The following is a 216,926-nucleotide window of genomic DNA, read 5'->3' as shown; positions in this document are numbered from 1 at the left end:
ACGTCGCCCTTTCTCGCCGCATCGCGCCCGGCCTTGGGCGTGCCCAGCGCCCGCAGCTGCAGATAGTCCACCCCCTCGGCCTTCAGGCTCTCGCCCAGCACCGTCTTGGAAAAGCCGGCGATACGCGACGAGGCCACGGCCCGCACATCAGCGACCAGCTCGACCCCCGCCGCCTTCAGCCGCTCGATGACCTCGGGCTGGGTGGAACCTTCATAGCCGATGGTGAACAGCTTCATGCGGCGATGATGCGCGTCGGATCGCTTGACGCCAAGCCTTGCAGCAAGCTCTCTGGACCGCACGGCGCACAGCGCGTTGGCGGAGAAAACATGACGGACGAAACGTCGCCCTTAGTTCTGGCCTGTGACCATGTCATAGCCTCGGATCGTCCAATTCGTCTGATCGTTCATCACTCTGACGGCATGTGGCAACTCACATGCGGGGAATATGATCATTCTCCAGAGGGCGCCACGATGCGACCGGTGCACATCCATCATATAGTCAATGATCGGCCCGAGCTCGGTGAAGCTATGCTCAAGACGCCCCGAAGTCATTTGTCGGAGCTGACACCAGAAGGTTGGCTCGTTCAGGCTCACGACGACTGAATGTCCAGGAGCGAAATTTCGTCCATGTTGTGCGTTGCCGTTGGAGGACAGCCCATGATCCGCTCCCTGAAGACGACCCTTCCGCTGGCCGCCGCCCTGATGGCCGCCGCCGCGCCCGCTGCCTTCGCCCAGAACCTGCTGATCCGGGGCGGGACCATCCATACCGGCGTCGAGGCCCAGCCGACCGCCGAGGTGGTGGCCGTGCGCGACGGGCGCATCGCCTATGTCGGCGCGGCGTCTGGCGCGCCCTCGGCCGAGGGGCTGGAGGTCGTGGACCTGAAGGGCGCGACCCTCTTCCCCGGTTTCACCGACGGCCACGCCCATCTGGATGGCATCGGCTGGCGCGAGATGACGCTGAACCTGGAAGGCTCAACCTCGGTCGTCGAGGCCATGGCGCGGCTGAGCGACTGGGCCAGGGCCCACCCCGAGGGGGTCATCGTCGGGCGCGGCTGGATCGAGACCCACTGGCCCGAGAAACGCTTCCTGACCGCCGCCGATCTGGACGCCGCCGCCCCCGGTCGCGTGGTGCTGCTGAGCCGCGCCGACGGCCATGCGGTCGCCGTCTCCAGCGCAGCGCTGAGCGCCGCCGGGGTCGATGCGGCGACGCCCGCCCCCTCGGGCGGCGAGATCCTGAAAGACGCCGACGGCCAGCCGACGGGTCTGCTGGTGGACGGAGCCATGGTTCTGGTCGAGCCGCTCATGCCCCAGGCCGACGCGGCGGCGACACGCGCGGCCTATCGCGCGGGCTTCGGCGTCTATGCCCGCTACGGCTGGACCGGGGTCCACTTCATGAGCGCGCCGTGGAAGGACGTGCCCCTGATGGAGGCGATGGCGCGCGAGGGCGAGGCGCCGCTGCGGGTCTATAACAGCATCGACATGGGCGACGCCCGCGCCCTGATGGCGGGCGGACCGCGTGACGCGGGCGACGGGCGGATCATCACCCGGGCGATCAAGTTCTACGCCGACGGCGCCCTGGGCTCGCGCGGGGCCAAGCTGTTTCAGCCCTATTCGGATCGCCCCGACACGTCCGGCCTGATGCTGGCGTCGCGCGAGACGGTCATGCCTCTCTATCAAGAGGCCCTGCGCACCGGCGTGCAGATCGCCACCCACGCCATCGGCGATCAGGGCAACCACGACGTCGCGGCCTGGTACGAGGAGGCCCTGCGCTCCGTGCCGAAGTCCGAGTGGAAGCTGGCCGATCCGCGCTGGCGCATCGAGCACGCCCAGATCATCCGGCCCAGCGACTATCACTACTTCGACGAGTTGCCGATCATCGCCTCCATGCAGCCCAGCCACGCGATCGGCGACCTGCATTTCGCGGCGGACCGACTGGGCGACGCCCGACTGGACGGAGCCTATGCCTGGCATACCCTGGTGGATCGCGGCGTGATCGTGGTCGGCGGCTCGGACGCCCCGGTCGAGCGCGGCGATCCCCTGATCGAGTTCTACGCCGCCGTGGCGCGGCGCGACCTGAACGGCTTCCAGGGACCGGACTGGCGCCCGAACGAGGCCGTGGACCGGGCGACGGCGCTGAAGATGTTCACCCTGTGGCCCGCCTATGCCAGCTTCCGCGAGAAGGAGCTGGGCACCATCGAGGTGGGCAAGCGCGCCGACTTCACCGCCTTCGACATCGACCTGATGACCGTGCCCGCCGCCGACATCCCCAAGGGTCATGCGGTCCTGACCGTGGTCGATGGTCAGGTGGTTTACAGGGCGGACTAAAGGCCCAACTCGCCCCGCTGTGCGTTGCGGCGGGGCGGCGCATCGGTTAAGCCCCGCCCATGGAATTCTCCTCCGGTCGCCCGTTGCGGCCGGGGTTTGGCGTTGGAGCGCTCAGATGGCTGATTTCGCCCCCGGACTGGTCACCGTTTTCGGCGGCTCGGGCTTTGTCGGAACCCAGGTGGTGCGAGCCCTGGCCAAGCGCGGCTGGCGCGTGCGCGTCGCCGTGCGCAAGCCCGCCCTAGCCTATGAACTGCGCATGGCCGGCGACGTCGGCCAGATCCAGACCGTCCGCTGCGACATCACCGACAAGGCCGCCGTGGCCGAGGCGATCAAGGGCGCCGACGCCGTGATCAACCTGGTCGGCATCCTGTTCGAGACCGGCGGCCGCAAGTTCGAGGCCCTGCACGTCGAAGGCGCCGTCAATGTCGCCGAGGCCGCCAGGGCCGCGGGCGTCCAGCGCCTGACCCATATGTCGGCGATCGGCGCCGACGTGAACGGCAAGGCCGCCTACGCCCGCACCAAGGGCGCCGCCGAGGCCGCCGTGCGCGCCGCCTTCCCCGGCGCCGTGGTCATCCGCCCCTCGATCATCTTCGGCAAGGAAGACGCCTTCCTGAACAAGTTCGCCGCCATGGCGACCTTCTCGCCCGCCCTGCCCCTGATCGGCGGCGGCGTGACCAGGTTCCAGCCGGTCTATGTCGGCGACGTGGCCGAGGCCATCGCCCGCGCCACCGTCGCACCGGAAGCCGAAGGCAAGACCTTCGAGCTGGGCGGACCCTCGGTCTGGACCTTCAAGGACATCCTCAAGTTCATTCTGCGTGAGACCAACCGCGATCGCTTCCTGGTCCCCGTGCCCTTCTTCGCCGCCCGTATCCTGGGGTCGCTGGCGCAGATTCCGGCGGCGATCGGCCTGAAGCCCGCCCTGACCAAGGACCAGGTCCTGCTGCTGGAGAACGACAACCTCGTCTCGCCGGGCGCCGAGGGTCTGGCCGAACTGGGCGTGGAGGCCACGGGTCTGGAAGCCATCGCCCCCAGCTATCTGTTCCGCTACCGCGTCGGCGGCCAGTACGCCGAAAGCCCGGCGGCGGCCTGATCGGGGCCAGTTACAAAAAGCCCCTCGGGACGCTGTCCCGAGGGGCTTTTCTTTGGGCGTTGACCTCTCCTCCCCACCATGTGGGGAGGTGGCGCGGCGGCGAAGCCGACGTGACGGAGGGGCCGCTTTCGCAGGAGCCCCTCCACCGCTACGCGGTCCCCCTCCCCACAGAGCGGGGAGGAAAGAAAGTTACAGCGCCCCGGTCACGGCCAGACCGACGATCCCCGCCACGCCCACCACGATGCGCCACCAGGCGAAGGGGCCGAAGCCGCGCTTCGACACGAAGTCGAGCAGGAAGCGCACCACCACCAGGGCCGTCAGGAAGGCGGCGACGAAGCCCACCGCGATCAGGCCGAAGTCGCTGAAGTCCAGAACGTCGCGGTTCTTGAACAGGTCATAGGCCACCGCCGCCCCCATGGTCGGCAGGGCCAGGAAGAAGCTGAACTCGGCCGCCGAACGCTTGTCGGTCTTGAGCAGCAGGCCGCCGGCGATGGTGGCGCCCGAGCGCGACACGCCGGGGATCATGGCCAGGCATTGGAACAGGCCGATCAGGAAATAGATCCGCATCGGATAGCGGTCGGCGTCCAGATAGACCGGGAACTTGTCCACCCGATCCAGCCACAGAAGCAGCAGCCCGCCGACGATCAGGGCGCTGCAGATGACCAGGGGCGTCTCGAACAGCACCGTCTTGATGAAGCCGTAGGCGAAGAAGCCGATGACGGCGGCGGGCAGGAAGGCGACCAGCAAGCCGATCAGGAAGCGCCGCGCGGCCGGATCGAAGGGCCAGCGCGTCGCCAGCGTCCACAACCGCTTGAAATAGACGCTGATGATGGCCAGCAGGGCGCCCAGCTGGATGACGATCTCGAACGTCTTGCCGGTGCTCTCGAAGCCGAGGAAATGCCCCAGCAGCAGCAGGTGTCCGGTGGACGACACCGGTATGAATTCGGTCAATCCCTCGACCAGACCCAGAAGGATCGCCGTCAGCCAGTCCGCCATGGAAACTCCGTCTCGACCGGCGACGGTTCGTCCGCCCCGGGCAGGCTTCTTCCTTAGCGCCCCGGACAAGACGCCGCCATTGGCGGATGCGCGGTTTTGCGCGACAAGGGCGGGGATGACCGCCTCCGCCCTCGACGACGCTCACGCCACGACCCGCCGCATCACCGCCCTGTCGGTGGGCACGGCGACGATCCTGATCGTGATGAAGGCCTTCGCCCTGGGGGCCTCGGGCTCGGTGTCGATCCTGGCGACCCTGGCGGATTCCGCACTGGACCTGATCGCCTCCCTGGCGACCTTCTTCGCCGTGCGCTGGGCGGCGGCGCCAGCGGATCCCGAGCATCGCTACGGCCACGGCAAGGCCGAGGCTCTGGCGGGTATGGTGCAGGCGGGCCTGATCTTCGCCTCCGCCGTCTTCATCGGCTGGGAGGCAGTGCAGCGCATCTTCGATCCCCGGCCGGTCGCCGCAGGCGGCTGGGCCGTCGGCGTGGTCGTCGCCTCGATCGCCGTCACCCTGTGGCTGGTGTGGATGCAGACCCAGGCCTTGAAGAAGACCGCGTCCCTGGCCGTGGCGGGCGACCGCGCCCACTACGCCGCCGATCTGGCCGCCAATGTCGTGGTGCTGATCGGGGTGATCTCGGGCGCCTATCTCGGCGCGCCCGGGCTGGACGCGGCGGCGGGTCTGGTGGTGGCGGTCTGGCTGTTCTGGGGCGCCATCTCGCTGCTGCGCGAGTCCGCCGATCACCTGCTGGACCATGCCGGCCCCGAGGAAGCGCGCGTGACCATCGCCGCCGCCGTCCTGGCCGATCCGCGCATCTCGGGCCTGCACCAGCTGCGCACCCGCATGGCCGGGCAGGTGCTGATGGTGCAGATGCATGTCGATCTGGATCCGCAACTGACGCTGGAGGCCGCTCACGCCATCGTGGTCGAGGCCGAGCAGCGCATTCAGGCCGCCTTCCCCCACGCCGACATCCTGATCCACGCCGACCCGCGCGGCCGGGCCGAACTCCACGCCGCCGCCCCCTCCGTCGCCGCGTCCGAGGCCCCGGTCGAGCCCGTGGCGAGCCGCCCCGGCCCCTGGTCATAGGCTGCGACGCGGGGTCGCGGTAAACGGAGCCTTAACGTGCATAGGCGCATGGGTGGAACAATGTCCGCGCCCGCCGTCCTCTATCATTTCGCCTTCCATCCCGGCTCGCGCACGGCGCGTCTGGCCCTGGGCGAGGCGCGCATCGATTTCGGCGAGGAACCGGTCAAGCCGTGGGAAGAGGACTGCCCCCTCTTCGACCTTAACCCCTCGGGGATGCCGCCGGTCCTAAGCGTGGCCGAAAAGGGCAAGACCCTGACCCTGTGCGAGACGGACGCCATCCTCGGCTGGATCGAGGACCGCTCCAAGGGCGACGTCCTGATGCCGGCCGACATCGGCGAGCGCGCCGAGGCGCGGCGGCTGGCGACCTGGTTCAACCGCCGCTTCATCGACGAGGTGGACGCCGTCCTGTTGCATGAGCGGATGGAAAAGCCCCTGCTGCGGCTGGGTCCGCCCGAGGCCCGGATGCTGCGCGAGGGCCGCGACGCCCTGCGCGTTCATCTGGCCATGCTCGAGGCTCTGGCCGCCGGGCGTGAGTGGCTGGCCGGGCGCCGGCTCAGCCAGGCCGACCTGATCGCGGCCGGTCATCTGTCGGTGCTGGACTATTTCGGCGAGATCACCTGGGCCTCCTATCCGTCGCTGAAGACCTGGTATTCCAAGCTGAAGTCGCGCCCCTGTTTCCGGACGCTGCTGAGCGATCGCTTCCCCGGCGTCCATCCCGCCACCTGGTACGCCGACCTCGACTTCTGAGGCTAACAGAGGCAAAGGCCCCGTCATGGCGGCCGATCCCCGCATCTTCATCCGACAACGCGCCGCCGAGCTGGGCTTCGGCGTGTGCCGCTTCGCCTCGGCCAGCGAACCGTGGAGCGCAGGCGAGAAGCTGGCCCACTTTGTCGAAGCGGGCCGTCACGGCGACATGGGCTGGATGGAGACGACGCTGGAGCGCCGCGCCCACCCCACCGCCATGTGGGACGGGGCCAAGACCGCCATCGTTCTGGGCATGAACTACGGCCCCGAGGCCGATCCCCTGCCGGAACTGCAGGATCGCTCAGCGGGCTACATCTCCGTCTATGCGCGCGGCGACGACTATCACGAGGTCATCAAAGGGCGTCTGAAGATCCTGGCGGGGCAGATGGCCGCGCGTCTGGGCCAGGAGGTGAAGGTCTTCGTCGACACCGCTCCCCTAATGGAGAAGCCCCTGGCCCAGCGCGCCGGTCTGGGCTGGCAGGGCAAGCACACCAATCTGCTGAGCCGCACCCACGGCAACTGGCTGTTCCTGGGGGTCATCCTGACCGCCGCCGAGATCGAACCGGACGAGGCCGAAACCGAGCACTGCGGCCGCTGCACCGCCTGTCTGGACGCCTGCCCGACCAACGCCTTTCCCGCGCCCTTCCAGATCGATGCGCGTCGCTGCCTGTCCTATCTCACGATCGAATACGCCGAGCCTTGGCCGGTCGAGTTTCGCATCGCGACGGGGCCGCGCATCTATGGTTGCGACGACTGTCTGGGCGCCTGTCCGTGGAACAAGTTCGCGCAGGGCGCGTCGGAGGCGCGGCTGCACGCCCGCGGCAGCTTGAAGGGGCCGCGCCTGGCCGACCTGCTGGCGCTGGACGATCCCGCCTTCCGCGCCCTGTTCACCAAGAGCCCGGTCAAGCGCATCGGGCGCGACCGGTTCATCCGCAACGTCCTCTATGCGGCGGGGAACTCAGAGGACGCGGCCTTGATCGCGCCGGTTGAGACCCTGCTGGACGACCCGGCGCCCGTGGTGCGCGGGGCGGCGGTCTGGGCGCTGTCGCGGCTGGATGGAGAGCGGTTCGCCGCGCTGCGCGAGGCGCGGCTGGCGGGCGAAGAAGACGAGAGCGTCAAAGCCGAATGGTCCTTCTCCCCTTGAGGGAGAAGGTGTCGTGCGAAGCATGACGGATGAGGGGTGACGACGGCGCCCTGATAGAAGAGATCGACGTCAGCGCCGCGCGTTTCGAGCGCAGCGCTAACACCCCTCATCCGAGCGCCTTCGGCGCCCACCTTCTCCCTCAAGGGGAGAAGGGTCTTTAGACGTCGGCCTGTCCCACGCCGCGACCGCCGCCCGGCACCGGGGCGACGTCCAGCAGCTTCAGCCGGAACACCAGGACGGCGTTTCCGGGGATCAACGGCGGGCCGCCCGCTTCGCCGTAGCCCAGTTCCGGCGGGACATAGAGCAGCCACTCGTCGCCGGGTTTCATCAATTGCAGGGCCTCGGTCCAGCCGGGCACGACCTGCTCAGGCGAGAAGACGGCGGGCGAGCCGCGCTTGAACGAACTGTCGAAGACGGTGCCGTCGGTCAGGCTGCCTTCGTAGTCGACGCGCGCCAGATCGTTGCGGTCGGGATGGACGCCGCCCGCCGGACCGCTAGTCACGACCTTGTACTGCAGGCCCGACGGCAGGGTCTGCACCCCTTCCGCCGAGGCGTTGGTCTTCATGAAGGCGGCGGCCTCTTCCGCGTTCTTCGCCAGATCCGCGCCCGACACGGCGGGCTGGCGGTTGCAGGCGGCGACCGCCAGCAGGGCGGCGGCCGAGGCCGCGACGAGTGCGGGCTTAGCCCATGCGAAGTTCATAGCCACGTTCCTTGAGGGCTTCGCCGATTTCCTCGGCATGACGGGCGTCGCGGGTCTCGACCATGATGTCGAACTCGGCGCCCTTGGCCGGCACGTCCAGCGCCAGCCGGTTGTGCACGACGTCGATGATATTGCCGCCCAATCCGCCGATGACGGCGGCCATGGCCGACAGCATGCCGGGGCGGTCGTCGCCCAGGATGCGATAGACGATCAGGCGCTTCTCGCGGACCATTTCGCGGTTCAGCACCACAGCCAGCATGCGGGCGTCGATATTGCCGCCGGTCAGCTCGATGCCGACCTTCATGCCCTTGAAGCGTTCCGGGTTGGCCAGGATGGCGGCCAGACCGCCGGCCCCGGCGCCCTCGGCCACCGTCTTCTCCAGCGTCGCCAGCAGGGCCACGCCCTTTTCGAAGTCGGCCTCCTCGCAGACAAAGACCTCGTCGATCAGGCTGTCGGCCAAGGCGAAGGGGATTTCGCCCACGGCCTTGATGGCGATGCCCTCAGCGATGGTCTGGCCGCTGCATTTGGCGGGCTCTCCGCGACGACGGGCGGTGAAGGAGGGATAGCGAGCGGCCTCGACGCCGAAGATCTTGATGTCCGGCTTCATCGCCTTGGCGGCGATGGCGCTCCCGGCGATCAGGCCGCCGCCGCCGATGGGGATGATCAGGGCGTCCAGTTCCGGCGCGTCCTCGATGAACTCCAGGCCGCAGACGCCCTGGCCCGCCACGATGCCCTCGTCGTCGAAGGCCGAGACGAAGACGTAGCCGTGCTCGGCCTGAAGCCGCTTGGCCTCCTCGGTCGAGCCGGAAAAATCGAGACCGTGGATGACGACATTGGCGCCGTGGGCGCGGGTGCCGTCCACCTTCACGAAGGGGGTGCCCTCGGGCATGACGATGGTCACGGGCACGCCCAGGCGGCCGCCGTGATAGGCCAGGGCCTGGGCGTGGTTGCCCGCCGAGGCGGCGACCACGCCACGCTTCATTTCGTCCGGCGTCAGCTGCAGCAACCGGTTCAGGGCGCCGCGCTCCTTGAAGCTGCCGGTGAAGTGCAGGTTGTCGTACTTGATCCAGATCTCGGCGCCGGTCAGCTGGGACAGGCGACGCGAATAGCGGACGGGGGTGCGGTCGACCTGACCGGCGATGCGTGACTGCGCCGCGCGGATGTCGTCGATGGTGACGGTCATGAAGCCCCTGAAAACGTTTCTCGGCCGGTCTCTGCGTCCGGTCTCCGGCGCCCTTTTGGCCCAGCCCGCGACGCCGGGCAACCTTGACTCGTCTCACCTTCGGGCGTCATTCCCGTGGAGCTTGAAACGCGTTCCGGGAGCTCCCTCCATGTCGATCCGTCGCCCTTCCCTCGCCCTCGCCGCCGTTCTGGCCGGCGCCCTGACGCTCGGCGCCTGCGCCACCACGCCCATGGGCGGCGCGACCGGCGCCGGTTCGACCGATTTCAGCGCCGACGCCTTCGCCTGGTCGGCCCGGGCGGGCCAGGCCTCGATCGAGGGCCGGGTCGCCTTCGCCCAGGACGGCAAGAGCTTTCACTGCGTCGGCAACGTCGGCCTGATCCCCGACACCGGCTATACCCGCGCCCGCATGCAGCGCCTCTACGGCTCGACCGACCGCGCCGCGGTCCCCGCCGCCGTGGTGCGCGCTCGTTCGGCCGGCGAGCAGGCCGCCGACTATCGCGCCTTCGAACGCGCCCAGCCCTGCGCCGCCGACGCCTTCCGCTTCACCGGCCTGCCCGACGGCAGCTGGTTCCTGATCTCGCCGGTCAAGGCGGGAGACGACATCATGGTGGTCATGAAGCGCGTCCAGACGCGCGGCGGGCGCATGGTCAGCGTCACCCTCGGAAGTTGAACCGACCAGGGGACCGGCGTTCGCCATCCTTTGGCCTTATCGGGCCGCTCTCTGAACTGATCCATTCCTGGACAGTCGGGGAGCGCGTTCTTGTCCCAGCATAATATCATCGGCTCCGAGGCCTTCGGCCGGCGCCCGTTCGTCATCCTTCGCGGCGTCAAGGCAGGCGGCATCCGTCGCCGTCGTTCCGGATCAGCCATGGCCTATGTCATCGTCGCGATTCTGGCCTTGTCGGCCGGCGCGGCCGTCGCCGCCTTCGCGCTCGGCCCCCTGCTGGTGCAGCCCGCCGACGCGGCGACCGCCGCTGACGCCGCGCCCACGCCGGCCCTGCAGGGCGTAGCTACGCCGGTCGCCGCTCCGGCGTCCTAGGGACCGACGAAACTCAAGGCCTCGGCGAAGAGTTCGCCGCGGCTGCGCACCCCCAGCTTCTGATAGGCGTGTTTCAGGTGGGTGCGCAGGGTCTCGATGGAGATGTCCAGCGCCTGGGCGATCCGACCGGTCTCGACCCCCGCCAGCAACATCTCGATGATCCGTCCCTCGGACGGCGTCAGCAGATGGTTCTCGATCAGGGCCTGAAAGCGGATTTCGCTGCGCGCCCTCTGCAGGGTCAGACCGATCAGGGCGCTGGGCGGGGCGCAGACCTCGCGCGCCCAGGCCACCCAGTGACGTCCGCCCTCGCCCGGCACGACGGCGCAACCCGCCTCCTCGGGCCGGGCCGCAGCCACCAGGCCCGCGATGATCGGCGAGCGCGGCGCCAGACGTCCGTCGCAGACCTCGAAGGCCTCGCCGTCGTCGCGCAGCGCCCGCGCCGCCTCGTTCATCCACATGACGTCCAGATCGCGCGTGACGATCAGACGGGCGCGACGCTCGCCGTCGACCCAGTTGGCCAGGGCGCGCCCGCAAAGGGCGTTCGGCGCGCCCTCATCGGTTGAAACCGCGCGGCGTCGATCACCCGACACGCGACGGTCGGCCGAAAACCAGAACGGCTCCTGCGACGCCTCAGGGGCGAAGCCGGTCTCAACTGAACCCTGTCTCACACCGACACTCCAAGCTCAGGCCGCCCCCGTCCGACCGGTTGTTGCACCACCCGTTTCACGCAACGCCACAATCCTGACGGATTTCACCATACCTCAAAATATTCTCGGCTACATCCCACAGATTGGTGATGCCAAAGAACATGACGCAACGTAATTTCCAACGCTGGTCACATGTATTTTGCACATCGAATACTGATACAAGAAAGACGTAATCAATACCCGGAGAAGTATATGCACAAAATGAAGTGAAACAACGATTACTAACAATAGGTTAATAATATAAATTGCTGAAATAACGAAGTTTTTTCAGGATCGCCCAGAACACCTCGCCCTAGCAGCCCGCGGATCGACGCTGAAAAGCCTCCGCTAGACTTCTCCCCGAGTTGAAACCTGTCGCGCCGCCAATGCACGCCAGGACCACGGCGCGCGCCCCCTCCTCCCCCGGGTTCGCACGCCATCCAGACCCTGACACGCCGATCGCCACCACCGCGCTAGCGGGATCGGCGCGCCAAAGGGCGGGCCGGGCGAAGACGCATCCACGGCTTCGCTCAAACATGGGCGCTTCGGCGCGACGGCCTCACCGCGGAATCGCACGCCCCCCAGCGTTCCGCCCGACTGGAGTCGTCGCCGAAGCGCCAGGCCTGCGCCCGACGCTCGGATATTTCTTCGCGATCTTCGCCAATATGGAGAAAATTGACATCGCGTCTCGCGCCAGGCGCGCGCGATTTCGGAAACTATTTCTCGCCAAACAGGGAGACATTCACGCCTTCAGCCGGAGGATGAGATGTTCAAGAGCCTGTTCACCGAACACCCTAGGTCCGTCGGCGAAAGCTATTTCGAGCATATGGGCATGTCGGCCTCTTTCGGGGCCGCCATGTTCAAGGGGGCCGCGGCCTGCTTTGTTCACGCCCTGATCCCCGGCCTGTGCGTCCGCACCGGCAGCGGCGTGGTCAGCGACCTGCATCACCGCATGGTCACCCACCGCAACAAGTCGACCTGCGCCGAACAGACCACCGCAGCCCCGGCCGCCGCCGATGTTTGATCGCCTGCCGACAGCCAAGACCGACAGCCTCATGATGCTGGGCCGACTGATGCAGGCCGACCCGCGCGCCGACAAGATCGACCTGGGCGTCGGCACCTATCGCGACGAGACCGGCGCCATTCCCATCATGAAGGCGGTCAAGACGGCCGAGGCCCTGCTGCACGCCGAGCAGACCTCCAAGGGCTATGTCGGCCCCGCCGGCGATGCGGCCTTCGCGCTCGGCCTTCAAGCCGCGACCTTCCCCGACCTCTCGCCCTCGCTCAAGGCCCGGATGTCGCGCATCCAGACGCCGGGCGGGACCGGCGCCCTGCGCCTGGCGCTGCAGATCATCGCCCAGGCCAACCCGGCGGCCCAGGTGTGGATCGGCACGCCGACCTGGCCCGCCCACCTGCCGATCATCGCCGCCTGCGGCCTGACCGCGCGGACCTTCGATCACCTGACGGCGGACGGCGGCCTGAACCGCGCCGCGCTGGACGAGGCCCTGGCCCAGGCGGCGCCGGGCGATGTCGTCCTGCTGCACGGCTGCTGCCACAACCCGACGGGCGTCGATCTGGACGCCGACGCCTGGCGCGCGGTGGCCGATATCGCGACCGCCAAGGGCCTTCTGCCCCTGATCGACCTGGCCTACCCCGGCCTCGGCGACAGCGTCGAGGACGACGTGGCCGGCGTCCGCATCCAGCTGGAAGGCTGCGAGAACGCCCTGATCGCCCTGTCCTGCTCCAAGAGCTTCGGCCTCTATCGCGACCGGACCGGCGCCCTGCTGATGCTCAGCAAGGCCGAGGCCACCGCCGCCAACCTGGCCCAGGTCGCCGCCGGTCACGCCCGCCTGCTGTGGTCCAACCCGCCGGATCACGGCGCCGCCCTGGTGCGGATCATCCTGTCGTCGGACGAGCTGACCGGCCTGTGGCGGGCCGAACTCGATGCCATGCGCCTGCGCGTGAATGCGCTGAGGGCGCAACTGGCCGCCCTGCCCCTGCCCCGACTGGACCTGTCCGCCCTGTCGCGTCAGCGCGGCATGTTCGCCCTGTTACCCCTGTCGGAAGCCTCGGTCGATCGCCTGCGCCAGGACCACGCCGTCTATGTGGACGCCTCGGGCCGCATCAATGTCGCGGGGCTGAACGCGGGCAATTTCGAGCGGTTCGCGACGGCCCTCGCTTCGCTGGACTGAGGCGTCGCGCAAGCGTCACGGAACCGGAAACGCCCTGACCCGCTGAAAGGACTTCACCCTTTCAGGAGCAGGCGAATGAGCGTTCTCGGGTCCATTCTCGGCGGCATTTTCAAGAAAAAGAAGGACGAGCCCGCCGCACCGGCGGCGCCCGCGCCTGCGCCGACTGCGGCGCCTGTCGCGCCTCAGGCCGCGCCCGCTGCACCCGCCGCCGCAGCCCCGGCGCCCGAGGTCGATGTCGCCGGCATCCTCGACTTCATGAACGACCAGAAGGCGCAGAAGCTGAACTGGCGCACCTCCATCGTCGACCTGATGAAGCTGGTCGGGCTGGAATCCTCGCTGGCCGAACGCAAGGAACTGGCCGACGAACTGGGCTACACCGGCGACAAGTCGGACAGCGCCAGCATGAACATCTGGCTGCACGCCCAGGTGATTCAGAAGATCAGGGACAACGGCGGGCGTCTGCCCACCGATCTGTGAGCTGCGTCTCTCGCGAGGGGGTGCGCGACCGCGCCCTCTCGCGCTAAGACAGGATCATGAGCGACGTCGATCCGAGTCTTGATGGCCCTCCCTGGGAGGAGGACGTTCCCGAGCGGGACGAGAACACCGACGATATGTTCGGCGCTCCCGCCGCTGCGCCTGAACCTGTAGCGGCGCCCGTCGCCGCTGCCGCGCCCCCGCCCGCCAAGGCCGAGCCCTTCGCGGACGAGCCCGCCGACGACGGCGCCTACAAGGTTCTGGCGCGTAAATATCGCCCGCGCGCCTTCGAGGACCTGATCGGTCAGGAGGCCATGGTCAGGACCCTGACCAACGCCTTCGCCACCGGTCGCATCGCCCACGCCTTCATGCTGACCGGGGTGCGCGGCGTCGGCAAGACGACGACCGCCCGCCTGCTGGCCCGCGCCCTGAACAACGAGACGGACACCATCGACAAGCCGTCGCTGGCCCTGTCGGCGCACGGGCGTCACGACGCCGCCATCATGGCTGGCCAGCACATGGACGTCATGGAGATGGACGCCGCGTCCCACACCGGCGTCAACGACATCCGCGACATCCTGGAGAGCGTCCGCTACGCGCCGGTCGAGGCCCGCTACAAGGTCTATGTCCTCGACGAGGTTCACATGCTGTCGACGCAGGCGTTCAACGCCCTGCTGAAGACGCTGGAGGAGCCGCCGCCCCACGCCAAATTCATCTTCGCCACCACCGAGATCCGCAAGGTCCCGGTGACCATCCTGTCGCGCTGCCAGCGTTTCGACCTGCGCCGCGTCGAGCCGGAAGTCCTGGTCGGCCACCTGGGCCGCATCGCCGACCGCGAAGGCATGAAGATCGAGCAGGAGGCCCTGGCCCTGATCTCGCGCGCGGCCGAAGGCTCGGTGCGCGACGGCCTGTCCTTGCTCGATCAGGCCCTGGTTCAGGCCGAAAGCGGGGCGACGGTGCAGACCGCCACCGTGCGCGACATGCTGGGTCTGGCCGACCGCACCCAGACCATCGCCCTGTTCGAATCCGTCATGGCCGGACGCACCGCTGAGGCGCTGGAAAACTTCCGCACCCTCTACGGCTATGGCGCCGATCCGGTGCAGGTGACCAATGACCTGCTGGAGCACTGCCACGCGGCCTCCGTCGCCAAGATGCTGGGCCCGAACGCCACCCGCCTGCCCAATGATCAGGCGCAGAAGCTGACGGCGCTCGGCGCGGCGATTTCCGCCGGAACCCTGTCGCGCACCTGGCAGATGCTGCTCAAGGCCCTGGACGAGGTGCGGCGCGCGCCCAACCCGGCGGATGCGGTGGAAATGGCCATCGTCCGTCTGGCCTACGCCGCCGACCTGCCGGGACCGGAAGAGGCGCTGAAGGCCATCCAGTCGGGGGGGACCCTGCCGGGCGGCGGCGCGGGCGGTCCGCGCGGCGGCGGCGGTGGAGGCGGCGGCGCCTCGGCCATGCTGGCGGCGCGGCCTGTGGCCCAACCCGCCTTGCCCAATCCCCAGACTTTCGAGGCCGTGGTCGCCCTGATCGGCGACAAGCGTGAGATCACGCTGCAGATGGACGTCGAGCGCTATGTGAAGCCGGTGTCGTTCAAGCCCGGCGCCATCGTCTATGAACCGGCGGCGGGTTCGCCCGTCGATCTGGCGCGGCGTCTGGCCTCGCGGCTCAAGGAATGGACCGGCCGCACCTGGCTGATCGCCGCCAATGGTCAGGGCGGCGGCGAGACCCTGATCGAGATCGAGAAAAAGGCCCGCTCCGCCCGCCGTGCGGCGGTCGAGGCGGACCCCTTCGTGGTGTCCATCATGCAGGCCTTCCCCGGCGCCGAGATCAAGGAGATCAAGACCCTGGCCCCGGCGGTCGAAATGCCCGCCATCCCGGAAGACGACGAGGACGACTGATCTCCTCCCCACTATGTGGGGAGGTGGATCGGCGGCGTAGCCGACGAGACGGTGGGGCTCGGTTGAGCGTGGCGCCGCCGGCCCCTCCACCGCTACGCGGTCCCCCTCCCCATTGCATGGGGAGGAGAGAAGAAGCGCTTACAGGATCTGCGCGGCTTCCTCGAAGTCTAGGCGGGGCGAGCGCGGGAACAGGTTTTCGTCGGTGCCGTAGCCCAGGTTCATGATGAAGTTCGGCTCGACATTGCTGTCGGGGAAGAACTCGGCCTTCACGCCGGCGGCGTCGAAGCCCGACATCGGCCCCACATCCAGACCCAGGGCGCGCGCCGCGATGGTCAGATAGCCGCCCTGCAGCGAGGCGTTGCGGAAGGCGGCTTCGCGACGACCCGCCTCGTCCAGGAACCAGTCGCGGGCCCCCGGCGCGTGCGGGAACAGCCTGGGCAGGGTCTCGTGGAAATCGATGTCCTGGGCGATGATCAGGTTGACCGGGGCGGCCAGGGTCTTGGCGCGGTTGCCCTCGCTCATGTGGACCGACAGGCGCGCCTTGGCCTCGGGCGAGGTGACGAAGACGAAGCGGGCGGGCGTGGCGTTCACCGCCGTCGGGCCGAACTTGGTCAGGTCGTAGAGCTTACGGATCAGGTCCTCGGAGACCGGGCGATCGCTCCAGCCGTTGCGCGTGCGCGCCTCGGTGAACAGCTGGGCCAGGACAGAATCGGAAACCGGAACGTCGCGGGCGGCAAGGGCGTCGAACGCCATGAGAAAAGCTCCTGAACAGGATTAGCAACTTCAGTTGTGGCGAATATGGCCTGTCGCGCGCCGCCGTCAAGAGGACTGCTACAAAATCTGTTGCTGATTTGAACCGCTGTTCTGCAAGAGGGTCTGGAGCCGGACTGCGGATCGCCCTATCTAGGGAGAATGAAAGACCTCAACGCCCTGATGCAACAGGCCCAGGCCATGCAGCAAAAGCTGCAGGACGCCCAGGCCAAGATGGCCGAAACCACCGCCGAGGGCACCTCGGGCGGCGGCCTTGTCTCCATCGCCCTGAAGGGCCCTGGCGAGATCACCTCGGTGAAGATCGACGACAGCCTGATGACCCCCGGCGAGGGCGAGATTCTGGCCGACCTGATCGTCGCCGCCCACGCCGACGCCAAGCGCAAGCTGGACGAGGTCAACAACGCCCTGATGCGCGAGGCCGCCGGCCCCATGGCCGGGATGAACATCCCGGGAATGCCGAAACTCTTCTGATGGCCGCCTCCGCCGGGCCGGAAATCGAACGGCTCATCAGCCTTCTGGCCAAGCTGCCGGGCATGGGTCCGCGCTCGGCCCGGCGCGCGGCCCTGGCCCTGCTGAAACGGCGCGAGCAACTTCTCGTGCCGCTGGCCGCCTCGCTGGCCGAGACAGCGGACAAGGTCGTCAACTGCTCGGTCTGCGGTTCGCCCGACACACGCGACCCTTGCTCGGTCTGTTCGGACACAAGCCGCGACAACGCCCTGATCTGCGTCGTTGAAGAGGCCGGCGCCCTGTGGGCCATGGAGCGGTCCGGCGCCTTTCGCGGCAAGTATCACGTTCTGGGCGGGCTGCTGTCGGCGCTGGACGGCGTCGGGCCCGAACAGCTGCGCATCGCCGAACTGATCGGCCGAGCGAAAGGCGGCGAGGCGCGCGAGGTCGTCCTGGCCCTGCCCGCCACCGTCGACGGCCAGACCACGGCCCACTACCTCGCCGAGCGCCTGTCGGCGGCCGGGGTGGAGGTCACGTCGCTGGCGCGCGGCGTCCCGGTCGGCGGCGAACTGGACTGGCTGGACGACGGCACCATCGTCCAGGCGTTGCGGGCGCGCCGACCCGCTTAATCCCCAACCTCGGTCATCCCGGACGCAGGCTCGCTGACGAGCCGAAGATCCGGGACCCAGGCGTTGGAGATTTGCAGGCTGCTTCTCTGCTGGGAGCCGCCGCCTGGGTCCCGGATCGGCCTGACGGCCGTCCGGGATGACGGAAGGCAGCGTCTGCGGCTGCGCTTTCAACCGCCCGCGACTCCGGCTAGGAACGGAGCATGAACACGCTCGAACTCATCCTGCTGGTCGTCGCCGTGGCTGCCGTGGCCGGCTTCTTCTGGGCCTTCATGGGCTGGCAGAAGGCCAAGGGGGCGCTGGACGCCGCCGACGCCCGGCTGGAGCTGATGGAGGAGAGCCGTGACTCCATGGCCGAGTTCCTCAAGGCCCAGGCCTCGCAGTCGGCCGAGGCCGTGGCGACCAAGCTGGTGGCTCGCGCCACCGAGACCTTCCAGGCCCAGGACCGCGTCGCCCGTGAACGGATGGAGGCCCAGCTCAAGCCGGTCTCCGAAACCCTCGCCAAGTTCCAGGAACATGTCACGGCGCTGGAGAAGACCCGCGCCGAGGACACCGGCGGCTTGAAGGAGCAACTGGCCGCCCTGATGACCGCCTCGACCGCCACCCGCGACGAGGCGCGCCGCCTGACCGAGGCGCTGAAGGGCAATACCGGTCGTCGCGGCCGCTGGGGCGAGCAGACCTGCCGCAATGTGCTGGAAGCCGCCGGCATGGCGGGGCGCTTCGACTTCGAGGAGCAGAACTCCTCGGCCAACGACGAGGGGCGCCAGCAGCGCCCGGACTTCATCGTCAAACTGCCCGGCGGCGGCATGTTCGTCATCGACGCCAAGGTGTCCCTGGCCTTCGCCGACGAGGCGGACGGGGATGACGAAGCCCAGGCCCAGGCCATGTCGCTGCGCACCGCCGCCAGCATGAAGACCCACGTGCGCCAGCTGTCGTCCAAGGCCTATCAGGACCAGTTCAAGCCCAGCCCTGACTTCGTCGCCATGTTCGTGCCCGGCGACGCCTTCCTGGCCGCCGCCCTGGATCACGAGCCGGACCTGATGACCCAGGCCATGGCCTCGCGCGTGGTCATCGTCACCCCCACCACCCTGTTCGCCCTGTGCAAGGCCGTCGCCTATGGCTGGCGCGCCGAGGAGCAGGCCAGGAACGCCGAGGACGTCGCCAGGCTGGGCAAGGAGCTCTACAAGCGCCTGTCGGTCATGGGCGGCCACGCCGCCTCGGTCGGCAAGGCCTTGGACGCGGCCGTCGGGCGCTACAACCAGTTCGTCGGCTCGCTGGAAAGCCAGGTCATGGTGTCGGCGCGCCGGTTCGAGGACCTGAAAGTCGACCACGAGGGCAAGGACCTGCCGGAACTGCCGCCCGTCGAACAGTCGCCGCGCGCCCTCAGCCGCCCCGAACTGCTGAACGCGCCCGCCGACTAGGGCTTGCTTGACGGCGCACGAGGCTGGTGTAAAACACACTTGTCAACTTTGGAGGGGCGGCGTGGCCGGCAAGCGTAAACTTCTCATCCAGTCCGCCGTGGGGCTCGGGCTGGTCGTTCTGGCGGCCTTCGTCACCGGCGGCGTGCTGGGCTTCATGAAGGCCAGCGGTCAGGACGTCATGTCCAGTTCAGCCGCGCTCTGGACCGTCGGCGTTTTCGCCGTGATCACCATGCTGATCGCCATGTGGGTCAGCCTGAAGTGGATGTCCTCCATCGACGAGGCGGCGCAGGAAGCGCACAAGTGGGCCTGGTATTGGGGCGGATCCAGCGGCATGGCCGTGGGCGGCGCCCTGGTCATCATGGCCTCGCTGCCGCAGGCCGCCGCGATCAATATTCCCGCCTGGTACTCGGACCGGGTCGATCCCGCCGCCTACGCCGCTACGGGCGCCTTCGCCATGCTGACCCTGATGCTGATCGGTTACGGCGTCGCCTGGGCATGGTGGTGGTGGGCGCGGCGCTGAGGAGGCTCGCATGAACAATCGCCTCAAGGTCCTGCGCGCCGAACGCGACTGGAGCCAGGCGCACCTGGCGACCGAGCTGGGCGTCTCGCGCCAGACCGTCAATGCGCTGGAGACGGGGCGCTACGACCCCTCCCTGCCCTTGGCCTTCAAGATCGCGCGCCTGTTTCAACTGCCGATCGAATCCATCTTCTCGGACGAGGATTAGTTCCGCCATGCGCATCGCCCGACTGTCTGACAGCCTTCGATCAGCCCTGACGGTCGGGGCGGCGCTGTCCGCCCTGCTGCTGGCGCCCTCGGCGATGGCGCAGGCCTCGTCCGCCGCCCCGGCCGCCGTCGTCGCCGCGCCCGCCGGTTCGGGTCCGGGCCTGTGGGTGGTCAAGGACGAGGATTCCACCCTCTACCTGTTCGGCACGGTCCATGTGCTGAAGCCCGACACGCCCTGGGGCACGGCGCGGGTCGACCGGGCTTTCGCCAGCGCCGACGAATACTGGTTCGAGATCGCCGATCTGAGCGACCAGTCGGGCGTCATGCCGATCATCCAGGCCAAGGGCGTCTCGCCCGATCGCCCCCTGTCCAGCCTGCTGACGGCGGAAGAGATGGCCGATCTCGACGCGGCCGCCCGCACCGTCGGCGCGACAGCGGCCCAGCTGGATCCGCTGCGCCCCTGGCTGGCCAGCCTGCAACTGGCCCTCGCCTCGATCCAGAAGGCCGGTTACGTGGCAGCCAACGGCGGGGATCAGATCCTGCACGCCCGCGCCGCCGCCACCGGCAAGCCCATCAAGGGCTTCGAGACCGCACCCCAGCAGATCGGCTTCGTCGCCGACATGACCGAGGACGCGCAACTGGCCCTGCTGCGCTCGGGCCTCAAGGAGTTCGATCAGGCGGACGCCATGCTCGGCCGCATGGTCAGCGCCTGGTCCGCCGGCGACGTCGAGACGCTGGACCGCCTGATCGGCCAGGAAATGAAGGCGGAATCGCCGGAAATGTACGCTGTGATGCTGACGCGCCGGAACCAGGCCTGGGCCGACCAGATCCAGACGCTCCTCGCCGGTTCGGGCACAGCCTTCATCTCGGTCGGCGCGGGCCATCTGGCCGGCGCCGACAGCCTGCAGGCCCAACTGGAACAGCGTGGAATTCGAGTCGAACGGCTCAGCGACTGACGAGGTCCACACCACGCGATTTTCCCCAGGCCCGGCCCCGCGCCGGGCTTTTTCTTTTCAGCCCCGACCTCTATGGTCCCTCCAGCGCGGTCGTAGTTCAGAGGTAGAACGTCAGCTTCCCAAGCTGAATGTCAGGGGTTCGATTCCCCTCGGCCGCTCCAACACTTAGCGGATTTTTGGGTGCCCGTTTTGCACCCGGTTTTGCAGTTTACGTTCTTGGACCGTTCTCGAGTCGGCGGATGGTGTCCCGCAGCAGCTCGTCCTTTTTGACGTAGCGGTCGATCATTCGATCCACTCGGGTTTCTGACCAGCCCACCACCATTGCGATTTCTTGCACGGTCAGGCGTCCGTAAAACCGGGTTGCCGCAGTCCCTCTTAGGTCGTGAAAGTGAAGCTTCAGGCCGGACTTCTTCAGGGCTTTGTTCCAGCTCGACCCGAAGCCTGAGCGCCAAGGAAGTCCGTCAGAGTTGGTCAGGATCGTCGTTGCGCGTTTGGGGATGCTGTCGAGCAATTGTCTCAATTCCTGATAAATTGGTATGATAACGGTTCGACGGTTCCGGCTCTTGCCAGTCGTAAACTCGATGGAATTCAGACCGACGTGAGACCATGCCATCTTCAGTAGGTCGCCCTGCCGTTGGCCGGTCAGTGCAGCAAGGCGAACAGCCCAGCTAATCTCTGGAGAGGCGACGTTGCAGAGCTTCTGAATGTCTTCCTGAGTCCAGATGATCTCCGAACGATTGGCCCTGTAGAGGCTTGGAATGCCTTTGCAGGGGTTAGCCTGAATATGGCCCTCTCCTACGGCATAGGAGAGCAACCGTGAGAGCACTTGAACGGCGTAGTCGGCGGTGCGTGGTGTCGCGCGCCATTGGTCGCGCCATTTTCGAATGTGCACTCGGATTTGAGGCCGGTCGAACTGCCTAAGAGAGAGAGTTCCGAAGTGCTCTTGGATACGGTCGATCCAAGGCGTCCACTGGCGTCGGGTGCTAGCTGCCAGCGTAGTGTAATCCTCACTTCCCCTAAAGCAGGTGCATAGCCAAGCGACTGTATGCTTGGGAGTTTGCCTACGCGTCGCCAGAGCCTCGTTTAGCTCCGCAATGAATTCCGGGGTTCCGGGCTTGCTGAGAAGGCGGGGGGCTCCTCTACCTCTCCATGCATAGTGATAGGTACGGCCCTTGGCGGTGACTACGTACACGCCTTTGAGGTCGATTTTAGCGATGGCGGTTCTCCCATTCTCGCAGTTCGGCTTCCAAGGCGTCGGGGCTCGGCCCTTGGCCGTCTAGAACGAGCGTCACATGGCCGTCTGGAGCGAGGATCACCGATGTTGGCGATTGGCCCCGCTCAGACAGCGAACGCAGAATTTTATCGACATTGGCGGCGTTCACCACTGGTCTTTTTTTGCGGGGCTGAGCTTGCTGCATGGTCCTGTAAAATGAAAAAAAGCCCACGACTAAAAGTCGGGGCCAATGCTTATATTAGTAATCAGACTATTGTTTTTAGTAGTACTAAGAAGGAAATCTCGCTTGTTTGGCTGGTTGGATTGGTATTGCCCCGTCCAGCTTGTCGGTATATACGCGCCGACACGCCTCAAATCAACATGATTTTTGCGGCGAGAGGCGGATTTTTCAATCTTTATACTATTAGGAACCGATCATGAGGAAATATTACTCAAATTCTTATTGCAATAACTGCAACGAGAGTTTCGCCAGCATTACTGTCGTCAATCTGGTTAGACCTAGCCTTCCTTTCGTGGCGGTCGCCCTCAAAATGTCGCGGGGGATTGTGCGTTGAGCGCCAGATTCATCCTCAAAGAGTGCAGCGAGCCTAGCGCCCAGCTTTGCGAGTTCGCGAACCAGATCGAGGGGCTGATTGCGCCCCACCAGAACCGCAAGAAAGCTAGAAAGCCTGACGATCAGAAGCGGTACGAGGCTACCCTGCTGGCATTCTCGGCGGTGCTGGCCCAGCAGGCCCTGATGCCGATCTGGGCTCAGGAGGGGATTCCTCTGACGTTTCGCACCAAAACCTACGTGGGCTCACCGCTTAGCGTGACGGCACTGGCAGACATTAGGGATAGCGCCGAAAAGGCGGGACTTATCGCGGTCCAAAAGGGCTTCTTCGACAAGGAGCAAGGAGATGGGCAGGTCACGCGGATACATCCCCTCGTCGCCGCTCAGTCCCTCGCCACGAAGTGCGGCCTAACCTCTGCAATGCTGGTTCATGCGCCTGAGATCACCACCGTCCTGAACGATCCAACCACAGATCAGGTCATGCCCGATGAGGTAGCGTCGGAGGATGCCATTGTGCGTCGGTTTAACGAGCGGGTTGCACACGTCGATATCAAGCTGACAGCTTCAGCATTGGAACTGGCGAGGCAGCGCGCCACTGAAGCCGGACGGACCGAACTCAACGTAAAGGGCTACGATCCCGGCAAGGTCTATCTAACCCGCATCTTCAAAGGAACGTGGGAGCGTGGAGGTCGCCTGTATGGGAGCGCATGGCAGAACCTCCCTCAAGAGGCGCGGCTTGGCCTGACGATCAACGGAGAGGCTGTGGTGGAACTGGACTACGGAGCCATTCAACCTTCCATGCTCTATGCGCAGAAGGGTCTTTCTCTAGATTTCGATCCCTACATCGTCCCCGGCTTCGATATTCCTCGCGAAGTGGGGAAGGTCCAATTCAACCGGCTGATCAATAATAGTGGGAAGAAACCCGTAAAGGGCGGGCTGAAATTCGACAAAGAGACGCAGAAGTATTTTTCAAATAGGGATCAATTTCACCTATATCTATATGCAATGAAGGCGATGCATACAGCCATATCCGATTGCTTCAGTTCCGATGCTAGCCTGAAACTTCAATATCTAGACAGCTCTCTCGCCCTATCGGTGATCAATCGATGCTTGGATGAGGGTATTGCCTGCCTACCCGTGCATGACAGCTTCATCGTTCCCGAGCCACATCACGACCGGCTGAGAGAGATAATGCTCTCTGAGTATGAGGCTAATTTTAATCAACAAATTGTCATTCATTGCAATTGTTGCAATGTGACTGGCTTTATTTAACATTCCTTCAGCGATTTACACATTATAATATAGTTATTTGCTTCGGCTTAGGTTCATTACTGGAAGGCATAAGCATAAATCGCAGCTATCTAGAGCCTGATATTTAGTCAACCCCCCCACACTCCCTGAGGCCGATTTTAGACTCGCTCACGCCAATCACGACCGACGTGGAGGTTGACTGCCAGAACGGTCGTGATGCGGCTGTACGGCCCGGAAAAGGGGCTTTACGGGCATTGCTCGGCCCAGAGCCTCGCCACACGACGTTGCAATTTTTGTCGCGCTTATTCCCCCTTCACAAAAGGGGGTGGGGGTTGAGATTGCTGAGTCTCGATAACCCCCAGAAGCTGGGAAGCTAAGATCGCCTTCAAACAACCTGAGTATAGGCACTTTTGACGCGTTTCGAACGTCCGACTCACCCACTGTGGCGGTAACGCGCGCCCGCTTGGCTCACGCTACCTAACCGCGCAAACCGCCAAACGACCTTCTCAGCTCGACAAACGTGCTTGATCGTGAATCTAGCCCACCCCATTCGGCGGGGTCAAAGTCGCTCGCTTCCGAGCCTTACCGTTCAATATGGCTTGTCTATGGTCCACGTTGTAGCCCGCCGCCGCGTAAGCAGCGGTCATGGAACCAAACCATTTCGCATATGCCGTGGCCGATGGGACCGCCCTATCTCGATTGATTAGGTCCACCGTTAGAAATCCATGGCGATTGTACAGGGCTTTCAATAGTTCGATCATCTCTGCTTTGGACGGCATCGCTTGCTGTCCTTTAGCGAAAGCGCCAATCTTTCTACGATAGCCGATGCGCCTCATCGCCTCTTCGAGACTACCGAAATGGTTACGATAGGCCGCGACACTAGGCGTTATTCGGCTGTCCTTAACCAGTTGGGTTGTCAGACGGCCTTCTTGCTTAAGCAGGCATGCAAGCGCCGCCAGCATTTCGTCAGGTAAGAAGATGTTGCGGCCCCAACGCTTCTGGAGCCGCTCCCGAGCCCGATCAAAAATTTGCCTCGAAACTATCGGCTTGAACACGCGGACCCGAAGCCAATCCTCAGGGGCAGCATAGGTCCTACGACCCTTTAGGCGACTGGATGATTTGCCATAAACGAAGAATCCAATCGCCATTTCATTTGTCAGTACAAAACGGACCGTAGACGGAGCCCACGTCTGCGCATTGCGGGGTTTTATTCCAGCAGCGTTGAGCCGCCGCGCGATACCCGCGAGGGTGAGGTGGTCATCGACGAACCAGCGAAAAACGGTCCGAATAGTCGTGATCTCTTCCGACGGCCCCCAAATGAAGATCGACCGCTCGTCCCGCAGGTTTTTTCGTTGGCCGAGTCGATCTGCTCCCAGAGCCTCACCATTGGCATCGACCAACTGGCTGCACACGCCATAAGGAAGCCTTCCCCCTACGAAGAAGCCTTGAGGAGCCTGCCGTCGCTTCCCGGCTCTGATGCGCTCACCAAGCTCGCGGCTGTACTCTCCCGCCATCACCCGCTTCAGATGCTTGACCACGGACGACATGGTCGAGCCGTCGTTGGCGAACGCTTCGGCAACGTAGATAATCTCCACGCCAGCCTCGCGGCAGATGAACTCGTAATGAGCCGCTTGATCTGGGTCCTGAAAGCGCCCCCAACGGCTGACATCGAGGACCAACACCTTGGCAAATTCCGCCTTGCCAGAAACAGCCTCGGCCAAGAGCGCTTGGAGCCCCGAACGCTCCCTGAGAGTTAAACCGCTTTTGCCAGCATCCTCGAATGTGCGGACAATGAGTAGATTATTCTTGATCGCGTAGGCGCCGATGGCGGCGGCCTGGTTGCTCAGCGAGTAACGCTGGTGGTCCGTGGACATGCGAAGGTACTGCGCCGCTGGTGTCACCTTCACGTCCCTTCTGATAGCGACAGCTGAACGCGAATGGCGCAGGTCTCCAATGCTCAGGTCTAGAAGGACTCGAAAGCGGTACGTCGAGCGAGGTTCCGCTTTCCACTCCAAGCCAACATCAGAATGCCCGCTCCTAGTTCGCTAAGATGCGATGGCCCGATAGACACTGGCCCTTCCGACGTTCAGACGACGAGCGATCTCAGCAGGTCCGATACCCTCGGCGTGTAGAGCTTTCACCTGATCAACGGGCACAGAGGGTTTGCGTCCCTTGTACCGACCCTCAGCCTTGGCCTTATCGATACCTTCCCGCTGACGCTCGTGCCTGAGGTCCAGTTCGAACTCTGCGAAGCTGGCGAGCATATTGAGCATGAGGCGCCCTGACGACGTGGTTGTGTCGATGGCTCCTTGTTGAAGGGCTTTGAACTCGACTTTCTTCGCGGTGAGGCGATCAACTAGCTCCCTAAGGTCGATCATTGAGCGAGCAAGACGGTCTAGACGAGTGACGATCAATACGTCTCCCTCGCGCACATAGTCGAGAGCTAGGGCTAGCTGCTGGCGCCCCTCCTGACTGCCCCCGCTCCGCTTCTCTTCGAAGACCTTCTCGCAGCCCGCCGCAACAAGTTGTTCGCGCTGAAGCTCTAGCGACTGACCTGTGGAGCTAACCCGCGCATATCCAATGGTAGCCATGGCCTCTGTCCCAATAGGTTCTAGACCATCGGACTATGAGGTGTCCAAAATTGCCAGTCAACCCTATTGGGACGCTAAAGCTGTCTCATGCCGATGGCTCAGATGGGTATGCGTTATTGATACGTTGGCGCGCCTATCCCGTCGTAAGGCGGCTCAACAAATCGCGGGCAGGCGAGTAAATTGACTCTCTGCCGACTTTCGTCTTTCGGAGAAGGGCGCGCACTGTCAGGTCTTCAAGGTCCGCTCTAGCCGTGAGGTAGGCGACGCCCTGACGATCAGCGTGAGTAGAAATATTTATCCTTGGCAATCTGCCGCGAGCCATCTCATTCAATACCCAAGACTGACGATGGTTGAATCCGTCCCTTTGTGAACGATCCGATAGGCGACTTTCGAAGGCAGAGAGCTCGTTCTTTCTTCTATCAACATATGAAATAAGTCGTGAAATCGCTGTCTCTAAAATTTTAGCATTATAAATTAGAAAGTATGTCAGGTCAGCATCGTCGGTCTCGACGTGAAGAAATGATTTTCCGTACTGAATTTTGGATTCAGCTATTACGCTAGAAATAGAAACATACTCAATTAGCCAATACCCTTCTCGGATAGCCAGCCAGTAGAAAAGTGCTCTTGCTACGCGTCCATTTCCATCAACGAATGGGTGTTCATACGACAGAAGAAAATGAAGTATAAATGCCCTAACGAGTGGGTGAATCCAAAGTCCGCCGTGGTTAGATGAATTGGCAAAATTGACCAGATCCACCAATCTTGAGCTTAGTTCGAGATGTGATGGAGGCTGATGGAGAATTTCTCCAGAACTATCGTCAACTACTTGGACGTCATCAGACGATCTTACGCGACCTGAATCGCGCGGATTATCCATGGTCCCGTCTGTAACAAGCTTATGCAGCTCTAGGATCATGCCTATCGTAAGGGGATCATCCTTTCTCTGTTTTACAAATTCTAGCGCACGATAGTTGTTTAGAACCATTAACTCATCTTTGGTTCTTGGCGAGCGTCCTTCAAAAATAAGCTTTTTCGCTATTTGTCTAGTGGTAGCTGCTCCTTCGATTAGAGAGCTTGCAAATGGCTCTTCAGCTAACGATTGAGTCAGATAGAGCTTTCCTTCGCCCGACGTTAAGGACTGCTGGTCCGAGGCTAGCGATCCCCCGGCGTTCATATCCAAGTGGCGTAGAGTTTCTTTCAGCTTGGGCGGTTCTGAGAACGTGAATTCAGTGCCCTTTGTGTCCGTGATCCCAATTTTTTGGGAGGCGGCGTTGCGTGCAATCTTAAGGGCAACCCACGCTTCTTCCGAAGATATGCCCTCAACGCCAAGCTTGAAGCGAAAATCGTCCCAGTGGAGATAACGGCCTTTTTCGTCGACCATGCTGGGATTGGCCAAAAGTCGAGCGAGGCGGGATGGGTCCTGCTTAGCGATACGCTCGAATGTCTCGTAAAGCTTAGGGGGACGAGCCGGGATTTTCATTTTTATAGACCATATCGTTTTCGCCGGCGGACCGGAAAAATCTTCGTTAAAACAACAAGATAAATCTTATAAGGATTTCTTGATATCGTTAACGGAGCCATCCCCTCAAGGCGATATGACGTTTATAGATGATAAACAAGGTGCAGCGAAATCTAAAATTATTTCGTAAAATCAGTGGGATAACTTTTATAGGTTTTAGTTCTTGAAACGTTCTGGCATTTTCGCCGTGTGGGGCGCGTGCGAGCCTTGGCGATAAGCCTGCGCCTCAAGCCGCCTAAGGAGGTGGTTCGCGCTCGGACCCTATGAACTTTGGGGGGAGGGGCCCCCTAGCCCTTATGAGCGATCTGGTTGCTCACCGTCAGATATTCATGTTCTCTGATGGGCGGTGCGAATCAAAAGTGACCAATCGGCGTTGAACTTCGCCGTCTCATTAATTCACGTCTTAAGTGGGGGCGATTATGCAGGGACGCTTGATCCTCTTGGCTGCGCTAGCTGCAGTCTGCTTTGCTACCTCCACGCCGTCGAACGCTCAGGACTGCTACGAGAGCACGATCCGCACTCCCTCTCCTTTCATGGGCAACCACAACGAGATTTTTCGCCTTCAAGACGGCACGCTTTGGCAGGTTCAGCATGAGTACGAGTACCTGTACGAGTACTATCCAACCGTCGTGGTCTGTCCCAGCCGTGGAAGTTTGATTATCGACGATAAGCGATTGAGCATTAGGCATATCGACGGCTCGATCGAATCAAAGATCGACGGCGAATTTTCAGGCTGGGAAGGGGATACGGTCTTCAAGCTCACAAACGGCCAGATTTGGCAGCAGGCAGAACACGACTACAAGTATCGCTACGCCTACAGCCCCGACGTTGTGATCTTCCGAGCTGATGGACGATTCATGATGCAGGTTGAAGGGATGGATAAGCCGATCAGGGTCATTCGGCTCCGCTGACCGTGTCCTTGGGAATTCCTAGTAGGCGATAAAAGTCTGAGGCCCTCCTTCGGGCAGCCTTTTGCATTGTCTGCTTATCTTCGTCTACGAGGCATGAGTTCACAGGCCCAGCCGTCACGATCTCTGTCATGTTCCAGATGGTAGCCCGGCTCACCCCTTCTAGCAGGAGCTAGGCGCATCAGACGCGCAGCAGAACAGTTTGGCTTGGCGAGGACATGCCTCACCTTCTCTGTGGGCGTGAAGGGTCGCTCATAAGTCGGCTTTTCGGGCCACAGAACCACCGCTCCAAACAAGCCAATGCACAGCACACCAGCAAGAGCGGTCTCGACCGATAGTTTGCGCTTCTGGGGGCGTGTACGAGCCATAATCGGGGGTCAAATAGGTTGCTGCAGTTTTGCGGCGCTAAGCTAACCTATTGACACCTAACGGCGTCCTTAGCGCCTGTTTTGCACCTAGTGGCCTGATTTTCCGATGAAACATCGAGCTTCCCAAGCTGAATGTCGCGGGTTCGATTCCCGCCGGCCGCTCCAGTTCCGCGTCGATGGGCTGTCCCGACGGGGGCTTAGCGGGGCTGTCCGGTGAAGCATTCTCTCGATCCGTCCGATCTTCGCATCCTGCGCGAGTTGCAGGCCGACGGGTCGTTGACCATCGCCGAGCTGGCCGAGCGGGTCGGGCTGTCCCAGACCCCGTGCTGGAAACGGGTGCGTCGCCTCGAGGACGAGGGTTTCATCGAGCGCCGGGTGGCTCTGCTCAACCGCGACAAGCTGGATCTGGTGCTGGTGGTCTTCGTCGCCATCCGCACCCGCCACCACGACGGCGAATGGCTGGAGCGATTCGCCCAGGGCGCGTCGGCCATGCCGGAAGTCGTCGAATTCTATCGGATGAGCGGCGAGACCGACTATCTGCTCAAGGTCGTCGTCAGCGACATCGCCGCCTATGACCGCTTCTACAAGCGCCTGATCCAGATCGCCCCGCTGGTGGACGTCAGCTCGTCTTTCGCCATGGAACAGATCAAGTGCACCACGGCGCTGCCGATCTGAGGCCGCGCTCACGCCGCGAGCCGCCGCACAACGAACGTTAGCCGTCATTGCGCGCTCAAGCAGCCGATCACCGCGTGATCGACGATAGCGCCAAATTTCATGAGAGGGTGGAGACCGCGACCCGAAGGGGAATTCGTTGTGGCTGCTGCCTTCCGGCCCTGACCAGATTGGCGAAGCCTTCGCCCGCGATCTCCGAGGAGGGATATGACGGTTGGCGACGCGGGAATCAAGACCCCTCCCCGCGTCGTCTTGTCGGGGGTATGAAGCGCCATGCCTTATCGCAACGTCTTCTCCGGCAATCCGCTCGACCGCTCGGGCGACCTTCGCAACGACGCCGCCTGGCTGGGCGAGCAGGAGGCCAATCCCGAGGCCCTGGCCATGGTGCTGTGGGAGGGGCGGCCCCTGGTCGAGGATCATGAGGGCGGGCAGCGCCTGGTCTGGCTCTCACTGGGGCATGGACGCGATCTGGTTCCCGACCGCGACGTCTTCCTCGGTCTGTGGAAGGGCGCGCCGGTCTTTGCGGTCGAGTTCGAGAGCTCGATCGACCCCACCACAGGCCCCGCCGGGGGCCTGGGTCAGTTCATCGAGATGCGCGCGGCCGCCACCGCCCTGCCGGAAGCCGATGTCGCGATAGCGGGCACGGCCAAGAGCCTGTTCGATTGGCGCCGCCGCCATGGATTCTGCGCCGCCTGCGGCAAGGCGACGGATCAGGCCTCGGGCGGGTGGCGACGGGTCTGCCCGGCCTGCGGGGTCGAGCATTTTCCGCGCGTCGATCCGGTCGTCATCATGCTGCCGGTCTACAAGGGCGGCGCCGAACCCCGCTGTCTGCTGGGGCGCCAGGCGATCTGGCCCGAGGGCCGGATGTCGGCCCTGGCCGGCTTCATGGAGCCCGGCGAATCCATCGAGGAAGCCTGCGCCCGCGAGGTGATGGAGGAAGCGGGCCTGACGGTGTCGAGCGTCGCCTACCATTCCAGTCAGCCCTGGCCCTTCCCGGCCCAGCTGATGATCGGCCTGATCGCCGAGGTCACGGACGACAACGCCGCGCCGGACCAGACCGAGCTGGAGGCCGTGGCCTGGCTGACGCGAGGCGAAGCGCGGGCGGTGCTGGCGGGCACGCACGGGTCGATCCACGCTCCGCCGCCGTTCGCGATCGCGCGGCGGCTGCTGGAGGCGTGGGCGCAAGAATAGAGACCTTCTCCCCTTGAGGGAGAAGGTGGCTCGCGCAGCGAGACGGATGAGGGGTGTGAGCGCTTCGGCGTCCGACAAATGACTTCGACGGCTGGGCGACGCTGAATTCAAGCGTCGCGTCGATACCCCTCATCCGAGGCCTTCGGCCCCACCTTCTCCCTCAAGGGGAGAAGGAAGGTTGGATCAGACCAGCTTCCTTGCCGCTTGCAGATCCGCCGGATTGTCGACCGACAGCGGGGCTTCGTCGATGACCGAGGCCCAGATCTGCAGGCCCATCTCCAACGCCCGCAGTTGCTCCAGCTTCTCGCGCTTCTCCAACGGAGAGGGCGGGGCGGCGCAGAAGCGCATCAGAGCCTCGCGGCGGTAGCCGTAGATGCCGACGTGGCGCCAGATCGGACCGTCCCCGTAGAGCGCCGAGCGGGTGAAGTAGAGGGCGCGGCCGCTGGTTCCGCCTTCCGGCAGGGCCAGGACGGCTTTCACCACGTCGGGATTGGTCCGGTCCGAGACGTCGGCCTCGGCCGCGACCAGGGTGGCGATGTCGCAGGCCGATTCGCGCGCCAGCAGATCGGCGCAGGCCCGCGCCAGATCCGGCGAAGCGAAGGGCATGTCGCCCTGGATGTTGATGACCAGGTCGTGGGCGCCGTCAGGATCGACCGCCTCGACCGCCGCGCGGATACGGTCGGAGCCGCTGGGCAGGTCGGGATCGGTCAGAACGGCCAGACCGCCCGCCGCCTCGACCGCCTCGACAATCTCGGGATCGCCCGCCGCCACGGCCACGCGGAAGCCGGACAGGGCCGCCTGCTCCCAGGCCCGCACGATCATGGGCTTGCCGCCGATATCGGCCAGCGGCTTGTTCGGCAAACGGGTCGCCGCCATGCGAGCGGGTATCATTATCAGCGGATTCATCGACTTGACGACGTCCTGCGACGCCCGGAAACGCCCGGGCCGGTTGCGAAGGTCGCGCTAGCGTGTAAGAGACGCCGACGCAAGAATGCCTGAGGCCGCTTCGCGGTTGGGGGGCTCATTAGAGACGGGAAGCGACGACGCGCATGAGCGGCGATCTGAAGTGGAACAAGATTATGGGCGCGTGCCTGGGCACCGCCTTTGTGATCCTGGTGGTCCAGCAAGTTTCGGGCATGGTCTATCACACCAAGCAGCCGGAAAAGATGGGCTACTTTGTGGACGCGCCGGAAGAATCCGCGGGCGCCGAGCCCGCCGCCCTCCCGATCGACTGGGGCACGGTCCTGCCGACCGCCGACCTGGCCGCCGGTGAAGCCGCCTTCGCGCGCTGCCAGGCCTGCCACACCGCCAATGCGGGCGGCGCCGACGGCATTGGTCCAAACCTGAACGGCGTCCTCGGCGGTCCGGTCATGCACCGCGCCGGCTTCGCCTATTCGGACGCCATGGCCAAGCACAAGGCCGAGGCTCCGACCTGGGGCTATGACGAACTGGATCACTTCCTGACCGCGCCGGGCCGTTACGTCCCGGGCACCAAGATGTCCTTCGCCGGCATCCGCGACGAGAAGACCCGCATCAACCTGATCGCCTGGCTGCGCACCCAAGGCTCGGGCGGCGTCGCCATTCCGGCTTCGGACCCGGCCCGTCAACCGGGCGCGGCTGCGGCTCCGGCGGTTGAAGGCGCGGCTGCGGCCGAAGGCGCCGCCGCTCCGGCGGCCGAGGGCGCGGCTCCGGCCACGACCCAGGCCACCCCGGCCGCCCCGCCGGCCGCGACCAGCGCTCCGACGGCCTAAGCGTCAGATATTCAAGACGACGGGAAAGGCGGCCTTCGGGCCGCCTTTTCTGCGTTCGGGGGTCTGATCCTCCCCCCGGTGAAACGGGGGAGGGGGAGGGGGACCGCGTAGCGGTGGAGGGGGCGGCTACAGTTGCAACCTTCGATACTTGGAAGCACCAGACGCCCATCGTGATCAGGCGCCCTTGCTTTCGCCCCCTCCACCATGCTGCGCATGGTCCCCCTCCCCCGCTTCGCAGGGGAGGATTGAAAATTCAGATCCGCCGGAAAACCGCAAACGCGAAGCCTTCGCCGGTCAGGCGGGTCTCGACCTCGGCCAGGGTCTCGATGACCACGCCGCCGCGCACGCCGGTGGAGTGAATGACCTGATCGGCGTCGACCATGATGGCCGAGTGGCCGGTCCAGTCGTGGTCGCGGTTCGGCGCCATCCAGACGACCAGATCGCCGCGCCGGGCCTCTGCGCGCGCGATGGGGCGACCGAGGTCGGCCTGGGCGTCGGAGCGGCGCGGACCGGGCAGACCGCAGGCCAGCAAGGCCTGCTGCACCAGACCCGAGCAGTCGGTCTCGAACGAGGAGCGGGCGCCCAGGGCGTGCGGGCGACCCAGCAGACGTTCGGCCACGGCCACCGGCTCGCGCTCGAAGTCGCCGACGGCTTGCAGATCGGCCTCGCTGACGCCTTCAGCGGCCTCGCCCACCAGGGCGTTCAGCGGCAGGACGGCGGACACGGAGGAAACCCGACGACGGGCCAGGGGCGCGCCGGACGCCAGGACCTCCAGCGCCACCCAGCCGACGACGCCGTCGCGACGGGCGCGCCCCCAGGCCCGGTCGTCCTGACGATGCAGGACGTCGAAGGCCTCGCCGTGCAGAAGCTGGTCGATGCGTTGATCCGCGTCCGACAGGATGTCGGCGATCGGCACCCGGCAATGCATGGGTTCAAGCCGCACATAGGCCTCGGCCGGCATCAGGCCTTCCAGCGCCTGTTCGGCCAGCACGATCCGCTCTCCGTCCCGAAGGATCAGAGGCGGGCCGGGCGGGAGAAGGGCCAGAAGGTCGGACAAACAGGGCCTCGGCGTCGGTTCACGCGGGTGAACCGTCATATGTAAACTCCGAAGCCAAATCGGGCGTTAACAGCCTTGGCTATTTCGCGAATCGGTCGCGCAGGTAGCGGTAGCAGGCGCGCAGGGCCTGGGCTTCGCCGCCCTCCGGGCGCCCCGGCTGGGCGCGCGGATTCCAGGCGAAGATGTCCATGTGCGCCCATGATCCGGTCGTCGGCGCGAACTTTTGCAGGAACAGGGCCGCCGTCACCGATCCGGCCTGGGCCCAGGCGGCGGAATCATTCCTGACGTCGGCGATCTCGCTGTCCAGCGAGGCGCGATATCCGGCCCAGAGCGGCATCCGCCACAGGGGATCGCCCACCGCGCGCCCGGCGCTGAGAATGCCCTCGGCCAGGGCCTCGTCGTCGGTGTAAAGCGGCGGCAGTTCGGGCCCCAGCGCCATGCGCGCGGCGCCGGTCAGGGTGGCGAAGTCCAGTGTCAGGTCAGGATTGTGCTCTCCCGCCCGCGTCAGGACGTCGGCCAGGATCAGGCGGCCTTCGGCGTCGGTATTGCCGATCTCAATGGTCAGTCCCTTGCGGCTGGACAGGATGTCGCCGGGGCGGAAGGCGTCGGCGGACACCGCGTTCTCGACGGCGGCGACCAGGACCACGAGCCGCACCGGCAGGTCGGCCTGCATGATCAGTCGGCCGAGCGCGAGGGCATGGGCCGAGCCGCCCATGTCCTTCTTCATGTTGCGCATGCCGGCGGCGGGCTTGAGGTCCAGACCGCCGGTGTCGAACACCACCCCCTTGCCGACCAGGGCCACCAGCGGCAGGTCGGTCCGGTCCAGCTTCCAGCCGATCTCGACGACGCGCGGGGCGCGGTGCGGGGCGGCGGCGCGGCCGACGGCGTGGACGGCCGGGTAGTTGTCTTCCAGCAAGGCGTCGCCGGTGACGACAGTCAGAACGGCCCCCGCCGATTGGGCGATTTCGCGCGCGATGGTCTCGATCTGCAGCGGCCCCATGTCGGCGGCGGGAGTGTCGACCATCTCGCGGGCCAGGGCGGCGGCGGCGGCGATGTTCAGGGTCTCGATCAGGTCAAGACCGGCGGGGGCCACGAGACGGGCGCGGCCGCGCTCGGGCCGGGCCTTGTAGCGGTCGAACAGATAGCCGCCGAGGGCGAAGGCCAGGGCGGCCTGCGTCGCCGTCTCGCCCTCGACGCCGTCGAGCCGCCAGTCGCCGGCGGGCAGGCGCGTCGGCAGCGACCGTGCGCTCATCGGCTCGAAGGCCTCGCCGGCGCCGAACAGGGCCTCGGCCGCCGCGCCGTCGTCGCCGGGGACGATCAGCAGCTGGCCCGCCTTGCCGGTGAAGCCGTTGGCCTCGGCCCAGACGGCGGACTTGCCGGTCAGCGCCTGCCCGGTCTTGACCACACGCACGGGGCGTGCGGCGTCGGAAGCGGCGATCAGCAGGTCGGAGTGAACGACGGACATGGGGGCGAGCCTTTCCGGCCGTTAAGGCCGATTAACCAAACCTTGACCCGAAGGCGCGACCCTGGGGCCGCAGGAAACCGTCCGGACCCTCTCCATGTCGCGCACCGCCGCCGCCGCCGCAACCATGACGCTGGCCCTTTGGGCTCTGTCGGGCGCCGTTCAGGCCCAGACCTCCCCTGTCCCGACGACCGCCGCCGCTCCGGCGCGCAAGCCCGCCGACGCCGCGACACGGGCCAGCTATGACCGCGCCGACGCCCTCAGCCGCTCGGTCTTCTGGTCCAACGAACAGCAGATCAATCCCATGGACCCCGTCGCCGGGGTCCGCATGGCCCAGGCCCTGCGCGAAATGGGTCAGTTCGATCAGGCCGCCGGGACGGCGCAGAACGTCCTGACCGTCCAGCCCGCCAATCTTGAGGCCATGCTGGAGGTGGGCCGCGCCCACATCGCGCGGGGTCAGGCCTTCTACGGCATCGCGACGCTGGAGCAGGCCCGCGCCGCCGCGCCGCGCGACTGGAGGCCCCTGTCGTTGCTGGGCGTGGCCTATCAGCAGGTGCGCCGTCCCGACGACGCCAAGACGGCCTGGACCGAGGCCCTGCGTCTGTCGCCCGACAATCCCGACGTCCTGACCAACGCCGCCATCGCCCGCATGGGCGAAGGCGACGCCGCCTCGGCCGAGATCCTGCTGCGCCGCGCCGCCGCCCAGCCGACCGCGACGCTCAAGGTGCGCCAGAACCTGGCCCTGTCGCTGGGCCTGCAGGGCAAGACCGCCGAGGCCGAGGCCATCCTGCGCCGCGACCTGCCGCCCGAGGCCGCCGACGCCAACCTGCGCTGGCTGGCGGAGCGGACGGCGGCGGCGTCCGGCGCCGCGCCCGTCGCGGCGGCTGAAACCGCCGGCCCGGCCCGCACCTGGTCCTCGGTTCAGGGCGGCTGATTCAATCCTCCCCTGCGCAGCGGGGGAGGGGGACCGCGAAGCGGTGGAGGGGGCAAGCCCCCAACCCCCGCGCTCGGCCCTTCGCCCCCTCCACCATGCTGCGCATGGTCCCCCTCCCCCGTTTCGCTCGCTCACAAGGGAGGATCGCATCTTCTCTCTTGCATCTATCGGCCCTATCTTCCGCCCATGATCGACGACCTCTACAGCGCGCGCATCCTGTCGCTGGCGGCCAACCTGCCGCACAGCGGGCGGCTGGCTGAGCCGGAAGGCAGCGCCGAGCGCGTGGCCAAGCTGTGCGGGTCGAAGGCCATCGTCGACGTGACGCTGGACAGCGAAGGCCGCATCAGCGACTTCGCCCAGACGGTGAAGGCTTGCGCCCTGGGCCAGGCGGCGGCGGGCGTGGTGGGCGAGAGCATCCTCGGCGCATCGGCCCACGAAATCGTCGAGGCCCGTGACGCCATGCTGGCCATGTTGAAATCCGGCGGGGAGGGCCCGGTCGGGCGCTTCGAGGGGCTGCGGGTTCTCAAGCAGGTCGCCGACTATCCGGCGCGTCACGCCTCGACCATGGTGGCGCTGGAAGCCACGCTCGACGCGGTCAATCAGGCGTTGGCGAAACACCACAGCGATACGCGAACTCGCCTCGCCGGCGCGGCCTGAAGGCTTCGTCCGGTTGATCCCCCTGCGATGAAGAGGGATAAGCGGCGCGAACCCGAAACAGAGCCCCCGGCGAAGGGACAGATGTCTCTCTACGAACGCAGCGTCCGCGCGGCCCATCGGGGCTACAAGGTGACGCTGTCCCCCTTCTTCGGCCAGTCGTGCCGGTTTTTGCCGACCTGTTCGGACTATGGGCGCGACGCCCTGCTCCAGCACGGGCCGGTTCGGGGGGGATGGCTCACCGTGCGCCGTCTCTGTAAATGCCATCCCTTCGGCGGTTCGGGCTATGATCCCGTGCCGCCCGCCAAGATCGAAAAAGAACGACCGTCATGATCGAACTGAAATTCCCCGACGGCGCCGTGCGTCAGTATCCGGCCGGCTCGACGGGCCGCGACGTGGCCGCCGCCATCTCGCCCTCGCTGGCCAAGAAGGCGGCCCTGGTCGTCTGGAACGGCGAGCAGCGCGACCTGGACCGCGTCATCGACGGCGACGGCGAGTTCCGCCTGCTGATGCGTGACGATCCCGAAGCGCTGGAGACCATCCGTCACGACGCCGCCCACGTCCTGGCCCAGGCGGTGCAGGAGCTCTTCCCCGGCACCCAGGTCACGATCGGCCCGGCCATCGAGGACGGCTTCTATTACGACTTCGCCCGCGATGAGCCCTTCTCGACCGACGACTTCGCCAAAATCGAAAAGAAGATGGGCGAGATCATCGACCGGGGCGCCCCGCTGGAGCGTCAGGTCTGGGATCGCGACGAAGCGATCAAGCATTTCGAATCGGTGGGCGAGACCTACAAGGCCGAGCTGATCCGCGACCTGCCGGGCACCGAGACCATCACCGTCTACAAGCAGGGCGAATGGGCCGACCTGTGCCGGGGGCCGCACTTCCCGACCACTAAGTTCGTCGGCAAGGCCTTCAAGCTGACCAAGCTGGCCGGCGCCTACTGGCGCGGCGACTCGTCCAAGGCCCAGCTGCAGCGCATCTACGGCACCGCCTGGGCGACCCAGGCCGACCTAGACGCCTATCTGCTGCGCATCGAGGAGGCCGAGAAGCGCGACCACCGCAAGCTGGGCCGCGCCATGGAGCTCTTCCACATGCAGGAAGAGGGCCGCGGCATGGTCTTCTGGCACCCCAAGGGCTGGGTCCTGTGGCGCGTGCTGGAGGCCTATATGCGCCGCCGTCTGGACGCCGCCGGCTACGTCGAGGTCAAGACGCCCCAGGTGCTGGACCGCAAGTTCTGGGAAGCCTCGGGCCACTGGGAGAAGTACCGCCCGAACATGTTCGTCTGCGAGACGGTGGAGGGCGAGACCCTTTCGCTGAAGCCGATGAACTGCCCCGGCCACGTGCAGATCTTCGATCAGGGCCAGCGGTCCTATCGCGAACTGCCGCTGCGCATGGCCGAGTTCGGCGCCTGCCACCGCTATGAGCCGTCCGGTTCGCTGCACGGCCTGATGCGCGTGCGCGGCTTCACCCAGGACGACGCCCACATCTTCTGCCGCGAAGACCAGATCGTCGACGAGACGGCCGAGTTCATCAAGCTGGCCAAGAGCGTCCATGCCGACCTCGGCATGGAGACGGCCTACATCAACCTGGCCACCCGTCCCGACGTCCGCGCCGGGTCGGATGAGTTCTGGGACAAGGCCGAGGCCCAGATGGCCGAGGCCGCCCGCGCCGCCGGGGTCGAGCCGGTCATCGCCGAGGGCGACGGCGCCTTCTACGCGCCCAAGCTGGACTTCATCGTCAAGGACGCCATCGGCCGTGAATGGACCTGCGGCACGATCCAGCTGGACTATGTCCTGCCCGACCGTCTGGACGCGACCTACATCGCCGAGGACGGCCAGAAGCACCGCCCGGTCATGCTGCACCGCGCGATCCTGGGCAGCTTCGAGCGCTTCATCGGCATCATGATCGAGAACTACGCCGGGGCCTTCCCGCTGTGGCTGGCGCCGACCCAGGCCGTGGTGGCCACCATCACCTCGGACGCCGACGGCTATGCCGAGGAAGTGGTCGCCAAGTTCCGCGCCGCGGGCCTGCGCACCGAGATCGACCTGCGCAATGAGAAGATCAACTACAAGATCCGCGAACACTCGGTCGGCAAGGTGCCCGCCATCGCCGTCGTCGGCCGCAAGGAGGCCGAGGAAGGCAAGGTCGCCATCCGCCGCCTGGGCAGCCAGGCCCAGACCATCGTCACCGTCGAAGAGGCCATCGCCATCCTGACCGACGAGGCCCTGGCGCCGGACCTGAAGCGCATCCGCGACGGTCAGGCCTGAACATGAAAACGCCCCGGTCGAAAGGCCGGGGCGTTTTTCTTTGACCTATCCCTCCCCGCCCTCGGGGAAGAGGGGTTACCGCTGTTGCAGGGCGGCGACGCGGGCGCGCTCGGCTTCGGTCGCGGCGTCGCGGGCGCGCTTCTGGGCGTTCAGCTGATCCTCGATCTCGACCAGCTCCCTGTTCTTCTCGGCCGAGGCCTCGGCGCGGCTGACGCCGATGGGGCGGCCGGTGATCTCGGCGATCGAGATGGGCTGGGCGCAGATGCGGCTTTCCATGTCGTACCACTTGCCTTCAGCCTCGCAGCGCTCGCCCGGCTCCATCCAGAAGTGCTGGAAGACGAAGACCCCGGCCACCATGACGGCGAACAGGCTGAAGAACAGGATGTTCAGGCGGCTATTGGTCAGGAAGCGTTTCATGCAGGTCTCATAGATCAAAAATGCGTCCGCGACACGACCGCAGTTCACGTAGCGTTACGTTGACAGGCCGGTTTCCCCGGTCCAATCCCTCGGGCCATATTTCGATGACCAAGTGGATAGGCTCATGAAGGTACTCGTCCCGGTGAAACGGGTGATCGACTATAACGTCAAGGCCCGCGTCAAGGCGGACCAGACCGGCGTCGATCTGGCCAACGTCAAGATGAGCATGAACCCCTTCGACGAGATCGCCGTCGAAGAGGCCGTGCGTCTGAAGGAAGGCAAGGAACACCATGCCGCCGGCACGGCGACGGAAATCGTCGTCGTCTCCATCGGCGTGACCCAGGCCCAGGAAACCCTGCGCACCGCCCTGGCCATGGGCGCCGACCGCGGCCTGCTGATCCAGTCCGACGCAGACCTGGAGCCGCTGGCCGTCGCCAAGCTGCTGAAGGCGGTGGTCGATGAAGAGAAGCCCGATCTGGTCCTGATGGGCAAGCAGTCCATCGACGGCGACAACAACGCCGTGGGTCAGATGCTGGCCGCCCTGCTGGACTGGCCGCAAGCCACCTTCGCCGGCAAGCTGGTCATTGACGGCGGCAAGGCGACCGTGACGCGCGAAGTCGACGGCGGTCTGCAGACCGTGGCGGCGACCCTGCCGGCCGTGGTCACCGTGGACCTGCGCCTGAACACCCCCCGCTACGCCAGCCTGCCCAACATCATGAAGGCCAAGAAGAAGGAGATCGCGGTCAAGGCGGTCGCCGACTACGGCGTCGATGTCGCGGATCGCCTGAAGGTCCTGAAGGTGACGGAGCCGCCGAAGCGTTCGGCGGGCGTCAAGGTCGCCGACGCGGCCGAACTGGTTTCCAAGCTCAAAGACGCAGGGGTTCTGTAATGGCCGTTCTCGTCATCGCCGACCACGACGGCTCGGCCGTTCGCGACACCACCCACAAGACCGTGACGGCGGCCCTGGCCCTGTCGTCGGACGTGGATGTTCTGGTCCTCGGCAAGAACGCCAAGGGCGTGGCCGACGCCGCCGCCAAGATCACGGGCGTGCGCAAGGTCCTGCTGGCCGAGGGCGACGCCGTTTCTCACGGTCTGGCCGAAGCCGTCGAAGCCACCGTCCTGCCGCTGGCCGCCGGCTACGACGCCGTCCTGTCGCCCGCCACCACGGACGGCAAGAACTTCGCCCCGCGTCTGGCCGCCAAGCTGGACGTCGCCCCGATCTCGGACATCGTCGAGGTCGTCTCGGCCGATACCTTCGTGCGCCCGATCTACGCCGGCAACGCCCTGGAAACCGTGCAGTCCGCCGACGCCAAGAAGGTCATCACCGTGCGCCCGACGGCCTTCGCCGCCGCTGGTGAAGGCGGCTCGGCCTCGGTCGAGACCGTCGCCGCCGGCGAGGCGCCCAAGACCGCCTTCGTCTCCGAGGAAATGGTCAAGTCGGACCGCCCCGAACTGGGCGCCGCCAAGATCATCGTCTCGGGCGGTCGCGCCCTGGGTTCGGCCGAAGAGTTCCACGCCGTCATGGAGCCCCTGGCCGACAAGCTGGGCGCCGCCATCGGCGCCTCGCGCGCGGCGGTCGACGCGGGCTACGCCCCCAACGACTATCAGGTCGGCCAGACCGGCAAGGTCGTGGCCCCGGCCCTCTACATCGCCATCGGCATCTCGGGGGCCATCCAGCACCTGGCCGGGATGAAGGACTCCAAGGTCATCGTCGCCATCAACAAGGACGCCGACGCCCCGATCTTCCAGATCGCCGACTACGGCCTGGTCGCCGACTACAAGACCGCCGTGCCGGAGCTGATGGCCGCCCTGGGCTGATCGGTTTCATAGGCTGAACATGAAGCGCGCCGGATGGGAGACCGTCCGGCGCGTTTTCTTTTGGACGCCATTCCTCCCTTCGTCATCCTCCGGCGAGCGGAGCGAGACCGGGGGACCCAGCGGCGCCGAAGGCGATCTTCGCTGAAAACCCAGCGCGCGGGTTTGTCGCCCTCCGGGCGCCGCTGGGTCCCCCGGTCTGCGCCGCTGCGCGGCTGGCCGGAGGATGACGGAGCCTTGGAGTAGGCGTTCAGTTGGGCCAAACACCTCTCATGACCGCCCGCCTCGCCATCAAGCTGACGCCGCGCGCCGCCGCCGACCGCATCGACGGCTGGGACGTGGACCCCGACGGCCGCCCCGTGCTCAAGATCCGCGTCCGCGCCCAGCCGGTTGAGGGCGAGGCCAACGCCGCCCTGACCGCCTTTCTGGCCAAGGCCCTGGGCGTGCCCAAGCGCGACGTGACCCTGGCGCGCGGCGGCCAGTCGCGGCTCAAGATGATCGAGATCGAGGGGCTGGACGAGGCCGAGGTCCGCGACCGCTTGTCCGGCTCCTGACAATTCCCCTTTACGGCGACGCTGAACCCCCTTTGTATGCCGTCCCGTTGTCAGCCCGCCGCATGCGGGCGCGAGGGGGTCTCGCCCATGTTGCTTAACCGTCTGCGGGGCCCGAGCCTCGCTGTCCTCACCTGCGCGCTCGGCGCCCTCAGCCTGTCGGCCTGCGCCACGACCGGCGACGCCAAGCCGAAGACCGAGACGGCCTCGGCCGCGCCCAGAGACCGCACCATGGCCCCCGGCCTGGACGGCTGGGCCAACACGGACCCCTATCCCTCGACCTATCGCGGCCTGCCGCGCGAGAACCTGGCCCTGGTCGGCGCCACGGTCTTGACCGGCACGGGTCAGAAGATCGAAGGCGGCGTGGTCATCGTCACCGACGGCCGCATCGCCGCCGTCGGCGGGGCGAACACGCCTGTTCCGGCGGGCCACAAGGTGGTCGACGCGCGCGGCCGCTACGTCACGCCGGGCGTCATCGACATCCACAGCCACCTCGGCGTCTATCCCTCGCCCGGCGTCATGGGCATGAGCGACGGCAACGAGGCCACCAACCCGAACACGGCCCAGGTCTGGGCCGAGCATTCGATCTGGCCGCAGGATCCCGGCTTCAACACCGCCCGCGCCGGCGGCGTGACCACGCTCCAGATCCTGCCCGGTTCGGCCAACCTGTTCGGCGGGCGCGGCGTGACGGTGCGCAACGTGCCGTCCGTCACCATGCAGGGCATGAAGTTCCCGAACGCTCCCTATGGCCTGAAGATGGCCTGCGGCGAGAACCCGTCGCGCGTCTATGGCGGCCGCAACCAGTCGCCGGCCACCGGCATGGGCAATGTCGCCGGCTATCGCGCCGCCTTCATCTCGGCTCGGGACTACAAGGAGAAGTGGGACAAGTGGCGCGAGACCGGTCAAGGCACGCCCCCGACCCGCAACCTGCAGCTGGAAACCCTGGCGGGCGTCCTGGACGGGTCGATCCTGGTCCAGAACCACTGCTACCGCGCCGACGAGATGGCGGTCATGCTCGATGTGGCCAAGGAGTTCGGCTACAAGGTCACCACCTTCCACCACGCCGTCGAGGCCTACAAGATCGCGCCGCTTCTGGCGCGTGAAGGCGTCTGCGCCGCCATGTGGACCGGCTGGTGGGGCTTCAAGATGGAGGCTCTAGACGGCATCGAGGAAAACGCCGCCCTGACCGACGCGCCTGAGGGTTCCTGCGCCGTCATCCACTCCGACGACGCCGAACTGACCCAGCGCCTCAATCAGGAAGCCGCCGCCGCCCTGTCGGCCGGTCGCCGCGCCGGGATGAACATCTCGGAAGAGCACGCCATCAGCTGGATCACCCTGAACGCCGCCCGTTCGATCGGCATCGACAAGGAGACCGGCTCGCTGGAGCCCGGCAAGCGCGCCGACGTGGTGATCTGGAGCGCCGATCCCTTCTCGGTCTACGCCCGCGCCGATCAGGTCTTCATCGACGGCGGCCTGGCCTTCGACCGGTCCAACCCCGCCTTCCAGCCCGTATCCGATTTCGAACTGGGCCAGCCCGGCTTCGGCCAGTCCGCCGCCGGCGTCGCCCAGGGAGCTCGCTGAACCATGCGTATCCAAACCCTTCTCGCGGGCGCTGTCGCAGCCCTCGCCCTCGTCGGTCCCGCAGCGGCGCAGGACGTCGCCATCACCGGCGGCCGGGTCCTGACCGGCACCTCGGTGATCGAGAACGGCACGGTGGTCGTGCGCAACGGCCGGGTCGTTTCCGTCGGGACCGGCGCGGCCCCGGCCGGAATGCGCGCCATCGACGCGCGCGGCAAGATCGTGACCCCCGGCTTCGTCGCCGTGGACTCCGGCCTCGGAGGTTCGGAAGTCGGCTCGGTGCGCGGCTCCAACGACCTGTCGAACAGCGCCAATACCCTCAGCGCGGCCTTCGACCTCTCCTATGGTCTGGATCCCTGGTCCTTCACCCTGCCTGTCGCCCGCCTCGGCGGCGTCACCCGCGCCGTGGTCACGCCCCAGCACGCGGGCTCGGGCGGCGGCCACAGCCATGACGACAGCGACTTCGCCGGGGCCGGTCACGGCGGCTATCAGTCGCCGGGCCTGTTCGCGGGCCAGGCGGCGGTGATCAAGCTGGGCGGCGCCGACATCCTGGTGAAGCCGCGCGTGGCCATGGTCGCGCCCTTCGGCGAGGCCGGAAAGGGCGTCGCCGGCGGCGCGCGCGGGGCCGAGTTCGTCCTGTTCAAGGAGACCCTGGCTGAGGTCCGCCTCTACGCCCGCAACAAGGCCGCCTATGACCGCGCCGCGCTGCGCGACCTGTCGCTGTCGCGCGCCGACCTGGAGGCCCTGATCCCGGTGGCTAACGGCGCCATGCCGCTGATCGTCAGCGTCAACCGCGCCTCGGACATCCAGCAGGTCCTGCGTCTGGCGCGCGAGGAGGGCGTCAAGGTCATCCTCGACGGCGCCGCCGAAGGCTGGCTGGTCGCCGACGAGATCGCGGCCGCCAGGGTCCCGGTCCTGCTGCACCCGATCACCAACCTGCCCGGCAATTTCGAGATGCGGGCGGCGCGGATGCAGAACGCGGCGGCGCTGAACGCGGCGGGCGTGGTCATCGCCATCAAGGGCAATGAAGGTTCGACCCATCGCGCCCGCGACATCCGCTACAACGCCGGCAACGCCGTCTCGCACGGCCTGCCCTTCGCGGCCGCCATCCAGGCGATCACGGTCAATCCGGCCCGCATCTTCGGCTTCGACGGCCAGTTCGGCGAGCTGAAGCCGGGCGCGGCGGGCGATGTGGTGGTCTGGTCGGGCGATCCGCTGGAGCCGCTGAGCCAGCCCTCGGCCGTCTTCATCGACGGCGTGGAGCAGCCGCTGCAGGCCCGCAACCTGCTGCTGCGCGACCGTTATCGCACCGGCGGCGAAGGGGCCATGCCGGTGGCCTATCCGCAGTAGGGCGCGAGCCTTATGAGGTTGAGGGCGCCGGTCGCAGGACCGGCGCCCTTTTCGTATGCGGCTCAGGCCGGATAGAAGGGGCCCATGCCCACCACCCTCTACATCGACGCCGACGCCTGTCCCGTAAAGGAGGAGGTCTATCGCGTGGCCCGCCGCTACGGGCTCAAGGTCTTTGTGGTGTCCAACGCCTGGATCAATGTCCCGCGCGAACCGATGATCGAACAGGTGGTGGTCGACGCCGGGCCTGACGTGGCCGACGACTGGATCGCCGAGCGCGCCGTCACCGGCGACATCGTCGTCACCGCCGACATTCCCCTGGCCGACCGCTGTCTGAAATCCGGGGCCCAGGCGCTGAAGTCCAACGGACAGCCCTTCACCCCCGACTCCATCGGCTCGGCCCTGGCCGGGCGCATGGTGGGCGAGCATCTGCGCTCCATCGGCGTGGCCACCAGCGGCCCGCCGCCCTTCTCCAACGCCGACCGCTCGCGCTTCCTGCAAGCCCTTGATACGGCGGTCGTCCGTGCACGGAAAGTCAACCTGTGAGCCGTATTCCCGAGGATGAGCTGGAGTTCCGATTCTTCCGCGCGGGCGGGCCCGGAGGCCAGAACGTCAACAAGGTTTCAACCGCCGTTCAGATGCGGTTCGACGTGAAGAACTCGCCCAGCCTGACCGAGCCGGTCAAGGCGCGGCTGATGAAGCTGGCGGGCAGTCGCCTGACGCTGGACGGGGTCATCCTGATCACCGCCGTCCGCTTCCGCACCCAGGAACGCAACAAGGCCGACGCCATCGCCCGGCTGGACGAGATGGTGGCCGAGGCCTCGATCAAGCCGGTCTATCGCGTGCCGACCCGACCGACGCGGGCGTCCAAGGAACGACGGTTGCAGGCCAAATCCACCCGCTCAAGCATCAAGAGCGGGCGCGGCAAGCCGTCGCTGGACTGAGGCTCAGATCCGCGTCAGTCGCCGCGCGCCGGGCGATACAGCAGGGCGTTGATCCGGTCCTCGTTGTCGAACGCGATAACCCAATCGGTGGCCTGCTTCTCGAACACCACGCGGAACAGTTCGGCCCCGTCTTGCTGGCCGCGATACTCCATGACCTGAACGGCCCCGAGCTGCCGCACGCGCGGGGCGAATTCGGCGGCCCGGCTGCGGATCTGCTCGGCCAGACTGGGGCTGAACACCGAATAGTCGATCTCGTCGGATTGCAGCGAGGCGATCACAGCGCGAAGCGCGCCTTGCGTGCGGGCGATGTCGGGCGCCTCGCCGGAGGCCGGGGCCGGCGGCGGTGCCTGCACGGCGTCGGGTTCGCCAAAGCTGTTGGGGAGCGTGGCCGCCGCCGTCTGCGCCGCCGCAGGCAGGGCCAGCAGGCTCGCGCCCATCACGGCGGCTGCGAAGATCCGGGTCTTCATAGGCGGCAGGCTCCGAAGAAACGTCAGGCGACGATCATCGGCCAGAGTGTCAGGACCAGGGCGGCGACCGAGGCACAGACGGCGACGGTGACGGCGGCGACCACCCAGGGCCGGGTTCCGGCCTTCTCGATCACTAACGTCTGAGATTGCGGTGGGTTCTGCGCCAGATGCGACAGAGCCTTCAGCGTGGCGAGAGCCTCCTCGATGGTCTCCTTGATCTGGGCCTGCGGCCCCAGTTCGCGCTTGATCCAGCGCTCGACCACCGGCTTGGCCGCCTCCCACAGGTCGTGGTCAGGATTGAGACGACGGGCGACGCCTTCGACCGAGACCATGGTCTTTTGCAGCAGCACCAGTTCGGGCCGCATGTGCATGTCGAACAGGGCGGTGATCTCGAACAGCTGGCCCAGCAGTCGGCCCATCGACACCTGGCTGGCCTGACGGCCGATGACCGGCTCGCCGACCGCGCGAAGGGCCTGGGCGAAGGTGTCGACCGAATGATGCGGCGGCACGTAGCCGGCTTCGAAATGGACCCGGCTGATGCGGTCGTAGTCGCGGCTGATGAAGCCCCACAGGATTTCGGCCAGGTAGCGCCGCTCGGCCGGGCCCAGTCGCCCGACGATGCCGAAGTCGATGGCGGTGACCTGGGCCGGAGCGTCGGCGAACAGATTGCCTTCGTGCAGGTCGGCGTGGAAGACGCCGTGGTCCAGCGCCTGGACCAGGAAGCCGCGCACCACCTTGTCGGCCAGGGCGTCCTTGTCGAGACCGGGAAGGCTTTCCAGCGCCGGGTCGGTCATCGGCAGGCCGTCGGCCCACGCCAGCGTCAGCACCCGCTTGCCCACCCCGTCCCAGACGACGGCGGGCGCGCTCATGAAGTCGTCCTTGGCCATGACCTCGGCCAGTTCCGAGGCGGCGGCGGCCTCGAGCCGCATATCCAGCTCCAGCGACAGGGCGCGGGCGATGATCTCGACGAAGGCCTGGGGCTCCAGCCGCCGGGCGGGCTCGACGAACTTCTGCACCAGCTTGGCGCCCAGACGCATGGAATCCAGCCCGCGCGCCACGCGGCGCTCGACTCCGGGACGCAGCACCTTGACCGCCACCTTGCGACCGTCCGCCAGGTACGCCGGATGCGCCTGCGCCAGGGAGGCGGCGGCGACCGGCTGGCCCAGGTCGATGAACAGGCTCTCTACGGTGCGGCCCAGCGAGCGCTCGATCTCGGCGCGCGCCTCGTCCAGGGGGAAGGGCGGCAGCTTGTCCTTCAGTCGCCCCAGATCCTGGGCGAACTGGATGCCGAAGATGTCGGCGCGCGTGGCCAGAACCTGACCCAGCTTGATGGCCACGGGGCCGAGGTGCTCGAAGGCTTGCCCCACGCGCTGACCGGGGCGACCGGCGCGATGCTTGCGGCTGGCCGTCATCTGCACCAGTTGCGCGAACGGGCGGGTCCAGGCGGGCAGCAGCGGATTGACCTCGCGCGGGATCAGGGCGTCGTGACGCGCCAGCACCCAGCCCCAGCCGATCAGGCGGAAGGCGGCGCCCAGCGGGTCGCGGACGGGCTCCGGCCTCGGCGCGGCGGGCGGGGTCTTGACGGACAGCCGGCTCAGATCGCCCACCCGTGGTGGATGGCGGCGATGCCGCCCGACAGGTTGGTGACGCTGACGCGGCTGAAACCGGCGTCCTCGATCATCCGCTTGAAGGTCGACTGATCCGGGAAGCGACGGATGCTCTCGACCAGATACTGATAGCTGTCGCGGTCCTTGGCGACCCATTCGCCGATGCGCGGAATGGCGTGGAAGGACCAGGCGTCATAGGCCTTCCTCAGCGCGCCGGTCGTGGGGTGGGAGAACTCCAGGCAGATGAAGCGGCCGCCGGGCTTCAGCGCGCGGCGCGCTTCCTTCAGGGCGCCCGCCACGTCGGACACGTTGCGGATGCCGAAGCTGATCGAATAGGCGTCCAGGCAGGCGTCGGGGAAGGGCAGGTTCATGGCGTCGCCGACGCCCCAGGCCATCTCCGGCTCGCCGCCCTTGGCCACGCCGTTCAGGATCATCTCGGCGTTGTAGTCCATGACGATGACGGTGGCGTCCTCGCCGCCGCGACGCTGCTGGGCCGCGCGCGCCATCTTGGAATAGCGCCGCGCCATGTCGCCGGTGCCGCCGGCCATGTCGAGGATGACCTCGCCGGGACGGGCGTTCAGCTTGGCCGCCGTGGCGTCCTTCCAGAGACGGTGCACGCCCGCGCTCATCAGGTCGTTCATCAAGTCGTAGTTGGAGGCCACGGAGTTGAAGACCCCGCGCACCATCTGCACCTTTTCCTTCGCGTCCACGTCGCGGAAGCCGAAGGAGGAGGTCTTGCCGGAGGAGGGGGAGGGATCGGCCTGGGTCATGGATGCGGGTGTAACGCCTCGCGCGGTCGGCGTCATCCGGGGAAGCGTCGCAGATGACAGGCTGAGATTCGATCCTCCCCTGCGAAGCGGGGGAGGGGGACCGTGCGAAGCATGGTGGAGGGGGCGAGGGCTGGTTGCCCGTTTTTGGATTATGACGGCGGGCTGTGATGAAATGTGCTCGAGGTTGCGCGTGCATCCGCCCCCTCCACCGCTTCGCGGTCCCCCTCCCCCGCGGGCGGGGGAGGATCGACGTTTGTGCTGAGGCGGCCTCGCGGCTTGCCGCCCTCTCGGACGCGCGATACGCCTGAGCAAAATCAAGGAGACGCTCATGACCGCCGCCCTCGACGTCAACACCGTGCTTCAGGGCCTGCCCGACTGGCGCCGCGCCGACGATCCGCGCCCGGCCATCGTGCGCTCGCTGCGCTTCAAGGATTTCAACGCCGCCTTCGGCTTCATGACCCGCGTCGCCCTGCTGGCCGACAAGGCGGACCACCATCCTGAATGGTCCAACGTCTACAACCGCGTCGAGGTGCTGCTGACCACCCACGACGCCGGCGGCGTCACCGAGCGCGATGTCGCCATGGCCCGCTTCATCGACGAGATCGTCAAAGGCTTGGTCGAGTGAGCGCCCCTCGTCTTGGGCGCGTCGCGGGCAAGTCCGCCCTCATCACCGGGGCGGCGGGCGGTCTGGGTCAGGCCATAGCGCGGATGCTGGTGCGCGAGGGCGCCAAGGTCGCCGTCTCCGACCGCGATCTGGACGGCGTGCGGGCCTTGGCCGACAGCATCAACGCCGAAACCCCCGGCTCCGCCTTCGCCTATGAGCAGGACGTGACGCGCGAGGATGACTGGGTTCGCGTGGTCGCCGCCGCCGCCGAGGACATGGGCGGCCTGTCCATCCTGGTGAACAACGCCGGCATCGGCGGCCATCTGGCCTGGGCCGAGCAGGACACGCTGGACAACTGGCGGCTGGTTCAGGCGGTCAACATCGAGTCGGTCATGCTGGGCTGCAAGCACGCCATGCCGCATCTGCGGGCCTCTGGCGCGGGCTCAATCGTCAACATCTCGTCGATCGCGGGACTGGCGGCGGCGCCGGGCATGGGGGCCTATAACGCCACCAAGGCGGCGGTCTGGCTCTACACCAAGACGGTGGCGCTGGAGGCGGCCAAGGCAGGCTGGAACGTGCGCGCCAACTCTGTCCACCCGGTCTTCATCAAGACCCCGATCCTCGATCCCTTCGTCGCCATGGCCGGCGGCGACGAGACGACGGCGCACGAAAAGCTGGCGCGCGGCATTCCGTTGAAGCGCATCGGCGAGCCGGACGACGTGGCCTACTGCGTCCTTTACCTGGCCTCGGACGAATCCAAGTTCGTCACCGGCGCCGAGTTCAAGATCGACGGGGGCCTGACGGCGCAGTAAGGCCCCTCTCCTGCCCGCCTCAGCGCGTCGCGCCGGGCTTCCACAGGATGTCGGCGGCGCCGTTGGCGTTGGCCCGGCGGGCGGCGACGAACAGGTGGTCCGACAGCCGGTTCAGATAGCGGACCGCCTCCGGGTTCACCTGTTCCCCCGATTCCATGAGGCGGATGGCGTCGCGCTCGGCCCGGCGGCAGACGGTGCGCGCCAGGTGCAGATGCGCCGACAGGGGCGAACCGCCCGACAGGATGAAGCTGTCCAGCGGTTTCAGGCTCTCGTTCATCCAGTCGATTTCGGTCTCGATGCGCTCGACCTGCGAGGCGATGATGCGCAGCGCCTCCCATTTCGGGGCCGGCTCCAGCGGCGTGGCCAGGTCGGCGCCGAGATCGAACAGTTCGTTCTGGATTCGGCCCAGCATGGCGTCGATCCGGTCGTTCTGGCCACTGTTCAGACGAGCCACGCCGATGACGGCGTTCAGTTCGTCGACCGACCCATAGGCCTCGACCCGCAGGTCGGTCTTGGACACGGGTGCACCCGACGCCAGACGAGTCTGGCCGGCGTCGCCGGTGCGGGTGTAGATCTTGTTCAGCGTGACCATCGGTCAGCCCCCTCGAATAATCAGCCGCCGTGCGTGGCCTTCCACCACATCCCGCCCATCAGCAACAGCACCGCCACCGCCTGCAGGACGATGCGAAGGCGCATCAGCTTGTTGGAGTGCGATCGGGCGAAGTCGCCGCCGCGATACAGACTGTAGACCCCGAAACCGAGGGTGATGGTCACCGCCGCAATGGCGATCAGGATCAGGATGTCGAAGATTTCCATGTCCGCCTTCTAGGCCCGCTGCACGCCGCGCGCCAGCGTCCCGGCGGTCGCATCCCGCGCCGGCGCGATTGCGACCTATTCGCACACCCCCGTTGCCACGCCGCCACCCTTGATGTTGAGAAGCGCTCGCAAATCAACCGGGGCTGTTCATGTCTTTCTTCGCCGTTTCTCGCCGCTCGACCCTTATGGCCGCATCCGCCCTGGCCGTTCTCGCCACGGGTCAGGCCGCCACGGCTGAGGAACTGACCGAGCAACAGCGCCAGGCGACCACCACCGTCGCCGACGTCGTCGTCACCGCCTCGGGCTTCGAACAACGCATCACCCAGGCCCCGGCCTCGATCAGCGTGGTGCCGCGCCAGGAGATCGAGGAGATGCGCGCCGCCTCGATCGCCGAGATCCTGACCAATATCGAAGGCGTCGATGTCGGCGCCGCCGTCGGCAAGACCGGCGGCCAGACCATCAACATCCGCGGCATGGGTTCGGACTACACCCTGATCCTGATCGACGGCCGCCGCCAGAACACCGCCGGCAGCGTGACGCCGAACGGCTTTGGCGAGACCTCCAGCAGCTTCATGCCCCCGGTCTCGGCCATCGAGCGCATCGAGGTCGTGCGCGGCCCGGTCTCGACCCTCTATGGGTCTGACGCCATGGGCGGCGTGGTCAACATCATCACCCGCAAGGTCGGCGACGTCTGGGGCGGTTCGGCCTCGGCCAACTACACCCTTCAGGGCGACGACGATTTCGGCGACATCTGGGGTGGTGACTTCTACGCCAACGGTCCGCTGGTGAAGGACCTGATGGGTCTGGCCGTGCGCGGCTCCTACCTGACGCGCGAGCAGTCGAACCTGAAGTTCGAGAACGTCGGCGGCGTCGAGACCCCCGTCACCGGCTTTGGCCGCAGTTCGACCGAGAGCGAGATCTGGACCCTGGGCGGCCGCCTGACCCTGACCCCGCACGCCGACCACGACCTGTGGCTGGACGTGGACGTCTCGCGCCAGTGGTACGACAACGCCAAGGGCCAGATGGGCACCAACACCACCGCCGGCGGCTACGGCGATGCGCTGGAGTTCAACCGCGACCAATACGCCCTGGCCCATAACTGGCGCCTGCCGTTCGGCGTGCTGGAATCCAACCTGTCGTTCGGCAAGACCGAAACCATCGGCCGCATCATCCCCAACGGGGTGGCCGGCGCCGGCGGCGCGCGCGACCTGGTGTCGGAAAACACCATCTTCGACACCAAGCTGTTCTCGCAGTGGCGCAACCACACCTTTACCGTCGGCGGCCAGTACTGGGACGCCGAGATGGTCGACGGCGTGGCCCCGACGACGTTCGAGCACACCCAGTGGGCCCTGTTCGCCGAGGACGAGTGGCGCTTCACCGACAGCCTGGCCCTGACGCTCGGCGCACGTCACGACGACCATTCCAAGTTCGGCGCCCACTTCAGCCCGCGCGCCTATCTGGTGTGGAACGCCTCGCCGGAGTGGACCATCAAGGGCGGCGTCAGCCAGGGCTTCAAGACCCCGCGCCTGGAGCAACTGGCCGAGGGCATCAACGGCTTCGGCTCGCAAGGCCGCCTGCCCCTGCTGGGCTCGCCGGGCCTGAAGCCCGAGACCTCGACCTCCAGCGAGATCGCCGTCTTCTATGACAACGGCTCGACCTTCCGCGCCAACGTCACCGTCTTCAACAACGAGTTCCAGGACAAGATCGCCGCCGGCACGCCGGTCGCGAACTGCACCTTCGGCCTGACCAAGGCCCAGTACGACGCCGGGACCTACAACAAGACCGGCTGCACCGACGTCGGCTTCTGGGCCAACTACGCCACCTTCGGCCAGCAGGTGAACGTCGACGAGGCCGTGACGCGCGGCGTCGAGACGGCGGCGCGCTGGCGCTTCGCCCCCGACTGGACCCTGTCGGGCAACTACACCTACACCGACAGCGAGCAGAAGTCGGGCGCGGCCAAGGGCCAGCCCCTGACCGACACCCCCGAGCACATGGTCAACGCCAGTCTGCGCTGGAACGCCACGGACAAGATGAACCTGTGGCTGCGCGGCGAGTACCGTTCGGAGCGGTTCCGCGGTCTGGGCGCCGCCCGCGACGCCTGGGGCGACTACAAGGCCTATGAGCTGTTCCACCTGGGCGGGTCGTATGACGTGACCGAACGGGTCACGATCAACGCCACCATCTACAACCTGTTCAACAAGGACTTCGTCAGCCTGAAGCCCTACGGCACGCCCGTCGCCTATGCGCCGGAATACGCCAACAACCAGGAGCCGCGCCGCCTCTGGGTGTCCGTGACGACGACCTTCTGATTTCGGTTTCCTCCCCAAACTGACAGGGCCGCCTCCTCCGAGGCGGCCCTCTTTCTTTGCAGCTAAGCCGTTAGTCATCTTTGCCGGGCAGTCTGCCCGCCATGACTGATCGCGCCGTCCGCAATCTGGAACACCTGCGCCGCACCGCCTCCACGGCGCGCGTGCTGAACCTGCTCAAGGTCTTTGACGAGCACGGCGAGACCGACGACTGGGCCGAGCGCCCCATGTTCCGCACCCCGGCGCTGAACACCTCGCTGATCATCAAGCACAGGCTGCGCCGCAACGAGACCGACTCCTTTCCCGGACGCCGCCAGGTGGCGACCAAGGTGGTGGTGCCGATCGACAGCACCGACCTGAAGACCGGCGGTCGCTTCGTCTTCGTCAACCAGATCGGCTTCGAGCGGGCCATGCAGGAGGCCTTCGGCATCGCCCCCGACCATCCCGATCTGAAGACCCTGCGGCTGATGGATCAGCTGCCTTCGCTGGACCCCTTCCTGCTGCGCGAGCAACTGCGTCGCGGCGAGGTGGACGCCGCCCCCTGCTACTTCGCGCTCAGCGAAGCCGACCTTGAGAAGATGCTGACCTTCGTCCAGGCCGAGATCGAACCCCTGGTCACCCTCAGCATGGGCGGCGGGGTGGCCGCGGTCGGTTCGACCGCGCGCATGGCCACCAAGATCCTGTCCAACGCGCCCGGCGACCGGCTGGAGGCCCTGCGCGCCACGCTTCGGCTGGAGCCCGAGCAGTATCAGGAGGGCGTCTTCTGCTGGAAGGGCTTCCTCTACTACAAGTGGACCCTCGCCAGCCTGATGGCGGACATCGTCAACGTCGCCGACGACGTGGGAACGGTGAAGCCCGTCGGCCCCAGCGACCGCGCCGCCAAGGAATACATCGACCGCGGCCGCGCCGTCCTGCGCGGACGAATCATGAAGACCTGCGAAGAGGTCAGCCGGACCCTGCGCTATTACGACGACGCCTATGCGGGGCTGACGCGCGAGGGCAATCCCATCGCCTTCCGCGACTTCCTGCTGGAGGCCCCGACCCTGTTCGCGCGGCTGGGCGATCAGCTGGGCGCGGTGCAGCACATCGTCAGCTTCTGGCGCTTCCGCTTCGGGCCCAAGGCGCCGCCGGTCGGGGTCGACGAACTGATCGACATCTTCATGGATTTCGAAACCGGCCTGATGGGCCGCGAGATCGAGGCCTACGACCCCCGCGACGCGGCGTAACTCAAAAGCCGTCACCCCGGCCGCAGCGAAGCGAAGAGCCAGGACCGCCCAGGACGCCGCCGTCAGCGGTTCTAGCGGTCCCGGATAGCGGCTGCGCCGCTTCCGGGATGACAGCCAAGGTTTCATCCAAAGAAAAACCCCGCGCCGACGACGGCGCGGGGTTTCTGCTTTCGGACCATCAGGTCTTAGTAGCGGTAGTGTTCCGGCTTGAACGGGCCTTCGACCGGGACCGAGATGTAGTCGGCCTGTTCCTTGGTCAGCTGGGTCAGCTTGGCGCCCAGCTTGGCCAGGTGGAGGAAGGCGACCTTCTCATCCAGATGCTTGGGCAGGGTGTAGACCGAGTTCTCGTAGGACTTGGCGTTGGTCCACAGTTCGATCTGGGCCAGGGTCTGGTTGGTGAACGAAGCCGACATCACGAAGGACGGGTGGCCCGTGGCGTTGCCCAGGTTCACCAGGCGGCCTTCCGACAGCAGGATGATCTTCTTGCCGTCCGGGAACTCGACGTGGTGGACCTGATCCTTGATCTTGTCCCACTTGAAGTTCTTCAGGCCGGCGACCTGAATTTCCGAATCGAAGTGACCGATGTTGCAGACGATGGCGTTGTTGCGCATGGCGCGCATGTGCTCGACGCGGATGACGTCCTTGTTGCCCGTCGTGGTGACGAAGATGTCGGCCTTGTCGGCGACGTCTTCCAGGGTCTGGACCTCATAGCCTTCCATCGCGGCCTGCAGGGCGCAGATCGGGTCGATCTCGGTGACGATGACGCGTGCGCCGCCGTTGCGCAGCGAGGCGGCCGAGCCCTTGCCCACGTCGCCGTAGCCGCAGACCACAGCGACCTTGCCCGACAGCATGACGTCGGTGCCGCGACGGATGGCGTCGACCAGGCTCTCACGGCAGCCGTACAGGTTGTCGAACTTCGACTTGGTGACGCTGTCGTTGACGTTGATCGCCGGGAAGGGCAGCTCGCCGCGCTCGGCCATCTGGTACAGGCGGTGCACGCCCGTGGTCGTCTCTTCCGACACGCCGCCGATGGCGTCGCGGATGGCCGAATAGAAGCCGGGCTTCTCGGCGATGTAGCGTTTCATGACCGAGAAGAGGGCTTCTTCTTCCTCGTTCTGCGGGTTCGACAGGACCGAGATGTCCTTCTCGGCCTTCGGGCCGAGCACGCACAGAAGGGTGGCGTCGCCGCCGTCGTCCAGGATCAGGTTCGGATAGCCGCCGTCAGCCCATTCGAAGATCTTGTGAGCGTAGTCCCAGTATTCCACCAGGGTCTCGCCCTTGGTGGCGAAGACCGGCGTGCCGTTGGCGGCGATGGCGGCGGCGGCGTGGTCCTGGGTCGAGAAGATGTTGCACGAGGCCCAGCGCACTTCGGCGCCCAGGGCTTCCAGGGTCTGGATCAGAACCGCCGTCTGGATGGTCATGTGCAGGCTGCCGGCGATGCGGGCGCCCTTCAGCGGCTTGGCGGCGCCGAACTCTTCGCGCAGAGCCATCAGGCCCGGCATTTCAGTTTCGGCGATGGCGATTTCCTTGTTGCCGAAATCGGCCAGGGAAATGTCGCGAACGATGTAGTCGGTCATGAAGGGGTTCTCGCGGCGGGGATTTTCAAGGCGTCGCTATAGCGCGCCCGGCGCGTTGGGGCAATCAAGCCATAAGGATGTCTTTATATGAGCGCCGCCGCGACACGAACCCACGCGCTTACGTGTTTCTACGCAAACCTCTCTTAAGAGGCGCAATACCCCTAAGGTTCAAAGGGATAAGCAGGCGCGCTCCCCTGCGCCGGTACAGGTAGCGAGACGACATCATGGCGGGCGAAAACATCGACCACCGCATGAGCTTCATGGGTCTGGGCCAGGCCTCCAGCGGCTACCGCGCCATGGGTCCCCTGCTGCGCCGCGAAACGCCCGTGGCCCTGGCCGCCTTCTACGACCGGGTGCGGGCCGAGCCGACCACGCGTCGTTTCTTCCGCGAAGAGTCGCACATCGCCGCGGCCAGCAAGGCGCAGGAGCGCCACTGGGACGCCATCATCGACGGCCGCGCCGACGAGGACTACGCCAAGTCGGTGCGCACCATCGGCCATGTCCACGCCCGCATCGGGCTGGAGCCCCGCTGGTACATCGGCGGCTACAGCGTCATCCTGGCCCACCTGACCCGCGCCATCGCCGAGCGCCCCCGGAAGTTCTGGGCCAACAAGCGCGAACATGACCGCGTCACAGCCGAGGCCGTGTCCGAGCTGACCCAGCGCGTCATGCTGGACATGGACCTGGCCATCTCCATCTACCTCGACGTCCTGCAAGAGCAGCGCGACAAGGTCCAGGCCGCCCACGACGAGGCCGAAGCCCGTCAGACCGAGGTGGTCCGCGCCCTGGGCGCCGCCCTGCACGACCTGGCCGAGAACGACCTGTCGACCACCATTCCCGGCGTCTTCCCGGAACAGTACCGCAGCCTGCAGAACGACTTCCACGCCGCCACCCGCGCCCTGCGCACCGCCGTCCGCGCCGTGGCCGACAGCGTGCAGAGCCTGAGCGCCGGCTCCAACCAGCTGGCCACCGCCTCGGAAGACCTGGCCAGCCGCACCGAGCGTCAGGCCGCCAACCTGGAGCGCACGGTCAACGAGGCCGACGCCATCGCCCGCGCCGTGGCCTCGACCGCCGACAACGCCCGCCAGACGGCCGAGGCCCTGGCCGCCGCCCGCGTCGACGTCGAAGCCAGCAGCCAGGTGGTCGGCGAGGCCGTCGCCGCGATCCACGCCATCGCCGAATCCTCGAACGAGATCGCCCGTTTCACCAGCCTGATCGACGAGATCGCCTTCCAGACCAACCTTCTGGCTCTGAACGCCGGGGTCGAGGCGGCCCGCGCGGGCGACGCCGGTCGCGGTTTCGCCGTCGTGGCCCAGGAAGTGCGCGCCCTGGCCCAGCGCTCGTCGGAAGCCTCGGGCGAGATCCGCACCCTGATCTCGACCTCCTCGGCCCAGGTGGCGCGCGGCGTCGATCTGGTCGAACGCACCGGCGAGGCCCTGGATCGGATCGGCGGCCGGGTCGTGGCCATCGACGGCCTGGCCGGCGGCATCGCCGGCTCGGCCCAGGATCAGGCTGAAGGCCTGGCCCGCGTCCGTCGCACCATGGGCGAGATGGACGACATCACCCAGCAGAACGCGGCCATGACCGAAGAGGCCACCGCCGCCGCCCGCCAGTTGGCCAACGAAGCCGTCAGCCTGAATCAGCAGGTCGGCCGCTTCCGTCTGGACCGCGGCGGCGCCGCCCATCTGCGCGCCGTCAGCTGATCTCTCGCGTTTAGCGACTGGCGCAGCGGGCGAGGCCCGGCTTAACTTCCCCTCGGATCGAGGGGGAGTTTCGACCATGAAGACCATGCTGACCGGCGCCGTCTGCGCCCTGGCGCTTACTGCAGCCCTGGCCGCGGCCCCGCCCGCCTCGGCCCAAGCCACCACGCCCACGTCGACGTCGGGGGCCGTAACCCTGATCCAGGCCGGACGGCTTCTGGACCATCCTGGCCGCACGCCGCGCGGCCCCTCGACCATCGTCGTACGCGAGGGCAAGGTCGCCGAGATCCGCGACGGCTTCGTCGACGCCTCCGCCTATCCCGGCGCGACCGTGGTGGATCAGCGCGACCGCTTCGTCCTGCCCGGCCTGATCGACAGCCATGTGCACCTGGTCTCGGACGTGGCCGGTCAGGCGGGCTTCCTGGCCGGGGTCACCGATAGCCTGCCGACACGCGCCTACAGCGCCGCCATGAACGCGCGCAAAACGCTGATGGCCGGCTTCACCACCGTGAGGAACCTGGGCGACACGGGAGGCGTCACCCTGGCCCTGCGCGAGGAGACCGCCGCCCACCGCCTGCCCGGCCCCCGCATCATCGACGCCGGGAACAGCATTTCGACCACCTCGGGCCACATGGACAGTCGCCTCGGCTTCAATGACGACTTCCGCGAGCACATTGCCCACGACAACGTCTGCAACGGCGCTGAAAGCTGCCGCGAGGCGGTGCGCTTGCAGGTCGGACGCGGCGTCGACCTGATCAAGATCGCCACCACCGGCGGGGTCAACAGCCGCATCGGCGCCGGCCTCGGCGCCCAGATGTTCGAGGACGAGGCCAAGGCCCTGATCGACACAGCCCATCTGTACGGCAAGAAGGTCGCGGTCCACGCCCACGGCGTCGAGGGCATCAACCTGGCCCTGCGCATGGGCGCCGATTCGATCGAGCACGGCACCATCTTCGACGACGAAACCCTGCAGCTGCTGCGCCGAACCCGCGCCTATTATGTTCCGACCCTGTCGGTCGTGAACGGCTACACCGAACGCTTGGCCGCCGACCCCGAGGCCTATCCGCCGGAGGTCCTGCCCAAGATCCGCTGGCGCATCCAGATCACCGGCCAGTCGCTGCAGCGCGCCGTGCCCGCCGGGGTCCGCATCGCCTTCGGCACCGACGCCGGCGTGTCCAAGCATGGCCGCAACGCCGACGAGTTCGAGCTGATGGTCAAGAACGGCATGACCCCGATGACCGCCATCGAGGCCGCCACCGTCAACGCCGCCGACCTGCTGGGTCTGTCCGAAGAGGTGGGCGTGCTAGAGCCGGGCAAGCGCGCCGACGTCATCGCCGTGGCGGGCGACCCGCTGACCGACGTGACGAAGCTGAAGACCGTGGCCTTCGTCATGCGCGACGGGCGGATCTATAAGGACGAGCGCTAAGCCTAAAGGCCCTTGGCCCGGCGCCAGCGCCGCACCAGCCAAAGGTGCAAGGCGTGGGCGCCGATCCAGACCAGGCCCATGCCGATCAGAACGTCGAAGAACAGGTCGACGCCTTGGCGGCTCGGCCCCATCAGGCTCAGCAGGGCCGTTGGCATCAGGGTCAGGGCCGCCAGAACGGGGGTAAAGGCCAAGGCCAGGTCGCGAGGGGCGGACCAGACGGGTCGTCCGTCAAACCCCCACTGCATCGGTAATCGCTGCTCGCGCGCCAAACCCCGCGCAGCCCTCCACGACATCCCGGTCAGCACGGCGACGAAAAAGAGCGCAAGAAGAATGGAAGCCGTCGTCATGCGTGAACGTCATCACGCCAACGCTGTTCCTTCAAGTGCGCCCTACCGCCCCGGTCGCCGGGTCATGGCCGAGGCCGGGGCCAGTTGCAGGCCGCGCGCCTCAAGTCCTGCCGTCCAGCGGGCTGCGGCCTCAACGGTGACCGGGTAGCTGAAGCCGGTTCCGAGCGCCGCGCCGCGCGTCTTGGCGGCGGCTTCCAGGGCGGTCAGCTGGCCCATGATCGCGGCCGGGCTCTGCTGCTCGTCGATGATGCGGTCGGCGCTGGCGCGGGCGAAGGCGCCGGGCTTCCTGCGCATCGAGCCGTCGTCGAGGAAGGCCACGCCGCGCTGGCGCAGCACGGCCAGCATAGCGCCCATGCCCTCGTCCGAGGTCGCGAAGCGGTCGCCCAGATAGTTGGTCACGCCGAAGTAGCCGGTGGCGCGACCCAGCAGCCAGTCCAGCTTGGCCTCGACGTCGTCGGCGCCGCCGCTCGACAGCAGGGTGTAGGGGCCGGGATCATTGTCGGGATAGCCGGTCGGCTCCATCGGCAGTTCGATCATCACCTCGTGGCCCTGGGCGCGGGCCATGTCGATCCAGGCCTGCAGGCCCTCGGCATAGGGCACGAAGCTGAGCGTCACCTCGGCGGGCAGGCGCTCGATGGCGGCGCGGGTGGTCACGGCGTTCAGGCCCAGACCGCCGACGACCAGCGACACCATGGGCTTGCCGTTCGAGCGGAAGGGTCGGGCATAGGCCTGGGCCGGGACGCGGCCGTCGGGCGCGATGCGCGGCAGGGGGCCGTTGGGGCCGGGCGAGAACAGGCCCGCGATCGGCGCCTTGGGCAGGGGGTTGGAGGGCGCGCGCACCGGGGCGGCGATGGCCGATCCGCCCGCCACGCTGGCGCCGTCCGGCAGGGTGATCAGAGCCTCGCCCCCTGCGGCGCCATTGGGGTCCAGCAAGGCCGGATCGCCCAGATCCTGATAGAGGTCGAGCCCGCTCATGGCGAAGGCGTCTGCGCCGGTCGGGGCGGTTTCCACGGCGACGGGGCGTTGCAGGGCCACACGGGCAGAGGGCGCGCCTGCGCGCGGGTCGCCCATCACGGCGACGAACAGGACCCCGGCGGCCAGAAGGAAGGCGCCCGCCGCGCCCACGGCGACCGGCGGCTTCTTCAGCGCCCCCAGAACGGCGTCGAGGCCCAGGCGCGACCGCTCCTCCGGCGGCATACCGGCGGCGGCGGCGAGAGCGGACTGGCGCTTGGCGAACATGGACGGACGGCGCTCGAACGACGGTGAGAGGGCGGAGACCGCACGATGCGGTCTCCCTCGACCCTCACTTATCCCCAGCGCCGGTTAAGAAACCCTAACGGGCTGTTCACCACGTCGCCGAAGTCGGTCAGTCCTTCTTCGGCTCATTGCCCGGCGTGACTTCGGGACCGCGCGTCGGACGCTCGGAGGGCGCGTCCGTATCAGTCTGGGCGGTTTCGACCGGCTTGGAGCCCGGGGCGGTGACCACGACGTCGGCCGGCGCGGCGGCGAGTTTCGTCAGGTCGCCGCCTGCGCGCAGGACGTCCAGCGCCCGCTGCAGCTGATAGTCCTTGGTCTTGTCGAAGCCCTCGCCCGGCGCCTCGTGCGGGACGTGGGGCCCCTTGCGCTCGGCGCCGATGGAGGAGTCCAGCGCCGTGGCGTAGGCGGCCTCGGAATAGATGAAGCTGGAGCGCGAGACGATGCGGGCCTCGGCCTCGGAGCGGGCGACCTCCAGGTCCGGCTCGATGCCGATCTTCTGGATCGAGCGGCCCGAGGGCGTGTAGTAGCGCGCCGTGGTGATCGACAGGGCGCCGTCCGAACCGCCGCGCAGCGGAATGACCGTCTGCACCGAGCCCTTGCCGAAGCTGGTCAGGCCGACAACCGTCGCCCGTTCCTGATCCTTCAGGGCGCCGGCCACGATTTCGGACGCCGACGCCGAGCCGTAGTTGATCAACACCACAACCGGCAGGCCGCCGGTCAGGTCGCCGGGCTTGGCGGCGTAACGTTCGATCTGATCCGGCTTGCGGCCGCGCTGGCTAACGATCTCGCCGCGTTCCAGGAAGGTGTCGGAGACGTCGATGGCGGCGGTCAGCAGACCCCCGCCGTTGTTGCGCAGATCCAGGACGTAACCCTTGATGCCGGGCTTCTCACGCTTCAGCCGCTCGATGGTCTCGGTCAGTTCGCGGCCGGTGTTCTCGTTGAAGGTCGAGATGCGCAGATAGCCGAAGTCGCCTTCCAGACGGCCCGTGACGGATTCCACCTTGATGACTTCGCGGGTCAGGACCACCTCGCGCGGCTCCTCGCCGTCGCGCAGGAAGGTGACGGTGACGCTGGTTCCTATGGCGCCGCGCAGCTTGTCCGACACCTCTGACACCGTCAGTCCGGCGGCGTTCTGGCCGTCGATGGCGCTGATGACGTCGCCCGCCTGAACCCCCGCGCGGCCGGCCGGGCTGTCGTCCATCGGCGAGATGACCTTCACCAGCCCCCCCTCGGAGGTGATGGTCAGGCCGACGCCGGAATACTCGCCCGTGGTCCGCTCGCGCAGGTCGCCATAGGACTTGGGCGGCAGGTAGTTGGAGTGCGGGTCGAGCGCCGTCATCATCCCCGACAGGGCGGCCTCGATCAGCTTCTTATTGTCGACCGGCACCACATAGGCCTGCTCGACGATGCCCAGCACGTCGCCGAACATCTGCAGCATGCGGAAGGTCTCGTTGCGCGGGGTCTGGCTGGCCACAGCCGCCGCCGATCCGCCCAGGGCCAGGGCGGCGCAACCGATGAGAAGCAGTTTACGCATTCGGTGTCTTTCCATCGGACCCGCGCGGGCTCCGGTCGTCCAGGGAGGCGCGGGCGTTCGCACGCCAGCGTCAGATCAGCCGATACAATCAGCCTCGGCGCGGATTTGAAAGGACTTTCGCGCACAGGCGCGGCCTATTGCAGCCCTATTGCAGCCAGGGCGCGGGGTCGATGGGACGCTCGTCGCGGCGCAGTTCGAAATAGGCCTCGCCGTCCTCGCCGGTGCGGCCCAGGGCCTGACCGTCGGCGACGCGCTGGCCGGTGTCCACCGACAGCTGATCCAGCCCGGCCACGACCACGCGCCAGCCGGGGCCGAGATCCAGGATGACCACCTCGCCCCATTCCTTCAGCGGCCCGGCGTAGGCGACACGGGCGGGGGCAGGCGCCGCGATGACCTCGTGGCTGGAGCGCCAGCGCCAGCCGCTGGAGCCGCCGCCGAACCGCTGCGAGGGCGCGCCCTGCACCGGCGCGGTCAGGCGGCTGCGTCCAGCCGGCAGACGCGCGGCGGGGGCCTCCGTCACAGCCTCGGCCACGAGGGGCGCCTGTCCGCCCAGTTCGCGGATGCGGGCCTCCAGCGACCGGGTGGCGCGCTCGGCGCGGGCGGCCTCGGCGCGCAGCACAGCGCGCAGGGCGATCTTCCTTGCCGACAGGCTCTCGATCTCGGCGCGCCGGTCGCCCTGGGCGCTCTCGACGGTGAACAGGCGTTCGCTGGACAGGGCGGCCAGGCGGCGGATGCGGATGACCTCGGCCTGACGCTCGACCAGGGTCTTCGCCCGCGCCTGCAGCTCGGGCGTCATGGCGCGGATCAGGATGGAGGCGCGCACCGTGTCCACCGCCTTGTCCGCCGGGATCAGCAAGGGCGGGGGCGGCTTGCGGCTCATCATCTGCAGGGCCGACAGCAGACGGCCCTGCCCCGCCCGTTCGCGCGACAAGGAGGCGACCAGGGCGGCCTCGCGGTCGCCCAGCTCCTTGAGGCGCGCGCGCTGGGATTCCAGCTGCACGTCGTCCGCCGCCTCGGCGCGGCGCAGTTCGGCCAGTTGCCGGTCCAGATCGACCACCTCGTCCCCGGCGGCGGCGGCTTCGGCGCGCAGGCGCCGCGCGCGCGCGGTCTCGTCGCGATACTCGGCCTGAAGCCGGGTCAGTTCAAGATTGGGCGCGGCCGCGCGCTGGCTGGACGCCGGCCCTGCGAGCAGCAGGGCCGCCCCCGTCGCCAACCAAAGAAGCCCCGCCCCCCGGCGCATCAGTCGCGATGATAGGGGGAGCCGGACAGGATGGTCACGGCGCGGTAGAGCTGCTCGGCCAGCATGGCGCGGGCCAGGGCGTGGGGCCAGGTCTGGGGTCCGAAGGCCAGGGTTGAACGGGCGGCGCGGCGCACGCTCTCGTCCAGGCCGTCCGCCCCGCCAATGGCGAAGACCAGCCGCCGCTCGCCCTGATCGCGCAGGGTCGCCACGTGGTCGGCGAAGGCGCGGGATGAGTAGGTCTTGCCCCGTTCGTCGCAGGCGATCAGGTGCGCGCACTCGGCGGCGGCCAGGATCAGCTCGGCCTCGGGGGCCTTGCCGGACTTGCGAGGTTCGAGATCGAGAAGTTCCAGCGGACCGAGCCCCAGCGGCCGACCCGCCAGGGTCGCCCGCCGGGCGTAGTCGTCGGCCAGGGCGGCCTCGGGACCGCGGCCCGGCTTGCCGATGGCCGCGATCGCCAGCTTCATGGGGTCAGCTCGGTTCGAGGATCAGGCGACGCCGGCGCCGCCGCGGTGGGCGCTGTCGATGGCCCAGATCTTCTCGATATTGTAGAAGGTGCGCACTTCGGGGCGGAACAGGTGGACGATGACGTCGCCCGCATCCAGCAGCACCCAGTCGCAGTGCGGCAGGCCCTCGACCTTGACCTTGCCCAGGCCCAGATCCTTGAACAGGCGCAGCAGGTGGTCGGCCAGTGCGCCGACGTGGCGGTGCGACCGGCCCGAAGCCACGATCATGGCGTCGGACATCGGGCTTTTACCGCGCAGGTCGATCAGGACCATGTCCTGGGCCTTGTCTTCGTCGAGCTTGGCGATGATGGCGCGTTCCAGCTCAGTCAGGCCGACCGGAAGCGGGGCTTGATCGCCGGTACTGGGGCCTTCGGCCTGACCATCTTCGGAATGGACGGAATCCATCGGGTCCATTTCATGGGCCGCGTTGGAAACGGCGGCGTCTTGCGCATCGTGCGCGGGCGAGGGGGTCAGCGGAGGGCTCCAGGGGAGATTACTAAAGGCGGCAACCTAGCACGTCCCGCCAGAAAGGTCACCCGTTGGCGGGAATCATCGCCTCGCCCCGCCGGATCGCCGAGGAAGAGCGGGGATTCAGCGGCGCCGTCAGATAGGTCCAGGCCGGCGCCTCAAGGCTGGCCAGCAGCCCCGCCTGGGCCGCCGGGATGCGAAAACGGGCGTAACGCGCGGCGGCTGGCGCCGTGCGGCTGTCCAACTGGCTGCCCGGTCGGGCGATCACCGCCACCGGCATCTGGTGCATGATGTCGGTCCAGCCGCGCCAGCGATGGAAGCTGGCCAGATTGTCCGACCCCATCAGCCAAACGAACTTCACGCCCGGATAGCGCGCCTTCAGCGCCCGCACCGTGTCGATGGTCCAGCGCGTGCCGATGCGGGTTTCGACGTCCGAGACGATCATGGCCGGGCCGACGGTGGCGGCGACGGCGCGCGCCGAGGCCATGCGCGCGGACAGCGGCGCCGTCTCGTGGTTGGACTTCAGCGGGTTCTGCGGCGAGACCAGCCAGATCACCCGGTCCAGTCCCAGGCGACGCATCGCCGTCTCGGCCACATGGGCGTGGCCGTCGTGGGCCGGATTGAAGGAGCCGCCGAACAGGCCGACCTTCATGCCGGGCTGCAGCCCCAGACCGTCGCGCAGGGCGCCGGGTCGAGGGCCGAGGCCTTTCGGCGCGGGACCGGCGTGGAAGAAGGACAAGGGCGGCTCTTTGGCGGCGACGACGAGAGGGCGGACTTATGCTCATCCGCGCCCTAACACGCCGCGACGGCTCTGTCTCGCGTCAGCGGACGGAGGAAAGTCTCAGAACTCTTTCCAGCTCGAGCCCGGATCGCGCTCGCCCGGCTGGGCCAGCTGCTGGCCCCAGGTCACGACCATGAAGGCCTTGTGGCTGCGGATCTTGTACTGGCCGATCATGGGAGCCACGGCGCCCAGCGGCAGACCGGTGCGGCCGTCGTAGAGAAATCCGGAAAACTCGGCGACGCCCATCCGGTCGCGGTTGGAATAGATCGACAGCTCGGGGATGGAGACGACGTTCAGCGTCTCATTGATCGGCACCCGCATGTCGGGGATGCCGAAGACCCGGCGCATCTGCTCCAGCGACAGGGCGCCGGCGCGGACCTCGAAGATGGCGTCGGCGCTGTCGCGGTCGCGGCTGATGGCGTAGCCCGCGTCCGACAGGGCGGCGCGGATGGCGCTCAGCGCATAGCGGGCGTTCTCGGCCTGAAAATAGGTCTCGTCGATAAAGACCCGCGCGCCCTGCGGGATCGGCAGGGTCAGGCCCTCGACCGCGCGGTCGGCGGCGCGGTTGACCAGCAGCATGTCAGTGGCCGTCCGCGCCGGATTGGTCTCGGTCACCGAGGCGCAACCGGCCAGCACAGCCGTGGCCGCCAGCAGGACGATCAGGCGCGCCGTGGTCAAATCACCAGGCTCCGATATTGGGCATGGAGGCCCAGGGCTCGGCCGGGGCCAGACGCTCGCCGCCCTGCAGCAGTTCGATCGAGATGCCGTCCGGCGAACGCACGAAGGCCATGTGACCGTCGCGCGGCGGGCGGTTGATCGTCACCCCCCCGTCCATCAGACGCTGACAGGCGGCGTAGATGTCCTCGACCTCGAAGGCCAGGTGGCCGAAGTTGCGGCCGCCCTGATAATCCTCCGGATCCCAGTTGAAGGTCAGCTCGACCTCGGGCGACTTCTCGGCCTCGGCGCGGCCCACGTCCTGGGGCGCGGCCAGATAGATCAGGCTGAAGCGGCCCTTCTCGCTGTCCATGCGGCGCGTCTGCACCAGGCCGAGCAGGTCGCGATAGAAGTGCAGCGACGCCTCCAGGTCCTTCACACGGACCATGGTGTGCAGATAGCGCATGGCTCAGTGGGCCTCGGGCGGGCGAGCCGCCGGGTCCAGATATTCGTTCTCGGGGTGCGAGTGCGCCGACAGGACGAAGCGGCGGTCGCAGTAGCCGCACTCGACGAAGTCGTCCTCGCCCATCTCCAGATAGACCAGCGGGTGGCCGAGGACGCCGCCGCCGTCGCAGGCGACGCGCTTGGACGAGACCACGATCTCTTCGGGGGCGGGGATGACAGCGTCGGTATGGCGGGGAGGCATGGGGTCCGGTCCGGGTCTGGAAGGCTCGCGCCGTTCCTAGAAGGACCGGCCCGCTAGGTCAAACTTCCGAAGGTTGCGCCTTGCGCCCGAACAGCTTGTCCAACATGGCCTTGCGCTTCTTAAACAGGGTCAGGCCCAGGCAGCCGGCGCCGACCCACAGGCCGATTTCGCCGATCAGGGCGGCGACGGCGGCCAGCAGGGCCGCATAGGTCATGTCCAGATAGTCCAGCTTGCCCGCCAGCAGGGCCAGACCCATGCCGGTGTAGCCGACGGCGCAGACGCCCAGGGCGGCAAAACCGATCAGGCGAGTCTTGGTCAGAGGCTTCTTCGTCTGGACTGGCAGGGCGGTCATGAGCGTCTCTCCATCAAGGCAGGTTGTCTTTATGACAAGGAACCTAGACAACACGCCGCGTGACGTCAAGCACCATTTACACAAAGACGTGCACGCTTGTCGAAATCGGACGCAACAGCGCCTTGGCGAACCGGCCTGCGCCCCCTACCTATGCCGCACGCTTCCGCCCCTCCGAGTGAACGCCCGCATGACCGAGACCCCTGCCCTGCCCGTCAACGCCATCGAGGTGCGGGGCCTGAAGAAGACCTATGCGGGCAACAAGAAGTCGCCAGCCAAGACGGCCCTGCGCGGTGTTGATCTGACGGTGCCGCGCGGCTCGATGTTCGGGCTTCTGGGCCCCAACGGCGCGGGCAAGTCGACCCTGATCAACATCATCGCCGGCGTCGTGAACAAGTCCGAGGGCAGCGTCCGCATCTGGGACCGCGACATCGACCATGAGGCCCGCGACGCCCGCGCCGCCCTCGGCGTCGTGCCTCAGGAAATCGTCGCCGATGTCTTCTTCACCCCGCGCGAGGCGCTGGAGGTCCAGGCCGGCTTCTATGGCGTGCCCGCCGACGAGCGCCGCTCGGACGAGCTTTTGGCCGCGCTCGGCCTGTCGGACAAGGCCAACGCCTATGTCCGCGCCCTGTCGGGCGGCATGAAGCGCCGCCTGATGGTGGCCAAGGCCCTGGTGCATAATCCGCCGGTCCTGATCCTGGACGAGCCGACGGCGGGGGTGGACGTCGAGCTGCGCCGCCAGCTGTGGGACTATGTGCGCAAGATCAACGAGGAAGGCGTCACCGTCATCCTGACCACCCACTACCTGGAAGAAGCCCAGGAGCTGTGCGACACCATCGCCATCATCAACCGGGGCGAGGTCGTGGCCTGCGAGCCGACGCATCAGCTGCTGAAGCGGCTGGACACCCGCAACGTGGTGGTGACGCCGGAAACCCCGCAAGACGTCCCGCCGCACCTGCACGGCTTCGCCGTCGCGCCTCGCCCGCACGGGGCCTTCGTCGTCACCTATCGCACGGGGGAATCCAGCGTCGAGCAGGTGCTGGCGGCCGTGCGCGCGGCCGGGGTGACCATCAAGGACATCGCCACCGAGGATCCGGATCTGGAAGACGTCTTCCTGGCCCTGACCTACGGCGACGCCAGCCGACCCAGCCCGACGCAGGACTGAAGCTTCCTCCGGGCCGCCCCCTCCTCCGTCATCCTCCGGCGCAGCGAAGCGGAGACCGGGGGACCCAGCGGCGCCCGGAGGGCGAAAACCTCGCCGCCGTGCCTGCCGTCAAGATCGCCTTCGGCGCCGCTGGGTCCCCCGGTCGCGCCGCTACGCGGCTTGCCGGAGGATGACGAAAGGTATGTGGTGGGATCAGACCACCATCACCGTGCCCAGCAGCAGCTTGCCGCCGGGGCGACCCAGCACGCGGTCGGTCGCCGCCTGAAGCGCGCGGCTCAGCCACTCGACGTCCGGCGGGGCGCTGGGCAGCATCCGTTCGCCGGCCAGCCGCACCACCTCGTTGTAGGCGGCGCTGAGACGCGGCTTGGACTGGTCGGCGCGCAGGCGCAGAGCCTGGTCCGCCACATCGACCCCGACCTCGACCGTCATCACGCCCCGGCACCCGTCTCTGCGCAGGATGGTGGCCGTGGCCGTGGGCAGGGGGATATAGGCGTTGGCGGGCGCGCCCCCGCCCTCGCTCTTGCCCGAGGCTTCGGCCTCTGCGGCGACAAGGGCGGTGCTCAGGGCGGCGAGGCCGATCAGTGCGCGACGATCCATGCCCTTCCCCTAGCCCTCCTCCGCTTAAGGCCCGGTTACGGCTGGCGGGCCGCGCGGCCGAGGCGTAATCGGGACGGATGAGCCAGATCGATCTTTCCGCCTATCGCCCCAACGTCGGCGTGGTGCTGTTCAACCAGGCCGGTCAGGTCTGGCTGGGCCGCCGCGCCAGGACGCCCGAGCCGTGGAACTGGCAGTTCCCGCAAGGCGGCGTCGATGAGGGCGAAGATCTGGAAGCCGCCGCCCTGCGCGAACTGCAGGAGGAGACCGGGGTTCGCTCGGTCGAACTGCTCGGCCGCACCGGGGGCTGGATCGTCTATGACTTCCCCGAGGGCATGGGCGGGCCAAAGGCCTGGAAGGGCTTCAGGGGCCAGAAGCAGGTCTGGTTCGCCTTCCGCTTCACCGGCGACGACAGCGAGTTCGATCTGGCCGCCCACGGCGAGCCCGAGTTCGACGCCTGGCGCTGGGGCGCCCTGGAGGAAGCCCCTGACCTGATCGTGCCGTTCAAGCGCGAGGTCTATCAGCAGGTGGTGGCCGCCTTCGAGGACCTGCCGAAGAGCTGACGCCGCGCGGCCCCAAAGAAAAAGGCCCCCCGCCGGAGCGAGGGGCCCTTGATCTTGTTCGCATCGCAGAAGGCTTAGCCCTCGACGATCTCCGAGGCTTCTTCGGCCAGGATGCTGAGCCCCTGGGCGTTGATGTCGGCGAAACCGCCCTTGACCGCGAACTGACGGCGCGCAACGCCCTCATAGACGGTCACGACGCCCTCGCGCAGGGTGGTCATGAAGGGCGCGTGGCCCGGCAGGACGCCGAAGTCGCCCTCGACGCCCGGCGCATCGACCTGATCGACCGAACCGGCGAAGATTTCGCGTTCCGGGGCGACGAGGGAGAAGTTCAGCTTACCGGCCATGACTTAGACTTCCGAAGCCATCTTGGCGGCCTTCTCGACGACTTCCTCGATGGCGCCGACCATGTAGAAGGCGGCTTCCGGCAGGTGGTCGTATTCGCCGTCGCAGATGGCCTTGAACGAGCGGATGGTGTCCTTCAGCTCGACGAACTTGCCGGGCGAGTTGGTGAACTGCTCGGCCACGAAGAAGGGCTGCGACAGGAAGCGCTGGATCTTGCGGGCGCGCGACACGACCAGCTTGTCGTCTTCCGACAGCTCGTCCATGCCCAGGATGGCGATGATGTCCTTCAGCGCCTTGTACTGCTGCAGGATTTCCTGAACGCGGCGGGCGACGGTGTAGTGCTCTTCACCGATGACCAGCGGGTCCATGATGCGCGAGGTCGAGTCCAGCGGGTCCACGGCCGGGAAGATGGCCTGGGCGGCGATGTCGCGGTTCAGAACGGTCGTCGCGTCCAAGTGAGCGAACGAGGCGGCGGGCGCCGGGTCGGTCAGGTCGTCGGCGGGAACGTAGATGGCCTGGACCGAGGTGATCGAGCCCTTCTTGGTCGAGGTGATGCGCTCTTGCAGGTTGCCCATCTCGGTGGCCAGCGTCGGCTGATAGCCCACGGCCGAGGGGATGCGGCCCAGCAGAGCCGACACTTCCGAACCGGCCTGGGTGAAGCGGAAGATGTTGTCGACGAACAGCAGCACGTCCTTGCCTTCTTCGTCGCGGAAGTACTCGGCGATCGACAGGCCGGTCAGGGCGACGCGGGCGCGGGCGCCGGGCGGCTCGTTCATCTGGCCGTAGACCAGGGCGCACTTGGAGCCTTCGGTCGAGCCGTTGTTCTTGGCCGGGTCCACGTTCACGTTGGACTCGATCATCTCGTGATACAGGTCGTTGCCTTCGCGGGTGCGCTCACCCACGCCGGCCAGAACCGAGTAACCGCCGTAAGCCTTGGCGATGTTGTTGATCAGTTCCTGCATGGTCACGGTCTTGCCCACGCCGGCGCCGCCGAACAGGCCGGTCTTGCCGCCCTTGGTGTAGGGGCAGATCAGGTCGATGACCTTGATGCCCGTGACCAGGATTTCCGCCGAGGTCGACTGTTCGTCGAAGGTCGGGGCTTCCTTGTGGATCGGGCGGTATTCAGTGGTCTGGATCGGGCCGGCTTCGTCGATCGGCTGACCGACGACGTTCATGATGCGGCCGAGGGTGCCCGGGCCGACCGGCGCCATGATCGACTTGCCGGTGTCGACGACGGGCTGGCCGCGCGTCAGACCTTCGGTCGTGTCCATCGAGATGGCGCGGACCATGTTCTCGCCGAGGTGCTGGGCGACTTCCAGAACCAGGGTGAAGGGTTCGCCCGTCTTCTGGTCGACGTTCTGCGTCTCCAGGGCGCTCAGGATGGCCGGCAGGGCGCCGTCGAACTCAACGTCGACGACGGCGCCGATGACCTGGGCGATACGGCCCGAGCCAGCAACGGCGGCGGCGGCCTTCGGAGCGGCGGCCTTCTTGGGAGCGGCCGGCTTCTTGGCGGCGGGTTTCTTGGTGGCGGTGGCGTCGGTCATGGGATGCGTCCGGTTCGGAATGTCGTGTCGGTCGGGATCAGAGCGCTTCAGCGCCGGCGATGATCTCGATCAGCTCGGTGGTGATCTGGGCCTGGCGTTTACGGTTGTACTGCAGGGTCAGGCTGTTGATGAGGTCGCCCGCGTTGCGCGTGGCGTTGTCCATCGCGGCCATCTGCGCGCCAAAGAAGCCGGCCTGGTTCTCGTAGAGAGCCGCCAGGATCTGCGTCGTCAGGTTGCGCGGCAGCAGGGTCTCGAGGATTTCCTCTTCCGAGGGCTCATACTCATAGACCGCGCCGTTCAGGTCGATCGGTTCGGCGTCGCCTTCGACCACGGCCGGGATCAGCTGACTGGCGGTCGGCACCTGCGAGATCACCGACTTGAACTGGCTGTAGAAGAGGGTGACCACGTCGGCCTGACCGTCTTCGAAGCTCTCGGCGATCAGTTCGGCGATCGGCTGCGCGGCCGGCAGGCCGAGGACCTTGTGCTCGCTCAGCTCGAAGGACTTGACCACCTTGTCGCCGAACAGGCGGGTCAGGGGATCACGCGACTTCTTGCCGACGGCGATGACGCGAACGTCCTTGCCCTGGGCGATCAGGCTGTTGATCCGGTCGCGGGCGGCGCGGACGACGTTGGACGAGAAGCCCCCCGCCAGACCCTTGTCCGCCGTGGCGACCACGATCAGGTGACGCTGGTCGGCGCCCGTGCCGGCCAGCAGCTTCGGCGCGCCGTCGCCCGAGACGCCGGCGGCCAGGTTGGCGATGACCGAGGCCATCCGCGTCGCATAGGGGCGGGCGTTCTCGGCCTGCTCCTGGGCGCGCTTCAGCTTGGCCGCGGCGACCATCTGCATGGCTTTCGTGATCTTCTGCGTCGCCTTGACGCTTCCGATCCGATTGCGCATTTCCTTAAGGCTGGCCATCCGGCGCTACTCTCGCTCTCTGGTCAGATCTTAGGCGAAGGTCTTGGCGAAGGCGGCCAGGACGTCCTTGAGCTCGGCTTCCAGTTCCGGCGTCAGGGCCTTCTTGGTGCGGATGCCTTCCAGCAGCGAAGCGTGGTTCGAGTGGACGCGGGCCAGCAGCTCGCTTTCGAAGCGGCCGATGTCCGACACCGCCACGTTGTCCAGGTAGCCGCGCGTGCCGGCGTAGATCGACACGACCTGCTCTTCGACGGCCAGCGGCGAGTACTGCGGCTGCTTCAGCAGCTCGGTCAGGCGGGCGCCACGCGCCAGCAGCTTCTGGGTCGAGACGTCCAGGTCCGAGCCGAACTTCGCGAAGGCGGCCATTTCACGATACTGGGCCAGTTCGCCCTTAATCGAACCGGCGACCTGCTTCATGGCCTTGATCTGGGCCGAGGAGCCCACGCGCGACACCGAGATGCCGACGTTCACGGCCGGACGGATGCCCTGATAGAAGAGGTCCGATTCCAGGAAGATCTGGCCGTCGGTGATCGAGATCACGTTGGTCGGGATGTAGGCCGAGACGTCGTTGGCCTGGGTTTCAATGATCGGCAGGGCCGTCATAGAGCCCGAACCATTGTCTTCGTTCAGCTTGGCCGAACGCTCCAGCAGGCGGCTGTGCAGGTAGAAGACGTCGCCCGGGTAGGCTTCACGGCCCGGCGGACGGCGCAGCAGCAGCGACATCTGACGATAGGCCACGGCCTGCTTCGACAGGTCGTCATAGACGATCAGGGCGTGCATGCCGTTGTCGCGGAAGAACTCGCCCATGGCGGTGCCGGCGAACGGAGCCAGGAACTGCAGCGGGGCCGGTTCCGAAGCCGTGGCGGCGACGACGATGGTGTATTCCAGAGCGCCCGACTCCTCGAGCGTCTTCACGATCTGGGCCACCGTCGAGCGCTTCTGGCCGATGGCGACGTAGATGCAGTACAGCTTCGCCGACTCGTCTTCCGACTTGTTGACGTTCTTCTGGTTCAGGATGGTGTCGATGGCGATGGCGGTCTTGCCGACCTGACGGTCGCCGATGATCAGCTCGCGCTGGCCGCGGCCGACGGGGATCAGGGTGTCGATCGCCTTCTGGCCGGTCTGCATCGGCTCGTGAACCGATTTACGCGGGATGATGCCCGGCGCCTTGACGTCGACGCGGCGGCGCTCGGTGAACTGGATCGGGCCCTTGCCGTCGATCGGCTCGCCCAGCGGGTTGACGACGCGGCCCAGCAGGCCCTTGCCGACCGGCACGTCCACGATTTCGCCCAGGCGGCGGACTTCATCGCCCTCGGCGATGGCGGCGTCCGCGCCGAAGATCACGGCGCCGACGTTGTCGCGCTCGAGGTTCAGGGCCATGCCCTTCACGCCGGCCTTGGGGAACTCGACCATTTCACCGGCCTGGACGTTGTCCAGACCGTGGATGCGGGCGATGCCGTCGCCGACCGACAGCACTTGGCCGACGTCGGAAACGTCGGCTTCAACGCCGAAGTTGGCGATCTGCGACTTGAGGATGGCCGAGATTTCGGCGGCGCGGATGTCCATGGTGGGCTCTCTGGCTTTCGTCTTCGGTGCGGGCCCGCTGGCCCGGCTTGAACTTGGAATTCGGGGCTTAGGCGCGTTTCAGCGCGAACTTCATCTGGTCGAGCTTGGTCTTCAGCGAGGCGTCGAACAGCTTCGAGCCCACCTTGACCTTCAGTCCGCCCAGGATCGACGGATCGACGCGGGCGGTCAGTTCGGGATCGCGGCCCAGCGACGCGCGCAGGGCCGACTGAATGCTCTTGGTCTGGGCCGCCGACAGCGGCAGGGCCGAAACGACCTCAGCCGCGACGACGCCGGTCGCCTTGGCGTACAGGGCCTGGAAGCCGGCGATCACGCCGGGCAGGTCGCGGGCGCGGCCGTTCTGGGCCAGCAGGCCGAGGAACTTCTTGGTCGTGGAGTTGAACTTCGCCTTGTCGGCGATGGCCGACAGGCCCTTGGCCTGGTCGTCGGCCGAAATGACCGGCGACTGGGCCAGGCGGCGCAGGTCCGCGCTGTCCAGCCAGGCGGCCTTCAGCGAGGCGAGATCGCCCCGCACGGCGTCGAGCGCCCCCGTCTCTTGCGAGAGGTCGAACAGCGCCTGAGCATACCGTTCGCCGACTTCCGTCGTTCTGAAATCGTCCGCCACGTAATTAAGGTCCGCGATTTGAAGCGTTTGGGTCGAGTCCGGCTGCGATCGCTCGCGCCAGGCAAGGGCTTGATTTGCTTGTAGAAAGCACGCTTGGGACACATCTTTCGATGCGTCCTTCGCTAAAGCCGCGCGGCTGATAGCACGCAAGGTCCCCGGTCGCAACCGACGGGAACGGAACGATAAGGTCGCACCTGCGCTCTTTTGCCGGACTCCAGACCCTCGCGACGGCGTCGGGTGCGACGACAACGCCGCGTCCGGAAGCTTGATGCAACCTCACGGTCCCGTTACCGCTTATGGCTATCATCACATTCTGGAACCCCGATGCTTGAAAGCATAACTCCCCTGCTGAGCGATCCGGCCGCCTGGGCGGCCCTCGTGACCCTCGTGGTCATGGAAGTCGTCCTCGGCATCGACAATCTGATCTTCATCTCGATTCTGTCGAACAAGCTGCCGCCCGAGCATCGTCAGCGCACCCGCCGCATCGGCATCGGTCTGGCCCTGATCATGCGCCTGGGCCTGCTGGCCACGATCGGCTGGATCGTCGGCCTGACCGCTCCCGTCTTCGACCTGGGCTTCCACGGCGAAACCTTCGATACCGCCTTCAGCTGGCGCGACCTGATCCTGATCGCCGGCGGCCTCTTCCTGGTGTGGAAAGCCACCAAGGAGATCCACCACGCCGTCGACACCACCCCGTCGAACGACATGCTGGAGAAGGACAAGAAGGACGTCGTCATCAACAACGTCGGCTCGGCCATCATCCAGATCATCATGCTGGACCTGGTCTTCTCGGTCGACTCCATCCTGACCGCCGTCGGCATGACCGATCACGTGCCGATCATGATGGTCGCGGTCGTCGTGGCCGTCGTCGTCATGCTGCTGGCCTCGGACCCGCTGGCCAACTTCATCGACAAGAACCCGACCGTGGTCATGCTGGCCCTGGGCTTCCTGCTGATGATCGGCGCGGTCCTGATCGCCGACGGCTTCGGCGTCCACGTGCCCAAGGGCTACATCTACGCCGCCATGGCCTTCTCGGCCCTGGTCGAGGGGCTGAACATGTGGTCGCGCAACGCCCAGATCAGAAAGAATCAGGCCGAGGAAGCCGCCCAGCGCGCGCTGAACAAGGCCGAAACCGCCGAGCCCGGCGTCTGATCGTGCGTCTCTGGCCGGTTCTGGCGATGCTCCTGCTGGCGCTTCCCGCGTCGGCGGTCGCGCAGTCGTCGGGGCCGGCCGCCTCTGCTCCCTCCGCCGCCGTCCCGGTCTACGACTATGAGGTGGTGAGGACCTTCCCCCACGATCCGACCGCCTTCACGCAAGGACTGGTCGTTCGCGACGGCGTGCTGATCGAAAGCACGGGCCGCAATCCCTCCAGCGTCCGCCGCGTGCGGCTGGAGGACGGCGTCGTGCTGCAGAAGCACGAGCTCGCCTCCGAGTATTTTAGCGAAGGCCTGACCGAGATCGACGGTCGCCTCGTCACCCTGACCTGGAACAACGGCGTCGGCTTCGTCTGGAACGCCGCCGACCTCAGCCCCGTCTCGCGCTTCGCCTATGCCGGCGAGGGCTGGGGCCTCACCCACGACGGATCGCGGCTGATCCTGTCCGACGGCTCGCCCAATCTGCGTTTCCTCGACCCCGCCACCTTCGCCGAGACCGGCCGCATCACCGTCACCCTGAACGGCCGCCCCGTGCGCCAGCTGAACGAGCTGGAATGGATCGACGGCGAGGTCTGGGCCAATGTCTGGCAGACCGACTTTATCGTCCGCATCGACCCGGCCTCGGGCCATGTGGTCGGGATCATCGACCTGCGCGACCTGCTGCCCGCTGGCGTGGTGAAGGACCCGCGCGACGATGTCCTGAACGGCATCGCCTGGGACGCGGCGAGCCGCCGCCTGTTCGTCACCGGCAAGAACTGGCCCAGCCTGTTCGAGATCAGGCTGACCGGACCGCGCTGAGCGCCAGCCCCCATCCCCAGCCGTCATCCTCGGGCTTGACCCGAGGATCGAGTGAAACGGCGCGCTCAACCTTCAGACGTCGCGCAGACTGACGGCCCGATCCTCGGGTCAAGCCCGAGGATGACGGCGGTGCTGGATCGGACACCTGCGCTCAAGCAGCGACGCCTCTACAGGAAGCTATATGGGTCCACGTCCACCGTCAGCCGCACCGAGGCCGGGACCTTCACCCGACCCAGCCAGGCGCGCAGGAAGGCCTGCAGGTTAACGTCGCGGTCGGCCCGGACCAGCAGCCGCTTGCGGCGCCGCCCCCGCACCAAAGCCAGCGGCGCGTCGGCGGGGCCATAGACCTCCAGCCGCTCGGCGTTGGGGATGGCCTCGGCCAGATCGCGGGCGACCTTCTCCACCGCCATGGCGTTCTCGCTGGACAGGATGATCGCCGCCAGACGCCCGTGCGGCGGCAGGGACGCCGCCTCCCGCTCGCCCATCTCGGCCTCGACGAAGGCGTCGCGGTCGCCCGCCGCCAGCGCCATCAGCACCGGATGCTCGGGCGTCCAGGTCTGCAACAGGGCGCGGCCCGGCTTGTCCGCCCGCCCCGCCCGGCCCGTGGCTTGGGCCAACAGCTGATAGGTGCGCTCCGCCGCCCTCAGGTCGCCGCCGCGCAGGCCAAGGTCTGCGTCCACCACCCCCACCAGGGTCAGGCGCGGGAAGTTGTGGCCTTTCGCAGCGGCCTGCGTGGCCACCAGAATGTCGATCTCGCCCTCGGCCATCGACTGGATCAGGGCGCGCGCCGACTGGCCATCCGGCACGGTGTCGGAGCTGAAGATGGCGGTGCGGGCCTCGGGGAAGAGGCGGCGCACCTCCTCCTCGACCCGCTCGACGCCCGGCCCCACCGGGACCAGGGAATCCTCGGCCCCGCACGACGGACAGAGCTTGGGCTTCATCATCGAGAAGCCCGTCAGGTGACAGACCAACCGCCCGGTGTAGCGATGCTCGACCAGCCAGCTGTCGGTGTCCGGCGCCGTCAGCCGGTGACCGCAGGCGCGGCACAGGACGACGGGGGCGTAACCGCGCCGGTTCAGGAACAGCAGGCTCTGCTCCCCCTTGGCGAAGGTCTCGCCGATGGCGTCGCGCAGCGGCTGGGACAGCCATGTCTGCGGGTCGGGCGGACAGGTCCGCAGGTCCACCAGATCAATATCGGGCAGAACCGCCGCCCCGTGCCGCGCCGCCAGCTTCAGCCAGCCGTAGCGGCCCTGACGCGCGTTCCACAGGGTCTCCAGCGACGGCGTAGCCGAGGCCAGGACGACGGTCGCGCCTTCGATGCGGCTGCGGGCCACGGCCAGGTCGCGGCCGTGATAGACCAGCCCCTCTTCCTGCTTGAACGAGCCGTCGTGCTCCTCGTCCACCACGACCAGCCTCAGGTTGGCGTAGGGCAGGAACAGGGCCGAGCGCGCCCCGACCACGATGTTGCAGCGCCCGGCGACCACCGCCTCCCAGACCTGACGGCGCCTGGGCGGGGCGACGCCCGAATGCCATTCGGCGGGGGTGACGCCGAAGCGGGCGGCGATGCGTTCGATCACCGCCTGGGTCAGGGCGATTTCCGGCAGCAGGATCAGAATCTGCGCCGCCGGATCATGACGCAGCGCCCGCGCCGCCGCCTCCAGATAGGCCTCGGTCTTGCCCGAGCCGGTCACCCCGTCCAGCAGGAAGGGGGCGAAACCGCCCTTGGCCACCGCGTCGGCGATGGCCGTCGCCGACGCCGCCTGATCCGGGTTCAGACTGGCGGGGGCATGGTCGGGATCGGGGGCGTCGAAGGCGGCGACCGCCTCGATCTCGATCACCGTCAGAACGCCCTCGTCGACCAGTCCCTTGACCACGCCCGCCGAGACCTCGGCTGCACGCGCCAGATCGGCGGCTGTCATCGAGCGCTGGCCCAAGGCCTCCAGCACCGCCGTCCGGGTCGCCGTGGGCCGGGCCGGAGATCGCCCCTCGACCCGTTTGACCCGCCGCTCAGGCCGGGGCTGCGGCGCACGCAGCCCCTTCAGGGCCGTGGCCGCCATCTCACCGGGCGGGCTGAGCGTCCAGCGCGCGGCCCATTCGACGAAATCCAGCGTCCGTTCCGGCAGGCGCGGATCGGTCAGGACCTGATCGATCGCCTTCAGTCGCCGGTTCGAGCCCGTGGTCTCGAACACCTCGGCGACCACGCCCCGGATCAGACGCGGCCCCAGCGGCACGGCCACCTGATCGCCGCGCGCGACCGCCAGTTCCTCGGGAACCGCATAGTCGAAGGCTTCCGGCACCGGCAGGGGAATGAGGACGGAGGCGACCTTCATGATCTGCGATCCTCCCCCGCATAGCGGGGGAGGGGGACCATGCGCAGCATGGTGGAGGGGGCGAGACCAGACGCGGCGCTTGAAATCCGCCCCCTCCACCGCTTCGCGGTCCCCCTCCCCCGCCGCGCTGCGCTTGCAGGGGAGGATTGGGCTCGCCCTTCGCCTTCGTCGGCGCTAAAACCTGATCCCATGAAACTCTTTCTCGACACCGCCGACGTCGCCGTCATCAAGGACATGCTGCCCACCGGGATGGTGGACGGCGTCACCACCAATCCGTCGCTGATCGCCAAGTCGGGTCGGAACATCGCCGAGGTCATCGCTGAGATTTGCGCCCTCGTCGAGGGGCCGATTTCCGCCGAGGCCGTGGCGACCGATTTCGAGACCATGGTGAAGGAGGGCGACAAGCTGGCCGCCATCGCTCCGAACGTGGTCGTCAAACTGCCCCTGACCTGGGACGGCCTGCGCGCCACGCGGGCCTTCGCCGACAAGGGGATCAAGACCAACGTCACCCTCTGCTTCTCGGCCGCCCAGGCCATGCTGGCCGCCAAGGCGGGCGCCACCTTCATCTCGCCCTTCGTCGGCCGTCTGGAAGACGTCGGCGCCGACGGCGAGGGCCTGCTGGAAGAAATCCGCGCCCTCTACGACATCCATGATTTCGACACCGAAATCCTGGCCGCGAGCTTGCGCAACCCTGACCACGTCACCGCCGCCGCCATCGCCGGCGCCGACGCCGCAACCCTGCCGGCCGACACTTTCAAGGCCTTGGTAAAGCACCCGTTAACCGACAAGGGGCTTGATGCCTTCCTGGCGGACTGGGGCAAGACCGGTCAGTCCATTCTGTAAATCCCGACCCGCAAAAGAGGTCCGCTTGAGCACTTCCCAGGACCTCTCATCCGATGCCGTCGAGGGCCTTCATTGGCCCGAGGTGCGGGCCTGGCTGAACGCCCACCCGGATCGTCTGCTGGACGACCGCACCCTTCTGGAAGAACTGGGCCTGCGCGCCACCGGCCGCAACGTGGTCGACTTCGGCCGCGCGGCCCTGACCCGGCTGGAGGCCGTGGTCCAGCGCGAGGCCGGGGCGAGGAAGCAGATCGAAGAGATCGCCCGCGCCAACTTCGCCGCCCAGACCCAGACCCATGTCTCCGCCCTGGATCTGATGGAGGCGACCAGCCACGCCGAGCTGTCGCGTCAGCTGGACGCCACCTCACAGGCCCGCTTCGGTCTGGCCGGCGGCGCCATCGCCATGGAAAAACCCGGCGCCGTCCCCTTCGGCTGGAAGGCGCTGGAGCCGGGCCGCGTCGACGCCCTGCTCGGCGACGACGGTCTGGAATGGCTCGGCCCCAACTTCACCGGCCTCGACCTGTTCGGCCCCGCCGAGGGAGAGGTGAAGTCGGTCGCCCTGGTCCGCATGAGCCTTCACCTGCCCGGTTCGGACGGCGCCCGCCCGGCCCTGTGCGCCTTTGGCTCGTTTGAGGACGACGGCTTCACCCCGGCCATGGGCTGCGAACTGGTGGCCTTCATCACCCGCGTGGTCGAACGCATGGCCGAGCGATGGCCGACGCAGGGCTAAACACCTCCGCGTCAGAGGCCCTCCTCGCTTGGCTCGAGCATCTGGCGCACGAGCGTCGCCTGTCGCCGCGCACGCTCGAGGCCTACGGCCACATTGGCCGCCTCTACGTCGCCTTCCTCGAACGCCATCGCGGCGGCCCGCAGATGTTGGCCGACCTGGGCGCCGTCACCGCCGCCGAGGTCCGCGCCCATCTGGCCGAGCGGCGAAGCGGCGACCGCCCCCTGAACGCCCGCTCGCTCAGCCAGACCCTGGCCGCCATTCGCGGCTTCCATGCCTTCCTCGACCGGCGCTGCGGCGTGGCCGCCCCCCAACTGGCTCTGGTGCGCGGTCCGCGCGTCAAGCCCTCCCTGCCCCGGCCCGTCACCGAGGATCAGGCGCGCGGCCTGCTGCACGAACCCGAGGCCGATCTCGACATGGCGCCGTGGGAGGCCGCGCGCGACCGCGCCGTCCTGACCCTGCTCTACGGCTGCGGGCTGCGGATTTCCGAGGCCCTGTCGCTGAAGCGGTCCGATGCCCCCCTGCCCGAGGCCCTGAGGATCACCGGCAAGGGCGGCAAGATGCGGCTGGCCCCGGTCCTGCCCCAGGTGCGCGAGGCGGTGGACGCCTATCTGGCCCAGCAGCCCTTCGTCCTTGAGGCTGATCAGCCCCTGTTCCGCGCCAGACGCGGCGGCCCCTTAAGCCCGCGCCACGTCCAGGCCACGGTCCAGCGCCTGCGCGGCCGCCTCGGCCTGCCCGCCTCGGCCACGCCTCACGCCCTGCGCCACAGCTTCGCCACCCATCTGCTGGGGGCCGGGGCGGACCTGCGCTCCATCCAGGAGCTGCTGGGTCACGCCAGTCTGTCCACCACCCAGAAATACACCCAGGTCGACGCCGCCCGCCTGCTGGGCGCCTACGCCGAGGCCCATCCCAAGGGCTGACGCAGTAAGGCTATCCAACGACGACGAACGGCGCCTATTGTCCGAACGGGGATCGATTACGGTGTGGAGACAGGCCTGTGCGCCGACCAGATCCCGTTCCGTCCCGTCGCACCGCCCTCGCCCTGTCGGCGGGCGGCGCCGCGGCGCTGTGGCTGCCGGTCAACGCCGGCGCTCAAACCCGGCCACCGCCCGCTTCACTCCCGCCTGAACCTCCTCCGCCTGAGGCCCAGGAAGCCGCACGCCTGCTGGAAAACCTGCTGACACGTCTGGGAGCCAGGGTCGATGTCGGCAGTTTGCGCGACCCCGTGTTCGTCATCGACACCGGCGCAGAGCGGACGGCGATTTCAGACCGCTTGGCGGACGAGTTGAACCTGGCGCCCGGGCCGCCTGTACTGGTCCACGGCATCACGGCGGCGGAGGTGGTGCGGACCGTACGTCTGCCCAGGCTGGATTTTTCGGGCCGGCGTTTCACCAACCTGACGCCTCCGGTCTTCCCCTTCGCGGTGCTGGGGGCCGACGGGCTGCTGGGTCTTGACGTCCTGTCACGCTTTCGCCTGACGCTGGAGGTGCGCCGACGTCGCGCCATGATGACGCCGTCGGGTCCCGACGTGGACGAACGCGGGTTCTTCTTCAACGGCGTGGCCAGCCGAATGCCCTCCAACATCACCCCAGCGCGCAGCGGGCGCTTCGGCCAGTTGTTCCTGACCAATGTCCAGGTCGAGGGTGTCCCGACCGTGGCGTTCGTGGACAGCGGGGCTCAGTACTCGATCGGCAATCTGGCCCTGATGCGGGCCATCGACGCCCGGATCGGCCCCGCCGCGCGGCAATCCATCCGCGTCTATGGCGTCATTGGCCAGTCGCTGATGGTCGATAGCGGCGCGGTGTCGAACCTGCGGTTGGCGCGCCGCGAGCTGGGCGCCACGCCCCTGCTGTTCGGCGACCTCCATGCCTTTCGCGTGCTGGGCCTGGCCGACCAGCCTGCGCTTCTGCTGGGGGCCGACATTCTGACCCGGTTCAGCCGCATCACCCTCGACTACGGCCAGTCGCGCATCAGCCTGGGCGAACTGATCAAACCGCCGCCGCTCAGATCGCCCTGACGGCGCCGCCGTCGATGCGGATCAGGGACCCGGTGACATATCCCGCCAGAGGACTGGCCAGGAAGGCGGCCACGGCGCCGAACTCCTCGGTCGCGCCAATGCGGCCCGCCGGGATCGACTTCACCGATTCCGCGCGCGCCTCGGCGGGTTCGACCCCGGTGGCGGCGGCGCGGGCGGCGTCCAGACGCTCGATGCGCGGGGTGTCGATCCGGCCCGGCAGCAGGGTATTGACCGCCACCCCGTTGATCGCGACCTCGCCCGCCAGCGTCTTGGCCCAGGCCGCGACCGAGGCGCGCAGGGTGTTGGACACGCCGAGCGTCCCGATAGGCTCTATCACGGAGGTGGAGGCGACGTTCAGGATCCGCCCCCAGCCCATGGCCCGCATCCCCGGCAGCACCCGGTCCGTCAGGCGGAAGACCGACAGCACCATGGCCTCGAACTGCTCGCGCCACAGCGCCGGTTCGAGACCCGCCACGCCCGAGGGCGGCGGGCCCCCGGTGTTGTTTAGCAGAATCTGGATCGGTCCGCCCAGGGCGGCCTCGGCCTCCTCCACCGCCCTCAGCAAGCCCTCATGGTCGGCCAGATCGGCGGGGGCGATCACCGCCTTGCCCGGCCCCATGGCGTTCAGCTCATCGGCCACGGCCTGAAGCTTGACCGCATCGCGCGACAGCAGGGCCACATGCGCCCCCTCGGCCACAAGGGCCGTCGCCACGGCCCGTCCCAGGCCGCTGGAGCCGCCGCACACGAGAGCGCGCTTGCCGGTGAGTTGCAGGTCCATGCCGATGATCCGATGCCGTTGACGAGGTCGCCCCCGGACATGGGCGCGACCGCCGCCGATTACGAGCGGGGAAGAGAGGATTTTGCGGTCAGCCGGTCCAGAGCCGGCGCCGGTTTACGCCTTTAGCCTTGGCAGCCTTGGTCCCGGCGACGGTCTTTCTGCTTAGCCGCCATGAACCGACATGGCGAAGCCGGCCCAGATCATGAGCGCCAATCCAGCCATCAACGCCGCCGCGCCAATGCCGATCACGACCTTGAGGGTCATGGCTTTCATTCGGTGTCTCCTTCCAAGGAGCGCGTATTGATCTGCGAACGGCCTAGCGCCGCTATGCGACCCAAGGCCGCGCCCCTCGAACGCCCCGCGGAGACCCCGGCTCATGGACCTTGACCCCGACTATCTGGAAAAAGGGCCCTATGGTCAGGAAGACGGCCCGCAGGGCAGGCGCGGCGGCGATGCTGTTGTAGAGCCGGGCCAGCCGGGCCTTGAGCGGAGAAAAGCGCGCCACCTCCTCGTCAGGCACAGGCGGGATGAGGATGCGGGCGGCGAAACGCGTACATCGCCTGAGCTTTCGGCCCAGTTCGGCGCTGCTCATCAGACAGGTCGAGACATAGGTCTTGCCGCTGCGCCAGGCGACATAGCGGGCCTGGTGACGGCGCGGCAGAAGGCCCACCCCCCACACCATGACGTGGGGCTCCGGCGACAGGCTGAAACGGTTGGGGGTGCTGAGCGCCAGTCGTCCGCCGGGGCGCACGACGCGGTCGATCTCGCTCAGGAAGGCATCAGGCCCTTCAACGTGCTCGATCACGTCGAGGGAGACCACACCCGACAGGGCGCCGTCTGAAAAAGGCAGGGCCTCGGCCAGCCCGGCGGCCAGAATCGGCGTCCCGCCATGGGCCTGGATCAACCGCTTGGCCACCACCAGCCAGGTCATCGACACGTCCACGCCCACGCCGGCCCCCGGCCCCTTCAGGCCGGCGGCGGCGGCCAGCAACATGCCGGGACCGCAACCCAGATCGAGCCACGCATCTTGAGACACCGCTTCGGCCAGCCATCCCGAGACGTCCTTCTGGAGCCGTTGCGGCGCGTCCAGAACCTGCCGCGTCCTCATTCGCACCAGATCCTCGCTCCAGGCGGACCGCCGCGCGTAGACCGCGCGAACCAGATCCTCCACGTCCAGGTCCAGCGCCGCGATCTCACGCGCCGTCCTCAGATCCTCCTCGACGTCGATCCAGCTGGGGCCGGGAACCCTCAGATCGGGGATCCCGTCGACCTGACCATAGCGATGGCCGCAGGCGTCGCAGTCCAGTCGCTCGGCGACACGAGCCAGTTCGCCACGACACCGCGGACAGCGCCACAGGCTCGCCAGAGCCGGCGGCGCATCAACAGCCGCCCGACGCCGCCCCGGCAGCGTCGATGTCCACGCCTCATCGGCTGGGGCGACGGCCGCCGACCGGCCCATGAGCCTGCTCCTATGCGCGCCGCCGTCAGGGCGGGATGAAACCGGATGATGGGAACGCAAGGCCTTGAGGCAACCTATGCGATCAGGACGTAAGCGCAGGCCCGGCCGCGTCGTTGCGACCCGGCGCCTGCGACGTTTCGTCTCATCATCGAGAGCCCCCCAACGAAAACGGCGCGCCCCTTGCGGAGCGCGCCGTGATGCAGTCGGGCTGAGGCCTGATTTTAAGCCTGCATGGCCCAGCCTTCGACGGCCATGGCCGCCTGGCGGACGGCTTCCGAGCGGGTCGGGTGGGAGTGGCAGGTGCGGGCAATGTCTTCCGACGAGCCGCCGAAGGCCATGGTCATGCAGGCCTCGCCGATCAGCTCGCCGGCTTGCGGGCCATAGATGTGCACGCCCAGGACCTTGTCGGTCGTCGCGTCGGCCAGGACCTTCACGAAGCCCTCGGTCTCATGGTTGATCTTGGCGCGGCTATTGGCGGCGAAGGGGAACTTGCCCTTCTTGAAGGCGACGCCCGCGGCCTTCAGCTGCTCTTCGTTCTTGCCGACCCAGGCGACTTCCGGGCCGGTGTAGATGACGCTGGGGACCAGGTCGTAGTCGACGTGACCCGGCTTGCCCGCGATCAGTTCGATCACCGCCACGGCGTCTTCCTCGGCCTTGTGCGCCAGCATCGGGCCATAGGTGACGTCGCCGATGACCCAGACGCCGGGCGCCGTGGTCTTGAAGTGGTCGTTCGAGATGACGCCGCGCTTGTCGGTCTCGATGCCGACCGTCTCCAGGCCCAGACCGGCGGTGTAGGGACGGCGGCCGATGGCCACCAGAACCACGTCGCCCTTCAGGGTCTCGGCGGCGCCGCCGGCCGAAGGCTCGATCGTCAGCTCGACGCCGTCCTTGGTCGAGGTCGCGCCGGTCACCTTGGTGCCCATGCGGAAGGTCATGCCCTGCTTGGTCAGGCCGCGCTGGAAGGCCGTGGCGACCTCGGCGTCCATGCCGGCGCCGACCTTGTCGAGGAACTCGACCACCGTGACCTGGGCGCCCAGACGACGCCAGACCGAACCCAGCTCCAGACCGATGACGCCCGCGCCGATGACGATCAGGTGCTTGGGCACCTTGGGCAGGAAGAGGGCGCCGGTCGAGTCGATGACCTTGCCGTCCTCGAAGGCGACGCCCGGCAGCGGGGTCGGCTCGGAGCCGGTGGCGATGACGATGTTCCTGGTCTCATAGGTGGTCTTCGAGCCATCAGCGGCCTCGACCTCGACCTTGCCCGGTCCGGCGATGCGGCCGCGGCCCCTGAGCCAGACGACCTTGTTCTTCTTCATCAGGAACTCGATGCCCTTGGTCAGGGCTTCGACGCTGTCGTCCTTGGCCTTGTGCATCTGGGCCAGGTTCAGCTTGGGCTTCACCTCGATGCCGATGCCGGCGAATTCAGTGTTGGCGGCCTCGTACAGCTCCGAGGCGTGCAGCAGGGCCTTGGACGGCATGCAGCCGACGTTCAGGCAGGTGCCGCCGAGCGTAGCGCGCATTTCGATGATGGCGACCTTCAGACCCAACTGACCGGCGCGAATGGCGGCGTTGTAGCCGCCCGGCCCGCCGCCGATGATCACTACGTCGTAGGTCTGGGGAGCGGCGTCGGCCATGGATATCCTCTGATCGGTCTGGCGCTGGGAAGGAAACGGCGCGGACACTAGCGCCGACCCCGGCGGGGTCAACCGCCAGGCTCCATATAGGACCGGATTGCACGCGGGGCCATGCCGACGAAAGCCAAAGCTGCAACGCCCCGTTCCGAACGGCAAAGGGCCGGGCGTCGCCGCCCGGCCCTCCGTGGTTCGTTGACCGAAGCGATCAGTACTTGAAGCGCACGCCGACGAAGGCGTTGTAGCCGAACTTCTCGTACTCATAGGTCCGCTCGCGCGAGCCGTAGTATTTGATCCCGGCCGAGTCGGTCAGGTTCTTCGCCTCGCCGAAGACCTCGACGCCGTTGCCGAAGTCGTAGCTGGCGGTGAAGTCCAGCTGCTCGCGGCCTTCGACATAGAGGTCGAGGTCGGCGGTGTCGGCGTTGATCTCTTCCAGATAGTCGCTGCGCTTGGTGTAGGACAGGCGGGCCGAGAAGCCGCCCATCTCATAGAAGAGGGCCGCGTTGTAGTTGGTGTCCGACTGGCCCGGCAGGGCGAAGGTGTCGCGACCGCCGTAGTTCTGGGCCGTCTTGATCTCGGCGTCCGTGACCGTGAAGTTGGCGAAGACGCCGAAGCCCGACATCCAGCCCGGCAGGAAGCCGAACTTCTGCTGCCAGTTCAGTTCCAGACCCATCAGGTGGCCCTCGGGCGCATTAATCGGGGTCTCGAAGTCAGCCTCGCCGCCGTTCGCCAGGTCCTCGGTGTAGTTCAGGATGTAGCGATAGTCGCTGAGGTCCTTGTAGAAGACATTGGCCGAGACCACGCCCAGCGAGGCGAAGTAGTACTCCAGACCGGCGTCGAAGTTGTTCGACAGGGTCGGCTGAAGGTCCGGGTTGCCGATCTCGTAGGAGATGTCCAGGCCGTCCGTCTCCTCGACGCGGCGCGGAACAATCTGGCTGAACTCCGGACGCGAGATCGAGCGCGTCAGGGCCACACGACCGATCAGGTTGTCGTTGAAGGCGTGACGAACGGTCAGGTTGGGGAAGAACTCGGTGTCGTCGCGGCTGACGGCGGCGGTAGAAAGCGCGCCGTCGATCACGGTCGGGGCCGAGCCGTCGAAGTTCGTCTGCTCGACGCGCAGGCCGACGGTGATGTTGGTCGCGCCGACATCGAAGCGGGCCTGACCATAGCCGGCCAGGATGTCTTCCTGGGCCGTGTAGTCCGCCGTCAGCGAGTCAGGCATCCGGCGCGGCGAGGCGGCCTTGGCGGCGGCCAGATAGGCGTCAACCAGACCCTTGTCGTACTGGGTTCCCAGGCGATAGCCGAAGTTGCGGCCCTGGGCGTCGCCCCACAGAGAGGCGAGCGTGCCCGGATTGGCCGAGGCGGCGCGGTCGCGCTGACGCTCTTCATCGGCGTCGACCTCGCGGGAGGCGTACTTCAGGCCGAACTTCCAGGCGACCTCGCGACCGGCGAACTGGCTGGGGATTTCCAGGTTGGTGCGGAAGGCGACGTCTTCCTGCTGGGTCGTGTTGGAGCGGAAGGTGTTCTCACGGAACGAGAAGTTGCCGGGCGTGGCGAAGAAGCCGCTCGCCGTGTCGCCGAAGATCGGATTGCCCGGCGCATAGAAGTAGCTCGGGGCGTAGTGGTTGCGCGTGTCGTAGCTCAGCGTGGTCGCGCTGGAGCGATAGACCAGTTCATCGCGGTGCGGATAGGTCTGCTCGCTGTTGGCCCAGGACAGGTCGGCGTCCCAGACCATGCCGTTGTCAAAGCTGTGCTCGCCGCCCAGGACCAGGGTGGTGATCTCGTTGTTCTGGGTGCGGTGACGCAGGCCGCGATAGATGCGGGCCCCGGTATAGGTCGCGGTCGTGTTGGTCGCGCCCGGCTGCAGGGCGCCGTCGGCATAACCCAGGATCAGGGTGTTGCGGTATTCGTCGTCCTCGAAATCGGCGTAGGACCCGCGAACATACAGGCGGGTCTGGTCGGTCGGACGCCATTCCAGCGCGCCGGTCAGGGCCTGACGGGTGCGCTGGGTCTCATACTGCTTGAACAGGGTCTCCTCGAGCACGAAGACGCCGTCTTCCTCGACCCAGGCGTTCTCGATGTTCTCGGGACGGCGGTTGGTCTCGGAGTAGCTGAGCGACAGCAGGGCGCCGAAGGTCTGGTTCGGACCGAAGACGTTGGAGACCGTAGCCCCGGCGCGAACATCGTCGCCGCCGTAGTCGTTGTAGCTGCCGCCGGCGTAGCCGCTGAAGGCCAGACGGCGCGTGTCGAAGGGCGAGCGGGTCTTGATGTTGACGGCGCCGGCGATGGAGTCAGCGTCCTGGCTGGGCAGCAAGGTCTTGGAGACCTCGATGTTGGAGACGATGTCGCTGGGCAGGGTGTCCAGGTCGACCGCGCGGGTGCCGGGATCGACGGCCGGCACGGTCACGCCGTCCACCGACACGGCGGTGAAGGCGGAAGGCGCGCCGCGCACGTTGATGTAGCGGCCCTCGCCCTGGTCGCGCTGGATGGCGATGCCGGGGACGCGCTGAAGCGACTCGGCCACATTGGGGTCGGGGTAACGGCCGATGGCGTCGGACGACAGGACGTTGATCGTGCCGTCGGCGTTCTTCTGCTGGTTCAGCGAACGAGCCACGCCGTCGGTGATGACGCCCGTCACCACCACGTCGGCCACCGTGGTCACGTCGTCGCCGCCCAGGGTCACCGTGACCTGCGCCGCGCGGCCCGGGGTCAGCACCACCGACTGGCTGGCGTGCGGCAGGCCGATGTAGCGCACGTCCAGCACCACATCGCCGGTCAGGCCCGGCAGGCTGAACTCGCCCTGGGTGTTGGAGACGGCGCGGCGGCCCGAGCCGCGAACGATGATCTCGGCGCCCGGCAGGGGCGAGCCGTCAGCGGAGACCACGCGGCCGAACAGGCCGTCGCCCGCCGGCTCGATCGCGGCGCTGGGCGCGATATCGGCGGCCTGGGCGGCCACAGCGAAGGTGAGCGGCAGAATAGCGGCGCTCAGCAGAAGGCGAAGTTTCATTTTAGTCATCCCCGTTCGCCGGGGCGCGTCACGCTCCGGTCCATGGGGTGGGCTGGCTAACGACGTGCGGCGACGTGGCCGCGACGGTTTCACGAAAAGGAATCTGCGAACGGACCACAGAGACGCGACAAATCCTCCAGAAACGGAGGGACTGTCATTTCGGAGAAATCAGATCGTCACGGGAACGACGGCGCCTGAACGCGAAACGGGGCCCGATCTTGCGATCGGACCCCGTGTTCCAGTCTCGACATGGAGCGGGCGAGGCGATTCGAACGCCCGACCCCAACCTTGGCAAGGTTGTGCTCTACCCCTGAGCTACGCCCGCACTCCGTAGGGAACAGTGTGCTGCGCCCCGTCGAGGAGGGGCTTTTAGCCGACCCTTCTCAGAACGCGCAACCCCCTTTTTTCATTTTCCGCCTTTCGGCTACATTTTTTCGAATAGCCCTGAAATTTCAAACGCAAACGGCCCCCGCATCATCCCTGAAAGGGAGAATGCGGGGGCCGTTCAAAATGACCGCTACGGATGATCGCTCCGCACCAACCCGCTCAAGCAGCGAGCCGCCGCGCGGCGAGCCATAGCGGCCTCAGCCGCGCTCAGATCAGCGCGGAGCCAGCCGGATGGCCCCATCCAGACGGATGCATTCGCCGTTGATGTAGGTGTTCTCGGCCAGGTGCAGGGCCAGGGCGGCGTAGTCGGCCGGCGTGCCCAGACGCTTGGGGAAGGGGATCATGGCGGCCAGGGCGTCCTGCACCTTCTGGTCCATGCCGGCCATCATCGGCGTCCACATGATGCCGGGCAGGATGGTGTTGACCCGCACGCCGTCGTTCATCAGGTCGCGCGCCACCGGCAGGGTCATGGCGTAGACGCCGCCCTTGGACGCCGAATAGGCGGCCTGGCCGATCTGGCCGTCCTGGGCCGCGACCGAGGCGGTGTTGACGATCAGGCCGCGCTCGCCGTCTTCCATCGGCTCCAGCGTCACCATGCCCGCCGCCGACTGCGACAGGACACGGAAGGTGCCGAACAGGTTGATCGAGACGGTGCGCTCGAACTGGGCCATGTCGTGGGCGCGCGGCTCTTGCGTCTCGCGGTTGCGCGACACGGTCTTCTGGCCCGTGGCGATGCCGGCGCAGTTGACGGTCAGGCGTTCCTGGCCGTGGGCGGCGCGGGCCTTGACGAAGCCGGCGGCGACGCTCTCGTCCGAGGTCACGTCCACCTTGCAGAAGACGCCGCCGATCTCCTTGGCGATCTCTTCGCCGCGCTCCTCGTTGAGGTCGAACAGGGCGACCTTGACGCCCTTGGCCGCCAGGGCCCGCGCCGTGCCTTCGCCCAGGCCCGAAGCCCCGCCCGTCACCACCGCCGCAATCGAACCGTCGAGTTTCATGAAGATCGTCCCTATATTCTGGTGAACCGAGTGTCTGCGCGAGGATTTAGCGGCCATGACCGCCAAAGCCAAACCCGCCTCCCCCACCGAGGCGATCAACCCTGAAAAGGCCTTGGTCCCCACGGTGCAGAGGGTCAATGAAATGCGTGTCCGGAAGGGCTTCTGGCCCAAGCTTCGCAGCACCGCCTCACGCATCCCCTTCGCAGGGCAGGCCCTGGCCGCCTGGTACGCCACCCAGGACCCGCAGACCCCGATGGCGGCCAAGGGCGTGATGCTGGGCGCCCTGGCCTATTTCGTCATGCCGGTGGACGCCATTCCAGACGTCTTCGCCGGGATCGGCTTCACGGACGACGCGGCGGTGATCGCCGCCGTCCTGGCGACCCTCGGCGCCCACGTGAAGCGCAAGCACCACGACCAGGCCGAGGCCGCGCTGAAGCGCGTCCGCGAAGAGGCTGAGAGCTAGCGCTCCAGCGGCTTGGCCCGCCACCAGCCGGTGACGGAGTAACGCGGCCCGCCTGCGAACGGCGCGACGGTCGAGACCGCGTGCATCTGCGGCACGGCGAAGACGTTCAGGGCGCCGAAGCTGGGGACGAAGGTCTCGGTGATGTCGCCGCCCTCGTCGAGGAACTGCAGCAGGCCGCCCCACTCCGCCCGCCAGCCCGGCGACAGGTTCAGGACATAGGCGTAGAGCCGCTCGGTCTTCGGATTGGCGTCGCTGTGGCGGTTGAGGAAATGCCCCGGCAGATAGCGGGTCACCTGTCCGTCGGAAAAGGCGATGCGGTCGTCGCCGGTCAGGCGGCGCGCGAAGTCCAGAAAGGCCTCGGTGTTGAACAGGTCCAGCAGGTCGAACAGGATCTGGGGCGTCGCCATGCCCGCCTCGCGCGCCGGGCCCAGCCGCAGCCGGTCGAACAGGAACTGCAGCCCCTCGGTCGCGCCAGCATAGGCCTGCTGCGTCACATGGGCCTGATCCTCGGGCGAGGAGGCGTCCAGGGTCGCCACCGGGATGTCGGCCCCCAGCGGGTTGAGGAAAGTGCGAACCCAGGGCTGCTCGGGCGCAAGCACCGCCGCGTGCAGGGCCTCGGCCCCGTCGCCGAACAGGCCGGGCACGCGGGTGCGGCCGGTGCGGACCAGACGCTCGGCGGCAGCGGCGACGTCCGCCTCGCCTACCGCCAGCTTCAAAGCCGGATCGAGAAGCCTGCTCATTCGTCGGTCGTCACGACAATCTTGCCCATGGCCGTCCGGTCGCCCAGGACCTTGATGGCGTCGTGAGCGTCCTGCAGCGGATAGGTGCGGCTGACGCGCGGCTTGATCTTGCCGTCCTTCCACAACTGCATCAGCTCGGCCATGTTGGCGGCGTGGGCCTTGGGATCGCGCGCCACCGCCGCGCCCCAGAAGACCCCGATCACCGAGACCGACTTCAACAGGGTCAGGTTCAGCGGCAGGGACGGAATGCCCGCCGGGAAGCCGACCACCAGATAGCGGCCGTTCCAGTCCATGGCCCGCAGGGCCGGCTCGGCGTAGTCGCCGCCGACCGCGTCATAGACCACGTCTGCGCCGTCGCGGCCGGTGGCCAGCTTCAACTCGCCTGACAGCGACTTCTGCGCCGCCTTGTCCATGGGCCCGGACGGATAGATCAGGCCATTGTCAGCCCCCAGTTCCAGGGCGAACTCCACCTTGTCATTGGTCGAGGCGGCGGCGACCACGCGCGCCCCCATGGCCTTGCCCAGTTCGACGGCGGCGGCGCCCACGCCCCCGGCCGCGCCCAGCACCAGCAGGGTCTCGCCCGGCTGCAGGTTGGCTCGGTCCTTCAGCGCGTAATAGCTGGTGCCATAGGTCATGGTCAGGGCGGCGGCTTCCTCGAAGCTCATGCCCTCGGGCATGGGGATCAGGCTGGAGGCCGGGACCGCCAGACGCTCGACCAGACCGCCCCAGCCCGGCACGGCGATGACCCGGTCGCCCTTGAACACGCCCTTGACGCCCTCGCCCACCGCATCGACCACGCCCGCCACCTCGCCGCCCGGCGAGAAGGGGCGCTCGGGCTTGAACTGGTACCTGTCCTCGATGATCAGGGTGTCGGGGTAGTTGATCCCCACCGCCTTGACCTCGATCACCACCTCGCCCGGCTTGGGCGTGGGGTCCATGATCTCCTCGACGACAAGGCTATCAGGGCCGCCGACGGCCCTGGACAGGACTGCGCGCATATTCTCTTAATCCTTGCTGGGGGAGGGCTCGTCGGCACGGATCCAGCCCGTGATCGAGTAGCGTGGCGCTGTCGCAAAGGGGGTCACAAAGCTGACCGAGTGGTTTTGCGGTACGCTGAACAGATTGAGGGCGTTCATGCGCGGGGCGTAGGCCTCCGCCAGATGGCCGTCTTCATCAATGAAGTTAAGCAGACCGCCCCAGTCAGAACGCCAGTGCGGCGTGAGATTCAAAACATAGGCGAACAGCCTCGCCCGGCCCGGCTGATAGTCGTCATGCTCTGTCAGGTAATGCCCGGGCAAAAACCTGGTGGCTCGCGCATCGACGTACCGCGCCTCGCTCGTCCCCGTCAGATCGCGGATGAAACCGAGGAACTCAGGTCCGTTCAGGAAGCGGTAGAAAGCGTTATAGAGGGGATTGACCCAATCGCCACGGACGATCGCCGTATCGATCCGAACCGTGTCGAACATGTAGTGCAGGCTGCCTGGCTGGCCGAGAACCGCAGCCGCTTCGTCATGGGACGCAGCCATAAGCCCCGCCTGCTGCTCTGGGCGCATGCCATTGATGGCCTCGACGGGAATGTCGACATTCTGTCGGCCGCTCATGGTGCTCCGCAGCCACAGCTTTTCGGTCGCAAGAGCCTGATGAAGCCTCACGGCGTCCTCGGGGCTCAGAAAGCCCGGCACGTGTATCCGGCCAAAGCGACGAAACGCAGGCCCGAGTTGATTCGCACGCAAGGCTGGATCAATACGCGGTCGCCAGACCGCGCCTGTTGCAAGACTGTTCACCGGTGCGTGCCGATACGAGCGTCGGTCATGGTTGCGCCTCCCCTGTCGATAACGCTAACAGGCTCGCTTCGCCGAGGTAAAGATCATGACTGCCAAAACCGCCCTCATCCTCCACGGCGGCGCCGGGGCCCGGCGCGAGCGCAACTACGACGCCGAGGTCGCCCATATGCGCCAGGTGGTCGAGGCGATGAAGGCGCGGCTGGACGCCGGCGCCTCCGCCGTCGACGTGGCCGTCGAGGCCGTGGTCATGCTCGAGGATTCGGGCCTCTATGTCGCCGGCCGCGGCGCCTCGCCCAATCTGGCGGGGGCCTATGAACTGGACGCCAGCCTGATGGACGGCGCTTCGGGCAAGGCCGGCGCCGTGGCCGCCCTGCAGGGTTTCCGCAACCCGGTCGTCGCCGCCCGCGCCGTCATGGACCGCACCCCCCACGTCATGCTGGCCGGCGAAGGCGCCGCCCTGTTCGCCCATGATCAGGGACTGGAGCCGATCGGCGACGAAGAGGCCTGGTTCACCCGCGCCGGCAAGGGCGAGGACAATCATCCGCCCGGCGGCCTCAGCCACGGCACCGTCGGCTGCTGCGTGCTCGACAGCCAGGGCCGCCTGGCCGCCGCCACCTCGACGGCGGGCGTCTTCGGCAAGATGCCGGGCCGCGTCGGCGACACCCCCATACCCGCCGCCGGCACCTGGGCCGACGACCACGCCGCCGTCTCCTGCACCGGTCAGGGCGAGTATTTCATCCGCGTCGCCGCCGCCGCCCGCACCGCCTTCGGCGTGGCCGCCGGCCAGACGCTGGCCGAGGCGTCGCAGGCGACCATCGACCGCATCGGCGGTCTGGGCGGCGACGGCGGCCTGATCGCCCTGGACTGCGAGGGCAATATCGCCCAGCCCTACAACAGCCAGGGTATGAAACGCGCCTGGCTGACGACCGACGGCGAGATCGGGGTTCAGGTCTTCGACCAGTAATTCTTCTCCGCTCATCCCCGCGGAGGCGGGGACCCAGTGCTTTGGGATCACATGCTGCCGCGCCTAATTGATCGCAACTTCACCCACGCTCGGCGTGTGAGGCTCTTACTGGGTCCCCGCCTCCGCGGGGATGAGCGGTGGATTTAGGGCCCGCCGCGCTTCATTACAGAGCCGTAAGGTGCGCGGCGGGATTTGACGCTGATAGGGTCCGGTCAACCTGCCCCCGGCGCTGCTTGAGGGGCGACCGGAACCTGACGCCCATGAAGACCCGCCTGATCCTGACCGCCTGCGCCTCGGCCCTGCTTCTGGGCCTGCCCGTCACTGCTTTCGCCGAAAGCGCGGCGCCCGCAACCGCAACCGCCGCCGCCCAGGGCGGGGTGGCCGTGCCGCCGCTCGGCTTTACCAAGCGCGTCCTGGCCAACGGAATGGAGGTCTATACGGCGCGCGACGCCTCGACCTCGAACGTCACGGTGCAGGTCTGGTACCGCGTCGGGTCCAAGGACGATCCGGCCGGCCGCTCGGGCTTCGCCCACCTGTTCGAACACCTGCTGTTCAAGGCGACGAAGAACATGCCGTCGGAGACCTTCGACCGTCTGACCGAGGACGTCGGCGGCATGAACAACGCCTTCACCGCCGACGACGTCACTGCCTATTACGAGGTGGTCCCTGCCAACCACCTGCAGCGCATCCTCTTCGCCGAGGCGGACCGCATGGGCTCGCTGGTGGTCGATGAAGCCACCTTCGTCTCCGAACGCGACGTGGTGAAGGAGGAATACCGCCAGCGCATTCTGGCCAGCCCCTATGGTCGCCTGTTCGGCCTGTTCACGCCCGAGACCATCTATCAGGACCACCCTTACCGCCGCCCGGGCATCGGTTCGATCGAGGAGCTGAACGCCTCGACGCTGGACGACGTCCTGCGTTTCCACGCCACCTACTACCGGCCCGACAACGCCATGCTGATCGTGGCGGGGAACTTCGATGAGGCCCAGCTGGACGGCTGGGTGAACGAATACTTCGCCCCGCTGAAGCGTCCGACGACGCCCATGCCCGTCAATGATGTGAAAGAGCCCGAGCCGACCGGCCCGCGCACCGCCACCTACTACGCCCCCAACGTGCCCCTGCCCGCCGTCGTGCTGGCCTGGAACACGGTCGCCTATCGCGACGCCGACCGCGCCGCCCTGACCGTGCTGGACGGGGTGCTGTCCACTGGCGAGTCAAGCCGTCTCTATCGCTCTCTGGTCTACGAAAAGCAGATCGCCGCCTCGATCGGCTCCAACCCCGACTTCGCCCAGCAGGCCGGCAATCTGACCGCCTACGCCATCATGGCCGACGGCCAGACGGTCGAGGCCGGCAAGACGGCCCTCGAGGCCGAGATCGCCCGCCTGCGCGACGCCCCGATCACCGCCGCCGAACTGAGCGAAGCCAAGAACGAGCTGGTCGCCAACGCCCTGCGCGGCCGCGAAAGCATCGACGACCGCGCCACCACCCTCGGCATGGCCCTGATCATGACCGGGGACGCCACCGCCGCCGACCGCGAGATCGCCGAGATCCAGGCCGTCACCGCCGCCGACGTGCAGCGCGTGGCCCGCCGCTACCTGACGCCGCAGCGCCAGATCACCATCAACTACCTGCCCGCCGACGATGCCCATCCGGCCAGCGTGCAGAAGATGAACGTCGACGCCCCCGTCACCGTGGCCGAACTGGCCCCCGCCGGTCCGGTCGCCGTCCTGCTGCCGGAAGCCGAGCGCGCCCGCCTGCCCCAGCCGGGCGCGGAAGTCGCCCCCGCCACCCCCGCCGTGACCGACTTCCGCCTGGCCAATGGGATGCGGGTTCTGGTCGCCCCGACCGAGGGTCTGCCCCTGGTTTCGGCCCGCCTGAACTTCAACGCCGGTTCAGCCAACGACCCGGCGGGCAAGCCGGGCGTCGCCTCCATGACCGCCAGCCTGCTGACCCAGGGCACGACCTCGAAGTCGGCGCCCGAGATCGCCACCGCCATCGAACAGTTGGGCGCCAATATCGGCGCGAGCTCTGGCGCGGACTTCACCAATGTCTACGCCAATGCGCCCAAGGACGTGTTCGGCCGCTCCCTGAGCCTGATGGCCGATCTGGTGCGCAACCCGGCCTTCGCCGCCGAGGAGCTGGAACGTCAGCAGTCGCAGACCCTGGACGGCCTGCGCGTGGCCCTCAGCCAGCCCGGCTCCATCGCCGCCCAGTCGGTCGGCCGCGTCGTCTACGGCGACGCCCCGTACGGCGCGCCCGGCGGCGGCACCCTGACCAGCGTGCCGGCCATCACCCGCGAGGACGTGGCCGCCTTCCACGCCGCCCGCTATCGCCCGTCGCAGGCCACCATCGTCTTCTCCGGCGCCGTGACGCCGGCCGAGGCCCGTGAACTGGCTCAGGCCGCCTTCGGCGACTGGCGTGATCCGGCGACCGCCGCCCCTGCTCCGGTCGCCAAGGCCGGCCAGACCCTGGCGCCGCGCATCGTCGTCATCGACCAGCCCGGCGCGGGTCAGGCAGCGGTCACCGCCGCCATCCGCGGCATCAAGCGCGCCGACGCCGACTACTTCCCCCTGACGCTCGGCAACACCCTGCTGGGCGGCGGCTTCTCCTCGCGCCTCAATCAGGAAATCCGCATCAAGCGCGGCCTGTCCTACGGCGCCCGCTCCTCGGTCGGCGCCCAGCAGGACGTCGGCGTCTTCACCGCCTCGACCCAGACCAAGAACGAGACGGCGACCGAGGTGGCCGACCTGATTCTGGCCGAGGTCGGCAAGCTGGGGAGCGCCCCGGCCACCGAGGCCGAACTGGCCCCGCGCCGCGCCGCGCTGATCGGCGGCTTCGGACGATCGCTGGAGACGGTGGACGGTCTGGGCGGTCTGGTCGCCAACCTGGCCCTCTATGACCTGCCGATGAGCGACCTGGCCGACTACGCCGGGCGCGTCCGTTCGGTCACCCCGCAACAGGTCGAGGCCGCCTTCGCCGAACACCTGCCCACCGACCGCGCCAGCCTGGTCATCGTCGGGGACGCATCCAAGTTCATCGACGCCCTGCGGGCCAAGTACTCGAACGTCGAGGTCATCCCCCTGACCGACCTGAATCTGAACAGCGCGACGCTGAAGTAGAAGCAGGCGTCATCCCGGCCAAGCTCCGCGCAAGCGGAGCGCAGAGCCGGGACCGCCCAAGACACCGCGCTTCCTGTGGTCCCGGATAGCGGCTCCGCCGCTTCCGGGATGACGCATAGATCAAGCCGTCAGGCAGACCACCTGGGCCACGCGCAGATCGCGCCTCAGACGGTCGGCGACCTTGCCGTAGTTGTCGGTGTTGACCTCTTCGCCCAGGGCCTTTTCATCGGCCCGCTGCTCGCCGCGAATGGCGGGAACGAAGGTGTCGGGCGCCGTGGTGTAGATCAGGCCGCGACGCGGCGCCTCGGCGATGGTCACGCCCAGAACCCGTCCCCGACCGTCCAGCACCGGCGCCCCCGACAGGCCGGACAGCGTTCCCTTCAGGCCCTTGGTGCGCCCGGCCTCGGCCCAGGCCAGGACCGGCTCGTCGCGCTCACCCCGCCCCCGGACCTTAAGCGTCTCGCGGCCCAGCAGGCGCGAGGCCACCTCGCCGGGATTGCCCTGCGGGAAGCCCGGATGGAAAGCCCGCTGCCCCTTGCGCAACGGCGTCTGGGCGGCGACCGGCAGGGCGGGCGGGCCGCCCTCGGTCAGCAGCAGGGCCACGTCGGCGCGTTCGGCCAGCCGCACATCGGCGGCCAGGGCGCGCCCGCCGCCGATCACCAGGGCCGGGCGCCGGCAGCCCTCGACCACATGGCGCGCCGTAACCCACCGCCCGTCGCCGGCGATGGAGAAGGCGGTGCCGGAGGTCGGCTGTTCGGACTCCTCGGGGGCGAAAACGGTGACGGCGGGATCAAACGGCGTCACCGGCCCCAGCAGGGGCCCATGGGCCTCATCGTCCCCGGGCAGGTGCGGGGCGTCGGCCTTTTCACGTCGGCCCAGCGACACGATCAGCAAGGCGCCGACCACCGCCGCATAGATGGTCCAGTCGGGAAGACGGGGAAAGCCCATCACGGCGCCGCCCTCAACCCGTCAGGGCGGCGGCCAGGATCAGGGCCGTGGCCAGCTTGGCGCCCGCCAGCACCACGGCGGCGGCGACCTCGCCCTTCTCGATGCGCTGCGGCAGGCCGGTCAGCAGCAGGTCGACCACGCGGAAGGCCAGCAGTTGCAGCACCACCGTCGCTACGCCCCAGATGGCGATGTCGCGGATCGAGGTCGAGATCGACAGGGAGACGGCCAGCGGAATGGCCAGCCCGACCAGCACCCCGGAAAAGGCCACGGCGGCGGCCGGATTGCCCTGACGGATCAGCGCCACCTCGCGCCACGGCGTCAGCAGGGCATAGACCGTCGCCCCGATCGCCAGCAGGCCGAAGGTCACGACCAGATGCAGCACCAGAATCGGAAAACCGGTGGCGAAGGCCTGAACCTCGGGACTCGACAGCACGCTGGGCAAAGACGACGCGTCCATGATGTGCGAGCCCGCAACCTCCAGCTGAAACGGAACGAAAGCAAAACAAGCCTTGCCCGATCCGCCGCCCCTTCCGCAAGGGCGCCGGGGCCACACCCGATCAGGAAAACAGCGTTACGCCGCAGTCAGGAAGCATCGGACCGTCGCCCCTTGGCGATCTCGGCGCTTTCCCGCTTCAACGGCTTGGACACCGGGCACACCTCCTGAACATAGCCGTTCAGGGTATTGGCGAGATGATCGGGCGCCAGACTGTAATGGACGTACTGGCCCTTCTTCTCGCTGGTCACCAGACCGGCGACCTCCAGCACCGACAGGTGTTGCGATACCGCCGGCTTGGAGATGTCGAACTTGGCCGCGATCTCACCCGCCGTCAGATCGGCGTGGGCCAGATAGGCCAGGATCTTGCGCCGGACAGGACTGGAAAGGGCTTCAAAGACGCGCTGCATGGGTCGCTATTTAAGTGATTTGCTAAGGGCTTGCCAGCCCGACGCTTCGATGTTTAAGTTATTGCTTAAATACCTTATCGGAGCGACCCGATGGACGAGCACGATCCCTGCGCGGTGAACAGCCTGATCGAAATGCCGCACAGCAGCCCCGTAAGCGGCCGCGTCGTCTGGGACCCCGTCCACTCGCTGTGGAACAGCGCCATGCTGGCGACGACGCTGAGCCTTGGCGCGGCGACCTTCAGCCTCGGCGCCCTGGCCGTCTTGGTCGTCACCACGGGCGCGACCCTGCTGCTGGGCCATTCGGTCGGGTTTCACCGGCGACTGATCCACGCCAGCTTCGACTGTCCGCTGTGGCTGGAACGGACGCTGGTCTGGTTCGGGACGGTCGTGGGCATGAGCGGACCCTTCTGGATGATCCGCACCCACGATCTGCGCGACTGGGCGCAACGCCAGAGCGATTGCCACGACTACCTGGCGCATCGGCGGCCGATGGCGGTCGACGCCGTCTGGCAGATGCATGGCCGGCTGGTGCTGGATCATCCGCCGACCTTCGATCTGGGCCGCATCGGGCGCGACCCCTTCTATCGGTTTCTGGAGCGCACCTGGATGCTGCAGCAGGCGCCGGTCGCGGCGGCGCTGTGGCTGATGGGCGGCTGGGGGTTTGTGGTCTGGGGCGTCTGCGCCCGCGTTTCGATCAGCGTCATCGGCCATTGGTTCGTCGGCCACCTGGCCCACCGACGCGGGCCGCAGACCTGGCTGGTGCGCGAGGCGGGGGTCCAGGCTCACGACGTGCCCTGGGCCGCCATCCCCACCATGGGCGAGGCCTGGCACAACAACCACCACGCCTTTCCCGGGTCCGCCCGCATCGGCCTCTACCCCGGTCAGAGCGACTGGGGCTTCCGCTTCATCCAGCTTCTGGAGCGGGTGGGCCTAGCCTGGAACGTACGGACGCCGGCGAGCATGAGCAAAAGGGCGACGGCCCTAATGCAGGCTAGCCCAAGATAAACTCCGCCTTATGCCGCCGCGACGTCGTCCGAGCCCGCCTCGCGTTCGGCCTTGATCCGGGCGCTGGCCCGCTGCTTCTCGCTCTCGGACTTCAGCTGGCCGCAGGCGGCGAGGATGTCGCGGCCGCGCGGGGTGCGGATGGGCGAGGCGTAGCCGGCCTTGTTCAGGATGGCGGCGAAGCGTTCGATGGTCTTCCAGTCCGAGCATTCGTAGTCGGTGCCGGGCCAGGGGTTGAACGGGATCAGATTGACCTTGGAGGGGATGCCCTCGATCAGCTTGACCAGGGCGCGGGCCTCGTCGGGGCTGTCGTTGACGCCCTTCAGCATGACGTATTCGAACGTCACCCGGCGGGTGTTGGCCAGACCCGGATAGGCGCGGATCGCGGCCATCAGCTGGTCCAGCGGATACTTCTTGTTCAGCGGCACCAGGACGTCGCGCAGGGCGTCGTTGGTGGCGTGCAGGCTGATGGCCAGCATGGCCGCCGTGCGGTCGCCCAGGGCCTGAAGCTGCGGCACCACGCCCGAGGTCGAGACGGTGATGCGGCGGCGCGACAGGGCGATGCCCTCGTTGTCCGAGATGATGTCGATGGCGTCGGAGACGCTGTCCAGATTGTAGAGCGGCTCGCCCATGCCCATGAAGACGATGTTGGACAGGCGGCGGTCTTCCTTGGGCGACGGCCATTCCTCCAGATCGTCGCGGGCCACCTGGACCTGGGCCACGATCTCGGCGGTCGTCAGGTTGCGGACCAACTTTTGCGTGCCGGTGTGGCAGAAGGTGCAGTTCAGGGTGCAGCCGACCTGGGACGAGACGCACAGGGCGCCGGCCCGGCCCACGTCAGGAATATAGACGGCCTCGACCTCGATGCCCGGGGCGGTGCGGATCAGGTATTTGCGGGTGCCGTCCTTGGAGATCTGACGCTCGACGATCTCAGGGCGGGCCAGGGTGAAGGCCTCGGCCAGGGCCGCGCGGGTTTCCTTGCCGATGTCGCTCATCAGGGCGAAGTCGGTGACGCCGTAGTGGTGGATCCAGCGCCAGACCTGCGAGGCGCGCATCTTGGCCTTCTCGGGCGGGCAAATGTTCGCTTCGATCAACGCATTGCGCAGGCCCTCGCGCGTCAGACCGGACAGGTTGACGGGGGCTTTAGCTGCGGCCGAAGCACGCGAAAGGTCGAGCGTGATGCTCAAGGCTGAATATCCTGCGGCGGGGGTGAAGCGGCGGCGTCTAGCACAGACGGGACCTCTTGTCGCCTCCAGCCAGTCCGGCAGGGTTGAACCCGCCGTCCCCAGACGCTAGAGGGGCCGCGTTGGGGAGTAGCTTCCGGCGTCTGCCAGTCGGGATCGCGTCAACACACTTGCCTCCGCAGGGGGCATGGCGCGATCAGCGGATCCGTTCCGCCTAGCGAGACCAGCACGATCCGGGGGCCGCGCCGGCCTGCGCCCGGACGTGCTGTCACGCGCCCGGCTGAGTCCATCGTCCATGACCCCTGTCGCCATCGCCATCCTGTCGCTCAGCATGTCCGCCGACGCCTTCGCGGCCGCCATCGGCCGGGGCGCCCAGCACCGCCCCACCCTGCCCCAGGCCCTGCGCTCGGGCCTGGTCTTCGGCGTGATCGAGGCCATCACCCCGCTGATCGGTTTCGCCCTGGGCGTCGCCGCCGCCGGCTTCGTCGAGGCGGTCGATCACTGGATCGCCTTCGGCTTGCTGGGCGCAGTCGGCGGCAAGATGATCTGGGAGGCGCTGAAGCCCGACGACGGCGCCGATGAGGAGGCCGAGGCGAAGAAGGCGGCGTCGCGCGGCCTGATCGCCCTGGTCGCCACCGCCGTCGGCACCTCGATCGACGCGGGCGCGGTCGGCGTGGGCCTGGCCCTGCTGGGCGAGAACATCTGGCTGATCGCCGCCTGCATCGGCGCCACCACCTTCGCCCTGGCGACGCTCGGCCTGCTGATCGGCAAGGCGGCGGGGGCGCAACTGGGCAAGATCGTCGAACTGATCGGCGGGGTCGCCCTGATCGCGCTGGGGCTCAAAATCCTGATGGAGCATCTGGGCGTGCTGGCGATCTGAAGCCTGGCCTTGCATCCGGGCGTCAGGTGGCGGAACGTCGCGCGTCGCCCTCTCGTTACACCACCAGTCGCAAGGAAGTCACGATGCGCGCCGTCTTCATCCCGATCGTCCTCGCCGCTCCCCTTGTTCTGGGAGCCTGCGCCAGCAACAAGGCCTTCCCGACCTATCAGCAGGAATACGACCGACTGAGCGCCGAATGCACGGCGGGCGGCGGCATTCTGACCACGTCCGGAGCCCAGACCGGTCGCCCGCAAACCGACTACGTCTGCAAGATCATCGGCAGCCCCACGCGTATTCCGCGGAACTAGGAATATCCGTGGTGGTTGGAGGCAGCGACCTGCTTGGACCCACACCGGGCCATGCCGTGAGGATCGCCGTCTGAGGCGTATTCCGGCGCATTACCTAATGTCTGGTTTCGACCCGTTGCGGACGTTGGCCGCTTGCTTGCAGCCGCATTACCCGGCGCGATGGAAGACAAGCAACGCGACATTCAGGGCTAGCAAAGCCCACCCTCCGAGAAGACCCCAACGAAAAGCGAGTGCCAGAGCGCGATCGGCTCCACGGTAAAACGATAGCTTGGCCCCCAGAAGCTCGAATATATAACTGTAAGATGGCCTTCGGCGCTCGCGTATCATCAGCGCAAGAAACGATACCGCAAACACGCCACAGGCCAAACCTGCGGCAATCATCACAATCATTCTGAAGGTTTCAACTTGTGCCATAGGCCAGATTGAGGGCCTCGCCCGTATGAGATCAAGGTCCGCTTCCCACCCTTAGCGGACATTTCGCGAGCCTGCTTTCGGCGCCAGGCAGGTGGCCGCAGCCTCGAGTACAGAACGAAACGCTCGGCCTGTATGAGTCTAAAGCTGCAGTTCCCCCGAAAAACCGCACCTCACTGATTTTACCAGAGAAACCAGTGGTGGTTGGAGGCGGGATCGAACCGCCGACCTGTGGGTTATGAAACGCCAGACGCCTTGCCCGTAGAGGCATGATCTTGCGTGTCTTTTTTGCCCTCCCCTTCCTTGGGTTCGGGACTATTCCGGGAGAGTGCTGCAAGGCCCGCCTTAACGTCAGCCTCGACGGCGTGGGCATAGACGAGGGTGGACTTGATGTCGGCATGGCCCAGGAGGCGCTGGGCCACACGTAGATTGCCGGTGGTGCGAAGCATCTGCATGCCGCTGTGATGGCGCATGGCGTGAGCGCCCTTCATGCCCTTCGTTTCTCGAAGGCCTGACCGGGTCATGGCCCGCCGGAGGGCAATGGCGGCGCCATTGTATTTGAGGGCACGCAGCTTCGCAGGACGACCCTTCACCTTGGACGCCACTTCACGGAACCAGACGGTGTCGATGTCGGCGGCCTGGGCCCTACCCTTGCGGGCCGCGAGCATGGCGGCGTCGTCGGGCAGCAGCGGGATGATGTGATCGTCCCCGCCCTTACGTTCGCGCAGCCGGACGCGGGCGTTTTCGTGGTCGGCGACGTCCAGATCGGCCAATGGGAAGAACAGCTCGGACAAGCGGCAGCCGTAGCGCGCCGCGAAGTTCACCAGATCGTGCCAGTGCGGCTGAACCTCGGCGAGGACGAGGGCCAGTTCGTCGCCGGCAAACTCCTTGGGCTTGGGCTTGGGCTCGGCCATGCGCAGTTCCGCCCAGTCGATCACTGGCAGCTTGGCGCCCCATGCTTTGCGCGCCCGGTTCAGGACCGGGCGAAGGGTGTCGATCATGTCGCGGTTCACGGTCGAGTTGGACGGCAGATAGACCTTTGCGCCCTTGGCCTTCGACTTGGTCAGGGTCTGCCCTCGGCGCTTCTGGATGGCGCGACCCACGGCCTCGGTGGTGATCTCCGCAAGAGGGGTGTTCGGCCCCACCAGGGCGATCATGCGCGCCAACCGCCCTTCCAGACGGTCGCCGCCCTTGAGCGCCGCGCCCTTCTCGTCCCACCACTTTTCGACAGCAACGTCGAGCGTCATGCGAGAGGCGTCGTCAAGCTCGCCCTTCGCCGCCTGCTCGCGGATACGGCGCTCTACCTGCTCGGCTGCGCGCTTGCCTTCAACGCCCGTCGAGCCGTGAAACCTACGGCCCTTGTGCTGGAAATCGTATTGCCAGAAACGGCTCTTGGCTGGTTTGTAGACCGACACGACAGTTCGGTTTCCCTCATGAGATAGGCCCGAAGATCGGCCTCGGTGTATCGCTTGGTGCTGTGTCCAACGAGGACGTAGCGGATGGCCTGACCTTCAACGAGCGCGTGGAAGGTCTTGTCGTCAACTCCGATGATCCTGGCCGCGGCGCCGGCAGTGATCATGACTGCGTCGGAGAAGGCCCGCGCCAAGATCGTTTCCGTCGCGGGCCCGAGGTTCGGGAAGCGGTCGTTCGCAGCGCTCATTGCCAGATACCCCTTCCCTGCTCCCGCGCCTGACGCTCCTCGCGCCGGTAGGGGTCGCCATAGTTGGTTTCGGAGATAGCCAGACCCTCGCGGACGAGGATGCCCCCCAGGTCGCGTCCGTTGACGGTGCAGCGCGCCACGTTCCTCCGATAGCGGTCCGTGTCGGTGATCGTGCAGCGGGCGCCGTTGGCGGCGAGTTGGACAGCCCGAGCCTTCGCACGGTCGGCGGTGGTCCGCGCCGCCGGCGAACAGGCCCAGACACCCGGCGACTGGCGGCAGCGCGTATAGGGTGCGACCTCGCCAGCGTCGATCCCAGCCAAGCGGACGCGGTGACGCTCGCCGTCAGCGTTGACGCAGCGCCCGCTATCGCCATCGGACATCATGAGCGTGGCGCAGATCAGAACGATGGGGCTCATGCAGGGCCTCCAAGAAGCAGTGTGGTCGGCATAGAGCCTTGCTCATAGGCAATAGCCAGTTGGGGCTTCATGAACTGTCCCACGGTTGAGCCGTCAGGCAGGACAGTGTGCGCCAGGAACTCGTCCTCAATAGTCGTGATCCCAGCCGCGACGGCCTCCAGCTTGGCTTTGATGACGAGCGCCAGGGCGCGCCAGCGCTGACGCCCAGCCTGCTCCCAGGCTTTTTCAGCTTCGGCCGGAGAACGCGGCGTCCCGCGCGCCGGGGTGTGCGTGAACTCCCGCGCCTTCGGGTCAGGCATCGGAAGGACGAACTTCACCATGCGGTCGGAGATACGGAAGCCGATCATGGCCGCCGCTTTCTCGCTCGCATACATGAACGAGGTGGCACCGTAGCGCTTCAGCGTCGTCTCGATCTCGTTCCGGCTCTTCTCCTGGGAGACTGACGTATCGGCAGCGTAACGCGTCATGCCGCGCCCCTCCTCTGGCGCCGCAGTTCGCGGGCGCGGTGGTCAATCTTGGCGATGGTGAGGAGCGCGGGGCGGACCTCGGGCGCGGCCTCGTCGTAAGCCAGGTGCTTCTTGGCGCGGCCGCCGTTCAGCCGCGGCAGCAGAGCGCGCGGGATAGCTTGCCAGTTGGATGGATCGGCATTGCTGCGGTCGCCATCGATGGACTTGAGGCAATGCCCCTCGGGGAGCGGGCCGTTGACTGCCTCCCACTCGACCAGGTGCACAGCGCGCCAGCGCGACTGCAGCGGCAAGCCATCGTGGATCTTGCGTTCCAGGTAGCCGTCCTTGCTCATCCGCTCGGCGCCGATGGGCTGATAATTCAGGTTCGCCTGCCCCGTCCGGTTGCCCTTCTTGAACTGGGTCGCCACAGACCGTCCGCGCGCAGGGTGAGGCTTGCCCTTGTTGGCCGGCTCCTGGCCTTTGGCGAACTGACCAGTGCGACCTGTCTTCCAGCCCTTGCGCTTGCGCAGGGCGTGGAGATTGCCGGCGGAAACTTCGCGTCCGAACTCGGCGCAGAAGGCGGCGTGATAGTCACCGATCGACAGGGTGCGGTTCGCCTCCAGCCATGCCATTTCGACGTCGCTGTACCTGATCCAGACGCCCTTCATCGCGGTGCCTCGATCATCGGCAGCTTGTCGTGGAAGCGCTCCCCGTGATTGGCGATGAGCGTCGCGGCCTTGAGGTGCAGGTCGGCGTTGCGAAGGATCTGATCCGAGATGTCGACGATGGCGTCTGCGCGCTTGGCTTCGGCATCGATCTGCTCGGCGGTCAGGTCTTCCTCACCCAAGCGCTCCAGTTGGGCGAACAGGTGGTTGTTCAGGTCTGAGAGCTTGTTCTTCATGGCAGGGTTTCCAGTGCCGCATCGATCTTCGCGAGAGCGGCGTCATATTCGGCAAGGTGGGGTGAGGCTGTCGGGTCCAGCGTGGCGAGGTCGCCGCCGACCGTGCAGCAAGCGACCAGTACCGTTCGCTCTTCGGTGATGATCCGCCGCGCGTCAGTCAGGGCTTCACGGATCACAGCGCCCCTCCCTTCTCGGAGCGGTCTTCACCTGTGGCGCGTCTGATTGCAGCGCGGAGCAGCGCAACGGGGTCTTGGCCGATCCAGTCGCCGTCCATGTTTCCAGTCAGCGCGCCAAGGGCCGCATTCGCAGCCTCCAGCAGTTCAGGCGCGGCGGCGATCAGGCGGGCGTTGGCTTCGGCCCCCTTTTCTGAGCCGATAAGGACCGAAAAGTAGCTATCGCCGACCCAGCCGTTGCCGTTGCCCGCGTAGACCCACAAGGTTTCTCCATCGGGCGCCTGACGACCGCGTTCGTTAGTGCGAACGACCTCCCAAGGCCCCGACGTATGCTTCACCCCGCTCATCCCCCCGCTCCCTTTTGCAGAAGTATGGCGGCGAGCATGATCAGGCCGCCGATGGCCATGGTGAAGACAAGTCCCTGCTGATCGAGCGGATGCGGGTCTCCAGCGACCAACTGCCAGCAGGCCACGACAGCGATGAACGCGCCGATGATGAACATGGCCAGAATCATCCCTCAGCTCCATCGCTGCGGGAGGATTGGCGGGCGGCCAGCAACTCGGTCAGAGCCTTCTCGGTCAATCTGTCGAGGATGCGACCAGCCGCCCGTTCGGACAGTTCAGGGCCGATCCCGACGCCCATGCCTACCGGGAACCCAAGGTTCCGGATCGAGTGGCTGATGTCGGTCCCAATGAGGCGGATAAGGTCGCGCTCGACTGGAGAACGAACAGCCCCCTTCATCTCCTCGCTCACGGTCATGGGCGGGCTCCTGCTTGGCGGTGGTTGAAGATGATCTGTTCGCCGGCGGTGGTGTCGCCGGAGACGGCGAAGAGGGCCTGGCACAGGTCGAAGGGGTCGATGTTGCGGGCGGACCAGAAGGCCAGCTCGGCGCCGGAGTGCTGCTTGGTGTGGCAGTCCCGGCAGAGGGGCGTGGTCCATCGGTCGGACGGCTTCTCGGCCTTGCCGGTGTGGCGCTTGCCGATGGTGATGTCGCCAGCGCGCAGGTGTGCGGCGTCGCAGGGCCCGGCGGAGGGGCAGCCGGCGCAGTGCAACCGACGGATGAAGGCCAGGTGCTTGTTGTCGCGCTCGCGCGGCTGGCGCTGGCCGGGGCCCTCCGGGCGGAACGACCGCGAGCGGATGTGGCCGGGGGCGTAGTGCTTGCGCTTGAGGGCCTTCTTCTCCTCGCGCAGGCGCGTCAGGTCGGCGTTGATCTGGAACAGGGACCGGCTCATGCGGCGTGATCCAGACGGTGGTCCTGCCCAGTGGTCAGGCGGCTGTGCTTCAGCAGGCGAACCCGCTCCCGTTCTCCGACCGGGCTGAGGATGACGGTGAAGGGCCGTGCGGGCGCCCGGCCCGGCCACTCGGCCGCGCACTGGATGACCAAGAGCAGGCCGTGTTCGACCATGCTGAGGATCAGGGCTTCGGAGTAGCGCGGGGCGTTCTTGCTGCTGCCGACCGGCTGATCCTCCAGGCGGAACGGCACGCCCGCGAAGGCGCAACGCATCATCCGCTGATACGGCCTGACGGTGGTCAGGAGATCGGCTTCTTCCGCTGTGAGGACGCGGATGTCCTGTTCGGCGATCATGCCGCTTCCTGACTGGCGGTTTCGACGTAGCGGGTCTGGAGCTTGCGGCCGATGGGGCCGCGATAGCGGAAGGGGCAGGCCTTGAGGCCGAGGCCGTTCTCGGCCTCCAGCATGGCCAGTTGGCTGTCAGAGGTTGCAAGGTCGACACGGCGTTCGAAGGCCTCAGCCCAACCGCGCCAGTCGGTGGCGGTCAGGTCTTCGGGCAGGAACAGGCGCTCGGACCAGTCCACGTCCTCGACGTACTCGGGCAGGCTGTAGGGTCCGACCTCTTCGACGGCGCCCGGCGGCGCGGCGCGCTGGACGGGCGGCGGCGCCGGATTGGCGAGGTTCTGGTTGTCGTTCAGCCAGGTCAGGGCCGCGCACAGGCGCTGGGCGAAGACATCGGGGTCATCGACATAGGCCGACAGGTAGATGACCGGGACCCCTGCCCCGCCCGGTTCGCGGGCGCCGTCGATGCGAACGGTCGTCACGCCGAACAGATCGATGTCGCGCTTCGGCGAGCCGGTGCTGACGATGGAATAGTACTCGCGCATCAGACCAGGGCCCACCAGAAGCAGGCGACAAAGCCGAAGCAGACGGCGGCCTGGAGGGCCATGACGAAGGCGCGGGCGGCGCGGCCGACACTGGCCGAGGCGGCCTTCTGGCGGCGCGCGAGGCGCTGGGCCTCGGCGGCTTCGCGGATGATCCGGTTGCACTCGCGCTCAGCGCGACGGTCGCGAACAGCTTGCCAGTTCGGATGGAAGCCGATGCCCAGCGGATGCGGGCGCATGTCGATGAAGGCGTCTTGGGCCACGGGCGTCTCCCCCTCTTGGTGTGGAGAAAACATTGCATAATGCAAATACGCTCGTCCAGCGATATTTTGCATTTTGCAATCACCCTCACGTCAAAACCGGACGCATGGTGGCGGCGCCGGACTCGACATCTCTGCCCGAACAGAGATTCGTTAACGCGGAGATGGACGGGAAGGAGAGCCGGAATGGCCCGAAAGACGATCTACTGCGCGCAGGCCTTCTGGCCCCGGCGCGGACGCCTTAAGGGCGGGGAGGTGCATCAGTTCCTGAACAGGGAGCGAGCGATGGAAGGCGGTCGGGCGCTAGCCACCGGGGCCGCAAGCGTGGCCGTCTTCTCGGTCGACGGCTACCCCGACATTGACCTTTGGGAAGAGCCCAAGCTGCTGGAGACGTTCGGCGAGGTGCCAGCCATTGATCCGGCGCCGCCAGACGAGATCCAGTACTTCAAGATCGACTACAGCGCCGACGGCGACAATTGGACCCAGATCGACCCGCTGGCTGAGCGGGAGCATGAGGCTGGCGAAGAGGCGGCGTGACAGGGCGGGCGCCTGTGATAGCCTCGCCACATGGACGAAGACGACATCGACCCCTCCGACGATCCGATCTACCGCGCTGGCGTCCTCATGGGACGAAACCAGACGCTGACCGACGTCATGGAGCGGCTGTTCTCAGCCGACGCCATGTCCGCGGAGAAGACCGTCAGAGCGCTGCACGCCTGGGCCCAGCAGACCATGGACGAGGTGCGGGTCGAGATGCAGCTAGTGTTCGCCGATCTAGATGCTGACGACGAGGACGACGAGGACGACGAGGACAACGAGGACGAAGAGCCCTGAGCCGACTACCGGGGCTGTGCATGAGATCCAACCGAAACCACGGTCAACAGCAGCATGGCGGCGCCGGCAAAGGCCAGAGCGTTTGGACCAAAGCGCGCATAGGCCAGCGCCCCCAAGGCCGCCCCTGCTAGCAGCCCGGCCCAGAGCAGCAGGTACGGCACCCATCCAAAGCGGTCACCGCCCCAGAGCGCGACCGTCAGCCGTTTGCCCAGCTTGACCAATGTGCCCGTCATGTAGGTCAAGCCGACGCTGACTTCGCCGTCCTGTGCGAACACGGCATTCTGCGCGCCCATGGCCAGGGCGAGCGGAAGCGCGGCGAGCAGACCCATGCCGAACCAATGCGTTATAGCCGCCAGGATCAGCAGGACTGCAACCAACCCGAGGATACCCGGCTCTTTCCAAGCTCGGGCCAATCGACCGACGCTCGCTCCCAACACGACGCCAGCCACGAACGAGACGATCAACCCACCCGCGATGGCGGCCGCTGCGCTTGTTCCGGCGAGACCGATACCCAACCTGGTGGAATTGCCGCTCATGAACGAGACGAAGAACCCGCCCGTCATGAGGAAGCCGACGACGTCGACATAGCCAGCGACTACCGACAGGCAGGCTGCGAGCGTTCTGGAGCGAGCGTCGAGTCGGATCATTGTCCGCGGACCTTACGCCGTGAAGCTGGACGCACAAACGCTCCGGCCTGACTTGCTCCGGGCTGACAGCAAAAACCCCGCCCGGTGAGGGGCGGGGCGAGACCGCGATTTATGGCGCGTTGAGACGGCTAGGACTTGGCGTCTCCGAACACATGCTTCTGCACGTAGCTGGTGACCAACGCACCCAGCGACCCACTGAAAATGACAGACTGGATTTTCGCGAGTTGTTCCGACGACAGCCATTTCCAAGGCGTCAGGTAGTGGATCCCCCACGCCATAATGGAGCCGACAAATAGAAGGGTGAACATGATCATCAACGCAGGAACGATCCACCCCCACAGCCAGAGTAGACGGCCATGGTTACGGCGCTTCATTCCTTGAAGCGCCTCGTCATTTCCCCATAGCCTGACTTCCTCGCTGCCTTTGGTGTCGGCGGCCCATGGAAATCCGTTATTGTCCCCCTCGGACATCCTCACCCCAGGAGCTGGCGATAATGTTCCTCGATATCCCGGTCTGGAATCTCGATGTTAAAGACGCCGTCCCGGTAAACCTTCGACCAGGGCGTATCGCGTTTATGAGTAAGGGTCGAAAGCGCCGATCCGGAGAGCTTTCCATACTTGTCCAAGACGCGATCAACGATTGCCGCCGCCGGACCGGTGAGCGCACGACCATCGAAGATATGGTCGTGAGGGATCGGATCCCGCCCCCAAGATTTGGTGGCATGATACAGTTGCGGAATCACCGGTCCATACTTCCACGCCTCAATGCGCGCGTCGAAAAGGTCTCCGGCCCCGGTGCCCAAGGCATATCCATGAGCGATGTAGGTCAGCTTCATAAGCTGGAGTGGAGTGAGCTTCAGTCCACGCTGCTTACCGGCGCGGAGGATGTCGTCAGCAACAATCATGACGTCAGACAGCGGCATGGTTCGATCTCCTCTCCTCAGCTCAAGACGCACTTCGGGCGCGACGGAAATCCAGTGGGCGAAAAGCTTCACCAAGTGCCGCCGTATAGCACGCACGGTGATTCTTGGTGTTACCGTTTGGTAACGACTGATCCGGTCGTAAGGATGCGTCCTATCCACGCGCCTTATATAGGCACCCTAGGACGACTTTCCTAATCACGCCGCGGCACAGATCCTCTAGGAGGCTTCGGCCTCCCCGCCCCTACCTATCGTTCGCCGCGCGCGGCCGCCGCTTGATCCACCGCCAGCCCGCCAAGGCGATCAGCGGCGCCGCAATTGCCCACCCCAACCACCACGGCGCGCCGGATCGCTGAGCCCAGAGCGCGATCAGGCCGATCGCCAGCCCCGTCGCTGCCCCAACCGCGGCCGCGACAAGCCGCACTCGCCACGACGCCTTCAGAAACGACAGCATGACGATGGCGAACAGCGCGGGCTGGGCGGCCAGCCTCCAAAGCTCGGCCTCGGTCAGCGATCCGATCATCCCACCGCCCTCACTATCGCGGGCTGCTCTACCGGCCTCATTGTGAACGCCTGCTGCAGCATCCAGGCCAGGAACAAGGCAGAGACAATCCAGGCGATGCGGACGAACCAAGCGTCCACCCGTTCGCGACGCGCTCTCCGCCTGCTCACAGGCCGCTTTCGATCCTGATCGCTCACAGCCCCCTCCCCGAGACTATCTTGTCGCTGCCACTCCGATGATCACGATCCCCAGCAGGAGCAGCATGACGACGATCACGCCGACCGCCACGTTGCCCTGCTCGCGCAGCCAGCGCTTATTGGCGTCGAGATCCACGTAGAACAGCCCCTCGCCTGCCGGTATCAGCACCTTGTGCTTGATCAGGGCCTCGACCGTGTAGCGAGGGCTCTTGGCCGGCAGCAGGACAGCCGTTTCGGGCTCCAGCGCTCCAGCCTTCTCGAAATGCTCGATGACCTTGCTGCGTGCCAAGCTCGCGATGGTCGCGGCGTTGGCGCCGGCGCTGACGGCTACGTTCATTTGCCCCTCCCCCGAGGTTATCCTGCCGGCTTCCCGCGCACCGTGGTCCGAAACTTCTTCCAGGTCTCTTCACCAGGGCGTCCTACCAGCCTGCCCTTCGAAACCTGATCGACCGCGAAGGCGCCGAATTCGGACCCCTCAACCGTCTGAGAGATCAGCACGCAATTGCGGACCTCCCCTGTGGTGACGAAGGCCTCGCACTCAACGACAGCCGCCTCCTCGACGCCTGGCGTGCTCGCGCACCCTGTGAGGACGGCTACGGAAGCCAAAATTGCTATCGCTCTCATCACCCCTCCCCCGAGGTTATCCGTCAGTTGGCGGTTAGAAGGAGTTCTGGAGCGTCGCCGCCCTTCACTTCGACGCGCTGCATCAGGCGTCCTCCTTGAGGGCTAAGGTAGCTGCCATAAGGCACGCCCCAGGAGACCTCGGCCACGACAAAGTACGATCCATCGGGGATCTGAGCGAACCGGAAGTTACCACTCGCGTCGCACGCAGTGCGGCGTCCAACTCTGCTGAACTCGAAAGGTTCATTGATGAAGATGACCCCGCCGGGAGGTCCAGCATTGAACGCCCTATACCCCCCAGCAGCATTGCCGTAGAGGGCGATCATCCGTTCACGCGTGTACGGCACGTCCGGAATGAGGCTCACAGGCAAGGCGCCGCAAGTTCTAACCTCCCCACCCACGGTTCGAAGAAGTGCGGAACCGCTGACAGTGTTCGAGCCCACCTGATCCGCCCAAGCGTAGTCAGCCGGATTGAAACTGTTTTGCAGCGTGATCTCGGCGGGCAACGGCGCGCAGGCGGACAGAGCTCCGACGACGCCAAGTACGGCAACAAGCTTCATATTCCCCCCCAATGATCCCCTGGCGATCAGTGTCTATCCCTCAGTGCCCGTCCGTCTAAAGCTCTGAAGTACTTTCAGCGCCTGCTCCCGCTGCTCGACCGGGATATCTGCCCAGACGTCTAAGATGGCCGTGGGCAGGTCGTTCGGGTCGTGGTCGAGCAGATAGCCTGGCGACGTGTGAAGCACCGGCGCCAAACGGCGCAGCCACTTCGGCGAGAGCTTCCGAGCGCCGCTTTCCAGCAGGCTGATCACCGATGCGTTGGTATCGACTGCTGCCGCCAGCTCGTCCTGGGTCATGTGGCGGAACTCGCGCCATGCCCGGAGGTGGTTTTGCTCGTGAGGATCAGCTTTGCGCGGCATCCTTGCATATTGCAACGACCAGGCGAGCCGGTCCTTATCGAAGCTGCAACTTTGCATATTGCAATCTGGCTTTGCATTCCGCAATGTATGCGGCATGGCACTTACACCGACATCCCTCGCTAGGGCGCTCTCCATCAGCGTCCCCTACGCCAGCCAGATTCTGAGCGGCAAACGCGACATGTCGCGCGACATGGCCGTCCAACTGTTCCGCAAGACGGGCGAGAAGCTTGGTCCAATCGCTAAGGCGACAGATCGAGAGATCGCGATCCTTGGGTCGTTTCCCGAGCGCGTGCGGCTCGGCACCGCCAATGACGAAGCCCCGGGGGCCGAAGACCCCGAAGCCCGACAGCGAGCGGCCTGACCATGGCGGGGGGCGACATCAAGGGGGCTGATCGACCGGCATCGGTGGTCAAGGGCCTGATCCTGGCCGTTCGGACGGTGGTCCTGCACGTCGAGGACTATGACCGCCTTCGCCGAGAGGGCGTCGACGAGTTCACGGTGGCCCGCGTCCGTCGCGAGATGGTCGAGGCGGCGCGACTGGCGACCGAGACGGCCGACCTGTCCACGGCCCTGCTGCAGGCCGCCGCTCCGACCATCGCCAACACCGACCACCCCACACCTCCCGATGAGCCGCCGCCCCAGGCGGCCTGATCCACGAAAACTACGGCAGCGCTTGGCGACCGTCAGCTTGCAAACAGAAGGCACCGTGCAATGAGCCGGCTTCAGGAAACCTCAGAGGTCAAAGCCCTCTTCAAGATGCTGGTGGCGGCGGTCGGCGGCGTGGAAGCCGCGGGCGTCCACCTCGGCGTGTCGCATCAGCGCGTGTCGCAGCTCTACTCGCTGAGCAACGACGACGAGCCGGCCTATCGGCACATCCGCGTGCTGGAGGTCGCGGCGGGTCAGGCAGTGGTCACCGGCGCCCACGTGAAGGCGGTTCGCGGCGGCGAGGCCGATTGCATCTCGGCCGCCGTGGTCGAGTCGGTCAGCGCCACGTCGGTCGCCCTGCGTCTGGTTCACGACATGGACGCCGACGGCCGCCGCGACCAGGCCGAAATCCAGGCGGTGCGGCAAGCCGCGACCGTGGCCCGCGAGGCCGTGACGCGTCTGGAGGCCAAGGCCGCCACGCTGACGCCGGGTGCCGCCTGATGTTCGGGCTTCGTCGAGCCTTTGCGGCCCGTCGGTTGTCCGACGCGAACCGGTCGTTCGCCCGCGCCTATGCCGCGCGACGCGACGCGGAAGACCGGGGCGACACCCGCGCCATGCACCACACCCGTTCGGCCCTGATCCGCGCCCGCTCGGTGCAGATCGCGGCCGAGCTGGCCTTCGCAGCCTTTGCCGCCCGACCCCAGCGTCGCCGGGCGGCCAGTTCCCCAGACGCACCAACCCTGAGAGCACAATGAAACCGATCACCGACATCCTGCGGGACATCCGCAAGGGCATGGTGGCGGAGGCCGCGGGCGAAGAGCTTGCCCAGGTCGTCCGCGCCGTCACCGCGACCGGCAAGCCCGGAAGCCTGACGATCAAGCTGACCGTGAAGCCCCAGAAGGGCGACAGCGAGCAGGTCGTCATCAGCTCCAAGCTGAGCGCCACCACCCCGACCGCCGACATGCCCGAAGCGATCTTCTTCGCGGACATGGAAGGCGATCTTCACCGCAACGACCCGCGCCAACCCGAGATGTTCCGCACTGCGGACCTGGGCGATGCGGCCGTTGATGCCCGGAGGGCCTGAACTTGACCGACACCCCCAACACTGAAGCCGAAGTCGTCGCCGCCTTGGCGGTCCAAGCGAAGGCTGGCCCCGAGGTCGTCACAGCCGGCGGCCGCACCTTTGTCCTGACGCCGACCGACATCACGGTGAAGGACGTCACGAACCAGAACGATCTGGACGCCCTGAAGCCCGTCCGCATTCGCCAGGCGGTCACGCTGCAGACTGTCGACTCCCTCGTCGACTACGTGGACCGGTTCAAGACCGACGACACGATCCTGTTCGCCGATATCCGCGCGTCCAGCATCGCGGCTCTGATCGACTATCACGCCCCTGCCGCCTCGGCCCATGTGGAACACAAGGCCACGATGGTCCTGCCCTTCTCGGAGGAGTGGAAGACCTGGACGGCGGTCGACGGCAAGATGATGGATCAGCTGACCTTCGCCCGCTTCCTCGAAGAGAACGCGGTCGACATCGTCGCCCCGACCGGGGCCGACCTGCTGGAGGTCTGCCGCGATCTGCAAGCCAAGCGGAAGGTGGACTTCCGCAAGGCGGTGCGCACCAACACCGACTGCGAGAACTTCGAGTACACCGACGAAACCACGGCCACGACCAAGTCGGGCGGCGTCGAGGTCCCGTCGAAGTTCCAACTGGCACTGCCTGTCTACTTCGGTGGTCCGACGGTGAAGGTGTTCGCCTTCCTTCGCTGGAACCTGGTCGAAACGTCGCTGCAGCTCGGCATCAAACTGCACCGCGCCGAACACGTCCGTCAGGCCGTATTCAAGGAAGTCGTGACGGAAGCAGGGTCGCGTACCCAGCGTCCCGTCGTCTTCGGAACGGCCGGCTGATGAACAGCGCCCCCGCCATAATCGAACCTGCGCGGGGGCGCGTCTCCCGATGACAGTAGCAACCAATCGATACAGCTCGGCCGGTCTGAACGGCTTCACCACGACGTCGCGTCGGGGGCTGACGCCTGCCGATCTGGCCTATATCAGCGCCCATCGCGCCAAGGGCCGGGGCTGGCAGTCCATCGCGAAAATGATGGGCCGGCCGCAGTCGGACATCGAGCGCGCCGCCGAGGTCGAGGCCTACACGCGCGCTCAGCCCAAGGCCTTCAACTGGGCGCCTGATCATCTGGAGACAGCCCGCGTCTATTATCGCGCAGGCAACAACCCCACGCTGCTGGCGATAAAGGTCGGCTGCTCTATCGAGGAAGCCGACCAGCAGCTCGCCCATCAGCGCGCGCTGGCGGTCGAGCGCAACCGCCTGGCCCTCAACAAGCGGCGCCGGGAGAAGCACGCGGTAAAGCATCCGGCGAAGCCCAAGCCCGAGAAGCCCGCAGCCCCCGGCTTGCCCTTCGTGCGACTGGCCACGCCCTCCTCGTCCGCGCTGACGTTCCCGGCTCCTGTCGGCCCCCGACCGACGCCCCTGCAGGTCGTGACCCTGACCGCCGAGACATGCGGTATGACCCTGGAGGCCATGTGCCGACGGTCCAGCGAGCGACACCGTGTCCATGCCCGCTGGATCGCCGCATGGCTGATTAAGAAGTACTGCGACCGCACCAGCTATCCTGAGATCGCCCGGGTTCTCGGCGGCTTTGACCATACGACCATCGTCAGCGGCGTCGCCCGACTGGAAGAGTTGGTTGCGCGCGGCATCTATGTCGACGCGTTGAGGAAGCTGTCGACGGAACTGGCGCGGCCTGCGTCGAACAGTCGGGTGGAGGATGCCCGAGCAGCCTTCTCGAAGGCCATGACTGACCGCGCCCAGGTCCTGAAGGACGCGGCATGAGCGTACAGGCCATCACATGGGCGCTGGAGCAGACGTGCGCGACGGCGACCGAGAAGGCCGTGCTGCTGGTCGTGGCCAACTATGTGGGGCCTGACGGCACGACGTTCGTGGGTCAGGAGACCATCTCGGAACAGGCCTGCTGCTCGATCAAGACGGTCGAGCGCGCCCTGGCGGCCTTCGAAAAGGCGGGCTGGATCGAGCGTGAACGGCGCCACCGGAAGGACGGTTCGCGGACGTCGGACCTGATCATCTCGAAGGGGCCGAAACACCCTGAACGGAGGGAGAACGACCAAACCGACAATAAGTCGGGTAGGCGCTCGCCTAACAGACACCCTGTCCAAACCAAACAGACATCCTGTCCAAACCTACCCGACACTGTGTCGGGGCTCACTTCGTTTGAACCGTTAGAGGAACCGTTAGAGGAAGATGCTGTTGCTGCGCGCGAGCCGGCGAACGATCCGGTCCCGGTGGTTCAGGTCGTCGAGGCGGTGGTCTGCGATTGGCCCGAGGGGAAAGCCCCCGACCATGCCGCCATGCTCTGCGACCTCGCCGCGTCCCCCTACCTCGACTGGGTGAAGCAGCCCGGCCTCTGCCAGACCAACGGCCAACTCCACGCCTGGCGCCGAGACGGGGCGAGCTGGGAACACGACGTGGTGCCGGTGGTCACCGCCCTCGCCCGGAAAGCCCGCCGCCCGATCTCGTCGTGGAAGTTCTTCGCCCCCGCCATCGCCCAGTCCATCGCCGACAACCGCCAAGCCCTGAACATTCCTGAGGCCCGCCATGCAGCCCCTTCCGATGTCCGCCGCACCGATCGCCACGTCGCCGTCCTCGACAACTACGACCGCCACTGGTCCGGCGTTGAGCCGGGCGCTGAGCTGCTGGCTGCTCGACGAAACCTCTGACGCGAAGGCCATCGAGGTCATCGCGAAGAGCGACCTGCTGCGGAGCGAGGCGACCATGGCCATGCCAGCGCTGCGCGCCGCCGCCCAGCGCCCCGCCACCCCGGACGAGATCCGCACCATCATCGGGTCGCGGTTCCCGACCTATCCGCAGGCCAAGCGCACCGAGGGCGAGGCGGCGGCGTTCTGGGCGGACTACTTCGACGCCCTGGACGGTCTGCCCCCGGCGATGATCGAGGCCGGCATGGCGGCGCACGTCCGCGATCCGAAGTCGGAGTTCCTTCCGAAGCCCGGCCGTCTGGCGGAACTGGCCAAGGCCGTGCCGTGGGCTGGTCGCTTCAACCGGGCTTACAACCGCGCTCGCTCGGCGGTGGTCGCCAGCCAGAAGGCAGCAGAGCCCAAGCCGGTGGTGGAGGAGCGCCCGTCGCCTGAGGCCGTGAAGGCCATGGTCGCTGAGACGCTGAAGGCCTTGGCCGAGACGCCGACGGCTAAGGCTGCTGCCGCCCGCAAGCAGGCGATGAAGCCGACCCCGGCCGCTCCCCTGCCCGCTGGCAGCCACATGAGCGCGGAGATGCGCGCCAAGCTGGAGGCTCGCAAGGTCATCCCGCCCATCGACCGCGAACCCTACCAGTACGGAGAAGCAGCATGACGACGATCAAGGCCACGGCCGCGCAGTCCATCGCCCTGGAGCGTCGGCGCCTGACCGATCGTGCGGCGCTGGTCCGCGGGCGGGTAGAGGCCACTCCAGGCTGCAACCTCCTGCCCAAGATCGCCAACGTCGAGAACCGCCTGCGACTGATGCAGTTCGCCATGGCGAAGACGTTGCTGGACGAGATCGACGACACGCTTGATGGCCTGAGGCGGAAGGCGGCGGAGAGCGAACTCGCGCAGGCAAGCCGCCAGCAGGACGAGCTGCTGGCCGAGCGCGGCGTGGAGACGTTCGAAGTTGGCGCTGTCCGCGCCCGCGACGGCTGGCAATGGCTGACCAGCCGCAAGCCCGCCCGGCTGTCGGCCGTCCAGATCGCGACGGGTGACCGCTACGCCGCTCTGCATGCCTCGGCGCACCGAGACGGCCTTTCGACGAGCGCCAATGACAACGCCGGCGGTGGTGACCTGACCGTCCAGCAGGTCATGGCAGCCGCCGAGCTGCGGCATGCTCAGCGACAGGTGCTGGCCGCAGTTCACGCCCACATAGCTCGGGCGACGGGATCTGACCGCCTCGCTGGCCTGCTGGAAGCTATCTGCGGTCGCGGTGCCACACCTCGCCAGTTGGCAGGGAATGATGATCGCAGGGCCGCCGCCGTCGAGGTAGAGCTTCGCCTGGCTCTGGACATGGCGTCTGTGGCGTTCAAGATGGCGCCGCGCATGGGGGAAGCGGCATGAGGCGACTTGTGATCATCGCGCTGGTGGGAGCCTGCCTTGCAGGCTGCTCGCCAGCAATGGAAAGCGATGCTGAGGCCATCGCGGGCGACGCGCTTGCCATCGCGGAAGAAGCAAAGGCGGCGGCTGAGACGGCCCAAGCCGAGGCGGCTGACGCTCAGTCTGATGGTCAGGATCTAGAGATGAAGGTTCAGGATCTCGAACAGCAGGTGCAGCACCTGAAGGGCGAACTGGACGACCTTGAGAGACGCGCCGTCACTCAATACTGAGCTATTGCGTTTGCGCGCAAATCAGGCGACAAATCCCTAACGGCGCTTCGCGCGCCCGGAACAGGCCCACGGGAAACCGGCGGGCCTTTTCTTTTACCCCCACAACCCCCGCACCCTATTCCCCCTGGTCTGGCTCCCAAGCGCAGCAGGGCAAACACAACGGACCTTAGAGCTGAGAAAGCAACCGGGGTGCGGGCAGCGCGGGCTGTTCATTGCCGGGAAGGCCGGAACACTTGGGGCCAATCACCATGGCCAGGCGACCCGACTACCGCAGCGCTGAAGCCGAGGCCTACCGCGCCCTCTACCGCACAGCCCGATGGAAGCGGACTAGAGCCACGCAGCTACAAACCGAGCCTCTCTGCCGTGCCTGCCAGGCCAGAGGTCGCGTCACACCCGCTACCGTCTGCAACCACCTCGACAAGGCCGCCAAGGCCACAGAGGAAGGCTTCTTCGCCGGCCCCTTCTCCAGCCTCTGCACGCCCTGCCATGACGGCGGAGAACAGAAGGCAGAGAGCGCGGGCTACACGGCCGAGGCCGACGCCTCTGGGTGGCCGACCGATCCAAGGCATCCGGCCAACCAACCGAGGTGACTGGGTGCCCCAGGGGGGGCATTTCAAAGTCTGGAGCCTTTTGCCTCCGAGACCGGCCCCCAAGTCGAACGCATGACGCCGCGAAATCCGAAAGTTTTTCACATGGCACGACCACGTAAGTCTCCGGACGAGCGCCGGCTAGACGGGAATCCGGGGAAGCGGCCCATCCCCGTGGACGTGTTCGTGCCCGAGGGCGCACCCTTCGTTCCCGAGCATCTTCACGACGACGCGCAGGCCTGCGCCGAGCACATCATCCGGTCCTTCGCGACCAAGCGCCTGTCCGCCCCTGACAGCTACGCCCTCGCCGCCTTTGCCACCGCCTGGGCCTGGCACAAGGCCGCGACCCACGCGATGCAAGCGCCCGACTTCGCGCCGATCGTGCCGGGCTCAAAAGGGAATCTGGCACCGAACCCATGGTTCAAGATTCTAAACGAGCAGGCGCGGGTGATGCTGGCCTACGCCGGCAAGCTGTACCTGACCCCGGCGGACCGGGCGTCGCTCAAAGGCGCCGGCGCGGAACAGCCCGTAAGCAAATTCGCCGGTCTGCTCGGGCAGACCGCGTCATCGCCTTCATCGAAGCACTGACGGTTCCATCTGGCGAAGGCGCCGGCGGGCCGTTCAAGATGCGCCCCTGGCAGAAGCGGTTCATCCGCGACATCTACGAGCCCCACGGGCTGAACAACCGCAGGCGCGTCCGCCGCGCTATCCTCTCCATCGCCCGTAAGAACGGCAAAACGGCGCTGATCGCCGCTCTGGTCCTCGTCCATTTAGTCGGACCGGAGGCGATCCCCAACGGCGAGATCTACTCGGCCGCGAACGACCGCGAACAGGCCGCCCAGGTCTTCAAGGTCGCCAAGCAGATGGTCGACGCCGACCCCGAGTTGGCGGCCATCGTCAAGCCGACCGCCTCGACCAAGACCCTCGCTTGCTACGGCAACGGCAGCATCTACCGCGCCATCTCGGCCGAGGCCGGCACGAAGCACGGCCTAAACCCCTCGCTGGTCATCTTCGACGAGCTGGCCCAAGCCAAGAGCCGCGAGCTCTATGACGTTCTCGATACCTCGATGGGCGCTCGCGAAGAGCCGCTTTTCATCACCATCTCGACCCAGTCGAACGATCCGGAGCACATCCTCTCCAAGCTGATCGATGACGGGCTGAGCGACGCCGACGACACCACGGTCTGCCACCTCTACGCGGCGGACGAAGATTGCGACTTGCTGGACGAGGTGGGCTGGAAGGCCGCCAACCCGGCGCTGGGAGACTTCCGATCCTACGACGAGCTTTCGGTCCTGGCCCACAAGGCCAAACGGATGCCCGCGGAAGAACCGAAGTTCCGCAACCTCTACCTCAATCAGCGAGTCGCCCCGCACTCTACCTTGATCGGCAGAGCAGACTGGATGGCGCGGCAAGGCAAGGCGACGCTCATTCCGGGCGAGGCCATCTATCTGGCGCTGGACTTGTCGGCCAAGACTGACCTGACGGCCCTCTTGGCGGTGAGCGTTGAGGACGGATCGCGGGTTCAGGCTTGGTTCTGGAAGCCGGAAGATCTGCTTGAGGATCACGAGCGCCGCGACCGTGTCGCCTATCGGCAGTGGGTCGTTGACGAATGGATTGAGGCCGTCCCCGGCCGCGCCATCCACCCTCGGGCGGTAGCGAACAAGATCGCTGAGCTTTTCGGCCAATACGACGTGAAGGGCCTGGCCTACGACCGCTGGCAGATCGACCACCTTTTGCGAGAGTTCGACGGCGTTGGTCTGCAGGCCCACAAGGATGGCGATGACGGCGACGGTCTCCGGCTGGTCCCTTGGGGCCAGGGCTTCAAGGACATGTCCCCTGCGATCGACGCCCTTGAGACGGCCATCCTGCACGACGAACTGATCCACCCGGGCAACCCGGTGCTGACCTGGAACTTGGCGAACGCGGTGGCGACCATGGACCCGGCCGGCGGCCGAAAGCTCGACAAGATGAAAGCGCGGTTCCGGATCGACGGCGCCGTGGCGCTGGCGATGGCCATGGGCCTGAAGGCCCGCGAGCGGACGGCGGATGAGAAACCGCCTGAGTATCAAATGATCATCTTCTGAAGGAGGCCGATATGGATCGTGCCTACAGCGTCCTTGAGATCAGGGCCGTCAGCGATGACGAGCGCCTGATTGAGGGCATCGCAACCACTCCCTCAACCGACCGCATGGGCGACGTAATTGAACCTATGGGCGCCCGGTTCGCCGCGGAACTGCCCCTGCTCTGGCAGCACAACCACGCGGAACCAGTTGGCCACGTCAAGTTCGGCAAGCCGACACCCCAGGGCATCCCTTTCACCGCCCGCATCGCCAAGATCGCCGAGGAAGGCGAGGTCAAGGCCCTGGTCGATAAGGCTTGGCAGTCGGTGAAGGCCCGCCTGGTGCGCGCCGTGTCTATCGGCTTCCGGCCCATCGAATACTCGCTGATGGAGGGCGGCGGTGTCCGCTTCCTGGAAAGCGAAATCCTCGAGCTTTCGTTGGTGACCGTCCCGGCAAACTCGGACTGCACCATCACCCAAATTCGCTCCATCGACACCGCACAGCGGGCCGCGTCAGGCCAATCGCGCGGCGTTGGAGAGCGCGTGTCGCCCGGCGCTCCGGGCAAGCCCGCGAAGGTCATTCCGGCCGTCGCTGACCGCCAGACAAGGAGCATTCCCATGGCGAACCGTACCGTGGCGGAACAGATCACCGCCTATCAAACTGCCCGCGAGACCAAAGCCGCCCGCATGACCGAGATCATGCAGTCGGCCGCAGACGCCGGCGAAACCCTCGATGAAGCCCAGACCCAAGAATATGACGGTCTGGACAGCGAGGTGAAGTCGATCGAGGCGCACATCGGCCGCCTGAATGCGCTGGAGCGCGCCAACAAGGCATCCGCTAAGGCCATCGTGGCCGACAGCGTCGAAACCGGCGCCGCCGCCCGCGCACCTGCGCGCGTCGAGGTCAAGGGTGCGAACCTGCCCAAGGGCACGGCCTTCACCCGCTATGCGATGGCGCTGGCTCGCTCTCAGGGTAACCTGATGCAGGCCGCTGAGGTCGCCAAAACCTGGGCAGACTCGACCCCCGAGGTCGAAACCGTCCTGCGCGCCGCCGTAGCCGCCGGCACCACGACCGACACGGCGTGGGCCAAGCCGCTGGTCGAGTACCAGAACATGACGTCGGAGTTCGCGGAGCTTCTGCGTCCGCAGACGATCATCGGTCGGATCGACGGCCTGCGCCGCGTGCCCTTCAACATCAAGGTTCCGCGCCAGACCTCCGGTTCCTCGGCGTCGTGGGTTGGCGAGGGTAAGCCCAAGCCCGTCAGCGGTCTGGCCTTCGACCAGATCACGCTGGGCATGACCAAGCTGGCCGGCATCGTCGTCATCACCGACGAACTGGCGCGCGCCTCCAGCCCTTCGGCTGAAGCCATCGTGCGCCAAGACCTGATCGACACCATCGTTCAGACCATGGACCGCGACTTCGTCGATCCGACCAACGCCGGATCCGCCAACGTCAAGCCGGCCTCGATCATCAACGGCGTCGCCGCCGTGACGGCATCGGGCACCGACTCTGACGACGTCCGTGCGGACGTGAAAGCCCTGTTCGGCAAGTTCATCGCTGCCAACCTCTCCCTCGAGGGCGCAGTCTGGATCATGCCGGCCACCCAGGCGCTGGGCATGTCGATGATGCTGAACCCGCTGGGTCAGCCGGAGTTCCCCGGCCTGACCGCTTCGGGCGGCACCTTCTTCGGTCTGCCGGTTATCCTGTCCGAAAACGTGCCTGCCAACCCTGGCTCGGGCGACCCCCTGGTCGGTGCTGGCGCTCGCATCATCCTGGTGAAGGCGTCGGAAATCCTGCTGGCGGACGACGGACAGACCCTGCTGGACGCGAGCCGCGAAGCCTCGCTCCAGATGGACTCGGCGCCGGACAGCCCTGCATCGGCAACCACTGTGCTGACCAGCCTGTGGCAGCACAACCTGATCGGCATCCGCGCCGAGCGCTTCGTGAACTGGACCAAGCGCCGCGCCGGCGCCGCCCAGTGGATCGACAGCGCCCGCTACGGCGGCTGAGCCTGAAGGGGCCGGTCTTCGGACTGGCCCCACCCTTTCCCTTTTCCAGAAGGAGGCGACAATGGCAGATCGCAAGACGCCGCTGCTCGCGGAGAAAGCCATGCGATACGGCACTCGCCGGCTGGTCGCTGACGAACCATTCGACGCCAAGGGCCGCGACGCGCGCCTGCTGGTCGCCATCGGCAAAGCCCGCTACGCCACCGAAGACGCCCGCGCCGGCGAAGCAGCGCCTGTCCTGGCGAAGGATGAGCTCGTCGCACTCCGCGGCGCCTATCAGACCAAATTTGGCAAGCGCGCCTTCAATGGCTGGGACGCTGCGACCCTGCGCACGAAGATCGCTGGGGCCTGATCATGAAGATCTTCGGCCGAGAGGTCGGCCGACGCGAGAAGGCCCTCGCCCCTGTAGAGAGCCGTGGCGGCTGGTGGCCGGTCGTTCGTGAGCCCTTCGCGGGCGCTTGGCAGAAGAACGTAGCGGTCAAGCTCGACTCTGTCCTGTCGCACCCGACCGCCTTTCGCTGCATTGCGCTGATCGCTTCAGACGTCGCTAAAATGCGGCTGCGCCTGGTGCGCGCCGACGACGGCATCTGGTCCGAGACCGAGAACGCCGCCTACTCGCCGGTCATCCGCAAGCCGAACCGCTACCAGAACCGCATCCAGTTCTACACCAACTGGATGGAGTCGAAGCTCTCGCGCGGCAATACCTACGTTCTCAAGGAGCGTGACAATCGGGGCGTCGTCGTCGCGATGTACGTCTTGGCACCTGACCGCGTAAAGCCGCTGGTCGCGCCGGATGGCTCCGTCTTCTACGAACTTCAGCAGGACGACCTGGCCGGCTTGAAGGAAAACTCGGTCGTGGTCCCTGCACGGGAGATCATTCACGACCGCTGGAACACGCTGTTCCACCCGCTGGTCGGCCTGTCGCCCGTCTTCGCCAACGGCCTCGCTGCGATGCAGGGGCTGGCCATCCAGAACAACAGCGCGCGCTTTTTCGAGAACGGCTCACAGCCGGGCGGCGTCCTGACCGCACCTGGAGCCATCTCCGACGAGACGGCGCAGCGCCTCAAGGCCCATTGGGATAGCAACTACACCGGCGCCAACGTCGGCAAGGTCGCGGTTCTGGGCGACGGCCTGTCCTACCAGGCGATGGCGGTTACGGCCGTCGACTCCCAGCTGATCGACCAACTCCGCTGGTCGGCTGAGACGGTCTGCTCTGTGTTCGGCGTGCCCGCCTATAAGGTCGGCGTCGGCCCCTCGCCCACCTACAACAACGTCCAGGCGCTCAATCAGCAGTACTATTCGGACTGCCTTCAGATCCACGTCGAGAGCGTCGAACTTTGCCTCGATGAAGGCCTGGAGCTGACCAAACCGTTCGGCACAGAGTTTGACCTCGACGACCTGCTCCGCATGGATAGCGCTACCCAGATCGACACCCTTCAAAAGGCGGTCACGGGCGGTCTGATGAAGCCTGACGAGGGCCGCAAGAAGCTGGGCTTCAAGCCTGTTCCGGGCGGTGATGCCGTTTATCTGCAACAGCAGAATTTCTCGCTGGAGGCTTTGGCCAAGCGCGACGCTCAGGCGGACCCTTTCAACCCCGCATCCGACGCGGCTCCGGCCTCGCCGGCGCCTGCCGAACCCGACCCCGAAGCGGAACGCGCCTATGTCGCTCTGCTCCAGAAAGACATGGCGGAGGCCTTGAATGCTTGACACCAAGGCCATCGCACTGGCGCTCGCGCCCATCGTGAAGCAGCATGTGGAGGCGGCAACCGCTCCACTCCTTCGGCGCCTTGCTCAGCTGGAGACGCGCGAGCCCGCGCCGGGTAGAGACGGCACCGATGGTCGCGACGGCGCAGACGGCAAAGACGCCGATCCTGTGTCGGATGATCAGATCGCAGTGGCGGTTGAGCGGTATCTGATCGCCAACCCGCCGATCGGTGGCAAAGACGGTCGAGACGGCAAGGATGGCGAGAACGGCCGCGATGGTGCCGATGGCACGAACGGCCGCGATGGTGCCGATGGCGTCGGCCTGGCTGGCGCGATGATCGACCGCGCCGGCGAGCTGAATGTGACGCTGACGAACGGTGAGGTCCGCAAGCTTGGACCAGTCATCGCCCGCGACGGTGACAATGGCCGCGACGGCGCGGATGGTAAAGACGGCCAGTCCTGGGAGGACATGGAGGTCCGGCGCACCGGCCCGCGAACGATCGAACTGAGCTTCGACCACGGCGAGCGCCGCAACACCTTCGAACTGGAGTTCCCGGTTCCGCTCTATCGCGGCGTGTTCAGCGAAGGTGAAGCCTATCAGAACGGCGACATGGTGACCTGGGCCGGGTCGCTGTGGCACTGCAACGACGCCACCTTGGACAAGCCTGGCGAGGGCGCCAAGGCGTGGACCCTGGCCGCCAAGCGGGGGCGCGACGGCAAGGACTTCGCTGGTCCTCAGGCCAAGCCCGGCACGGTGAAAATCTGATGGATGCCCTCGTCACGCCAGAGGAGGCCAAGAGGCGTCTGCGCATCGATTTCGCGGATGATGACAGCCTGGTGGCTGAGCTCGTCAGCGAGGCGACGGACATAATCGTCGACTACCTGAAGAAGCCCGATCACGGCTGGACCGCAGAGACCGTGCCGTTTCGCGTGAAGGCGGCGATCCTGCTCGTGACCGGATTTCTTTACGAAAATCGCGACGCTGGGGAAGAGGTGCTGACCTCGAATGTCCGCGACCTCATCCATCGCGACCGCGACCCTGCCTTAGCCTGAGGAGACCCGCCATGCGCGTTCGCTTCGAGCGAGATCGAAACTGGACCCCGCCCGAAGAGCGCCGGATCACTGTGGCCTATAAGAAGGACATGGAACTGACCGTGAAGCGCGATTGGGGCGAGCGGATGGTCAAGGACGGCGACGCCGTCGAGATCGATGCCCCGGTTCGCGCGAAAGGGGGCGCGGCGACGGGTCCCTTTGGAAATGGTGAGAAAGGCGTCGAAGTCTTCGTGCCTGAGAAGAAGCCGCTGACGGCGGCCCAGATCAAGTCGCTGGACGGCGACCGAGACGGCAACGCTGGCGGTTCACTGCCGAAGGCGAAGGCCTGATGGCGACCGGCGCGGGCGACCTGAAAGACCGCGTGCGCTTCGACACCCGCGCGCTCGACCCCAACGGCGACCCCATCGGCGCCTTCGTGCCCGGCTTCACCGTCTGGGCCAAGATCGACTATCTGCGCGGTTCCGAGGTCGCCATCCAGCAGCGCCTGGAGAAGCGCCAGCCCGTCAGCGTGACGGTGCGCGACAGCACTCAGGCCCGCACGATCAACCCCGCCATGCAGATGGTGAACACCCGCACTGGCGAGGCCTACAACGTCACCTCAGCCGTGCCCGCGAAGGACGCGGGGTTCCGCAACATCCTCGCCGTCTCTGGCGGCGCGACAGGCTGATGGCCTTCTCCAATCGCGCCCGGCTCCGTCATCGGTTGAAGGCGATCCCGGTCGCTGTTCGCAAAGCGGCACGCGAGCAACTGCAGAAGAATGCCGAGGAGCTGGTGCAGACCCAAAAGGGCTTTGCGCCCATCGACGCTGGCGACCTCAAAGGCACAATCAAGCAAGAGGACGTGTCGGATAGCACCCGGATCAGCCGCCGTATCTCGGCGGGCGGCCGGTCGGCGCCCTACGCCTCCTGGGTAGAGTTCGGGCACGGCCAGGCCGCTCCACGTCCCTTCTTCTGGCCCGCCTATCGCCTGAAGCGCCGTCGCTTCAAGGCCCGCATGACCCGAGCCGCCAAGAAGGCCATCCAGGAGGCGATCAAGTGAACATCGCCACCGCCCTGCGCACCGCAGCCGAAGCAGACCTGCGCGCTGACGCCGCGACCGTGGCGGCCTTCAGTCCCTCGAACGTCCGCATCTATCCACTGGCCGCGCCGATGCCGCCGACCTTCCCCTACGGCCTGATGCTGACCGATGTGGCCGGCGACGACACAGAGTGCGGCGAAGGCTCAGAGGTCACGCTGACGCTGGAACTGTTCGCCCGCGAGGCCACGCACGCCGAGAGCGCCGCCAAGGTCGAGGCCATGGCGGGCGCCGTGCGCAAGGCCCTGACCAAGACCCTCACGCTGGCCGGCCATGTCGTCGATGACTGGGAGTTCCAGTTCGACCGCACCGTCAGCGACCCGAATGTCCTGACCGCGCACCGCTCGGTCTCGATCACCTATCTGACCTCGGCTTCGGCCTAGCAGACCCCGCCGCCTCGCGCGGCTTCTCATCAAAGGAGGCCGCGATGGCCGCTGTTAAGTACACGCGCGGGGTCAAGCTCGTGCTCAAGGTTGGCGACGGCGCGACGCCGGGTCCGGAGGTCTTCACCGCCCTCTGCACGATCAACGCCGAGCGCGGGATCACCTTCAACGCCCAGACCAATGACGCCACCATCCCCGACTGCGCCGATCTGGAGGCCATAGCCTTCACCGCGCGTGAGAAGCAGTCCCTGTCGGTCGACTTCACCGGCGGCGGCATGTCCGACAAGTCGGACGTGAAGAAGCTGTGGGACTGGTGGAAGAACGAAGAGTCCAAGAACTGCCAGATCATCCTGGACGACGACACGGTGGGCAACGTCATCACCTTCGCCGGCGCCTTCCACCTGACCCAGTTCGATCTGAACGGGAATCGGGGCGAGAAGGTCAACTCGACCATGACCCTGGCCTCCGACGGCATCGTTGCGGCGACCTTCGGCGCGAACGTCGGCGGCGCTTAATGAGCCGTTCGGCGGAAGTCACCCTGGCGTTCGGGGGCGAAGATCGGCTGTTCCGGCTTCCCCTCGGGCGCCTTCGGGCGTTGCAGGAGAAGACGGACGCCGGTCCGATGGAGTTGCTGCAGCGCTATGCCGCCAGCAACTGGCGCATTGATGACGTCCGCGAGGCCATCCTGCAGGGCCTGATCGGCGGCGGGACTGATCAGCACTCCGCGACCAAGCTGGTGCAGTCCTATTTCGACGACACACCGGTCTTCCCTCACGTCGCCCTGGCGCAGTCCATCGTCGCCGCCTCGATCATCGGCGTGGAGGACGAGAGCCTGGGGGAGCCTCAGGCGGGGGCGCCGCAGAAGAAGCGCTCCCGCGCAGCAAAATCCGCTACGCCAGCATCTACGGCACAGGCGCCGTCGTCGGGTACAGCCCGCGCGAAGTAGATAACCTGTCGCTCTGGGAATACGCGGCGGCCGTCACCGGATGGGCGAGCGCGCAGCCGGGAGCCGATCAGAAGCCGTCAAGCCTCTCGGAAGAGGAGCACGACGCCCTGATGGTGAAATACGCCTAGGGTCGCTTCTGCAGAGCGTCGAGGATCATCGCGAGCCAACCGCCAACGAAGGTTCCGCCTCCAGTTAGGGCGAACAGCAGGCGCTGGTTCAGCAGGTCATTGTTGGCGATCACATCGCCAGACAGTGGTTCGATCACCGCGACGGGCATGAAGAACGCCCACAGCGTCAGCGCGACGCCGATCCCCACCAACACACGTCCCATTGTTCGCATCCCGCACTCTCCCTGCGTCGGGACGCTATTCGCTGCGCAACCGTGAGGCAACATGGCCCGAGACATCGAAAGCCTCGTCCTCACGATGAGCGCCGACATTCGCCGCATGGAGAAGTCGCTCGCGCAGGGCCAGCGGACCTTCGACAAAACGGCCGACGCCATCGAACGCCGTCAGCGCCAGCTCGACAAGAACCTCGCGAACCTCGGACGCGAGGCGGGCAACTTCGCGCGGCCGGTTCAACTGGCTGCGACCGTCGCGCTCGGCGCCATCACGGCCATGTCCTATCAGGCCGCGCGTCGCGCAGAAGCGGTCAGCGGTGCCTTCGAACAGACTTTCCGCGATATGCCGAAGGAGGCTGCCCTCGCCGCCTCTGGCATCGCGACCGAGTTTGGCCGGCTCGAAACCGACATCAAGGACAACTTCACGCAGCTCAGGTCAGTCCTGACCGCTCTCGGCGTGGATGCGCAGCAGTCGCTGTCAATCGTCGATCAGTTGCAGCGCCGGTCGCTTGACATCGCCGCCTTCCGCGACGTGTCGGACGCCGATGCTTTCCGCGCGGTGATCTCGGGCATCACCGGCGAAACCGAGCCGCTGAAGCGCTTCGGCATCGTCGTCAACGAGACCGCTGTGAAGGCCGAGCTCCTGGCCCTCGGCTTCAAGGGCAACGCGACCAACGCATCGGAGGCCGCCAAGTCCATCGCGCGCGCCAACATCATCATGCGCCAGTCGGCCGAGGCGCAAGGGCAGGTGGCGCGTGAGGCTGATGGTCTCGCAGAGAAGGAAAAGCGAGCAACAGTCGCGTTCCAAGAACAGGCTGAAATGTTCGGCGACCAGTTTCTGCCGATCGCTGGCGAGGTGCTGACATGGGCCACTGACGCCCTGAAAGCCTTCAACGATCTCCCGTCCGGCGTGCAGATCGCCGGGCTCTCGCTGCTGGGTCTGGTCGCCGCCGCTGGTCCCATCGCCATGGTGATCACCGGCCTCAGCAACCTAGTCAAAGCCGCCGTTGCCGCACGGGTCGCCATTGCCGGGATCGGGGCCACGTCAGCCGGCGCAGGCGTTGCTGCCGGAGCTGGTGCTGTAGCCGGTGCTGCGGCGCGGGCGCTGCCTGTTGTCGCGGCCGGTTCCGCCGTGATCTCGCTCGGCGGTGACACCAACCAGAAGGCCCTGCAAGGCCAAGAGCGTGTCAACGCTCAGCTTCGCGAAGAGGCTCGTGTTCGCCAGTCTATCGCCCGCCTGACGCGCGAGGGGAATGTGGCCGAGGCGCAGCGCCAGCAAGCCTACCTGCAGCGCGTCGAGACCAGCCGGAAGGCTGGTCAGTCGGCCCTTGCCTCTGCCGCTCCTACCGCTGCCGCGACCGAGGCCCAGAAGGCCGCCACTGAGATCCAGTCCGCACTTGGCGGGTTTACCCTTTCATCAGATCAGCAGGCACCAGTCGGTGGCGCTGGCGCTTCAGGTGCAGGCCGCGCCAAGGCGGAAGCCGCTGCAGCAGCGCGCCGCGCCGAGGCCCAGGAAGCCCTCTCCCTCCAACGCGCCATCGACATCGCCCGCGTCTCGGGCAACGAAGCGTCGATCAAGGCGGCAGAAGAGCGCCAGACACTGGTCCAGATGACGGCGCAGTACGAGGCCGCTGGCTACACCGACGCTCGCGCCCGCGCCATCGAGCACCTGTCCTACATCAATGCCGCCGAGATGGCCGCCGAGGAGCGCGAGAAGGCTGAAAAGCAGATCGACGACATTTTGGAAGGCCGACGCCGTCAGATGGAGCGCGATGCGGACTACGCGCAGCTTCTGAACGACCAACTCATGGACCGCCTCGGCTATGAGGCGGAACTGGCGCGGATCAGCGGCGCGGACGGCGCCATCAAGAACGCCGAGCGCCGCCTCTTCATCGAGGAGCGGACGCTCGAAATCTTGCGTCTGAAGCTGGCCGCGTCTGAAGCCGAAGCGCGGGCCATGGCTGGGGGCGAGTTCGACACTCTGGCCGCCGCTGAGGATGGGCGAACCATTGCCTCGAACATCGTCTCGGTTCTTCGGTCGGACAATATCTGGGAAGAGGCCGGGCGTCGTTTCAAGGATGCGGCCTGGGACGGGGTTGAAGACCTGCTTTCGTCGCTGTTCTCGCAGATGGGCAAGGGTGCTGGCAGCGGCGGCGCGAACTGGCTGTCCGCTTTCGCCTCAATGTTCACCGGAGGACGCAAGGCGGCGACCGGACGCAGCGCCACGGCGGGTTTTCCAGTCCTGATCGGCGAGCGGCGACCAGAGGTTTTCGTGCCCAACACGAGCGGCACGATCATCCCGAGCGTAAACGCCGCAATGAGTCGAGTTCAACAGGCAGGCGCTCGCCCTCAGGAACTGAGGGTTAGCATCGATCTGGACGGCGCCAACGGCGACGAGGCCATTCGACAGATCGCTTACGAGGCCGCTGCGCGCGGCACCTTGACGGCCATCGCCGCCAACCGCGCCGAACAGCATACAGCAGGGCGCCGCGCTCGACAGAGGTTCGTCTGATGGCTGTTGATCTCGGAACCCTGCCCCGCGGGACCCAGTACTTCGTCCGCGAAGTCTCCCGGGCGCGGTCGATGTCGCCGACGCACGGCGGCGGGCCCGACACGATGATCCGCCGGCTGGGTGACCGCAGCGCGATCGAGGTGCAGGTTCCGGCCATCGCCTCTGGCGGATGTGGGCCCGGGCTGGTCGTCGACCTGTTGCGGGCCCGCACCGAGGGGGCAGTCATAGCCATCCCCGAGCCCAAGGTTCCACCCGGCGACTATGGCGTCCCCCTGGTTCTCGGCAGCAACCAGCAGGGCGAGACCCTGAACGTCGATGGCCTGACCCCCGGCGTCGTCATCCCCAAGGGGAAATGGCTGTCGGTGATCGCGAGCGGTCGTCGCTTCGCCTATCTGACGACGGCTGAAGTGATCGCCAACGGCTCTGGTCAGGCAGCGCTGCCGATCTGGCCCATGATCCGCCGATCGCCGCCGGACAACGCCGTCGTGGAGTTGGCCGAGCCGAAGCTGGAAGGCTTCGTACAGGACGTCGTCGAACGCGAGGTGCGCTCCATCGGCGCCATCTCAGTGTCGTTCCGCATCACCGAACGCGAGTAGCTTCATGTCCCTGAACGCGTCCCTGGACGCCGCGCTGAAAGGTGCGGCGCCGCTCGTATGCCTGCTCGTCGCTGTGGACCTGCCCGGCCACGCGATCCGCGTGACGGACGGCGCGGGCCAGGTCGTGTTCGCGGGCGAGACCTACAACGGCGAGGACGCGGTCTATGGCGTGCTCGATGCCATCGAAAGCGCGTCGGAACAGGTGGGCACCGAGGCGCCGACCATCCGTTTCACCTTCCTGCCCGCATCTTTGCCGGCGCTGGCCGACATCACCTCGCCTGCGAACCAGGGCGCCGCGGTGAAGATCTGGTTCGGCGCGGTCGAGCCGTCCACAGGCCTGCTGATCGGCGAGCCTGAGTTGCTGTTTCTCGGCGAGCTGGACACGGCAGAGGTCGATGCATCGGAGACTGCGACCATCATCACCTTCGACGTGGCCTCGGCCTGGGAGCGCCTGTTCGAACAGTCGGAGGGCCAGCGCCTGAACAACACCTTCCACCAGTCCATCTGGCCGGGAGAGAAGGGGTTCGAGTTCGTGACCCAGATCCAGCGCGAAGAGCCGTGGGGGTACGACGGGCCGCGCCCCTACATCGTCACCGATGTGATCGGCGGACAGCCGGGCACCGGCACCGCGCCCGGCATGGGCGGCGGCGGGGGATATGGTGGCGGGGGCGGCGGATCGCGCGACGTCCAGATGGACCAATACTGATGGCGGCTCACGTGATGGTGCGCCGCGTCGCGGCCGTTGAAGCGACGATCAAGCGGTTCGAGGGCAAGCCTCTGGCCTACGGCAGGGACGATTGTGCACGGATGGCCGCCTTCTGCCTGCGCAAGCTGGGGGTGAAGGCCTCGCTGCTGAAGGCCGGCGCCTATCGATCTGCCCTCGGCGCCCGTCGCGCCCTCATGACGCTGGGCTATTCGAACCTTGAGGACGCGGTGGACGGCCTCGGCCTGCCGCGCATCGCGCCGGCCACGGCCCTGCCCGGCGACATACTGGCGCTGCAAGGCGAGGACGGCGTCGCGCTTTGCGTCGCCATCGGCAACGGCCGCGCCCTCGGCTTCTGGGCGTCGTCCGGCGTCTGCACCGTCATCCAGCCCCTTGAATACGTCGCGGCCTGGAGGTCGATCTGATGCCTTTCGTCGTGCCTGCCGTCGCCGCCGCCGTCACCTGGGTGGGAGGCGCTGCCGCCGCCCTGACCGGAATGCTGGCCGCGCCCATGGTGGGCATGCTGGGGGAAGGCGCCGCCATTGCCCTCGCCGGCGGCGCGCTCAAGACCGGCGCACTCATGGGCGCCTCGGCGTTGGCGTCGGCCCTGCTCCAACCCAAGACCGGCTCCGGCGGATCGCCGACCGCATTCAAGGCCGATCCTGCCGCCCCGATCGGCGGCGTCATGGGGCGCTTCGGCACGGCGGGCCGCCAGATCCACATGCGGTCCTGGGGGAAGGAGAACCTGTTCCTGTCGTTCGCGACCGTGCTGTCGCTCGGCCCCATCCAGTCGGTCGAAGCCTTCTCGGCCAACGGCAACTTCGTCACCTTCCCCGGCCCCCAGGGCATGGCGGCGAACATCGAGCCATACAAAGACAAGATGTGGATGACCTACAAGCTGGGTCTGCCCACAGACGGGACGCTCGGGCCGCCGACCGGCCAGGCGCAAGGCACGCCTGCGATGGATCCGCCGTGGACGGCGGCGCACCGGACCTCGGGTTACGCCCTTTCGTTCTGGACGATGCGCAACAACTCCAAGCGCGCCAGCTATGAGAGCGGGGTTCCTCGCCCGCTCTGGTACCTGCTGGGCCAGAAGGTCTGGGATCCGCGATACGACAGCACCTATCCGGGTGGCCTCGGCCCCCAGCGCCGCGACGACTGGCGCACCTGGGCCTTCAGCGATCGCGCGCATATCCACGCGCTAGCCTGGGTTCGCGGCCACCACAAACTGAATCCGGACGGCACTATTGACCGGTCGAAGCGGCTAGCTGGCGTCGGTGCGCCGGACGAAGCCATCGACATCGGGGCCTTCATCGAGGGCGCCAATATCGCCGACGCGAATGCCTGGACCATAGGCGGCGAGTGGACCACGGTCGACGACAAGTGGCAGACCCTTGCCTCGCAGTTGCAGGCTGGTGGCGCCATTCCTCTGAACCGCGGCGCGCAGATCAGTTGCATGACCAACGCGCCGCGCGCGTCTCTCTACACCCTGACCTCGGCGGACATCGTCGGGCCGGTGCGCATGGGCGTGATGGCGGCGCGCCGAGACCGCTTCAACACCATCATCCCGCGCTATCGCGACGAGACCTACAAGTTCGAACAGGTCGCTGCCGGCGAGGTCACGTCGTCTGTCTATTGCGATGAGGACCGGGGTGAACCGCGCACCCGAGAGGTGGCCTACAACTTCGTCACCCGCGCCAAGCAGGCGGCGGAACTGGCGGCCTATGACATCGCCAATGCGCGCGAGACCCTGACCGCCAGCATTCCCTGCAAACCGCACCTGCTCGGGCTGCGCGCCGGGGACGCCCTGACGGTCGAGGCGCCGGAGCTGGGCCTGAACGGCCAGAAGTTCATCGTCCTGAAGCGGACGTTCGATCCCGGCACGACGATTGTCACGCTGGACCTGCGGTCAGAGACGGACGGGAAGCACCCATGGGCGCTGGGCCAAACGGCCAATCCGCCGACGACGCCGGGCCTGACCTCGACAGGCTCGAAGCCGGACGCGCCCGAAGGATGGATCGTCACTCCGCGCCCCGGCGAGAACGGTGGCGTCAGCCAGCCGGGCGTGATCGTGGTGGGAACCGCCCCCGACAACGTCGGCCGGATGCTGGTGGAGTATGTGCTGGCTCCGCTCGGTGAGGACGGCGAGCCGCTGCCTGAAGACGAGGTCGAGTTCGACACTCTGGAGTGGGCCCAGGCCTACGATGGCCCCGCCACGACTAGCCGCGTCCAGATCAGCGGCCTGCGCTCCAACCAGTGGTACTGGGTCGGCGTCACCTACTTCTCGCTCAAGGGCGTCCCCAGCGAGCGCACGCACTACGGCCCGACCAAGGCCAGCGAACTGGCGGCGGACATCGCTCCGGACGCCCCGGCGCTGGAAGACATCCGCGCCGAGGCCCGCGCCAAGGCCGCGCTCCTGATCAAGGAAGCGGTGGACCGCTGGAACCGCGACGAGAAGGAAAAGAAGTTCACCATCCAGAACGTCGAGTACGTCAGCGAAAAGCTGGCGGTCACGCGCGAGACCCTGGAACTGGCGGACGCTAACCAGATCGCCCTGCTGGAAGAGGAGCGGGTTGTTCGGCGCGACGCCGACGAGGCCGAGAGCACCGCGCGGCTGCTGCAGATCGCGGGCGTGGAAGCGTCGGTGGCGGCGATCGATGACTTCTCCCGCGCCACGGCGACGGCGCTGGGCAATGAGACCGAGACGCGGACGACGCAGGTCAGCAGTCTGGGCGAGGCCCTGGCCATCGTGGACACCAGGGCGACCACGGCCGTCGCCACGGCTAATTCGGCCGCCGAGGCCACCTCTGCCCTCGTCGCAGAGGTCGAGGGCGTCCAGTCGACGGTCACGATGAACAGCGAGGCCATCGTCGATCTGGAGAGCCAGAACAACGTCGCCCGCTTCGATCTGGAGGCGGCGGCGGGCGGCGGCCGTCCGGCGCGGGTGTCGATCATCTCGCAGGCGTCGGGCTCGGACATCGCCCTGATGGCCGACCAGCTCTGGTTCGGCGACAACACCTTCTGGGAAGACGCCAGCGACACGCTGCAGACCCTGACCGGCGACGGCCGACGGCTGGTGACCAACGGACCGTTCGGGGCCAGCGGCGAGATGCTGATGTGGCTCGGCCCGGCTGGCGTGGCCGTCGCGGACATGACGCGTGCCAACGCCGACTTCTACCTGGCTCGCAACGCCCCGCGCATCGGCGGCAACGACTTCCCCTCGGGCGGTGGCGGCCTGAGCGCCGTGGCGGTCCCTGACATCGCCTCGGGTTCCGCGCCCGGCGGCGGCATTGTCTCGACCGGAACCGTCGAGATCGTGGTCAGCGGGCCCGGTGCTTCGTCCGCCACTGTGCGCTGGGTGAAGACGGACGAGGTCGGCGGCAACGTCGACTTCTTCCAGACCGGCCGCTTCGCCTCGTTCTCTGGGGATGTGGCGCCCGGCGGCCTCACGCGGGCGATCTATCTGGCCATCGTCTCCTTCGGCGGACAGACCGCGACCGTGGTCGTCGACGTCCAGCTCACCGACTCTAACTGACAGGAGGCTGAGCCTTGGCAGAGCCCACCCTTACCGACATCGCGGCCATCCTTCAGGACACCCTGGGGAGGATCGACAACACCATCATCATCACCGCCCCGCCCTCGCCCGACCTGGGCACTATCGGCGCCGTGGCGATCGATCTGGAGAACAACCTGATCTACGGGCCGAAGACGGCTCTGGGCTGGGGCGCGGGTCGGCCGACGGTCGGAGGCGAAGGTCCCGAGGGTCCACAAGGCCCGGAGGGGCCGAAGGGGGATCAGGGCGACACCGGACCGAAGGGCGACAAAGGCGACCAGGGCGACGTCGGTCCTAAGGGAGACACCGGCGACACGGGCCCCAAAGGCGACAAAGGCGACACCGGCGATACTGGACCCAAGGGTGACAAGGGGGATCGCGGCGACGCCTTCACCGTGGACGCACAGGGCGACCTGGCAGGCCGTTCCGCCTATGACGCCGAACCCGTCGGCTTCTCCTACCTCGATGTCGCGAACGGCAATCTCTATTTCCGCGTCGCGCCTTCCGGCTGGTCGGGCGCCATCCCCTTCGGCAAAGGCGACAAGGGAGATAAGGGCGATCCTGGGGACGAGGGCCCTCAAGGACCGCCTGGCGCCGACGGCGAGCCCGGATCCGACGCTACGGTCGCTTACGCAACGGCTTCCGAGATCCGCGCAGGGAATGTCACTGGCAAGGCCGTCGATCCCGCTACTCTGGTCGATGCCGACGGCTATATCCCTGTGACTGCGTCGGGCGCCTTCACGCTCGACTTCAGCGCCGGTCGGAAGTTCAAGGTCACGCTGACGGCCAACTCGACCATGAGCATCACCGGCCTGACGAAGGAGATCTCGGGCGTCATCCGCTTCCAGCAGGACGCGACGGGCAGCCGGACGCTGGCCGTGAACGCGGCGATCAAGAAGGTCGGCTCCTACACCCTGTCGACGGCGGCGAACGCCGTGGACCGCTGCGGGGTCGAAATCTGCGGCGGCGTTGTGGAACTGACGGCCCTTGAGAAGGGCATCGCCTGATGCGCGTCTCGCCCATCATTGGCCGCGCATCAAGCGCCGCCGCTCCCGGCCAGCAGCAATGGACCACGCCTGGAACCTACAGCTTCGTGGTCCCCGCTGGCGTGACACGCCTGTGGGCTCTGACCGTCGGCGGCGGCGGCGGCGGGGGATCGAGCAACGTCTCTGCAGGTCGCCGTCCGGGCGGCGGTGCAGGCGGCGGCCTGGCCTTCTGCTGCCTTATCGTAACGCCCGGAGAAACCCTGACTGTTGTCGTTGGCGCTGGAGGAGCGGCTGGGTCCGTTCTCAACCAGGGCGGGTTCACCGGCGGGGTGACTGCCATCCGTCGGGGCGCAACCGATCTGATGCGCGGCGGCGGCGGCGCCGGCGGCGTCATCGGCACGTCGTCTCCGGTTTGGGCGGAGGGTGGCGCGGGCTTTGTCAGGTCCGGCGATTACGACGCCACTCTCGCCTTTGTCTCGTATTCCGGAGGCCGCGGGGGCCCCGGGGAAGATACGACAGGGGAAGGCGGCGGCGGCGGCGGCGCGGCGGGATATGCAGGCGCAGGAGGCGACGGCGGACAGTGGTCGGGATTCAATGGTGCAAACGCGGCTCTCAACTCTGGCGGCGGCGGCGGCGGCAAGGGCGGCGGCTGGGGTGGAGGCGGTGTCGGCCTGCTCGGCAAAGGGGCTGATGGAACCGGCGGCGCGGGCGCGGGCGCAGCACAGGGCGGCGGCGGCGGCTCGGGAGGCGCGTCGGCGGGCAATAGCGCGAACGGCGGGCTCTTCGGCGCCGGCGGCGGCTGGGCCGGTATCGGCGGCGGCGGCGGTGTGCGCCTCATGTGGTTGGGCGACCGCTCCTATCCGTCAAACGCCCCCAACGTCTGATTTTCAAACAAGGAGAACGACATGCTCAAGACCAATACCTATCGCGTCCACTTCATCAGCCGAGACACCGAGGACGGCAACGACGGCCAGCCCGACCCCATCATCCGCAACAAGACCTGGGAGGAGTTGCTGGACGAGAAGCTGAACGCGGGCGCTCAGTTCATCCACGTCCGTTGGGTCAACGGCTACACCGAGCTTTCGGTGCGCGAGCCGGCCGTCGCCTGATGCCCTACGTCCTGCACGGCGAGCCCCTCGCCTATGACGAGGACGTCGAGATCGACGGCTTCGCCTATTCGTATGGGACGCTGTTGATCATGTCTGCCGAGGACCGCGAGGCCCTCGGTGTGACATGGGTCGAGCCCGAACCCATTGCGCCCACGGTCGAAGAGCTCTGCGCCCTGATCGACGCCGAGCGTGACCGGCGCACGGCCGAGGACTTCGCCCATGACTTCGGCGAGACCCTGGCGCTGGACGATACGGGCGCCGAGATCGCGGCGGGCGTCCGTCTGCTCCAGATGCGCGCCGAGGATCAACGCAACTGGCAGGCACTTCAGGGCGCGGCGCTGACGGCCGTGGTTTCCGGCGCTCCGAACACGATCCTGCCGATGCGGGCCGAGGACAACTGGAACATCCAGACCACGGCCTTGCAGGTGCTGGCGGTGCTGGCGGCCATGACCGCCAAGGGGTCGCGCCTCCTGTTCCACGGTGGGGCGCTGAAGTCGCAACAGCGGGCTGCCTATCCCGTCATCATCGACCGCATGGAAGGCTGGCCGTCGTGATCCTCGGCATCCCCGGCCCCAAAGGCCTGCTGGTCGACATGGCCATCATCGGCGGCGGCATAGCCTCGCTGATTTTCGGGCTTGGCGTCGTCGTCGGGCTGCGGCTCGCGAAACGCTGAGCGTCCCTTGATCGGCGAACGGCTGCGGCCCGCGGTAGAGCCGGGCGACGCTCCACATCGCAAACACCCATGCTCCGATCAGGCTCAGGCCCGCGGTCACTTCCATATCAACGTTCATGGTGCCTGAACCCGTCGGTTCGGCTCATGTTCCCCCACAATCCCCCGCGTAGGAGCCCGCATGTCAGCAGGCGACGAGATCATGACTCCGGTGACCAAGCCGGAGGCCGTCAGCATGGCGGAAATCCACGCCATGCGGGGGCTGACCGACGCCGTGTCAGCCCTTGGCCGTCAGGTCGAGCGGATGAACGCCAAGGTCGATGACGTCCGCGAGCGGGTGATCAAGCTGGAGGCTCGGGAATACGAGCGTCAGATCGAAGGCCTGAATGATCGGCTGGCCGCCGCTCTGAAGCGGATCGACGACCTGGAAGGCACGCGTGATCAGCAACGCGGCGCCAAGGGCTTGGTCGACTGGATGCGCCAGACAGCGCCCTGGCTGGTCGCTCTGGGCATGGCCGCCCTCGCCGGCCTTGGCCTCAAGTCTGGAGCCCCGACATGAGCCGCAAACCGCCCCGCTGGTGGCCGCAGGTGATCAATCTGCCGCGCACCACGACGATCCTCGCCCTCGGCTTTCTCGCCGGGAACCTGCTCTTCCTGCCGGTCATCGCATGGCTGGGCGACGCAGTGGCCGAGCGCTACGCCGATGCCGTGATGCTGGTGGCGTCCATGTTCAAGGACGGGATGCTGCTGATCCTCGGCTTCTACTTCGGCCGGAACCAGGCGAGCGACAGCGGCGGCTAACCGCCGATTGCGAGCCAGCCTAAGACGCCGAAGAGGGTCAGGCACAACAGGGTGAGGACAATCTCCAATGTCCGACCACTTCGTTTGCTTGGCCTTCTCGCCACGTCCTGCCTCCATCTGAACAACGATAATATTTCGCCACGCTACGCGGTTGTCCAGCAGGCGCGGCCCGACTGCTCCCCCACAATCTGAACTGGAGACCTCGCCATGAGCATCATGAGCGACGACGACTTCGTGCGCCTGTTCCAGCGCACCTTCGGCCTGACCGAAGACGGCTGGGCCGGTCGCGATACCGAAGCCAAGCTGCGCGAGCTGGCTGAACTAGCCGGGGTCAGCCCTCCGACTGTGCCGGCCAGCGAGATCCCCGACGACTACTGGCCGATGCTGTCGCGCATCGAGAGCGCCGACCGACCCTATGTGCAGGCGCCGACGTCGACCGCGTCCGGGCTCTACCAGTTCATCCTGTCCAGCTGGGTCCGTGAGGGTGGTGCCTGGGGCAAGAACGCCAAGGGCGAGTATATCCGCCGCCCTGCCTTCGGCGGTCTGAAGCCCTCGCTGGAGGAGCAACTGGCCCGCGCCAAGACCTTCACGGCCAAGAACGCCGCTGTCTTGAAGGCCAAGGGCATCCCGATCAACCGGGCCTCGCTCTATGCCGCGCACTTCTTCGGCGCCGGGATGGCCGCCAAGGTCATCGCCGCCGACGTGAACGCCCGCGCGGATCTGATCGCGGGTCCCGAGGCGACCAAGGCCAACCCGGCCATACTCAAGAACAAGACCGTCGGCCAGTTCCTGACCTGGCTGCACAAGAAGACCGGGGAGTGGGCGCGATGATCGCCCTCGCCCTCCGCCTCGGACGCGCCCTCACCCCGACGGCTTGGCTGGCGCTGGCCGTCCTCGCCGCCTTCCTGATCTTCGGCGCCTATTGCTCCCACAGGGGCGCTGACGGCGTCCGCGACCGGCAGGCTGCTGAGCAAGCCAAGATCGAGGCGAAGGCCTCCAGCGCGCGGGAAACAGCCGCTGGCGAGCGCCTCACCGACACCACCACCATTCGTAACCGGCAAGAGGAGAGAAACCATGCCGCGCAAGCGCTTCCTGATAGCCTGCCTGATGATCGTGAGCTGCGGCGCCGCTGTCGCCAGTTGCGAGACGCCGGGCGCAGCCTTCCCGCGTGCCGAGGACTTGAGGGTCCAGCCTAAACCGGTCCCGCCCAACGACGTGCTGACCAGCCGGATCGCGGGCGAGAAGCACGACAATGCGGTCGAGGCGTGGGGCGAGTCCGGATGGGCTCAGGTCGGGCGGCTTTGCCGGTTTTTCGACGAGATGGGAATGAAGGGGCTGGATTGTCCGCCACCCGACGTGCGGCCGAAGCCGGGCTAGTTTGCCAGACGGATAACAACGGCCCCGGCTGCAAGCCATGTTATCCAGTTCAGACAATATGAGCGTCGAGCCCTCACGCTCCGCTATCGAGCCCCGCTCCGGTTCGCCGGGGCGGGCCTTCGTCGTTTCAGTTCACTGACGGGCTGCTGACGGCGGTGGCAGCGATCTCCATCCTGACGCCCTGGACCATCGCTGCGACCGCTCGTTCCACATCTGCGGGATTCTTGTGGGGATAGGCGCGCGGCGCGGCCTCCATGAACGCAGTCAGGAAGACATCCACGACTTGCCTGTCGTCGAGGTCGGCCCATGCTTGGCCGCGCTCGCGCATGCGCTTCTCGATTATGGCGCCCGCCTCGCGCAGGGCCACGCCAAGCGGACCCTGTAACTGGTCCGAAAAGGCTTCTAGATCTTCGACCGTCGGCGGTTCTCGCTTCATTCCGCAGCTTCCCATGGTCAGCCGCCGCCGGCAAACTGCTCAGGATCGAGGTGAGAATCCCGCCACCGGAAGGCGCGGCCCGCTTGCTTAAGCAGCGACCCTCCCGATGTCGCCGCCATCGCCGGGCGGCACCCGTCCCAGAACACTACCCCCCACAAGCAGAGGCTTATCTGCTTCGGGACCCGGCGGAAGGCAAATGAAGCGGGCAGCCTTTTCGCCATTGCGCAGAAAGAGCTGTATCTCGACGGTATCGCCTGCTGCGGCCAAGGCCTCGGCGAGATTTCTCGCGGCCTCCTCGGCCGCTCTGCCACGCATGAAAAGTTGGGGCTCCACGCCATCCACGCGGACGGACCAGACATCGCCAGCAGGTTCCACAACGACGATTTGCATCGAAGCATCTCCAGTGAAGATTGAAGGCAGCGGATATTTGGAACCTCGCGTCACAGCGTCAAGAGGCTGCGTCAGGTCCCTGTAGGGTGCCCCGCGCTCGCCGCTTCGGCGCGCGTCAGCAACTTAGTCTGTTTCGCCCGACCCGACGTGGATCTGGATATTGGGATGTCACAACCCACCGTGGAGCCGGGCGCAGATCGGACAGCTCGGCCGGGTCTTCGGCGACATGGGTGCCGGGGCGGACTTCAGACATGCGATGCGAAACGGTTGTAAGGGTCGCTGGCTACCCGTCCTTGGCGTAGTTGCGACTTGCCCCTTGGGCTATCTGCTTTGGCAGATATCTGGTTCCAATAGACGGCCTTGCCCAACAGCTTGGCGCGAACAGCGGGATCGCGTTCCTTCAGAGTATCTCTAAGAAACATATCAACCTTCTGGCGCAGTTGATCGTCTGGGCTCCCCGGCACGAGGTCCTCCAAAAGCTGCTGACAACGGTGTGCGGAAGAAACGTGGAGAGCCTGTGTCCAGTTCCAGACGCAGCGATCAGATCCGCGCCTTATCAGGCAGTCCGGCATCTTTTGGTGATGCGGGCAGTTGGGGGGTAATGGAACTTGAGTACACTTTCCACATCGTCACAGACGGCCAATCCTCCACCTCGGAGCTATATGCCGCTGACGACGCCGCAGCGCGTAACCAGGCTTTGCTGGCGACGTCGGAGGCCTTCAAGGACCACGCCCTGCAGGAGCTTCCTTTCGCAACCATCACCGTCAAGGTCGAGAACTCGGAAGGTGAGGCGATCCTCCATGCGCGAATAGAGGTATCGGAGAATCCATTTGCGACTGATCCTGGGGCAGACGTCTGGCTCGACGCGTAGCTTCAGGCTAACCTACCGCCGGACTTCGTCAGCGTTGGTATATGGAACAAGCTTCCGGTCAGGCTCTTCTCCTCCCACCAATATGGAGGAGAACATGGCGGATAAGACGCTCGACAACCTATTTCACGACACGCTCAGGGATATTTACTACGCTGAGCGCAAAATCTTGAAGTCGCTGCCGAAGATGGCTCGTGCCGCGCAGGCGCCGGAACTCAGGGCTGCATTCGAAAAGCATAAGGAACAAACTGAAGGCCAGATCGAGCGCCTCCAGCAAGTGTTCGAGATCATCGGCAAGGCTCCGCGCGGAAAGACGTGCGACGCCATTGAGGGCATTCTGGCCGAGGGCGATGAGATCATCGAGGAATACAAGGACTCTCCGGCGCTGGATGCCGGCCTTTTGGCCGCGGCTCAAGCGGTGGAGCACTATGAGATCACCCGGTATGGCACTTTGAAGCGATGGGCGCAGGCGATGGGGCTGCAGGATGCCGTCAAGCTCCTGGACGAGACGCTTCAGGAAGAGTCCCAGACCGATGAAGACCTGACGACCATTGCGGATGCGGCGGTAAATGCAGAAGCATTGAGTTCCGCCGCATAACTGAGCTGGTCGCAGCCTAGCAGGGTGCCCACTCGTCGAGGCTCGCCCCGGGTCGCCGGGGCGGGCTTTCGCAATTTGGCTTAGCAGTGTCCCGCGGTGTAGCGTTCATTCATCGCAGGCCAAGAGACTACCCTGGGCGCCTGCGGCTGGAAGAAATCGGTAGGGCACGCCGCACACTCCCGCCTGAACGGTCGAGGGGTCCGTCGTGACCTATATTTGCCTGATCGAAACCCGCAACTCATCCGCCACGCACATGGAAGCGCTGGACGCTGAAACGCGCGATGACGCCCTGCAAGAAGCCGTTCGCCTGTTAGCGCGGCACCCGCGCGCCACCTCGGCCGACGTCTTCTCTGGCGCTACTACAATCGCCACGATCCACGCTGCCAGCAGTCCGATGAACGCTTGATCAAACCGCTTGCGTCAGATCGCGATAAGGTTCTCCTCGCTCGCCTGCCTCGGCGCGCGTCAGCACCTTCGTCTCCTGGGCAGAGCCGACGTGGATCGCAATGTTGCGGTGGCGCAGGGCGGAGCAGGTCGCGCGGACACCTGACAGGACATTCACCCAGTGGCTGGTCTCGACCGTGATCAGGCCGGGGAGCTTCCCTGCGTCATCGCCTGCGGCCTTGGCCATTGCATCCAGGGTGTCGTTCAGTTCGTCAGGGGTCATGCCTGGCCGTCTATCTGAGTGGTGCTCAGATGACCACCAAGGCCCCGTCAGCGAGGGGCCGCTGCAACTCCTTGGCGATCTCCCACGGCGCCGTCATCCACGCCTCGATCTCGTCGGGCTCGGTTAGGATCACCGGCATGGCCTTGGGGTGGACCGACTTCACCGGCTCGCTGGGCTCCGTCGTCAGGAAGGCGAACAGGTCGCAGGTCTCCATGCCGGTCTTGATCTTGCGGACGCAGGTCCAGTCCTGGACGTGGACGCCAGCGAAGAAGGCGAGCGGCTCGGGATCGTCGCCGGCCAGCTTGAACCAGACAGGCTGATAGCGCCCCTCGGCATCGCGGCCTGGCTCACTGAATGCCGTGAACGGGACTAGGCATCGGTTCTCGGGCTTCAGCCAGGGCTTCCAGTGCGAAGAGCTGGTATTGCGGACGTTGGTCGTGCCGCTGTCCGGCTCCATCTCCAATAGCTTGGGGAAGTCCACGTCCTTGCCCTTGGCTCGCAGCTTGTCCGCCCGTTTCGTCGCCGCGTCCATCAGCGCCTTGCGCGATGAGGGCATGCCCCAGCGTGCGGCGGTCAGGATCCGCTCGTCGCCCTCCCAGCGCACGATGGGCGCCGCGTAGTCGGGGTAGATGTCCCGCGGCTCCATATTGCCGGCGTCGGATCGCATGGCCTTTGCCATGTCCATGATGGCCTGAGGACCACTGCGCTGCCGGTAGAGGTTGCACATGGCTCAGATGCAGGCCGTGCAGATCGGGTGTTCGACCGAAGTCACTTCGGCCCTTGGCACCGCCCTCTGGCAGTGGAGGCAGGTGATCAATAGCGGCGGGGCATACAGCGGCTGGCGCTGACGTCGCCGCAGTTCTTTTTCTCGATCTTCGTCGGTGAAGCTGGACATCTTCGTTCCTCCCGGGTGCGAAGCCTCTCACACAGGTCGCCGTTTGAGGAGTCGCGGAACCTCTGCCTTTGCGCATCGTTCGAACACGGCAGTGCCGGCTGTGTGAGCGGTGGCCCGGCAATATGCGCCGCTCTAGTCTTCTTCGATGATGATGCGCACCTGAGCCCTCGCCTGATCAGCGAGGGCTTCTTTGCGTTGAAGGCTGCAATCACTCAGAACATTTCGACGGCTTTGCCCCCGGCCTGGGGCGGAAAAGTCCAGAAATACATGCGCCCCTGACATCGCCGGCTGCGGCACCGCGCGGATCGTCCCCATAGGGAGAAGTCGGGTCCGCGCTCGCGCAGCAGGACGTCGAGACGAACATCCATCTCCAGGCGGCATGTCAGGCAGCGCGCCATGACCGGCCAGTCCTGGGCCAGTAGCTCGGCCACGGTCCCGGCCCGGTTCATCCACTGCGCCGATGACCAGGTTTGGTATCGGGGGTTATGGCCCATAGGTCAGGCAGTCTTTTTCAGGCGCGACCGGGGCCAGTAGTTTCCGCAATGGTGGCCGCCGTAGCGAAACAGGTCCACGACTTCGTCCGCCATGCCTGCCTCCCTCAGATGGACGTGGTTCACGTCGCGTAGCAGGTAGGCCACGTCGTCGAGGCGCAGACCTCCTTCGGGCAGCCAGGCCAACAGGCGTCGGATGCGGATGACCTCCGCACTGTCACGCGAGCTTCCGCGAAAACCGTGAGCGCCTGGGTCGTCGGCCGTGCTGAGCGAAAGCCGCCTTGCGCCGCAACTATCGCAGCGCAGGGAGCAAGCCCACTCGCAGGCGTCGCGGCTCAGCCAGTCAGGAAACTGACGGATCAGGTCCAGGCCGGTGAAGCGTCCTTGCTTCCTGCAGGCGCAGCAGGTGACGCGTATCTGGGTTCCTCGGTCGGGCGCTTCGATCAGGGGGAAGTGGTGCAGACCTATGGGGAAATGCTCATCGGGCACCTGATCGATGCCCCGCCAGAAGGGGGTGTCTTCGTCCTCCGTCATCGTCAGGCGTCCGCGATGCGCGCTCCTGTCAGGAGCGAAGCGCCTGCCCGCCGAAGGGCTAGCCCGGACTGCATCCTCGCTATCGAGCCAGGAGCCAGGGACTCGATTTCACGCAGGATCGCCCCTGCCCCAGCCCATCCATCAGCGCTGGACATGTCGAGGCCGACCAGCCGCAACATCAGCTCCGCCAGATAGGCGTCGTTGGCGGTGGTCATCGCGCAGGCCGCCCGACATGGGTCATGCCTGCCAGAAGTCCGGCGATCAGGTCGACGGTCTTGGTGGGGATCTCCGGTTCGGTTCGGGCTTCAAGCTCCCGGTCCAGTTCGACCAGGTCGCGGGCAAACGCTTCGTCTGGGCCGCAGGGTTGCGTGTCCATGTCATCCTCCGAGGTTGCCGACCCAGACGGACTCCTACGGCGCCGATTACGGCTACGCCAAGCAAATTAGAACGAAAGAGGAACGCGCTTCGGGACTATTCCGGGGATATTGTCCCGAACCCCGCCCAATCTTCCCGTAATGTTCCCATAGGGCGAACTCGCACGCACCGTGACGCGCCTCGTAAGCCATTGATTTTAAGGAAATCCGTGGTGGTTGGAGGCGGGATCGAACCGCCGACCTGTGGGTTATGAATCCACCGCTCTAACCATCTGAGCTACCCAACCCCTTACGGGACCTCGCGCGGGGTCGTGACCGACCGGGGAGGCGCGAGAGGCGTGCGTATATCGCCGCCTTCCCTCGGGTTCAAGCCGCTTAAGCACGGAAATCGCACGGGACGATCGGTCGCGGGCGGTTTCGGCTCGCGCAGGGAACGGCAAGGCTTCATTCTGGATTGCACAATCTGCTGTTCAGGAGAGCCCCATGCGCCCGATCGTCCTCGCCGCTTCCGCCTCACTCCTCGTTCTCGCCGCCGCCTGCGGGGCCAACGGCCAAGACGCCGCCCCCGGCGCGCCGGTAGAGACCCGCCCGGCCAACAACCCGGACCAGAAACCGGCCTTCGAGGGCCAGACCCGCGCGCCCGGCGTGCGCACCGAGGCGGCGCTGAGCCACAGCGTCGTAGCCTCGGGGCTGGTTCATCCCTGGGGCCTGGCCCTGCTGCCGGACGGTCAGTGGCTGGTGACGGAAAAGCCCGGCCGGATGCGGGTGGTCAGCGCTGACGGCCGGATCAGCGAGCCGATCACGGGCCTGCCCGCCGTCGCCGCCCGCGGCCAGGGTGGACTGCTGGACGTCATCCTCAGCCCGACCTTCGCTCAGGACCGGCTGATCTACTGGTCCTACGCCGAACCGCGAGACGGCGGCAACGGCACCGCCGTGGCGCGCGGTCGCCTGTCGGACGACCTGTCGAAGGTCGAGAACGTGCAGGTCATCTTCCACGCCCTGCCTACCTATGACGGCGACAAGCATTTCGGCTCGTCCCTGGCCTTCGCCCCGGACGGCAAGCTGTTCATTACGCTTGGCGAACGCTCCGACAAGCCGATGCGGCCCCAGGCCCAGGACCTGGGCTCGCACATGGGCAAGACCATCCGCATCAACGCCGACGGCAGCGTGCCGTCCGACAACCCCTTCGTCGGTCAACCGGGCGCAAAGCCCGAAATCTGGTCGCTGGGCCACCGCAACATGCAGGGCATCGCCGTCCAGCCCGGCACGGGCGCCATCTGGACCGTCGAGCATGGCACGCGCGGCGGCGATGAAATCAATCTGGATCAGGCGGGCAAGAACTACGGCTGGCCCGGCGTCGCCTACGGCATCGAGTACAACGGCTCGGCTATTCCCGAGGCCGTCACAGCCAGGGAAGGCACGGAACAGCCCGTCTATTACTGGGACCCGGTCATCGCGCCGGGCGGCATGACCTTCTACAGCGGCGCCATGTTCCCGGGCTGGAACGGCAACCTGCTGGTCACGGGCCTGGGCGGCAAGCAACTGGCGCGACTGGTGCTGGAGAACAACCGCGTCGTCGGCGAAGAGCGCCTGCTGACCGACCTGAACGCCCGCATCCGCGACGTGGCCGTCGCCGCCGACGGCGCCGTCTGGGTCATTACCGACGAGGAAGACGGCAAGCTGGTGCGGCTGGCGAAACAGTAGGCGCCGCCTTCCAAAAATCCGCTCATCCCCGCGGAGGCGGGGACCCAGTGAGAGCGCCGGTCAGGGAACTGCACATCGGTCGAAGCGCTTGGAAGCCAAAGGACTGGGTCCCCGCCTCCGCGGGGATGAGCGGGTCAGAACGGTGTCACGCGCCTTGTTACTTGACGTTGACGTAAACGTCGGGTTTCTACGCACCAAGTTTCAATTCCAGACCCGTCCCTCAAGCAGCGAGGCGCCGCGCGCCAAGCGATAGGGACCCTAGAAGCAAGAGAGACATTCATGGCCGACGCCTACATCTACGACGCCGTGCGCACCCCGCGCGGCAAGGGCAAGAAGGACGGGTCCCTGCACGAGATCACCGCCCTGTCCCTGGCGACGCAGGTGCTGGAGGCGATCCGCGACCGCAACGGCCTGGACACCTCCAAGGTGGACGACGTCATCCTCGGCTGCGTCTCGCCGGTGGGCGAGCAGGGCGCCGACATCGCCCGCACCGCCGTGCTGAACGCCGGCTGGGCCCAGACCACGGCGGGCGTGCAGATCAACCGCTTCTGCGCCTCGGGCCTGGAAGCCGTGAACATGGCCGCCGCCAAGGTGAAATCCGGCGAGGCCGACTTCGCCGTCGGCGGCGGCGTCGAGGCCATGAGCCGCGTGCCGATGGGCTCGGACGGCGGCGCCTGGCCGGTGGACCCGTCCTCGGCCTTCTCGACCTATTTCGTGCCGCAAGGCGTCTCGGCCGACATGATCGCCACCAAGTGGGGCTTCAGCCGCGCCGACGTGGACGCCTATTCGGTCGAGAGCCACAAGCGTTCGGCCCAGTCCTGGGCCGAGGGCCGCTTCAGCAAGTCGGTCATCCCTGTTCTGGACCAGCTGGGCCTGGTCCGCCTGGACCATGACGAGACCATTCGTCCGAACACGGACATGCAGACGCTCGGCGCCCTGAACGCCTCCTTCGCCATGATGGGCGAAATGGCCTTCGACAGCGTAATCAACCAGCGCTACCCCGAGGTCGAACGCGTCAACCACGTCCACACGCCGGGCAACTCCTCGGGCATCGTCGACGGTTCGGCGGGCGTCCTGATCGGCTCGCTGGAAGCCGGCAAGGCCTTGGGCCTGAAGCCGCGCGCCAAGATCCGCGGCGCCGCCTCGATCGGCTCGGAGCCGTCGATCATGCTGACCGGCCCGGAGTTCGTGACCAACAAGCTGCTGGGTCGTCTGGGCATGAAGTCCACCGACATCGATCTCTATGAGCTGAACGAGGCCTTCGCCGCCGTGGTCCTGCGCTACATGCAGGCGCTGGACATTCCGCACGACAAGATCAACGTCTGCGGCGGCGCCATCGCCATGGGCCACCCGCTGGGCGCCACCGGCGCCATGATCACCGGCGTGGTGCTGGACGAGCTGGAACGCTCGGACAAGGAAACCGCCCTCATCACCCTGTGCATCGGCGGCGGCATGGGCACCGCCACCGTCATCGAACGCGTCTGATCCGGGAGCGACTGACCATGGAAAACTTCAAGATCGATGTGGACGCCGACGGCGTCGCCCTGATCACCTTCGACGTCCCCGGGCGCTCGATGAACACCCTGACCTCGTCCGTCATGGCCGAGATCCCGCAGCTGGTGAAACGCATCAAGACCGACGACGCCATCAAGGGCGCGGTCCTGACCTCGGGCAAGGCCTCGGGCTTCTGCGCCGGAGCGGACCTGGGCGACATCGCCGGAGGCATGATCGGCGGCGCCAGCCTGCAGGACGCCTATGACGCCGGCTGGAAGATGAACGGCGCCCTGCGCGCGCTGGAAACCTGCGGCAAGCCGGTGGCCGCGGCCATCAACGGCCTGGCGCTCGGCGGCGGGCTCGAACTCACCCTGGCCTGCCACTATCGCGTGGTCGAGAACGACAACAAGATCCAGTTGGGCCTGCCCGAGATCAAGGTCGGCCTCTTCCCCGGCGGCGGCGGCACCCAGCGCCTGACGCGTCTGGTCGGCGTCCAGGCCGCCATGATGGCCATGACCGAGGGCAAGTCCTTCCGCCCCAATGACGCCAAGGGCGCGGGCATCGTCCACGAGATCGCCGAAAAGGGTCAGTCGGTCGAGGCCGCCAAGACCTGGATCAGGAACGGCGGCAAGGCCGTGCAGCCCTGGGACGACAAGGGCTTCAAACTGCCCGGCGGCGGCCCCTACCATCCGGCGGGCATCCAGAACTTCCTGGTCGGCAATGCGATGATCCGCAAGCAGACCTACGGCAACTATCCGGCCGCGACCAACCTGATGAAGGCCGTCTACGAGGGCGTTCAGGTGCCGATGGACGCGGCGCTCCGCATCGAGACCCGATACTTCATCAAGACCCTGATGACGCCGCAGGCCCAGGCCATGATCCGCAGCCTCTTCCTGTCCAAGCAGGAACTGGACAAGGGCGCCGTGCGTCCGGCGGGCGTGCCCAAGTCGGACGCCAAGAAGGTCACGGTGCTGGGCGCCGGCATGATGGGCGCGGGCGTGGCCTATGTGCAGGTCATGGCCGGCATCGAGACCGTCCTGATCGACCAGACCCAGGAAGCCGCCGACAAGGGCAAGGCCCACGTCGAGGACCTGCTGAAGAAGCGTCTGTCGCGCGGCCAGATGACCCAGGAGAAGTTCGACGCCACCCTGGCCCTGGTCACGGCGACGACGGACTATGATCACATCAAGGGGTCGGACCTGGTCATCGAGGCCGTGTTCGAAAACCGCGAGATCAAGGCCGACGTGACCAAACGCGCCGAGGCGCAACTGGCCGAAGGCGCCGTCTTCGGCTCCAACACCTCGACCCTGCCGATCACCGGCCTGGCCGAGGCCTCGGTTCGTCCCGAGGACTTCATCGGCATCCACTTCTTCTCGCCCGTCGACAAGATGATGCTGGTCGAAATCATCCTCGGCGAAAAGACCGGGCCGGCCGCCATCGCCAAGGCCATCGACTACGTCCTGAAGATCAAGAAGACCCCGATCGTCGTGAATGACAGCCGCGGCTTCTACACCTCGCGCTGCTTCTCCACCTTCCTGATGGAAGGCATGGCCATGCTCGAGGAAGGCTACGCCCCGGCCCTGATCGACAACGTCGGTCGCATGACCGGCATGCCGCGCGGCCCGCTGGAGATGCACGACGACGTCGCTCTGGACCTGTCCTACAAGATCGCCAAGCAGACGGCGATCGACCTGGGCGACGCCTATGTCCCGTCGGAAGGCGCCGACATCGTCGCCAAGATGGTCGAGGGCGGTCGTTACGGCCGCAAGAACGGCAAGGGCTTCTACGACTATGACACCAAGCCCAAGACCCTGTGGACGGGCCTGTCGGAACTGGCCCCGGTCAAGTTCGACGATTCGACCCCGGAACTGGTCGACGAGCTGAAGACGCGCCTGCTCTATCGTCAGGCCGTCGAGGTCGCCCGCTGCTGGGCCGAGGGCGTCATCGACGACCCGCGCGAAGCCGATCTGGGCGCCATCCTGGGCTGGGGCTTCGCCCCCTGGTCGGGCGGCCCGATCACCCTGATCGACCAGACCGGCCTGAAAGCCTTCGTCGAGACCGCCGACCGCCTGACCGCCACCTACGGCGACCGCTTCAAGGTGCCGGAACTGCTGCGTGAGATGGCCGCCAAGGGCGAGACCTTCTACGGCCGCTTCGCGCCGGAGAAGAAGGCCGCCTGATCGGGTTGGCTTCGGACTGAAATGGAAAGGGCGGCTCCTTCGAGCCGCCCTTTTCTTTTTGCGCTACGCTCGCGACGCGGTCGCTCGCTGCTTGAGCGCGCGCCCTCGTCATCCCGGAAAGCGCGCAGCGCTTATCCGGCACCGCAGGAAGCGCCGGCGTCTCGGGCGGTCACGGCTCTGCGCTTCGCTGCGGCCGGGATGACGGCTGGGAGATAGCGCTCAAGCAGCGAACCGCCGCACGGCGAGCGATAGCGCCCAGAAGAGATGCCCTATCTGCTCCTGAACACCCGCGACGCCGCATAGCCCGTCAGGGCCGCCAGGAAGACGCACAGCACGCCGTAGGACCACGGCCGCCGATGGGCGAACTCATAGATGTCGCGTTCCAGCCCGACCTTCTCGACCGTTAGGGTCAGGTTGGACACCGACACCGGCGCCCCCTCCTGAAACAGCCAGACCTCGGCGTAGTATTTGCCGGTCGGGGCCACGGCCGGCAACTCGACCTCGGCGCGGAACAGGCCCTTGTCGACGAACTGCACCCCGTCGGGATCGGTGTTGTAGAGGGCCGCCGCCTCCTTCAGACGGATCACGGCGCGACGCCAGTCGAGATAGTTCTCGCCCAAGCGGCTGACCACCACGTCGCGCACGCCATAGCGGGTGACCGTGCGGCTTTCCTGCGGGGCGTCGATGCGCAGGTGATCGACGCCGACGCCCAGACGGCGCAGCTGGCCGAAGTCTGCGATGTCGCTCAGCGGCCGGGTCGAGGCGGTCATGTAAAAGCCGGGCGCGCCCTCGAACAGAACCGGGCGGCTGTTCAGCCAGACGCCCATGTTGCGCGTCTTCTTGACCAGACGCACCGGGGCATCCGGCCCGCGCACCACCACCACCACGTCGGCTGGGCTGTCGGTCGCATTGAACACCGCGCCATAGAGGACGATGGAGGCGCCGCGGAAGCTGGAGTCCACCTTGACCTGGGCGTCGGTCAGGGCGGCGGCGACGCGCACCTCGCCCTCGGTGGCGACCGAGCGCTCGATCATTCCGGGCGACGCGGGTGCGACGACGGGCGCGGGTTCGGGCGGCAGGGCCTGGAACATCAGTCCCCCACTCCCGGCGCCAGCAGGAAGAGGTCGCTGGGCCGCACGAACAGCTCCAGCCCCATCTGGATGCCGACCAGCAGGACGATCAGGCCGAGCGCCGCACGCATCTCCTCGGCGCGGAAGCGGCCCGACAACCTGGCCCCGAACTGGGCGCCGACCACCCCGCCCAGCAGCAGGATGGTCGACAGAACGATATCCACCGTCTGGTTGCGCCCGGCCTGCAGGATGGTGGTGATGGCCGTGGTGATGATGATCTGGAACAGGCTTGTGCCCACCACGACGCTGGCCCGCATCCGCAGCACATAGAGCATGGCGGGCACCAGGATGAAGCCGCCGCCCACCCCCATGATGGCCGACAGGATGCCCGCGAAGACGCCGAGGCCGAAGGGCGGAATGGCGCTGATGTAGAGCCCCGAACGCGGGAAGCGCATCCGGAACGGCAGGCCGTACAGCCACAGGGGGCGACGGCGTTCCTTCCGTTCCGGGGTCTCGCCGCGCACCCGGTGCAGGATCTGCGTCAGGCTTTCGTACAGCATCATGCTGCCAATCGAGCCGAGGAAGATCAGATAGGACAGGGCCACGACCAGATCGGCCTGCCCCAGCAGGCGCAGGTAGCGGAACAGCTCGACCCCCGCGAGCGCGCCCAGGGCCCCGCCCACGGCCATGATGCCGCCGATGCGGTAGTCGACCGCCTTCATGCCGGAATAGCGGATCACGCCCGAGGTCGAGGAGGCGACGACGTGGCTGGCCTGGCTGGCGACGGCCACGGTCGGGGGGATGCCCATGAAGACCAGAACCGGCGCCATCAGGAAGCCGCCGCCGATGCCGAACAGGCCCGAGACAAAGCCGACCAGCGCGCCCAGCATCACCAGGAACGGCCAGTTCACCGAAACCTCGGCGATCGGCAGGTAAATATCCACGGCACGCGCCTTCGGCTGGAAGGGAACGCAGAACAGCGCCGGTAAGGCGACTAGACTTCTGGTCTTAGCGAGCGCCGCGGCGAACCGCCACCCCCGCCGCCGTTTCGATGCGTCGCGTTACGCGACCGGATCGACCGTGAAAGCGTCGGCGGCCTCGCGCGCCGCGCGGCGCGTCTCGGCCGGGGTCAGAGGCGTCAGCCGCTGCACCGCCGCCAGAGCCTGCTGGTCGCCGCGACGGGCCGCGATCATGTACCACTTGAAGGCCTCGGTCGCGTTCGGCGCCACGCCCTCGTCGCCTTTCTCGTAAAGACGCGCGACGTTGTACTGGCTGTCGACGCGGCCGGCCTCGGCGGCCTTCTTGAGCCAGGCCAGGGCCTCGACCCGGTTCCGCGCCCCGCCTTCACCGTCATAGAGCTGCATGGCGTAGTAGTGCATGGCCCGAGGCTCCCCGCCCTCGGCCGCGCGGCGCGCCCAGGCGCGAGCCTCGACCGGATCAGGGACCAAGCCGGCGCCGCCGTCCTGATAGAGGCCGGCCAGACGCAGCTGCGCCGGGCCATAGCCCAGATCGGCCGCCCGCTTCAGGGTTTCCAGACCACTGTCATCGCCGTTGTCGATCAACTGCACGCCACGCTCATAAAGGGCCGCGCCCTCGGTCGCCGCCACATCGGGCGACGGCACGGCCTCGGTCGGGGTGGTGCTGAGAGCGACAGCGGCGATCGGGGCCGTCGAGGTTGCAGCTTCCGGCGCCTGACCACCCGCCAGAGTCGTAAGGTCCGGCAGGATCAGACCCGATCCTTCAGCCAGTTGCAGCGAGGCGTAGCCGCCGCCCATCACCAGGGCCGCCACGGCCGAGGCCCCCAGGGCCTTGCGCATGGTCGAGCCTTCGCGGCTGGCCTGCTTGTCCAGGCGTTCCTGCAGCTTGGACTTGCCCCCGCGCTTCAGGCCGAAACCCTTGCGGGGGGCTTCGTCGGCGCCGGACATCGCGGCGCGCGCGGCGTCCAGAGCATCGCGGGTCGAGGCGCGCCCTGCAGCGGCGCCGGCCTTCAAGGCGCCGGGATCGATAAAATCTATCTCCGCCGAAAAGCCGTCATCCTCGCTCTCGGGCCCATCGACAAGGGGCGGCAAGCCGCCGACGGCCGTCTGATCGGGTTCGGCCAGGATATCGCTGACGTCGGCGCCGCCGAAGTCCTTGGCCGCATCGGCGAAGATCGGATCAGCGAGCGCCGGCTCGACCTCATCCATCGCATCCAGCGACGCCATGCCGAAGCGCGCGCGCTCAGGGCTGGAGCCGAACAGGGCCGCCGGGGTCTCGATCTCCTCGCTCGGCGCGTTCAGTTCGACATCCAGCGGGTCGGCGAAAACCGGCTCGGGATCACGAACCGCCGGCGTCGGGAAAGGGGCCGCGTCCAGCAGGCCGCCCAGGGTGTCGTCGGACCAGATTTCAGCGGCTGTATCGGCGAAAGCGGCGGCGCGCCAGTCGCCGACGGGGCTCTCCGCGGGGCTCCAGGGGGTCGGCTCCGGGCTTTCCAGCGGCGTCTCGCGCCGACCGCTGCGAGCGCCGCGCTGCTCAATGCTGTCACGCGCCTCGGCCAGGAGGCGAGCCGTGCGCTCCTCGCTCTGGCGCATCCGCTCGCCCAGTTCGCCCGAGGCGCGGTCGTGGCGCTGCTCGATCTTGTCGGCGCTCTCCGTCAGACGACGACCGATGTCGTCCAGAGCCTGGGCCGAACGCCGCTCGGACTGGGCGATGCGCTCGCTGAGGCGATCCGAGATGCGGGTGATCTCGCCGCCCAGACGCTCCAGCGCCAGGGCGTGCTGATCGTCGGACCGCGTCATCCGCTGATCCATCGCCTGGACGTGACGCTGCATCTCGCGATCCAGCTTCTCGTTCAGTTCGCGCCCGAGCGTCGCCACATCCGCCGCCGCGCCGCCGGCCTCGACCTTCTCGACGCGCAAGTTCAGGTTCTGGGCGATGCGCAGGACCTCGCGGCCCATGGCTTCGACGGCGTCGGCCGAGCGCTGCTCGGAAGCGCGCGTCTGGTCGCCGACGGCGGCCAGAGCCCGCTCGATGCGGTCCACCCGGCCTTCGGTTTCGGCCACGTCGAGTCGACGCATCATTTCGACCCGGCTGCCCTCGACCTGACGCGTCAGGGTCTCGGCCAGTTTTTCGAAGCGCGCGGATTCGCGGGCGTGTTCAGGCTCGATGCGGCTTTCGGCTTCGCGCAGGCGCAGATCCAGGGCGGCGAAGGAGCGCTCCAGCCCCTTCAGGGCCTCCGAGGTCCGGGCCTGAGCCTCGTCCAGACGGGCGCCGACCTGGGCCAGGACGTCCGTGCCAGGTCCGGGTCCAGCGGCCTGCTCGACCGCCTCCATGCGCGCGCGCAGGTCTCCGATGGTGGTGCGCTGACGCTCGTCGAGATCGAACAGACGACTGGAGACGGCGCCGAGGGCGGCGTCCAGCTTGGCCAGGCCCTCGTCGGTCCTGGGACCGACTTCCTGCTCGAAGCGACGCAAGCGCTTATGGCCTTCGCGCAGTTCATCGGCGATGTCATCGATGCGGCGCGCATAGCCCAGCCCGATCTCGTCCTGAGCTTCCATCCGGCGAACCAGACCGGCCACGGCCTGGTCGATGCCCTGGATGGCGACGGTCGAGCGACGCTCGGCGGCTTCCAGCCGCCCCGCGATGATTTCAAGCGAGGCGCCGACGCGCCGGTTGTCTTCCTCGACGCCATAGACGTCGTCCAGACGACGCGAGCGGCTGCGGCGGTCATAGGGGTCGGGAATAGGCGTGCGGCGGGGCAAGGGCGTGACGCCCTCGTCCTCGTCGGGATCGTCCATGATCATGGAATTCAGCCACTCGCCCAGAGTCATTCCTGAGCGGCGCGCAAGGTCCTTGGCGATCTCGCGAGCCTTGGGGTCGATCCCCTTCACGCTCCACGGCGCTGCTGCGCTCACTGATTCGCCTCCCGAGCCTTTGTGGGACGCTACCGCTCCAGATCAAGCGTGTAAACGTGTCGTTAACCGCAATATCTGGCGCCTGGGCGAGGGAATCACCGGCGACGATTGATCGCGACCGAGCGCTTTTCAGGCTGACATGGTTAATGTCGCGTTTAGATTCATCGTCTTGCGGATTCCCGCCTTGCGAAGCGGCGCCCCAGGCGCCAACTGCCCTCGCCATGAGCCCTTCACTGACCCTGGCCCTGCTGGCCGCCTCGACGGCTGTCGCCGTCCTCTCCGGCTGGCGCGGCGCACGGCCGCCGGACCTGTCAAAAGGACCGCGCATGATGCCGTGGCGGTTCATCATGCTGGTCGCTGGGGCGTTGACCTTCCTGCTGCTGATCCACCTGGCCACGGTGCTGAGCGGACGCACCTTCCCGACGCCCTACTGAGGCGTGGCGCGATAGCGACGCGACGGAGGGGCGTCTCAACGGCAGACGCTTGCGTCGCCCCCCTCCACCGCTACGCGGTCCCCCTCCCCATTTCATGGGGAGGAAAGCCAAAGCTGCCCTCAAGCAGCCTCGCCCCGCGGGCGAGGCGTTAGGGCCTCTTCTTCAAAAAGGCAGGCGACTTTCAGTCGCCGCCGAAACACCAGGCGAGCACCGCCTTCTGAGCGTGGATGCGGTTCTCTGCCTCGTCCCAGATCAACGAGCGCGGGCCGTCGATGACGGCGTCCGTCACCTCTTCGCCGCGGTGGGCGGGCAGGCAGTGCAGGAAGACGGCCTCGTCGTTGGCCAGGCCCATCAAGGCCTCGTCGACCGTATAGGGCTCGAAGGCCGCCAGGCGCGCCTCATAGTCCTGATCGCCCATCGAGACCCAGGTGTCGGTGACCACCACGTCGGCGCCGACCACGGCCTCGCGCGGGTCGCTGGTCAGGTGGACGTGGGCGCCGCCCTTTTCCAGATCGCGCAGGTCGGGGTGGTATTCCGCCGGGCAGGCCACGTTCAGGCGGAAGCCGAACTTGGCCGCCGCGTGCATGAAGCTGTGGCAGACGTTGTTGCCGTCGCCGACCCAGGCGATGGTCTTGCCCGTCACCGGCCCCATGTGCTCCTCGATCGTCAGCAGGTCGGCCAGGATCTGGCACGGGTGGCTGCGGTCGGTCAGGCCGTTGACCACCGGCACGGTCGAGACGCGGGCGAAGCGCTCGACATCCTCATGGTTGTTGGCGCGGATCATCACGGCGTCGACCATGCGCGACAGGACCTTGGCCGTGTCCTCGACCGGCTCGCCGCGGCCCAGTTGCATGTCCGAGGCGGTGGCGATGATGGCCGAGCCGCCCAGCTGACGAATGGCGGCGTCGAAGCTGAAGCGGGTGCGCGTCGAGTTCTTCTCGAAGATCATGGCCAGGACGCGGTCCTTGCCCGGCGCATCGGCGTCGGGACGCCCCTGGGGCCAGCCCTTGCGCGCCTGTTTGCGAGCGTGGGCGTCGTCCAGGATGGCGCGCAGGTCGGCGGCGTCGAGCCGGTGAATGTCGAGGAAGTGACGGACCATCTCAGGTCTCCGTGGTCAAAGGCGTCAGCCGGGCTGGGGCGATCAGGCCGCCAGCTTCGTCCGAGCGAACTCGCAGGCGATTTCAAACTTCTCGACGGCCTCGCGGGCCTCTTCGAGGGTGATGTTCAGCGGCGGAAGGATGCGGACCAGGTTGTCGCCGCCGCCGGCGACCAGCAGCCGGGCCTCGTCGCGGGCCCAGCCCATGAAGTCGCGGTTGTTGGGGACCAGCTTGACGCCCACCAGCAGACCCTTGCCGCGGACCTCGACGATCACGTCGGGGAAGCGCTCGGCCAGGCCGTGCAGCTGCTGCTTCAGATAGCCGGCGACCTCGTTGACGTTGGCGATGATCGCGTCCGACGACACCTCGGCGAAGGCGGCCTGCCCCACGGCCATGGCCAGGGGGTTGCCGCCGAAGGTCGAGCCGTGGGCGCCGACCGTCATGCCCTTAGCCGCTTCGGCCGTCGCCAGGCAGGCGCCGATGGGGAAGCCGCCGCCCAGGGCCTTGGCCACCGCCATGATGTCCGGGGTCATGCCGGCCCATTCGTGCGCCCACAGCTTGCCGGTCCGGCCCATGCCGCACTGGACCTCGTCGAAAATGATCAGGACGCCGTACTGGTCGGCCATGTCGCGCATCCAGCGCAGGTCGGCCTCGGGCGTCGAGCGGCAGCCGCCCTCGCCCTGCACCGGCTCCAGAATGATGGCCGCCGTATTCGGGTTTTCAAAAGCCGCCATCAGGGCCGCCTTGTCGCCCCAGACCAGTTGATGGAAGCCTTCCATCTTGGGCCCGAAGCCCTCGGTGTAGCTGGGATTGGCGGCGGCGTTGATGGCGCCATAGGTGCGGCCGTGGAACGAGCCGTCAAAGCCGTAGATGTCGATGCGTTCCGGCTGGCCGTTGGCCGAGTGGAACTTGCGCGCCGTCTTCAGGGCGCACTCGACGGCCTCGGTGCCCGAGTTGGTGAAGAAGACCACGTCGGCGAAAGACTTTTCGCACAGGGCGTCGGCCAGGGCGTCCTGGCCCGGAATCTTGAAGATGTTCGAGACGTGCCACAGCTTCTCGGCCTGATCCTTGACCGCCTGCACCAGCTTGGGGTGGGCGTGACCCAGGGCGTTGGTCGAGATGCCCGAGACGCAGTCCAGATACTCAGTGCCATCGGTCGACCACAGTCGGACGCCCTGGCCGCGCTCCACTTCCAGCGGCGCGCGATTGTAGACACCCATCAGATGACCGGACACAGGCAGACTCCATAAAGAGCGACGGCCCCGCAACCTTGGCTGCGGGACCGCTTTGAAAAAGGCGACGAACTTGTCGGGCGCTATTCCGGCTTAGTCAACACCACGCCGGGCGCGATTTCAGCGCAGGTGCGCGTCCAGCTTCTGGATCAGGGCGGCATAGGTCGCGCCGGCCGTGGCGATGGTCGCGCCCTCGACGGCCTCGACGGCGTCATCCTTGGTGTGGATCACGCGGAAGACCTTGGGCGTGAAGCCCTCGGCCAGCCCCTTGTCCTCGCCGCCGTTGAAGGCCAGCCACATCTGGTGGGCGCCGACTTCGTCCTGGAAGCCCAGCGACACCACCGGCGCGCCGGCGGCCGAGAAGGCGCGGTCGTCCGACGGCGGATAGACGGGGAAGCCGACGCACTGCATGGCGCGCTCGGCGCACAGCTCCTGAACGGCGCGCGTGACGAAGGCCGACTGCGCCCCGTTGTTCTGGCCGTACATCATGGCGTCGCCATAGGCGGCGACGTCCGAGTTGACCACGGCGGCGACATTGGCGACGCCGTGCGCCTCGATCCACTTGCGCGCGCCGATCAGGCCCAGCTCCTCCTGGTCGAAGAAGATGACTCGCACGCGGTGCGACAGCGGCTTGTCCTTCAGGATCTTGGCGGCCTCGATCAGGGCCACCACCGACCCGGCGTTATCGACCACGCCTTGCGACATGGTCCCGTCGCGCAGCTTCACCGCGTCATAGTGGGCGGTCAGCAGGATTTCCTTGGGACCATCCCCGATCGTCACGACGACGTTGGAGCCCTGCATCGGACCGGCGCGACCGCCGCCCTCGAAGGTCTCGACGGTCGGGTTGAAGCCCGCGGCGCGCAGCTGGGTCAGCAGCACGTTCATCCGCTCGGCATTCGACGGCTGGACATAGGCGGCGACCTGGGCCTTCAGCGCCTCGGCGTCCTGCGCCACGACGGGCGTGGACAGGAACGCGACGGCGGCGACAGCGGACGCCAAAGCGGATCGAAACAGCATGAGGACCTCCCAAGCCCCTCCCCGGGGGCGTTCGATCCTGCCTAACGGCTCAGCTCTTCAGGCGCCAGCCCGAACGGAACACCAGCCAGCAGGCCGCGCCCATCAGAACCGTCAGAACAGCGCTCATGACCACGCCGACCATCAGGTTCCCCTCGGCGTGGCCGATGAAGCCCGCCCGGAAGCCGTCGATCAGGTAGAAGAAGGGGTTGAAACGGCTGATGCTGGCGAAGGGCTCAGGCAGGCTGTCGATCAAGTAGAAGGTGCCCGACAGGAAGGTCATCGGCATGACCACGAAGTTCTGCACCGCCGACAGGTGGTCGAACTTCTCGGACCACAGGCCCGCCAGCACGCCGGTCATCCCCATCAGCAGGGAGGCGATCAGGCCGAACCAGACGATCAGGGCCACATTGGCCACGCCCAGCTTGGCGAAGGGCAGGACGCACAGGGCCGTCACCAGACCGACCGCCACCCCGCGCGTCGCCGCGCCCAGGGTGAAGCCGATGGTCAGCTCCAGCGGGCTGAGCGGCGGGGTCAGGAAGTCGGTCGCCGTACCCATGATCTTGGCCTGGATCAGGCTGGACGAAGCATTGGCGAAGGCGTTCTGCAGGATGGCCATCATGATCAGGCCGGGCGCCACGAACTCGGCGAAGGGGGTGCCGTGCAACGGCGGCCGCGCGCCCTTCAAGGCCACCACGAAGACCAGCATGTAGAGCAGGGTCGTCACCACCGGGGCCGCCACGGTCTGGGCGCCCACCTTCCAGAAACGGCGCACCTCGCGCAGGTAGAGGGTGCGCAGGCCGACCCAGTTGATCCCGTCATAGCGACGCGGTTGAGGCAGGCCCGAGGGAGCGGTGGAGGCGAGATCGGTCTTCATAGGCGCCCAGATGCGCCCGCTAAGCTGGTTTCGCAAGGCGCCCGGCGTTCGATGAAGAGACGCAAAACTGATTCAAAACGGGACGTTAACCACACTACATCTGGTTTCTGTGGACAGCTGAATTGCCACATCTTGCGTGTTTTAAGCCCTGCTTTACGATTAGTAGCAGGTCGAGGCGGGGAAATTCGTCGATGACCCAAGATATTGAATCCGATCCCCGGGAGGGTGGCCATGACCGCAGCAAGCTGGACTGAAGACCGCGTCGGCGCGTTGAAGAAGCTCTGGCTGGAAGGCCAGTCGGCCAGCCAGATCGCCAAGACCCTGGGCGGCGGCGTGACCCGCAACGCCGTGATCGGCAAGGTGCACCGCCTGGGCCTGTCGGGCCGCGCCGCGCCGTCGCAACCGGCCCGCACCACCTTCCCCCGCGCCGCTACCCGTCCGCGCCCGGCGGCTCCGGCCGCTACGGCCCAGGCCCCGTCGGCCCCGCGCCGCATCGAGGCCGCCGCGCCGCGTCCGGTCATGGTCGCCCAGCCGGTCGCTCCGGCCCCGACCCCGGAACTGCCCGGCACGGCCACGGTCCTGACCCTCGGCGCCCATATGTGCAAATGGCCGATCGGCGACCCGTCGTCGCGCGAGTTCAGCTTCTGCGGCCGTCGCGCCTCGGAAGGCGTCTATTGCGGCGAACACGCCCGCGTCGCCTACCAGCCCCAGATCCGCAAGGGCGCATCCAAGGACGGCGCCAGCGAACTGGCCCGCAGCCTGCGTCGCTATATCTAAGACCTAAGGGCGCTATCGCTCGCCGCGCGGCGGCTCGCTGCTTGAGCACGCGCGAAGCGCCAGGCCGCGTCGGGTCGAAAGGGCGGAGCCTTTTGACCGCGGCCCGCAAAGAAACTGATTTCGTCCGGCTTGCCGGATGAATTCAGGGGGCTGCGGTTCATCCGGGTTGACGCAGCCCTATCGCCCTCGCCGCAAGGCGGGGGTTTTTCGTTGGGCGCGACACGACAAACTTGCCGTCATCCCGGGGCCGCGCAGCGGAACCCGGGACCCAGACGCCCGACTGCCCCACCGTCGCTTCCAGTCTGACCGCCTGGGTCCCGGATCGGCCCTACGGCCCGTCCGGGATGACAGCGGAGAGAGCATACTAGTTCAACACCCGCCGCGCATCCGGCACATCCAGACTGAACGCGGGGATGGCCGCCTCGAACATTCGCCCGTCGACGTCGGTCATGTAGTAGGCGCCGACCATCGACCCGGACGGCGCGCCCAGCGGACAGCCCGAGGCGTAGGAATAGCTGTCGCCGGCCTCGATCACCGGCTGTTCGCCGACCACGCCCTGACCACGCACTTCCTCGACGTGGCCATAGGCGTCGGTGATGGTCCAGCGCCGCGCCACCAGCTGCACCGGCGATCCGGTCAGGTTGACGATCTCGATCTGATAGGCCCAGACCCAGCGTCCCGCCGCCGGATCCGACTGGGCCGCCAGATAGGAGGGGCGGACGCGGACGACGACGCCTTCGGTTTCGGCGGTATAGGCAGGAGACGCGTGCATAGGCTATATGCAGCCCGCCGACCTCGGGGTTCAACCCGTCTGGTGCTGAGGATGTCGCATTCCGAAGCGAGACAGATGGAAAAATCCGTGTGAGACAGGACGGCATGAGCATCTTCGAGATTCCCGCCCAGCCCGGCATTCTGCCCTTCCAGGGCATCGAGACCCTGATCGCCGTCGGCGCGATCAAATCCGACACCCCCTTCGATCACGACCAGGTGCAGCCGGCGAGCCTGGACCTGCGCCTGTCGAACCAGGCCTGGCGCGTGCGCGCCTCCTTCCTGCCCGGCCAGCGCAAGGTCGAGGACCGCATCAACGACGTGGAGATGCACGCCATCGACCTGTCGGGCGGCGTGGTGCTGGAAAAGGGCTGCGTCTACATCGCCCGCCTGCAGGAACGCCTCAGCCTGCCCAAGGGCCTGAACGCCCGCGCCAACCCGAAAAGCTCGACCGGCCGCGTCGACGTCTTCGTGCGCCTGCTGACCGACAAGGGCGGCAGCTTCGACGACGTGGACGAGGGCTATGACGGCCCCCTCTATCTCGAGATCGCGCCCCAGACCTTCTCCATCCTGGTCAAGCCCGGCACCCGCCTGAACCAGTTACGCCTCAAGGCCGGCGAGCCGCCCAAGCTGGAGACCCGCAGCGTCGGCGTCGACCTGCGCGCGGGCGAAAACGGCGTCGTCGGCTATCGCGGCCGCCGCCACGCAGGCGTGGTCAACATGGAGCACATCGACGGCCACGACCCGCGCGACTTCTGGGAACCCCTGACCCTGCGTCGCGGCGAACTGCTGCTGGATCCGGGCGAGTTCTACATCCTGGCCTCGTCAGACGACGTGGAAATCCCGGTCGATCAGGCCGCCGAGATGACCCCGATCGACCCCTCGGTCGGCGAGTTCCGCGTCCACTACGCCGGCTTCTTCGACCCCGGCTTCGGCACGGACGAGGCCCACGGCGCCGGCTCCAAGGGCGTGCTGGAGGTTCGCACCCACGACACCCCCTTCCTGCTGGAACACGGCCAGATCGTCGCCCGCCTGGTCTATGAGCCGCTGACGGAACGCCCGACCCGCCTCTACGGCGAAGGCGGCAGCCACTATCAGAGCCAGGGCCTGAAGCTGTCGAAACACTTCCGGCCTTGGGGCTGATCCAAAACAAGAGCACCGCGATCTGCTGATCGCGGGGCTTCTTTTTTGTCCTGGGTCAGGTCAACTTGTTGGCCTTCCTCAGGCTGGGGAAGACCCTGGCCCAGATGCCGGTCGCGGCCAGAGCCCCGACCCCGCCGAACACCGCCGCTCCGATGGGACCGAGCAGGCGCACCATGACACCGGAATAGGCCTCGCCCAGTTCGTTGGAGGCGCCGATGAACAGCATGGACACCGACGACACCCGTCCGCGCATGTGATCCGGCGTGGCCAGCTGGATCAGGGTCTGGCGAATGTTGACGCTGATCATGTCGGCGGCCCCGCCGATGAACAGAACCGCGCCCGACAGCCAGACGCTCTTGGACAGGCCGAAGATCAGGGTGCAGATCCCGAACACCGCCACGGCCGCGAACATCCAGCGCCCCCCGTGCCGCACGATGGGAAAGCGGCTGAGGTAGAGGGCCATGAGCAGGGCCCCGACTCCGAAGGCGGCGCGCAGCAGACCGAAACCCTCAGGCCCGACGTGCAGGATGTCGCGCGCGAAGATCGGCGTCAGCAGGGCCACCCCCGCCAAGAGGACCACGACCAGGTCCAGCGAGATGGCGCCCAGGACGATCTTGGTCTTCCAGACATAGGCCAGGCCTTCCTTGACCAGCTCCAGCGGCCCCACGCCCGTCTCGACGAACTGCGGCTTGCCCCGGGTGCGGATCAGCAGGAAGCAGCCGATGGCGACCAGGAAAAGAGCCATGGCCGAGGCGTAGGCCCAAGGCACGGCGAAGCCGACGATGACGCCGCCGAGCGCCGGTCCGGCGATGGCCCCGGTCTGGAAGGCGATCGACTGGGCCGCGATGGCCGGCGGCAGGGCCTTGCGCCCCACCACCATGGGCAGGAAGGCCTGGCTGGCCGGGGCGAGGAAGGCCCGCGCCGCGCCGAAGACGGCGGCCACGGCCAGCAGCCCCCACAACGGCGGCGAGCCGTGCAAGGCCATGGCGAGGAAGGCCAGTGCGCACAGGCTCTCGACCACGATGGACAGGGTCACGGTGTGCTTGCGGTCGCGCCGGTCGGCCATGGCCCCGGCGGGCAGGGTGAAGGCCAGCAGCGGCAGGAACTGACACAGGCCCACCAGCCCCAGATAGAGGCTGGCTTCGGCGATAGGATGATCGCGACGGGCGATCTCATAGACCTGCCACAACAGGGCCGAGGACTGGATCTGGATGCCCAGAACCGCCGCCACGCGCCCGACCCACAACAGGCGGAAATCGCGAATGGCCCACGGGCTGGACGGGCCGCCGTCGTGAGACTCGGGCGGCAGCGGCGGCTGGGGCGGAACGGTCGGGGCGGTGTCTACGGATTCAGTGGTCACGTTCTTCGGGGCGTCTTCGGATAGGGGGTTCCGTCGCGATGGAAGTAGCGGTCGGCGCCCTTGGGCAGGATCATGTCGATGTCGGGATAGTCGCAGGCGTCCTCAGCCGGGCGGCGCGCGCCGACCTCCAGCAGCACCGCCTCACGGTCGCTGCGGTTCTCGATCTTGTGGCCGTTCGGGACGCCCGCCTTGAAGCCGGCGCAGTCGCCGGGGCGCAGCACGGTCTCGCCGTCCTCTTCCACCAGCACCACCTCGCCCTCGACCACCCAGACGAACTCGTCCTCGGCGGTGTGCCAGTGGCGCTGGCTGGACCAGGCCCCGGCGGGCAGGCGCAGCAGATTGACCCCGAATTGGCTCAGGCCGACCACGTCGCCCAGCCGCCAGCGCCGCCGCGACTTGCACGGGGCGGCGAATTCCTCCGGGTAGCCGGTGCCATGCCCGGTCGGCGCAGTTTCGATGTCGATCTTCGGCACGGTTTCGGGCCTTCTCGCGGATGCGGGATATGCCTAAAGCATAGAGCCCATGAGCGCCGCATCACATTCCGTCATTGATCCTGTCGAACTGACCCGCGACCTGATCCGCATTCCCTCCGTCACCCCCGCCGACGAAGGAGCCATGGACGTGCTGGAGCGCGCCCTGACCGGCCTGGGCTTCACCTGCCGCCGCATGGTGTTCGAGGGGCCGACCGGCGTGGGTCATGACGCCCGCATCGAGAACCTCTACGCCCGACGCGGCTCGGCCTCGCCTAATCTCTGCTTCGCCGGCCACACCGACGTGGTGCCGACCGGCGACGTCGCCGCCTGGACCGCCGCCCCCTTCGAGGGCGAGACCCGCGACGGCATCCTCTACGGACGCGGCGCCGTGGACATGAAGGGCGGCATCGCCGCCTGGGTCGCCGCCGTCTCGCGCGTGCTGACAGACGGCGACGTCCCCGGCTCCCTCTCCTTCCTGATCACCGGCGACGAGGAAGGCCCGGCCCTGCACGGCACCAAGCGGGTGGTCGAGGCCCTGATGGCCGAGGGCGAGGTCATCGACGCCTGCGTGGTCGGCGAGCCGTCTTCGGCCCACCATCTCGGCGACATGATCAAGGTCGGGCGGCGCGGCTCGCTCAACACCTGGATCACCGTCCACGGCAAGCAGGGCCACGTCGCCTATCCCGACCGCGCCGCCAACCCGGCCCCGGTCGTGGCCAAGCTGCTGGCCCGCCTCGACGCCCACGTCCTCGACACGGGTTACCCGGAATTTCCGCCGTCGAACCTCGAGATCACCACCATCGACGTGGGCAATCCGGCGACCAACATCATCCCGGCCGAGGCGAAGGCGCGGCTGAACATCCGCTTCAACCCGACCCACACCGGCGACGGCCTGATCGACTGGCTGAACCGCGAGGCCGGCGCGCTTCAGGCCGAGACCGGCCTGCGCATCGAACTGGGGCACATGTGCTCGGGCGAGGCCTTCCTGACCGAGCCGGGCGTCTTCGTCACGGCGGTGCAGGACGCGGTGGAAGCGACGTTGGGCCGTCGCCCCGAGGCCTCGACCACCGGCGGCACCTCGGACGCCCGCTTCATCCGGTCCCTGTGCCCGGTGCTGGAGCTGGGCCTGGTCGGCCAGACCATGCACCAGATCGACGAGCGCGTGCCCGAGGCCGAACTGCGCGCCCTGGCCGACGCCTACCAGGCGGTGATCGAGACGGTGTTCGAGCGGCTCGCGACCTAGGGTCCCACCTCATCCCTCCATTGGGGAACACCAGGGAGGCGCCGGCCGTTTTAAGGGGCGCCCAGGTCGCTTTGCACTTCAAGGGCAGCCCCCGCATCGCGCGTCAGGAGGACGCCATGGCCGAGAGTGGAATCAGCGTCACGAACTTCGAATCCAAGTCCCACGACAACCCGGATGAACTGCGGACTCCCGAAAAGACCCGCGTCGAGATCGCCCGGCTTTCCGACGCCACGCTGGGCCGGTTCAAGTTCGAGCCTGGCTGGAAATGGTCGGAATGCATCAAGCCCGTCGTCAAGACCGACAGCTGCCAGCTGGCCCATATCGGTCGCCGCTCAGTACGCCAAGCCGAGCTAGGCTTCCCCCGCCGCCTCCAGACGGGCGATGCGGCGGTCCATGTCGGCGACCTGATCCTTCAGGCGCTGCTTTTCCGAGGCCATGTCGACGGGCGTGCCGTCCTCATAGGTCAGTTGCGCGCCCTTCTCGATCAGATCGAGGCGGTACAGGGCGGTGACGCGCGTCGCCTTGAAGCGCTCCAGTTCGCTGTCCTTGTCGAGGGCCATCAGACCGCCGCCACGACGATGATCTCAACCAGGTATTCTGGCGAAGCCAGCTTACCTTCGCTGGTGGCGCGGGCGGGCGGATTGGCCTTGTCGACCCAGGCGTCCCAGACGGCGTTCATGGCCTCGAAATCGGCGATGTCGGCCAGCCAGATGGTGGCCATCAGAATCTTGGACTTGTCGGTGCCGGCCTGGGCCAGCAGGGCGTCGATCTCGGCCAGCGTCGTCTTCGTCTGGGCCGTGATGTCGTCGCCCGGCTCGCCGACCTGACCGGCCAGATAGACGGTATTGCCGTGGATGACGGCCTCGCTCATGCGGGCGCCGGGCTGGATGCGGGTGATCATGGGGAGGCCTCCTGAAATCAGGCCACCGGCTTAACCCAGCATCATCTCCATCACCAGAAGGGCCGCGAGGAAGACCGCCGCAAAGGCGATGCAGAAGAAGACGAGGTCGCGCGGTCGGCCGCGTGCGGGCTGATTGGCGGCGGGCGGCAGTTTAACCGGCAGGCGCGACATCGGCTTTTCCTTGTCAGACGCCCGAGGATGCTCCGGCCATGCTTACCCCTTGATAAACAGAAACAATCAGTTTTGTTGTCGCTCCAGGAAGCGGAGCGCGCTGAAGACGTGGGCCTTCACGCCCAGCGGCAACACCTTCTCGTTGACGTCGAACTCCGGCGAATGATTGGGCGCCGCTGTCGCCGGATCAACGCCGTCCGGGCTGCCGCCCAGGTGGTAGAAGACGCCGGGAACCGCGCACTGGAAGTAGCTGAAGTCCTCGGCCACCGTGGTCGCGGGCGTGGCGGGATTGACCTTGCCGACCCCCGCAGCCTCCTCCAGCACCGGCGCCAGCCAGGCCGAGAGCGCTTCGTCGTTGAAGACCAGAGCCGCATTCTGCCGAACGGAGAAGTCGGCGGTCGCGCCGTAGGCTTCGGCCACGTGGTCGATGGCCGCCTCGGCCCTGGCCACCAGGGTGTCGCGCTGGGCGACATCGAAGGTGCGCAGGGTGCCGCTCAGCGTCGCGCGGTCGGGAATGATGTTGTAGCGCACGCCCGCGTCCATCGTCGCGATGGTGAAGACCGTCGGCGTCGTGGTGGGATCGATGGTGCGCGCCGTCAGGGTGTTGACCGTCTGAATGACGTTGGCCGCCGCGGCGATCACGTCGACGCCCTTCCACGGCCAGGCCCCGTGCGTCTGCTTGCCGTGCAGGACGATGTCGACCCGATCCGAGGCCGCCATGAAGCCCTGCGGTCGATAGAAGATGGTGCCCGGAACGCCCGGCACCACATGCAGGCCGAAAATGGCCTCGGGCGCCGGGGCCTTCAGCGCGCCCTCCTGGATCATCAGGGCGGCCCCGCCCAGAGGCTCGCCCGGAGGCGCGCCTTCCTCGGCCGGCTGGAAGATGAAGACGACCGTGCCGCTGATCTGGTCCTTCATGCCGGCCAGAACCTCGGCGGCCCCCATCAGCATGGCGACGTGGGCGTCATGGCCGCAGGCATGGGCCACCGGCACGGTTTCGCCCATGTAGGTTCCCGTGGCGGTCGAGGCGAAGGCCAGCCCCGTCGCCTCCTTGACCGGCAGGGCGTCCATGTCGGCGCGCAGCGCCACCGTGCGGCCGGGGCGCGCCCCGCGCAGCACGCCGACCACGCCTGTCTTGCCGACCCCGGTGCGGACTTCCATCCCCAGCGACCGCAGGTGGTCGGCGACCACGCCGGCGGTGCGCGTCTCGGCGAAGCCCAGTTCAGGATGCTGATGCAGGTCGCGCCGCCAGGCCACAACCTCGGGCATGACCCGATCCACCGCCGCCGAAACCGTCGCCTGCGGGACCTGGGCGGCGGCGGCGCCCGCCGACATGAGGACCAGGGCGGCAGACAGGCTCAAGCATTGGCGGACGTTCATGGTGGGCTCCCCTTTTGTGAAGATCATGTTGCGCGGGCGAACCCCGCTTGTGCAAGTCATCGCGAACACCGATCTTCGGGCCATGAGCAAGACGCCCAAACCCTTCAAGGTGTCGAAGACCCGCTGGAACGAAGTGATTCTGGTGTGTCGCAAATGCTCGAAAAAGCTGGACGGCGGCTTCGGCCCCGACGGCGACAAGACCCTGAAAAAGGCCCTGCGGCGCTATCTGCACGCTGGCAAGGGTCGCAAGGCGGATCTCGCCGTGGTGGGCGCCGACTGCTTCGATGTCTGCCCCAGGAACGCGGTCGTGGCCGTCAACGCCCGCCGCCCCGAGGAACTGCTGATCGTGCCCGCAGGGGCCGACCTGTTCGAGGTCAAGGCGCGGCTGGGTCTGGACGACGGGCGCCGCCTCAAGCCGCCCTTGCCCGCGCCCGCCGCCGAGACGACTTCCTAAAGTCGAAAAGCCGTGTCAGAGGCAGATCATGGACACGACCCGTATCGAGAAGCGTATCGGCGTGAACGCGCCGTCGGACCGCATCTGGGAGATCCTCAGCGATCTCGAAAACTGGCATAGCTGGAACCCCTATGAGACCGGGGTAGCCGGCGCCCTGGCCTTTGGCGCCGGCATCAGCCTGACCGAGGCCTTGCCCGGCATGGCGGAACGGCAGGTCCAGGCCCGCCTCGGCGACTGGCAGCCCTACGCCCAACTGGTCTGGGCCGAGAAGCGCGGCTTCATGTTCAACGCCATCCGCTACTATGAGATCGAGGAGTTGGAGCGCGGCAACTGCATCGTCGCCAACGGCGTGATCTTCTCGGGCCTGCGCGGCGAACTGTTCCACGACAAGCACCGCAAGCTGATCCGCGGCGCCTATGAGGACATCGCCGAAGCCCTCAAGCGCGCCGCCGAGGGATGAAGACGCGGGCGGCTCAGCCGCCCTTCATCATGTCCTGAATGTTGATGATCGCCGGTCCCAGGATGACCACGAACAGCACGGGCAGGAAGAAGACGATCATCGGCACGGTCAGTTTGGCCGGCAGGGCGGCGGCCTTTTTCTCTGCGGCGGCCAGACGCAGTTCGCGATTTTCCTTGGCCATCACCCGCAGGGCGGAGCCCAGCGGCGTGCCATAGGTTTCGGCCTGGGTCATGGCCGTGGCGACGGCGCGGATGCCGGGATGATTGGTCCGCTTGGCCATCCCCTCATAGGCCATGCGCCGGTCGGGCAGATAGGAAAGCTCGGCCGACAAGAGGCTGAGTTCCTCGGCCAGTTCGATCGACTGGCCGCCGACCTCCTGGCTGACCTTCTGAATCGCCGCCTCGATTGACATGCCCGACTCCACGCAGATCAGCAGCAGGTCGAGGGAGTCGGGGAAGGCCGCCACAATCGACTGACGCCGTGACGCGATGCGGTTCTGGACATAGATGTTCGGGGCGTAGAAGCCCGCCGCCGCGGCGAACACCAGGACGCAGAGCTTCAGCGTCAGGGTCATGCCGAAGTCGTTGACCACGAACAGGTAGAGGCCCGTCAGCACCATAAAGATAAAGGGCGTGGCGAAGCGGAAGAAGTAGAAGGTGGTCAGAGGACGGGGCCCACGGAACCCCGCCTGGATCATGTTCTCGGCGACCTTGGGGTCTTCCAGCAGCTGGGTCAGGTTCAGACGGTCGACGACGCGCTTCTTGAAGCCTTCATCCGAGTGACGCAGCGTGGCCGGGCTGCCGGCGCCGCCCTTCATGGCCTGCCGCGAACGGCGCTTCAGCTCCTCGCGGCGCTCGCCCACCGCCTTCATGCGCTTGTCCAGACGCGCCCCCCCTGTGAAGGAGCTCAGCAGCGTCAGAACGCTGGCGAAGACGGCGACGCCCACGCCGATGCTCAGCAGGTTCTGAGGGTCGGTGATAAATCGCAAAAAGCTGTCCACGGCGTCCTCCCCCTCAGAACTTGAACGAGATCATGCGCTTCATCATGAAGATGCCGCAGCCCATCCAGAGCCCCGCCCCCAGAAGCATCGCCTGACCGCGCATGTCGGTGAACAGCAGCATCATGTAGGCCGGGCTGGAGATCATCACGAGGATCATGACCACCGGCGGCAGGGAGCCGATAATGCCGGCCGAGGCGATGGCTTCCGACGACATGGCCTTGATCTTTTCGCCCATCATCCGCCGCGCCCGAAGCACCGACGTCAGGTTGCCGAGCGCCTCGGCCAGGTTGCCGCCGCTCTTCTGCTGGATGGCGATGACGATGGCGAAGAACTTCAGTTCAGGAACCGGCATCCGCTCGAACATCTTGTCCAGCGCCTCACTCAGCGTCATCCCGACGCCCAGCCCTTCGACCAGAAGCTGGAACTCTCCAGCCAGGGGCTGCGGGCTCTCGCGCGCGATGATCTTGAAGCAGTCGTGGACGGGCAGGCCGGTCTTGATGCCGCGCACCAGGATGTCGACGGCGTCGGCGAAGGCGAGCGAGAACTGCTTCATCCGCTTCTTGCCCCTCATGCTCACGACCCAGCGGGGCATGCCCAGCCCCATGGCCACGCCGACGCCCAGGGCCAGCAGGGGATTGAGGCCGAGCACGAAGGCCGCGGCGGCGCCGATAACGCCCAGGACCACGCTGATGATGATGAAGGTGCGCAGGCTGATCGGCAGGTCGGCCTGCTTGAGCTTGGCGCTCAGGGTCATACGCGCCTTGCGATCGCGCCGATCAACCTCCTGCAGCTGCTGCATGATCTGCTTGCGGCGCGCCTCGGGCGTGTTGACCACGGCGGCGCGCTTGCCGGCCGGTTCAGCCTTGGCCGCGCCGATGGACTTGGCGCGCTTGACCGCCTGGGCCGACGTATCGTCCCCGCTGACAAGAACCCAGCCCACGCCGCCGATGGTGATGAAGGCGAGGAACGCCGCGAGAATGGGAAGCATCAGGCCCTACTCCGCCGCGTCCAGGGCTTCGGCCAGTTCGCGCTCCAGCCCGTAATAGCGCGCGCGGTCCCAGAAGCGCGGACGGGCGATGCCGGTCGAACGGTGACGGCCGGTGATCTTGCCGTGAGCGTCCTCGCCCGTGATCTCATAGACGAACAGGTCCTGGGTCACGATGACGTCGCCTTCCAGACCCACCACCTCGGTGATGTGGGTGATGCGGCGCGAGCCGTCGCGCAGACGCGCCGCCTGGATGATGACGTCGACCGAACCGACGATCATCTCGCGGATGGTCTTGGACGGCAGACCGTAGCCGCCCATAGTGATCATGGACTCCATACGGCTGATGGCTTCGCGGGGCGAGTTGGCGTGAAGCGTGCCCATCGAGCCGTCGTGGCCGGTGTTCATGGCCTGCAGCAGGTCAAAGGCCTCCGGGCCGCGGACCTCGCCGACGATAATGCGTTCGGGACGCATCCGCAGACAGTTCTTGACCAGATCCCGCATGGTGATCTGGCCCTGGCCTTCCAGGTTGGGCGGACGGGTTTCCAGACGCACCACGTGCGGCTGCTGCAACTGCAGTTCGGCGGCGTCCTCGCAGGTGATGACGCGCTCGGTCGGGTCGATGAAGGCCGTCAGGGTGTTGAGCAAGGTCGTCTTGCCGGAACCCGTACCGCCCGAGATGACCAGGTTGCATCGCGCCGCGCCGATGACGCCCAGGACACGCGCGCCCTCGGGACTGATGGAGGCGTACTCCACCAGGTTCTTCATCGTCAGCTTGTCTTTCTTGAACTTACGGATCGTCAGCGTGGGACCGTCGATGGCCAGCGGCGGGGCGATGACGTTGACGCGCGAGCCGTCGGGCAGGCGGGCGTCGCAGATGGGGCTGGATTCATCGACGCGGCGACCGACCTGCGACACGATCCTCTGGCAGATGTTCATCAGCTGGGTGTTGTCGCGGAAGCGGACGTTGGTCAGTTGCACCTTGCCGCCGACTTCGATGAAGACCCGCCCGGCGCCGTTGACCATGATGTCGGCGATGTCGTCGCGCGCCAGCAAAGGCTCCAGCGGGCCGTAGCCGAGGACGTCGTTGACGATGTCCTGGACCAGGTGCTCCTGCTCGGCCACCGACATGGAGACGTTCTTGATCGCCACCAGTTCGGCGACGATGTCGCGGATTTCCTCGGACGCCGTCTTCTGGTCCAGCTGGGCCAGTTGGGACAGGTCGATGGTGTTCATCAACGCGTTGAAGATGGTCGTCTTCGTGGCGTGATAATAGTCGGACTGCTCGCGGACGATCTCGGCGACCGCCTGGGCCTTCTTCAGCTGTTCCAGACCGGCCGTCGCGCGCGGCCCCTTGACCGGGCCGCCTGGCGCGGGCGCGGCGGGCGCGGGCTGCGGGCGGGCGGCCAGGGCGTCCAGCCGATCACCGCTTTCAGGCGCAGCGCGCGCAGGCGCTTCCAGTTCTTCAAGCGAAAACCCGTCGACCGGCTCGAGCGGGCGCGTAACCGCCGCCGCCGGCTGGGGAGCCGGCGCGGGTCGCGGGGCGACCGCGACGCCGGGCTGGGCGGTGCGCTTGCCGAACATGACCTCAGCGCTTCTTGCTGAACAGAGAGGCGAGCAGAGAGCCGCCCTTCTTGGCCGGCGCCCCGCCCTTGACGGGCGACGTCGGCAGTTCGCGCCGAGACACAATCTGAGCCAGGGTTTCGAAGGCCTCCGCCGACTTGGTCTTGGCGCCGGCCTCAACGATCATCTGACCATTGTTGGCGGCCGCGCCGAACACCTTGGCGTCAAAGGGGATGATCAGGCTGGGATGGATGCCCAGGGCCGAGCCGAAGTCCTTGGCCGGGATTTCAGGACGTCCCGGCACGCCGACCTGGTTCAGCACCAGACGCGGAGGGGCGTCATTGGGACGGCCCTGCTTGATCAGGTCGATCATGTTCTTGGCGTTGCGCAGGCTCGCCAGATCGGGCGTCGCCACGATCACCACCTCGTCGGCCGAGATCAGGGTCTTGCGCATCCAGCCCGACCACAGGTGCGGCAGGTCCAGCACCACGAAGGGCGCGGTCGAACGGATCCGCGTGGTCACCTCCTCGAAGGCGTCCGGCTGGATGTCCCAGTCAGCGTCCAGAGTGGCGGGGGCCGCGAACAGGCTCAGCTTGTCCGTGCAGCGGACCATCATCCGGTCCAGCAAGGTGGCGTCCAGACGGTCCGGCTGGCTCAAGGCGTCGGCCACCCCGCCAAGCGGGTCCTGATTGAAGTCCAGACCGGCGGTGCCGAACGGCAGGTCGTAGTCGACGATGACGGTGTTGACGCCGATCCGCTCGCTCATGGCGTAGGCGGTGTTGTGAGCCACGGCCGAGGCCCCGGCCCCGCCACGCGCGCCGACGAAGGCGATGGAGCGCCCGACGAAGGGCTGGGCCGGGTCAGCGAACAGGCCGCCGATGGCCGAGATCAGCTGCAGCGGCTGGACCGGCGCGACCAGATACTCGCTGACGCCGCGCCGCATCAGCTCGCGGAACAGAAGGATGTCGTTGGTGGCGCCGATAATCACCACCTTGGTGCCGGCGTCGCAGACCTCGGCCAGCTGGTCGATCTCCCAGAGCAGGGTCTGGGCATCCTTCATGCTTTCGACGACGATCAGCGGCGGGGTCGGCTCCGACCGGTAGGCTTCGATGGCGGCGCCCACGCCGCCGACCCGGATCTGGGTCGTGGCCCGCGACATGCGGCGGTCCTGTCCCGCGCGCTCTGCCGAAGCCAGGGTGTCTTGACGCTCCGCGAAGACGTGAACGGCGATGCGCGGGATCGACACCTCGACCGAGGCGCCCGATGCGATCGACAGGCTGGACGGCTCATAGGTCGCCAGAACAGGGGACGAGGGCGCGACCGGAACGGCCGCTTCTTCCAGAGAAACCTGCGACGCCGACGCCACGACCACAGCGGCCGCCGCCGTCTCCGTCTCGGCCACCAGTTGGCCGACGGGATTATAGGAAGCCGCTGCGTCCGCAGACGGCTCGACCACGTCGAACTGGGGCGCGAACGGCAAGGACTCGACCGGCGTCGCCGCGACGGCATCGACGAACTCGTCATCCATCTCGAACGCGTCCAGCGAATCGAAATCCTGTGCGGCGAAGGGCTTGGTCATCTGCATCACTCCACAGCGCGGGAAACACGCGTTCCCATGACCAGTTCTTCGCGACCGGCCGCAGTGGGCTCGCCCTTGACGTACTGATCGAACACCACGGCGCGGCGCTGAGCGTCGGCGGGGGTCATGGCCCTCGGCGAAACGATGTCGCGAGGATCGGCGATCTGAGCCGCCAGATTGGCGGTAACCGCGCACCCGAAGTTCGCCGCCGACTGATTGTCGCCGGTGCGGGTCAGGCTGCCCCACTGGGTTCCGCATTGCGGCACAGCGGCGCGCACGGTCTCGAACCCGGCCAGGATCGGCGCCCGGGGATCGGGTCCGGCATAGCTGACGACGCGGATCATGTGGTCCGGCGCGCCGGCGGCCACCAGCCCCGCCTTGACGTTCCACGCCGCTTGCTGGGCGACGGGATCGGCTCCGGCCGGAGCTTCGACCACAAGAGCCGAAGCGCCTTCGACGGCGAAGCGCGCCACCAGATCGGCCAGCGCGGCCTGCTGGGCGCCGGACAGCCCGGTCTCGTGCACGGCCAGGGCGATACGGTCCAGGCCCGGCTCGACCTGCAGGCTGTATCGCGAGGTCGGCGTCAGCGGGGCCTCGCCGCCCAGGCTGGCGGGACCGCCCGCGCAACTCCCCAGCAACAGGCCGCCGAAGGCCAGGGTAGTCGACAGGGTGACGAGGGATTTGGCGGTTCGGGTCATGGCGCTCACTCGATCACATAGCCGACAGGACCTCGCCACCCCGCACCCGCCTGGGCGGTGGGAGCGGGCGACCCGTAGGCCTGGTTCAGCTGACCAAAGAAGATGGTTTCGGCGTCCTGGGCGATGCGCAGGCCGTCGGCCGGCGTCTGCATCCGGCCCGGCGACGTGGGGCTGACGATATAGGGTTCGACGATCACCACCAGTTCGGTCTCTCCCATCAGATAGTCGCGCGAACGGAACAGCGAGCCCAGAACCGGCAGGTTGGTCATGCCCGGCAGCGAGTCCACTGTCTGACGCGTCGATTCCTGCAGCAGGCCGGCGATCATCATCGAGCCGCCGGAGGGAATTTCGATGGTGTTCTCGCTCCGGCGGACCGACAGGCCCGGCAGGCTGATCGACGACGCCGTGCCGGCGCCGATGGTCAGACCGCCCTGCGGCGTCAGCTCGGACACCTCGACCTTGACCTGCAGCGAGATGCGGCCGCCGGTCAGGACGACGGGGCGGAACGACAGACCCACACCATAGGGTTTGTACTCGACCGTGATCTGGCCTTCCTTGTCCCGCCCGGCGGGAATCGGGAACTCGCCGCCCGCCAGGAAGCTGGCGGCCTCGCCGTTGACTGACGTCAGGTTCGGCTCGGCCAGGGTGCGCACCAGACCCACGCGCTCGAAGGCCTTGATCGTGGCGTTGCCCTTGTTAAGCCCGTCGGAGCCAGGGCCGGTGCCCGGCTGGGCGGTGTCCCAGTTCGACGGATCGCCCGGAGCGCCGCCGTTCACCGTCGTGGGGCACATGGCGTCCGCCGGCCAGCCAGGGCCGCAGGGCATCTGCATCTGATAGTTCTTGGTGGTGTCCCGCGACACGCCGCCGGTGATCCCGCCCAGCAGTTCGCCGTTGACGCCCCAGGTGGCGGCGTTGCCCAGCAGCCACTGGGTGTCGCCGATCCGGCCGATCACCGCCTGGGTGTCGAAGCCCAGTTGCTTGACCGCGCTGCGCTGCACCTCGACCACGCGAACCTTCAGCGTCACCTGGTCAGAGCCGGCCACGCTGATCATGTTGACCACCTTCTCCGGCGCCGAGACGAAGGCACGGGCCACCTGGGCGGCGCGCTGGGCTTCCGCCGGGCTGGCGGCGGTGCCCGTGAGGATGATGCTGTCGTTGACGGCTTCAGCGCGGACGTTCGATCCCGGCGAGACCCGGCTCAGCGTGTCCTGCAGCGCGCTGGTTCCGGCGTCGACGCGCACCCTCAAGGCGAGGATGGTGCGCCCCGTCGCATCGAGGAAGACGGCGTCGGTCTCGCCCGCCGCCACGCCGATCACGGTGATGCGGCGCGGCGAATGCAGCATGGCCTCGGCCACCTGCGGGTTCGACACGATCACGTCGCGCGCGTCCGCCGGGAGATCCACCGCGAAGGAGGTGCCGCGCGGCAGGTTCACCATTTGCGGCCCCGCCCCCGTCGAGACGGCGGCGCGGGTCTGGGCCAGGGGCGCCGAAGCAGCCCCGCCCAGGACGATCAGGGAGGCGCAGGCCGCCGCGATCAAACGATTCATGCCGGGTTTCCTCATGGAACGGCGACCGCTTCGGCCTGGCCTTCGCGATAGACGCGCACGACGCCGCCCGAAGCGGCGGCGTTTCCTCGACTCGTTGCGCCGGCGACGCGGCCCGACGGTCCGGCGGTGTCGGCGTAGGAGCGCAGCACCAGCGACAGTTCGCCTTCGGACTTGGCCAGGGCCAGAACCTCGGCGTCCCGCGCGCTGACCTCGAGCGTCGCGGTGGCGCCGACCACAGCCTGGGCGTCCTCGGCGGCGCGCGTGGCCTGATCGATGGCCAGGACCTTGACGTTCTGCATCACGGTGGCCGCGACGAATTTCGAGGTTTCCCCTCCGGCGGCTCCGCTCGGCAGCTTGACCTCGCGGGTCAGCAGCACGTCGGCCCGGTCGCCCGGCAGGATGAAGCCGCCCGCGGCGGTCTCGACCGTGACGCGAATGGCCATGGCCCTCATGCCCGGCTCAAGATAGGCCGCCATATAGCCGCTGTCGCCGGCCCGCACGATCTTGCGGGCGACAATGGGCTCTCCGGCCAGAATGGGTTCGCGGACGACGGAGCCTATGAAGTCGGCCTTGGCGCCGCCGGTGGCCAGGTCGGTCGCGGCGCGGGTCACGCGGGTGGCGGCGCCTTCAGCCTTGGCGGGCTTGGCGTCGTCCGCCTTGGCCGGGGCCTTGGCGTCGCCTTCGGCGGGCGGCGCGGCGGGAACCGGCACGCTGCCGTCCGTGATGAAGACGGGATTGACCTCGGCGACGGGCCAGTCCTTCCACGCCAGGTCGGCGTCGGTCAGGCGGCGGCCAGGCTCCAGGTCCTTGGCGGCGACCAGAACCTTGGCCATGGGCGGGGCCTCGACGGCAGCGACGGCGGTCGCGGTCGGCTTGCCCGACGAGCCCATGGCTCGCACGACCAGGGCCAGGCCGATGGCCGCGAGGGCGGCTATACAGATGACGGCGATTTTGGCGGGCTTCATCGACGGTCTCCGGCAGGCGCGGCGACGTTGATTCAGATCTTCGCCCTCTGCCGTTAACGACAATGAGGCCCGTCGGTTAACGCGCCCCTAAGCGGCCCGACGCCGCATCAACCGCCGATGAAGGCGCGCACCAGGGGGCTGGACGGATAGGCCAGCAGGGCGCCGGCGGCTATGGCCACGCCATAGGGGATGTCGCCCTTGGGCTGCATCAGCCGGGCGACCCAACCAGGCCCGTTCAGGGCGAAGACCTGAAGCCGGGCGCGCGCCAGCAACAGCATCAGACAGATGCCGCCGCCGACCAGGGCGGTGTAAAGAACAAAAGGCCCCGCGCCCGAATAGCCGAACCAGAGACTGGCCGCCGCCATCAGCTTGGCGTCGCCGCCGCCGACCCAGCGCAGGGCGAACATGCCCATCCCGATCAACAGGGCGACGAAGCCGACGGCCAAAGCCGTCGCCACCTCCGTCAGCGAAAGGCCCAGAACCAGGGCCGCCGGGAAGAAGGCGAGGATCAACACCCCCGAAATCCAGTTCGGGATCTTCATCGTCGTCAGGTCGTGGAGACCGGCGACGATCACCAGCACCGGCATGACGCCCAGCAAAACGAGAGAGAGTTCAGTCATGCCGCCTACACTCCCCGGGAACCTTTAAGGTCCCGTTGCCGCCCGATCGCGACATTCCGGCAAGGAAAAGGCCGGAACGTTTCCGTTCCGGCCCCTGCCCTTCAAGCCTGATCCCAGGCGAGAAGCAATGCGATTACTGAGCGCCTTCGGCGGCAGTGATCTCGTCGTTCACGCTTTCGAACGTGCCCTTGAGCTTGCCGCCCAGGGTGCCGACGGCGGCGATGATGGCGACGGCGATCAGAGCAGCGATCAGGCCGTATTCAATGGCCGTGGCGCCGGATTCGTCATTGGCGAAGTTCTTGATGAAGTTACGCATGATTGTCTTCCTTCTTTGTCTAAGCGAGCAACAGTTCCACCACCAGGGTCACCGGCTTTGCCCGCTTGACCCCCGTTTGCATGACGACAATGCGCCGGCGATCATTAAGGCCGAGTAAAACGACCCAGGCATCTCGGATTATTTGATGGTTACTGGTCTGTTTACTATAGATTTCGAACAGTTTTCCCGCCTCACCCTCACATTCAGGATTTCTTGATCTTTCGAGGTGAAATTTCACGCTCAGCGCCCGCGCGCGCCCATTCTTTTCAGTCGGAGCCGCCGCCCATGCCCAGCACCTTCAAGAGGCTCGTCGTCGGCTCGACCTCCGCGCTGCTCGCGCTCGCCGCCGTCACCGCCGCTCAGGCCCAGGCGCGCCCGCTGAACGTCGAGATCGACCACGCCACGCGCGTGCAACTGCGGGCGCCGGCCGGTTCGGTGATCGTGGCCAATCCCAAGATCGCCGACGTCACCGTGGTGGACGCCAACACCCTGTTCATCACCGGAAAGGGCTACGGCGTGACCGAGATCGTCGCCGTCGACGCCCTGGGCCGCCCCCTGTTCCAGAGCCAGGTGGTGGTGAGCGCCGGCTCCTCCGGCTCGGTTCGCGTCTGGCGCGGAGCCCAGGCGACGGAAATGGCTTGCGGCGCCAGTTGCTCGCCCAGCGTCCGGGCCGCCCCGGCGCCCTGATCCATGGCAGGGCCGTCTTCTCGTTCGAGCCGCCTGTCGCCGCTGCGACGTCGCAAGCGCGCGCGCGAGGGCTCCACGGCGGTCGAATTCGCCATGATCGCCCTGCCCTTCTTTCTCCTGCTTTTCGGCATCCTCGAGATCGGCCTGCTGCTGCTGCTGGACGCCGTTGTGGAGACCGCGGTGTCCGACGCCGGCCGCCTGGTGCGCACTGGCCAGGCCCAGCAGCAGACGCTGACGGCCGAAGACATCAAGCGGAGGCTGTGCGAAAACATGAGCGTCTTCGCCGCCGACTGCCCGACGCGATCCTTCATCGACGTCCAGGTGGTGGATAGTTTCAGCGACCCCATCGCCCCCGACCCCCTGGCCTCAGGCGTGTTCGACCAGAGCAAGCTGGTCTATCAGCCCGGCGGCCCCGGCGACCGCATCCTGGTGCGCATCTGGTACCAGCAACCGATCGCCACCCCCTTCATCGCCCAGGCCCTGTCGAGAACCAGCGACCACAAGGTCTATCTGACGACCTCCCTGGCCTTCCGCAACGAGCCCTATCAATGAGCCCGCGCCTTCGGTCCGGCGCCTTGCTGCGCTTCTGGCGCGATCGCCGCGGCGTCTCGGCCATCGAGTTTGCGCTGATCGCACCGGTCATGCTGGTGATCTACTTCGGCCTGATCGAGATCTGCCAGGGATACATGGCCAATCGTCGCGCCAGCCACACAGCCTCCATCGTGGCCGACCTGGTGGCCCAGGCCGACGAGACCTCGACCAAGGATCTGACCAGCGTCTTCGCCATCGGTGACATGATCATGCGCCCCTTCTCGGCCGCCGACCTGTCCATCCGCGTGTCCAGCGTGACCATGGACGCCAACGGCGTGGCCCGCATCGACTGGAGCCGGGGCAATGACAAAGCCCTGGTCGCCCTTACCAAGAACTCGACGGTGAGCGATCTGCCGCCCGGCCTGATCGAACGCGGCGAAAGCCTGATCCTCGGCGAGACCGAGTTCAAGTACACCTCGGCCTTCGCTCAGGTCATCAAGCATCCGATCGATTTCAAGCGCAGCTACTATCTGCGCCCGCGGACCCAGGACCGGATCGCCTGCACTGACTGCTAGCCGCCGATCAGGGCGTCCCGGAGCGCGCTAATCTTGACCTCGGTCTCCTCGCGCTCGGCGCGAGGGTCGCTATCGGCGACGATGCCGGCGCCTGCCAGGGCGCGGAAACGCCAAGCGTCCGTCTCCCGCTCGAACGACGCGGTGCGGATCAGCACCGAGGCGGTCAGGACGCCATCCCCCGCCAGGCCCAGACCGAACAGGGAGCCGCACCACGGCCCACGCGGCGCCTCGTGTCCCGCGATCACCTTCATGGCCTGATGCTTGGGGGCTCCGGTGATCGAGCCGGGCGGAAAGGTCGCCTCCACCACCTCGGCGACACTCACGCCGGGCCGCGCAGTCGCCGTGACCGTCGAGACCAGGTGGTGCACGGTCGGATGGCTCTCGACCTCGAACAGCCGCTCGACCCGCACGGAACCGGGGACCGTGGCCCGCGCCAGGTCGTTGCGCATCAGGTCGACGATCATCAGATTCTCGGCCCGGTCCTTGGCGCTGGCGACCAGGTCGGCGGCCAGGTCGGCGTCGCGCGCGGGATCGGCGTGACGCGGCCGCGTGCCCTTGATCGGCCGGGTCTCGATCCGGCCTGACGCGGGATCGAAGGTCAGGAACAGTTCCGGCGAGTTGGACACCAGGGCCCGCCTCCCCAGCCGCCAGAAGGCGCCATAGGCCGCGCCCCGCTCGGCCGACAGGCGCACAAAGACATCGAAGGGATCGCGCCCGGCCTCCAGCCGCCCTCCCCAGGCGCGAGCGATATTGGCCTGAAACAGCTCACCCGCCGCGATGCGGCCCACGACGTCGGCCACGGCGGCCTCATAGGCTTCGGGCGACGCCTCGCCGGCAAAGGCGGCGGCCGGTGCTGCCGGAATCGACAGCCCGACTACCTCGGTCCGCCAGCCCGTCGCGCGGCCGGCCTGCGCCTCGGCCTCAACCGCGTCCTCGTCCCGCCCGACCGCCAAGACCTCGCGCGCCGCATGATCAAAGGCCAGCAGGGCCGGATAGCGGGCCAGCATCAGGTCCGGCCAGACTTCGGCCCGCGCCCCCGTCGCCGGCCGCGCCCCCGCGTCATAGCTCATCAGTCCGACTACGCCGCCGCCCGCGAAATCGCGCTCGCGCAGGGCCTCGAACGGCGCTGACTCGCCAACCGCCCCCACGAACACCCGGTCCGGCTCGCAGCCGACGAAGGACCAGCGCCCGCCGTGCGCCGAAGGGTCGCCCGCCCCGGCCAGAAGCGCCAGCGCGCCCTCACGCCGGTTCAGCGCCGCCGCCACGGCCAGAGGCTCGCACCAGTCCAGCCGCGCGATATGGACGACCGGCAGGCTCATGCCGTCAGCCGCGCCCGGATGCGCTCAGCCACGGCCGCGTCCACGCCCAGAGCCTGCTCCAGATAGCCCCCGATCGACCCATGCCGCGCCGTAATCTCGGCGAAGGCGCCGTCCAGATAGTCGGCCTCCACGCCGAGGAAGGCGACCACCGCCCCGTGCGAGGCGGGGCGCCCCGTCATCTCGGTCAGCTTCCTGGCGATGCCCTCGGCCCGGCCTTCCAGATCGACGGCGACATTGGTCAGCAGATAGTCGCTGATGAGGTCGTCGCGCGACACGCCGAGCAAGCTATGGGTCAGGGCCGCCAGCAGGCCGGTGCGGTCCTTGCCCGCCGCGCAATGGATCAGAACCGGCCCCTCGCCCTCCGCCAGGGCGCGGAAGTAGCGGGCGAACAGATCGACGTGCGCCGCCTCGAACGGCAGGCGACGATAGGTGTCGGTCATGAAGGCGCGACCCGAAGCCTCGGTCAGATCGGCGCTCTTGAGGAAGGTGATGTGCGGGGCCTCGCCGCCGTCGTCGTGGATGCTCTCGATCACCCGCCCGGCCCAGCCGGCCGGCCGGCGGGATGGCTGGTCGCGGCGCTCGCTGGGACGGCGCAGATCAACCACGGTGGCGAGGTCCAGCGCCGCCAGCTGCGCCAGATCGGCCTCGGTCGCCCGCGCCTGATGGGCCGAACGATACAGACGACCGCGCACGATATGGGCGTCGCCTACGGCGTAGTCGCCATAGTCGCGGAAGTTGTCGATGGCCTGGAACGGCGAAAGGCGGTCGCTCATGACCGCCTTCCTAGGACTATTCACGCGCCAAGGCTAACGGGCGCCGACCAGACCGGACATGGCGTCCAGATAGGCGACGAAGGCGTCGCGCCCGGCATCGGTCATGGTCGCGCGCGTCAGAGGCTTGCGCCCCTGAAAGGTCTTGGCCACTTCGACGAAGCCCGCCTCCTCCAGCTTGCGAAGGTGCACCGACAGATTGCCGTCCGTGGTCTGCAGGCGGGCCTTCAACTCGTTGAAGTCCGCCGTCCCGACGCCCGACAGATAGGCCATGATCCCCAGACGCACCCGCCCATGGATGACCTCGTCGATGCGGCCGATGTCAAAGGCGTCAACCGTATCTGTCGCCATCAGATCACCTCCGAGGGTTCCTGACGCACCAGCAGGACGCCGGGGACAAGGGCGAACAGGAACAGGCCCGCCGCATAGCCCAGCCACATCAGCGGGCTGCCCGTCAGGAAGGCGATCAGGGGCGCCGCGATCCAGCAACCAATGGCGAGCTTCCACTGCCACTTCTGGTCGCTCATGGTCGCCGACACGGCCCAGCCCGAGCCGTAGAGGGCGAAGATGAGCGATGGGAAGATCAGCGAGGGAATCGCGCTCTGCGTCTTCCAGCCGATGACGGCCATCGACAGGGACATGACGAAGACGCCCAACCCCACGCCCATCCAGCCGGCGCCCGAGGCGCGATTGGCCGCCGACTGGGCGCCGGGCTTGCGATCGGTCTGACGGATCTGCCAGATCAGGACCGCGAAGAAGGCCACCATGGCTCCGCCCCACAGGACAGCGTAGGTGACGGGCGGCACGGCGAGAATTCTGCTGTCGATGCCATAGGCCACGACCGAGGCCAGGCCGAAGATCAGACCCGCCGAAATCAGAATTCGACCACCCAGAAGCGGCGTCTGACGCCCTTCCTGGGCCAGGGCCTTCATATAGGCGATGTCGTCGTGGACGGACTGCACTTGATCGCGGGTCATGGCGTTTCTCCCTGCCTGTTGAACGGATAGTGCGACAAGAACTTTGTGTTGTAAAGTTCTTTTTCTAAGACGGGGCGCGCGACGCATGGCAGGCCTTGGCCATGCGCGTCGCCTTTCATCACATCGCCTATCAGCCCCTGTCCGTTTGCAACGCCCTGTCGATCGACCGGCTGGAAGCAACCGTGCGTCGAGCCGGGCTCAAACCCGGCGCGGCGGTCATGGACATCGGCTGCGCCTATGGCGAGGTGTCGATACATCTGGCCCGCGCCATGGACGCGCGCGTCACGGCCGTCGAACTGGATCCTGTCATGGCCGAAGGCGCAGAGGCACGGGTCCAGGCGGCGGGACTGTCCGAGCGGATCAACGTGCGGCGCGAGACCTCTGCGGCGGCGCTGGCCGCCCTGCCCCCGTTCGATCTGATCGTCGCCATCGGCTCGACCGAACCGGCGGGCAAGGGCGTGCGCGAACCCGCCGCCGTCTTCGCCGCCCTGAGCCGGCATCTGACGCCGGGCGGCGCCCTGTTGTGGGGCGACCTGTTCTGGAAGGAGGAGCCGCCCGCGCCCTTGCGCCAGCTGGTCGAAACCGGCGGCTACTACGTCAGCCACGAGGCCTGGCAGGCCGCCGCGCGCGAGGCGGGCCTCGAGGTCGTTTCGGCCGAGATCAGCGGCGAGGCCGAATGGGCGACCTATCGCACGGGCATGGAGACGGCGATCGCCGACTGGCTGGACGCCTGCCCCGACCACGCCGACGCCCCGTCGGTGGCGGCCACGGCGCATCGCATCAAGATGATGCTGGACTTCGGCGCCGACTACCTCGGCTTCGGCCTCTACCTGTTCAAGAAGGGCTAACGCACATCATCTCTCCCTCCCCTTCATGGGGAGGGTGGCTGACGCGAAGCGGCAGACGGGTGGGGGCGCGCGCCGCGCCCGTATCGCCACGCCCTCCCCACCCGGTCGCTGACGCGACCACCCTCCCCATGAAGGGGAGGGAGAAAGCGCGCCCTTCTCTTCTTACCGGAACGGCGGCTCATCAAACGCGCGCAGCTTGCGCGAGTGCAGCTTGGCGCCCTCGGCCCGCAGCAGGTCCACCGCCTGGATGCCGATCTGCAGGTGCTCCGAGATCGAGCCTTCGTAGAAACGGTTGGCCTGCCCCGGCAGCTTGATCTCGCCGTGCAGCGGCTTGTCCGAGACGCACAGCAGGGTCCCGTAGGGCACTCGGAAGCGATAGCCCTGGGCGGCGATGGTGGCCGATTCCATGTCGATGGCGACGGCGCGGCTCTGGTTGAAGCGCAGGGCCGACTTGGAATAGCGCAGCTCCCAGTTGCGGTCGTCGGTGGTGACGACGGTGCCGGTGCGCAGGCGCTTCTTGACCTCTTCGCCCGGCGCGCCCGAGACCAGCTTGGTCGCGTCATAGAGGGCGCGCTGCACCTCGGCGATGTTCGGCACCGGAATGTCGGCGGGCAGGACCGCGTCCAGCACGTGGTCGTCGCGCAGATAGGCGTGGGCCAGGACGTAGTCGCCGATGGTCTGGCTGGCGCGCAGACCGCCGCAGTGGCCGATCATCATCCAGGCGTGCGGACGGGTGACGGCCAGATGGTCGCAGATGGTCTTGGCGTTCGACGGCCCCACCCCGATGTTGACCAGGGTGATGCCCTGACCGTCGGCCCGCGTCAGGTGATAGGCGGGCATCTGATGGCGGCGCCAGGCCGCGTCCATGATGGCGCGTTCCGGGTCGGGGGTCTCGCGGTCGATGACGACGCCGCCGGCGCACGACAGGGTCTGATAGACGCTGGTCGGATCGGCCAGTTGAGCGCAGGCCCAGCGCACGAACTCATCGACGTAGCGGTGATAGTTGGTGAACAGGACATAGGACTGCACGTCCTCGACCGGCGTGCCGGTGTAGTGACGCAGACGGGCCAGCGAGAAGTCGGTGCGCAGGCCGTCGAACTGGGCCAGGGGGAAGTCCTCGCCCGGCGCGAACAGGCCGTCCGAGATCTCGTCGCCGATGTGGGCCAGGTCGGTGGTCGGGAACCAGCGGGCGATAGCCGCCGTCATGGTGCTGTCCAGCGCCACGCCCGAGCCGTCCAGCACATAAGGGAAGGGGATTTCCTGATCCGAAGGCTCGACCGTGATGGTGACGCCGAACTCGGTCGTCAGCAGGGTCAATTGCTCCAGCAGATAGTCGCGGTACAGGTCGGGGCGGGTGACGGTGGTCGTGTAGACGCCGGGCCGCGACAGGCGGGCGAAGGCCCGCATCTCGAGATCATGGGGGCGGTCGCCGAACCAGCTGACGGTCAGTCGCGGATAGGCGAACAGGCCGGCGGCCCGCGCTTCGGGATCGGCGCGCTCGCCGGTCTCGAGGAAGCGCTTCACTGCGGTGCGCAGGTTGGCGACGGATTGATTGTAGAGGGTTTCGAGGCGGTCCAGCGCCGCCTGGGGGGTCATCTTGTCTGTCATGACTTCCTCTAGCGGAAAACCGTGACCATGGCGAGATGGGGGAAACACAAGGACACGACTGTTGACCGGACGGCGCGGAAGGCGTTCCGCTGTCACCCAGGAGGAACCCATGTCCAGACGCCTGATTTCAGCCGCCATCGCCCTGCTGACGCTGAGCGCCACGCCCGCCATCGCCGAGGTGAAGGCGGCGACGCCCGGCGGATTCGAAGTCGGCGGGTCGGTGACGATCAGCGCCCCGCCCGCCCGCGTCTGGGCCGTGCTGAGCACGCCCGACGCCTGGTGGAGCCGCGACCATCGCTGGTTCAGTCACTCGGTCCTGTCCCTGGACCTGGCGCCCGGCGGCTGCTGGTGCGAGAAGGCTGCGGACGGCCGGACCTCGCGCCATCTGGAGACGGCCCTGGTCGAGCCGGGCTCCAGGCTGGTGCTGCGCGGGGGGCTGGGACCGCTTCAGGGTCAGGGCGCGACCGGCGGCCTGACCTTCGCCCTCAAGGCCGAGGGCGAAGACAGCGTCCTGACCTGGTCCTATATAGTGGGCGGTTATACGCCCGGCGGGCTTGAAGCTTGGGCCGCCCCGGTTGACGGTGTCCTGTCGGCGCAACTGGTCAATCTGAAGACCCGCGCCGAGTCCGGCGACTAGATCAGTTCGCGGCGGAAGAAGGCCGCTGCGGCCTGCGTCAAACCAGCGTCGTCCGACCGGACGAGGCTCTGCACCTGGCCGCCGACCGCTTCGATCCGGCGCGCCAGCATGACCGAGGCCGGGTCCCGGCCGCCCAGCCAGAGCGGCGGGCCGCCGGACCGGACATAGGCCTCGGGCCGCGTCGCGGTCAGGTCCCGCGCCGAAGCCGCCGGCCGGTCCATCGCCCCCGCCGCCCGGATCAGATCGGGTCGTCCCCGCGCGGCCATGTAGCGTCGGTCAAGGGCGAGCATCAGGGCGACGTCCGCGCTCGCCCCCAGACCCAGCACGCCCAATCGCGCGGCGTCGCCTCCGAACGTCTGCGCCCGCGCGGCGACCCACGCAGCCGCCAGGCCCGCATCTGCGACCACGGCTCGCGATGGCGTCCCCGCCATCCGCAAGCCCGCCAGCACCACAACGAAACCGCCCCTCATCAGTCGAAGCGCCGCCACGCGCGCGCCGCCGAACACCACCAAAACCGGCAGCCCCTGCGCGCCGCGCGGCGCATGGACCTCGATCGTCTGATGCGGATCCTCGCCATAGCGCAGGCGACTGTTCCGACTTGCGGCCGTCGCGCCAAACGGCGCGACCAGCAGACCGCCGAGCAGGGAGACGAACAGGCCTCTGCGGGTCATGGCGCTCCGACGATCAGGAAAACTCGCCCTTTTAGGCAGGAAGCGAGACGTTTGCTCAATCCCAAGCGGTCGCCTTCGGGTCGAATGTCACGTTTCACTCATCGATTTGTCGTAAAATATTTACATTGAAAAAATTGAGCGCATAATTCGCTCTGAAGTCGGAGCGAATTCCGGCCAAGGGAGGATATCGCATGCGCCTGATCGCCGTCGCCGTCTCGACCCTGCTGCTCGCGGGAGCCGCGCCTGTTCTGGCCCAGTCACCCGAACAGAGTCCGCGGAGCCAGAGGCCGCAGCCGACGCGCGTCTCGGCCGTCCAGCCGCAGCGCGTGGTGTTGATCTGCGAGACCGACGCCGCCACCCGCACCGCCTTCACCCGGCAGTATGGCGCCGAGCCGGTCTTCATGACCGCGCGCGAAGCCGTCGAGGCCAAGGCCGCGGGTCAGGGCTGGACCACCCCGCGCTGCATGACCGAGCGCGAGCATGGCCGTTACGTCCAGCTGACCCAGGCCTACGCCGCCCACTGACCCACCAGTCCAAAACGACAAAGGGCGCGGCCGTCGCTGGCCGCGCCCTTCTCTTTGGTCGAATGTCCGGCCCCACTTGGCCAGATGCTTGTCCAGCCAGCCGAAGACCTCGTTGTGCCACTGCAGGCTGTTGGCCGGCTTCAGCACCCAGTGGTTCTCGTTGGGGAAGAAGACGAGCCGGCTGTCGATGCCGCGACGTTGCAGGGCGGTGAAGGTCGACAACCCTTGCGCCGTCGGGATGCGGTAGTCGAGGTCGCCCTGGACCACCAGCATCGGCGTCTTCCAGTTCTGCACGTGGTTGGCCGGGTTGAACTTCTGATAGCCCTCCGGGTTCTCCCACGGCGTGCCGCCGTATTCCCACTCGGTGAACCACAGCTCCTCGGTCGAATAGCCCATGCCGAAGGTGTCGAAGACCCCGTCATGGTTGACCAGGCACTTGAACGCATCGGACCAGTTGCCGGCGATCCAGTTGATCATATAGCCGCCATAGGAAGCGCCCAGCGCGCAGGCGTTGTTCCCGTCCAGGAAGCCGTACTTGGCCTGAGCCGCCGCCCAGCCTTTCTGCAGGTCTTCCAGCGGGCGGTCGCCCCAGTGCTGGCTGATCGCGTCGGTGAACTCCTGGCCGTAGCCGGTCGAACCGTGGAAATCGATCATCACCACCGCATAGCCGGCGCCCGCATAGGTCTCGGGGTTCCAGCGGTAGGACCAGCTATTGCCGAACGAGCCCTGCGGCCCGCCATGGATCAGGAAGGCGACCGGATACTTCTGACCTTCGACATAGTCAGCCGGCTTGATGACGAAGCCGTGCACCGTCTCGTCGTTCCAGCCGGGGAAGCTGAACTGCTCGAACTGGCCGAAGGCCTTGTTGGCCAGCTGCGGGTTCACATTGGTCAGGCGACGCGGCATCTCGCGGCCACGCCAGGTCTTGAAATAGAGGTCGCTGGGCGAGGTCAGGGTGTCGACCGCCATGACGAAGCCCGATGGCGTCTGGCCGAAGGCCGAGACATGACCTTCGCCGGTCAGGGGCATGACGGAGCCGTTGCGCGCATCAATGGCGAACAGGCGGGTCTGACCGACGTCGCCGGCGGTCGTGTAGAGGGTCTTGCCGTCCTTGGACCATTGCAGGCCGTCGGCCGAGCGATCCCAGTTGGCCGCGATCTGGCGCGTCTGGCCGGTAGCCACGTCACGCAGGAAGATCGAGAACTTGTCGGCCTCGAAACCCGGACGGGCCATGGCGCGATAGGCCAGGGTCTGGCCGTCCGGCGAGAAGACCGGGCCGGTGTCCCAGGCGGGGTTGCTCTCAGTCAGATTGGTCAGTTGGCCCGGGGCAGAAACCGCAACGCTGTAGAGGTCGAAGTTCGTGCTCCACGGCTCGCTGTTCCCGGCCTTGCGGGCCGAGAAGACCAGCGATTGCCCGTCCGGGGCGAAGACGAACTCGCTCTCGTCGCCGAAGGGCTTGGAGGGGGTGTCGCCGTCAAAGCCCTTGGTGACCCAGACCGGGTCGCCGCCGGCCTTGCCGTCAGCGCCGATGGTCTGGACGAAGAGGTGGTTCTGGGTGTGGTCGCTCCAGGTGTCCCAGTGGCGCACGAACATCCGGTCATAGACCTGACCCGTCGATTTCACTTCGGCGGCGGCCTTGGCGCGCTCGACCGAGGCGTTCAGATCGGGCGCTTCAGGATAGACGGCCAGGGAGACGGCCAACGCGTCGCCGGCGCCATTGACGCGATAGGCGTTGACGTCGGTCGGCAGGCTCGTGACTTGCGTGGCCGTCGCGCCCTTGTCGGCCGAGACCCAGACCTGACTCGAGCCCGAGCGGCCGGACAGGAAGTAGAGCTTGCCGTCAGCGCCCCAGCGCGCGGTGTTGGCGCCGCCTTCGGAAATGGCCAGCTTCTGCGCCTCGCCCTCGCCCTTCAGGCTCAGGATGTAGAGGGCGCTGGAGCGGCGGTTGGCCGCCACGTCGGTCTGGGTCAGGGCATAGACCACCCACTCGCCGTCCGGCGACACCTGCGGATCGCCCAGCCGGTTGGCCGAGATCATGTCTTGATAGGTGAAGGCGTTCGACGCCGCCGGCGCCGAGACTGCGGCGGGCGCGGGCGCCTCGGCCAGGGCCGGCAGGGCCGAGGCCGTCAGCAGGGCGACGGCGCTGAGGCCAGACAGAAGATGGGGCAGGCGGCGCATGGACGCTCCTCAAGCGGATTTCGATCTGCCCGAAGGCCTATACCCCCATGCGCCGCCCGCAAAGTCCCGTTTTAGTTCTGCCCCTCCGCCGTCCAGCGCGCGGTCCAGTCCAGGATCTCCTGCTGCCAGTCGACCCAGGTCCGGGGCTTCAGCACCCAGTGGTTCTCGTCCGGCACGTGGACGAAGCGGCTGGGAATGCCCTCGCGCTGCAGGGCCGAGAAGGTGGCCAGACCCTGCTCCATCGGCACGCGGAAGTCCTTGGATCCGTGCAGCACCAGCATGGGCTTTCTCCAGTCCGCGACATAGGTCTCGGGGTTGAAGGCGTCGTACAGGTCCTTGCGCGTCCAGCTGGGGCCGCCGAACTCGTGGATGAAGTTGCCGATGTCCATGGCGTTCATCAGCTGAGGCACGTCGAACACCCCGGCGTGGTTGACCAGGCAGCGCCACGGCCCGTTCCACTTGCCCGCGATGGTGTTGACCATATAGCCGCCGTAGGAGGCGCCGAGCGCGCAGGCCCGGTCGCCGTCGATCCACGGATTGGCCGACAGCGCGGCCTGCCAGCCCTTCTGCAGGTCCTCCAGCGGGCGGTCGCCCCAGTGATCGTTGATGGCGTCGGTGAAGGCCTGGCCATAGCCCGGCGAGCCGTGGAAGTTGACCATCACCACCGCATAGCCGGCCGCCGTATAGACCTGCGGATTCCAGCGATAGGACCAGCTCTCGGTCCACGGCGACTTGGGCCCGCCGTGGATCAGATAAACCGCCGGATACTGGCGGCCCTCGACATAGCCAGCCGGTTTGAACACCCAGCCGTGCGCCGTCTCGTTGTTCCAGCCAGCGAAGCTGAGAGGCTCGGCCTCCGGCAGGTCCAGGCGCACCAGAACCTCGGCGTTGTGCCGGGTCGCCTGACGCGCCGCGCCGCCGTTCTTCGCCACAAAGACCTGGGTCGGGGCGGTGAAACTGTCATGGGCGTAGGCCACGACGCCTGCCGCCTCGTCGAAGGCGTTGACCGCGCCGTCGCCGGTCAGGGCCTTCACCGCACCGGTGCGGGCGTCGATCTCGAACAGGCGGTTCTGACCTTCATCCGCGGCGGTGACGTAGAGGGCGCGACCGTCCGAGCGCCAGGTCAGGCCCGACGGCCCGCGATCCCAGCGGGTCAGTTGCCGGGCGTTGTCGCCGCTGGCGTCGGCGATCATGACCACGGCCTGATCCCCCCCGACGTTCTCGCGCGGCGAGGCCAGCCAGGCCAGGCGACGACCGTCCGGCGAGAAGGCCGGATTGCCGTCCGCGCCCTTGTTGCCCTCGGTCAGGTTGACCGGGGCGCCGCGGTCCAGCGACACGCGGTAGAGGTCGCTGTTGTTGGTGAACGGCTCGCCCGCGCCCTGCTTCTGGGTGCTGTAGATCAGGGTCTTGCCATCGCGCGACAGGGTGAAGTCGCCGTCGCCCGCCGCCACGTCGGCGTCCAGACCCGGCATCAGGTCACGCGCCTCGCCGCCGGCCAGGCCAGAGCCGTTCAGCGGCTGGCTGAACAGGTGGGTGCGACGCCCGTCGGCCCAGCGGTCGAACACCCGCAGCGGCAGGCGGTCATAGGCCTGAAGCCCGCTCTTGGCCCGCTCGGCCAGCCGGTCCTTGACGCATTGCAAGGTGGCGCAGTCGGTGAAGACCGAGACCGCCAGGATCAGCGAACGCCCGTCTTCGGCGATGCGGAAGCCCGAGACCTCGATCGGCAGGGTCGTCACCTGGGTCGCCGCCATGCCCTCACGATCGGCGCGCCAGACCTGGTTCGATCCGCCGCGCGAGGACAGGAAATAGATGGCCTGACCGTCCGGCGCCCAGCGCGCGCCCGAGACGCCGCCCTCGGAAATCGCCAGCTTGCGCGGCGGCGCCGCCCCATCGGCCTCGGCCAGCCACAGGGCGTTGACGCCCTTGTTGCCGTCCCAGTCGGTGGTGCGCACAGCGTAGAGGATGCGGCGACCATCGGGCGAGACGCGCGGATCGCTGACCCGCTCCATCATCGCCAGCTCCTTGACCCCGAGCCCAGCGCGGGCGGCGGGTGCCTCGGCGGCAGGCGCAGCAGCGGTCTGGACCGCTTCACTCAGGGCGATGGCGGGCGAAGCCGCCGTCATCAAGGCGCCGAAAGCGGCGGCCAGCATCCAGCGTGATTGCATCTTCTAACCCATCCCTGAAACAGCGTCGCAGGATTGATAGGCCGTCGAATCCCGCGCGCCAAGCCGCTTGCCGCCGCCGCCGGGAGCGGCGACAAGCAGGGTCATGAGTCCCGCCTCGCCCCATATCGTCGACGTGCTGATCGCCGAGCGCGCGCCGCGCCTGACGCGTTCCGCCGCCTGGCCGCTGGTTCGCCCCGCCCTCTATGGGTTGCTCGACTACGCCAAGGCCCGGCGCATGGCCGACGCCATTGGCCCGATGGCCGGGCGCGAGGCCCTGGACTATGTCTCCAACCTGCTGGAACTGACGGTCGAGACGCAGAACCTGAACCGTCTGCCCGCCACGGGCCGCTGCCTGGTCATCTGCAACCACCCGACCGGCATCGCCGACGGCCTGGCCGTGCACGACGCCCTGCGCACCGTGCGCGACGATCTGATCTATTTCGCCAACGCCGACGCGCTTCGCGTCTCGCCCCGCCTGTCAGAAACCGTCGTCCCGGTCGAATGGGTCACGGCCAAGCGCACCCGCGAAAAGACCCGCGCCACCCTGCTGTCGGCGAAAAAAGCCTTCGAGGCCGAGCGTTGCGTCGTCATGTTCCCCGCCGGCCGTCTGGCCCGTGTGGACGAGCAAGGCCGCCTGACCGACCCCGAATGGGCCACGACCGCCGCCTCGCTGGCGCGCAAATACGAGGCCCCCGTGGTCCCCATCCATGTCGCCGGGCCGTCCAGCCGCCTCTTCCACCTGTTCGACCGTTTCTCCCAGGAACTGCGCGACATCACCCTCTTCCATGAGCTGCTGAACAAGCAGGGCCGCGCGTTCGACCTCAGCGTCGGCCATCCCATTCCGTCCGAACGCCTGGACGTGGACGCCGCCAGGGTCACCGAGGCGCTGAAGACCTTTGTCGAGCGCACCCTGGCCGCCGACCCCGACGCGGTGTTCGCATGACGACCTTTGAACTGATCGACGCCGAGGCCACGACCCGCCTTGGTGAAGCCATCGCCCCCCTGCTGGAGCCCGGCGAGGCCGTCCTGCTCTACGGCCCGCTGGGCATGGGCAAGTCGACCTTGGCGCGCGGCCTGATCCGCGCCCTGACCTCGCCCGACGAGGACGTGCCGTCGCCGACCTTCACCCTGGTCCAGTTCTACGAGAGCGATCCGCCCGTCGCCCATTTCGACCTTTACCGTCTCAGCCGCCCCGAAGAAGCCTTTGAGATCGGGTTGGACGAGGCTCTGGACGAAGGCTGCGCCCTGATCGAATGGCCAGAGCGTCTGGGCGAGTACCCAGGCCGGATGCTCGGCCCTGACCGGCTGAGCATCACCATCGCCGAAGACGGCGAAGGCCGGCTTGCGACCGTTTCTGGCGCAGGGTCGTGGGAAGCGAAACTGAAGGAAGTCCATGTCTGACCGCGAAGCCCTCCGTCTCGATTTTCTGCGCTCGGCCGGCCTGGCCGAAGCCGCCCGCGCGCCCCTGCCCGGCGACGCCTCGACGCGTCGCTATGAGCGCCTGACCACGGCCTCGGGCGCCAGCCTGATGCTGATGGATCAGGCCCCCGCCGCCGAGAGCCAGCCCTGCGATCCATCGTGGACGCCGGAACAGCGCCACGCCCACGGCTGGAACGCCGTCGCCCGCCTGTCCGCCGGTCGCATCGAGGCCTTCGCCGCCGTAGCCGCCCACCTCAAATCCCTCGGCCTATCCGCCCCCGAGATCGTCGCCGTCGACGCCCCGAACGGCCTGGCCGTGATCGAGGATTTCGGCGACGCCCTGTTCGCCAAGGTCATCAACGAGGGCGCCGAGGAAGCCCCGCTGTACCGCGCCGCCGTCGAGGCCCTGGCCGTCCTGCACGCCGCCCCGACGCCCGACGTTTTGACCGGCACCGCTGGCGACTGGCCCCTGCTGACCTATGACCAGCCGGCGCTGCAGGGCGGGGCCGACCTCTTCGTCGAATGGCTGCCGAAGCTGATCCCGTCGCTGGCCTTCGATGACGACGCCGTCGCCGAATGGCGCGCCGTCTGGGCCCCGATCACGAAGGCGGGCGAGGCGGGCGCCGCCGTCATGGCCCACCGCGACTATCACGCCGAAAACCTGATCCGACTGGACGGCCGGACCGGCGCCGCCTCGGTCGGCCTGATCGACTTCCAGGACGCGGTGAAGGCCCACCCGTCGTGGGACCTCCACTCCCTGTTGCAGGACGCCCGCCGCAACGTCTCGCCCGACTTGGAGGCCCTGGCGCTCGACCACTACTTCACCCTGCGGCCCGAGACCGACCGCGAGGCCTTCATGGCGGCCTACAAGGGTCTGGCCGCCCTGAACGAGGCGCGGATTCTGGGTATCTTCGCCCGCCTGATCGCCCGAGACGCCAAGCCCAAATACGCCGCCTTCATGCCCCGCATGTGGGCCCACCTGAACGCCAACCTGAAGGCGCCCGGCCTCGAAGCCGTCGCCGCCTGGATGTACCGCCACGTGCCGGAGGATGTGCGTCGATGATCTTGAGACCCTCCGTCATCCCGGCCGCAGCGCAGCGAAGAGCCGGGACCCAGGCCTCGGCTTCGGGCATCCGACGCCTGGGTTCCGGATCGTCCCTTCGGGCCGTCCGGAATGACGGACATGGAGACGCCGCATGACCGCTCCCCATAATGCCCCCAAGACTGCGATGGTCCTCGCCGCCGGGCTCGGCACGCGGATGCGCCCCCTGACCAACGACCGGCCCAAGGCCCTGGTCGAGGTCGGCGGCCGTGCCCTGATCGACCACGTCCTCGACCGGCTGGCCGAGGCGAGCGTGGAAAAGGCCGTCGTCAACGTCCACTGGTTCGCCGACCGGCTGGAAAGCCATCTAGCCGCCCGCACACATCCAGCAGTCGTCATCTCCGACGAACGCGCCGAACTGCTGGAAACCGGCGGCGGCCTGAAGAAGGCGCGGCCCCTGCTCGGCGACGCCCCCGTCTTCGTCGCCAATATCGACAGCGTCTGGATCGACCGGGGCGACGCCCTTGCAGACCTGATCCGCCTGTGGGACCCCGAACGCATGGACGCCGCCCTGCTGCTGGCCAAACGCGACGGCGCCATCGGCTTCGAGGGCGGCGGCGATTTCTTCCTGGCCGACGACGGCCGTCTGACCTTCCGGGGCGAGGCCGCCTCCGCTCCCTTCGCCTATATGGGCGTCCACATCACCCGCCCCGACTACGCCGACCAAGGCCCCGACGGTCCCTTCTCGCTCAGCCCCCTGTGGCGCGCTTCCGCCGCCAAGGGCCGCCTGTTCGGCTGCGTGCTGGACGGCGACTGGATGCACGTCGGCGACCCTCAGGCTCGCGACGAAGCCGAGGCGCGACTGAAGGACGAGGGCTGACCGTGTCGGGGGGCCGCTTCGATCCGTTCGCCGGAACCGGGCCGCGCTGGCGCGCCGTGCCCGCCTGGCGGCCCTTCCTCGAAGACCTCGCCGCCGGGGTGCTCGACTGGCTGGGCGATCAGACGCCCGAGACCCTGACTGACGCCACCATCCTGCTGCCCAACCGCCGCGCCGCCCGCGCCTTCTCCTCGGCGCTGGGCAAGCTGGCCGGCGACCGCCCCGTCCTCCTGCCTCAGGTCCGCCCGCTCGGCGATCTGGAAGAGGACGAGCCCCCCTTCGCCCCCGGCGAACTGGGTCTGGACCTGCCCCCCGCCATCGCCCCCCTGACGCGCCGTTTCGAGATGACGCGGATGATCGTCGAGGAGTTCGAGCCAGGGATGAAACCCCTGCGCGCGCTGGAAATGGCCGACGCTCTGGGCGGCTTCCTCGATTCCTGCCAGCTGGAGGAGGTCCCGGACCTGTCGCGCATCGCCGAGCTGGCCGAACAGGATCTGGCCGCTCACTGGCAGGACAGCGCCCGCTTCCTCGGCCTCGCCGTCGAGGCCTGGCCGAAACGACTGGAGGCGCTCGGCCTCGTCGATTCCGCCTGGCGCCGCGCCACCCTGCTGCGCCGTCTGGCCGAGGCCTGGGACGCGCGCCCGCCGCAACAGCCCGTCATCGCCGCCGGCTCGACCGGCACCGTCCCCGCCGCCGCCGACGTCCTGGCCGCCGTGGCCCGCGCGCCCCAGGGCGTCGTAGTCCTGCCCGGCCTCGACCTCGATCTGGCCGACGGCGTCTGGGACCGCATTGACGACCAGCACCCGCAGGCCGCGCTGAAGGCCCTGCTGACCCGCGCCGACATCTCGCGCGATCAGGTCCGCCCCTGGTTCAAACCCGCTGTCGAGCCCCGCATCGAGGCGCGCGGTCTGGCCCGCCAGCGCCTGATCAACGAGGCCCTGCGCCCCGCCGAGGCCACCGACGACTGGCGCGCCGAGATCGCCCGCCTGCGCGCCGACGCCGCCGAGGCGGGCCAAGCCGCCGACCCCATCGCCGAAGGACTGAAGGGCCTGTCCGCGCTCGCAGTCCGCGCCGAGGAAGAGGCCGCCACCGCCATCGCCTTGCTGATGCGCGAGACGCTGGAAACCCCCGGCCAGACCTGCGCCCTCGTCACCCCCGATCTGGACCTGTCGCGCCGGGTCGAAGCCCGGCTGGCGCGCTGGAACATCATCCCCGACGCCTCGACCGGCGCCCCCCTGTCGCGGATGAGCGCCGGCGTCCTGGTCGACCTCTGCGCCCGCTTCATCGAGACCCCGCTCAAGCCCCAGACCCTTCTGGGCCTGATCAAGCACCCGCTGACCCGGCTCGACCTCGGCGGGTCCTCCTTGCCCGACGTCGCCTCGGCGCTGGAGGAGCACGCCCTGCGCGGCCCGCGTCCGTGCGACTGGGCCGAGGTGCAAAAGCGCCTGCTCAAGGCCGCCGAACCCGGTCGCGGCGGCCAATCCCTGCCCGAGTGGAAAGCCGCCCGCCTGTCCGGCGCCCGCGCCCTGGCCGCCCGGCTGGAAGCCCTCGCCGCCGAGGCCTTGGCCACCTTCGCACCCACCGCCGCCCCCGACGCCGCCGCCCGCGCCCTGACCGCCCTGATCGAGGCCCTGGCGGGTCAGAACGCCTGGGCCGGACCGGACGGCGAGGCCGCCGCCTCGCTGCTGTCGGCCCTGATCGACGGCGGCGGGTCGCTGGGAGAGGTCAGCCGCGCCGACTTCGCCGCCCTGGTGGCCGGTCTGCTGGGCGAGGAGACCGTCCGCACCGGCGGCGCCACCCACCCGCGCCTGCGCATTCTGGGGGCCATTGAGGCCCGCCTGACCCGCGCCGATCGCATGATCCTGGCCGGGCTGGAGGAAGGCGTCTGGCCTCGCCCCGCCCCGGTCGATCCCTTCCTGTCGCGCCCGATGCGGAAGACCCTCGGCCTGCCCACGCCCGAGCGGCGTCTGGGCCAGACGGCCCAGGACTTCGTTCAGGCCGCCTGCGCCGACGAGGCCATCCTGATCCACTGCGAGCGGCGCGGCGGCCAGCCCGCCGTGCGCTCGCGCTGGCTGTGGCGCCTCGAGATGCTGACGCGCGGCGCCGACGCCCCGGCCACCCCGGTCGCCATCCCCGCCCCCGCCGGTCTGGCCGAATGGACCCGCGCCCTGGACGCCCCGCCGCCCGGCGCCGCCCGCTTCGCACCGCGTCCCATGCCGAAGCCCCCGGTCGAGCGCCGCCCGCGCAGCCTCTATGTCACCCGCATCGAGCGCTGGGTGCGCGACCCCTACGCCATCTACGCCCAGTGGGTGCTGGGCCTGAACATCATGGACCGGCCGGGCGCCTCGGCCGAGGCGATGGCGCGCGGCAATGCGGTGCACAAGGCCATCGAGCGCATGACCCTGATGTGGCCCCATGTCCTGCCCGACGACTGCGAGGCGCAGATCGAACAGCTGCTGATCGAGGAGCTGACCGCCCACGGCTTCGAGGACGCCGCCATGGCCCGCGAGACGCCGCTGGCGCGCAACTGCGCCCGCTGGCTAGCCGGGTTCGAGGCCGAACGCCGGGCGCGCAGCGTCACCCTGCTGATCGAGCAACAGGGGACCATGACCTTTGACGCCCCCGCCGGCCCCTTCACCATGAAGGCCTATGCCGACCGCATCGAGGTGGGCGCAAGCGGGGCCGCCATCATGGACTTCAAGACCGGCGGCGTGCCGTCGGGCAAACAGGTCAAGGCGGGCTTTGCGCCCCAGCTGACCCTGACCGCCGCCATCCTCGCCGACGGCGGCTTCAAGGACACCAATGGTCCCGTGCCCGCCGACGAGCTGACCTATGTCCGCGTCGTCGGGCGCAAGAAGGCGGGCGAGGTGGCGGTGCGCGCCTCCGGCCCCGAAGCGGCGGCGCTGGGCGAAGCCGCGCTGGAGGGACTGAAGAAGCGCGTGGCCCGCTTCGATCACCCGGACACCCCCTATGTCTCCTGGGCCGCGCCCCAGTTCATGGGCAACTACGGCAGCAACTACGACCATCTGGCCCGCGTCTGGGAATGGCACGTCGTCGGCGGCGAAGAAGGCGACAGCGAATGAACATCGCCACTCCGCAGATGCGTCCTGATCCGCAGATCCGCGCCGCCGATCCGGCCCTGTCGGTCTTCGTCACGGCCAACGCCGGCTCGGGCAAGACCACCACCCTAGTCAGCCGCGTGGCCCGCCTGCTGCTGGGCGGGGCCGGGGCCTCGGCCATCCTCTGCGTCACCTACACCAAGGCCGCCGCCGCCGAGATGCAGGCCCGCCTGTTCGAGACCCTGGGCAAATGGGCGGTCATGGACGACGCCGCCCTGTCCGCCGAACTGGCCAAACTGGACGCCAGCGATCCCGCCGGACTCAACCCGGCCCGCCTGTCAGAGGCGCGCCGCCTGTTCGCCCGGGCGCTGGAGACGCCGGGCGGGCTGAAGATCCAGACCATCCACGCCTTCTGCGAAAAGCTGCTGCGCCGTTTCCCTATCGAGGCGGGCGTCTCGCCGCGCTTCACCGTGCTGGAAAACGAAGCCGCCATCGCCCTCAGCCACGCCGCGCGCGAGGAACTGGCCCGCGCCGCCCTGCGCGACCCCGACGGCCCGGTCGGTCAGGCCTACAGCCATTTCGCCGTCGAGCTGGACTGGGGCAGGTTCGAGAGCCTGCTGGCCATGATCGAGGCCAGACGCGCCGACCTGACCGACTATGTCGCCCGCGTCGGCTACGGCTCGGCCCCCGGCCCCCACGCCCTGACCGGCGCCGATCCCGAACAGACGCCCGACGAGATCGAAGGCGACTTCATCCGCTGGCTGGACCGGGGCGAGGTCCGCCGCATGGCCGAGTTGATGGCGACCGGCGGCAAGACCGACAAGGACCGCGCCGCCGAGCTGATCCACGCCCTGGATCATGAGTGGAGCTTCCACGGCCTCGGCGTCGTCTTCCTCACGGGGACCGGATCGCCGCGCAAGTCGATGGCCACCAAACAGGCCCCGCCCGACGCGGGCGGCTGGCTGACCGACCTGCAAGCCAAATATCTGGCCACGCTGGACGTGGTGCGCGCCGCCAAGGTCGCCACCGACACCATCAAGCTGCTGACCTTGGCCGTGGCCCACGCCGCCTTCTACGAGGCCGCCAAGGCCGAGCGCGGAGCGCTGGACTTCTCCGATCTGGTGGCGAAAACCGTCGACCTGCTGACCGAACGCTCGACCGCCGCCTGGGTCCTGTACAAGTTGGACGGCGGCATCGACCACGTCCTGATCGACGAGGCTCAGGACACGGCGCCCGAGCAATGGGCCATCATGCGCGCCCTGACCGGCGAGTTCTTCTCGGGCGAGGAAACCGACCGCACCGTCTTCGCCGTCGGCGACGAGAAGCAGTCGATCTACTCCTTCCAGGGCGCCCGGCCCGAGCGGCTGCGACAGGAGTCGCAAGTCTACGACGAACTGATCCGGGCCTCCGGCTCCGCCTTCGAGGGCGTGCCGCTGGAGACCTCCTACCGCTCGACCGAGGACGTCCTGGCCTTTGTCGATCACGCCTTCAATGATCCCGAACGCACCCGCGCCCTGGTCGGCGAGGCCGGCGACATCCCCCGCCACCTGCCCGCCCGCGTCGGCCAGCGCGGCAGCGTTGACCTGTGGCCCCTGTTCATGGACGAGGCCCCGCCCGAGCGCGACGCCTGGGACGATCCGGTCGATCAGGAAGGCGTCGCCGGCGCCCGCAAACGCATGGCCGCCGCCCTGGCCCAGGAGATCAGGCGTCAGGTCGAAACCGGCGCGACCGTCTATGACCGCAACACGCGCCAGCCGCGCGCCAGCGGCTACGGCGACTTCCTCATCCTGGTGCGCCGCCGCGACGCCACCTTCGAAGAGATCATCCGCGCCCTGAAGAGCGCGGGCGTCCCCGTCGCTGGGGCCGACCGGCTGAAACTGTCGAGCCATATCGTCTTCGACGACCTCAAGGCGCTCGCCCGCTTCGCCCTCTTCCCCGGCGACGACCTGTCGCTGGCCGAGGTGCTGCGCAGCCCCTTCTGCGACGTGGACGAGGCCTCGCTCTATGATCTGGCCGGGCGCGAGAAGCGTCAGGGCCTGTGGCGCGAACTGAAGCAACGCGCCGACGAACGCCCCGAATGGCGCCGCGCGCTGGAGCTGTGCCTGAGCGCCCGCGCTGCGCGCGACAGCGCCCCCTTCACCTTCTTCTCCGCCCTGCTGAACCGCGTGGACGACACCGGCGTCTCTGGCCGCGCCCGCGTGCTGACGCGGTTGGGCCGCGAGGCCGAGGAAGCCATCGACGAGACCCTCAACCAGGTCCTGGCCGCCGAGAACCGGGGCGGGGTTGATCTGGAGACCTGTCTCGCCCTGCTGGAAGCCGCCGACGTCGAGGTGAAGCGCGAACTGGAAGGGCCGCGCGGCGAGGTCCGCGTCATGACCGTCCACGGCGCCAAGGGGCTGGAGGCGCCCGTCGTCATCCTGCCCGACACCACCATGAAGGCGAAGGCCCAGGGGCCGAGCCTGATGCCCGTCGCGCTCGACGCCATCGGCATGGGCGACGGCGAGGCCTGGCTGATGTGCCCTGGCTCGTCCAAGGAGGACTGCGCCGCTTCCGAGGCCGCCCGCGCCGCGCGCGAGGCCCGCGTCAGCGACGAATCCCTGCGCCTACTCTACGTCGCCCTGACCCGCGCCCGCGACCGCGTCATCGTCATGGGGCGCGGCTCCAAACGCTCGCCCGAACCGGGCGACTGGTGGTCGGTCATCGAGGAGACCTTCAACCGTCTCGGCGACGAGGTGCGGACGCTGGACAACAACGTCCGCCGCTACGGCGTCGATCTCGACGTCCTGCCCGCAGTGACCGCCGCGACCGAGGCCCGCCCGGAAGCCCCCGACTGGGCGCGCCAGACGCCCGCCCGCGACGCCGCCGCCCGCTTCGCCTCGCCGTCGCAGATGCAGGAGCAGAAACGCATTCCCGCGCCGTCGCCGCTGGCGCGCGGCGAAGGTCCCGGCGCCGGTCTGGGCCGGTTCCGGCGCGGCGACCTGATCCACCGCCTGCTGGAACGCCTGCCCGACATCGCCCCGTCCGACCGGCCCGACGCCGCCGTGCGGATGCTGGCGCGTGAACGCGACCTGTCGGACGATCAGCGCGCTGAGATGATCGGGGCGGCTTTCGCCGTGCTGGACGACGCCCGCTTCGCGCCGGTCTTCGGCGCCGGCTCGCGCGCCGAGGTGGCTGTGACCGGCTCCTCGCCCGACCTGCCGTCCGGCGTCTCCATCTCGGGCCGCATCGACCGCCTGGTGGTCACGCCTGAACGGGTGCTGATCGTGGATTTCAAGTCCAACCGCCCGGCCCCGGATCACGTCGAGGACGCCGACCCGGCCTATGTCCTGCAGATGGCGGTCTATACGGCGGTGCTGCGTCGCCTTTATCACGACCGCGCGGTCGAGGCCGCCCTGGTCTGGACGGATGGGCCGAAGCTGATGGTCGTGCCGCAGGACCTGATGGACGCGGCGCTTTCAAATGCGCGTTGATTTGTGCGCAAATCGCTCCCACATCTGCCGGGAACGCCGAGCCTTCCATTCGGCGCGCCGCTAAACGCGCTCAAACAGCGAGGCCTCGCAGGCCGAGCGATAGCGCCCCTTAAGGAGAGCCATTCATGGCGACCGTGAAAGTCACCGACGAAAGCTTCGACGCCGACGTCCTGAAGTCCTCGACCCCCGTCCTGGTGGACTTCTGGGCCGAGTGGTGCGGCCCCTGCAAGCAGATCGGCCCGGCGCTGGAACAGATCGCCGACGAACTGGCCGGTCAGGTGACGATCGCCAAGGTCAACATTGACGACAGCCCCATGACCCCCTCCAAGATGGGCGTGAAGGGCATCCCGACCCTGATGCTGTTCAAGGACGGCCAACTGGCTTCCATGAAGGTGGGCGCCATGCCCAAGGGCAAGATCGTCGAATGGCTGGCCGAAGCCGGCGTCAAGGCGGACTAAGAAATCTCCCTCCCCTTCATGGGGAGGGTGGCTGAGCCGTCAGGCGAAGCCGGGTGGGGGCGGCGCGGCGATAAGCCCGCCGCCTTTTGCTTGTCTGGGATGTGGGGATGGGCAGCCTGGCCCTCCCCACCCGGTCGCTTCGCGACCACCCTCCCCATGAAGGGGAGGGAGAGGGCTAGACCGGCCAGGTCTCGGGACTGGCGCCCAGAACCTCGCCCGCCAGATAGAGCGATCCGCAGATGACGATGCGGCCCGCGCCGAGCGCCAGGGCGCGTTCCAGAGCCTCGTCCACCGAGGTCGTCGGCAGGGCGCCGAAGCCGCGCCCCTGCGCCACGGCGGCCAAGGACGCCGGGTCCGCCGCCGCGCCGTCGAAGCCGATAGTGAAGACTTGGGCGTCGATCCCTTTCAGCGCCTCGAAGAACCCGCCCGCGTCCTTGTTGGCCAGCATGGCCACGATCAGGGCGGTGGGCCGCGGCGCCCGCGCCTGACGCTCGGCCAGGGTCCGGGCCAGGGCCCTTCCGGCGTGAGGATTATGTCCGCCGTCCAGCCACAGCTCAGCGTCCGCCGCTTGCGCCTTCTCGGCATAGGGTCCCACGGTCAGCCGCTGCATCCGCGCGGGCCAGCGCACGGATTTCAGCCCCTCGGCGATGGCGGCTTCGGGCAGGTCCAGCTCCAGGGCGGCGGCCACGGCCACGCCCGCGTTGTCGAACTGGTGCGGCCCGCTCAGCGCCGGGGCCGGCAGGTCGAGGAAGCGTTCCTGATCCTGATAGACCAGCCCGCCGCGCTCGGCCCAGGCGTCGAAATCCACGCCCATGACGGTCAGCGGCGAATGAACCTCGGCCGCGCGTCGCTCGATCACGGCCATGACGGCCTCGGACTGACGGGCGATCACGCCCCGCGCCCCGGCCTTCAGGATGCCCGCCTTCTCCGCGGCGACGCCTTCGATCCTGTCGCCCAGGAACTCGGCGTGATCCAGATCGACGGGGGTGATGACGCTCAGCAGAGGCCGGTCGATGACATTGGTGGCGTCCAGCGATCCGCCCAGGCCCACCTCGATGATGGCCAGGTCGGCGGGGGTCTCGCTCATGGCCAGGAAGGCCGCGGCGGTCGTGCTTTCGAACACGGTGGCCTCGCCCCCGGTCTCGGCCATGGCCGCCTCGATGCGGTCCAGCACGGCGTTCAGCTGATCGTCGCTGATCAGGGTCCCGGCCAGCCGGATGCGCTCGTTGAAGCGCACCAGATGCGGCGAGGTGTAGGCATGGACCCGCAGGCCCGCCGCCTCGGCGATGGCCCGGATCAGGGAGACCGTCGAGCCCTTGCCGTTGGTGCCGGCGACATGGACCACCGGCGGCAACCGATCCTGCGGGTCGCCCAGCGCCGCGCACAGCGCCCGCATCCGGTCCAGCGACAGGTCGATGCGCTGGGGATGGCGGGCGCGAAGACGTTCCGAGATCGGGTCCATCAGGCGCCCTTAGGCCGCCTTGCGCTTGCCGCCCATCAGCATGGACATGATCTGGCCGAGCGTCGTCGGCAGATCGCCGCGCGCCACGACCTTGTCGACCATGCCCTTGCCCTGAAGATACTCGGCGCGCTGGAAGCCCGGCGGCAGTTTCTCGCGGATGGTGGTCTCGATCACGCGCGGACCGGCGAAGCCGATCAGGGCGCCCGGCTCGGCCAGGTGGACGTCGCCCAACATGGCGTAGGAGGCGGTCACGCCCCCCGTGGTCGGGTCGGTCAGGACCACGACGTAAGGCAGCTGCGCCGCCTTCACTTCCTGCACGGCCAGGGTCGTGCGCGCCATCTGCATCAGGCTGAGAGCGCCTTCCTGCATCCGCGCGCCGCCGGCGGCGGTGAAGCAGACGAAGGGCACGCCGCGCTTCACGGCCTCACGGGCGGCGGCGACGAAGGCCTCGCCCGCCGCCATGCCCAGCGACCCGCCCATGAAGGTGAAGTCCTGAACGATGACGACCGCGGCCACGCCGTCGATCTTGCCGAAGCCGATCGCCATGGTGTCCTTGCGGCCCGCCGCCTTGCGCGCCGCGTTCAGGCGATCGCGATAGGGCTTGCCGTCCGAGAACTTCAGCGGGTCTTCCGGCACGTCCGGGGTGTCGATGCTCTCGAATACGCCGTCATCGAAAGTGGCCTTCAGGCGCGTCGGCGCATTGATCCGCATGTGACGGCCCGACGGCGTGACCCACAGGGCCGCCTCCAGGTCTGTGCGGAACAGCATCTCGCCGCTGTCCGGGTCCTTGACCCACAGATTGTCGGGCGTGTCGCGCCGGCTGACGATCTTGCGGACGCCGGGAGCGAAGCGGGACAGCCAGCCGCCACGCGGCTTGTTCTCAGGATTCTTGTCGACCATGAGCGCGCCTTTAGACGGTTTCCGCGACGGAAGCACTAGTTCTGGCGGTTTTCACCGCGTCCGCCAGGGCCTTCACCTTGGCCAGAACGCGGGGGACGGCCGGTTCGTTCGCCGCCAAAGCGGCGGCCACTTCATCGACGAAGACGGACCCCGCCACCACCGCATCGGCCACGCGGGCGATTTCGGCGGCGCGCTCGGGCGTCTTGACGCCGAAGCCGACGGCGACGGGGAGGTTCGCGGCCTTGCGGACCCGTTCGACGGCGGGGGCGACGGACGCGGCCTGCGCCTCCTTCACCCCGGTCACGCCCGCGACCGAGACGTAATAGACAAAGCCCGAGGTCCCGTGCGCGATGACCTTCAGCCGGTCGTCGTCTGAGGTCGGCGTGGCCAGACGGATCAGCGACACTTGTTGGCCGTCCAGCGCCGCAGCCAGAGGCCCGGCCTCTTCCGGCGGGCAATCGACCACGATCAGACCGTCCACGCCCGCCGCTGCGGCGTCAGCGGCGAAGGCCTCATAGCCATAGCTCTCGACCGGGTTCAGATAGCCCATCAGGATGACCGGCGTGGCGTCGTCGCCCGCCCGGAAATCGGCCACCAGATCCAGCGTGCCGCGCAGGGTCATCCCCGCCGCCAGCCCGCGCAGGGCCGCGCGCTGGATCGGCGGCCCCTCGGCCATCGGATCGGAAAAGGCCAGACCCAGTTCGATCAGGTCGGCCCCGGCGGCGGGCAGGCCGCGCAGGATCTCCAGCGCCTCATCCCGGCTGGGATCGCCGGTCATGACGTAGGGAATGAAACCGGCCCGGCCCTCGGCCTTCAGCTTGGCGAAACGGGCGTCAATGCGAGCCGTCGTCACTGGGGCGTCGTTCCGGCGGCGGGCTGACCGGCGCAGACATTGCCAGGGATGGTGGCGAAGCCGAGATAGCCCGGCGATTCCGGCGCGGCAGGCCCCGAGGTGTCATAAAAGGCCACCATCTGCAGGCCGTCGCAGACGCCGCCGTCCTTGCGCTTGATCAGGACCACGCGGTTGTCGTCGCCGCCCGCCGCCAACCAGCCCTGGCTCTCGAAATGAGCGATATAGGCTTCGGCCAGGGCGCCGACGCCAGCCAGGGGCGCGGTGACGCAGAAGGCGCGACCGTTCAGTCCATGCAGGTTGCCGCAGTCGGGCGCGGCCTTGGCGGCTCCGAGCAGCGGGGTGTCGGTCGCGGGCACGCCTTGCGGTCCGGTGGCGGCGGCCTGAACCGGAGCCGGTGCGGCGGACGCCGCCTGCGTCTTGGCCATCGTCAAGGTCGGAGAAACAGCGGCGACCAGGGCCGCGATCAGAAGGGTCTTCATGCTCAAAGCTCCACGCCCAGATGCTTGGCTACGGTGAAAATATCCTTGTCGCCCCGGCCCGACAGGACCAGCACGACGTCGCCGCCCTTGCCGATCTCCCTGGCGACTTCGCCGATGCGCGCGAGGGCGTGCGAGGGCTCCAGCGCGGGGATGATGCCTTCCAGTTTCGACAGCAGTTGGAAGGCCTCCAGCGCCTCGTCGTCGGTGGCCGAAAGGTATTCGCCGCGGCCAAGATCGTTGAGCCAAGCGTGCTCCGGCCCGATGCCCGGATAGTCGAGACCGGCCGAGATGGAATGACCCTCAAGGATCTGCCCGTCGGCGTCCTGCAGCAGATAGGTGCGGTTGCCGTGCAGCACGCCGGGGCGGCCGCCCTTCAGGCTGGCGGCGTGTTCGGGGGTGTCCAGACCGTGGCCCGCCGCCTCGACGCCGATCAGGCGCACGCCCTCGTCCTCGATGAAGGGGTGCATGGCGCCGATGGCGTTGGAGCCGCCGCCGATGCAGGCGACCACCGCGTCGGGCAGGCGGCCGATGCGCTCCAGCGACTGCCGCTTGATCTCCTTGCCGATGACCGACTGGAAGTCGCGCACCATGGCCGGATAGGGGGCCGGGCCCGCCGCCGTACCGATGATGTAGTAGGTGTCCTCGACGTTGGTGACCCAGTCACGCATCGCCTCGTTCATGGCGTCCTTCAGCGTCGCCGCCCCCGCCGTGACGGCCTCGACCTCGGCCCCCAGCAGCTTCATGCGGAAGACGTTGGGCTGCTGACGTTCGACGTCCACCGCGCCCATGTAGACGGTGCAGGGCAGGCCGAAGCGGGCGCAAACGGTGGCCGAGGCCACGCCGTGCTGACCGGCGCCGGTCTCGGCGATGATCCGCGTCTTGCCCATGCGCCGCGCCAGCAGGATCTGGCCCATGCAGTTGTTGATCTTGTGCGCGCCGGTGTGATTCAGGTCCTCGCGCTTCAGCCAGATCTTGGCCCCCCCGAAGTGATCGGTCAGACGCTCGGCGAAATAGAGCGGGCTGGCGCGACCGACATAGTGTTCCAGAAAGCCGTCCAGCTCAGCCTGGAAGCTGGGGTCGGCCTTGGCCGCCTCATAGGCCGCATTCAACTCGTGAATCAGCGGCATCAGGGTCTCGGGCACGAAGCGGCCGCCATAGGGACCGAAACGGCCCTCGACGTCAGGCCAGGCGTAGGAATTGGGGAGGATTGCGTTCACGAGCGGCAGTCTTTCGCGGGAAGGCGACGAAATCAGGACCGGGATACGGCCTTGAGGAAGGCGTGGATCAGGTCAGGGTCCTTAACACCGGGCGCGCTTTCGACGCCAGAGGAGACATCGACCAAGGGTGCCCCCGAAATCCGCACCGCCTCGGTGACATTTTGCGGGTCGAGGCCGCCTGCGAGGAACCAGTGTGCCGGCAGGGCCCGGTTCTGCATCAGCGACCAGTCGAACGAGGCCCCCACGCCGCCCGGCAGACTGGAGCCCTCGGGCGGCTTGGCGTCGAACAGCAGATGGTCGGCCATATCGGCCCAGTCGGACACGGACGCGAAGTCGGCCTCGCTGCGGATCGGCAGGGCCTTGATGATGCCTGCCCCCGTCAGCCGCCGCACCTCGGCGGCGCGCTGCGGCGTCTCATGACCATGCAGCTGAATCAGGTCAGGCCGCAGGATCAGCCCCACCTCGGTCAGCAGGGCGTCGTCGGGATCGACCAGCACCGCCACGATCTTGGCCCGCTTCCTCGCCCGGTCGAACAGGGTCGCGGCGTGCAGCGGCGGAATGTGGCGCGGGCTTTTTTCGAACACCACCGCCCCGACGAAGGCCGCGCCGCCGTGCAGGGCTGCGTCCAGCGTCTCGGGCGTCGTCAGTCCGCAAATCTTGGCCAAGGTCATGGGATGGAGGTGCGCGAGGGAGGCGAAGAGGTCAAGCACCTCCCGCTCCTCTTCGTCATCCCGGAAGCGGCGCAGCCGCTATCCGGGACCCAGACGCCAGATACGGGTTCGACCTCAGCGGATAGACCCGCCGCCTGGGTCCCGGATCTGCGGCTCGCCAGCGAGCCTTGTCCGGGATGACGGCGAGGGAGAGCATGTTCAGGCGAAGATCAGCTCGATCTCTTCCGGGCTCAGCAACCGCCACTCGCCCGGCCCCAGATCCTCCGGCAAAACCAGTCCGCCCAACCGCTCGCGGTGCAGGGCCTCGACGTGGTTGCCGGCGGCGGCGAACATGCGGCGCACCTGATGATAGCGTCCCTCGGTCACGGTCAGCAGAGCCTCGGTCGGCGACACCACGTCCAGAATGGCCGGCGACAACGGCTTGTCCTCGCCCTCCAGCACCAGGTCGCCCGAGGCGAACAGCGCGCCCTCGGTCCCGGTCAGCGGCCGCGCCAGGGTGGCGCGATAGACCTTGGCCACGTGTCGCTTGGGCGAGATCACCCGATGCAGCAGGTCGCCGTCGTCGGTCAGCAGCAGCAGGCCTGAGGTCTGCTTGTCCAGCCGCCCAATGGTCGAGATGGCCGGGTCGCGACGCTTCCACCGATCCGGCAGGATGTCATAGACCAGCGCCCCGTCTTCCTTGCGTGAACAGGTCATGCCCAGCGGCTTGTTCAACAGCATGACCAGACCGGCCACCGGGTCCAGCGGCTCGCCGTCGATCTCCATCCGGCTCGGCAGATCGGGCGTCACCGCGATGCGCTTGGACACATCGGTCAGATCGGCGCCGTCCAGCACGATGCCGCCCGCCTTGCCCATCCGCGCCATTTCGGCCCGCGAGCCGTAGCCCATCGACCCCAGCAGCTTGTCCACCCGCGAGGTAGGAACCTTGCCCGCCACCTACTTCACCGCCTCGAAGATCTTGTAGCCGCCCTGATCGGCGACCATCCGCACCCGCTTGAAGGCGGCGTTCAGCTCGGCCTCGTAGGGCAGGTGCCTGTTGGCGACCAGCCAGGCCACGCCGCCGGTCTTCAGCAGTGCCGCCGCCTGACGGATGAAGTTCTGGCCCAGACGCCGGTCCTCGGTCCCGCCGTCATGGAAGGGCGGATTGCTGACGATGAAGTTCAGCTCGCCCGCCGTCGGCAGGGTGCGCACGTCGGCCCATTCGAAGCTCGCGCGCGGGTCCTCGATATTCTTCTTCGCCGCCGCCACAGCGCGCCGGTCGAGGTCGATCAGACGCAAGGAGGTCACCGTCGGCGAGCGCAGCGCCACCAGCGACAAGGCCCCGAAGCCGCAGCCCAGGTCCGCGCCCGCCCCCTTCAGCGGCGGCATGACCCCGGCCAGCATGGCCGTGCCCGGATCGACCCGATCCCAGGCGAAGACGCCCGGCTGCGACCAGGCGTCCAGACCCTCGACCTGCTGCAGTGCGCCCGCAGCGATGGCCGGGTCCAGACCCTCAATGGTTTCGGGACGGATGACGACGCAGCGACGATGGTGGGCCTTGGCCGTCTCCCCGACCTCAAGGCCGAAACCCTTCAGCTCCTTGCCCAGACGCGAGCCGCCCTTGTCCTTGGGCGCCATGACGTCCAGGCGTCCGCCGACCTTCAGCGCCCGCAGCGCCAGAGCCAGGGTGTAGCGCCGCTCCACCACGCCCGGCGGGGCGTAGATCATGGCCTCGTCCACCGAACCGGGGGCGAGGTCTTCCAGCGCCGTCGCGCCGGGGATCAGGGGCGAGGTCTGCACCGCGCCGGTCGGAACGTCGAACACCGCCGGCGGGCGGCCATAAAGGATCGTGGTCATGGCGCGCCCCATACCCTTTTCCCGCCCTTTCGCGAAGGGCGAGCCGTGACACCCCCGAACGGATCAGGCACAACCCGCCGATGCTTGCAGACCCCATCCGTTCCGCTTCGCCCGCTCAGCTCGACCTGGGCGCCGCGCGCGAGGTGCTGGGCCGGGTCTGGGGCCATGCCGATTTTCGCGGCCTGCAAGCCCAGGTCGTGGCCGAGGTTCTGGCCGGGCGCGACGTCATGGCCGTCCTGCCGACCGGCGGCGGCAAGAGCGTCTGCTATCAGATCCCCGCCATCCTTCGCCCCGGCGTCGGTCTGGTGGTGTCGCCTCTGATCGCCCTGATGACCGATCAGGTCGAGGCCCTGAAGCAGCAGGGCGTCGCCGCCGCTCGCCTCGATTCCGGCGTGCCGATGGAGGAGCGCTCCGCCATCTGGCGCGCCGCCCGCTCGGGTGAACTGGACCTGCTCTACGTCTCGCCCGAAGGCCTGGCCGCCGGCTCCATGCTGGAACGTCTGTCCGAGATCGACCTCAGCCTGATCGCCATCGACGAGGCCCACTGCGTCAGCCAGTGGGGCCACGACTTCCGCCCCGACTATCGCTCGCTGGGCCGCCTGGCCGAGATCTTTCCCGGCGTCCCGCGCATCGCCGTGACAGCGACCGCCGACGCCCGCACCCGCGACGACATCCTGGCCTCGCTGCGACTGGGTGAAGCCCGCGTCTTCGTCGACAGCTTCGCCCGCCCGAACCTGCAACTATCCGCCGAGCGCAAGATCAACGGGTCGCGTGCCCGCACCGACGCCGCCGTGGTCGAACTGGTGCGCGAGCGGCGCGGCAAGTCGGGCGTGGTCTATTGCGGCAGCCGCGACGGCTGCGAGCGCGTGGCGCAAACCCTGCGCGACGCCGGGACCAACGCCATCGCCTATCACGCCGGCTTCGACGCCAAGGACCGCGACCGGCGGCTGGAGCGCTTCCTGGCCGAGGACGGCGCCGTCATGGTCGCCACCATCGCCTTCGGCATGGGCGTCGATAAACCGGACGTCCGCTTCGTTATCCACGCCGATCCGCCCGGCAGCCTCGAAGCCTACTGGCAGGAAATCGGGCGCGCCGGACGCGACGGCGAACCGGCCGAGGGCATCACCCTCTACGGCCCCTCCGACATCGCCTGGTCCCTGCGCCGCCTCGAAGGCCGGCCGATGGCCGAGGAGGTCAAGCAGGTCCAGACCCGCAAGGTCCGCCAGCTGTTCGCCATGCTGGACGGCGCCGTCTGCCGCCCCCAGGCCGTGCGTCGCTACTTCGGCGAGACAGACGCGCAACCGTGCGGCGTCTGCGACATCTGCGGCGACCCGCCGGCGACGTTCGACGCCGTGGTCCCGGCGCAAAAGGCTCTGGCGGCGGTGCAACGCCTCGGCGAACGCTTCGGCCGGACCCGCGTGGTCGATCACCTGCTGGGCAAGACGAAAGACGTCCAGCCGTGGGAGGCGAACCTGTCCACCTGGGGCATCGGCGCCGACCTGTCGCTGACGGCGTGGCGCGACGTCATCGACCACCTGCTGTTCGAGGGCCTGCTGGTCGAAGACCCGAACGAAGGCAAGCCCATCATCCAACTGGGCGATCCCGAGGCCGTCCGCGCCGTCTATCGCGGCGAGCGCCCCGTTCAGGTGCGCAAGGCGCCGGTCCGCGTGGTCGAGGCCGAACGTCCGCGTCGCAACGCCGGCCGCAACCTGGCCGCCGAGGCGCTGGACACGGACGTGCGCGCCCGCTTCGAGGTCCTGCGCGCCTGGCGCCGCGACCGCGCCGCCGAGCAGCACGTCCCGCCCTATGTCATCTTCCAGGACAAGACCCTGGTCGAGATCGCCCTCAGCGAACCGCGCAACCTCGACGCGCTCGGCCGCATTTCCGGCGTCGGGGCGGGCAAGCTCGAACGCTACGGCAAGGGCGTGCTCGAGGCCCTGCGCGCGGCGGACTGATCGCCCTTCCATGACCAAAGCTTAACTGGCGCGGCCAGCTTCGCCCTGCCACCCCTTCGGCTGACACCGGTAGGGGGAAGCGTAACATGAAGCGGTTTCTGGCGACGGGCGCAGCCTGTCTGGCACTGGCGAGCGCGGCTCAGGCGCAGGAGGCTCCGGCCGACGCGCCCAAGCCGATGGACCAGCCGCGCGACTGGTCCGCGACCCTGACGCAGGACGCGACCGGCCTGCACGACATCATGATCGACAGCCACCCGGGCGTGCACGATCCGCTCAACCCGGCCTTCAAACCTCGGCTGGAGGAAGGCCTGACCGTCGCGCTGGAGCGGGCCAGGACCACCACCGACGCAGGCGGCTGGTGGTGGGCGTTGCGCGCCTATGTCGCCAGCTTCGAAGACGGCCATGTCGGCATCAACATCACCCAGCCGAACTACGGCTTCCCCACCCGCTGGCCCGGCTTCCTGACTATCTATCGCGGCGTCGATCAGGTGGTGGCCGACCGCGAACCCGCCGACGCCGCGACGCCGCCCCTCGGCGCCCGACTGATCGACTGCGACGGCGTGGCCGCCGAGGCCCTGGCCGAGCAGCGCATCGGTCAGTTCCGGGGCCGCTGGTTCCTGGAAGCCCAACGCACCCTTTACGGCGACTGGCAGTTCCTCAGCGCGCAGAACCCGTGGATCGGAGAGATGCGCCAGTGCCGCTTCGAAAGCAACGGCGCGACCAAGACCTACGCCCTGAACTGGCGCGCCACGCCCGAGGACATCTACGCCCGTCGCGCCAGGCTGGCCCAGCGCGCCGCGACCGACTTCGGCCTGAAGCATTTCGACGACGGCGGCTTCTGGATCTCGACGCCTTCGTTCAACGGCGATCCGTCCAGCGAAACCCATGCCGAGCTGACCGCCCTGATCGCCGACATGAAGGCCAAGCAGGACGCCCTGCGGCTGGCCCCTTACGTCGTGCTGGACCTGCGCGGCAACGGCGGCGGCTCCTCGCACTGGAGCCAGCTGATGGCCGAGGTCCTTTGGGGCGACGCCTGGATGGCCGCCCACCCCGAACCGGAGATCGAGGCCGTCGAATGGCGCGCCTCAGACGGCAATATCGCCGAAATCTCCGCCTTCCTGGACAAGCTGCACGCCACGAACGGCCAGCCGGAGCTGATCACCTGGGCCGAAGACGCCATCAACGGCATGAAGGCGGCCCAGGCCGCCGGTCAGGTCTACTGGCGCAGCGCCAATGACGAGAAGCCGGCCGACGCCGCCCCGCCGCCGCCCGCGCCGCAGCTGATGGCCGGCCGGGTCTATGTCCTGACCGATTCCAGCTGCGGCTCCGCCTGCCTCGACGCCGTGGATCTGTGGAAGACCGCAGGCGCCCTCCAGGTCGGGCGCGAGACCTCGGCCGACACCGTCTACATGGAAATCCGCGAACCCGCCCTGCCCAGCGGCCTGGCCCAGATCGCCGTGCCGATGAAGGTCTATCGCGGCCGCGCGCGCGGCAACAACGAGCCGCAACGCCCCCAGTATGTCATCGCAGGCGACATGAGCGACGACGCGGCCCTGCTGGCCTCCATCCGCCGGCTGCAGCCGGACTGAAGCCTCAGCGCAGGAAGCGTTCGACCGCCGCCTGGAAACGGCGCGGCTGGTCGATCATGACCATGTGCTCGGCCCCTTCGATCCGCTCGAAGGCGGCCGGGCGCGGCAGGCTGCGATAACCGGCGCGGAACAGGCCGTCGATGTGGCTGCGCGGGCTGCGGTCGTCGGCGCTCCAGCCATAGACGACGGTGACGGGGGCGGTGATGGAAGGCAGGCGCGAACGCAGGTCCACCGTCATCACCTCGTACAGGCCCTGCGCCAGGGTGCGTCGGTCGCCGCCCTGCCAGCCGAGCGTGCCGAACAGACTGTCCGCCGCGCCGCCCATATCCGCCCCCATGCCCTGGGCCTGGGTCTTCAACGCTTCGTCGCCGAACAGCAGCAGGCCCTGATAGGCCAGCCGCGCCAGAGGCTCGACATCCCCCGTCGTGGCGCCCGCGCTGATCAGCGACGGGAAAAAGGGCGAGGCGTCCACCACCATGACCCGGCCCACCCGCGGCCCGGCGTCGGCGGCGACCCGCAGGGCGATCTGGCCGCCCATCGAGTGACCGATCACGGCAGGCCGGGTCAGTTCCCGCTCGGCGATGTAGCGCCGAATCTCGGCTGCAGCCGGAGCGCCGATCAGACCCGCATCATTGGCCAGGGCCGGCACGTCGCCGAAACCGCGCACCGTCACCAGATGGACCCGGTATCGCCCCTCCAGAGCGCTGGCCGTGCGCGTCCAGACAGCCGATGTCGAAGCCAGGCCAGGGATCAGGATGACGTCCGGACCGGAACCGCGCGTCTCGACCACGATCCGGTCGGACTGGAAAGCGCCGGGAGCCGCCGCCAGAGCCAACGCAGGGCTCCACAACAGGACCAGAAGACTCAAAAGAAAGCGCGTCATCAGAAAAACCTAGCCTTGGATCACGGCGAAGAGTCGGCAGAGGGAGCTAGTTGAATTTTCGCCGTTTCGGGTGTGAAATCGTCTCATCCTGGGGAGGATCCGATGAAGCCCATCCTATTGACCGCCATTCTCGCCGCCGCCGCCGTATCTGCGGGCGCAGCGTCCGCCGAAGAATGGAACGCCTTTTCGCGCAACGCCCGACTGGTCTATCTCGCCGATGTCGGGGGAATCGCCACGGTCGGCGACGCGTCCAGCATCCGCGTGGCCCGCGTCTCGCTGCAGTCTCCCGCCGGGGACTACAGCCACAAGATCGATGAATACGAGATCCGTTGCGCCGCCAAGCAGGCGCGCATCCTGGCCGAAATCGAGTACGGACCCGACGGCGCCGAAGTCGAGCGCTATCCCGAGGCCGACCCCGCCTGGGACGACATTCGCCCCACCAGCCTGAGCGCCTATATCCAGCCCATCGTCTGCGAGGGCGCCCGCGCGGACGGCCCCAACGCAAGCTCCATCAAGGCCTATATCGACAGCGGGCGCGGCCAGTAGCCGAGCGCACATCATCGCCACACAGCAAAACGGCCGCCCCATCGATGGGGCGGCCGTTTCATTTTCAGCGCCTGGAAGGTTTCAGGCGGCGGCGGGCTTGGGC

Annotated in this window: 241 protein-coding genes, 3 tRNA genes, 1 other RNA gene and 1 riboswitch (1 of these 246 running past the window's edge); of the genes, 121 read left to right on the top strand and 124 right to left on the bottom strand. The window is 67.4% G+C overall.

Annotation, left to right across the window (positions count from 1 at the left end; genetic code table 11):
• Window positions 1–236, bottom strand: the 5' portion of a protein-coding gene (locus B3K53_RS15645) for a DUF488 family protein (protein WP_292085523.1). It extends 196 nt beyond the left edge of the window; the window shows 236 of its 432 coding nt (coding positions 1–236); it begins with the start codon at window positions 234–236; its stop codon lies off the left edge, out of view.
• A gap of 420 nt (window positions 237–656) precedes the next feature.
• Here B3K53_RS15645 and B3K53_RS15640 point away from each other — a divergent pair, with 420 nt between their 5' ends.
• Both B3K53_RS15640 and B3K53_RS15635 read left to right on the top strand, forming a co-directional pair.
• A complete protein-coding gene (locus B3K53_RS15640) occupies window positions 657–2,324 on the top strand; it encodes an amidohydrolase (RefSeq protein ID WP_292085522.1) in 1,668 nt (555 codons plus the stop codon).
• A 115-nt stretch (window positions 2,325–2,439) separates the two neighbouring features.
• Window positions 2,440–3,414 carry a complex I NDUFA9 subunit family protein gene (locus tag B3K53_RS15635; protein WP_292085520.1) on the top strand — a complete coding sequence of 325 codons (975 nt, stop codon included), beginning with the start codon at window positions 2,440–2,442 and terminating at the stop codon, window positions 3,412–3,414.
• 189 nt (window positions 3,415–3,603) lie between these two features.
• Here B3K53_RS15635 and B3K53_RS15630 read toward each other — a convergent pair whose 3' ends face one another.
• Window positions 3,604–4,410 carry an undecaprenyl-diphosphate phosphatase gene (locus B3K53_RS15630; protein WP_292085519.1) on the bottom strand — a complete coding sequence of 269 codons (807 nt, stop codon included), beginning with the start codon at window positions 4,408–4,410 and terminating at the stop codon, window positions 3,604–3,606.
• 115 nt (window positions 4,411–4,525) lie between these two features.
• Here B3K53_RS15630 and B3K53_RS15625 point away from each other — a divergent pair, with 115 nt between their 5' ends.
• From B3K53_RS15625 to queG, 3 genes are read left to right on the top strand one after another with little or no spacing between them, the layout of a single operon-like run.
• A complete protein-coding gene (locus B3K53_RS15625; protein WP_292085518.1) occupies window positions 4,526–5,494 on the top strand; it encodes a cation diffusion facilitator family transporter in 969 nt (322 codons plus the stop codon).
• 60 nt (window positions 5,495–5,554) lie between these two features.
• Entirely contained in the window at window positions 5,555–6,241 is a 687-nt protein-coding gene (locus B3K53_RS15620) for a glutathione S-transferase family protein (RefSeq protein ID WP_292085517.1), read from the top strand.
• Window positions 6,242–6,266: 25 nt separating this feature from the next.
• Entirely contained in the window at window positions 6,267–7,382 is a 1,116-nt protein-coding gene (queG, locus tag B3K53_RS15615; RefSeq protein WP_292085515.1) for a tRNA epoxyqueuosine(34) reductase QueG, read from the top strand.
• 157 nt (window positions 7,383–7,539) lie between these two features.
• Here the strand turns inward: queG and B3K53_RS15610 are convergent, their stop codons facing one another.
• Both B3K53_RS15610 and B3K53_RS15605 read right to left on the bottom strand, forming a co-directional pair.
• Window positions 7,540–8,082, bottom strand: coding sequence for an FKBP-type peptidyl-prolyl cis-trans isomerase (locus B3K53_RS15610; protein WP_292085513.1), 543 nt, complete (start codon window positions 8,080–8,082; stop codon window positions 7,540–7,542).
• Complete coding sequence (locus B3K53_RS15605; protein ID WP_292085511.1) at window positions 8,063–9,265, bottom strand: threonine ammonia-lyase; 1,203 nt, start codon at window positions 9,263–9,265, stop codon at window positions 8,063–8,065. The genes B3K53_RS15610 and B3K53_RS15605 overlap by 20 nt, the downstream gene beginning before the upstream one ends.
• Window positions 9,266–9,413: 148 nt before the next feature.
• Between B3K53_RS15605 and B3K53_RS15600 the strand changes: the two genes are divergently transcribed.
• Window positions 9,414–9,935 carry a hypothetical protein gene (locus B3K53_RS15600; protein ID WP_292085510.1) on the top strand — a complete coding sequence of 174 codons (522 nt, stop codon included), beginning with the start codon at window positions 9,414–9,416 and terminating at the stop codon, window positions 9,933–9,935.
• Between the two features lie 90 nt (window positions 9,936–10,025).
• On the top strand, window positions 10,026–10,304 hold the full coding sequence (locus B3K53_RS15595; protein WP_292085509.1) for a hypothetical protein: 279 nt from the start codon (window positions 10,026–10,028) through the stop codon (window positions 10,302–10,304).
• Here B3K53_RS15595 and B3K53_RS15590 read toward each other — a convergent pair.
• Window positions 10,301–10,972, bottom strand: coding sequence for a helix-turn-helix transcriptional regulator (locus B3K53_RS15590; RefSeq protein WP_292085508.1), 672 nt, complete (start codon window positions 10,970–10,972; stop codon window positions 10,301–10,303). The two genes, B3K53_RS15595 and B3K53_RS15590, sit on opposite strands and share 4 nt — an antisense overlap.
• Before the next feature lie 784 nt (window positions 10,973–11,756).
• On the opposite strand from B3K53_RS15590, the gene B3K53_RS15585 reads away from it, so the two are divergent.
• The 4 genes from B3K53_RS15585 (at window position 11,757) to B3K53_RS15570 (ending at window position 15,557) form a co-directional block, all read left to right on the top strand.
• On the top strand, window positions 11,757–12,014 hold the full coding sequence (locus B3K53_RS15585; protein ID WP_292085507.1) for a DUF6356 family protein: 258 nt from the start codon (window positions 11,757–11,759) through the stop codon (window positions 12,012–12,014).
• Window positions 12,007–13,182, top strand: coding sequence for an aromatic amino acid transaminase (locus B3K53_RS15580; RefSeq protein WP_292085506.1), 1,176 nt, complete (start codon window positions 12,007–12,009; stop codon window positions 13,180–13,182). The genes B3K53_RS15585 and B3K53_RS15580 overlap by 8 nt, the downstream gene beginning before the upstream one ends.
• Window positions 13,183–13,257: 75 nt before the next feature.
• On the top strand, window positions 13,258–13,659 hold the full coding sequence (locus B3K53_RS15575) for a DUF3597 domain-containing protein (protein ID WP_292085505.1): 402 nt from the start codon (window positions 13,258–13,260) through the stop codon (window positions 13,657–13,659).
• Window positions 13,660–13,715: 56 nt separating this feature from the next.
• Window positions 13,716–15,557: a DNA polymerase III subunit gamma/tau gene (locus B3K53_RS15570; protein WP_292085504.1), complete on the top strand. Its 1,842-nt coding sequence runs from the start codon at window positions 13,716–13,718 to the stop codon at window positions 15,555–15,557.
• A gap of 138 nt (window positions 15,558–15,695) precedes the next feature.
• Here the strand turns inward: B3K53_RS15570 and B3K53_RS15565 are convergent, their stop codons facing one another.
• On the bottom strand, window positions 15,696–16,310 hold the full coding sequence (locus B3K53_RS15565) for a malonic semialdehyde reductase (protein ID WP_292085503.1): 615 nt from the start codon (window positions 16,308–16,310) through the stop codon (window positions 15,696–15,698).
• A 159-nt stretch (window positions 16,311–16,469) separates the two neighbouring features.
• On the opposite strand from B3K53_RS15565, the gene B3K53_RS15560 reads away from it, so the two are divergent.
• From B3K53_RS15560 to B3K53_RS15530, 7 genes are all read left to right on the top strand, one after another.
• A complete protein-coding gene (locus tag B3K53_RS15560) occupies window positions 16,470–16,799 on the top strand; it encodes a YbaB/EbfC family nucleoid-associated protein (RefSeq protein WP_292085502.1) in 330 nt (109 codons plus the stop codon).
• The gene (gene recR / locus B3K53_RS15555) at window positions 16,799–17,401 is read left to right on the top strand and encodes a recombination mediator RecR (RefSeq protein WP_292085500.1); all 603 of its coding nucleotides are present in this window, start codon (window positions 16,799–16,801) and stop codon (window positions 17,399–17,401) included. The genes B3K53_RS15560 and recR overlap by 1 nt, the downstream gene beginning before the upstream one ends.
• Window positions 17,402–17,601: 200 nt before the next feature.
• The gene (locus B3K53_RS15550) at window positions 17,602–18,819 is read left to right on the top strand and encodes a DNA recombination protein RmuC (protein WP_292085497.1); all 1,218 of its coding nucleotides are present in this window, start codon (window positions 17,602–17,604) and stop codon (window positions 18,817–18,819) included.
• 61 nt (window positions 18,820–18,880) lie between these two features.
• Window positions 18,881–19,339, top strand: a complete 459-nt coding sequence (locus B3K53_RS15545) for a hypothetical protein (RefSeq protein ID WP_292085495.1) — start codon at window positions 18,881–18,883, stop codon at window positions 19,337–19,339.
• Between the two features lie 10 nt (window positions 19,340–19,349).
• The gene (locus B3K53_RS15540; RefSeq protein ID WP_292085493.1) at window positions 19,350–19,544 is read left to right on the top strand and encodes a helix-turn-helix transcriptional regulator; all 195 of its coding nucleotides are present in this window, start codon (window positions 19,350–19,352) and stop codon (window positions 19,542–19,544) included.
• Window positions 19,545–19,551: 7 nt separating this feature from the next.
• Window positions 19,552–20,499, top strand: a complete 948-nt coding sequence (locus B3K53_RS15535) for a TraB/GumN family protein (protein WP_292085492.1) — start codon at window positions 19,552–19,554, stop codon at window positions 20,497–20,499.
• A gap of 86 nt (window positions 20,500–20,585) precedes the next feature.
• Window positions 20,586–20,660: transfer RNA gene (locus tag B3K53_RS15530), tRNA-Gly, on the top strand.
• A 47-nt stretch (window positions 20,661–20,707) separates the two neighbouring features.
• Here the strand turns inward: B3K53_RS15530 and B3K53_RS15525 are convergent.
• On the bottom strand, window positions 20,708–21,691 hold the full coding sequence (locus tag B3K53_RS15525) for a tyrosine-type recombinase/integrase (RefSeq protein WP_409515775.1): 984 nt from the start codon (window positions 21,689–21,691) through the stop codon (window positions 20,708–20,710).
• Window positions 21,692–21,707: 16 nt separating this feature from the next.
• Window positions 21,708–21,881, bottom strand: a complete 174-nt coding sequence (locus B3K53_RS15520; RefSeq protein ID WP_292085490.1) for a hypothetical protein — start codon at window positions 21,879–21,881, stop codon at window positions 21,708–21,710.
• 402 nt (window positions 21,882–22,283) lie between these two features.
• On the opposite strand from B3K53_RS15520, the gene B3K53_RS15515 reads away from it, so the two are divergent.
• Entirely contained in the window at window positions 22,284–23,555 is a 1,272-nt protein-coding gene (locus B3K53_RS15515; protein ID WP_292085488.1) for a hypothetical protein, read from the top strand.
• A 515-nt stretch (window positions 23,556–24,070) separates the two neighbouring features.
• Here the strand turns inward: B3K53_RS15515 and B3K53_RS15510 are convergent.
• From B3K53_RS15510 to B3K53_RS15500, 3 genes are all read right to left on the bottom strand, one after another.
• Window positions 24,071–25,435: a recombinase family protein gene (locus B3K53_RS15510; protein ID WP_292085685.1), complete on the bottom strand. Its 1,365-nt coding sequence runs from the start codon at window positions 25,433–25,435 to the stop codon at window positions 24,071–24,073.
• Window positions 25,436–25,579: 144 nt separating this feature from the next.
• Window positions 25,580–26,125 carry a recombinase family protein gene (locus tag B3K53_RS15505; RefSeq protein WP_292085486.1) on the bottom strand — a complete coding sequence of 182 codons (546 nt, stop codon included), beginning with the start codon at window positions 26,123–26,125 and terminating at the stop codon, window positions 25,580–25,582.
• Window positions 26,126–26,258: 133 nt separating this feature from the next.
• Entirely contained in the window at window positions 26,259–27,605 is a 1,347-nt protein-coding gene (locus B3K53_RS15500; protein WP_292085485.1) for a Fic family protein, read from the bottom strand.
• Between the two features lie 470 nt (window positions 27,606–28,075).
• On the opposite strand from B3K53_RS15500, the gene B3K53_RS15495 reads away from it, so the two are divergent.
• Window positions 28,076–28,555, top strand: a complete 480-nt coding sequence (locus B3K53_RS15495) for a hypothetical protein (RefSeq protein WP_292085484.1) — start codon at window positions 28,076–28,078, stop codon at window positions 28,553–28,555.
• 74 nt (window positions 28,556–28,629) lie between these two features.
• Here the strand turns inward: B3K53_RS15495 and B3K53_RS16225 are convergent, their stop codons facing one another.
• Window positions 28,630–28,920, bottom strand: a complete 291-nt coding sequence (locus B3K53_RS16225; RefSeq protein ID WP_409515774.1) for an excalibur calcium-binding domain-containing protein — start codon at window positions 28,918–28,920, stop codon at window positions 28,630–28,632.
• Between the two features lie 213 nt (window positions 28,921–29,133).
• Here B3K53_RS16225 and B3K53_RS15490 point away from each other — a divergent pair, with 213 nt between their 5' ends.
• Window positions 29,134–29,595 (top strand): Lrp/AsnC family transcriptional regulator, encoded by a 462-nt coding sequence (locus B3K53_RS15490; RefSeq protein ID WP_292085483.1) that lies wholly within the window; start codon window positions 29,134–29,136, stop codon window positions 29,593–29,595.
• Window positions 29,596–29,698: 103 nt separating this feature from the next.
• On the opposite strand, the gene ffs is transcribed toward B3K53_RS15490, so the two are convergent.
• Window positions 29,699–29,792, bottom strand: an RNA gene (gene ffs, locus B3K53_RS15485) — signal recognition particle sRNA small type.
• 73 nt (window positions 29,793–29,865) lie between these two features.
• Here ffs and nudC point away from each other — a divergent pair.
• Entirely contained in the window at window positions 29,866–30,783 is a 918-nt protein-coding gene (gene nudC, locus B3K53_RS15480; protein ID WP_292085482.1) for an NAD(+) diphosphatase, read from the top strand.
• A gap of 183 nt (window positions 30,784–30,966) precedes the next feature.
• On the opposite strand, the gene B3K53_RS15475 is transcribed toward nudC, so the two are convergent.
• Window positions 30,967–31,689: a 3-deoxy-manno-octulosonate cytidylyltransferase gene (locus tag B3K53_RS15475; protein WP_292085480.1), complete on the bottom strand. Its 723-nt coding sequence runs from the start codon at window positions 31,687–31,689 to the stop codon at window positions 30,967–30,969.
• Between the two features lie 143 nt (window positions 31,690–31,832).
• Between B3K53_RS15475 and B3K53_RS15470 the strand changes: the two genes are divergently transcribed.
• Window positions 31,833–32,534, top strand: coding sequence for a c-type cytochrome (locus tag B3K53_RS15470; protein WP_292085477.1), 702 nt, complete (start codon window positions 31,833–31,835; stop codon window positions 32,532–32,534).
• A gap of 253 nt (window positions 32,535–32,787) precedes the next feature.
• Here the strand turns inward: B3K53_RS15470 and B3K53_RS15465 are convergent, their stop codons facing one another.
• Window positions 32,788–33,591, bottom strand: a complete 804-nt coding sequence (locus B3K53_RS15465) for a C40 family peptidase (protein WP_292085476.1) — start codon at window positions 33,589–33,591, stop codon at window positions 32,788–32,790.
• 79 nt (window positions 33,592–33,670) lie between these two features.
• Window positions 33,671–35,056 carry a leucyl aminopeptidase family protein gene (locus tag B3K53_RS15460; protein ID WP_292085475.1) on the bottom strand — a complete coding sequence of 462 codons (1,386 nt, stop codon included), beginning with the start codon at window positions 35,054–35,056 and terminating at the stop codon, window positions 33,671–33,673.
• A 94-nt stretch (window positions 35,057–35,150) separates the two neighbouring features.
• Between B3K53_RS15460 and B3K53_RS15455 the strand changes: the two genes are divergently transcribed.
• The 4 genes from B3K53_RS15455 (at window position 35,151) to thrS (ending at window position 38,911) form a co-directional block, all read left to right on the top strand.
• Complete coding sequence (locus tag B3K53_RS15455) at window positions 35,151–35,987, top strand: tetratricopeptide repeat protein (RefSeq protein WP_292085474.1); 837 nt, start codon at window positions 35,151–35,153, stop codon at window positions 35,985–35,987.
• 186 nt (window positions 35,988–36,173) lie between these two features.
• Window positions 36,174–36,644, top strand: coding sequence for an iron-sulfur cluster assembly scaffold protein (locus B3K53_RS15450; protein WP_292085473.1), 471 nt, complete (start codon window positions 36,174–36,176; stop codon window positions 36,642–36,644).
• A gap of 81 nt (window positions 36,645–36,725) precedes the next feature.
• Complete coding sequence (gene yidD / locus B3K53_RS15445; RefSeq protein ID WP_105562548.1) at window positions 36,726–36,974, top strand: membrane protein insertion efficiency factor YidD; 249 nt, start codon at window positions 36,726–36,728, stop codon at window positions 36,972–36,974.
• Window positions 36,971–38,911, top strand: coding sequence for a threonine--tRNA ligase (gene thrS, locus B3K53_RS15440; RefSeq protein ID WP_292085471.1), 1,941 nt, complete (start codon window positions 36,971–36,973; stop codon window positions 38,909–38,911). The genes yidD and thrS overlap by 4 nt, the downstream gene beginning before the upstream one ends.
• A 75-nt stretch (window positions 38,912–38,986) precedes the next feature.
• Here the strand turns inward: thrS and B3K53_RS15435 are convergent, their stop codons facing one another.
• A complete protein-coding gene (locus tag B3K53_RS15435; protein WP_292085469.1) occupies window positions 38,987–39,328 on the bottom strand; it encodes a hypothetical protein in 342 nt (113 codons plus the stop codon).
• 124 nt (window positions 39,329–39,452) lie between these two features.
• On the opposite strand from B3K53_RS15435, the gene B3K53_RS15430 reads away from it, so the two are divergent.
• The 7 genes from B3K53_RS15430 to arfB all read left to right on the top strand — a co-directional run bounded on the left by B3K53_RS15430 (window position 39,453) and on the right by arfB (window position 45,563).
• Window positions 39,453–40,217, top strand: a complete 765-nt coding sequence (locus B3K53_RS15430; protein ID WP_292085467.1) for an electron transfer flavoprotein subunit beta/FixA family protein — start codon at window positions 39,453–39,455, stop codon at window positions 40,215–40,217.
• Complete coding sequence (locus tag B3K53_RS15425) at window positions 40,217–41,146, top strand: electron transfer flavoprotein subunit alpha/FixB family protein (protein WP_292085465.1); 930 nt, start codon at window positions 40,217–40,219, stop codon at window positions 41,144–41,146. The genes B3K53_RS15430 and B3K53_RS15425 overlap by 1 nt, the downstream gene beginning before the upstream one ends.
• Before the next feature lie 269 nt (window positions 41,147–41,415).
• On the top strand, window positions 41,416–41,697 hold the full coding sequence (locus B3K53_RS15420; protein ID WP_292085463.1) for a DUF167 domain-containing protein: 282 nt from the start codon (window positions 41,416–41,418) through the stop codon (window positions 41,695–41,697).
• An 87-nt stretch (window positions 41,698–41,784) separates the two neighbouring features.
• Window positions 41,785–43,275, top strand: a complete 1,491-nt coding sequence (locus tag B3K53_RS15415) for an amidohydrolase (protein WP_292085461.1) — start codon at window positions 41,785–41,787, stop codon at window positions 43,273–43,275.
• A gap of 3 nt (window positions 43,276–43,278) precedes the next feature.
• A complete protein-coding gene (locus tag B3K53_RS15410; RefSeq protein ID WP_292085460.1) occupies window positions 43,279–44,622 on the top strand; it encodes an amidohydrolase family protein in 1,344 nt (447 codons plus the stop codon).
• Window positions 44,623–44,706: 84 nt separating this feature from the next.
• Window positions 44,707–45,165, top strand: a complete 459-nt coding sequence (locus B3K53_RS15405; RefSeq protein WP_292085459.1) for a YaiI/YqxD family protein — start codon at window positions 44,707–44,709, stop codon at window positions 45,163–45,165.
• The gene (gene arfB / locus B3K53_RS15400) at window positions 45,162–45,563 is read left to right on the top strand and encodes an alternative ribosome rescue aminoacyl-tRNA hydrolase ArfB (RefSeq protein ID WP_292085458.1); all 402 of its coding nucleotides are present in this window, start codon (window positions 45,162–45,164) and stop codon (window positions 45,561–45,563) included. Before B3K53_RS15405 ends, arfB begins: the two co-directional genes overlap by 4 nt.
• A gap of 14 nt (window positions 45,564–45,577) precedes the next feature.
• Here arfB and B3K53_RS15395 read toward each other — a convergent pair whose 3' ends face one another.
• The 3 genes from B3K53_RS15395 to B3K53_RS15385 are packed head-to-tail and all read right to left on the bottom strand — an operon-like array spanning window position 45,578 to window position 48,407.
• The gene (locus tag B3K53_RS15395) at window positions 45,578–46,030 is read right to left on the bottom strand and encodes a hypothetical protein (RefSeq protein WP_292085457.1); all 453 of its coding nucleotides are present in this window, start codon (window positions 46,028–46,030) and stop codon (window positions 45,578–45,580) included.
• Window positions 46,031–46,053: 23 nt separating this feature from the next.
• Window positions 46,054–47,637 (bottom strand): 2-polyprenylphenol 6-hydroxylase, encoded by a 1,584-nt coding sequence (gene ubiB, locus B3K53_RS15390; RefSeq protein ID WP_292085456.1) that lies wholly within the window; start codon window positions 47,635–47,637, stop codon window positions 46,054–46,056.
• Window positions 47,625–48,407 (bottom strand): class I SAM-dependent methyltransferase, encoded by a 783-nt coding sequence (locus tag B3K53_RS15385; protein WP_292085454.1) that lies wholly within the window; start codon window positions 48,405–48,407, stop codon window positions 47,625–47,627. Before B3K53_RS15385 ends, ubiB begins: the two co-directional genes overlap by 13 nt.
• Before the next feature lie 328 nt (window positions 48,408–48,735).
• On the opposite strand from B3K53_RS15385, the gene B3K53_RS15380 reads away from it, so the two are divergent.
• Both B3K53_RS15380 and B3K53_RS15375 read left to right on the top strand, forming a co-directional pair.
• The gene (locus B3K53_RS15380; protein ID WP_292085453.1) at window positions 48,736–49,032 is read left to right on the top strand and encodes a 4a-hydroxytetrahydrobiopterin dehydratase; all 297 of its coding nucleotides are present in this window, start codon (window positions 48,736–48,738) and stop codon (window positions 49,030–49,032) included.
• Complete coding sequence (locus B3K53_RS15375) at window positions 49,029–49,823, top strand: SDR family oxidoreductase (RefSeq protein ID WP_292085452.1); 795 nt, start codon at window positions 49,029–49,031, stop codon at window positions 49,821–49,823. The genes B3K53_RS15380 and B3K53_RS15375 overlap by 4 nt, the downstream gene beginning before the upstream one ends.
• Before the next feature lie 19 nt (window positions 49,824–49,842).
• On the opposite strand, the gene B3K53_RS15370 is transcribed toward B3K53_RS15375, so the two are convergent.
• Both B3K53_RS15370 and B3K53_RS15365 read right to left on the bottom strand, forming a co-directional pair.
• Window positions 49,843–50,415 (bottom strand): cob(I)yrinic acid a,c-diamide adenosyltransferase, encoded by a 573-nt coding sequence (locus B3K53_RS15370; protein WP_292085451.1) that lies wholly within the window; start codon window positions 50,413–50,415, stop codon window positions 49,843–49,845.
• Between the two features lie 20 nt (window positions 50,416–50,435).
• Window positions 50,436–50,639: a twin transmembrane helix small protein gene (locus B3K53_RS15365; RefSeq protein ID WP_292085444.1), complete on the bottom strand. Its 204-nt coding sequence runs from the start codon at window positions 50,637–50,639 to the stop codon at window positions 50,436–50,438.
• Between the two features lie 149 nt (window positions 50,640–50,788).
• Here B3K53_RS15365 and B3K53_RS15360 point away from each other — a divergent pair, with 149 nt between their 5' ends.
• Together B3K53_RS15360 and B3K53_RS15355 are read left to right on the top strand one after the other, a co-directional pair.
• A complete protein-coding gene (locus B3K53_RS15360) occupies window positions 50,789–52,948 on the top strand; it encodes a TonB-dependent receptor domain-containing protein (RefSeq protein WP_292085442.1) in 2,160 nt (719 codons plus the stop codon).
• Window positions 52,949–53,049: 101 nt separating this feature from the next.
• Window positions 53,050–54,171, top strand: a complete 1,122-nt coding sequence (locus B3K53_RS15355; protein ID WP_292085441.1) for a hypothetical protein — start codon at window positions 53,050–53,052, stop codon at window positions 54,169–54,171.
• A gap of 185 nt (window positions 54,172–54,356) precedes the next feature.
• Here the strand turns inward: B3K53_RS15355 and ahcY are convergent, their stop codons facing one another.
• Window positions 54,357–55,748 carry an adenosylhomocysteinase gene (gene ahcY, locus B3K53_RS15350; RefSeq protein ID WP_292085440.1) on the bottom strand — a complete coding sequence of 464 codons (1,392 nt, stop codon included), beginning with the start codon at window positions 55,746–55,748 and terminating at the stop codon, window positions 54,357–54,359.
• A 224-nt stretch (window positions 55,749–55,972) separates the two neighbouring features.
• Between ahcY and B3K53_RS15345 the strand changes: the two genes are divergently transcribed.
• Together B3K53_RS15345 and B3K53_RS15340 are read left to right on the top strand one after the other, a co-directional pair.
• Window positions 55,973–57,451 (top strand): globin-coupled sensor protein, encoded by a 1,479-nt coding sequence (locus B3K53_RS15345; protein WP_292085439.1) that lies wholly within the window; start codon window positions 55,973–55,975, stop codon window positions 57,449–57,451.
• A gap of 76 nt (window positions 57,452–57,527) precedes the next feature.
• Window positions 57,528–58,874: an amidohydrolase family protein gene (locus B3K53_RS15340; protein ID WP_292085437.1), complete on the top strand. Its 1,347-nt coding sequence runs from the start codon at window positions 57,528–57,530 to the stop codon at window positions 58,872–58,874.
• Window positions 58,875–58,876: 2 nt separating this feature from the next.
• On the opposite strand, the gene B3K53_RS15335 is transcribed toward B3K53_RS15340, so the two are convergent.
• From B3K53_RS15335 to B3K53_RS15285, 11 genes are all read right to left on the bottom strand, one after another.
• Window positions 58,877–59,221 carry a hypothetical protein gene (locus tag B3K53_RS15335; protein ID WP_292085435.1) on the bottom strand — a complete coding sequence of 115 codons (345 nt, stop codon included), beginning with the start codon at window positions 59,219–59,221 and terminating at the stop codon, window positions 58,877–58,879.
• Between the two features lie 42 nt (window positions 59,222–59,263).
• Entirely contained in the window at window positions 59,264–60,460 is a 1,197-nt protein-coding gene (locus B3K53_RS15330) for a divergent polysaccharide deacetylase family protein (RefSeq protein ID WP_292085433.1), read from the bottom strand.
• A gap of 127 nt (window positions 60,461–60,587) precedes the next feature.
• Window positions 60,588–62,012 carry a S41 family peptidase gene (locus B3K53_RS15325; protein ID WP_292085432.1) on the bottom strand — a complete coding sequence of 475 codons (1,425 nt, stop codon included), beginning with the start codon at window positions 62,010–62,012 and terminating at the stop codon, window positions 60,588–60,590.
• Window positions 62,013–62,157: 145 nt separating this feature from the next.
• Window positions 62,158–63,225, bottom strand: a complete 1,068-nt coding sequence (locus tag B3K53_RS15320) for a murein hydrolase activator EnvC family protein (protein ID WP_292085431.1) — start codon at window positions 63,223–63,225, stop codon at window positions 62,158–62,160.
• Between the two features lie 26 nt (window positions 63,226–63,251).
• Window positions 63,252–63,716 (bottom strand): 23S rRNA (pseudouridine(1915)-N(3))-methyltransferase RlmH, encoded by a 465-nt coding sequence (rlmH, locus tag B3K53_RS15315; RefSeq protein ID WP_292085430.1) that lies wholly within the window; start codon window positions 63,714–63,716, stop codon window positions 63,252–63,254.
• A 21-nt stretch (window positions 63,717–63,737) separates the two neighbouring features.
• On the bottom strand, window positions 63,738–64,169 hold the full coding sequence (rsfS, locus tag B3K53_RS15310) for a ribosome silencing factor (RefSeq protein WP_292085429.1): 432 nt from the start codon (window positions 64,167–64,169) through the stop codon (window positions 63,738–63,740).
• 118 nt (window positions 64,170–64,287) lie between these two features.
• Entirely contained in the window at window positions 64,288–64,962 is a 675-nt protein-coding gene (locus B3K53_RS15305) for a nicotinate-nucleotide adenylyltransferase (protein ID WP_292085428.1), read from the bottom strand.
• Between the two features lie 102 nt (window positions 64,963–65,064).
• Window positions 65,065–65,682: a DUF6655 family protein gene (locus B3K53_RS15300; protein WP_292085425.1), complete on the bottom strand. Its 618-nt coding sequence runs from the start codon at window positions 65,680–65,682 to the stop codon at window positions 65,065–65,067.
• A 1-nt stretch (window position 65,683) separates the two neighbouring features.
• Window positions 65,684–66,124, bottom strand: a complete 441-nt coding sequence (locus B3K53_RS15295; protein WP_292085423.1) for a VOC family protein — start codon at window positions 66,122–66,124, stop codon at window positions 65,684–65,686.
• Between the two features lie 3 nt (window positions 66,125–66,127).
• Window positions 66,128–66,364, bottom strand: coding sequence for a zinc-finger domain-containing protein (locus B3K53_RS15290; RefSeq protein ID WP_292035349.1), 237 nt, complete (start codon window positions 66,362–66,364; stop codon window positions 66,128–66,130).
• A gap of 58 nt (window positions 66,365–66,422) precedes the next feature.
• Window positions 66,423–66,716 carry a hypothetical protein gene (locus tag B3K53_RS15285; RefSeq protein ID WP_292085421.1) on the bottom strand — a complete coding sequence of 98 codons (294 nt, stop codon included), beginning with the start codon at window positions 66,714–66,716 and terminating at the stop codon, window positions 66,423–66,425.
• Window positions 66,717–66,903: 187 nt separating this feature from the next.
• Here B3K53_RS15285 and B3K53_RS15280 point away from each other — a divergent pair, with 187 nt between their 5' ends.
• Window positions 66,904–67,878 (top strand): ABC transporter ATP-binding protein, encoded by a 975-nt coding sequence (locus B3K53_RS15280; RefSeq protein ID WP_292085419.1) that lies wholly within the window; start codon window positions 66,904–66,906, stop codon window positions 67,876–67,878.
• Window positions 67,879–68,070: 192 nt separating this feature from the next.
• Here B3K53_RS15280 and B3K53_RS15275 read toward each other — a convergent pair whose 3' ends face one another.
• Window positions 68,071–68,475: a Tat pathway signal protein gene (locus B3K53_RS15275; protein WP_292085418.1), complete on the bottom strand. Its 405-nt coding sequence runs from the start codon at window positions 68,473–68,475 to the stop codon at window positions 68,071–68,073.
• Between the two features lie 77 nt (window positions 68,476–68,552).
• Between B3K53_RS15275 and B3K53_RS15270 the strand changes: the two genes are divergently transcribed.
• Window positions 68,553–69,035: an RNA pyrophosphohydrolase gene (locus B3K53_RS15270; protein ID WP_292085416.1), complete on the top strand. Its 483-nt coding sequence runs from the start codon at window positions 68,553–68,555 to the stop codon at window positions 69,033–69,035.
• Between the two features lie 74 nt (window positions 69,036–69,109).
• On the opposite strand, the gene B3K53_RS15265 is transcribed toward B3K53_RS15270, so the two are convergent.
• The 5 genes from B3K53_RS15265 to B3K53_RS15245 all read right to left on the bottom strand — a co-directional run bounded on the left by B3K53_RS15265 (window position 69,110) and on the right by B3K53_RS15245 (window position 74,022).
• A complete protein-coding gene (locus B3K53_RS15265; RefSeq protein WP_292085415.1) occupies window positions 69,110–69,379 on the bottom strand; it encodes an ATP synthase F1 subunit epsilon in 270 nt (89 codons plus the stop codon).
• 3 nt (window positions 69,380–69,382) lie between these two features.
• Entirely contained in the window at window positions 69,383–70,921 is a 1,539-nt protein-coding gene (atpD, locus tag B3K53_RS15260; protein WP_292085413.1) for a F0F1 ATP synthase subunit beta, read from the bottom strand.
• A 37-nt stretch (window positions 70,922–70,958) separates the two neighbouring features.
• Window positions 70,959–71,837, bottom strand: a complete 879-nt coding sequence (locus B3K53_RS15255; protein ID WP_292085412.1) for a F0F1 ATP synthase subunit gamma — start codon at window positions 71,835–71,837, stop codon at window positions 70,959–70,961.
• Between the two features lie 30 nt (window positions 71,838–71,867).
• Window positions 71,868–73,400, bottom strand: a complete 1,533-nt coding sequence (gene atpA, locus B3K53_RS15250) for a F0F1 ATP synthase subunit alpha (RefSeq protein ID WP_105563148.1) — start codon at window positions 73,398–73,400, stop codon at window positions 71,868–71,870.
• 67 nt (window positions 73,401–73,467) lie between these two features.
• On the bottom strand, window positions 73,468–74,022 hold the full coding sequence (locus B3K53_RS15245; RefSeq protein WP_292085411.1) for a F0F1 ATP synthase subunit delta: 555 nt from the start codon (window positions 74,020–74,022) through the stop codon (window positions 73,468–73,470).
• A gap of 324 nt (window positions 74,023–74,346) precedes the next feature.
• On the opposite strand from B3K53_RS15245, the gene B3K53_RS15240 reads away from it, so the two are divergent.
• A complete protein-coding gene (locus B3K53_RS15240; RefSeq protein WP_292085409.1) occupies window positions 74,347–75,174 on the top strand; it encodes a TerC family protein in 828 nt (275 codons plus the stop codon).
• A gap of 26 nt (window positions 75,175–75,200) precedes the next feature.
• On the top strand, window positions 75,201–75,974 hold the full coding sequence (locus tag B3K53_RS15235) for a glutaminyl-peptide cyclotransferase (protein WP_292085683.1): 774 nt from the start codon (window positions 75,201–75,203) through the stop codon (window positions 75,972–75,974).
• Window positions 75,975–76,141: 167 nt separating this feature from the next.
• Here B3K53_RS15235 and B3K53_RS15230 read toward each other — a convergent pair whose 3' ends face one another.
• Window positions 76,142–78,304 carry a primosomal protein N' gene (locus tag B3K53_RS15230; RefSeq protein WP_292085408.1) on the bottom strand — a complete coding sequence of 721 codons (2,163 nt, stop codon included), beginning with the start codon at window positions 78,302–78,304 and terminating at the stop codon, window positions 76,142–76,144.
• 189 nt (window positions 78,305–78,493) lie between these two features.
• Here B3K53_RS15230 and fsa point away from each other — a divergent pair, with 189 nt between their 5' ends.
• The 4 genes from fsa to B3K53_RS15210 all read left to right on the top strand — a co-directional run bounded on the left by fsa (window position 78,494) and on the right by B3K53_RS15210 (window position 81,888).
• Window positions 78,494–79,147 (top strand): fructose-6-phosphate aldolase, encoded by a 654-nt coding sequence (gene fsa / locus B3K53_RS15225; protein WP_292085407.1) that lies wholly within the window; start codon window positions 78,494–78,496, stop codon window positions 79,145–79,147.
• A 25-nt stretch (window positions 79,148–79,172) separates the two neighbouring features.
• Window positions 79,173–79,874 carry a DUF484 family protein gene (locus B3K53_RS15220; RefSeq protein ID WP_292085406.1) on the top strand — a complete coding sequence of 234 codons (702 nt, stop codon included), beginning with the start codon at window positions 79,173–79,175 and terminating at the stop codon, window positions 79,872–79,874.
• Window positions 79,856–80,791: a tyrosine recombinase XerC gene (locus B3K53_RS15215; RefSeq protein WP_292085404.1), complete on the top strand. Its 936-nt coding sequence runs from the start codon at window positions 79,856–79,858 to the stop codon at window positions 80,789–80,791. The genes B3K53_RS15220 and B3K53_RS15215 overlap by 19 nt, the downstream gene beginning before the upstream one ends.
• A 77-nt stretch (window positions 80,792–80,868) precedes the next feature.
• Complete coding sequence (locus B3K53_RS15210; protein WP_292085403.1) at window positions 80,869–81,888, top strand: aspartyl protease family protein; 1,020 nt, start codon at window positions 80,869–80,871, stop codon at window positions 81,886–81,888.
• Here B3K53_RS15210 and B3K53_RS15205 read toward each other — a convergent pair.
• The 6 genes from B3K53_RS15205 to B3K53_RS15180 form a co-directional block, all read right to left on the bottom strand.
• Window positions 81,875–82,666: an SDR family oxidoreductase gene (locus tag B3K53_RS15205; protein ID WP_292085402.1), complete on the bottom strand. Its 792-nt coding sequence runs from the start codon at window positions 82,664–82,666 to the stop codon at window positions 81,875–81,877. The two genes, B3K53_RS15210 and B3K53_RS15205, sit on opposite strands and share 14 nt — an antisense overlap.
• A 325-nt stretch (window positions 82,667–82,991) precedes the next feature.
• A complete protein-coding gene (locus tag B3K53_RS15200) occupies window positions 82,992–84,125 on the bottom strand; it encodes a methyltransferase domain-containing protein (RefSeq protein ID WP_292085401.1) in 1,134 nt (377 codons plus the stop codon).
• Between the two features lie 221 nt (window positions 84,126–84,346).
• Entirely contained in the window at window positions 84,347–85,759 is a 1,413-nt protein-coding gene (gene lpdA / locus B3K53_RS15195) for a dihydrolipoyl dehydrogenase (protein ID WP_292085399.1), read from the bottom strand.
• Between the two features lie 205 nt (window positions 85,760–85,964).
• Window positions 85,965–88,763, bottom strand: coding sequence for a TonB-dependent receptor (locus tag B3K53_RS15190; RefSeq protein WP_292085398.1), 2,799 nt, complete (start codon window positions 88,761–88,763; stop codon window positions 85,965–85,967).
• Window positions 88,764–89,013: 250 nt separating this feature from the next.
• Window positions 89,014–89,088 (bottom strand) — tRNA-Gly (locus tag B3K53_RS15185).
• A gap of 274 nt (window positions 89,089–89,362) precedes the next feature.
• Complete coding sequence (locus B3K53_RS15180) at window positions 89,363–90,145, bottom strand: SDR family oxidoreductase (RefSeq protein ID WP_292085397.1); 783 nt, start codon at window positions 90,143–90,145, stop codon at window positions 89,363–89,365.
• Between the two features lie 55 nt (window positions 90,146–90,200).
• Between B3K53_RS15180 and B3K53_RS15175 the strand changes: the two genes are divergently transcribed.
• The gene (locus tag B3K53_RS15175) at window positions 90,201–90,608 is read left to right on the top strand and encodes a YkvA family protein (protein WP_292085395.1); all 408 of its coding nucleotides are present in this window, start codon (window positions 90,201–90,203) and stop codon (window positions 90,606–90,608) included.
• Here B3K53_RS15175 and B3K53_RS15170 read toward each other — a convergent pair.
• Genes B3K53_RS15170 through B3K53_RS15160 form a run of 3 tightly spaced genes read right to left on the bottom strand, consistent with a single transcriptional unit; the run spans window position 90,605 to window position 93,081 of the window.
• A complete protein-coding gene (locus tag B3K53_RS15170; RefSeq protein WP_292085394.1) occupies window positions 90,605–91,348 on the bottom strand; it encodes a 2OG-Fe(II) oxygenase in 744 nt (247 codons plus the stop codon). The genes B3K53_RS15175 and B3K53_RS15170 overlap by 4 nt on opposite strands.
• A complete protein-coding gene (locus B3K53_RS15165; RefSeq protein WP_292085393.1) occupies window positions 91,345–92,346 on the bottom strand; it encodes an NADPH:quinone oxidoreductase family protein in 1,002 nt (333 codons plus the stop codon). Before B3K53_RS15165 ends, B3K53_RS15170 begins: the two co-directional genes overlap by 4 nt.
• A 6-nt stretch (window positions 92,347–92,352) precedes the next feature.
• Window positions 92,353–93,081, bottom strand: a complete 729-nt coding sequence (locus B3K53_RS15160; protein ID WP_292085392.1) for a 2OG-Fe(II) oxygenase — start codon at window positions 93,079–93,081, stop codon at window positions 92,353–92,355.
• A 133-nt stretch (window positions 93,082–93,214) separates the two neighbouring features.
• Here B3K53_RS15160 and B3K53_RS15155 point away from each other — a divergent pair, with 133 nt between their 5' ends.
• Together B3K53_RS15155 and B3K53_RS15150 are read left to right on the top strand one after the other, a co-directional pair.
• Entirely contained in the window at window positions 93,215–94,096 is an 882-nt protein-coding gene (locus B3K53_RS15155) for an isoaspartyl peptidase/L-asparaginase family protein (protein ID WP_409515777.1), read from the top strand.
• 260 nt (window positions 94,097–94,356) lie between these two features.
• On the top strand, window positions 94,357–97,215 hold the full coding sequence (locus B3K53_RS15150) for a M16 family metallopeptidase (RefSeq protein WP_292085388.1): 2,859 nt from the start codon (window positions 94,357–94,359) through the stop codon (window positions 97,213–97,215).
• Window positions 97,216–97,335: 120 nt separating this feature from the next.
• Here the strand turns inward: B3K53_RS15150 and B3K53_RS15145 are convergent, their stop codons facing one another.
• The 3 genes from B3K53_RS15145 to B3K53_RS15135 all read right to left on the bottom strand — a co-directional run bounded on the left by B3K53_RS15145 (window position 97,336) and on the right by B3K53_RS15135 (window position 99,066).
• A complete protein-coding gene (locus B3K53_RS15145; RefSeq protein WP_292085387.1) occupies window positions 97,336–98,163 on the bottom strand; it encodes a S1 family peptidase in 828 nt (275 codons plus the stop codon).
• 13 nt (window positions 98,164–98,176) lie between these two features.
• Complete coding sequence (locus B3K53_RS15140; protein ID WP_292085385.1) at window positions 98,177–98,620, bottom strand: DUF350 domain-containing protein; 444 nt, start codon at window positions 98,618–98,620, stop codon at window positions 98,177–98,179.
• Between the two features lie 125 nt (window positions 98,621–98,745).
• Window positions 98,746–99,066: a metalloregulator ArsR/SmtB family transcription factor gene (locus tag B3K53_RS15135; protein WP_292085382.1), complete on the bottom strand. Its 321-nt coding sequence runs from the start codon at window positions 99,064–99,066 to the stop codon at window positions 98,746–98,748.
• A gap of 90 nt (window positions 99,067–99,156) precedes the next feature.
• On the opposite strand from B3K53_RS15135, the gene B3K53_RS15130 reads away from it, so the two are divergent.
• Window positions 99,157–100,071: an acyl-CoA desaturase gene (locus B3K53_RS15130; RefSeq protein WP_292085380.1), complete on the top strand. Its 915-nt coding sequence runs from the start codon at window positions 99,157–99,159 to the stop codon at window positions 100,069–100,071.
• Window positions 100,072–100,079: 8 nt separating this feature from the next.
• Here B3K53_RS15130 and rlmN read toward each other — a convergent pair whose 3' ends face one another.
• The gene (rlmN, locus tag B3K53_RS15125) at window positions 100,080–101,255 is read right to left on the bottom strand and encodes a 23S rRNA (adenine(2503)-C(2))-methyltransferase RlmN (protein WP_292085378.1); all 1,176 of its coding nucleotides are present in this window, start codon (window positions 101,253–101,255) and stop codon (window positions 100,080–100,082) included.
• 114 nt (window positions 101,256–101,369) lie between these two features.
• A riboswitch (yybP-ykoY riboswitch) is annotated at window positions 101,370–101,468 on the top strand.
• Window positions 101,469–101,547: 79 nt separating this feature from the next.
• On the opposite strand from rlmN, the gene B3K53_RS15120 reads away from it, so the two are divergent.
• The gene (locus B3K53_RS15120) at window positions 101,548–102,132 is read left to right on the top strand and encodes a manganese efflux pump MntP family protein (RefSeq protein ID WP_292085377.1); all 585 of its coding nucleotides are present in this window, start codon (window positions 101,548–101,550) and stop codon (window positions 102,130–102,132) included.
• Between the two features lie 83 nt (window positions 102,133–102,215).
• Window positions 102,216–102,440, top strand: a complete 225-nt coding sequence (locus tag B3K53_RS15115) for a hypothetical protein (RefSeq protein ID WP_292085376.1) — start codon at window positions 102,216–102,218, stop codon at window positions 102,438–102,440.
• Between the two features lie 647 nt (window positions 102,441–103,087).
• Here the strand turns inward: B3K53_RS15115 and B3K53_RS15110 are convergent.
• The 13 genes from B3K53_RS15110 to B3K53_RS15050 form a co-directional block, all read right to left on the bottom strand.
• Window positions 103,088–104,266 carry a tyrosine-type recombinase/integrase gene (locus B3K53_RS15110; protein WP_292085375.1) on the bottom strand — a complete coding sequence of 393 codons (1,179 nt, stop codon included), beginning with the start codon at window positions 104,264–104,266 and terminating at the stop codon, window positions 103,088–103,090.
• Between the two features lie 241 nt (window positions 104,267–104,507).
• Window positions 104,508–104,927 (bottom strand): thermonuclease family protein, encoded by a 420-nt coding sequence (locus B3K53_RS15105; RefSeq protein ID WP_292085374.1) that lies wholly within the window; start codon window positions 104,925–104,927, stop codon window positions 104,508–104,510.
• Window positions 104,924–105,394, bottom strand: a complete 471-nt coding sequence (locus tag B3K53_RS15100; RefSeq protein ID WP_292085373.1) for a hypothetical protein — start codon at window positions 105,392–105,394, stop codon at window positions 104,924–104,926. Before B3K53_RS15100 ends, B3K53_RS15105 begins: the two co-directional genes overlap by 4 nt.
• Entirely contained in the window at window positions 105,391–106,041 is a 651-nt protein-coding gene (locus B3K53_RS15095) for an HNH endonuclease signature motif containing protein (RefSeq protein WP_292085371.1), read from the bottom strand. The genes B3K53_RS15100 and B3K53_RS15095 overlap by 4 nt, the downstream gene beginning before the upstream one ends.
• Complete coding sequence (locus B3K53_RS15090) at window positions 106,038–106,274, bottom strand: hypothetical protein (protein WP_292085370.1); 237 nt, start codon at window positions 106,272–106,274, stop codon at window positions 106,038–106,040. The genes B3K53_RS15095 and B3K53_RS15090 overlap by 4 nt, the downstream gene beginning before the upstream one ends.
• Window positions 106,271–106,450, bottom strand: a complete 180-nt coding sequence (locus tag B3K53_RS15085; protein ID WP_292085369.1) for a hypothetical protein — start codon at window positions 106,448–106,450, stop codon at window positions 106,271–106,273. The genes B3K53_RS15090 and B3K53_RS15085 overlap by 4 nt, the downstream gene beginning before the upstream one ends.
• Window positions 106,447–106,794 (bottom strand): hypothetical protein, encoded by a 348-nt coding sequence (locus B3K53_RS15080; protein WP_292085368.1) that lies wholly within the window; start codon window positions 106,792–106,794, stop codon window positions 106,447–106,449. The genes B3K53_RS15085 and B3K53_RS15080 overlap by 4 nt, the downstream gene beginning before the upstream one ends.
• Window positions 106,791–106,961, bottom strand: coding sequence for a hypothetical protein (locus B3K53_RS15075; protein ID WP_292085367.1), 171 nt, complete (start codon window positions 106,959–106,961; stop codon window positions 106,791–106,793). The genes B3K53_RS15080 and B3K53_RS15075 overlap by 4 nt, the downstream gene beginning before the upstream one ends.
• On the bottom strand, window positions 106,958–107,206 hold the full coding sequence (locus B3K53_RS15070) for a hypothetical protein (RefSeq protein ID WP_292085366.1): 249 nt from the start codon (window positions 107,204–107,206) through the stop codon (window positions 106,958–106,960). The genes B3K53_RS15075 and B3K53_RS15070 overlap by 4 nt, the downstream gene beginning before the upstream one ends.
• A complete protein-coding gene (locus tag B3K53_RS15065) occupies window positions 107,203–107,679 on the bottom strand; it encodes a hypothetical protein (protein WP_292085365.1) in 477 nt (158 codons plus the stop codon). The genes B3K53_RS15070 and B3K53_RS15065 overlap by 4 nt, the downstream gene beginning before the upstream one ends.
• Complete coding sequence (locus tag B3K53_RS15060) at window positions 107,676–108,032, bottom strand: hypothetical protein (RefSeq protein ID WP_292085364.1); 357 nt, start codon at window positions 108,030–108,032, stop codon at window positions 107,676–107,678. The genes B3K53_RS15065 and B3K53_RS15060 overlap by 4 nt, the downstream gene beginning before the upstream one ends.
• Window positions 108,029–108,565 carry a hypothetical protein gene (locus B3K53_RS15055; RefSeq protein ID WP_292085363.1) on the bottom strand — a complete coding sequence of 179 codons (537 nt, stop codon included), beginning with the start codon at window positions 108,563–108,565 and terminating at the stop codon, window positions 108,029–108,031. The genes B3K53_RS15060 and B3K53_RS15055 overlap by 4 nt, the downstream gene beginning before the upstream one ends.
• Complete coding sequence (locus B3K53_RS15050; RefSeq protein ID WP_292085361.1) at window positions 108,565–108,825, bottom strand: hypothetical protein; 261 nt, start codon at window positions 108,823–108,825, stop codon at window positions 108,565–108,567. The genes B3K53_RS15055 and B3K53_RS15050 overlap by 1 nt, the downstream gene beginning before the upstream one ends.
• Before the next feature lie 183 nt (window positions 108,826–109,008).
• Here B3K53_RS15050 and B3K53_RS15045 point away from each other — a divergent pair, with 183 nt between their 5' ends.
• Both B3K53_RS15045 and B3K53_RS15040 read left to right on the top strand, forming a co-directional pair.
• Window positions 109,009–109,359, top strand: a complete 351-nt coding sequence (locus B3K53_RS15045; protein ID WP_292085359.1) for a hypothetical protein — start codon at window positions 109,009–109,011, stop codon at window positions 109,357–109,359.
• 30 nt (window positions 109,360–109,389) lie between these two features.
• Window positions 109,390–109,656, top strand: a complete 267-nt coding sequence (locus tag B3K53_RS15040) for a hypothetical protein (protein ID WP_292085358.1) — start codon at window positions 109,390–109,392, stop codon at window positions 109,654–109,656.
• Window positions 109,657–109,661: 5 nt separating this feature from the next.
• On the opposite strand, the gene B3K53_RS15035 is transcribed toward B3K53_RS15040, so the two are convergent.
• The 7 genes from B3K53_RS15035 to B3K53_RS15005 all read right to left on the bottom strand — a co-directional run bounded on the left by B3K53_RS15035 (window position 109,662) and on the right by B3K53_RS15005 (window position 113,462).
• Window positions 109,662–110,303 carry a YoaK family protein gene (locus tag B3K53_RS15035; RefSeq protein WP_292085357.1) on the bottom strand — a complete coding sequence of 214 codons (642 nt, stop codon included), beginning with the start codon at window positions 110,301–110,303 and terminating at the stop codon, window positions 109,662–109,664.
• Window positions 110,304–110,431: 128 nt separating this feature from the next.
• Entirely contained in the window at window positions 110,432–110,773 is a 342-nt protein-coding gene (locus B3K53_RS15030; protein ID WP_292085356.1) for a hypothetical protein, read from the bottom strand.
• A gap of 2 nt (window positions 110,774–110,775) precedes the next feature.
• A complete protein-coding gene (locus tag B3K53_RS15025; protein ID WP_292085354.1) occupies window positions 110,776–111,225 on the bottom strand; it encodes a Panacea domain-containing protein in 450 nt (149 codons plus the stop codon).
• Window positions 111,226–111,466: 241 nt separating this feature from the next.
• Complete coding sequence (locus B3K53_RS15020) at window positions 111,467–111,745, bottom strand: hypothetical protein (RefSeq protein ID WP_292085352.1); 279 nt, start codon at window positions 111,743–111,745, stop codon at window positions 111,467–111,469.
• Between the two features lie 192 nt (window positions 111,746–111,937).
• Complete coding sequence (locus tag B3K53_RS15015; RefSeq protein ID WP_292085351.1) at window positions 111,938–112,258, bottom strand: hypothetical protein; 321 nt, start codon at window positions 112,256–112,258, stop codon at window positions 111,938–111,940.
• A 310-nt stretch (window positions 112,259–112,568) separates the two neighbouring features.
• Complete coding sequence (locus B3K53_RS15010; protein ID WP_292085350.1) at window positions 112,569–113,102, bottom strand: hypothetical protein; 534 nt, start codon at window positions 113,100–113,102, stop codon at window positions 112,569–112,571.
• Window positions 113,103–113,135: 33 nt separating this feature from the next.
• Window positions 113,136–113,462: a helix-turn-helix domain-containing protein gene (locus B3K53_RS15005; RefSeq protein WP_292085349.1), complete on the bottom strand. Its 327-nt coding sequence runs from the start codon at window positions 113,460–113,462 to the stop codon at window positions 113,136–113,138.
• On the opposite strand from B3K53_RS15005, the gene B3K53_RS15000 reads away from it, so the two are divergent.
• The 24 genes from B3K53_RS15000 (at window position 113,452) to B3K53_RS14885 (ending at window position 129,319) form a co-directional block, all read left to right on the top strand.
• Complete coding sequence (locus tag B3K53_RS15000; protein WP_292085348.1) at window positions 113,452–113,823, top strand: hypothetical protein; 372 nt, start codon at window positions 113,452–113,454, stop codon at window positions 113,821–113,823. The genes B3K53_RS15005 and B3K53_RS15000 overlap by 11 nt on opposite strands.
• Window positions 113,824–113,825: 2 nt before the next feature.
• Window positions 113,826–114,113 carry a hypothetical protein gene (locus B3K53_RS14995; protein WP_292085347.1) on the top strand — a complete coding sequence of 96 codons (288 nt, stop codon included), beginning with the start codon at window positions 113,826–113,828 and terminating at the stop codon, window positions 114,111–114,113.
• Window positions 114,114–114,173: 60 nt separating this feature from the next.
• On the top strand, window positions 114,174–114,608 hold the full coding sequence (locus B3K53_RS14990) for a hypothetical protein (protein WP_292085346.1): 435 nt from the start codon (window positions 114,174–114,176) through the stop codon (window positions 114,606–114,608).
• A complete protein-coding gene (locus B3K53_RS14985; protein WP_292085345.1) occupies window positions 114,608–114,862 on the top strand; it encodes a hypothetical protein in 255 nt (84 codons plus the stop codon). The genes B3K53_RS14990 and B3K53_RS14985 overlap by 1 nt, the downstream gene beginning before the upstream one ends.
• Window positions 114,859–115,191 (top strand): hypothetical protein, encoded by a 333-nt coding sequence (locus B3K53_RS14980; protein WP_292085344.1) that lies wholly within the window; start codon window positions 114,859–114,861, stop codon window positions 115,189–115,191. The genes B3K53_RS14985 and B3K53_RS14980 overlap by 4 nt, the downstream gene beginning before the upstream one ends.
• Before the next feature lie 2 nt (window positions 115,192–115,193).
• Complete coding sequence (locus tag B3K53_RS14975; protein ID WP_292085342.1) at window positions 115,194–116,015, top strand: DUF2303 family protein; 822 nt, start codon at window positions 115,194–115,196, stop codon at window positions 116,013–116,015.
• A gap of 49 nt (window positions 116,016–116,064) precedes the next feature.
• On the top strand, window positions 116,065–116,958 hold the full coding sequence (locus tag B3K53_RS14970) for a helix-turn-helix domain-containing protein (protein ID WP_292085341.1): 894 nt from the start codon (window positions 116,065–116,067) through the stop codon (window positions 116,956–116,958).
• Window positions 116,955–117,860 carry a helix-turn-helix domain-containing protein gene (locus B3K53_RS14965; RefSeq protein WP_292085340.1) on the top strand — a complete coding sequence of 302 codons (906 nt, stop codon included), beginning with the start codon at window positions 116,955–116,957 and terminating at the stop codon, window positions 117,858–117,860. Before B3K53_RS14970 ends, B3K53_RS14965 begins: the two co-directional genes overlap by 4 nt.
• A 55-nt stretch (window positions 117,861–117,915) precedes the next feature.
• A complete protein-coding gene (locus tag B3K53_RS14960) occupies window positions 117,916–118,506 on the top strand; it encodes a hypothetical protein (RefSeq protein ID WP_292085339.1) in 591 nt (196 codons plus the stop codon).
• Window positions 118,503–119,240, top strand: a complete 738-nt coding sequence (locus B3K53_RS14955) for a hypothetical protein (RefSeq protein ID WP_292085338.1) — start codon at window positions 118,503–118,505, stop codon at window positions 119,238–119,240. The genes B3K53_RS14960 and B3K53_RS14955 overlap by 4 nt, the downstream gene beginning before the upstream one ends.
• Window positions 119,241–119,248: 8 nt before the next feature.
• Window positions 119,249–119,506 (top strand): bZIP transcription factor, encoded by a 258-nt coding sequence (locus B3K53_RS14950; protein ID WP_292085337.1) that lies wholly within the window; start codon window positions 119,249–119,251, stop codon window positions 119,504–119,506.
• 761 nt (window positions 119,507–120,267) lie between these two features.
• Window positions 120,268–120,681, top strand: coding sequence for a P27 family phage terminase small subunit (locus B3K53_RS14945; RefSeq protein ID WP_292085335.1), 414 nt, complete (start codon window positions 120,268–120,270; stop codon window positions 120,679–120,681).
• Between the two features lie 38 nt (window positions 120,682–120,719).
• A complete protein-coding gene (locus tag B3K53_RS14940; protein ID WP_292085334.1) occupies window positions 120,720–122,177 on the top strand; it encodes a terminase large subunit in 1,458 nt (485 codons plus the stop codon).
• Between the two features lie 11 nt (window positions 122,178–122,188).
• Complete coding sequence (locus tag B3K53_RS14935; protein ID WP_292085332.1) at window positions 122,189–124,162, top strand: phage major capsid protein; 1,974 nt, start codon at window positions 122,189–122,191, stop codon at window positions 124,160–124,162.
• A gap of 61 nt (window positions 124,163–124,223) precedes the next feature.
• Window positions 124,224–124,511 carry a hypothetical protein gene (locus tag B3K53_RS14930; protein ID WP_292085331.1) on the top strand — a complete coding sequence of 96 codons (288 nt, stop codon included), beginning with the start codon at window positions 124,224–124,226 and terminating at the stop codon, window positions 124,509–124,511.
• A 2-nt stretch (window positions 124,512–124,513) separates the two neighbouring features.
• Complete coding sequence (locus B3K53_RS14925; protein ID WP_292085330.1) at window positions 124,514–125,866, top strand: phage portal protein; 1,353 nt, start codon at window positions 124,514–124,516, stop codon at window positions 125,864–125,866.
• Complete coding sequence (locus B3K53_RS14920; RefSeq protein WP_292085327.1) at window positions 125,859–126,629, top strand: hypothetical protein; 771 nt, start codon at window positions 125,859–125,861, stop codon at window positions 126,627–126,629. The genes B3K53_RS14925 and B3K53_RS14920 overlap by 8 nt, the downstream gene beginning before the upstream one ends.
• Window positions 126,629–126,916 carry a head-tail connector protein gene (locus B3K53_RS14915; protein ID WP_292085325.1) on the top strand — a complete coding sequence of 96 codons (288 nt, stop codon included), beginning with the start codon at window positions 126,629–126,631 and terminating at the stop codon, window positions 126,914–126,916. Before B3K53_RS14920 ends, B3K53_RS14915 begins: the two co-directional genes overlap by 1 nt.
• An 11-nt stretch (window positions 126,917–126,927) precedes the next feature.
• Window positions 126,928–127,245: a hypothetical protein gene (locus tag B3K53_RS14910; protein ID WP_292085324.1), complete on the top strand. Its 318-nt coding sequence runs from the start codon at window positions 126,928–126,930 to the stop codon at window positions 127,243–127,245.
• Window positions 127,245–127,583, top strand: a complete 339-nt coding sequence (locus B3K53_RS14905) for a head-tail adaptor protein (RefSeq protein ID WP_292085323.1) — start codon at window positions 127,245–127,247, stop codon at window positions 127,581–127,583. Before B3K53_RS14910 ends, B3K53_RS14905 begins: the two co-directional genes overlap by 1 nt.
• Complete coding sequence (locus B3K53_RS14900; protein ID WP_292085322.1) at window positions 127,583–127,954, top strand: HK97-gp10 family putative phage morphogenesis protein; 372 nt, start codon at window positions 127,583–127,585, stop codon at window positions 127,952–127,954. Before B3K53_RS14905 ends, B3K53_RS14900 begins: the two co-directional genes overlap by 1 nt.
• The gene (locus B3K53_RS14895) at window positions 127,951–128,373 is read left to right on the top strand and encodes a DUF3168 domain-containing protein (protein ID WP_292085321.1); all 423 of its coding nucleotides are present in this window, start codon (window positions 127,951–127,953) and stop codon (window positions 128,371–128,373) included. Before B3K53_RS14900 ends, B3K53_RS14895 begins: the two co-directional genes overlap by 4 nt.
• A 44-nt stretch (window positions 128,374–128,417) precedes the next feature.
• Entirely contained in the window at window positions 128,418–128,888 is a 471-nt protein-coding gene (locus tag B3K53_RS14890; protein WP_292085319.1) for a phage tail tube protein, read from the top strand.
• Complete coding sequence (locus B3K53_RS14885; RefSeq protein ID WP_292085317.1) at window positions 128,888–129,319, top strand: gene transfer agent family protein; 432 nt, start codon at window positions 128,888–128,890, stop codon at window positions 129,317–129,319. The genes B3K53_RS14890 and B3K53_RS14885 overlap by 1 nt, the downstream gene beginning before the upstream one ends.
• A 124-nt stretch (window positions 129,320–129,443) precedes the next feature.
• On the opposite strand, the gene B3K53_RS14880 is transcribed toward B3K53_RS14885, so the two are convergent.
• On the bottom strand, window positions 129,444–129,650 hold the full coding sequence (locus tag B3K53_RS14880; protein WP_292085316.1) for a hypothetical protein: 207 nt from the start codon (window positions 129,648–129,650) through the stop codon (window positions 129,444–129,446).
• Window positions 129,651–129,711: 61 nt separating this feature from the next.
• On the opposite strand from B3K53_RS14880, the gene B3K53_RS14875 reads away from it, so the two are divergent.
• The 14 genes from B3K53_RS14875 to B3K53_RS14810 all read left to right on the top strand — a co-directional run bounded on the left by B3K53_RS14875 (window position 129,712) and on the right by B3K53_RS14810 (window position 141,966).
• On the top strand, window positions 129,712–132,171 hold the full coding sequence (locus tag B3K53_RS14875; RefSeq protein ID WP_292085315.1) for a hypothetical protein: 2,460 nt from the start codon (window positions 129,712–129,714) through the stop codon (window positions 132,169–132,171).
• Window positions 132,171–132,767, top strand: coding sequence for a hypothetical protein (locus tag B3K53_RS14870; RefSeq protein ID WP_292085313.1), 597 nt, complete (start codon window positions 132,171–132,173; stop codon window positions 132,765–132,767). The genes B3K53_RS14875 and B3K53_RS14870 overlap by 1 nt, the downstream gene beginning before the upstream one ends.
• Window positions 132,768–132,771: 4 nt before the next feature.
• Window positions 132,772–133,473 (top strand): hypothetical protein, encoded by a 702-nt coding sequence (locus B3K53_RS14865; protein WP_292085311.1) that lies wholly within the window; start codon window positions 132,772–132,774, stop codon window positions 133,471–133,473.
• On the top strand, window positions 133,473–133,895 hold the full coding sequence (locus B3K53_RS14860; RefSeq protein ID WP_292085310.1) for a DUF6950 family protein: 423 nt from the start codon (window positions 133,473–133,475) through the stop codon (window positions 133,893–133,895). Before B3K53_RS14865 ends, B3K53_RS14860 begins: the two co-directional genes overlap by 1 nt.
• Window positions 133,895–137,005 carry a hypothetical protein gene (locus B3K53_RS14855; RefSeq protein WP_292085309.1) on the top strand — a complete coding sequence of 1,037 codons (3,111 nt, stop codon included), beginning with the start codon at window positions 133,895–133,897 and terminating at the stop codon, window positions 137,003–137,005. The genes B3K53_RS14860 and B3K53_RS14855 overlap by 1 nt, the downstream gene beginning before the upstream one ends.
• Window positions 137,006–137,019: 14 nt before the next feature.
• The gene (locus B3K53_RS14850; protein WP_292085308.1) at window positions 137,020–138,030 is read left to right on the top strand and encodes a hypothetical protein; all 1,011 of its coding nucleotides are present in this window, start codon (window positions 137,020–137,022) and stop codon (window positions 138,028–138,030) included.
• The gene (locus B3K53_RS14845) at window positions 138,030–138,893 is read left to right on the top strand and encodes a hypothetical protein (RefSeq protein ID WP_292085307.1); all 864 of its coding nucleotides are present in this window, start codon (window positions 138,030–138,032) and stop codon (window positions 138,891–138,893) included. The genes B3K53_RS14850 and B3K53_RS14845 overlap by 1 nt, the downstream gene beginning before the upstream one ends.
• Window positions 138,894–138,914: 21 nt before the next feature.
• A complete protein-coding gene (locus B3K53_RS14840; protein ID WP_292085305.1) occupies window positions 138,915–139,118 on the top strand; it encodes a hypothetical protein in 204 nt (67 codons plus the stop codon).
• On the top strand, window positions 139,118–139,672 hold the full coding sequence (locus B3K53_RS14835; protein ID WP_292085304.1) for a hypothetical protein: 555 nt from the start codon (window positions 139,118–139,120) through the stop codon (window positions 139,670–139,672). Before B3K53_RS14840 ends, B3K53_RS14835 begins: the two co-directional genes overlap by 1 nt.
• Window positions 139,669–139,791 (top strand): hypothetical protein, encoded by a 123-nt coding sequence (locus B3K53_RS14830; RefSeq protein ID WP_292085303.1) that lies wholly within the window; start codon window positions 139,669–139,671, stop codon window positions 139,789–139,791. The genes B3K53_RS14835 and B3K53_RS14830 overlap by 4 nt, the downstream gene beginning before the upstream one ends.
• 178 nt (window positions 139,792–139,969) lie before the next feature.
• On the top strand, window positions 139,970–140,347 hold the full coding sequence (locus tag B3K53_RS14825) for a hypothetical protein (protein ID WP_292085302.1): 378 nt from the start codon (window positions 139,970–139,972) through the stop codon (window positions 140,345–140,347).
• A complete protein-coding gene (locus B3K53_RS14820) occupies window positions 140,344–140,589 on the top strand; it encodes a hypothetical protein (protein ID WP_292085300.1) in 246 nt (81 codons plus the stop codon). The genes B3K53_RS14825 and B3K53_RS14820 overlap by 4 nt, the downstream gene beginning before the upstream one ends.
• 207 nt (window positions 140,590–140,796) lie before the next feature.
• On the top strand, window positions 140,797–141,420 hold the full coding sequence (locus tag B3K53_RS14815) for a peptidoglycan-binding domain-containing protein (RefSeq protein ID WP_292085299.1): 624 nt from the start codon (window positions 140,797–140,799) through the stop codon (window positions 141,418–141,420).
• Window positions 141,421–141,663: 243 nt separating this feature from the next.
• A complete protein-coding gene (locus B3K53_RS14810; RefSeq protein ID WP_292085298.1) occupies window positions 141,664–141,966 on the top strand; it encodes a hypothetical protein in 303 nt (100 codons plus the stop codon).
• Window positions 141,967–142,093: 127 nt separating this feature from the next.
• Here the strand turns inward: B3K53_RS14810 and B3K53_RS14805 are convergent, their stop codons facing one another.
• A complete protein-coding gene (locus B3K53_RS14805) occupies window positions 142,094–142,402 on the bottom strand; it encodes a hypothetical protein (protein ID WP_292085297.1) in 309 nt (102 codons plus the stop codon).
• Window positions 142,403–142,489: 87 nt separating this feature from the next.
• Window positions 142,490–142,792 carry a hypothetical protein gene (locus B3K53_RS14800; RefSeq protein ID WP_292085296.1) on the bottom strand — a complete coding sequence of 101 codons (303 nt, stop codon included), beginning with the start codon at window positions 142,790–142,792 and terminating at the stop codon, window positions 142,490–142,492.
• A 601-nt stretch (window positions 142,793–143,393) separates the two neighbouring features.
• Between B3K53_RS14800 and B3K53_RS14795 the strand changes: the two genes are divergently transcribed.
• From B3K53_RS14795 to B3K53_RS14785, 3 genes are all read left to right on the top strand, one after another.
• Entirely contained in the window at window positions 143,394–143,663 is a 270-nt protein-coding gene (locus B3K53_RS14795; protein WP_292085295.1) for a DUF6894 family protein, read from the top strand.
• Between the two features lie 94 nt (window positions 143,664–143,757).
• The gene (locus B3K53_RS14790; protein ID WP_292085294.1) at window positions 143,758–144,258 is read left to right on the top strand and encodes a ferritin-like domain-containing protein; all 501 of its coding nucleotides are present in this window, start codon (window positions 143,758–143,760) and stop codon (window positions 144,256–144,258) included.
• 205 nt (window positions 144,259–144,463) lie between these two features.
• Window positions 144,464–144,664, top strand: coding sequence for a hypothetical protein (locus tag B3K53_RS14785; RefSeq protein WP_292085292.1), 201 nt, complete (start codon window positions 144,464–144,466; stop codon window positions 144,662–144,664).
• Here the strand turns inward: B3K53_RS14785 and B3K53_RS14780 are convergent, their stop codons facing one another.
• The 7 genes from B3K53_RS14780 to B3K53_RS14750 form a co-directional block, all read right to left on the bottom strand.
• A complete protein-coding gene (locus B3K53_RS14780) occupies window positions 144,665–144,925 on the bottom strand; it encodes a hypothetical protein (RefSeq protein WP_292085291.1) in 261 nt (86 codons plus the stop codon).
• A gap of 25 nt (window positions 144,926–144,950) precedes the next feature.
• Entirely contained in the window at window positions 144,951–145,652 is a 702-nt protein-coding gene (locus B3K53_RS14775) for an SOS response-associated peptidase family protein (RefSeq protein ID WP_292085290.1), read from the bottom strand.
• A gap of 3 nt (window positions 145,653–145,655) precedes the next feature.
• Entirely contained in the window at window positions 145,656–145,820 is a 165-nt protein-coding gene (locus B3K53_RS14770; protein ID WP_292085289.1) for a hypothetical protein, read from the bottom strand.
• Between the two features lie 497 nt (window positions 145,821–146,317).
• Window positions 146,318–146,845 carry a hypothetical protein gene (locus B3K53_RS14765; RefSeq protein WP_292085287.1) on the bottom strand — a complete coding sequence of 176 codons (528 nt, stop codon included), beginning with the start codon at window positions 146,843–146,845 and terminating at the stop codon, window positions 146,318–146,320.
• 2 nt (window positions 146,846–146,847) lie between these two features.
• The gene (locus B3K53_RS14760; RefSeq protein ID WP_292085285.1) at window positions 146,848–147,060 is read right to left on the bottom strand and encodes a hypothetical protein; all 213 of its coding nucleotides are present in this window, start codon (window positions 147,058–147,060) and stop codon (window positions 146,848–146,850) included.
• Window positions 147,057–147,221 (bottom strand): hypothetical protein, encoded by a 165-nt coding sequence (locus B3K53_RS14755; RefSeq protein ID WP_292085284.1) that lies wholly within the window; start codon window positions 147,219–147,221, stop codon window positions 147,057–147,059. The genes B3K53_RS14760 and B3K53_RS14755 overlap by 4 nt, the downstream gene beginning before the upstream one ends.
• Before the next feature lie 208 nt (window positions 147,222–147,429).
• A tRNA-Met gene (locus B3K53_RS14750) sits at window positions 147,430–147,506 on the bottom strand.
• Between the two features lie 196 nt (window positions 147,507–147,702).
• Between B3K53_RS14750 and B3K53_RS14745 the strand changes: the two genes are divergently transcribed.
• The 3 genes from B3K53_RS14745 (at window position 147,703) to B3K53_RS14735 (ending at window position 152,597) form a co-directional block, all read left to right on the top strand.
• Entirely contained in the window at window positions 147,703–148,923 is a 1,221-nt protein-coding gene (locus tag B3K53_RS14745) for a PQQ-dependent sugar dehydrogenase (RefSeq protein ID WP_292085282.1), read from the top strand.
• 279 nt (window positions 148,924–149,202) lie between these two features.
• Window positions 149,203–150,408, top strand: a complete 1,206-nt coding sequence (locus tag B3K53_RS14740) for an acetyl-CoA C-acetyltransferase (RefSeq protein WP_292085279.1) — start codon at window positions 149,203–149,205, stop codon at window positions 150,406–150,408.
• A gap of 17 nt (window positions 150,409–150,425) precedes the next feature.
• Window positions 150,426–152,597: a 3-hydroxyacyl-CoA dehydrogenase NAD-binding domain-containing protein gene (locus B3K53_RS14735; RefSeq protein WP_292085278.1), complete on the top strand. Its 2,172-nt coding sequence runs from the start codon at window positions 150,426–150,428 to the stop codon at window positions 152,595–152,597.
• A 269-nt stretch (window positions 152,598–152,866) separates the two neighbouring features.
• Here B3K53_RS14735 and B3K53_RS14730 read toward each other — a convergent pair whose 3' ends face one another.
• The 3 genes from B3K53_RS14730 to B3K53_RS14720 all read right to left on the bottom strand — a co-directional run bounded on the left by B3K53_RS14730 (window position 152,867) and on the right by B3K53_RS14720 (window position 157,560).
• The gene (locus tag B3K53_RS14730) at window positions 152,867–153,688 is read right to left on the bottom strand and encodes a TIGR02186 family protein (RefSeq protein WP_292085277.1); all 822 of its coding nucleotides are present in this window, start codon (window positions 153,686–153,688) and stop codon (window positions 152,867–152,869) included.
• On the bottom strand, window positions 153,688–154,611 hold the full coding sequence (locus B3K53_RS14725; RefSeq protein ID WP_292085276.1) for a sulfite exporter TauE/SafE family protein: 924 nt from the start codon (window positions 154,609–154,611) through the stop codon (window positions 153,688–153,690). Before B3K53_RS14725 ends, B3K53_RS14730 begins: the two co-directional genes overlap by 1 nt.
• A 117-nt stretch (window positions 154,612–154,728) precedes the next feature.
• Window positions 154,729–157,560, bottom strand: coding sequence for an SEL1-like repeat protein (locus tag B3K53_RS14720; RefSeq protein WP_292085275.1), 2,832 nt, complete (start codon window positions 157,558–157,560; stop codon window positions 154,729–154,731).
• Window positions 157,561–157,781: 221 nt separating this feature from the next.
• Here B3K53_RS14720 and B3K53_RS14715 point away from each other — a divergent pair, with 221 nt between their 5' ends.
• The gene (locus B3K53_RS14715) at window positions 157,782–157,994 is read left to right on the top strand and encodes a hypothetical protein (RefSeq protein WP_292085274.1); all 213 of its coding nucleotides are present in this window, start codon (window positions 157,782–157,784) and stop codon (window positions 157,992–157,994) included.
• Between the two features lie 181 nt (window positions 157,995–158,175).
• Here B3K53_RS14715 and argF read toward each other — a convergent pair whose 3' ends face one another.
• The 4 genes from argF to B3K53_RS14695 form a co-directional block, all read right to left on the bottom strand.
• Window positions 158,176–159,093, bottom strand: coding sequence for an ornithine carbamoyltransferase (argF, locus tag B3K53_RS14710; protein ID WP_292085273.1), 918 nt, complete (start codon window positions 159,091–159,093; stop codon window positions 158,176–158,178).
• Window positions 159,094–159,135: 42 nt separating this feature from the next.
• Window positions 159,136–160,311, bottom strand: coding sequence for an aspartate aminotransferase family protein (locus B3K53_RS14705; protein ID WP_292085681.1), 1,176 nt, complete (start codon window positions 160,309–160,311; stop codon window positions 159,136–159,138).
• A 132-nt stretch (window positions 160,312–160,443) separates the two neighbouring features.
• Window positions 160,444–161,340 (bottom strand): M20/M25/M40 family metallo-hydrolase, encoded by an 897-nt coding sequence (locus B3K53_RS14700; RefSeq protein WP_292085270.1) that lies wholly within the window; start codon window positions 161,338–161,340, stop codon window positions 160,444–160,446.
• A gap of 49 nt (window positions 161,341–161,389) precedes the next feature.
• Window positions 161,390–162,214, bottom strand: coding sequence for an ABC transporter permease (locus B3K53_RS14695; protein ID WP_292085268.1), 825 nt, complete (start codon window positions 162,212–162,214; stop codon window positions 161,390–161,392).
• Between the two features lie 231 nt (window positions 162,215–162,445).
• On the opposite strand from B3K53_RS14695, the gene B3K53_RS14690 reads away from it, so the two are divergent.
• Window positions 162,446–162,991: a GcrA family cell cycle regulator gene (locus B3K53_RS14690; RefSeq protein WP_292085266.1), complete on the top strand. Its 546-nt coding sequence runs from the start codon at window positions 162,446–162,448 to the stop codon at window positions 162,989–162,991.
• A 364-nt stretch (window positions 162,992–163,355) separates the two neighbouring features.
• Here B3K53_RS14690 and apaG read toward each other — a convergent pair whose 3' ends face one another.
• Window positions 163,356–163,763 carry a Co2+/Mg2+ efflux protein ApaG gene (gene apaG, locus B3K53_RS14685; RefSeq protein ID WP_292085265.1) on the bottom strand — a complete coding sequence of 136 codons (408 nt, stop codon included), beginning with the start codon at window positions 163,761–163,763 and terminating at the stop codon, window positions 163,356–163,358.
• Window positions 163,764–163,867: 104 nt separating this feature from the next.
• Between apaG and B3K53_RS14680 the strand changes: the two genes are divergently transcribed.
• On the top strand, window positions 163,868–164,902 hold the full coding sequence (locus B3K53_RS14680; RefSeq protein WP_292085264.1) for a 2'-deoxycytidine 5'-triphosphate deaminase: 1,035 nt from the start codon (window positions 163,868–163,870) through the stop codon (window positions 164,900–164,902).
• 55 nt (window positions 164,903–164,957) lie between these two features.
• Here B3K53_RS14680 and B3K53_RS14675 read toward each other — a convergent pair whose 3' ends face one another.
• Together B3K53_RS14675 and B3K53_RS14670 are read right to left on the bottom strand one after the other, a co-directional pair.
• Window positions 164,958–166,211, bottom strand: coding sequence for an MFS transporter (locus B3K53_RS14675; RefSeq protein ID WP_409515776.1), 1,254 nt, complete (start codon window positions 166,209–166,211; stop codon window positions 164,958–164,960).
• 47 nt (window positions 166,212–166,258) lie between these two features.
• Window positions 166,259–166,735 carry a cupin domain-containing protein gene (locus B3K53_RS14670; protein ID WP_292085262.1) on the bottom strand — a complete coding sequence of 159 codons (477 nt, stop codon included), beginning with the start codon at window positions 166,733–166,735 and terminating at the stop codon, window positions 166,259–166,261.
• 49 nt (window positions 166,736–166,784) lie between these two features.
• Between B3K53_RS14670 and dapE the strand changes: the two genes are divergently transcribed.
• Window positions 166,785–167,978 carry a succinyl-diaminopimelate desuccinylase gene (gene dapE / locus B3K53_RS14665; RefSeq protein ID WP_292085261.1) on the top strand — a complete coding sequence of 398 codons (1,194 nt, stop codon included), beginning with the start codon at window positions 166,785–166,787 and terminating at the stop codon, window positions 167,976–167,978.
• A 350-nt stretch (window positions 167,979–168,328) separates the two neighbouring features.
• Here dapE and B3K53_RS14660 read toward each other — a convergent pair whose 3' ends face one another.
• From B3K53_RS14660 to B3K53_RS14645, 4 genes are all read right to left on the bottom strand, one after another.
• Complete coding sequence (locus tag B3K53_RS14660) at window positions 168,329–168,538, bottom strand: hypothetical protein (protein ID WP_292085260.1); 210 nt, start codon at window positions 168,536–168,538, stop codon at window positions 168,329–168,331.
• Window positions 168,538–168,879 (bottom strand): RidA family protein, encoded by a 342-nt coding sequence (locus tag B3K53_RS14655; RefSeq protein WP_292085259.1) that lies wholly within the window; start codon window positions 168,877–168,879, stop codon window positions 168,538–168,540. Before B3K53_RS14655 ends, B3K53_RS14660 begins: the two co-directional genes overlap by 1 nt.
• Window positions 168,880–168,909: 30 nt before the next feature.
• Window positions 168,910–169,050, bottom strand: coding sequence for a hypothetical protein (locus tag B3K53_RS14650; protein ID WP_292085258.1), 141 nt, complete (start codon window positions 169,048–169,050; stop codon window positions 168,910–168,912).
• Between the two features lie 66 nt (window positions 169,051–169,116).
• Window positions 169,117–170,430 (bottom strand): amidohydrolase, encoded by a 1,314-nt coding sequence (locus tag B3K53_RS14645; protein ID WP_292085256.1) that lies wholly within the window; start codon window positions 170,428–170,430, stop codon window positions 169,117–169,119.
• Window positions 170,431–170,512: 82 nt separating this feature from the next.
• Between B3K53_RS14645 and B3K53_RS14640 the strand changes: the two genes are divergently transcribed.
• On the top strand, window positions 170,513–170,884 hold the full coding sequence (locus tag B3K53_RS14640; protein WP_292085255.1) for a hypothetical protein: 372 nt from the start codon (window positions 170,513–170,515) through the stop codon (window positions 170,882–170,884).
• Window positions 170,885–170,912: 28 nt separating this feature from the next.
• Window positions 170,913–171,344, top strand: coding sequence for an SRPBCC domain-containing protein (locus B3K53_RS14635; RefSeq protein WP_292085254.1), 432 nt, complete (start codon window positions 170,913–170,915; stop codon window positions 171,342–171,344).
• Window positions 171,345–171,357: 13 nt separating this feature from the next.
• Here B3K53_RS14635 and B3K53_RS14630 read toward each other — a convergent pair whose 3' ends face one another.
• From B3K53_RS14630 to B3K53_RS14590, 9 genes are all read right to left on the bottom strand, one after another.
• Window positions 171,358–172,344, bottom strand: a complete 987-nt coding sequence (locus tag B3K53_RS14630; protein WP_292085251.1) for a type II secretion system F family protein — start codon at window positions 172,342–172,344, stop codon at window positions 171,358–171,360.
• Window positions 172,345–172,357: 13 nt separating this feature from the next.
• Window positions 172,358–173,332, bottom strand: coding sequence for a type II secretion system F family protein (locus B3K53_RS14625; protein ID WP_292085250.1), 975 nt, complete (start codon window positions 173,330–173,332; stop codon window positions 172,358–172,360).
• A gap of 6 nt (window positions 173,333–173,338) precedes the next feature.
• Entirely contained in the window at window positions 173,339–174,913 is a 1,575-nt protein-coding gene (locus tag B3K53_RS14620) for a CpaF family protein (RefSeq protein ID WP_292085247.1), read from the bottom strand.
• 4 nt (window positions 174,914–174,917) lie between these two features.
• Window positions 174,918–176,471 (bottom strand): AAA family ATPase, encoded by a 1,554-nt coding sequence (locus B3K53_RS14615; protein ID WP_292085246.1) that lies wholly within the window; start codon window positions 176,469–176,471, stop codon window positions 174,918–174,920.
• A gap of 5 nt (window positions 176,472–176,476) precedes the next feature.
• Complete coding sequence (locus B3K53_RS14610; RefSeq protein ID WP_292085244.1) at window positions 176,477–177,169, bottom strand: CpaD family pilus assembly protein; 693 nt, start codon at window positions 177,167–177,169, stop codon at window positions 176,477–176,479.
• A gap of 5 nt (window positions 177,170–177,174) precedes the next feature.
• Window positions 177,175–178,716 carry a type II and III secretion system protein family protein gene (locus tag B3K53_RS14605; protein WP_312064225.1) on the bottom strand — a complete coding sequence of 514 codons (1,542 nt, stop codon included), beginning with the start codon at window positions 178,714–178,716 and terminating at the stop codon, window positions 177,175–177,177.
• A gap of 11 nt (window positions 178,717–178,727) precedes the next feature.
• Entirely contained in the window at window positions 178,728–179,681 is a 954-nt protein-coding gene (gene cpaB, locus B3K53_RS14600) for a Flp pilus assembly protein CpaB (RefSeq protein ID WP_292085242.1), read from the bottom strand.
• 107 nt (window positions 179,682–179,788) lie between these two features.
• A complete protein-coding gene (locus B3K53_RS14595; protein WP_292085241.1) occupies window positions 179,789–180,301 on the bottom strand; it encodes an A24 family peptidase in 513 nt (170 codons plus the stop codon).
• A gap of 133 nt (window positions 180,302–180,434) precedes the next feature.
• The gene (locus B3K53_RS14590; RefSeq protein WP_292085240.1) at window positions 180,435–180,617 is read right to left on the bottom strand and encodes a Flp family type IVb pilin; all 183 of its coding nucleotides are present in this window, start codon (window positions 180,615–180,617) and stop codon (window positions 180,435–180,437) included.
• A 285-nt stretch (window positions 180,618–180,902) separates the two neighbouring features.
• On the opposite strand from B3K53_RS14590, the gene B3K53_RS14585 reads away from it, so the two are divergent.
• The 3 genes from B3K53_RS14585 to B3K53_RS14575 are packed head-to-tail and all read left to right on the top strand — an operon-like array spanning window position 180,903 to window position 182,410.
• Entirely contained in the window at window positions 180,903–181,304 is a 402-nt protein-coding gene (locus B3K53_RS14585) for a pilus assembly protein N-terminal domain-containing protein (protein WP_292085239.1), read from the top strand.
• 3 nt (window positions 181,305–181,307) lie between these two features.
• Window positions 181,308–181,856, top strand: a complete 549-nt coding sequence (locus B3K53_RS14580) for a TadE/TadG family type IV pilus assembly protein (RefSeq protein ID WP_292085238.1) — start codon at window positions 181,308–181,310, stop codon at window positions 181,854–181,856.
• Complete coding sequence (locus B3K53_RS14575) at window positions 181,853–182,410, top strand: TadE/TadG family type IV pilus assembly protein (protein ID WP_292085236.1); 558 nt, start codon at window positions 181,853–181,855, stop codon at window positions 182,408–182,410. Before B3K53_RS14580 ends, B3K53_RS14575 begins: the two co-directional genes overlap by 4 nt.
• Here B3K53_RS14575 and B3K53_RS14570 read toward each other — a convergent pair.
• The 4 genes from B3K53_RS14570 to B3K53_RS14555 are packed head-to-tail and all read right to left on the bottom strand — an operon-like array spanning window position 182,407 to window position 185,476.
• The gene (locus B3K53_RS14570; protein WP_292085235.1) at window positions 182,407–183,729 is read right to left on the bottom strand and encodes an anthranilate synthase component I family protein; all 1,323 of its coding nucleotides are present in this window, start codon (window positions 183,727–183,729) and stop codon (window positions 182,407–182,409) included. The genes B3K53_RS14575 and B3K53_RS14570 overlap by 4 nt on opposite strands.
• Window positions 183,726–184,502 carry a tyrosine-protein phosphatase gene (locus B3K53_RS14565; RefSeq protein ID WP_292085234.1) on the bottom strand — a complete coding sequence of 259 codons (777 nt, stop codon included), beginning with the start codon at window positions 184,500–184,502 and terminating at the stop codon, window positions 183,726–183,728. Before B3K53_RS14565 ends, B3K53_RS14570 begins: the two co-directional genes overlap by 4 nt.
• Window positions 184,503–184,535: 33 nt before the next feature.
• On the bottom strand, window positions 184,536–184,850 hold the full coding sequence (locus tag B3K53_RS14560) for a winged helix-turn-helix domain-containing protein (RefSeq protein WP_292085233.1): 315 nt from the start codon (window positions 184,848–184,850) through the stop codon (window positions 184,536–184,538).
• Window positions 184,850–185,476 carry a hypothetical protein gene (locus B3K53_RS14555; RefSeq protein WP_292085232.1) on the bottom strand — a complete coding sequence of 209 codons (627 nt, stop codon included), beginning with the start codon at window positions 185,474–185,476 and terminating at the stop codon, window positions 184,850–184,852. The genes B3K53_RS14560 and B3K53_RS14555 overlap by 1 nt, the downstream gene beginning before the upstream one ends.
• 101 nt (window positions 185,477–185,577) lie before the next feature.
• Between B3K53_RS14555 and B3K53_RS14550 the strand changes: the two genes are divergently transcribed.
• Entirely contained in the window at window positions 185,578–186,324 is a 747-nt protein-coding gene (locus B3K53_RS14550) for an SAM-dependent methyltransferase (protein ID WP_292085231.1), read from the top strand.
• 162 nt (window positions 186,325–186,486) lie between these two features.
• On the opposite strand, the gene B3K53_RS14545 is transcribed toward B3K53_RS14550, so the two are convergent.
• A complete protein-coding gene (locus tag B3K53_RS14545; protein ID WP_292085230.1) occupies window positions 186,487–187,932 on the bottom strand; it encodes an AMP nucleosidase in 1,446 nt (481 codons plus the stop codon).
• 109 nt (window positions 187,933–188,041) lie between these two features.
• Here B3K53_RS14545 and B3K53_RS14540 point away from each other — a divergent pair, with 109 nt between their 5' ends.
• Entirely contained in the window at window positions 188,042–188,569 is a 528-nt protein-coding gene (locus B3K53_RS14540) for an SRPBCC family protein (protein ID WP_292085229.1), read from the top strand.
• On the opposite strand, the gene B3K53_RS14535 is transcribed toward B3K53_RS14540, so the two are convergent.
• The 3 genes from B3K53_RS14535 to B3K53_RS14525 all read right to left on the bottom strand — a co-directional run bounded on the left by B3K53_RS14535 (window position 188,566) and on the right by B3K53_RS14525 (window position 194,107).
• Window positions 188,566–189,240, bottom strand: coding sequence for a hypothetical protein (locus B3K53_RS14535; RefSeq protein WP_292085228.1), 675 nt, complete (start codon window positions 189,238–189,240; stop codon window positions 188,566–188,568). The two genes, B3K53_RS14540 and B3K53_RS14535, sit on opposite strands and share 4 nt — an antisense overlap.
• Before the next feature lie 257 nt (window positions 189,241–189,497).
• The gene (locus B3K53_RS14530; protein WP_292085226.1) at window positions 189,498–191,942 is read right to left on the bottom strand and encodes an alpha/beta hydrolase family protein; all 2,445 of its coding nucleotides are present in this window, start codon (window positions 191,940–191,942) and stop codon (window positions 189,498–189,500) included.
• Window positions 191,943–192,013: 71 nt separating this feature from the next.
• Window positions 192,014–194,107 (bottom strand): alpha/beta hydrolase family protein, encoded by a 2,094-nt coding sequence (locus tag B3K53_RS14525; RefSeq protein ID WP_292085225.1) that lies wholly within the window; start codon window positions 194,105–194,107, stop codon window positions 192,014–192,016.
• A 103-nt stretch (window positions 194,108–194,210) separates the two neighbouring features.
• Between B3K53_RS14525 and B3K53_RS14520 the strand changes: the two genes are divergently transcribed.
• From B3K53_RS14520 to trxA, 7 genes are all read left to right on the top strand, one after another.
• Window positions 194,211–195,050 carry a GNAT family N-acetyltransferase gene (locus B3K53_RS14520; RefSeq protein WP_292085224.1) on the top strand — a complete coding sequence of 280 codons (840 nt, stop codon included), beginning with the start codon at window positions 194,211–194,213 and terminating at the stop codon, window positions 195,048–195,050.
• The gene (gene tsaE, locus B3K53_RS14515) at window positions 195,047–195,508 is read left to right on the top strand and encodes a tRNA (adenosine(37)-N6)-threonylcarbamoyltransferase complex ATPase subunit type 1 TsaE (protein WP_292085223.1); all 462 of its coding nucleotides are present in this window, start codon (window positions 195,047–195,049) and stop codon (window positions 195,506–195,508) included. The genes B3K53_RS14520 and tsaE overlap by 4 nt, the downstream gene beginning before the upstream one ends.
• On the top strand, window positions 195,501–196,589 hold the full coding sequence (amgK, locus tag B3K53_RS14510; protein ID WP_292085221.1) for an N-acetylmuramate/N-acetylglucosamine kinase AmgK: 1,089 nt from the start codon (window positions 195,501–195,503) through the stop codon (window positions 196,587–196,589). The genes tsaE and amgK overlap by 8 nt, the downstream gene beginning before the upstream one ends.
• Window positions 196,590–196,755: 166 nt before the next feature.
• Window positions 196,756–197,448: an N-acetylmuramate alpha-1-phosphate uridylyltransferase MurU gene (gene murU, locus B3K53_RS14505; RefSeq protein ID WP_292085680.1), complete on the top strand. Its 693-nt coding sequence runs from the start codon at window positions 196,756–196,758 to the stop codon at window positions 197,446–197,448.
• 2 nt (window positions 197,449–197,450) lie between these two features.
• Complete coding sequence (gene addB / locus B3K53_RS14500; protein WP_292085220.1) at window positions 197,451–200,528, top strand: double-strand break repair protein AddB; 3,078 nt, start codon at window positions 197,451–197,453, stop codon at window positions 200,526–200,528.
• On the top strand, window positions 200,525–203,974 hold the full coding sequence (gene addA / locus B3K53_RS14495) for a double-strand break repair helicase AddA (protein WP_292085219.1): 3,450 nt from the start codon (window positions 200,525–200,527) through the stop codon (window positions 203,972–203,974). The genes addB and addA overlap by 4 nt, the downstream gene beginning before the upstream one ends.
• 125 nt (window positions 203,975–204,099) lie before the next feature.
• Window positions 204,100–204,432, top strand: a complete 333-nt coding sequence (gene trxA, locus B3K53_RS14490) for a thioredoxin (RefSeq protein WP_292085218.1) — start codon at window positions 204,100–204,102, stop codon at window positions 204,430–204,432.
• Between the two features lie 175 nt (window positions 204,433–204,607).
• On the opposite strand, the gene B3K53_RS14485 is transcribed toward trxA, so the two are convergent.
• From B3K53_RS14485 to B3K53_RS14450, 8 genes are all read right to left on the bottom strand, one after another.
• Complete coding sequence (locus B3K53_RS14485; RefSeq protein ID WP_292085217.1) at window positions 204,608–205,894, bottom strand: bifunctional folylpolyglutamate synthase/dihydrofolate synthase; 1,287 nt, start codon at window positions 205,892–205,894, stop codon at window positions 204,608–204,610.
• Window positions 205,895–205,903: 9 nt separating this feature from the next.
• Window positions 205,904–206,794, bottom strand: coding sequence for an acetyl-CoA carboxylase carboxyltransferase subunit beta (locus B3K53_RS14480; RefSeq protein WP_292085216.1), 891 nt, complete (start codon window positions 206,792–206,794; stop codon window positions 205,904–205,906).
• Between the two features lie 10 nt (window positions 206,795–206,804).
• A complete protein-coding gene (trpA, locus tag B3K53_RS14475; RefSeq protein ID WP_292085215.1) occupies window positions 206,805–207,647 on the bottom strand; it encodes a tryptophan synthase subunit alpha in 843 nt (280 codons plus the stop codon).
• Window positions 207,644–208,126 (bottom strand): hypothetical protein, encoded by a 483-nt coding sequence (locus tag B3K53_RS14470; RefSeq protein ID WP_292085213.1) that lies wholly within the window; start codon window positions 208,124–208,126, stop codon window positions 207,644–207,646. Before B3K53_RS14470 ends, trpA begins: the two co-directional genes overlap by 4 nt.
• A 2-nt stretch (window positions 208,127–208,128) precedes the next feature.
• Entirely contained in the window at window positions 208,129–209,343 is a 1,215-nt protein-coding gene (gene trpB, locus B3K53_RS14465) for a tryptophan synthase subunit beta (protein ID WP_292085211.1), read from the bottom strand.
• A 32-nt stretch (window positions 209,344–209,375) separates the two neighbouring features.
• Window positions 209,376–210,014, bottom strand: coding sequence for a phosphoribosylanthranilate isomerase (locus tag B3K53_RS14460; RefSeq protein WP_292085679.1), 639 nt, complete (start codon window positions 210,012–210,014; stop codon window positions 209,376–209,378).
• A gap of 198 nt (window positions 210,015–210,212) precedes the next feature.
• A complete protein-coding gene (locus B3K53_RS14455) occupies window positions 210,213–210,950 on the bottom strand; it encodes a pseudouridine synthase (RefSeq protein ID WP_292085209.1) in 738 nt (245 codons plus the stop codon).
• Complete coding sequence (locus B3K53_RS14450) at window positions 210,951–211,850, bottom strand: class I SAM-dependent methyltransferase (protein ID WP_292085208.1); 900 nt, start codon at window positions 211,848–211,850, stop codon at window positions 210,951–210,953. It lies immediately after the preceding gene.
• Window positions 211,851–211,930: 80 nt separating this feature from the next.
• Here B3K53_RS14450 and recQ point away from each other — a divergent pair, with 80 nt between their 5' ends.
• Window positions 211,931–213,805: a DNA helicase RecQ gene (gene recQ, locus B3K53_RS14445; protein WP_292085207.1), complete on the top strand. Its 1,875-nt coding sequence runs from the start codon at window positions 211,931–211,933 to the stop codon at window positions 213,803–213,805.
• A gap of 86 nt (window positions 213,806–213,891) precedes the next feature.
• Window positions 213,892–215,394 (top strand): S41 family peptidase, encoded by a 1,503-nt coding sequence (locus tag B3K53_RS14440; protein WP_292085206.1) that lies wholly within the window; start codon window positions 213,892–213,894, stop codon window positions 215,392–215,394.
• Between the two features lie 4 nt (window positions 215,395–215,398).
• On the opposite strand, the gene B3K53_RS14435 is transcribed toward B3K53_RS14440, so the two are convergent.
• Window positions 215,399–216,277, bottom strand: a complete 879-nt coding sequence (locus B3K53_RS14435; RefSeq protein WP_292085204.1) for an alpha/beta fold hydrolase — start codon at window positions 216,275–216,277, stop codon at window positions 215,399–215,401.
• A gap of 102 nt (window positions 216,278–216,379) precedes the next feature.
• Between B3K53_RS14435 and B3K53_RS14430 the strand changes: the two genes are divergently transcribed.
• A complete protein-coding gene (locus B3K53_RS14430; protein ID WP_292085203.1) occupies window positions 216,380–216,823 on the top strand; it encodes a surface-adhesin E family protein in 444 nt (147 codons plus the stop codon).
• Window positions 216,824–216,926: the final 103 nt, after the last annotated feature.

Source organism: Brevundimonas sp. UBA7506, assembly GCF_002479495.1.
In the GTDB taxonomy this organism is placed as follows: domain Bacteria; phylum Pseudomonadota; class Alphaproteobacteria; order Caulobacterales; family Caulobacteraceae; genus Brevundimonas.
This window is presented reverse-complemented; position numbering and strand designations above follow the sequence as displayed.

What these genes read in the sequence shown, in the direction of transcription:
- B3K53_RS15640 (WP_292085522.1), top strand. Translation starts at nt 657, where the DNA reads ATGATCCGCTCCCTGAAGACGACCCTTCCGCTGGCCGCCGCCCTGATG.
- B3K53_RS15635 (WP_292085520.1), top strand. Translation starts at nt 2,440, where the DNA reads ATGGCTGATTTCGCCCCCGGACTGGTCACCGTTTTCGGCGGCTCGGGC.
- B3K53_RS15630 (WP_292085519.1), bottom strand. Translation starts at nt 4,410, where the DNA reads ATGGCGGACTGGCTGACGGCGATCCTTCTGGGTCTGGTCGAGGGATTG.
- B3K53_RS15625 (WP_292085518.1), top strand. Translation starts at nt 4,526, where the DNA reads ATGACCGCCTCCGCCCTCGACGACGCTCACGCCACGACCCGCCGCATC.
- B3K53_RS15620 (WP_292085517.1), top strand. Translation starts at nt 5,555, where the DNA reads ATGTCCGCGCCCGCCGTCCTCTATCATTTCGCCTTCCATCCCGGCTCG.
- queG (WP_292085515.1), top strand. Translation starts at nt 6,267, where the DNA reads ATGGCGGCCGATCCCCGCATCTTCATCCGACAACGCGCCGCCGAGCTG.
- B3K53_RS15610 (WP_292085513.1), bottom strand. Translation starts at nt 8,082, where the DNA reads ATGAACTTCGCATGGGCTAAGCCCGCACTCGTCGCGGCCTCGGCCGCC.
- B3K53_RS15605 (WP_292085511.1), bottom strand. Translation starts at nt 9,265, where the DNA reads ATGACCGTCACCATCGACGACATCCGCGCGGCGCAGTCACGCATCGCC.
- B3K53_RS15600 (WP_292085510.1), top strand. Translation starts at nt 9,414, where the DNA reads ATGTCGATCCGTCGCCCTTCCCTCGCCCTCGCCGCCGTTCTGGCCGGC.
- B3K53_RS15585 (WP_292085507.1), top strand. Translation starts at nt 11,757, where the DNA reads ATGTTCAAGAGCCTGTTCACCGAACACCCTAGGTCCGTCGGCGAAAGC.
- B3K53_RS15580 (WP_292085506.1), top strand. Translation starts at nt 12,007, where the DNA reads ATGTTTGATCGCCTGCCGACAGCCAAGACCGACAGCCTCATGATGCTG.
- B3K53_RS15575 (WP_292085505.1), top strand. Translation starts at nt 13,258, where the DNA reads ATGAGCGTTCTCGGGTCCATTCTCGGCGGCATTTTCAAGAAAAAGAAG.
- B3K53_RS15570 (WP_292085504.1), top strand. Translation starts at nt 13,716, where the DNA reads ATGAGCGACGTCGATCCGAGTCTTGATGGCCCTCCCTGGGAGGAGGAC.
- B3K53_RS15565 (WP_292085503.1), bottom strand. Translation starts at nt 16,310, where the DNA reads ATGGCGTTCGACGCCCTTGCCGCCCGCGACGTTCCGGTTTCCGATTCT.
- B3K53_RS15560 (WP_292085502.1), top strand. Translation starts at nt 16,470, where the DNA reads ATGAAAGACCTCAACGCCCTGATGCAACAGGCCCAGGCCATGCAGCAA.
- recR (WP_292085500.1), top strand. Translation starts at nt 16,799, where the DNA reads ATGGCCGCCTCCGCCGGGCCGGAAATCGAACGGCTCATCAGCCTTCTG.
- B3K53_RS15550 (WP_292085497.1), top strand. Translation starts at nt 17,602, where the DNA reads ATGAACACGCTCGAACTCATCCTGCTGGTCGTCGCCGTGGCTGCCGTG.
- B3K53_RS15540 (WP_292085493.1), top strand. Translation starts at nt 19,350, where the DNA reads ATGAACAATCGCCTCAAGGTCCTGCGCGCCGAACGCGACTGGAGCCAG.
- B3K53_RS15535 (WP_292085492.1), top strand. Translation starts at nt 19,552, where the DNA reads ATGCGCATCGCCCGACTGTCTGACAGCCTTCGATCAGCCCTGACGGTC.
- B3K53_RS15505 (WP_292085486.1), bottom strand. Translation starts at nt 26,125, where the DNA reads ATGGCTACCATTGGATATGCGCGGGTTAGCTCCACAGGTCAGTCGCTA.
- B3K53_RS15500 (WP_292085485.1), bottom strand. Translation starts at nt 27,605, where the DNA reads ATGAAAATCCCGGCTCGTCCCCCTAAGCTTTACGAGACATTCGAGCGT.
- B3K53_RS16225 (WP_409515774.1), bottom strand. Translation starts at nt 28,920, where the DNA reads ATGGCTCGTACACGCCCCCAGAAGCGCAAACTATCGGTCGAGACCGCT.
- nudC (WP_292085482.1), top strand. Translation starts at nt 29,866, where the DNA reads ATGCCTTATCGCAACGTCTTCTCCGGCAATCCGCTCGACCGCTCGGGC.
- B3K53_RS15475 (WP_292085480.1), bottom strand. Translation starts at nt 31,689, where the DNA reads ATGAATCCGCTGATAATGATACCCGCTCGCATGGCGGCGACCCGTTTG.
- B3K53_RS15470 (WP_292085477.1), top strand. Translation starts at nt 31,833, where the DNA reads ATGAGCGGCGATCTGAAGTGGAACAAGATTATGGGCGCGTGCCTGGGC.
- B3K53_RS15460 (WP_292085475.1), bottom strand. Translation starts at nt 35,056, where the DNA reads ATGTCCGTCGTTCACTCCGACCTGCTGATCGCCGCTTCCGACGCCGCA.
- B3K53_RS15455 (WP_292085474.1), top strand. Translation starts at nt 35,151, where the DNA reads ATGTCGCGCACCGCCGCCGCCGCCGCAACCATGACGCTGGCCCTTTGG.
- B3K53_RS15450 (WP_292085473.1), top strand. Translation starts at nt 36,174, where the DNA reads ATGATCGACGACCTCTACAGCGCGCGCATCCTGTCGCTGGCGGCCAAC.
- yidD (WP_105562548.1), top strand. Translation starts at nt 36,726, where the DNA reads ATGTCTCTCTACGAACGCAGCGTCCGCGCGGCCCATCGGGGCTACAAG.
- thrS (WP_292085471.1), top strand. Translation starts at nt 36,971, where the DNA reads ATGATCGAACTGAAATTCCCCGACGGCGCCGTGCGTCAGTATCCGGCC.
- B3K53_RS15435 (WP_292085469.1), bottom strand. Translation starts at nt 39,328, where the DNA reads ATGAAACGCTTCCTGACCAATAGCCGCCTGAACATCCTGTTCTTCAGC.
- B3K53_RS15430 (WP_292085467.1), top strand. Translation starts at nt 39,453, where the DNA reads ATGAAGGTACTCGTCCCGGTGAAACGGGTGATCGACTATAACGTCAAG.
- B3K53_RS15425 (WP_292085465.1), top strand. Translation starts at nt 40,217, where the DNA reads ATGGCCGTTCTCGTCATCGCCGACCACGACGGCTCGGCCGTTCGCGAC.
- B3K53_RS15420 (WP_292085463.1), top strand. Translation starts at nt 41,416, where the DNA reads ATGACCGCCCGCCTCGCCATCAAGCTGACGCCGCGCGCCGCCGCCGAC.
- B3K53_RS15415 (WP_292085461.1), top strand. Translation starts at nt 41,785, where the DNA reads ATGTTGCTTAACCGTCTGCGGGGCCCGAGCCTCGCTGTCCTCACCTGC.
- B3K53_RS15410 (WP_292085460.1), top strand. Translation starts at nt 43,279, where the DNA reads ATGCGTATCCAAACCCTTCTCGCGGGCGCTGTCGCAGCCCTCGCCCTC.
- B3K53_RS15405 (WP_292085459.1), top strand. Translation starts at nt 44,707, where the DNA reads ATGCCCACCACCCTCTACATCGACGCCGACGCCTGTCCCGTAAAGGAG.
- B3K53_RS15395 (WP_292085457.1), bottom strand. Translation starts at nt 46,030, where the DNA reads ATGAAGACCCGGATCTTCGCAGCCGCCGTGATGGGCGCGAGCCTGCTG.
- B3K53_RS15385 (WP_292085454.1), bottom strand. Translation starts at nt 48,407, where the DNA reads ATGACCCAGGCCGATCCCTCCCCCTCCTCCGGCAAGACCTCCTCCTTC.
- B3K53_RS15380 (WP_292085453.1), top strand. Translation starts at nt 48,736, where the DNA reads ATGACCGCCGCCCTCGACGTCAACACCGTGCTTCAGGGCCTGCCCGAC.
- B3K53_RS15370 (WP_292085451.1), bottom strand. Translation starts at nt 50,415, where the DNA reads ATGGTCACGCTGAACAAGATCTACACCCGCACCGGCGACGCCGGCCAG.
- B3K53_RS15365 (WP_292085444.1), bottom strand. Translation starts at nt 50,639, where the DNA reads ATGGAAATCTTCGACATCCTGATCCTGATCGCCATTGCGGCGGTGACC.
- B3K53_RS15360 (WP_292085442.1), top strand. Translation starts at nt 50,789, where the DNA reads ATGTCTTTCTTCGCCGTTTCTCGCCGCTCGACCCTTATGGCCGCATCC.
- B3K53_RS15355 (WP_292085441.1), top strand. Translation starts at nt 53,050, where the DNA reads ATGACTGATCGCGCCGTCCGCAATCTGGAACACCTGCGCCGCACCGCC.
- ahcY (WP_292085440.1), bottom strand. Translation starts at nt 55,748, where the DNA reads ATGACCGACTACATCGTTCGCGACATTTCCCTGGCCGATTTCGGCAAC.
- B3K53_RS15345 (WP_292085439.1), top strand. Translation starts at nt 55,973, where the DNA reads ATGGCGGGCGAAAACATCGACCACCGCATGAGCTTCATGGGTCTGGGC.
- B3K53_RS15340 (WP_292085437.1), top strand. Translation starts at nt 57,528, where the DNA reads ATGAAGACCATGCTGACCGGCGCCGTCTGCGCCCTGGCGCTTACTGCA.
- B3K53_RS15335 (WP_292085435.1), bottom strand. Translation starts at nt 59,221, where the DNA reads ATGACGACGGCTTCCATTCTTCTTGCGCTCTTTTTCGTCGCCGTGCTG.
- B3K53_RS15330 (WP_292085433.1), bottom strand. Translation starts at nt 60,460, where the DNA reads ATGTTCGCCAAGCGCCAGTCCGCTCTCGCCGCCGCCGCCGGTATGCCG.
- B3K53_RS15325 (WP_292085432.1), bottom strand. Translation starts at nt 62,012, where the DNA reads ATGCGTAAACTGCTTCTCATCGGTTGCGCCGCCCTGGCCCTGGGCGGA.
- rlmH (WP_292085430.1), bottom strand. Translation starts at nt 63,716, where the DNA reads ATGAAGCTGGCGATCGCGGCCATCGGCAAGCCGGGCCGCGGTCCCGAG.
- rsfS (WP_292085429.1), bottom strand. Translation starts at nt 64,169, where the DNA reads ATGGACCCGATGGATTCCGTCCATTCCGAAGATGGTCAGGCCGAAGGC.
- B3K53_RS15295 (WP_292085423.1), bottom strand. Translation starts at nt 66,124, where the DNA reads ATGCGCTATCTGCACACCATGGTCCGTGTGAAGGACCTGGAGGCGTCG.
- B3K53_RS15290 (WP_292035349.1), bottom strand. Translation starts at nt 66,364, where the DNA reads ATGCCTCCCCGCCATACCGACGCTGTCATCCCCGCCCCCGAAGAGATC.
- B3K53_RS15285 (WP_292085421.1), bottom strand. Translation starts at nt 66,716, where the DNA reads ATGACCGCCCTGCCAGTCCAGACGAAGAAGCCTCTGACCAAGACTCGC.
- B3K53_RS15280 (WP_292085419.1), top strand. Translation starts at nt 66,904, where the DNA reads ATGACCGAGACCCCTGCCCTGCCCGTCAACGCCATCGAGGTGCGGGGC.
- B3K53_RS15275 (WP_292085418.1), bottom strand. Translation starts at nt 68,475, where the DNA reads ATGGATCGTCGCGCACTGATCGGCCTCGCCGCCCTGAGCACCGCCCTT.
- B3K53_RS15270 (WP_292085416.1), top strand. Translation starts at nt 68,553, where the DNA reads ATGAGCCAGATCGATCTTTCCGCCTATCGCCCCAACGTCGGCGTGGTG.
- B3K53_RS15265 (WP_292085415.1), bottom strand. Translation starts at nt 69,379, where the DNA reads ATGGCCGGTAAGCTGAACTTCTCCCTCGTCGCCCCGGAACGCGAAATC.
- atpD (WP_292085413.1), bottom strand. Translation starts at nt 70,921, where the DNA reads ATGACCGACGCCACCGCCACCAAGAAACCCGCCGCCAAGAAGCCGGCC.
- B3K53_RS15255 (WP_292085412.1), bottom strand. Translation starts at nt 71,837, where the DNA reads ATGGCCAGCCTTAAGGAAATGCGCAATCGGATCGGAAGCGTCAAGGCG.
- atpA (WP_105563148.1), bottom strand. Translation starts at nt 73,400, where the DNA reads ATGGACATCCGCGCCGCCGAAATCTCGGCCATCCTCAAGTCGCAGATC.
- B3K53_RS15240 (WP_292085409.1), top strand. Translation starts at nt 74,347, where the DNA reads ATGCTTGAAAGCATAACTCCCCTGCTGAGCGATCCGGCCGCCTGGGCG.
- B3K53_RS15235 (WP_292085683.1), top strand. Translation starts at nt 75,201, where the DNA reads ATGCTCCTGCTGGCGCTTCCCGCGTCGGCGGTCGCGCAGTCGTCGGGG.
- B3K53_RS15230 (WP_292085408.1), bottom strand. Translation starts at nt 78,304, where the DNA reads ATGAAGGTCGCCTCCGTCCTCATTCCCCTGCCGGTGCCGGAAGCCTTC.
- fsa (WP_292085407.1), top strand. Translation starts at nt 78,494, where the DNA reads ATGAAACTCTTTCTCGACACCGCCGACGTCGCCGTCATCAAGGACATG.
- B3K53_RS15215 (WP_292085404.1), top strand. Translation starts at nt 79,856, where the DNA reads ATGGCCGACGCAGGGCTAAACACCTCCGCGTCAGAGGCCCTCCTCGCT.
- B3K53_RS15205 (WP_292085402.1), bottom strand. Translation starts at nt 82,666, where the DNA reads ATGGACCTGCAACTCACCGGCAAGCGCGCTCTCGTGTGCGGCGGCTCC.
- B3K53_RS15200 (WP_292085401.1), bottom strand. Translation starts at nt 84,125, where the DNA reads ATGGGCCGGTCGGCGGCCGTCGCCCCAGCCGATGAGGCGTGGACATCG.
- lpdA (WP_292085399.1), bottom strand. Translation starts at nt 85,759, where the DNA reads ATGGCCGACGCCGCTCCCCAGACCTACGACGTAGTGATCATCGGCGGC.
- B3K53_RS15190 (WP_292085398.1), bottom strand. Translation starts at nt 88,763, where the DNA reads ATGAAACTTCGCCTTCTGCTGAGCGCCGCTATTCTGCCGCTCACCTTC.
- B3K53_RS15180 (WP_292085397.1), bottom strand. Translation starts at nt 90,145, where the DNA reads ATGAAACTCGACGGTTCGATTGCGGCGGTGGTGACGGGCGGGGCTTCG.
- B3K53_RS15175 (WP_292085395.1), top strand. Translation starts at nt 90,201, where the DNA reads ATGACCGCCAAAGCCAAACCCGCCTCCCCCACCGAGGCGATCAACCCT.
- B3K53_RS15170 (WP_292085394.1), bottom strand. Translation starts at nt 91,348, where the DNA reads ATGAGCAGGCTTCTCGATCCGGCTTTGAAGCTGGCGGTAGGCGAGGCG.
- B3K53_RS15165 (WP_292085393.1), bottom strand. Translation starts at nt 92,346, where the DNA reads ATGCGCGCAGTCCTGTCCAGGGCCGTCGGCGGCCCTGATAGCCTTGTC.
- B3K53_RS15150 (WP_292085388.1), top strand. Translation starts at nt 94,357, where the DNA reads ATGAAGACCCGCCTGATCCTGACCGCCTGCGCCTCGGCCCTGCTTCTG.
- B3K53_RS15145 (WP_292085387.1), bottom strand. Translation starts at nt 98,163, where the DNA reads ATGGGCTTTCCCCGTCTTCCCGACTGGACCATCTATGCGGCGGTGGTC.
- B3K53_RS15140 (WP_292085385.1), bottom strand. Translation starts at nt 98,620, where the DNA reads ATGGACGCGTCGTCTTTGCCCAGCGTGCTGTCGAGTCCCGAGGTTCAG.
- B3K53_RS15135 (WP_292085382.1), bottom strand. Translation starts at nt 99,066, where the DNA reads ATGCAGCGCGTCTTTGAAGCCCTTTCCAGTCCTGTCCGGCGCAAGATC.
- B3K53_RS15130 (WP_292085380.1), top strand. Translation starts at nt 99,157, where the DNA reads ATGGACGAGCACGATCCCTGCGCGGTGAACAGCCTGATCGAAATGCCG.
- B3K53_RS15120 (WP_292085377.1), top strand. Translation starts at nt 101,548, where the DNA reads ATGACCCCTGTCGCCATCGCCATCCTGTCGCTCAGCATGTCCGCCGAC.
- B3K53_RS15115 (WP_292085376.1), top strand. Translation starts at nt 102,216, where the DNA reads ATGCGCGCCGTCTTCATCCCGATCGTCCTCGCCGCTCCCCTTGTTCTG.
- B3K53_RS15105 (WP_292085374.1), bottom strand. Translation starts at nt 104,927, where the DNA reads ATGAGCCCCATCGTTCTGATCTGCGCCACGCTCATGATGTCCGATGGC.
- B3K53_RS15100 (WP_292085373.1), bottom strand. Translation starts at nt 105,394, where the DNA reads ATGACGCGTTACGCTGCCGATACGTCAGTCTCCCAGGAGAAGAGCCGG.
- B3K53_RS15095 (WP_292085371.1), bottom strand. Translation starts at nt 106,041, where the DNA reads ATGAAGGGCGTCTGGATCAGGTACAGCGACGTCGAAATGGCATGGCTG.
- B3K53_RS15090 (WP_292085370.1), bottom strand. Translation starts at nt 106,274, where the DNA reads ATGAAGAACAAGCTCTCAGACCTGAACAACCACCTGTTCGCCCAACTG.
- B3K53_RS15080 (WP_292085368.1), bottom strand. Translation starts at nt 106,794, where the DNA reads ATGAGCGGGGTGAAGCATACGTCGGGGCCTTGGGAGGTCGTTCGCACT.
- B3K53_RS15075 (WP_292085367.1), bottom strand. Translation starts at nt 106,961, where the DNA reads ATGATTCTGGCCATGTTCATCATCGGCGCGTTCATCGCTGTCGTGGCC.
- B3K53_RS15070 (WP_292085366.1), bottom strand. Translation starts at nt 107,206, where the DNA reads ATGACCGTGAGCGAGGAGATGAAGGGGGCTGTTCGTTCTCCAGTCGAG.
- B3K53_RS15065 (WP_292085365.1), bottom strand. Translation starts at nt 107,679, where the DNA reads ATGAGCCGGTCCCTGTTCCAGATCAACGCCGACCTGACGCGCCTGCGC.
- B3K53_RS15060 (WP_292085364.1), bottom strand. Translation starts at nt 108,032, where the DNA reads ATGATCGCCGAACAGGACATCCGCGTCCTCACAGCGGAAGAAGCCGAT.
- B3K53_RS15055 (WP_292085363.1), bottom strand. Translation starts at nt 108,565, where the DNA reads ATGCGCGAGTACTATTCCATCGTCAGCACCGGCTCGCCGAAGCGCGAC.
- B3K53_RS15045 (WP_292085359.1), top strand. Translation starts at nt 109,009, where the DNA reads ATGGCCCGAAAGACGATCTACTGCGCGCAGGCCTTCTGGCCCCGGCGC.
- B3K53_RS15040 (WP_292085358.1), top strand. Translation starts at nt 109,390, where the DNA reads ATGGACGAAGACGACATCGACCCCTCCGACGATCCGATCTACCGCGCT.
- B3K53_RS15035 (WP_292085357.1), bottom strand. Translation starts at nt 110,303, where the DNA reads ATGATCCGACTCGACGCTCGCTCCAGAACGCTCGCAGCCTGCCTGTCG.
- B3K53_RS15030 (WP_292085356.1), bottom strand. Translation starts at nt 110,773, where the DNA reads ATGTCCGAGGGGGACAATAACGGATTTCCATGGGCCGCCGACACCAAA.
- B3K53_RS15025 (WP_292085354.1), bottom strand. Translation starts at nt 111,225, where the DNA reads ATGCCGCTGTCTGACGTCATGATTGTTGCTGACGACATCCTCCGCGCC.
- B3K53_RS15020 (WP_292085352.1), bottom strand. Translation starts at nt 111,745, where the DNA reads ATGATCGGATCGCTGACCGAGGCCGAGCTTTGGAGGCTGGCCGCCCAG.
- B3K53_RS15015 (WP_292085351.1), bottom strand. Translation starts at nt 112,258, where the DNA reads ATGAACGTAGCCGTCAGCGCCGGCGCCAACGCCGCGACCATCGCGAGC.
- B3K53_RS15010 (WP_292085350.1), bottom strand. Translation starts at nt 113,102, where the DNA reads ATGAAGCTTGTTGCCGTACTTGGCGTCGTCGGAGCTCTGTCCGCCTGC.
- B3K53_RS15005 (WP_292085349.1), bottom strand. Translation starts at nt 113,462, where the DNA reads ATGCCGCGCAAAGCTGATCCTCACGAGCAAAACCACCTCCGGGCATGG.
- B3K53_RS14995 (WP_292085347.1), top strand. Translation starts at nt 113,826, where the DNA reads ATGGCGGGGGGCGACATCAAGGGGGCTGATCGACCGGCATCGGTGGTC.
- B3K53_RS14990 (WP_292085346.1), top strand. Translation starts at nt 114,174, where the DNA reads ATGAGCCGGCTTCAGGAAACCTCAGAGGTCAAAGCCCTCTTCAAGATG.
- B3K53_RS14985 (WP_292085345.1), top strand. Translation starts at nt 114,608, where the DNA reads ATGTTCGGGCTTCGTCGAGCCTTTGCGGCCCGTCGGTTGTCCGACGCG.
- B3K53_RS14980 (WP_292085344.1), top strand. Translation starts at nt 114,859, where the DNA reads ATGAAACCGATCACCGACATCCTGCGGGACATCCGCAAGGGCATGGTG.
- B3K53_RS14970 (WP_292085341.1), top strand. Translation starts at nt 116,065, where the DNA reads ATGACAGTAGCAACCAATCGATACAGCTCGGCCGGTCTGAACGGCTTC.
- B3K53_RS14965 (WP_292085340.1), top strand. Translation starts at nt 116,955, where the DNA reads ATGAGCGTACAGGCCATCACATGGGCGCTGGAGCAGACGTGCGCGACG.
- B3K53_RS14960 (WP_292085339.1), top strand. Translation starts at nt 117,916, where the DNA reads ATGGCCATGCCAGCGCTGCGCGCCGCCGCCCAGCGCCCCGCCACCCCG.
- B3K53_RS14955 (WP_292085338.1), top strand. Translation starts at nt 118,503, where the DNA reads ATGACGACGATCAAGGCCACGGCCGCGCAGTCCATCGCCCTGGAGCGT.
- B3K53_RS14940 (WP_292085334.1), top strand. Translation starts at nt 120,720, where the DNA reads ATGCGCCCCTGGCAGAAGCGGTTCATCCGCGACATCTACGAGCCCCAC.
- B3K53_RS14935 (WP_292085332.1), top strand. Translation starts at nt 122,189, where the DNA reads ATGGATCGTGCCTACAGCGTCCTTGAGATCAGGGCCGTCAGCGATGAC.
- B3K53_RS14930 (WP_292085331.1), top strand. Translation starts at nt 124,224, where the DNA reads ATGGCAGATCGCAAGACGCCGCTGCTCGCGGAGAAAGCCATGCGATAC.
- B3K53_RS14925 (WP_292085330.1), top strand. Translation starts at nt 124,514, where the DNA reads ATGAAGATCTTCGGCCGAGAGGTCGGCCGACGCGAGAAGGCCCTCGCC.
- B3K53_RS14920 (WP_292085327.1), top strand. Translation starts at nt 125,859, where the DNA reads ATGCTTGACACCAAGGCCATCGCACTGGCGCTCGCGCCCATCGTGAAG.
- B3K53_RS14915 (WP_292085325.1), top strand. Translation starts at nt 126,629, where the DNA reads ATGGATGCCCTCGTCACGCCAGAGGAGGCCAAGAGGCGTCTGCGCATC.
- B3K53_RS14910 (WP_292085324.1), top strand. Translation starts at nt 126,928, where the DNA reads ATGCGCGTTCGCTTCGAGCGAGATCGAAACTGGACCCCGCCCGAAGAG.
- B3K53_RS14905 (WP_292085323.1), top strand. Translation starts at nt 127,245, where the DNA reads ATGGCGACCGGCGCGGGCGACCTGAAAGACCGCGTGCGCTTCGACACC.
- B3K53_RS14900 (WP_292085322.1), top strand. Translation starts at nt 127,583, where the DNA reads ATGGCCTTCTCCAATCGCGCCCGGCTCCGTCATCGGTTGAAGGCGATC.
- B3K53_RS14890 (WP_292085319.1), top strand. Translation starts at nt 128,418, where the DNA reads ATGGCCGCTGTTAAGTACACGCGCGGGGTCAAGCTCGTGCTCAAGGTT.
- B3K53_RS14885 (WP_292085317.1), top strand. Translation starts at nt 128,888, where the DNA reads ATGAGCCGTTCGGCGGAAGTCACCCTGGCGTTCGGGGGCGAAGATCGG.
- B3K53_RS14880 (WP_292085316.1), bottom strand. Translation starts at nt 129,650, where the DNA reads ATGGGACGTGTGTTGGTGGGGATCGGCGTCGCGCTGACGCTGTGGGCG.
- B3K53_RS14875 (WP_292085315.1), top strand. Translation starts at nt 129,712, where the DNA reads ATGGCCCGAGACATCGAAAGCCTCGTCCTCACGATGAGCGCCGACATT.
- B3K53_RS14870 (WP_292085313.1), top strand. Translation starts at nt 132,171, where the DNA reads ATGGCTGTTGATCTCGGAACCCTGCCCCGCGGGACCCAGTACTTCGTC.
- B3K53_RS14865 (WP_292085311.1), top strand. Translation starts at nt 132,772, where the DNA reads ATGTCCCTGAACGCGTCCCTGGACGCCGCGCTGAAAGGTGCGGCGCCG.
- B3K53_RS14860 (WP_292085310.1), top strand. Translation starts at nt 133,473, where the DNA reads ATGGCGGCTCACGTGATGGTGCGCCGCGTCGCGGCCGTTGAAGCGACG.
- B3K53_RS14855 (WP_292085309.1), top strand. Translation starts at nt 133,895, where the DNA reads ATGCCTTTCGTCGTGCCTGCCGTCGCCGCCGCCGTCACCTGGGTGGGA.
- B3K53_RS14845 (WP_292085307.1), top strand. Translation starts at nt 138,030, where the DNA reads ATGCGCGTCTCGCCCATCATTGGCCGCGCATCAAGCGCCGCCGCTCCC.
- B3K53_RS14840 (WP_292085305.1), top strand. Translation starts at nt 138,915, where the DNA reads ATGCTCAAGACCAATACCTATCGCGTCCACTTCATCAGCCGAGACACC.
- B3K53_RS14835 (WP_292085304.1), top strand. Translation starts at nt 139,118, where the DNA reads ATGCCCTACGTCCTGCACGGCGAGCCCCTCGCCTATGACGAGGACGTC.
- B3K53_RS14825 (WP_292085302.1), top strand. Translation starts at nt 139,970, where the DNA reads ATGTCAGCAGGCGACGAGATCATGACTCCGGTGACCAAGCCGGAGGCC.
- B3K53_RS14820 (WP_292085300.1), top strand. Translation starts at nt 140,344, where the DNA reads ATGAGCCGCAAACCGCCCCGCTGGTGGCCGCAGGTGATCAATCTGCCG.
- B3K53_RS14815 (WP_292085299.1), top strand. Translation starts at nt 140,797, where the DNA reads ATGAGCATCATGAGCGACGACGACTTCGTGCGCCTGTTCCAGCGCACC.
- B3K53_RS14810 (WP_292085298.1), top strand. Translation starts at nt 141,664, where the DNA reads ATGCCGCGCAAGCGCTTCCTGATAGCCTGCCTGATGATCGTGAGCTGC.
- B3K53_RS14805 (WP_292085297.1), bottom strand. Translation starts at nt 142,402, where the DNA reads ATGAAGCGAGAACCGCCGACGGTCGAAGATCTAGAAGCCTTTTCGGAC.
- B3K53_RS14800 (WP_292085296.1), bottom strand. Translation starts at nt 142,792, where the DNA reads ATGCAAATCGTCGTTGTGGAACCTGCTGGCGATGTCTGGTCCGTCCGC.
- B3K53_RS14795 (WP_292085295.1), top strand. Translation starts at nt 143,394, where the DNA reads ATGGAACTTGAGTACACTTTCCACATCGTCACAGACGGCCAATCCTCC.
- B3K53_RS14790 (WP_292085294.1), top strand. Translation starts at nt 143,758, where the DNA reads ATGGCGGATAAGACGCTCGACAACCTATTTCACGACACGCTCAGGGAT.
- B3K53_RS14780 (WP_292085291.1), bottom strand. Translation starts at nt 144,925, where the DNA reads ATGACCCCTGACGAACTGAACGACACCCTGGATGCAATGGCCAAGGCC.
- B3K53_RS14775 (WP_292085290.1), bottom strand. Translation starts at nt 145,652, where the DNA reads ATGTGCAACCTCTACCGGCAGCGCAGTGGTCCTCAGGCCATCATGGAC.
- B3K53_RS14770 (WP_292085289.1), bottom strand. Translation starts at nt 145,820, where the DNA reads ATGTCCAGCTTCACCGACGAAGATCGAGAAAAAGAACTGCGGCGACGT.
- B3K53_RS14765 (WP_292085287.1), bottom strand. Translation starts at nt 146,845, where the DNA reads ATGACGGAGGACGAAGACACCCCCTTCTGGCGGGGCATCGATCAGGTG.
- B3K53_RS14760 (WP_292085285.1), bottom strand. Translation starts at nt 147,060, where the DNA reads ATGACCACCGCCAACGACGCCTATCTGGCGGAGCTGATGTTGCGGCTG.
- B3K53_RS14755 (WP_292085284.1), bottom strand. Translation starts at nt 147,221, where the DNA reads ATGGACACGCAACCCTGCGGCCCAGACGAAGCGTTTGCCCGCGACCTG.
- B3K53_RS14745 (WP_292085282.1), top strand. Translation starts at nt 147,703, where the DNA reads ATGCGCCCGATCGTCCTCGCCGCTTCCGCCTCACTCCTCGTTCTCGCC.
- B3K53_RS14740 (WP_292085279.1), top strand. Translation starts at nt 149,203, where the DNA reads ATGGCCGACGCCTACATCTACGACGCCGTGCGCACCCCGCGCGGCAAG.
- B3K53_RS14735 (WP_292085278.1), top strand. Translation starts at nt 150,426, where the DNA reads ATGGAAAACTTCAAGATCGATGTGGACGCCGACGGCGTCGCCCTGATC.
- B3K53_RS14730 (WP_292085277.1), bottom strand. Translation starts at nt 153,688, where the DNA reads ATGTTCCAGGCCCTGCCGCCCGAACCCGCGCCCGTCGTCGCACCCGCG.
- B3K53_RS14715 (WP_292085274.1), top strand. Translation starts at nt 157,782, where the DNA reads ATGAGCCCTTCACTGACCCTGGCCCTGCTGGCCGCCTCGACGGCTGTC.
- argF (WP_292085273.1), bottom strand. Translation starts at nt 159,093, where the DNA reads ATGGTCCGTCACTTCCTCGACATTCACCGGCTCGACGCCGCCGACCTG.
- B3K53_RS14705 (WP_292085681.1), bottom strand. Translation starts at nt 160,311, where the DNA reads ATGGGTGTCTACAATCGCGCGCCGCTGGAAGTGGAGCGCGGCCAGGGC.
- B3K53_RS14700 (WP_292085270.1), bottom strand. Translation starts at nt 161,340, where the DNA reads ATGCTGTTTCGATCCGCTTTGGCGTCCGCTGTCGCCGCCGTCGCGTTC.
- B3K53_RS14695 (WP_292085268.1), bottom strand. Translation starts at nt 162,214, where the DNA reads ATGAAGACCGATCTCGCCTCCACCGCTCCCTCGGGCCTGCCTCAACCG.
- B3K53_RS14690 (WP_292085266.1), top strand. Translation starts at nt 162,446, where the DNA reads ATGACCGCAGCAAGCTGGACTGAAGACCGCGTCGGCGCGTTGAAGAAG.
- apaG (WP_292085265.1), bottom strand. Translation starts at nt 163,763, where the DNA reads ATGCACGCGTCTCCTGCCTATACCGCCGAAACCGAAGGCGTCGTCGTC.
- B3K53_RS14680 (WP_292085264.1), top strand. Translation starts at nt 163,868, where the DNA reads ATGAGCATCTTCGAGATTCCCGCCCAGCCCGGCATTCTGCCCTTCCAG.
- dapE (WP_292085261.1), top strand. Translation starts at nt 166,785, where the DNA reads ATGAGCGCCGCATCACATTCCGTCATTGATCCTGTCGAACTGACCCGC.
- B3K53_RS14660 (WP_292085260.1), bottom strand. Translation starts at nt 168,538, where the DNA reads ATGGCCCTCGACAAGGACAGCGAACTGGAGCGCTTCAAGGCGACGCGC.
- B3K53_RS14655 (WP_292085259.1), bottom strand. Translation starts at nt 168,879, where the DNA reads ATGATCACCCGCATCCAGCCCGGCGCCCGCATGAGCGAGGCCGTCATC.
- B3K53_RS14650 (WP_292085258.1), bottom strand. Translation starts at nt 169,050, where the DNA reads ATGTCGCGCCTGCCGGTTAAACTGCCGCCCGCCGCCAATCAGCCCGCA.
- B3K53_RS14645 (WP_292085256.1), bottom strand. Translation starts at nt 170,430, where the DNA reads ATGAACGTCCGCCAATGCTTGAGCCTGTCTGCCGCCCTGGTCCTCATG.
- B3K53_RS14640 (WP_292085255.1), top strand. Translation starts at nt 170,513, where the DNA reads ATGAGCAAGACGCCCAAACCCTTCAAGGTGTCGAAGACCCGCTGGAAC.
- B3K53_RS14635 (WP_292085254.1), top strand. Translation starts at nt 170,913, where the DNA reads ATGGACACGACCCGTATCGAGAAGCGTATCGGCGTGAACGCGCCGTCG.
- B3K53_RS14625 (WP_292085250.1), bottom strand. Translation starts at nt 173,332, where the DNA reads ATGCTTCCCATTCTCGCGGCGTTCCTCGCCTTCATCACCATCGGCGGC.
- B3K53_RS14620 (WP_292085247.1), bottom strand. Translation starts at nt 174,913, where the DNA reads ATGTTCGGCAAGCGCACCGCCCAGCCCGGCGTCGCGGTCGCCCCGCGA.
- B3K53_RS14615 (WP_292085246.1), bottom strand. Translation starts at nt 176,471, where the DNA reads ATGACCAAGCCCTTCGCCGCACAGGATTTCGATTCGCTGGACGCGTTC.
- B3K53_RS14610 (WP_292085244.1), bottom strand. Translation starts at nt 177,169, where the DNA reads ATGACCCGAACCGCCAAATCCCTCGTCACCCTGTCGACTACCCTGGCC.
- B3K53_RS14605 (WP_312064225.1), bottom strand. Translation starts at nt 178,716, where the DNA reads ATGAATCGTTTGATCGCGGCGGCCTGCGCCTCCCTGATCGTCCTGGGC.
- cpaB (WP_292085242.1), bottom strand. Translation starts at nt 179,681, where the DNA reads ATGAAGCCCGCCAAAATCGCCGTCATCTGTATAGCCGCCCTCGCGGCC.
- B3K53_RS14595 (WP_292085241.1), bottom strand. Translation starts at nt 180,301, where the DNA reads ATGACTGAACTCTCTCTCGTTTTGCTGGGCGTCATGCCGGTGCTGGTG.
- B3K53_RS14590 (WP_292085240.1), bottom strand. Translation starts at nt 180,617, where the DNA reads ATGCGTAACTTCATCAAGAACTTCGCCAATGACGAATCCGGCGCCACG.
- B3K53_RS14585 (WP_292085239.1), top strand. Translation starts at nt 180,903, where the DNA reads ATGCCCAGCACCTTCAAGAGGCTCGTCGTCGGCTCGACCTCCGCGCTG.
- B3K53_RS14580 (WP_292085238.1), top strand. Translation starts at nt 181,308, where the DNA reads ATGGCAGGGCCGTCTTCTCGTTCGAGCCGCCTGTCGCCGCTGCGACGT.
- B3K53_RS14575 (WP_292085236.1), top strand. Translation starts at nt 181,853, where the DNA reads ATGAGCCCGCGCCTTCGGTCCGGCGCCTTGCTGCGCTTCTGGCGCGAT.
- B3K53_RS14570 (WP_292085235.1), bottom strand. Translation starts at nt 183,729, where the DNA reads ATGAGCCTGCCGGTCGTCCATATCGCGCGGCTGGACTGGTGCGAGCCT.
- B3K53_RS14565 (WP_292085234.1), bottom strand. Translation starts at nt 184,502, where the DNA reads ATGAGCGACCGCCTTTCGCCGTTCCAGGCCATCGACAACTTCCGCGAC.
- B3K53_RS14560 (WP_292085233.1), bottom strand. Translation starts at nt 184,850, where the DNA reads ATGGCGACAGATACGGTTGACGCCTTTGACATCGGCCGCATCGACGAG.
- B3K53_RS14555 (WP_292085232.1), bottom strand. Translation starts at nt 185,476, where the DNA reads ATGACCCGCGATCAAGTGCAGTCCGTCCACGACGACATCGCCTATATG.
- B3K53_RS14550 (WP_292085231.1), top strand. Translation starts at nt 185,578, where the DNA reads ATGCGCGTCGCCTTTCATCACATCGCCTATCAGCCCCTGTCCGTTTGC.
- B3K53_RS14545 (WP_292085230.1), bottom strand. Translation starts at nt 187,932, where the DNA reads ATGACAGACAAGATGACCCCCCAGGCGGCGCTGGACCGCCTCGAAACC.
- B3K53_RS14540 (WP_292085229.1), top strand. Translation starts at nt 188,042, where the DNA reads ATGTCCAGACGCCTGATTTCAGCCGCCATCGCCCTGCTGACGCTGAGC.
- B3K53_RS14535 (WP_292085228.1), bottom strand. Translation starts at nt 189,240, where the DNA reads ATGACCCGCAGAGGCCTGTTCGTCTCCCTGCTCGGCGGTCTGCTGGTC.
- B3K53_RS14530 (WP_292085226.1), bottom strand. Translation starts at nt 191,942, where the DNA reads ATGCGCCGCCTGCCCCATCTTCTGTCTGGCCTCAGCGCCGTCGCCCTG.
- B3K53_RS14525 (WP_292085225.1), bottom strand. Translation starts at nt 194,107, where the DNA reads ATGCAATCACGCTGGATGCTGGCCGCCGCTTTCGGCGCCTTGATGACG.
- B3K53_RS14520 (WP_292085224.1), top strand. Translation starts at nt 194,211, where the DNA reads ATGAGTCCCGCCTCGCCCCATATCGTCGACGTGCTGATCGCCGAGCGC.
- tsaE (WP_292085223.1), top strand. Translation starts at nt 195,047, where the DNA reads ATGACGACCTTTGAACTGATCGACGCCGAGGCCACGACCCGCCTTGGT.
- amgK (WP_292085221.1), top strand. Translation starts at nt 195,501, where the DNA reads ATGTCTGACCGCGAAGCCCTCCGTCTCGATTTTCTGCGCTCGGCCGGC.
- murU (WP_292085680.1), top strand. Translation starts at nt 196,756, where the DNA reads ATGGTCCTCGCCGCCGGGCTCGGCACGCGGATGCGCCCCCTGACCAAC.
- addA (WP_292085219.1), top strand. Translation starts at nt 200,525, where the DNA reads ATGAACATCGCCACTCCGCAGATGCGTCCTGATCCGCAGATCCGCGCC.
- trxA (WP_292085218.1), top strand. Translation starts at nt 204,100, where the DNA reads ATGGCGACCGTGAAAGTCACCGACGAAAGCTTCGACGCCGACGTCCTG.
- B3K53_RS14485 (WP_292085217.1), bottom strand. Translation starts at nt 205,894, where the DNA reads ATGGACCCGATCTCGGAACGTCTTCGCGCCCGCCATCCCCAGCGCATC.
- B3K53_RS14480 (WP_292085216.1), bottom strand. Translation starts at nt 206,794, where the DNA reads ATGGTCGACAAGAATCCTGAGAACAAGCCGCGTGGCGGCTGGCTGTCC.
- B3K53_RS14470 (WP_292085213.1), bottom strand. Translation starts at nt 208,126, where the DNA reads ATGAAGACCCTTCTGATCGCGGCCCTGGTCGCCGCTGTTTCTCCGACC.
- B3K53_RS14460 (WP_292085679.1), bottom strand. Translation starts at nt 210,014, where the DNA reads ATGACCTTGGCCAAGATTTGCGGACTGACGACGCCCGAGACGCTGGAC.
- B3K53_RS14450 (WP_292085208.1), bottom strand. Translation starts at nt 211,850, where the DNA reads ATGACCACGATCCTTTATGGCCGCCCGCCGGCGGTGTTCGACGTTCCG.
- recQ (WP_292085207.1), top strand. Translation starts at nt 211,931, where the DNA reads ATGCTTGCAGACCCCATCCGTTCCGCTTCGCCCGCTCAGCTCGACCTG.
- B3K53_RS14440 (WP_292085206.1), top strand. Translation starts at nt 213,892, where the DNA reads ATGAAGCGGTTTCTGGCGACGGGCGCAGCCTGTCTGGCACTGGCGAGC.
- B3K53_RS14435 (WP_292085204.1), bottom strand. Translation starts at nt 216,277, where the DNA reads ATGACGCGCTTTCTTTTGAGTCTTCTGGTCCTGTTGTGGAGCCCTGCG.
- B3K53_RS14430 (WP_292085203.1), top strand. Translation starts at nt 216,380, where the DNA reads ATGAAGCCCATCCTATTGACCGCCATTCTCGCCGCCGCCGCCGTATCT.